General features: G+C 64.5%; 187 protein-coding genes, 2 tRNA genes, 1 other RNA gene and 4 pseudogenes (1 of these 194 running past the window's edge). 59 read left to right on the top strand and 135 right to left on the bottom strand.

Features of this window, described 5'->3' with window-relative positions; genetic code table 11:
- From QQ658_RS06030 to alaS, 11 genes are all read right to left on the bottom strand, one after another.
- Positions 1 to 1,030: the 5' portion of a quinone-dependent dihydroorotate dehydrogenase gene (locus QQ658_RS06030; RefSeq protein WP_286026750.1), read on the bottom strand. 71 nt of this gene lie to the left of the window's left edge; only the first 1,030 of its 1,101 coding nucleotides appear in the window; its start codon is at positions 1,028 to 1,030; its stop codon lies beyond the left edge, outside the window.
- Between the two features lie 50 nt (positions 1,031 to 1,080).
- Positions 1,081 to 4,398 carry a carbamoyl-phosphate synthase large subunit gene (gene carB, locus QQ658_RS06025; protein ID WP_286026749.1) on the bottom strand — a complete coding sequence of 1,106 codons (3,318 nt, stop codon included), beginning with the start codon at positions 4,396 to 4,398 and terminating at the stop codon, positions 1,081 to 1,083.
- A complete protein-coding gene (gene carA, locus QQ658_RS06020; RefSeq protein ID WP_286026748.1) occupies positions 4,398 to 5,534 on the bottom strand; it encodes a glutamine-hydrolyzing carbamoyl-phosphate synthase small subunit in 1,137 nt (378 codons plus the stop codon). Before carA ends, carB begins: the two co-directional genes overlap by 1 nt.
- A complete protein-coding gene (nusB, locus tag QQ658_RS06015) occupies positions 5,521 to 6,048 on the bottom strand; it encodes a transcription antitermination factor NusB (RefSeq protein WP_286026747.1) in 528 nt (175 codons plus the stop codon). Before nusB ends, carA begins: the two co-directional genes overlap by 14 nt.
- Positions 6,048 to 6,629, bottom strand: coding sequence for an elongation factor P (gene efp, locus QQ658_RS06010; protein WP_286027047.1), 582 nt, complete (start codon positions 6,627 to 6,629; stop codon positions 6,048 to 6,050). The genes nusB and efp overlap by 1 nt, the downstream gene beginning before the upstream one ends.
- 136 nt (positions 6,630 to 6,765) lie before the next feature.
- Positions 6,766 to 7,854: a 3-dehydroquinate synthase gene (aroB, locus tag QQ658_RS06005; RefSeq protein ID WP_286026746.1), complete on the bottom strand. Its 1,089-nt coding sequence runs from the start codon at positions 7,852 to 7,854 to the stop codon at positions 6,766 to 6,768.
- Positions 7,855 to 7,876: 22 nt separating this feature from the next.
- Positions 7,877 to 8,395, bottom strand: a complete 519-nt coding sequence (locus QQ658_RS06000) for a shikimate kinase (protein ID WP_286026745.1) — start codon at positions 8,393 to 8,395, stop codon at positions 7,877 to 7,879.
- Complete coding sequence (gene aroC, locus QQ658_RS05995; protein WP_286026744.1) at positions 8,388 to 9,587, bottom strand: chorismate synthase; 1,200 nt, start codon at positions 9,585 to 9,587, stop codon at positions 8,388 to 8,390. Before aroC ends, QQ658_RS06000 begins: the two co-directional genes overlap by 8 nt.
- 118 nt (positions 9,588 to 9,705) lie before the next feature.
- Entirely contained in the window at positions 9,706 to 10,872 is a 1,167-nt protein-coding gene (mltG, locus tag QQ658_RS05990) for an endolytic transglycosylase MltG (RefSeq protein WP_286026743.1), read from the bottom strand.
- Positions 10,873 to 10,881: 9 nt separating this feature from the next.
- Entirely contained in the window at positions 10,882 to 11,349 is a 468-nt protein-coding gene (gene ruvX, locus QQ658_RS05985) for a Holliday junction resolvase RuvX (RefSeq protein ID WP_286026742.1), read from the bottom strand.
- Complete coding sequence (gene alaS / locus QQ658_RS05980; protein WP_286026741.1) at positions 11,339 to 14,023, bottom strand: alanine--tRNA ligase; 2,685 nt, start codon at positions 14,021 to 14,023, stop codon at positions 11,339 to 11,341. Before alaS ends, ruvX begins: the two co-directional genes overlap by 11 nt.
- Before the next feature lie 93 nt (positions 14,024 to 14,116).
- On the opposite strand from alaS, the gene QQ658_RS05975 reads away from it, so the two are divergent.
- Positions 14,117 to 15,124, top strand: coding sequence for a YihY/virulence factor BrkB family protein (locus tag QQ658_RS05975; protein WP_286026740.1), 1,008 nt, complete (start codon positions 14,117 to 14,119; stop codon positions 15,122 to 15,124).
- Between the two features lie 231 nt (positions 15,125 to 15,355).
- On the opposite strand, the gene QQ658_RS05970 is transcribed toward QQ658_RS05975, so the two are convergent.
- The 7 genes from QQ658_RS05970 to QQ658_RS05940 form a co-directional block, all read right to left on the bottom strand.
- Positions 15,356 to 16,732, bottom strand: a complete 1,377-nt coding sequence (locus QQ658_RS05970; protein ID WP_502928938.1) for a replication-associated recombination protein A — start codon at positions 16,730 to 16,732, stop codon at positions 15,356 to 15,358.
- Between the two features lie 199 nt (positions 16,733 to 16,931).
- Complete coding sequence (locus tag QQ658_RS05965; RefSeq protein WP_286026739.1) at positions 16,932 to 17,762, bottom strand: nucleotidyl transferase AbiEii/AbiGii toxin family protein; 831 nt, start codon at positions 17,760 to 17,762, stop codon at positions 16,932 to 16,934.
- Complete coding sequence (locus QQ658_RS05960; protein WP_286026738.1) at positions 17,759 to 18,301, bottom strand: type IV toxin-antitoxin system AbiEi family antitoxin domain-containing protein; 543 nt, start codon at positions 18,299 to 18,301, stop codon at positions 17,759 to 17,761. The genes QQ658_RS05965 and QQ658_RS05960 overlap by 4 nt, the downstream gene beginning before the upstream one ends.
- Positions 18,302 to 18,383: 82 nt before the next feature.
- Positions 18,384 to 19,163, bottom strand: coding sequence for a tyrosine-protein phosphatase (locus QQ658_RS05955; protein ID WP_286026737.1), 780 nt, complete (start codon positions 19,161 to 19,163; stop codon positions 18,384 to 18,386).
- A gap of 160 nt (positions 19,164 to 19,323) precedes the next feature.
- Entirely contained in the window at positions 19,324 to 21,156 is a 1,833-nt protein-coding gene (aspS, locus tag QQ658_RS05950; protein ID WP_286026736.1) for an aspartate--tRNA ligase, read from the bottom strand.
- 171 nt (positions 21,157 to 21,327) lie between these two features.
- Positions 21,328 to 22,665, bottom strand: coding sequence for a histidine--tRNA ligase (gene hisS, locus QQ658_RS05945; RefSeq protein WP_286026735.1), 1,338 nt, complete (start codon positions 22,663 to 22,665; stop codon positions 21,328 to 21,330).
- Positions 22,665 to 23,357 carry an MBL fold metallo-hydrolase gene (locus QQ658_RS05940; protein ID WP_286026734.1) on the bottom strand — a complete coding sequence of 231 codons (693 nt, stop codon included), beginning with the start codon at positions 23,355 to 23,357 and terminating at the stop codon, positions 22,665 to 22,667. The genes hisS and QQ658_RS05940 overlap by 1 nt, the downstream gene beginning before the upstream one ends.
- Here QQ658_RS05940 and QQ658_RS05935 point away from each other — a divergent pair.
- A pseudogene (locus QQ658_RS05935) lies at positions 23,335 to 24,635 on the top strand (DUF349 domain-containing protein). The gene QQ658_RS05940 and the pseudogene QQ658_RS05935 sit on opposite strands and share 23 nt — an antisense overlap.
- 32 nt (positions 24,636 to 24,667) lie before the next feature.
- On the opposite strand, the gene QQ658_RS05930 reads toward QQ658_RS05935, so the two are convergent.
- From QQ658_RS05930 to hisD, 15 genes are all read right to left on the bottom strand, one after another.
- Positions 24,668 to 27,025: a RelA/SpoT family protein gene (locus QQ658_RS05930; protein ID WP_286026732.1), complete on the bottom strand. Its 2,358-nt coding sequence runs from the start codon at positions 27,023 to 27,025 to the stop codon at positions 24,668 to 24,670.
- Positions 27,026 to 27,141: 116 nt separating this feature from the next.
- Positions 27,142 to 27,681, bottom strand: coding sequence for an adenine phosphoribosyltransferase (locus tag QQ658_RS05925; RefSeq protein WP_286026731.1), 540 nt, complete (start codon positions 27,679 to 27,681; stop codon positions 27,142 to 27,144).
- A 1-nt stretch (position 27,682) separates the two neighbouring features.
- Positions 27,683 to 28,939: a protein translocase subunit SecF gene (gene secF / locus QQ658_RS05920; RefSeq protein WP_286026730.1), complete on the bottom strand. Its 1,257-nt coding sequence runs from the start codon at positions 28,937 to 28,939 to the stop codon at positions 27,683 to 27,685.
- Positions 28,932 to 30,623, bottom strand: a complete 1,692-nt coding sequence (gene secD / locus QQ658_RS05915) for a protein translocase subunit SecD (RefSeq protein ID WP_286027045.1) — start codon at positions 30,621 to 30,623, stop codon at positions 28,932 to 28,934. The genes secF and secD overlap by 8 nt, the downstream gene beginning before the upstream one ends.
- A gap of 66 nt (positions 30,624 to 30,689) precedes the next feature.
- Positions 30,690 to 31,247 (bottom strand): preprotein translocase subunit YajC, encoded by a 558-nt coding sequence (yajC, locus tag QQ658_RS05910; protein ID WP_286026729.1) that lies wholly within the window; start codon positions 31,245 to 31,247, stop codon positions 30,690 to 30,692.
- A gap of 357 nt (positions 31,248 to 31,604) precedes the next feature.
- On the bottom strand, positions 31,605 to 32,666 hold the full coding sequence (gene ruvB, locus QQ658_RS05905; protein WP_286026728.1) for a Holliday junction branch migration DNA helicase RuvB: 1,062 nt from the start codon (positions 32,664 to 32,666) through the stop codon (positions 31,605 to 31,607).
- Positions 32,667 to 32,693: 27 nt separating this feature from the next.
- On the bottom strand, positions 32,694 to 33,308 hold the full coding sequence (gene ruvA / locus QQ658_RS05900) for a Holliday junction branch migration protein RuvA (RefSeq protein ID WP_286026727.1): 615 nt from the start codon (positions 33,306 to 33,308) through the stop codon (positions 32,694 to 32,696).
- Entirely contained in the window at positions 33,305 to 33,847 is a 543-nt protein-coding gene (ruvC, locus tag QQ658_RS05895; RefSeq protein ID WP_286027044.1) for a crossover junction endodeoxyribonuclease RuvC, read from the bottom strand. The genes ruvA and ruvC overlap by 4 nt, the downstream gene beginning before the upstream one ends.
- A gap of 204 nt (positions 33,848 to 34,051) precedes the next feature.
- Positions 34,052 to 34,852, bottom strand: a complete 801-nt coding sequence (locus QQ658_RS05890) for a YebC/PmpR family DNA-binding transcriptional regulator (protein ID WP_286026726.1) — start codon at positions 34,850 to 34,852, stop codon at positions 34,052 to 34,054.
- Positions 34,853 to 35,057: 205 nt separating this feature from the next.
- Positions 35,058 to 36,083, bottom strand: a complete 1,026-nt coding sequence (locus QQ658_RS05885; RefSeq protein ID WP_286026725.1) for a GNAT family N-acetyltransferase — start codon at positions 36,081 to 36,083, stop codon at positions 35,058 to 35,060.
- Between the two features lie 13 nt (positions 36,084 to 36,096).
- Positions 36,097 to 36,861, bottom strand: coding sequence for a bifunctional 1-(5-phosphoribosyl)-5-((5-phosphoribosylamino)methylideneamino)imidazole-4-carboxamide isomerase/phosphoribosylanthranilate isomerase PriA (gene priA, locus QQ658_RS05880; protein ID WP_286027043.1), 765 nt, complete (start codon positions 36,859 to 36,861; stop codon positions 36,097 to 36,099).
- Between the two features lie 17 nt (positions 36,862 to 36,878).
- Positions 36,879 to 37,517, bottom strand: a complete 639-nt coding sequence (gene hisH / locus QQ658_RS05875; protein WP_286026724.1) for an imidazole glycerol phosphate synthase subunit HisH — start codon at positions 37,515 to 37,517, stop codon at positions 36,879 to 36,881.
- Positions 37,514 to 38,131: an imidazoleglycerol-phosphate dehydratase HisB gene (hisB, locus tag QQ658_RS05870; protein ID WP_286026723.1), complete on the bottom strand. Its 618-nt coding sequence runs from the start codon at positions 38,129 to 38,131 to the stop codon at positions 37,514 to 37,516. Before hisB ends, hisH begins: the two co-directional genes overlap by 4 nt.
- Complete coding sequence (locus tag QQ658_RS05865) at positions 38,128 to 39,258, bottom strand: histidinol-phosphate transaminase (RefSeq protein ID WP_286026722.1); 1,131 nt, start codon at positions 39,256 to 39,258, stop codon at positions 38,128 to 38,130. The genes hisB and QQ658_RS05865 overlap by 4 nt, the downstream gene beginning before the upstream one ends.
- On the bottom strand, positions 39,255 to 40,565 hold the full coding sequence (hisD, locus tag QQ658_RS05860; protein ID WP_286026721.1) for a histidinol dehydrogenase: 1,311 nt from the start codon (positions 40,563 to 40,565) through the stop codon (positions 39,255 to 39,257). The genes QQ658_RS05865 and hisD overlap by 4 nt, the downstream gene beginning before the upstream one ends.
- A 214-nt stretch (positions 40,566 to 40,779) precedes the next feature.
- Between hisD and ybaK the strand changes: the two genes are divergently transcribed.
- Positions 40,780 to 41,286: a Cys-tRNA(Pro) deacylase gene (gene ybaK, locus QQ658_RS05855; protein WP_286027042.1), complete on the top strand. Its 507-nt coding sequence runs from the start codon at positions 40,780 to 40,782 to the stop codon at positions 41,284 to 41,286.
- Here ybaK and QQ658_RS05850 read toward each other — a convergent pair.
- The 3 genes from QQ658_RS05850 to QQ658_RS05840 form a co-directional block, all read right to left on the bottom strand.
- The gene (locus tag QQ658_RS05850) at positions 41,221 to 41,886 is read right to left on the bottom strand and encodes a hypothetical protein (RefSeq protein WP_286026720.1); all 666 of its coding nucleotides are present in this window, start codon (positions 41,884 to 41,886) and stop codon (positions 41,221 to 41,223) included. The genes ybaK and QQ658_RS05850 overlap by 66 nt on opposite strands.
- A 164-nt stretch (positions 41,887 to 42,050) precedes the next feature.
- Positions 42,051 to 45,572 carry a DNA polymerase III subunit alpha gene (gene dnaE, locus QQ658_RS05845; protein ID WP_286026719.1) on the bottom strand — a complete coding sequence of 1,174 codons (3,522 nt, stop codon included), beginning with the start codon at positions 45,570 to 45,572 and terminating at the stop codon, positions 42,051 to 42,053.
- A gap of 180 nt (positions 45,573 to 45,752) precedes the next feature.
- A complete protein-coding gene (locus QQ658_RS05840) occupies positions 45,753 to 47,333 on the bottom strand; it encodes a hypothetical protein (RefSeq protein ID WP_286026718.1) in 1,581 nt (526 codons plus the stop codon).
- Positions 47,334 to 47,568: 235 nt separating this feature from the next.
- Here QQ658_RS05840 and QQ658_RS05835 point away from each other — a divergent pair, with 235 nt between their 5' ends.
- Together QQ658_RS05835 and QQ658_RS05830 are read left to right on the top strand one after the other, a co-directional pair.
- Positions 47,569 to 48,534, top strand: coding sequence for a zinc-binding dehydrogenase (locus QQ658_RS05835; protein ID WP_286026717.1), 966 nt, complete (start codon positions 47,569 to 47,571; stop codon positions 48,532 to 48,534).
- A gap of 102 nt (positions 48,535 to 48,636) precedes the next feature.
- Positions 48,637 to 49,953 (top strand): enolase C-terminal domain-like protein, encoded by a 1,317-nt coding sequence (locus tag QQ658_RS05830; protein ID WP_286026716.1) that lies wholly within the window; start codon positions 48,637 to 48,639, stop codon positions 49,951 to 49,953.
- A gap of 162 nt (positions 49,954 to 50,115) precedes the next feature.
- On the opposite strand, the gene QQ658_RS05825 is transcribed toward QQ658_RS05830, so the two are convergent.
- The 10 genes from QQ658_RS05825 to QQ658_RS05780 form a co-directional block, all read right to left on the bottom strand.
- Positions 50,116 to 51,579: a glutamate synthase subunit beta gene (locus QQ658_RS05825; RefSeq protein WP_286026715.1), complete on the bottom strand. Its 1,464-nt coding sequence runs from the start codon at positions 51,577 to 51,579 to the stop codon at positions 50,116 to 50,118.
- Positions 51,572 to 56,095, bottom strand: a complete 4,524-nt coding sequence (gene gltB / locus QQ658_RS05820; RefSeq protein WP_286026714.1) for a glutamate synthase large subunit — start codon at positions 56,093 to 56,095, stop codon at positions 51,572 to 51,574. The genes QQ658_RS05825 and gltB overlap by 8 nt, the downstream gene beginning before the upstream one ends.
- Before the next feature lie 202 nt (positions 56,096 to 56,297).
- Complete coding sequence (gene lgt / locus QQ658_RS05815) at positions 56,298 to 57,248, bottom strand: prolipoprotein diacylglyceryl transferase (protein ID WP_286026713.1); 951 nt, start codon at positions 57,246 to 57,248, stop codon at positions 56,298 to 56,300.
- Positions 57,245 to 58,060: a tryptophan synthase subunit alpha gene (gene trpA / locus QQ658_RS05810; RefSeq protein ID WP_286027041.1), complete on the bottom strand. Its 816-nt coding sequence runs from the start codon at positions 58,058 to 58,060 to the stop codon at positions 57,245 to 57,247. Before trpA ends, lgt begins: the two co-directional genes overlap by 4 nt.
- A gap of 35 nt (positions 58,061 to 58,095) precedes the next feature.
- Positions 58,096 to 59,340 (bottom strand): tryptophan synthase subunit beta, encoded by a 1,245-nt coding sequence (gene trpB, locus QQ658_RS05805; RefSeq protein ID WP_286026712.1) that lies wholly within the window; start codon positions 59,338 to 59,340, stop codon positions 58,096 to 58,098.
- Positions 59,341 to 59,466: 126 nt separating this feature from the next.
- On the bottom strand, positions 59,467 to 60,255 hold the full coding sequence (gene trpC / locus QQ658_RS05800; RefSeq protein ID WP_286026711.1) for an indole-3-glycerol phosphate synthase TrpC: 789 nt from the start codon (positions 60,253 to 60,255) through the stop codon (positions 59,467 to 59,469).
- The gene (locus QQ658_RS05795; RefSeq protein WP_286026710.1) at positions 60,252 to 61,823 is read right to left on the bottom strand and encodes an anthranilate synthase component I; all 1,572 of its coding nucleotides are present in this window, start codon (positions 61,821 to 61,823) and stop codon (positions 60,252 to 60,254) included. The genes trpC and QQ658_RS05795 overlap by 4 nt, the downstream gene beginning before the upstream one ends.
- Positions 61,820 to 62,248, bottom strand: coding sequence for a phosphoribosyl-AMP cyclohydrolase (gene hisI / locus QQ658_RS05790; protein ID WP_286026709.1), 429 nt, complete (start codon positions 62,246 to 62,248; stop codon positions 61,820 to 61,822). Before hisI ends, QQ658_RS05795 begins: the two co-directional genes overlap by 4 nt.
- Before the next feature lie 75 nt (positions 62,249 to 62,323).
- Positions 62,324 to 62,755: a type II toxin-antitoxin system VapC family toxin gene (locus tag QQ658_RS05785; RefSeq protein ID WP_286026708.1), complete on the bottom strand. Its 432-nt coding sequence runs from the start codon at positions 62,753 to 62,755 to the stop codon at positions 62,324 to 62,326.
- Complete coding sequence (locus QQ658_RS05780) at positions 62,752 to 63,006, bottom strand: type II toxin-antitoxin system Phd/YefM family antitoxin (protein WP_286026707.1); 255 nt, start codon at positions 63,004 to 63,006, stop codon at positions 62,752 to 62,754. Before QQ658_RS05780 ends, QQ658_RS05785 begins: the two co-directional genes overlap by 4 nt.
- A 177-nt stretch (positions 63,007 to 63,183) precedes the next feature.
- Here QQ658_RS05780 and QQ658_RS05775 point away from each other — a divergent pair, with 177 nt between their 5' ends.
- Entirely contained in the window at positions 63,184 to 63,933 is a 750-nt protein-coding gene (locus QQ658_RS05775; RefSeq protein ID WP_286026706.1) for a cyclase family protein, read from the top strand.
- 133 nt (positions 63,934 to 64,066) lie between these two features.
- Here the strand turns inward: QQ658_RS05775 and QQ658_RS05770 are convergent, their stop codons facing one another.
- A complete protein-coding gene (locus tag QQ658_RS05770; protein WP_286026705.1) occupies positions 64,067 to 65,422 on the bottom strand; it encodes a condensation domain-containing protein in 1,356 nt (451 codons plus the stop codon).
- Between the two features lie 191 nt (positions 65,423 to 65,613).
- On the opposite strand from QQ658_RS05770, the gene QQ658_RS05765 reads away from it, so the two are divergent.
- The 3 genes from QQ658_RS05765 (at position 65,614) to QQ658_RS05755 (ending at position 68,472) form a co-directional block, all read left to right on the top strand.
- Positions 65,614 to 66,432: an alpha/beta fold hydrolase gene (locus tag QQ658_RS05765; RefSeq protein ID WP_286026704.1), complete on the top strand. Its 819-nt coding sequence runs from the start codon at positions 65,614 to 65,616 to the stop codon at positions 66,430 to 66,432.
- Positions 66,433 to 66,739: 307 nt separating this feature from the next.
- Positions 66,740 to 67,102, top strand: a complete 363-nt coding sequence (locus tag QQ658_RS05760) for a PadR family transcriptional regulator (protein WP_286026703.1) — start codon at positions 66,740 to 66,742, stop codon at positions 67,100 to 67,102.
- Positions 67,102 to 68,472 carry a permease prefix domain 1-containing protein gene (locus QQ658_RS05755; RefSeq protein WP_286026702.1) on the top strand — a complete coding sequence of 457 codons (1,371 nt, stop codon included), beginning with the start codon at positions 67,102 to 67,104 and terminating at the stop codon, positions 68,470 to 68,472. Before QQ658_RS05760 ends, QQ658_RS05755 begins: the two co-directional genes overlap by 1 nt.
- A 40-nt stretch (positions 68,473 to 68,512) precedes the next feature.
- On the opposite strand, the gene gatB is transcribed toward QQ658_RS05755, so the two are convergent.
- The 4 genes from gatB to QQ658_RS05735 form a co-directional block, all read right to left on the bottom strand.
- Positions 68,513 to 70,015, bottom strand: coding sequence for an Asp-tRNA(Asn)/Glu-tRNA(Gln) amidotransferase subunit GatB (gene gatB / locus QQ658_RS05750; protein WP_286026701.1), 1,503 nt, complete (start codon positions 70,013 to 70,015; stop codon positions 68,513 to 68,515).
- On the bottom strand, positions 70,012 to 71,538 hold the full coding sequence (gene gatA / locus QQ658_RS05745; protein WP_286026700.1) for an Asp-tRNA(Asn)/Glu-tRNA(Gln) amidotransferase subunit GatA: 1,527 nt from the start codon (positions 71,536 to 71,538) through the stop codon (positions 70,012 to 70,014). Before gatA ends, gatB begins: the two co-directional genes overlap by 4 nt.
- Complete coding sequence (gatC, locus tag QQ658_RS05740) at positions 71,538 to 71,837, bottom strand: Asp-tRNA(Asn)/Glu-tRNA(Gln) amidotransferase subunit GatC (protein WP_286026699.1); 300 nt, start codon at positions 71,835 to 71,837, stop codon at positions 71,538 to 71,540. The genes gatA and gatC overlap by 1 nt, the downstream gene beginning before the upstream one ends.
- A 137-nt stretch (positions 71,838 to 71,974) precedes the next feature.
- Entirely contained in the window at positions 71,975 to 73,405 is a 1,431-nt protein-coding gene (locus tag QQ658_RS05735) for a sugar porter family MFS transporter (protein WP_286026698.1), read from the bottom strand.
- A 123-nt stretch (positions 73,406 to 73,528) separates the two neighbouring features.
- On the opposite strand from QQ658_RS05735, the gene QQ658_RS05730 reads away from it, so the two are divergent.
- Positions 73,529 to 74,206 carry an ACT domain-containing protein gene (locus QQ658_RS05730; protein WP_286026697.1) on the top strand — a complete coding sequence of 226 codons (678 nt, stop codon included), beginning with the start codon at positions 73,529 to 73,531 and terminating at the stop codon, positions 74,204 to 74,206.
- A gap of 158 nt (positions 74,207 to 74,364) precedes the next feature.
- Positions 74,365 to 74,871 carry a hypothetical protein gene (locus tag QQ658_RS05725; RefSeq protein ID WP_286026696.1) on the top strand — a complete coding sequence of 169 codons (507 nt, stop codon included), beginning with the start codon at positions 74,365 to 74,367 and terminating at the stop codon, positions 74,869 to 74,871.
- A 122-nt stretch (positions 74,872 to 74,993) separates the two neighbouring features.
- On the opposite strand, the gene QQ658_RS05720 is transcribed toward QQ658_RS05725, so the two are convergent.
- From QQ658_RS05720 to QQ658_RS05695, 6 genes are all read right to left on the bottom strand, one after another.
- Positions 74,994 to 75,233, bottom strand: a complete 240-nt coding sequence (locus tag QQ658_RS05720) for a hypothetical protein (RefSeq protein WP_286026695.1) — start codon at positions 75,231 to 75,233, stop codon at positions 74,994 to 74,996.
- Positions 75,234 to 75,258: 25 nt separating this feature from the next.
- Positions 75,259 to 75,660 carry a PIN domain-containing protein gene (locus QQ658_RS05715; RefSeq protein WP_286026694.1) on the bottom strand — a complete coding sequence of 134 codons (402 nt, stop codon included), beginning with the start codon at positions 75,658 to 75,660 and terminating at the stop codon, positions 75,259 to 75,261.
- Positions 75,657 to 75,926, bottom strand: a complete 270-nt coding sequence (locus QQ658_RS05710; protein ID WP_286026693.1) for an AbrB/MazE/SpoVT family DNA-binding domain-containing protein — start codon at positions 75,924 to 75,926, stop codon at positions 75,657 to 75,659. The genes QQ658_RS05715 and QQ658_RS05710 overlap by 4 nt, the downstream gene beginning before the upstream one ends.
- Positions 75,927 to 76,005: 79 nt before the next feature.
- A complete protein-coding gene (locus QQ658_RS05705; protein WP_286026692.1) occupies positions 76,006 to 77,001 on the bottom strand; it encodes a uroporphyrinogen decarboxylase/cobalamine-independent methonine synthase family protein in 996 nt (331 codons plus the stop codon).
- The gene (gene mnmA / locus QQ658_RS05700) at positions 77,001 to 78,092 is read right to left on the bottom strand and encodes a tRNA 2-thiouridine(34) synthase MnmA (RefSeq protein WP_286026691.1); all 1,092 of its coding nucleotides are present in this window, start codon (positions 78,090 to 78,092) and stop codon (positions 77,001 to 77,003) included. Before mnmA ends, QQ658_RS05705 begins: the two co-directional genes overlap by 1 nt.
- A gap of 282 nt (positions 78,093 to 78,374) precedes the next feature.
- Entirely contained in the window at positions 78,375 to 79,544 is a 1,170-nt protein-coding gene (locus QQ658_RS05695) for a cysteine desulfurase family protein (protein WP_286026690.1), read from the bottom strand.
- A 164-nt stretch (positions 79,545 to 79,708) separates the two neighbouring features.
- On the opposite strand from QQ658_RS05695, the gene glgX reads away from it, so the two are divergent.
- Positions 79,709 to 81,829, top strand: a complete 2,121-nt coding sequence (glgX, locus tag QQ658_RS05690) for a glycogen debranching protein GlgX (RefSeq protein ID WP_286026689.1) — start codon at positions 79,709 to 79,711, stop codon at positions 81,827 to 81,829.
- 33 nt (positions 81,830 to 81,862) lie between these two features.
- Here glgX and glgP read toward each other — a convergent pair whose 3' ends face one another.
- Entirely contained in the window at positions 81,863 to 84,421 is a 2,559-nt protein-coding gene (glgP, locus tag QQ658_RS05685) for an alpha-glucan family phosphorylase (RefSeq protein WP_286026688.1), read from the bottom strand.
- 127 nt (positions 84,422 to 84,548) lie between these two features.
- On the opposite strand from glgP, the gene QQ658_RS05680 reads away from it, so the two are divergent.
- Positions 84,549 to 86,555, top strand: coding sequence for a maltotransferase domain-containing protein (locus QQ658_RS05680; protein ID WP_286026687.1), 2,007 nt, complete (start codon positions 84,549 to 84,551; stop codon positions 86,553 to 86,555).
- 15 nt (positions 86,556 to 86,570) lie between these two features.
- Positions 86,571 to 88,472, top strand: a complete 1,902-nt coding sequence (gene glgB, locus QQ658_RS05675) for a 1,4-alpha-glucan branching protein GlgB (protein ID WP_286026686.1) — start codon at positions 86,571 to 86,573, stop codon at positions 88,470 to 88,472.
- Here glgB and QQ658_RS05670 read toward each other — a convergent pair whose 3' ends face one another.
- The gene (locus QQ658_RS05670) at positions 88,473 to 89,390 is read right to left on the bottom strand and encodes a tetratricopeptide repeat protein (RefSeq protein ID WP_286026685.1); all 918 of its coding nucleotides are present in this window, start codon (positions 89,388 to 89,390) and stop codon (positions 88,473 to 88,475) included.
- Between the two features lie 280 nt (positions 89,391 to 89,670).
- On the opposite strand from QQ658_RS05670, the gene pgm reads away from it, so the two are divergent.
- The 3 genes from pgm (at position 89,671) to QQ658_RS05655 (ending at position 93,668) form a co-directional block, all read left to right on the top strand.
- Positions 89,671 to 91,305, top strand: coding sequence for a phosphoglucomutase (alpha-D-glucose-1,6-bisphosphate-dependent) (gene pgm / locus QQ658_RS05665; RefSeq protein WP_286026684.1), 1,635 nt, complete (start codon positions 89,671 to 89,673; stop codon positions 91,303 to 91,305).
- A 180-nt stretch (positions 91,306 to 91,485) separates the two neighbouring features.
- Entirely contained in the window at positions 91,486 to 91,932 is a 447-nt protein-coding gene (gene mce, locus QQ658_RS05660; RefSeq protein WP_286026683.1) for a methylmalonyl-CoA epimerase, read from the top strand.
- A gap of 239 nt (positions 91,933 to 92,171) precedes the next feature.
- Positions 92,172 to 93,668 (top strand): DivIVA domain-containing protein, encoded by a 1,497-nt coding sequence (locus tag QQ658_RS05655; protein WP_286026682.1) that lies wholly within the window; start codon positions 92,172 to 92,174, stop codon positions 93,666 to 93,668.
- A 174-nt stretch (positions 93,669 to 93,842) separates the two neighbouring features.
- Here QQ658_RS05655 and nucS read toward each other — a convergent pair whose 3' ends face one another.
- The gene (gene nucS, locus QQ658_RS05650) at positions 93,843 to 94,556 is read right to left on the bottom strand and encodes an endonuclease NucS (protein WP_286027040.1); all 714 of its coding nucleotides are present in this window, start codon (positions 94,554 to 94,556) and stop codon (positions 93,843 to 93,845) included.
- 39 nt (positions 94,557 to 94,595) lie between these two features.
- Between nucS and QQ658_RS05645 the strand changes: the two genes are divergently transcribed.
- Together QQ658_RS05645 and QQ658_RS05640 are read left to right on the top strand one after the other, a co-directional pair.
- Complete coding sequence (locus QQ658_RS05645) at positions 94,596 to 94,871, top strand: Rv1322 family protein (protein WP_286026681.1); 276 nt, start codon at positions 94,596 to 94,598, stop codon at positions 94,869 to 94,871.
- Positions 94,872 to 95,009: 138 nt separating this feature from the next.
- A complete protein-coding gene (locus tag QQ658_RS05640; protein WP_286026680.1) occupies positions 95,010 to 95,801 on the top strand; it encodes an alpha/beta fold hydrolase in 792 nt (263 codons plus the stop codon).
- 11 nt (positions 95,802 to 95,812) lie between these two features.
- Here QQ658_RS05640 and QQ658_RS05635 read toward each other — a convergent pair whose 3' ends face one another.
- Positions 95,813 to 96,565: a peptidylprolyl isomerase gene (locus QQ658_RS05635; RefSeq protein WP_286026679.1), complete on the bottom strand. Its 753-nt coding sequence runs from the start codon at positions 96,563 to 96,565 to the stop codon at positions 95,813 to 95,815.
- Between the two features lie 294 nt (positions 96,566 to 96,859).
- On the opposite strand from QQ658_RS05635, the gene QQ658_RS05630 reads away from it, so the two are divergent.
- Positions 96,860 to 97,555: a cob(I)yrinic acid a,c-diamide adenosyltransferase gene (locus tag QQ658_RS05630; protein ID WP_286026678.1), complete on the top strand. Its 696-nt coding sequence runs from the start codon at positions 96,860 to 96,862 to the stop codon at positions 97,553 to 97,555.
- A gap of 36 nt (positions 97,556 to 97,591) precedes the next feature.
- Here the strand turns inward: QQ658_RS05630 and QQ658_RS05625 are convergent, their stop codons facing one another.
- From QQ658_RS05625 to lysA, 21 genes are all read right to left on the bottom strand, one after another.
- Positions 97,592 to 98,737 carry a lipoate--protein ligase family protein gene (locus QQ658_RS05625; protein WP_286026677.1) on the bottom strand — a complete coding sequence of 382 codons (1,146 nt, stop codon included), beginning with the start codon at positions 98,735 to 98,737 and terminating at the stop codon, positions 97,592 to 97,594.
- 81 nt (positions 98,738 to 98,818) lie between these two features.
- Positions 98,819 to 99,286, bottom strand: a complete 468-nt coding sequence (locus QQ658_RS05620) for a DUF2550 family protein (protein WP_286026676.1) — start codon at positions 99,284 to 99,286, stop codon at positions 98,819 to 98,821.
- 196 nt (positions 99,287 to 99,482) lie between these two features.
- Complete coding sequence (locus QQ658_RS05615; RefSeq protein WP_286026675.1) at positions 99,483 to 99,908, bottom strand: F0F1 ATP synthase subunit epsilon; 426 nt, start codon at positions 99,906 to 99,908, stop codon at positions 99,483 to 99,485.
- 1 nt (position 99,909) lies between these two features.
- A complete protein-coding gene (gene atpD / locus QQ658_RS05610; protein ID WP_286026674.1) occupies positions 99,910 to 101,364 on the bottom strand; it encodes a F0F1 ATP synthase subunit beta in 1,455 nt (484 codons plus the stop codon).
- 16 nt (positions 101,365 to 101,380) lie between these two features.
- Positions 101,381 to 102,298 carry a F0F1 ATP synthase subunit gamma gene (locus QQ658_RS05605; protein WP_286026673.1) on the bottom strand — a complete coding sequence of 306 codons (918 nt, stop codon included), beginning with the start codon at positions 102,296 to 102,298 and terminating at the stop codon, positions 101,381 to 101,383.
- Between the two features lie 3 nt (positions 102,299 to 102,301).
- On the bottom strand, positions 102,302 to 103,936 hold the full coding sequence (gene atpA / locus QQ658_RS05600) for a F0F1 ATP synthase subunit alpha (RefSeq protein ID WP_286026672.1): 1,635 nt from the start codon (positions 103,934 to 103,936) through the stop codon (positions 102,302 to 102,304).
- 24 nt (positions 103,937 to 103,960) lie between these two features.
- Entirely contained in the window at positions 103,961 to 104,737 is a 777-nt protein-coding gene (locus tag QQ658_RS05595) for a F0F1 ATP synthase subunit delta (RefSeq protein ID WP_286026671.1), read from the bottom strand.
- Entirely contained in the window at positions 104,737 to 105,354 is a 618-nt protein-coding gene (locus tag QQ658_RS05590; RefSeq protein WP_286026670.1) for a F0F1 ATP synthase subunit B, read from the bottom strand. Before QQ658_RS05590 ends, QQ658_RS05595 begins: the two co-directional genes overlap by 1 nt.
- A complete protein-coding gene (atpE, locus tag QQ658_RS05585) occupies positions 105,351 to 105,572 on the bottom strand; it encodes an ATP synthase F0 subunit C (protein ID WP_286026669.1) in 222 nt (73 codons plus the stop codon). The genes QQ658_RS05590 and atpE overlap by 4 nt, the downstream gene beginning before the upstream one ends.
- Positions 105,573 to 105,609: 37 nt before the next feature.
- Positions 105,610 to 106,377: a F0F1 ATP synthase subunit A gene (atpB, locus tag QQ658_RS05580; protein WP_286026668.1), complete on the bottom strand. Its 768-nt coding sequence runs from the start codon at positions 106,375 to 106,377 to the stop codon at positions 105,610 to 105,612.
- A complete protein-coding gene (locus QQ658_RS05575; protein WP_286026667.1) occupies positions 106,374 to 106,664 on the bottom strand; it encodes an AtpZ/AtpI family protein in 291 nt (96 codons plus the stop codon). The genes atpB and QQ658_RS05575 overlap by 4 nt, the downstream gene beginning before the upstream one ends.
- Positions 106,661 to 107,101, bottom strand: a complete 441-nt coding sequence (locus QQ658_RS05570; RefSeq protein ID WP_286026666.1) for a hypothetical protein — start codon at positions 107,099 to 107,101, stop codon at positions 106,661 to 106,663. The genes QQ658_RS05575 and QQ658_RS05570 overlap by 4 nt, the downstream gene beginning before the upstream one ends.
- 84 nt (positions 107,102 to 107,185) lie before the next feature.
- A complete protein-coding gene (locus QQ658_RS05565) occupies positions 107,186 to 108,292 on the bottom strand; it encodes an MraY family glycosyltransferase (protein ID WP_286026665.1) in 1,107 nt (368 codons plus the stop codon).
- Positions 108,285 to 109,109, bottom strand: coding sequence for an L-threonylcarbamoyladenylate synthase (locus QQ658_RS05560; RefSeq protein ID WP_286026664.1), 825 nt, complete (start codon positions 109,107 to 109,109; stop codon positions 108,285 to 108,287). The genes QQ658_RS05565 and QQ658_RS05560 overlap by 8 nt, the downstream gene beginning before the upstream one ends.
- Positions 109,102 to 109,974: a peptide chain release factor N(5)-glutamine methyltransferase gene (prmC, locus tag QQ658_RS05555; RefSeq protein WP_286026663.1), complete on the bottom strand. Its 873-nt coding sequence runs from the start codon at positions 109,972 to 109,974 to the stop codon at positions 109,102 to 109,104. Before prmC ends, QQ658_RS05560 begins: the two co-directional genes overlap by 8 nt.
- A complete protein-coding gene (gene prfA / locus QQ658_RS05550; protein ID WP_286026662.1) occupies positions 109,971 to 111,056 on the bottom strand; it encodes a peptide chain release factor 1 in 1,086 nt (361 codons plus the stop codon). Before prfA ends, prmC begins: the two co-directional genes overlap by 4 nt.
- A gap of 187 nt (positions 111,057 to 111,243) precedes the next feature.
- A complete protein-coding gene (rpmE, locus tag QQ658_RS05545; protein WP_286026661.1) occupies positions 111,244 to 111,453 on the bottom strand; it encodes a 50S ribosomal protein L31 in 210 nt (69 codons plus the stop codon).
- 122 nt (positions 111,454 to 111,575) lie between these two features.
- Positions 111,576 to 113,483 (bottom strand): transcription termination factor Rho, encoded by a 1,908-nt coding sequence (gene rho / locus QQ658_RS05540; protein WP_353057947.1) that lies wholly within the window; start codon positions 113,481 to 113,483, stop codon positions 111,576 to 111,578.
- A gap of 326 nt (positions 113,484 to 113,809) precedes the next feature.
- On the bottom strand, positions 113,810 to 114,433 hold the full coding sequence (gene thrH / locus QQ658_RS05535; RefSeq protein WP_286026659.1) for a bifunctional phosphoserine phosphatase/homoserine phosphotransferase ThrH: 624 nt from the start codon (positions 114,431 to 114,433) through the stop codon (positions 113,810 to 113,812).
- On the bottom strand, positions 114,434 to 115,759 hold the full coding sequence (locus QQ658_RS05530) for a homoserine dehydrogenase (RefSeq protein WP_502928937.1): 1,326 nt from the start codon (positions 115,757 to 115,759) through the stop codon (positions 114,434 to 114,436).
- Positions 115,759 to 117,162, bottom strand: coding sequence for a diaminopimelate decarboxylase (lysA, locus tag QQ658_RS05525; protein WP_286026657.1), 1,404 nt, complete (start codon positions 117,160 to 117,162; stop codon positions 115,759 to 115,761). Before lysA ends, QQ658_RS05530 begins: the two co-directional genes overlap by 1 nt.
- Before the next feature lie 372 nt (positions 117,163 to 117,534).
- Between lysA and QQ658_RS05520 the strand changes: the two genes are divergently transcribed.
- The 4 genes from QQ658_RS05520 to QQ658_RS05505 all read left to right on the top strand — a co-directional run bounded on the left by QQ658_RS05520 (position 117,535) and on the right by QQ658_RS05505 (position 123,438).
- Positions 117,535 to 117,609: transfer RNA gene (locus tag QQ658_RS05520), tRNA-Arg, on the top strand.
- Between the two features lie 75 nt (positions 117,610 to 117,684).
- Positions 117,685 to 118,956: a glycosyltransferase family 87 protein gene (locus QQ658_RS05515; protein ID WP_286026656.1), complete on the top strand. Its 1,272-nt coding sequence runs from the start codon at positions 117,685 to 117,687 to the stop codon at positions 118,954 to 118,956.
- Positions 118,957 to 119,173: 217 nt separating this feature from the next.
- The gene (locus tag QQ658_RS05510) at positions 119,174 to 122,977 is read left to right on the top strand and encodes a multifunctional oxoglutarate decarboxylase/oxoglutarate dehydrogenase thiamine pyrophosphate-binding subunit/dihydrolipoyllysine-residue succinyltransferase subunit (protein WP_286027039.1); all 3,804 of its coding nucleotides are present in this window, start codon (positions 119,174 to 119,176) and stop codon (positions 122,975 to 122,977) included.
- A 209-nt stretch (positions 122,978 to 123,186) separates the two neighbouring features.
- A complete protein-coding gene (locus tag QQ658_RS05505; RefSeq protein WP_286026655.1) occupies positions 123,187 to 123,438 on the top strand; it encodes a WhiB family transcriptional regulator in 252 nt (83 codons plus the stop codon).
- 17 nt (positions 123,439 to 123,455) lie between these two features.
- Here the strand turns inward: QQ658_RS05505 and QQ658_RS05500 are convergent, their stop codons facing one another.
- Positions 123,456 to 124,931 (bottom strand): sensor histidine kinase, encoded by a 1,476-nt coding sequence (locus QQ658_RS05500; protein WP_286026654.1) that lies wholly within the window; start codon positions 124,929 to 124,931, stop codon positions 123,456 to 123,458.
- 338 nt (positions 124,932 to 125,269) lie between these two features.
- Between QQ658_RS05500 and QQ658_RS15525 the strand changes: the two genes are divergently transcribed.
- The gene (locus QQ658_RS15525) at positions 125,270 to 125,344 is read left to right on the top strand and encodes a 50S ribosomal protein bL37 (protein ID WP_502928952.1); all 75 of its coding nucleotides are present in this window, start codon (positions 125,270 to 125,272) and stop codon (positions 125,342 to 125,344) included.
- Between the two features lie 250 nt (positions 125,345 to 125,594).
- Here the strand turns inward: QQ658_RS15525 and QQ658_RS05495 are convergent, their stop codons facing one another.
- Together QQ658_RS05495 and QQ658_RS05490 are read right to left on the bottom strand one after the other, a co-directional pair.
- On the bottom strand, positions 125,595 to 125,870 hold the full coding sequence (locus QQ658_RS05495) for a zf-HC2 domain-containing protein (RefSeq protein ID WP_286026653.1): 276 nt from the start codon (positions 125,868 to 125,870) through the stop codon (positions 125,595 to 125,597).
- On the bottom strand, positions 125,863 to 126,474 hold the full coding sequence (locus tag QQ658_RS05490; RefSeq protein WP_286026652.1) for a sigma-70 family RNA polymerase sigma factor: 612 nt from the start codon (positions 126,472 to 126,474) through the stop codon (positions 125,863 to 125,865). Before QQ658_RS05490 ends, QQ658_RS05495 begins: the two co-directional genes overlap by 8 nt.
- A gap of 236 nt (positions 126,475 to 126,710) precedes the next feature.
- Between QQ658_RS05490 and QQ658_RS05485 the strand changes: the two genes are divergently transcribed.
- From QQ658_RS05485 to QQ658_RS05470, 4 genes are read left to right on the top strand one after another with little or no spacing between them, the layout of a single operon-like run.
- Positions 126,711 to 127,337: a DoxX family membrane protein gene (locus QQ658_RS05485; RefSeq protein WP_286026651.1), complete on the top strand. Its 627-nt coding sequence runs from the start codon at positions 126,711 to 126,713 to the stop codon at positions 127,335 to 127,337.
- Positions 127,334 to 128,656 carry a 3-phosphoshikimate 1-carboxyvinyltransferase gene (gene aroA / locus QQ658_RS05480; protein WP_502928951.1) on the top strand — a complete coding sequence of 441 codons (1,323 nt, stop codon included), beginning with the start codon at positions 127,334 to 127,336 and terminating at the stop codon, positions 128,654 to 128,656. The genes QQ658_RS05485 and aroA overlap by 4 nt, the downstream gene beginning before the upstream one ends.
- Positions 128,653 to 129,675, top strand: a complete 1,023-nt coding sequence (gene rsgA / locus QQ658_RS05475) for a ribosome small subunit-dependent GTPase A (protein ID WP_286026649.1) — start codon at positions 128,653 to 128,655, stop codon at positions 129,673 to 129,675. Before aroA ends, rsgA begins: the two co-directional genes overlap by 4 nt.
- Before the next feature lie 9 nt (positions 129,676 to 129,684).
- Positions 129,685 to 130,521 carry an inositol monophosphatase family protein gene (locus QQ658_RS05470; RefSeq protein WP_286026648.1) on the top strand — a complete coding sequence of 279 codons (837 nt, stop codon included), beginning with the start codon at positions 129,685 to 129,687 and terminating at the stop codon, positions 130,519 to 130,521.
- Between the two features lie 221 nt (positions 130,522 to 130,742).
- On the opposite strand, the gene serA is transcribed toward QQ658_RS05470, so the two are convergent.
- Genes serA through QQ658_RS05440 form a run of 6 tightly spaced genes read right to left on the bottom strand, consistent with a single transcriptional unit; the run spans position 130,743 to position 136,925 of the window.
- Complete coding sequence (gene serA, locus QQ658_RS05465; protein ID WP_286026647.1) at positions 130,743 to 131,933, bottom strand: phosphoglycerate dehydrogenase; 1,191 nt, start codon at positions 131,931 to 131,933, stop codon at positions 130,743 to 130,745.
- Positions 131,934 to 131,973: 40 nt separating this feature from the next.
- Complete coding sequence (locus QQ658_RS05460; RefSeq protein WP_286026646.1) at positions 131,974 to 132,759, bottom strand: ATP-binding cassette domain-containing protein; 786 nt, start codon at positions 132,757 to 132,759, stop codon at positions 131,974 to 131,976.
- Entirely contained in the window at positions 132,749 to 133,594 is an 846-nt protein-coding gene (locus tag QQ658_RS05455; RefSeq protein ID WP_286026645.1) for an ABC transporter ATP-binding protein, read from the bottom strand. The genes QQ658_RS05460 and QQ658_RS05455 overlap by 11 nt, the downstream gene beginning before the upstream one ends.
- Positions 133,595 to 133,599: 5 nt before the next feature.
- Positions 133,600 to 134,421, bottom strand: coding sequence for an ABC transporter permease (locus tag QQ658_RS05450; RefSeq protein ID WP_286026644.1), 822 nt, complete (start codon positions 134,419 to 134,421; stop codon positions 133,600 to 133,602).
- Complete coding sequence (locus tag QQ658_RS05445) at positions 134,421 to 135,407, bottom strand: ABC transporter permease (protein WP_502928936.1); 987 nt, start codon at positions 135,405 to 135,407, stop codon at positions 134,421 to 134,423. Before QQ658_RS05445 ends, QQ658_RS05450 begins: the two co-directional genes overlap by 1 nt.
- 12 nt (positions 135,408 to 135,419) lie before the next feature.
- Positions 135,420 to 136,925 (bottom strand): ABC transporter substrate-binding protein, encoded by a 1,506-nt coding sequence (locus QQ658_RS05440; RefSeq protein WP_286026643.1) that lies wholly within the window; start codon positions 136,923 to 136,925, stop codon positions 135,420 to 135,422.
- A gap of 280 nt (positions 136,926 to 137,205) precedes the next feature.
- Here QQ658_RS05440 and QQ658_RS05435 point away from each other — a divergent pair.
- Positions 137,206 to 137,279 (top strand) — tRNA-Met (locus QQ658_RS05435).
- Positions 137,280 to 137,342: 63 nt separating this feature from the next.
- On the opposite strand, the gene QQ658_RS05430 is transcribed toward QQ658_RS05435, so the two are convergent.
- Positions 137,343 to 138,572, bottom strand: a complete 1,230-nt coding sequence (locus QQ658_RS05430; protein ID WP_286026642.1) for an Nramp family divalent metal transporter — start codon at positions 138,570 to 138,572, stop codon at positions 137,343 to 137,345.
- A gap of 176 nt (positions 138,573 to 138,748) precedes the next feature.
- Between QQ658_RS05430 and QQ658_RS05425 the strand changes: the two genes are divergently transcribed.
- Together QQ658_RS05425 and QQ658_RS05420 are read left to right on the top strand one after the other, a co-directional pair.
- Positions 138,749 to 140,044, top strand: coding sequence for a M16 family metallopeptidase (locus QQ658_RS05425; protein WP_286026641.1), 1,296 nt, complete (start codon positions 138,749 to 138,751; stop codon positions 140,042 to 140,044).
- On the top strand, positions 140,041 to 141,390 hold the full coding sequence (locus QQ658_RS05420) for a M16 family metallopeptidase (protein WP_286026640.1): 1,350 nt from the start codon (positions 140,041 to 140,043) through the stop codon (positions 141,388 to 141,390). Before QQ658_RS05425 ends, QQ658_RS05420 begins: the two co-directional genes overlap by 4 nt.
- A gap of 244 nt (positions 141,391 to 141,634) precedes the next feature.
- Here QQ658_RS05420 and QQ658_RS05415 read toward each other — a convergent pair whose 3' ends face one another.
- From QQ658_RS05415 to QQ658_RS05405, 3 genes are read right to left on the bottom strand one after another with little or no spacing between them, the layout of a single operon-like run.
- Positions 141,635 to 144,532: a UPF0182 family membrane protein gene (locus QQ658_RS05415; RefSeq protein ID WP_286026639.1), complete on the bottom strand. Its 2,898-nt coding sequence runs from the start codon at positions 144,530 to 144,532 to the stop codon at positions 141,635 to 141,637.
- A complete protein-coding gene (locus tag QQ658_RS05410) occupies positions 144,529 to 145,080 on the bottom strand; it encodes a PPA1309 family protein (RefSeq protein WP_286026638.1) in 552 nt (183 codons plus the stop codon). Before QQ658_RS05410 ends, QQ658_RS05415 begins: the two co-directional genes overlap by 4 nt.
- Positions 145,074 to 146,120, bottom strand: a complete 1,047-nt coding sequence (locus QQ658_RS05405; RefSeq protein ID WP_286026637.1) for a YlbL family protein — start codon at positions 146,118 to 146,120, stop codon at positions 145,074 to 145,076. Before QQ658_RS05405 ends, QQ658_RS05410 begins: the two co-directional genes overlap by 7 nt.
- A gap of 222 nt (positions 146,121 to 146,342) precedes the next feature.
- Between QQ658_RS05405 and QQ658_RS05400 the strand changes: the two genes are divergently transcribed.
- Positions 146,343 to 147,677, top strand: a complete 1,335-nt coding sequence (locus QQ658_RS05400; RefSeq protein WP_286026636.1) for a zinc-dependent metalloprotease — start codon at positions 146,343 to 146,345, stop codon at positions 147,675 to 147,677.
- Between the two features lie 166 nt (positions 147,678 to 147,843).
- Here the strand turns inward: QQ658_RS05400 and QQ658_RS05395 are convergent, their stop codons facing one another.
- Complete coding sequence (locus QQ658_RS05395) at positions 147,844 to 148,479, bottom strand: M48 metallopeptidase family protein (protein WP_286026635.1); 636 nt, start codon at positions 148,477 to 148,479, stop codon at positions 147,844 to 147,846.
- 478 nt (positions 148,480 to 148,957) lie between these two features.
- Here QQ658_RS05395 and QQ658_RS05390 point away from each other — a divergent pair, with 478 nt between their 5' ends.
- Entirely contained in the window at positions 148,958 to 149,119 is a 162-nt protein-coding gene (locus tag QQ658_RS05390) for a DUF5679 domain-containing protein (RefSeq protein ID WP_286026634.1), read from the top strand.
- Positions 149,120 to 149,210: 91 nt separating this feature from the next.
- Here the strand turns inward: QQ658_RS05390 and QQ658_RS05385 are convergent.
- A pseudogene (locus QQ658_RS05385) lies at positions 149,211 to 150,971 on the bottom strand (ATP-dependent DNA helicase UvrD2); the annotation flags it as partial.
- 92 nt (positions 150,972 to 151,063) lie between these two features.
- Between QQ658_RS05385 and QQ658_RS05380 the strand changes: the two are divergent.
- From QQ658_RS05380 to QQ658_RS05370, 3 genes are read left to right on the top strand one after another with little or no spacing between them, the layout of a single operon-like run.
- Positions 151,064 to 154,339: an exodeoxyribonuclease V subunit gamma gene (locus QQ658_RS05380; RefSeq protein ID WP_286026632.1), complete on the top strand. Its 3,276-nt coding sequence runs from the start codon at positions 151,064 to 151,066 to the stop codon at positions 154,337 to 154,339.
- Position 154,340: 1 nt separating this feature from the next.
- Complete coding sequence (locus QQ658_RS05375; RefSeq protein ID WP_286026631.1) at positions 154,341 to 157,679, top strand: UvrD-helicase domain-containing protein; 3,339 nt, start codon at positions 154,341 to 154,343, stop codon at positions 157,677 to 157,679.
- On the top strand, positions 157,676 to 159,574 hold the full coding sequence (locus QQ658_RS05370; protein WP_286026630.1) for an AAA family ATPase: 1,899 nt from the start codon (positions 157,676 to 157,678) through the stop codon (positions 159,572 to 159,574). The genes QQ658_RS05375 and QQ658_RS05370 overlap by 4 nt, the downstream gene beginning before the upstream one ends.
- Before the next feature lie 201 nt (positions 159,575 to 159,775).
- Here the strand turns inward: QQ658_RS05370 and nudC are convergent, their stop codons facing one another.
- The 3 genes from nudC to QQ658_RS05355 are packed head-to-tail and all read right to left on the bottom strand — an operon-like array spanning position 159,776 to position 167,387.
- The gene (gene nudC, locus QQ658_RS05365) at positions 159,776 to 160,642 is read right to left on the bottom strand and encodes an NAD(+) diphosphatase (RefSeq protein ID WP_286026629.1); all 867 of its coding nucleotides are present in this window, start codon (positions 160,640 to 160,642) and stop codon (positions 159,776 to 159,778) included.
- Complete coding sequence (locus tag QQ658_RS05360; RefSeq protein ID WP_286026628.1) at positions 160,639 to 164,034, bottom strand: ATP-dependent helicase; 3,396 nt, start codon at positions 164,032 to 164,034, stop codon at positions 160,639 to 160,641. The genes nudC and QQ658_RS05360 overlap by 4 nt, the downstream gene beginning before the upstream one ends.
- On the bottom strand, positions 164,031 to 167,387 hold the full coding sequence (locus tag QQ658_RS05355) for an ATP-dependent DNA helicase (RefSeq protein WP_286026627.1): 3,357 nt from the start codon (positions 167,385 to 167,387) through the stop codon (positions 164,031 to 164,033). Before QQ658_RS05355 ends, QQ658_RS05360 begins: the two co-directional genes overlap by 4 nt.
- A 192-nt stretch (positions 167,388 to 167,579) precedes the next feature.
- On the opposite strand from QQ658_RS05355, the gene QQ658_RS05350 reads away from it, so the two are divergent.
- Positions 167,580 to 167,786: a cold-shock protein gene (locus tag QQ658_RS05350; RefSeq protein WP_286026626.1), complete on the top strand. Its 207-nt coding sequence runs from the start codon at positions 167,580 to 167,582 to the stop codon at positions 167,784 to 167,786.
- 180 nt (positions 167,787 to 167,966) lie between these two features.
- A complete protein-coding gene (locus QQ658_RS05345) occupies positions 167,967 to 168,200 on the top strand; it encodes a DUF3107 domain-containing protein (protein WP_286026625.1) in 234 nt (77 codons plus the stop codon).
- A gap of 136 nt (positions 168,201 to 168,336) precedes the next feature.
- Here QQ658_RS05345 and QQ658_RS05340 read toward each other — a convergent pair whose 3' ends face one another.
- Positions 168,337 to 168,993 (bottom strand): ferritin-like fold-containing protein, encoded by a 657-nt coding sequence (locus QQ658_RS05340; RefSeq protein ID WP_286026624.1) that lies wholly within the window; start codon positions 168,991 to 168,993, stop codon positions 168,337 to 168,339.
- A gap of 139 nt (positions 168,994 to 169,132) precedes the next feature.
- On the opposite strand from QQ658_RS05340, the gene QQ658_RS05335 reads away from it, so the two are divergent.
- Both QQ658_RS05335 and QQ658_RS05330 read left to right on the top strand, forming a co-directional pair.
- Entirely contained in the window at positions 169,133 to 170,587 is a 1,455-nt protein-coding gene (locus QQ658_RS05335; RefSeq protein ID WP_502928935.1) for a DEAD/DEAH box helicase, read from the top strand.
- Between the two features lie 2 nt (positions 170,588 to 170,589).
- On the top strand, positions 170,590 to 171,351 hold the full coding sequence (locus tag QQ658_RS05330) for an SDR family NAD(P)-dependent oxidoreductase (RefSeq protein WP_286026622.1): 762 nt from the start codon (positions 170,590 to 170,592) through the stop codon (positions 171,349 to 171,351).
- Between the two features lie 188 nt (positions 171,352 to 171,539).
- On the opposite strand, the gene trpS is transcribed toward QQ658_RS05330, so the two are convergent.
- The 3 genes from trpS to QQ658_RS05315 all read right to left on the bottom strand — a co-directional run bounded on the left by trpS (position 171,540) and on the right by QQ658_RS05315 (position 178,620).
- Positions 171,540 to 172,661, bottom strand: coding sequence for a tryptophan--tRNA ligase (gene trpS, locus QQ658_RS05325; protein WP_286026621.1), 1,122 nt, complete (start codon positions 172,659 to 172,661; stop codon positions 171,540 to 171,542).
- A 290-nt stretch (positions 172,662 to 172,951) separates the two neighbouring features.
- Positions 172,952 to 173,809 (bottom strand): PHP domain-containing protein, encoded by an 858-nt coding sequence (locus QQ658_RS05320; protein ID WP_286026620.1) that lies wholly within the window; start codon positions 173,807 to 173,809, stop codon positions 172,952 to 172,954.
- Between the two features lie 14 nt (positions 173,810 to 173,823).
- Positions 173,824 to 178,620 (bottom strand): NAD-glutamate dehydrogenase, encoded by a 4,797-nt coding sequence (locus QQ658_RS05315; protein WP_286026619.1) that lies wholly within the window; start codon positions 178,618 to 178,620, stop codon positions 173,824 to 173,826.
- A gap of 96 nt (positions 178,621 to 178,716) precedes the next feature.
- Here QQ658_RS05315 and QQ658_RS05310 point away from each other — a divergent pair, with 96 nt between their 5' ends.
- Positions 178,717 to 179,199, top strand: coding sequence for a DUF2505 domain-containing protein (locus QQ658_RS05310; protein ID WP_286026618.1), 483 nt, complete (start codon positions 178,717 to 178,719; stop codon positions 179,197 to 179,199).
- Between the two features lie 340 nt (positions 179,200 to 179,539).
- Here the strand turns inward: QQ658_RS05310 and QQ658_RS05305 are convergent, their stop codons facing one another.
- A complete protein-coding gene (locus QQ658_RS05305; protein WP_286026617.1) occupies positions 179,540 to 180,319 on the bottom strand; it encodes an SDR family NAD(P)-dependent oxidoreductase in 780 nt (259 codons plus the stop codon).
- Between the two features lie 195 nt (positions 180,320 to 180,514).
- Here QQ658_RS05305 and QQ658_RS05300 point away from each other — a divergent pair, with 195 nt between their 5' ends.
- From QQ658_RS05300 to QQ658_RS05280, 5 genes are all read left to right on the top strand, one after another.
- Complete coding sequence (locus tag QQ658_RS05300; protein ID WP_286026616.1) at positions 180,515 to 180,955, top strand: RpiB/LacA/LacB family sugar-phosphate isomerase; 441 nt, start codon at positions 180,515 to 180,517, stop codon at positions 180,953 to 180,955.
- Positions 180,952 to 181,803, top strand: a complete 852-nt coding sequence (locus QQ658_RS05295; RefSeq protein ID WP_286026615.1) for a transketolase — start codon at positions 180,952 to 180,954, stop codon at positions 181,801 to 181,803. Before QQ658_RS05300 ends, QQ658_RS05295 begins: the two co-directional genes overlap by 4 nt.
- Complete coding sequence (locus QQ658_RS05290; RefSeq protein ID WP_286026614.1) at positions 181,800 to 182,732, top strand: transketolase family protein; 933 nt, start codon at positions 181,800 to 181,802, stop codon at positions 182,730 to 182,732. Before QQ658_RS05295 ends, QQ658_RS05290 begins: the two co-directional genes overlap by 4 nt.
- 355 nt (positions 182,733 to 183,087) lie before the next feature.
- Entirely contained in the window at positions 183,088 to 184,824 is a 1,737-nt protein-coding gene (locus tag QQ658_RS05285) for a dihydroxyacetone kinase family protein (RefSeq protein ID WP_286026613.1), read from the top strand.
- Positions 184,825 to 184,839: 15 nt separating this feature from the next.
- Positions 184,840 to 186,129 (top strand): nickel pincer cofactor-dependent isomerase, group 22, encoded by a 1,290-nt coding sequence (locus QQ658_RS05280; RefSeq protein WP_286026612.1) that lies wholly within the window; start codon positions 184,840 to 184,842, stop codon positions 186,127 to 186,129.
- A gap of 173 nt (positions 186,130 to 186,302) precedes the next feature.
- Here the strand turns inward: QQ658_RS05280 and QQ658_RS05275 are convergent, their stop codons facing one another.
- From QQ658_RS05275 to QQ658_RS05265, 3 genes are all read right to left on the bottom strand, one after another.
- Positions 186,303 to 186,500, bottom strand: a complete 198-nt coding sequence (locus tag QQ658_RS05275) for a hypothetical protein (protein ID WP_286026611.1) — start codon at positions 186,498 to 186,500, stop codon at positions 186,303 to 186,305.
- 86 nt (positions 186,501 to 186,586) lie between these two features.
- Positions 186,587 to 187,519, bottom strand: a complete 933-nt coding sequence (locus QQ658_RS05270; RefSeq protein WP_286026610.1) for a sugar phosphate isomerase/epimerase family protein — start codon at positions 187,517 to 187,519, stop codon at positions 186,587 to 186,589.
- Positions 187,520 to 187,661: 142 nt separating this feature from the next.
- Positions 187,662 to 188,615: a 3-hydroxyacyl-CoA dehydrogenase family protein gene (locus QQ658_RS05265; protein ID WP_286026609.1), complete on the bottom strand. Its 954-nt coding sequence runs from the start codon at positions 188,613 to 188,615 to the stop codon at positions 187,662 to 187,664.
- Positions 188,616 to 189,434: 819 nt separating this feature from the next.
- Here QQ658_RS05265 and QQ658_RS05260 point away from each other — a divergent pair.
- The 5 genes from QQ658_RS05260 to QQ658_RS05240 all read left to right on the top strand — a co-directional run bounded on the left by QQ658_RS05260 (position 189,435) and on the right by QQ658_RS05240 (position 195,495).
- Positions 189,435 to 190,928, top strand: coding sequence for an Nramp family divalent metal transporter (locus QQ658_RS05260; RefSeq protein WP_286026608.1), 1,494 nt, complete (start codon positions 189,435 to 189,437; stop codon positions 190,926 to 190,928).
- 464 nt (positions 190,929 to 191,392) lie between these two features.
- Positions 191,393 to 192,313 (top strand): dihydrodipicolinate synthase family protein, encoded by a 921-nt coding sequence (locus QQ658_RS05255; RefSeq protein WP_286026607.1) that lies wholly within the window; start codon positions 191,393 to 191,395, stop codon positions 192,311 to 192,313.
- 13 nt (positions 192,314 to 192,326) lie between these two features.
- Positions 192,327 to 193,661, top strand: a complete 1,335-nt coding sequence (locus tag QQ658_RS05250) for an FGGY-family carbohydrate kinase (RefSeq protein WP_286026606.1) — start codon at positions 192,327 to 192,329, stop codon at positions 193,659 to 193,661.
- Entirely contained in the window at positions 193,658 to 194,125 is a 468-nt protein-coding gene (locus QQ658_RS05245) for a hypothetical protein (protein WP_286026605.1), read from the top strand. The genes QQ658_RS05250 and QQ658_RS05245 overlap by 4 nt, the downstream gene beginning before the upstream one ends.
- A 50-nt stretch (positions 194,126 to 194,175) precedes the next feature.
- A complete protein-coding gene (locus QQ658_RS05240; protein WP_286026604.1) occupies positions 194,176 to 195,495 on the top strand; it encodes a transaldolase family protein in 1,320 nt (439 codons plus the stop codon).
- A gap of 122 nt (positions 195,496 to 195,617) precedes the next feature.
- Here the strand turns inward: QQ658_RS05240 and QQ658_RS05235 are convergent, their stop codons facing one another.
- Positions 195,618 to 196,091, bottom strand: coding sequence for a DUF6912 family protein (locus QQ658_RS05235; protein ID WP_286026603.1), 474 nt, complete (start codon positions 196,089 to 196,091; stop codon positions 195,618 to 195,620).
- A gap of 336 nt (positions 196,092 to 196,427) precedes the next feature.
- On the opposite strand from QQ658_RS05235, the gene QQ658_RS05230 reads away from it, so the two are divergent.
- Positions 196,428 to 196,880 carry an Rv3235 family protein gene (locus QQ658_RS05230; RefSeq protein WP_286026602.1) on the top strand — a complete coding sequence of 151 codons (453 nt, stop codon included), beginning with the start codon at positions 196,428 to 196,430 and terminating at the stop codon, positions 196,878 to 196,880.
- Between the two features lie 192 nt (positions 196,881 to 197,072).
- Here QQ658_RS05230 and secA read toward each other — a convergent pair whose 3' ends face one another.
- The 7 genes from secA to QQ658_RS05195 all read right to left on the bottom strand — a co-directional run bounded on the left by secA (position 197,073) and on the right by QQ658_RS05195 (position 207,449).
- Positions 197,073 to 200,018: a preprotein translocase subunit SecA gene (gene secA / locus QQ658_RS05225; protein ID WP_502928934.1), complete on the bottom strand. Its 2,946-nt coding sequence runs from the start codon at positions 200,016 to 200,018 to the stop codon at positions 197,073 to 197,075.
- Between the two features lie 462 nt (positions 200,019 to 200,480).
- Entirely contained in the window at positions 200,481 to 201,098 is a 618-nt protein-coding gene (hpf, locus tag QQ658_RS05220; RefSeq protein ID WP_286026601.1) for a ribosome hibernation-promoting factor, HPF/YfiA family, read from the bottom strand.
- 342 nt (positions 201,099 to 201,440) lie between these two features.
- Positions 201,441 to 202,136: a ComF family protein gene (locus tag QQ658_RS05215; RefSeq protein WP_286026600.1), complete on the bottom strand. Its 696-nt coding sequence runs from the start codon at positions 202,134 to 202,136 to the stop codon at positions 201,441 to 201,443.
- A 271-nt stretch (positions 202,137 to 202,407) separates the two neighbouring features.
- Entirely contained in the window at positions 202,408 to 204,168 is a 1,761-nt protein-coding gene (locus QQ658_RS05210; protein WP_286026599.1) for an LpqB family beta-propeller domain-containing protein, read from the bottom strand.
- Positions 204,165 to 205,955, bottom strand: a complete 1,791-nt coding sequence (gene mtrB / locus QQ658_RS05205; RefSeq protein WP_286026598.1) for an MtrAB system histidine kinase MtrB — start codon at positions 205,953 to 205,955, stop codon at positions 204,165 to 204,167. Before mtrB ends, QQ658_RS05210 begins: the two co-directional genes overlap by 4 nt.
- A 6-nt stretch (positions 205,956 to 205,961) precedes the next feature.
- A complete protein-coding gene (gene mtrA / locus QQ658_RS05200) occupies positions 205,962 to 206,687 on the bottom strand; it encodes an MtrAB system response regulator MtrA (protein WP_286026597.1) in 726 nt (241 codons plus the stop codon).
- A gap of 198 nt (positions 206,688 to 206,885) precedes the next feature.
- Entirely contained in the window at positions 206,886 to 207,449 is a 564-nt protein-coding gene (locus QQ658_RS05195; protein ID WP_286027036.1) for a YqgE/AlgH family protein, read from the bottom strand.
- A 192-nt stretch (positions 207,450 to 207,641) separates the two neighbouring features.
- On the opposite strand from QQ658_RS05195, the gene QQ658_RS05190 reads away from it, so the two are divergent.
- A complete protein-coding gene (locus tag QQ658_RS05190; RefSeq protein WP_286026596.1) occupies positions 207,642 to 208,592 on the top strand; it encodes an aldo/keto reductase in 951 nt (316 codons plus the stop codon).
- A gap of 2 nt (positions 208,593 to 208,594) precedes the next feature.
- Here the strand turns inward: QQ658_RS05190 and QQ658_RS05185 are convergent, their stop codons facing one another.
- From QQ658_RS05185 to QQ658_RS05145, 9 genes are all read right to left on the bottom strand, one after another.
- Entirely contained in the window at positions 208,595 to 209,119 is a 525-nt protein-coding gene (locus QQ658_RS05185) for a 4'-phosphopantetheinyl transferase family protein (protein ID WP_286026595.1), read from the bottom strand.
- Positions 209,120 to 209,417: 298 nt separating this feature from the next.
- A complete protein-coding gene (locus QQ658_RS05180) occupies positions 209,418 to 210,653 on the bottom strand; it encodes a beta-ketoacyl-[acyl-carrier-protein] synthase family protein (protein ID WP_286026594.1) in 1,236 nt (411 codons plus the stop codon).
- Between the two features lie 20 nt (positions 210,654 to 210,673).
- On the bottom strand, positions 210,674 to 210,910 hold the full coding sequence (locus tag QQ658_RS05175) for an acyl carrier protein (protein WP_286026593.1): 237 nt from the start codon (positions 210,908 to 210,910) through the stop codon (positions 210,674 to 210,676).
- A gap of 148 nt (positions 210,911 to 211,058) precedes the next feature.
- A complete protein-coding gene (locus tag QQ658_RS05170) occupies positions 211,059 to 211,865 on the bottom strand; it encodes an ABC transporter ATP-binding protein (protein ID WP_286026592.1) in 807 nt (268 codons plus the stop codon).
- Entirely contained in the window at positions 211,862 to 214,246 is a 2,385-nt protein-coding gene (locus tag QQ658_RS05165) for an FtsX-like permease family protein (protein WP_286026591.1), read from the bottom strand. The genes QQ658_RS05170 and QQ658_RS05165 overlap by 4 nt, the downstream gene beginning before the upstream one ends.
- A gap of 11 nt (positions 214,247 to 214,257) precedes the next feature.
- On the bottom strand, positions 214,258 to 214,674 hold the full coding sequence (locus QQ658_RS05160; RefSeq protein WP_286026590.1) for a DUF6790 family protein: 417 nt from the start codon (positions 214,672 to 214,674) through the stop codon (positions 214,258 to 214,260).
- 135 nt (positions 214,675 to 214,809) lie between these two features.
- Positions 214,810 to 215,937 carry a hypothetical protein gene (locus tag QQ658_RS05155; protein ID WP_286026589.1) on the bottom strand — a complete coding sequence of 376 codons (1,128 nt, stop codon included), beginning with the start codon at positions 215,935 to 215,937 and terminating at the stop codon, positions 214,810 to 214,812.
- 564 nt (positions 215,938 to 216,501) lie between these two features.
- The gene (locus QQ658_RS05150; protein WP_286026588.1) at positions 216,502 to 216,813 is read right to left on the bottom strand and encodes a type II toxin-antitoxin system RelE/ParE family toxin; all 312 of its coding nucleotides are present in this window, start codon (positions 216,811 to 216,813) and stop codon (positions 216,502 to 216,504) included.
- Positions 216,810 to 217,058 (bottom strand): addiction module protein, encoded by a 249-nt coding sequence (locus QQ658_RS05145; protein ID WP_286026587.1) that lies wholly within the window; start codon positions 217,056 to 217,058, stop codon positions 216,810 to 216,812. Before QQ658_RS05145 ends, QQ658_RS05150 begins: the two co-directional genes overlap by 4 nt.
- A gap of 95 nt (positions 217,059 to 217,153) precedes the next feature.
- On the opposite strand from QQ658_RS05145, the gene QQ658_RS05140 reads away from it, so the two are divergent.
- Entirely contained in the window at positions 217,154 to 217,825 is a 672-nt protein-coding gene (locus QQ658_RS05140) for a helix-turn-helix domain-containing protein (RefSeq protein WP_286026586.1), read from the top strand.
- Positions 217,826 to 217,840: 15 nt separating this feature from the next.
- Here the strand turns inward: QQ658_RS05140 and QQ658_RS05135 are convergent, their stop codons facing one another.
- Both QQ658_RS05135 and QQ658_RS05130 read right to left on the bottom strand, forming a co-directional pair.
- A complete protein-coding gene (locus QQ658_RS05135; protein WP_286026585.1) occupies positions 217,841 to 218,794 on the bottom strand; it encodes a nucleotidyl transferase AbiEii/AbiGii toxin family protein in 954 nt (317 codons plus the stop codon).
- Positions 218,784 to 219,350, bottom strand: coding sequence for a type IV toxin-antitoxin system AbiEi family antitoxin domain-containing protein (locus QQ658_RS05130; RefSeq protein ID WP_286026584.1), 567 nt, complete (start codon positions 219,348 to 219,350; stop codon positions 218,784 to 218,786). The genes QQ658_RS05135 and QQ658_RS05130 overlap by 11 nt, the downstream gene beginning before the upstream one ends.
- A gap of 275 nt (positions 219,351 to 219,625) precedes the next feature.
- Here QQ658_RS05130 and QQ658_RS05125 point away from each other — a divergent pair, with 275 nt between their 5' ends.
- From QQ658_RS05125 to QQ658_RS05115, 3 genes are all read left to right on the top strand, one after another.
- Positions 219,626 to 220,432 (top strand): TIGR02391 family protein, encoded by an 807-nt coding sequence (locus QQ658_RS05125; protein ID WP_286026583.1) that lies wholly within the window; start codon positions 219,626 to 219,628, stop codon positions 220,430 to 220,432.
- Positions 220,433 to 220,490: 58 nt separating this feature from the next.
- Positions 220,491 to 221,186 carry a hypothetical protein gene (locus QQ658_RS05120; protein WP_286026582.1) on the top strand — a complete coding sequence of 232 codons (696 nt, stop codon included), beginning with the start codon at positions 220,491 to 220,493 and terminating at the stop codon, positions 221,184 to 221,186.
- Positions 221,187 to 221,386: 200 nt separating this feature from the next.
- Positions 221,387 to 221,707, top strand: coding sequence for a helix-turn-helix domain-containing protein (locus QQ658_RS05115; RefSeq protein ID WP_286026581.1), 321 nt, complete (start codon positions 221,387 to 221,389; stop codon positions 221,705 to 221,707).
- Positions 221,708 to 221,807: 100 nt separating this feature from the next.
- On the opposite strand, the gene QQ658_RS05110 is transcribed toward QQ658_RS05115, so the two are convergent.
- Together QQ658_RS05110 and QQ658_RS05105 are read right to left on the bottom strand one after the other, a co-directional pair.
- Complete coding sequence (locus QQ658_RS05110; protein WP_286026580.1) at positions 221,808 to 222,659, bottom strand: hypothetical protein; 852 nt, start codon at positions 222,657 to 222,659, stop codon at positions 221,808 to 221,810.
- Positions 222,660 to 222,959: 300 nt separating this feature from the next.
- Positions 222,960 to 223,868: pseudogene (locus QQ658_RS05105) on the bottom strand (IS3 family transposase); the annotation flags it as partial.
- A gap of 251 nt (positions 223,869 to 224,119) precedes the next feature.
- Here QQ658_RS05105 and QQ658_RS05100 point away from each other — a divergent pair.
- Complete coding sequence (locus tag QQ658_RS05100; protein ID WP_286024996.1) at positions 224,120 to 225,166, top strand: IS110 family RNA-guided transposase; 1,047 nt, start codon at positions 224,120 to 224,122, stop codon at positions 225,164 to 225,166.
- Between the two features lie 40 nt (positions 225,167 to 225,206).
- On the opposite strand, the pseudogene QQ658_RS05095 reads toward QQ658_RS05100, so the two are convergent.
- From QQ658_RS05095 to ftsE, 6 genes and pseudogenes are all read right to left on the bottom strand, one after another.
- Positions 225,207 to 225,479 (bottom strand): annotated as a pseudogene (locus tag QQ658_RS05095) (transposase); the annotation flags it as partial.
- A 442-nt stretch (positions 225,480 to 225,921) separates the two neighbouring features.
- Positions 225,922 to 226,290, bottom strand: a transfer-messenger RNA (tmRNA) gene (gene ssrA, locus QQ658_RS05090).
- Between the two features lie 400 nt (positions 226,291 to 226,690).
- Complete coding sequence (gene smpB, locus QQ658_RS05085) at positions 226,691 to 227,170, bottom strand: SsrA-binding protein SmpB (protein WP_286026579.1); 480 nt, start codon at positions 227,168 to 227,170, stop codon at positions 226,691 to 226,693.
- Between the two features lie 254 nt (positions 227,171 to 227,424).
- On the bottom strand, positions 227,425 to 228,819 hold the full coding sequence (locus QQ658_RS05080) for a peptidoglycan DD-metalloendopeptidase family protein (RefSeq protein WP_286026578.1): 1,395 nt from the start codon (positions 228,817 to 228,819) through the stop codon (positions 227,425 to 227,427).
- A 140-nt stretch (positions 228,820 to 228,959) separates the two neighbouring features.
- Complete coding sequence (gene ftsX, locus QQ658_RS05075) at positions 228,960 to 229,874, bottom strand: permease-like cell division protein FtsX (RefSeq protein WP_286026577.1); 915 nt, start codon at positions 229,872 to 229,874, stop codon at positions 228,960 to 228,962.
- A 33-nt stretch (positions 229,875 to 229,907) separates the two neighbouring features.
- Complete coding sequence (gene ftsE / locus QQ658_RS05070) at positions 229,908 to 230,594, bottom strand: cell division ATP-binding protein FtsE (protein ID WP_286026576.1); 687 nt, start codon at positions 230,592 to 230,594, stop codon at positions 229,908 to 229,910.
- Positions 230,595 to 230,686: the final 92 nt, after the last annotated feature.

Raw genomic sequence — 230,686 nt, 5'->3', positions numbered from 1 at the left:
ACCCGGTGTAGATCTGCACCAGTGCGGCGCCTGCATCGAAGAACGATTGGGCGTCGGTAGGAGTCATGATGCCGCCCACCCCCATGATCGGCAGGTCGGTCTGGCCCGCGATCGACTCCACCATTCTCAGCGCCTTACGCGTCAGCGGAGCCCCGGAGAGGCCGCCGGCCTGGTTGGCCAGATGAAGCTCGGAAGGATGCAGAAACTCGCGTCCGGTGGTGGTGTTGGTCGCGATGAGCCCGGAGATGCCCGAGCTTTGGCACACCTCGATCAGCCCGCTGACATCGTAGGGAGCAAGATCCGGCGCCAGCTTCACGAAGATCGGCAACGGATGGTCCGGGTCGAGCTCCGCAGCCGTCTGCACCAGCGCGGTGGTCAACCCGGTCAGCGCATCGCGGTCTTGCAGGCTACGCAATCCTGGGGTGTTCGGGCTCGACACGTTGATCGCGACATAGTCGGCGTACGGTGCGATGGTGCGCAACGAATGCAGGTAGTCGTCCACGGCCTCTTCGAGCGGGGTGGCCTTGGTCTTGCCGATCGACACCCCGACCGGGTAGTCGAGGGCATTGGTGCCGCGGCGCACATTCCACTGATTCAGCCTGGCGGCAAGCGCCTCGACACCCGAGTTGTTGAACCCCATCCGGTTGATGACCGCCCTGCTGTGCGGAAGGCGGAAGAGCCGGGGCTGGCGATTGCCCGGCTGCGCATGAGCGGTCACGGTGCCGAGCTCTGCGAAGCCGAAACCGAGCGCTCCCCAGACCATGGCGGCCAGGCCGTCCTTGTCGAGACCTGCCGCGACTCCGACGCGTCCGGGGAAGTCCACTCCGGCGACCTGCACCGGGTTGCGGCGCTCCCCGATGTACTTCTGAATCTGGTCCAGCACCGGGTCGGGCAATTCGCTCAGCAAAGTGATCATGTGCTGATGGATCTCTTCGGGATCACCGTTCGCCACCGCGAACAGGACCGGACGAACCAAACCCCGATAACTGGTCAATAGCAATCGGACGACCAATTCATCGCTGGTGACCATCGCCTGCTTCCTCCCCTGGATACTGGTCTTACCCTCGGCCCGGATAAGAACTACCGGGTTTGCTCGATCTGCTTCGCCCAGTTCTGCAGCGAGCGGACGCCGATATTGCCTGCGCGCACCGCTTCGATGCCTTGGACCGCAGCCTCCAGGCCCTGCACCGTCGTGATCGACGCGACCTGGTGCAGCACGGCTGCCGTGCGGATCTCGTAACCGTCCTTGCGTGGCGAACCGTCAGCGGTCTGGCCACTGGGCGTGTTGAAGATCAAGTCGATTTTGCCATCCAGGATCAGTTCGACGATAGTCGGCTCGCCGTTCGGCCCGCGCCCGGCGGAATGTTTGCGCACCGGCGTCGCCTGCACACCATGCAAGGACAGCATGGAGGCCGTGCCCTCGGTCGCCAGGATCGTGAACCCGAGATCGACCAGCCGTTTGATCGGGAAGATCACGTTGCGCTTGTCGCGGTTGGCCACCGAGACGAAGACGGTGCCGTCCTTGGGCAGCTGACCGTAGGCCGCGGCCTGCGATTTCGCGAAGGCCAGCCCGAAGTTGGACGCCAGCCCCATCACCTCACCGGTCGAACGCATCTCCGGCCCGAGCAACGAGTCGACCGTGGCGCCTTCGATGGTGTGGAAGCGGTTGAACGGCATGACCGCTTCCTTGATCGCGATCGGCATGCCCTTCCAGGTGTCCGCGCCGTCGCCGGATGCCCGCAGCATGCCGCGGGCGCGCAACTCGGCGATGGTCGACCCGAGCATGATCAAGGTCGCCGCCTTCGACAGCTGGGTATCGGTGGCCTTCGATACGAACGGCACGGTGCGTGACGCGCGCGGGTTGGCTTCCAGCACGTAGAGCGTGTCGGAGGCCAGCGCGTACTGAATGTTGATGAGCCCTTGCACCCCCACACCGCGGGCGATGGCCTCGGTCGAGATGCGGATCTGATCGATCACCGCGCTGCCCAGGGTCGACGGCGGCAGCGAGCACGCCGAGTCGCCGGAGTGGATGCCGGCCTCCTCGATGTGCTCCATCACCCCACCGAGGTAGAGCTCGTGGCCGTCGAACAAGGCGTCCACGTCGATCTCGATCGCGTCGTCCAGGAAGCGGTCGATGAGCACCGGGGTCTCGGCGCCGATCAGGGTCGAGTTGTCGATATAGCTGTGCAGGGAGTCTTCGTTGTAGACGATCTCCATGCCGCGTCCGCCCAGCACATAACTTGGCCGGGCCAGCACCGGGTAGCCGATGTCGGCGGCGATCGCGCTGGCCTCGTCGAAGCTCGCGGCCATGCCGTGCTTGGGTGAGGGCAGATTGGCGGCGGCGAGTACCTGGCCGAACGCGCCACGTTCTTCTGCCAGGTCGATGGCGGCCGGGCTGGTACCGACGATCTTCACGCCGGCCGCCTCCAGTTCGCGGGCCAGCTTCAGTGGGGTCTGGCCGCCCAATTGGACGATGACGCCCGCGACCGGGCCGAGTTTCAGCTCGGCGTGGTAGATTTCCAGCACGTCCTCGAGTGTCAGCGGCTCGAAGTAGAGCCGGTCCGAGGTGTCGTAGTCGGTGGACACGGTTTCGGGGTTGCAGTTGACCATGATCGAGTCATAGCCGTTGGCCGACAGCACCATGGCTGCATGCACGCAGGAATAGTCGAACTCGATGCCCTGCCCGATCCGGTTCGGGCCGGAGCCGAGAATCAGCACGGCCGGGCGCTTGCGGGGCTCCAGCTCGGACTCTTCGTCGTAGCTGGAGTAGTGATACGGGGTTCTGGCCGCGAATTCGGCGGCGCAGGTGTCGACGGTCTTATAAACCGGACGCACTCCCAAGATCCAGCGAAGTTCACGGATCAGCTGCGGGTTGGCCTGCCTGAGGTCGGCGATCTGCTCGTCGGAGAGACCATGCCGCTTCGCCGTCCGCAGCAGCTCGGCGCTCAATTCTTCGGCGGTGCGGATCTGCTCGGCGATCTGATAGACGATGTCGAGTTGGTCGAGGAACCATGGATCGATGCCGGTGGCCTGGTGAAGTTGCTCGACGGTGACGCCGGCGCGCAGGCCCTGCATGACCTCTTGGATGCGCCCATCGTGGGGCTGCGACATGCGGGTCAGCAGATCGTTCCGGTCGCCGATCTCGCACGCGAAGTCGAAGGGGGCGTCCGGGTTCTCCAGGGAGCGCAGCGCCTTGCCGAGCGCCTCGGTGAAGCAGCGTCCGATCGCCATCGCCTCGCCCACCGACTTCATGTGGGTGGTCAGCGTGTCGTCCGCATTCGGGAACTTCTCGAAGGCGAACCGCGGGATCTTCACCACGACGTAGTCGAGGGTCGGTTCGAAGGACGCCGGGGTCTCGCGGGTGATGTCGTTCGGGATCTCGTCCAGGGTGTAGCCGACGGCGACCTTGGCGGCGATCTTCGCGATCGGGAATCCGGTCGCCTTGGACGCGAGCGCTGAGCTGCGCGATACCCGGGGGTTCATCTCGATGACGATCATCCGGCCGTCTTCGGGATTGATGGCGAACTGGATGTTGCAGCCGCCGGTGTCGACGCCGACCGAACGGATGATGGCGATACCGACGTCGCGCATGTGCTGGTATTCGCGGTCGGTGAGTGTCATGGCCGGTGCGACGGTGATCGAGTCGCCGGTGTGCACACCCATCGGGTCGAAGTTCTCGATGGAGCAGACGATCACGACGTTGTCGGCACGGTCGCGCATGACCTCGAGCTCGAACTCCTTCCAGCCGAGGATGGATTCCTCGACCAGCACTTCGGTGACGGGGCTGGCGTCCAGGCCGATCTGGCCGAGGCGCTCGAGTTCGGCGGCATCGTGGGCGAAGCCGGAACCCACCCCGCCCATCGTGTAGCTCGGCCGAAGCACGACCGGCAGCCCCAGTTCACCGGCGGCGGCGCGGATTTCTGCCATGGTGTGGCAGATCCGGCTGCGCGCCACCTCCGCCTTGCCACCGGCGAATTCCGGCAGGCCCTCGACGACCTTCTTGAACTCCTCACGGTTCTCGCCGCGCTTGATGGCGGCCACCGAGGCACCGATCAGCTCGACGCCGTAGCGCTCCAAGACGCCCGACTCGTACAGGGACACCGCGGTGTTCAACGCCGTCTGGCCGCCCAGGGTCGCCAGCAGCGCGTCCGGCCGCTCTTCGGCGATGATCTTCTCGACGTATTCGGGGGTGATCGGCTCGAGATAGGTCGCATCCGCGAACTCAGGGTCGGTCATGATGGTGGCCGGGTTCGAGTTGACCAGGATCACCCGGTAGCCCTCGGCCCGCAGCACCCGGCAGGCCTGGGTGCCCGAGTAGTCGAATTCGGCGGCCTGCCCGATGACGATCGGGCCCGAGCCGATCACCATGATCGAGGCGATGTCTGTGCGACGGGGCATCAGAAAGAACCCTCCTTGTGGGCCGACATCAGGTCGGTAAACCGGTCGAACAGGTATTCCGCATCGTGCGGTCCTGCTGCGGCTTCGGGGTGGTACTGCACCGAGAAGGCCTTCAATTCGCCGTTCCGGCTCAGATCCAGGCCCTCGACCACATCGTCGTTCAGGCAGATATGACTGACCTCCACGGTGCCGAACTCGGTGGGCACCTGTTCGTTGCGGGGCACGTCCACGGCGAAACCATGATTGTGCGAGGTGATGTCGATCCGGTTGGACGCCCGGTCGAGCACCGGCTGGTTGATTCCGCGGTGACCGTATTTCAGCTTGTAGGTGCCGAATCCCAGGGCCCTGCCGAGAATCTGGTTGCCGAAACAGATCCCGAACACCGGCAGCTTCGCGCCCAGCGATTGCTTGGCCAGTTCGACGGCATGATCGGCGGTGGCCGGGTCGCCGGGCCCGTTGCTGAAGAAGACACCGTCGGGGGCGACGCGGATGACCTCGTCGAAGGTGGCGGAGGCGGGCAGCACGTGTACCTCGATGCCGCGCTCGGACAGCTCGCGTGGGGTATTCGATTTGATGCCCAGGTCGATGGCGGCGACGGTGAAACGCCGCTCGCCGTGTGCGGGCACCACATAGGGTTCGGCGGTGCTGACCTCGGCCACCAGGTCGGCACCTTCCATACTGGGTTGCTCGAGCACCTTGGCCAGCAGCGCATCCGAATCGGTCCCGAGCGAACTGATGCCGACGCGCATCGACCCGCGCTCTCTCAGGTGCCGGGTCAGGGCACGGGTGTCGATGCTCGAGATGCCCACGATCTGCTGGTTGACCAGTTCGGCCTCCAGGGTTCGGGCCGAGCGCCAGTTGCTCGGCCTAGGCGATGGATCGCGCACGACATAGCCGGCCACCCAGATGCGGCTCGATTCGTCGTCCTCGTCGTTCCACCCGGTGTTGCCGATGTGCGGGGCGGTCGAGATGACGACCTGGCGGTAGTAGCTCGGGTCGGTCAGCGTTTCCTGATAGCCCGACATTCCGGTGGCGAAGACGGCCTCGCCGAAGGTTTCACCGATGGCCCCGAAGGCCTCGCCGCGAAATGTGCGTCCGTCCTCCAGCACCAGAATGGCTGGACTACTGCTGACCATGAGCCTTCCTCCCCGGGCGGGTCTGTGCGGCCCTGCCCAGCAGTCCGTTCAGGAATGTCACCGAGTCGTCGGTGGATAGTTCGTCGGCCAATTCCAGGGCCTCGCTGATGGCGGCCCTGGCGTCGATCGGCGTGTAATCGAGTTCGTAGATCGCCATCCGCGCCAAGCACCGATCGATGCGCGGCATCCGCTCGATCGGCCATTGGCTGCTGGTCAGTCCGCTGATTCTGCGATCGATGTCGGCCTGATTATCACGTACGCCGAGGACGATTTCGCGGGTGAACTCGCGCACGGTCACGTTCGGATTGTCCAAGCGCTCGGCGAGCACGGTGAACGGATCCAGCTCACGCAGGTCGGCCTCGAACAAGATGTCCAGAGCTGCGTTGCGGGCCTTCGTCCGGGTCGAATGGTGGGCCTCGGCCATATCGACCGAAGAAACCTTGACCGCCCCGGGTACCGGCGGATGTTCACCGGCCACCAGCGGGAGCGGATGTTCGTCGGCGGGATGTGTCATCAGGCGTTGACGCGGCCGAGGTATTCCCCGGATTCGGTGGAAACCTTGACCTTTTCACCGGTGGTGATGAACAGCGGCACCTGAATCTGCTTGCCGGTCTCCAAGGTGGCGGGCTTGGTGCCGCCGGTGGAGCGGTCGCCCTGCAGGCCCGGCTCGGTGTAGGTGATCTCCAATTCGACGCTGGCCGGCAGGTCGATGTACAGCGGGTTGCCCTCGTGGGTGGCGACCGTGATGGTCATGCCTTCGAGCAGGTAGTCCTTGGCGTCGCCGAAGGTTTCGGCCGGGATGGTCATCTGGTCGTAGGTGTTGGTATCCATCACCACGTATCCGGTGGCGTCCGCGTAGAGGTATTGCATCTCGGAGCGGTCCACCTGAGCCATGTCGATCTTGGTGTCCGCCGGGAAGGTGCGATCGACGGTTTTGCCGTTGAGCACGTTCTTGATCTTGGTGCGCACCACGGTGTTGCCCTTGCCCGGCTTGTGATGCTGGAACCACAAGACTTGCCACAGCTGGCCGTCCAGATCGAGTACCGTGCCGTTCTTGATGTCGTTGGTGGTAGCCACGCTTGCCTTTCCGATCATGACATTGTCAAGTTGCCGGAATTCGTCCGGCACAAAGATTTCGGCGGTGAACCCGCAGTCGTCGATTGTACTGCCAATCGGCAAGTCGGACCGAATTATGGCCGATCAGATGCCACGGGTGGTTTCATCGCCCGATTCACTCGTGCGCGAGCTCGGCGTAGCACTCTTCCAGGACACGTTCGCTGGGGGCCGCGATGATCGCCGGATCACCCAGGTTGCGTAACCCGACGAACCGTAGGGCCGCGCCGCGGGTCTTCTTGTCGCGGCCCATCAGTTCGCGCAGCTCGGCGAAGGGCGCACGCCGGTAGCTGGTCGCCAGCCCCAGCGAGCCGATCAGCTCACGATGATGGGAGACGGCTTCGTCCGACAGCCCGAGCAGGCGTCTCGATAGCTGGGCGGCATAGATCATGCCGAGCGCCACCGCTTCCCCGTGCCGCAACCGATAGTTTTCCCACGCCTCGATGGCGTGCCCCATGGTGTGGCCGTAGTTCAGCAGTTCGCGCCCGATGGCGCTGCCCACCGAGGTCGATTCCCGCAGGTCGGTGGCGACCACGTCCGCCTTGAACTGCACGGCCCGGCGGATCAGCTCGGCATGCCGGGCACTGGTCACGTCGAGTGCTCCGGCAGGTGAGACGGCGACCAGCTCCCGAATCCGTTCATCGCGGACGAAGCCCGCCTTGATCACCTCGGCCAGCCCCGACCGGACCTCCCGGTCGGGCAGCGTGCGCAACAGATCGAGATCGGCAATCACGCCGCCGGGTTCGTGGAAGGCGCCCACCAGGTTCTTGCCCTCGGGCAGGTCGATGCCGGTCTTACCGCCGACCGCCGCGTCCACCATGGCCAGCACCGTGGTGGGCACGCTCAGGTATCGCACCCCGCGCAGCCAGCTGGCCGCGACGAACCCGGCGAGATCAGTGGTGGCTCCGCCGCCGACTCCGATGATCAGGTCCGAACGTGTGAATCCGGCATTCGCCAGCGCGCTCCAGCAGCTGGCCAGAATCTGGGGCGTTTTCGCGGCCTCCCCGGCCGGCACGCCGACCGACAGCACCGACACGCTCGCCGATCCCACCAGCCGCGAGACTTCGAGGGCGACTTCGCTGACCGGCTCGGCATAGATCACCGCCACCCTGGTGGCGCCGGTGACCAGTCCGGGCAGCTTCTGCAAGGCGCCAACCTCGATCTCGACGTCATAGGGGTGGTCGGTGGCGAACCGGACGGTGCTCATGGTCTCTCCTGACTGTGGGATGTCATGGTCTGTCGGCGCGTTCCAGCGCGGTGACGATGTCGGTGACCACCTGGCCGGGCGACCGTCCGGCGGTGTCGACGGCCAGCGTCGCGACCTGTTCGTAGTAATGCCGGCGGCCGGCCACCAGCTTCTTCCAATTGCCGGCCACATCGCCGTTCAGCAGCGGACGAGTGGTCGAGGCGCCCACCCGGCGTACCGCCTCCCTGACGGTGGCGCGCAACCAGACGACCGGGTAGTCGGCCAGCATGGTGCGCAGCCCGGTATTCGTGACCGCTCCCCCGCCCAGCGCGACAACACCACCGGCCTCCAAAGCGGCCAGCGTGGCATCGAATTCCAGCTGCCTGAAACCGACCTCACCTCGTTCGGCGAAGATCTCGGTTATCGGACGCCGTTCGGCCCGCTCGATGGCCTTGTCGACATCGCAGAACCGGACGCCGAGTTGCGCGGCGAGCAGCGCCCCCACCGTGGACTTGCCGACCGCCGGAGGACCAACCAGCACAATCGCCGGTTGCTCAGTCATGGATCGACAGACCCCGTTCGGCCACCTGACGCAGATAGCCCTGATAGTTGCGGCGGGTCTCACCGAGCGAGTCGCCACCGAACTTCTCCAAGGCACATTCGGCCAGCATCAACGCGACCATCGCCTCCGCGACCACTCCCGCGGCCGGCACGGCGCAGACATCGGAGCGTTGATGATTCGCGACCGCCGCCTGGCCGGTGGCCACGTCGATGGTGCGCAATGCCTTCGGCACGGTGGCAATCGGTTTCATCGCGGCCCGCACTCGCAGCACCTCGCCGGTGGACATGCCGCCCTCGGTGCCGCCGGAGCGCTGCGACAGCCGCTCAATGCCCTGGCCGCCGCGCACGATCTCGTCGTGGGCCTGGCTGCCACGGATCCGGGCCAGCTCGAAGCCGTCTCCGAGCTCCACGCCCTTGATGGCCTGAATGCCCATCAGTGCCCCGGCCAGCCGGGCATCCAGCCGGCGGTCTGCCTGGATATGGCTGCCCAGCCCTGGCGGGCAGCCCCACGCCACCACCTCGACCACCCCACCCAGGGTGTCTCCGGCCTTCTGGCATTCGGCGATCTCTTCTTGCATCCGGGCGCTCGCCTCCGGATTGAAGCAGCGCACCGGGTCATCGTCGATCAGCGGCAGGTCGGCCATCGTCGGGAAACGATCGGTTCGGGGCGCGGCGATGCCGCCGATCTCGACGACATGGCTCAGCACCGTGATGCCATAGGCCTGCGCGAGAAAGTTCTGAGCCAGGCGTCCAATCGCCACCCGGGCCGCCGTCTCGCGGGCGCTGGCCCGCTCCAGCACCGGACGGGACTCGGCGAAGTCGTATTTCTGCATGCCGGCGAGGTCGGCATGGCCCGGGCGGGGCCGGGTCAGCGGAGCATTGCGGGCGAGTTCGGCGAGTTCCTTGCCGTCCACCGGATCGGCCGACATGACTTGTTCCCACTTGGGCCACTCGGTGTTGCCGACCATGATCGAGATCGGCGAGCCGAGGGTTCGGCCGTGCCTGACACCGGTGAGCAGGGTCACCTCGTCCGCCTCGAATTTCATTCGGGCGCCGCGGCCACTGCCGAGCCGGCGCCTGGCCAGAGCCTGAGCGATATCGTCCGAAGTCACGGCGACGCCGGCGGGCAGTCCCTCGATGGTGCCCACCAGGGCGCGTCCGTGTGATTCACCAGAAGTCAGGTATCGCAGCATGATCCCAGTATCCCAGATCAGCGCCGACGACCGGTCCGATCGTCAGCGAGCGAACAGTGAACCACGCTCGGGGCCTGCCGAAGATCCGTGAGATGCGGCGATAATTCTTCCGAGCTTCCTAGCCTCCGGTGCAGGCATCGCCGTTCGCCTGACACCACGCCTGGAACTCGGCGACATTGGCGTCGTGACCGGCTGAATCCGAGGCAAACTTCGTCTCACCGGTCTCCGGGTTGACGGCCACGAAGTAGAGGTAGTCGCCCTGGGTCGGATTAACCGCGGCCTCCAACGCGCTTCTTCCGGGGTTCGAGATCGCGCCCGGGGGCAGTCCCTCATGCACGTAGGTGTTGTAGGGAGAGGGATCGGCACGTTCCTCATCGGAGGTGGTGACCGTGCCCGACGAGTTCACCGCGTAGATGACCGTCGAATCGAGTTGCAGCGACATGCCGTCGTCGAGCCGGTTATACAGCACCTGCGCGATGTCGGGGCCGTACTTCGGGTCGCGGGTCTCCTTCTCGATGATGGACGCGACCGTCAACGCCTCATAGGGGGTGATGCCCAAGGCCTCGGCCTTGTTCTCGAAGTCGAGTTCTTCGGCGACCGAATCGAACTGCTGCACCATGTCCGCCAGCACATCGGTTGCGCTCGGCTCGGTGTCGAAGACATAGGTGTCCGGGAAGAGCATGCCTTCGGTCGCGCCGCCCGCCCAGTCGGGCAACGGCAGCTCGGACGGGGCGTCCAGCACCCCGGTGAAGTCGTCCTCCGGGATGCCGGATTGCTCGGCCAGCTGGCTTATCAGGATCGTGTTGCGTAATCCTTCGGGGATCGTGACCTGCGTATTGACCATATTGCTGCGGTCCATCAATGCTCGCACCGCGCCGTCAGCAGACATCTTCGTCTTCAGCTGATAGGTGCCGGGCTGGATGCCCGATGAACCCGAGATGTCCTCGGCCGCATTCAAGAAGGCCTTGGTCGAGCCGACAACATCGGAAGCGACCAGCACGTCGCCCATATCGGTGAGGGTGGCTCCGTCGGGGATCTCCACCAGCACGTCGGTCTCGCCGGGGCCCGGATAGTCGGCGGCCTGGGTGAAATTCAGATACCCCTGCTTGACTTTCGTGTAGACGAAGTATCCGCCGCCGATCAATACGGCGAGCGAGACCACGATCGCCAGCAGATTCTTCAGCCAGGAGCCACGGCGCTTGACCGGCGGCGGGGTGAGATCATCCGACCCGCCCTGCTCATCGTCATAGTCGCCGTAGTCGTCTTCATCGAGGAATCGGCTCATCGTTCAGGGCTAACCTTCCTGGGGCCAGGGGCGACCGGCTGGGTGGCCGGTACGCTTCTCGTACTCGAGCGCCTGCTCAAGAATGTCCACGGCAGCGGCTTGATCAATAATACTTCGCCTGTTGCGTGACGACTTGCCGCTCGCGGCCAGCTTACGGGCTGCGCTCGCCGTGCTCAGCCTTTCGTCCACGACACGCAGCGGCAGCGCCAGCCGATCGGACAGCCGATCGGCCACCACCGCCATCTGCTGGGCTGCCGGGCCCTCCCAACCGGCCAGGTTCACCGGCCAGCCGAGAAGCACCTCCATCGGCTCGTATTCGGCACAGAGCTCGGCGATCCGTTTCAGGGTGCCGGGGCCGGTCGGTACGGTCTCCACCGGGTAGGCCAGCAGCCCGTCCCGGTCGCAGGCCGCGATCCCGACCCGCGCCTTGCCCCAGTCGACCGCCAATCTCGCTCCGCGCCGAAACTCAGCGTCCAAGAACGGTCTCCACCTCGTGGCGGGCCGCTTCGACGGCCTGCGGAGCGGTATCGGAGTTCGATCCGCCACCTTGGGCCATGTCATCCTTGCCGCCGCCCTTGCCGCCGAGTTCGGCGGCGGCCCGCCGGACGATCTCGCCGGCTTTGATGCCCAGGTCGCGGGCTTGCCCGTTGACCGCCACCACCACCGACGGCTTGACGCCGGTCGAGATCAGCACAACCACCGCGGCCCGGCTACCGAACTTGTCACGCACCTGAGCTGCCAGCGTCCGCAGGTCGCCCGCGTTCACATCGGCGAGCACCTGGGCGGCGAAGGCGACGCCGTCGATGTCGTGGGCCGCCTGCACGATGCCCGCGGTCTGCGCCTGCAACTGGCCCATCCGCAGATCCGCGATCGTCTTCTGGGCCTGCTTGAGCTCGGCGACCATCGACTGGACGCGGTCGCCGAGCTGGTCGGGCTGAACCCGAAGTGTGTCGCTGAGCTGGCTCACCAGCGCCCGCTCGGCCGCCATGTGCGCGAACGCATCGGTGCTCACCAGGGCCTCGACACGCCGCGCACCCGAGCCGACCGACTGCTCGCCGAGCACCGACAGCAGACCGATCTGGCTGGAATGTTCGACGTGGGTGCCGCCGCACAGCTCGCGGCTCCAAGGCCCGCCCATCTCGACCATCCGAACGATCGGCGGATACTTCTCGCCGAACATCGCCATCGCGCCGAGAGCCTTGGCGTCCTCCAGCTTCATCTGGGTCGCGCTGACCGCGAGATCGTCGCGGATCGCGACATTGCAGCGCTCCTCGATCTCGGCACGCAGCTCGGGCGAAAGCCCCTTGGTGGACGAGTAGTCGAACCGCAGGTAGCCGGGTTTGTTGAATGAGCCCGCCTGGGTGGCGCCCGATCCGACCAGTTCGCGCAAGGCGGCGTGCAGCACGTGGGTGGCCGAGTGCGCCTGGCAGGCGCCGCGCCGATTGAATCCGTCGACCAATGCGGTCACGTCGTCGCCGACGACCAGTTCGTTCGGCACCTTCACCTTGTGCACGATCAGCCCGGGTACCGGGCGCTGCACGTCGAGCACCTCGAGTTCGCCGGCCGGGGTGCGCAGCACGCCGCGGTCGGAATCCTGACCGCCGGACTCGGCATAGAACGGGGTTTCGGCCAGTACGACTTCGACGATGCTGCCGGCCGGAGCCTGGGTGAGAGTCTCACCGTCGGCGATCAGGCCACGCACCTTGGTGTCGACCGAAAGATCGGTGTAGCCGAGGAAGGGGGTTTCGCCCTCGGCACGCAGCACCTGGTAGGCCTCGGTGCTGACCACGCCGCCCTTCTTGGCGCGGGCATCGGCCTTGGCGCGCTGGCGCTGCTCGTCCATCAGGGTGCGGAAGGCGTCCTGATCGACGCTCAGCCCCTGCTCGGCGGCCATCTCCAAGGTGAGATCGATCGGGAAGCCGTAGGTGTCGTGCAGCTGGAAGGCCTTGTCGCCCGACAGCTTGGTGCCGCCCGCGGAGCGTACATCGCGCACCGCCGTGTCGAACAATGCAGTGCCCGAGGTCAGGGTACGGGTGAAGGTCTGCTCCTCGGCCTCGGAGATGTCGCGGATGCGCTCCCACTGCTCATCGATGTCGGGGTAGGAGGCATGCATGACTCCCCTGCTGACATCGAGCAACTCCACCAGCGATGAGCCGCCATAGCCGAGCAGCCGCATCGAACGGATCGAGCGGCGCAGCAGACGCCGCAGCACGTAGCCGCGCGCCTCATTTCCGGGAGCCACACCGTCGGTCATCAGCATCAGCGAGCTACGCACATGATCGCCGATCACCCGCAGGCGCACGTCGTTGACGTGGTCGGCGCCATACTTCTTGCCGGACATCTCGGAGGCCTTGGCGATCACCGGGAAGACCTCGTCGGTCTCGTACATGTTGTCGACGCCCTGCATCAGCAGCGCGATCCGCTCCAGGCCGGCACCGGTGTCGATGTTCTTGCTGGGCAACGGCCCGGCAATGTCGAAGTCGTCCTTCGCCCGCACGACCGACAGATCCTCCTGCTGGAAGACCAGATTCCAGATCTCCAGGTAACGGTCCTCGTCCGCATTCGGGCCACCATCGGGGCCGTACTCGGGGCCGCGGTCGATGTAGATCTCGGAGCAGGGTCCGCCCGGCCCCGGAATACCCATGTTCCAGTAGTTGTCCTTGAGGCCGCGGGCCTGAATGTGCTCGGCCGGCACTCCGACGGACTTCCAATAGCCGATGGCCTCGACGTCACCGTCGGGATATGCAGGGTGCAGGCCCGGGCCGAGCACCGTCACCCACACCTTGGCCGGGTCGAAGCCGAAACCGCCGTCGTCCACCGATCCGGTGACCAGTTCCCAGGCCCATTCGATGGCTTCTTTCTTGAAGTAGTCGCCGAAGCTGAAGTTACCGAGCATCTGGAAGAAGGTGCCGTGTCTGGTGGTCTTGCCGACGTCTTCGATGTCGAGGGTGCGCACGCACTTCTGCAGGCTCACCGCGCGCTTGTACGGGGACGGCTCGGCGCCGATGAAGTACGGCTTGAACGGCACCATCCCCGCGTTAACGAACAACAGGGTCGGATCGTTGTACAGCAGTGATGCACTCGGCACCACGGTGTGGCCGTGCGCGGCGAAGAAATCCACGTAACGACGTCCGATCTCAGCTGCCTTCATCCCTCATCCTCACTCGCTTCGTGCATCCGGCCGATTCCGGCCAAACCAGCAACTAAGACTACCGCGCATGCAAGTTCCGCGTAGATTCGACTCATGACCCGGCGATCTGACACACCGAACCCCCGAATGGACGCCGCCAGCTGGCGTTACACCCTCAAGTCCACGATGCAGCGGTTCAGCGCGAACCAGGCAACCGACATGGCCGCGACCTTGACCTATTACACGGTCTTGGCGATGTTTCCCGCCCTGCTGTCGCTGGTCTCGATCTTGAAGTTGAGCAGTGTGGGCGACACCCTGATGCCTGCGCTGACGCAGATGATCGCCCAGGCGGTTCCCGACGAGGCGACGGCCGGGGTGATCGTGGACATCATCGAGGGGTTCTTCTCGTCATCGGGTGCCGGCTTGGGCCTGGCGATCGGCGTACTGACCGCCGCTTGGTCGGCCAGCGGCTACATCGCCGCACTATCACGCGCCATGAACCGCATCTACCAGGTCGAAGAAGGACGCAATTCGCTGGCGCTCAAGGTCCAGCAATTCGGCCTCACGATCGTGGTGCTGGTCAGCATGGCGGTGCTGGTCGCGGGCCTGGTGCTCAGCGGCGGGGTGGCCAGCTGGCTCGGCGATCTGGTGGGCTTCGGCGAGGGTGCGCTCGTCGTCTGGGGCATCGCCAAGTGGCCGGTCATGCTGGCCTTGGTGATGATGCTGATCGCCGTGCTGTACCACTTCAGCCCGAATGTGAAGCTTCCGAGGTTTCGCCCGGTGAGCTACGGCTCGATTGTGGCGGTTTTGGTCGCCATCATCGCTGTGGCGGGCTTCAGTTTCTACGCGGTGAATTTCAGCAGCTATGACGCCACCTACGGCGCGTTGGCCGGGTTGATCATCGGGTTGTGGCTGTTGTGGCTGACCAATGTGTCGATCGTGCTGGGCGCTCACCTCGATATGGAGGTGCTGCGCACCAAGCAGTTGCTGGCGGGGGCTCCCAGCGAACGCGAGGCTGATCTTGAGCCGAGGCAAAGCGCCGGCATTCTGAAACAGACGCAGAAGGACGACAGGCTGGCCGCCCAGGGCCACGAGCTGCGCGGTGAACGCTCCGAGGACTAACGGATCACGCAGCTAGGCGATTGGCCCGCTGTGGTCATTCCAATCCCGCCTTGCTGCGCTGTCCATCCTCGCCCCCAACGGGCCCTGAGCACCCCGAATGGGACCCGCCGCACACCCCTTCCTCGAAGGGAATGACAGGGCCCGACGGTCATGCGCCCTGGATTGAGACCGAAGGGGACGCGCCGAACCGCACTATTCGGGGCTGTCCGGCGTGTTGCGATGGACCGGCGATCAGGCGTCGGCGTCCGGATCGTCCCCGGACTCGAGAAGTTGCCGGATGATCTCCAGCCGATCGGAGATCTGAACCTCGTTGCCGTGGTCGGTGGGCTGGTAGTAACGCTTCCCCACCAATTCGTCGGGCAGATACTGCTGGGCCGCGACCCCGTGCGGATAGTCGTGCGCATAGCGGTATCCCACACCGTGCCCGTAGTCTCCGGCGGACGAATAGTGGGCGTCGCGCAGCTGGGCCGGTACGTCGCCGATCCGGCCCGACCGGACATCGGCTATCGCCTGATCGATCGCTTTGATCACCGCGTTCGACTTCGGGGCGGTCGCGGCGGCGATGGTCGCCTGTGCGAGGTTGAGCCTCGCCTCGGGCATGCCGATCAACTGCACAGCCTGGGCCGCCGCGACACAGGTTTGCAGCACGCCGGGAGCCGCCATACCGATGTCTTCGCTTGCCGAGATCACCAGCCTGCGCGCGATGAAGCGGGGATCCTCCCCTGCCTCGATCATGCGGGCCAACCAGTGCAAGGCCGCATCCACATCGGAGCCGCGCACCGACTTGATGAATGCGCTGATCACGTCGTAGTGCTGATCACCGTTGGCGTCATAGCGCACCGCCGCCCGGTCGACTGATTGTTCGAGAGTTTCCAGGTCGATCGTGGACGCCTGCTTGGCATCCGCACTGCGGGCAGCCTCTTCGAGGTAGGTGAGCACCCGGCGGGCATCGCCTCCGGCCATCGACAGCATGGCTGTTCGGGCGGCATCGTCCAGTTCGTAGCGGCCGCCGAGCCCCCGCTCGTCTGCCAGCGCCCGGTCGATCAGCTGATTCAGATCGTCATCGGTCAGCGGACGAAGGGTCAGCACCAGCGAGCGGGACAGCAGCGGCGAGATCACGCTGAAGCTGGGGTTCTCTGTGGTGGCGGCGATCAACGTGACCAGCCGGTTCTCCACGGCGGGCAGCAGCACGTCTTGTTGGGCCTTGTTGAACCGGTGCACCTCGTCCACGAACAGGACGGTCGAGGTGCCGCGGGCAAGTTCGCGCTTGGCGGTCTCCAGTTGGGCCCGCACTTCTTTGACTCCCGAGGTGACCGCGGAGATCTCGACGAACCTGCGGCCGGTCTGATGGGAGACCACCGCGGCGATGGTGGTTTTGCCGACTCCCGGTGGCCCCCACAAGAAGACCGACATGGCGCCGCTGCCCTCGGCCAGCCGGCGCAGCGGCGATCCCGGTGCCAGCAGATGCTGCTGGCCGACGATCTCGTCGATGGTGCGAGGACGCATCCGCACCGCGAGCGGCAGATTCTGATGGTCGGCGGCGGCCAGCGATCCGCCGGTAGTCTGCCCAGGCTCCGGGTCGATGTTGCCGAAAAGGTCCTCACTCACCTTGCCGACGCTACCTTGTACCTGCGCAAAAGTAATTCCACTTCGGTTCCTGACGAGTGACCGCCTCCCAAACAGCAAGGTATAAGGTCGGTTTGCCTCGGTGATAGACCAAGACCTCAATGGACAGCCAACAGCATTCGGGATCAGCCGAACATTTCTCGCTGACATCCCGGCCTTGATCGGCCTGATTCTGCGGTTGTCAGCCTATTGATGCGGCGATGCGGCGCACGAACTCGTTGACCCAGTCCACAGCTTCCTCCACGGCCGGTATGACATTGAGACCTTCTGCGGCTTCGGCGTAGAGCGTGGTCCAGTTGTTACTGCCAGCGATGACCGGTGGCCAGGCCTGCTGCTGGCGGTAGTCAAAGAGCCGGACGCATGTCGCGGCCACCCGCGCGAGATCAAGGTCTTCACCATCGTGGAGGAGTTGGAGGTCCACCAGGTCGCGTGCCCGTTCGCTTCCCTCCGCAGAGACGGCATGGAGTTTCTGCGCTACCTGGTGGTCGACTCGCATGACCGGCACGGGTTTTGGCGCTTCAAGTCCCACTTCCGTAAAGAGATCAACCAGTTCGGTGGAAAGTCGGTACTCGGGCTCGTCGGCATCACCGATCTCATTGTGCCCCAGCTCGAAACTCACCGTGCACCATGCCCTGCCCCAGTAGTCGAGCTTCACCGCGAAGGGTTGCATCACGTACGCCGTTGGCACGGCAGGCGGACGAGGCGCGGCCTTCTCGACCAGTCTCCCGGTAAAGCCTGCCCAACCAGCGGACAGCGACTCCTCGAATTCATTGCGGAATGTGCGCAGTGGCGTGACTCGTGCGGCGTCGAGGTCGCGAGTGAACCGCGTACGGCGCCCGTAGCGCAGCGCCATTGCGCTGCCGCCCTTGATTGCACCCTCGGGGAGCATCTGCCCGACCACAACCAGAGCCATCGTGATCCGGCGACGCAGAGCAAGGCCTTCGTCGCCTTCGACGTTGCGGATGCGTTGTTCCAGCGAGCGCACGCTCGTCGGCGCACTGCTGTAGCTCATGATGGCAGTCCGTTTTGCACCTGCCGCCACTCGGACGTCGTTAGCAGCCCCTCGCTGCGTGCCTGCTTGGCCGCCTCCAGCAGACGCTCGGTCTCGATGCGACCACGGCACTCGAGGATGGCGTCAGCGACCGGTTGCGCGGCGAGACCCTCGTAGAGCGTCGTGTGTGCCTCGCCCTTCACCTGCGTCAGCTCCATGAAAGGCGGCAACGTGGGACGAGTCCGGCGGCGAACAGCTACCTTGATCCGTCTGGGATTCACATCAGCAAGACCGAATAGCGCCAGCACCGACTCACCGTGCAAGTATGCCCCCTCGCCTGCTCGTAGCAGCGCTTCAGCGAACTGATCGTAAGGTGCCCGTGGGATGTCTGACACACGGTAGAGCCCGTAGGCCACGTGCTCCAGACCGCCACGTGCCGTGAGCTTGGGCAGCTCGACGGCGGGCACTCCGGCCTCAGCTGCCTGGCTCGTCGTGACATACCCGTAGTGATCGCGCGCGACCTCGCGCACGGCATCCCGATACTTCACATCAGCAGCCATGTCACGACTATACCTATACCGGTAGAGTTGCGACAAGTAGGAGTGACGCTTGAGATGCCATCACATCCAGCAGGACGCCGTGTCAGCCGAGCAGCTTCGCCTCGAGGCGCTCTTGGTCTTCGGGCATCCAACCGTTGACCTCGAGCCAGTCCGAGACCGATCCGAAGTCACGAGTCACCCGGCTGAGCACCAGTTCCATCAGCTCGGGCGGGGTCGACTGGGACTGCACGTCGGCGTCGTGCTCGGCCGATCCGGCGCTCGCCCCGAATCCGAGCTTCGAGAGAATGGCGACGATCCGGTCGGTGCTGGCCGCATAATCCGCCAGCACCTGATCTTCGGGGACGCCGAGGGCGCTCAGCAGCACGGCGCTGACGGTTCCGGTGCGGTCCTTTCCGGCGGCGCAGTTGATGATCGCGGCGCCCGGGGCCTGCGCCACGGCCCGCACCGCCTGCACGATGTTTTCCGGGCGGGTGCGGAAGTAGCCGAGGTAATGGCCGGCCACGATGTGCACGGTGTCGGGCGGGTCGCCGTCTTCGAGCACCGACATCTCACCGAACCAGGTCGGTATCGGGTCGTCGGGATTGTCCTCGGGATAGAGGCTGAGCTCGTGCACTCGGACGCGTCCATCGAACGGGAAGCCGTGCGCGTGAGCGCGTTCGCTGTTGGTGCGCAGGTCGATGATGTCGCTGACCTGCCGTTCGCCCAGCAGCCAGTCGATCGACGGTTCTGGCAGATCATCCAGATTGTCCGAGCGCATCGCCACACCGGCGCGAATGGTGCGTCCATCAGCCGTGCTCATGCCGCCGAAGTCACGAATATTGACCAGGCCCGCAACATCGAGCCAATTCGGTTCATAAGCCATACTGCGAACCTACCAACCCTTCTCGCTGCCTTCGACTAGTTGGGCCGCGGCCAGCGAAAGACCAAAATCTCTGCCCTGATACACCGGTCTTGGTTGCCGGAAAGCGAGCCTCGTCTTTTCCCGGCGAGCGTCGGCGACCCAAAACCGGACGGCTCACTTACTACTTCGCCGCGGTGGAGGCGCCATCCTGACCGTCTGCGGCCAGATCCGCCTTGGTCTTCTCCGCCTTCGGTTTGAAGTCGACACCGGCCTCGCGGCGCTGCTGCGGCGTGATCGGGGCGGGCGCATCGGTCAGCGGATCGTAACCGCCGCCCGACTTCGGGAAGGCGATGACGTCGCGGATCGATTCGAAACCGCCGAGCAGCATCACCAGCCGGTCCAGACCGTAGGCCACACCACCGTGCGGCGGGGCACCGAACTGGAAGGCGTCCAACAGGAAGCCGAACTTCTCCTGGGCCTCTTCTTCGGTCAGCCCCATCACCTTGAAAACCCGCTCTTGCACGTCGCGGCGATGAATACGGATCGATCCGCCGCCGACTTCGACGCCGTTGCAGACGAAGTCATACCCGTACGACAGCGCCGAACCAGGATCGGTGTCGAAGGTGTCCATCGACTCGGGCTTGGGTGAGGTGAAGGCGTGGTGCACGGCGGTCCAGCGGCTGTGGCCGAGCGCCACATCGCCTTCTGCGGTGGCGGCGGCCGCCGACTTGAACATCGGCGCATCGACCACCCAGCAGAACGCCCAGGCGCTTTCGTCGATCAAATTGCACCGGCGGCCGATCTCCAGCCGGGCCGCACCCAGCAGTTCCTGAGAGGTCTCCCGCTCCCCTGCCGCGAAGAAGATCGCATCACCGGGGTTCGCCTCAGCGGCCGGGACGATGGCCTGCTTCTCGGCGTCCGAAAGGTTCTTGGCGACCGGACCGGCCAGCTCGCCCGCCTCGTTGATGGTGATGTAAGCCAGCCCCTTGGCGCCGCGCTGCTTCGCCCATTCCTGCCAGGCATCGAACTGACGGCGCGGCAACGAGGCACCCCCGGGCATCACAACACAGCCCACGTAGGGGGCCTGGAAAACCCGGAACGAGGTGTCGGCGAACAGCTCAGTGACTTCGTGGATCTTCAGGTCAAACCGCAGATCGGGCTTGTCGGAGCCGTAATTGTCCATCGCATACTGCCAGGTGAGGCGCTGCATCGGACGCGACAACTCGACATCGATCAGCTTCCAGACCTGGGCCATCACCTCTTCGCTCATCGCGATGACATCGTCCTGGTCGACGAAGCTCATCTCGATGTCGAGCTGGGTGAACTCGGGCTGCCGGTCAGCGCGGAAGTCCTCATCACGGTAGCAGCGGGCGATCTGGTAGTAGCGCTCCATGCCGGCCACCATCAGCAGCTGCTTGAACAGCTGGGGGCTTTGCGGCAGCGCGTACCACGATCCCGGACGAAGCCGCGCCGGCACCAGGAAGTCACGCGCTCCCTCGGGGGTGGAGCGGGTCAGCGTCGGGGTCTCGATGTCGACGAAGCCGAGGTCATCGAGCGCCTGGCGGATGGTGTGAGTGACCTTCGAGCGAAGCCGGATCGCCTCGGCCTGGCGGGGGCGGCGCAGATCGAGGTAGCGGTACTTGAGCCGGGCGTCCTCGCCGACGTTGACGCGCTCATCGATCGGGAAAGGCAGCGGGGCGGCCGGGTTCAGCACCTCGAGTTCGCTCACCACGACCTCGACCTCACCGGTGGCCATGTTCGGGTTGATGGTCTCGTCGGAGCGGGCATCCACCACACCGGTCACCGCGATGCAGTACTCGTTGCGCAGCTTGTGCGCGCCGAGTTCATTGACCAGCTCTTCGCGGATCACGCACTGGACGATGCCCGAGGCATCGCGCAGGTCGATGAAAACCACGCCTCCGTGATCTCGCCTGGCGTCCACCCAGCCGGCCAGCTTGACGGTGTTCCCGATTGCGGGTCGCTGCAGTGTTCCTGCCTCGTGGGTGCGGATCACAGATATCGTCCTTTCACGTCTGGCCCAAGTTCAGTGGCCGATCGCACATTCTAGCCGTTTCGTCACATCGCGCGGCCCCCGGCCGGTTCACGGTGCGCGCCCGCGCGGGTCACCATCATCTGCCCCGTCGGCCGACCAGGACGCGGCAGTTTCCCGATCGGCAGAACTCGGCTACTTTCCGGCCGGCCCGACCTCAGGGTGCAGATCTGCTGCCGGCGGCGTCCAATCTGATGCATCGGCCGCGACCTGGTCGCCGGAGCGGATGTCCTTCACTTCGCCGGTGGTTGCCCCGAACCAGACGTAGGGGATGCCGCGCCGGTCGGCGTAGCGGATCTGCTTGCCGTACTTGTCCGCCTTCGGCGCCACCTCGGTCGGGATGCCCCGGCCGCGCAACACCGTGGCCACCTGCATGGCCGTGCTCCGGGTCTCCTCGGCGTCCACCGCCACCACCACGCAGGTCGGCACACTGCGCGAAGCGACGAGTTCGCCTTTGTCCAGTAGCGGCATCAGCAGCCGGGTCAGCCCCAGCGAGATACCGACACCCGGGTAGCTGCGCTTGCCGTCGCTGGCCAGCGAGTCGTAGCGTCCACCCGAGCTGATCGACCCCAGGTGCTCATGCCCGACCAGTTCGGTCTCGTAGACCGTTCCGGTGTAGTAGTCGAGGCCGCGGGCGATCTTCAGGTCGGCGATCATCCGGCCCGGAACCTCGGCCCGGGCGGCATTGATCACGTTCGCCAGCGCGTCGAGGCCCTCGTCCAGCATCTCGGAGCCGACCCCGAGGGCACGTACCCGCTCAACGAACGAATCGTCTTCGGTGCAAATGGTGGCCAGCTCAACGCATTTTTGGGCGACCTGGGCCGGCAGCCCGAGCTCATCGGTCAACAATTCCGCGACCGCGTCCGGGCCGATCTTGTCGAACTTGTCGACCCGCTGCAGTACGGCCGCGGTGTCGTCGATGCCCAACCCGCGGTAGAAGCCCTCGGACAGCTTGCGGTTGTTGACGTGCATCCGCGCCGGCGGCAGTCCGAGTTCTCGATGCAGCCGCTCCAGGGCTTCCAGCATCACCAGCGGCGCCTCGACGTCATGGTGCTCGGCCAGGGTGTTCTCTCCGACGATGTCGATGTCGGCCTGGGTGAACTCGCGGTAGCGGCCGGTCTGCGGGCGCTCGCCCCGCCATACCTTCTGGATCTGGTAGCGCCGGAACGGGAACTGCAGGTGGCCGGAGTTCTCCAGCACGTAGCGGGCCAGCGGCACCGTCAGATCGAAATGCAGGCCGAGGTCGTCCCCGGCATCGCCGGGTTCGGCGTGCAGCCTGCGGACGACATACACCTCCTTGGTGATCTCGCCTTTGCGGGTCAGTGATTCCATCGTCTCGACCGCACGGGTCTCGATGTTCGCGAAGCCGTGCAGCTCGAATGTCTCGCGGATGATGTCGATCACCCGCTGCTCCACGATCCGCTGAGCGGGCAGATACTCCGGAAAGCCGGAAAGCGCCTTGGGTCGGGCCATCAGGCGAGAGCCTCCTTGGACAGATAAGGGTTGGTAGCCAGCTCACGGGCCATGGACGTGGTCTGACCGTGCCCCGGCAGAATACCTGTTTGTGGCCCGATGAGCGTACTCAGCCTGCGAAGCGATTGCCTCATCACGTCCATGGAGCCGCCGGGCAGGTCGACCCGCCCGATGGATCCGGCGAAAACGACGTCACCACTGAACAGCAGCGGTTCGCCCTCCACCCAGGTGCGCAGCACCACACAGCCCGGCGTGTGCCCGGGAGCATGGATCACCTCGAAGTCGATACCGGCCGCCTGAACGTGGTCTTCATCGTTCATCAGGCGAAGGTCGTCGGGCGCAGGCAGGGTGAGGCTTCCGGAGACCTGCATGATGAGCGGCTCGGAACCCGGGCCCAGCCCCAGCACCGGCTCGGTGAGCATGGGGCGGTCGTCGGGATGCAACCACACCGGTATGCCGAATTCGCCCGCCAGCGTGGCCGCGTCGGCGACGTGATCGAAATGGCCGTGGGTGCAGATGATCGACTCGGCCCGAAGCTGCTGCTCCGCGAGCACCTGGCGCACCTTGGGCGCGGCCTGAGCACCAGGGTCGATGATCACGGCAGGTTGTATCTTCTGGACTCCCGGGGTGCCGCAAGCTATCACATAGCAATTGGTCTGCCAGGGCCCGGTGATGATTGGCACGATGAACACATTTTGCAGCCTATCGGGCAAGATGGTGTCATGAGTGAAAGTGCAGGACCGGCCAGTTTCGGTCGCGTCGAGTCGGATGGCACCGTTTACGTTGTCACTTCAGCGGGCGAACGCAGAGTTGGTCAAGTTCCAGATACCGATCCAGCAGAGGCGCTGGCGTTTTTCGTCCGCCGTTACGAGGCTCTCGAGACCGAGGTCAGTTTGATCTCGAAACGCATCGAGTCCGGCACCGTTTCACCTGAAGAGGCGCGTAAGACCATCAATGGTCTGAAAACCTCGGTTGCCGAGGCGAATGCGGTCGGCGACCTGGATGCTCTGGTCGGCAAACTCGATGCTCTGGCCCCGCAACTCGCCGCCGCGCAACAGGCACGCAAGGCGCAGCGGGCGCAGCAGAACGAAGAGACGAGGGCGGCCAAGGAGGCGATGGTCGCGCGGGCCGAGAAGCTGGCTGCCGGCAATGATTGGCGGGGCGGGGTCAACAAATTCCGTGCCTTGCTGGACGAGTGGAAGGCCCTTCCGCGCATCGACAAGGCGACCGACGACGAGCTGTGGCATCGGCTAAGCGGCGCCCGCACCACCTACACCAGGCGCCGCAAGGCACAGTTTGCCGCCGAGAATGAGCGCCGCGAGGAGGCCCGTAAGAAGAAGGAAGCCATCATCGTCGAGGCGAGCCAGATCGCCGATTCGACCGACTGGTCGGCCACCTCGACGCAGTTCCGCCAGTTGATGAGCCAATGGAAGGCGGCCGGCGGCGCGCCGCGCGAGATCGACGATAAGTTGTGGGCGGAGTTCCGGGGATTGCAAGATCAGTTCTTCAATGCCCGGTCCGCGGCTTTCAGCGCCGAGGACGAGGAGTATCGCGGCAATCTGGCCGCCAAGCAGCAGCTGCTCGACGAGGCGGAGGCGTCCATTCTTCCGGTGGACGATGTGAAGGCCGCCAGGGAGGCATTCCGGGAATTCTTGAGTCGCTACAACGAGTACGGCAAGGTGCCGCGGGAGTCCATTCGTCCGCTGGAGAACCGGTTACGCTCCCTCGAACGGGCCATCAAGGACGCCGAGGACGCCGAGTGGAAACGCACCGATCCCGAGGCGCGCAAGCGTGCCAGCGATACCGTCGAGATGTTCACCGCCCAGATCGAAAAGCTTGTCAAGCAAGCCGACGATGCGGAGGCCCGTGGCGATCTGAAGAAGGCCGAAAAGACCCGTGACCAGGTGAAGACCTACAACGAGTGGCTGGATCAGGCCCGCAAGGCACTGGACGAGTTCACCGCGAACTGAGGTCCCTCCGGCAGCGGCCGGGCGGGCGGCCGTCAGCTCGCCTGGCTCACTCGGAAGACGTCGTAGACACCGGATACCCGGCGGATTTGGTTGATGATGTGGTCCAGGTACTGGGGATCGCTGCATTCGAAGGTGAGGCGCACCTTCGCCAGCCGGTCCTTCGTGGTGTTCACCACCGCCGACGTGATCGAAATGCTTTGATCGCTCAGCGCCCGGGTGAGCTCCGACAGCAGACCGGTACGGTCGAGCGCCTCGACCTGAATGGCCACCAGGTAGCCGACCCCGCTGCTGGTTGCCCAATCGACGTCCACGATCCGCTCGGGATGGGAAAGCAGGTTGGCCGCGTTGGTGCAGTCCCGGCGGTGCACCGAGACTCCGTTCTCACGGGTCACGAACCCGATGATCGCGTCGCCGGGCAGCGGCGTGCAGCATTTCGCGAGCTTGACCCACATGTCGGGCTGTCCCTCGACGACGACTCCGGCATCGTTCTTCGCCGTCGAACGGCGGCGGGGGGCGACGATCTGCTGGTCCTCGGAGCCTTCGTCGACGGCGGCCTCCAGACCGCCCTCAGATTCGACGATGCGCTGCACCACGCCTTGCGCACCGACATTTCCTTCACCGATGGCCGCATACAGTGCGTCCACACTCGGCAGCCGGTAGCTGTCGGCGGCCGCCGCCAGATGCTCGACGGTCAGCAGCCGCTGAATCGGCAGACCAGACCTGCGCAGCTGGCGGGCCAGCTGGTCCTTGCCGTTCTCGATCGCCTCTTCGCGGCGTTCCCGGGTGAAGTGCTGTTTGATCTTCGAGGTCGCGCGGGGGCTTGCCACGAAGCTCAGCCAGTCACGGCTCGGCCCCGCGTCCTCGGCCCGCGACACCAGGATCTCGCAGATGTCGCCATTGGCCAGCTTGCTGCTCAACGGCACCAGGCGGCCGTTGACCCGAGCGCCGATACATCGGTCCCCCACCTCGGAGTGAATCGCGTAGGCAAGGTCGACCGGGGTGGCGTCCTTCGGCAGCGCGATCACGTCTCCCTTGGGGGTGAAGACGTAGACCTCGGTGGTGTTGAGCTCGAACCGCAACGATTCCAGGAATTCGCCCGGGTCATCGGTCTCGCGCTGCCACTCGTTGATCTGTTGAACCCAGGACAACTCGGAGCTGTCGGGGTCGACCTCGGAGCCGTTCTTGGCGCTGTTCTTGCCGGCGTCCTCCTTGTACTTCCAATGCGCGGCGACGCCGTACTCGGCACGCCGGTGCATCTCATGGGTGCGGATCTGGAACTCCACCGCACGGTTGCCGGGCCCCAGCACGGTGGTGTGCAACGACTGGTACATGTTGTACTTCGGCATTGCGATGTAGTCCTTGAACCGGCCCGGCAGCGGGTTCCACCTCGTGTGCAGGACGCCCAGAGCGCCGTAACAGTCACGGGTGGTGTCGACCAGCACCCGCAACCCGACCAGGTCGTAGATGTCGGAGAAGTCGCGCCCGCGCACCACCATTTTCTGGTAGATCGAGTAGTAGTGCTTCGGCCTGCCGTAGACGGTCGCCTTGATGCCGGCGTCCGAGAGGTCTTTCTGGGCCTGGTCGATGACCTCCCGCAGCTGACGCTCCCGTTGCGGGGCGGCCTCGGCCACCATCCGGACGATCTCGTCGTACACCTTCGGCTGCAAGGTCGCGAACGAGAGATCCTCCAGCTCCCACTTGATGGCATTCATGCCCAGCCGGTGGGCCAGCGGAGCGAAGATCTCCAAGGTATCGCGGGCGATGCGTTGCTGCTTGTCCGGCCGCAGATAGCTGATGGTGCGCATGTTGTGCAGCCGGTCGGCCAGCTTGATCACCAGGACGCGGACGTCGCGCGCGGTCGCGACCACGAGTTTGCGTATCGTCTCGGCCTTGGCCGATTCGCCGTAGGTCAATTTGTCGAGCTTGGTCACGCCGTCGACCAATTGGGCGATCTCGTCGCCGAAGTCGGTGCGCAATTGGTCGAGGGTGTAGCTGGTGTCCTCGACCGTGTCGTGCAGCAGGGCCGCGCACAGCGTCGACTCGGTCATGCCGAGCTCGGCGAGAATGGTGGCGACGGCCAGCGGATGGGTGATGTACGGTTCGCCGCTCTTGCGGGACTGCCCGCGGTGATAGTGCTCCGCCGTGTGGTAGGCACGCTCCAGCTGCTCCAGGTCGGCCTTCGGATGGTTCGCTTTGACCACCGAGAACAACGGATCGAGCACCGCGGACTGCGGCGGACGATTGGCTGCGCCGAACCAGGCCAGCCGCTGACGCATTCTCAGCCGGGGCTGCTCGGGCCCACTCGAGACCCGCTCCAAAGTGCTCGAACGGGGCGACCCCGGAGTCCCTTGGCCAGATCCGTAAGGCCCGTAAACGCTGTCCTCAGACATCGTCGCCCCCTTCCGTTCTCAGGCCCGAGCCGGCCAACCATGAACCCGCTCAAACGTTGATGCCGAGTGTATTACCTCGGCAGAACGCGCAACCGGGAACGTTTAATCCTGGTCTTTCATTCATCCACCCGGATCAGCGAGTAAAGATCGTTCACACCGGCCGCGTCCAACAGGGTGCGTCCGGGCAGCCCGGCCAATTCGAGCACCACCTGCATCTGCGCCACGCTCGCCCCCAGCCGCTCCACCAGGCGCTTCGACGCCTGCAGGGTTCCGCCGGTCGCGAGCAGGTCGTCCACCACCAGCACCCGATCGCCCGCCTGCAAAGCATCGATATGCATGGCCAAGGTCGTCGATCCGTATTCCAGGTCGAAGCTCTCCTCCACCACGGTGCCCGGCAGCTTGCCGGGCTTGCGGATCGGGACGAAACCGACCCCGAGCCGCAAGGCGAGTGGGGTACCGAAGATGAAGCCCCTGGACTCGACACCGCAGACAGCGTCGAGACCGGCCGGGGCATGTTCGGCCATCACATCGATGACACCGCGAAATGCCTGCACGTCACTCAGCAGCGGCGTGATGTCCCGGAATTTGACTCCCGGCTTCGGAAAATCGAGCACGGTCCGGATCAGACCGGCGGCACGAGTTACCCGTTCGTCCATCTCACTTCTTCCTTGCCGAACGAGGCTTCTTCTTACTCGGTTGGACGCGCGGCCGGGCTTCGCCATCATGGTCTGCGGGCTCGCCCTCACCTTGGTTGTCATCCTCGGACGAGGCGGAGGGGACTTCGTCCGGCGATTCGGTGTCGTCGGAGGCGAATTCGAGGACGCCTCCGGCGGGCGCCGCAGCCAGCGGAACACTGGTCGGGCTGACGTCCTCTGCTGCTGACGCGAGGGTCGCGACCACCTTGGTCTTGCCGCGGCGCTGTGCCTTCTCCAGCGCCTTGCGGTGTTTGATCATGGCGGGTTCGCGCTCGCGCAACTGGGCAAGCATCGGCGTGGCCAGGAAGATCGAAGAATAGGCCCCGGCGATCATGCCGATCAGCATGGCCAAGCCGAGATCGGCCAGCGGCCCTTCACCGCCCAGCACCACCAGACCGGCCACCAGAATCGCCAGTACCGGAAGCACCGCGATGATCGTGGTGTTGATCGACCGCACCAGCACCTGATTCACTGCCGCGTTCGCGGCCTGGGTGTAGGTGCGGGACTGGTTCTTGAGATCCTTGGTCTGCTCACGCACCATGTCGAAGACGACCACGGTGTCATAGAGCGAATAGCCCAGAATCGTCAGCACCGCGATCACCGTGGCGGGGGTCACCGAGAACCCCGCCAGGGCGTAAAGGCCGACGGTGACGATCAGGTCATGAAGCAGCGCCACCAGGGCCGACACCGACATCTTCCACTCCCGGAAGTATGCCCAGATCAGTACGCCGACCAGTGCGAGGAAGACCACCAGCGCGACAACCGCCTGCTGGGTGATCTGTTTGCCCCAAGACGGGCCGACCAGCGAGTAGGCGACGTCGTCGGAGTCGATGCCGGCCTGTTCGGCGACCGCCTCGCGCACCTGGATGACCTCGTCGTTGTCGAGGCTGCGGGTCTGGATGCGCACCGTCTGGTCGCCGACCGTATTGACCTGGGTGTCCAGCTCGGCGACTTCCGAGTCGTTCGCCGCGCGAGCGAAGTCATCGATGGTCTGCGAATTGACCTGGGTCGGGGCCTGGAAGACCGATCCGCCCACGAACTCGATGCCGAGGTTCAGCCCGCGAACAGATACTGCCAGCACCGAGATCAACAGCAGGACCGCGCTGAAGGTGTACCAGCGACGGCGGTGCGTCATGAAGTCGAACTGGAAGTCGCCGGTATACAGCCGGTGGGCGAAGGTCGTCTTCTTGGACGCCGCGGTTTTCGTGGCCTCACTCATTGCTGGCCTCCTCCGCCTGCAGCTTGCCGGATTTGCCGGCACTACGCGTCTTGGTCCGCTTGCGGGTGGTGCCCCGGCGTCCGAGCAGGGACGCGCGGCTCACCCCGAGGTGAGCGGGATCGAGCCCGGAGTTCTTGTGGCCCTGGCCGAAGAACTTCGTCCGGCCCAGCACCGTCATCAGCGGATGGGTGAAGAAGATCACCAGCAGCAGATCGATGGCGGTCGTCACGCCGAGCGTGAACGCGAATCCCTTCACCGAGCCGATGGCCAAGAAGTAGAGCACCACCGCAGCCAGCAGTTGCACGCCGTCGGCCATCAGAATGGTGCCCCGGGCCTTGTGCCAGCCCGATTGGATGGAGTGACGCAGCGAGTGTCCGTCGCGAATCTCGTCACGTATTCGTTCGAAGTAGACGACGAAGGAGTCGGCCGTCACACCGATGGCCACGATCGCGCCGGCGATACCGGGCAGGTTGAGGGCGAACCCGACCGCAGAGCCGAGCAACACCATCACCGCGTAGGTGACGGTCGCCGCAGCCACCAGGGATCCCGCGACCACGAGCGTCAGGCCACGGTAGTAAACCAGGCTGTAGACCAGCACCAAGGCCAAGCCGATCAGCCCTGCGATCAGGCCGGCGGTCATCTGGTTGCCACCCAGAGCCGGCGAAACCGTGTCGACCGAACTGGTCTCCAAGTCGACCGGCAGCGAGCCATACCGCAGGGTGGACGCCAGCGCCTTGGCGGTGTCCTCGGTGATGCCGGTGCCCGAGATGGACGCTTGCCCGCCCGAGATGCGTTCGCTCACGCTCGGGGCAGAGATCACTTCGCTGTCCAGGACGATGGCGAACTGGTTCTGCGGCTGCTGATTGGCCGAAAGTGCCTCGGTGGCGTCGGCGAAGGTCGCCGAGCCCTGGTCGTCAAAACTCAGCGAGACGATCCACGACACCTCGCCCTGCGGAATGCCGGCCGACGCGTCGGTGACGTGTTCGCCGCTCAGGATGACCGGACCGAGGAAGTACTTCGCGGTGCCGGTCTCGTCGCAGGCGATCAGCGGCTGATCGACGACGTCGGGAAAGTCGTCGCCGCACTGGTAGGCGAGATAGTCGTCGACGTCCTGGTCGGTCGGGCTGTAGTTCAGCTCGTCGTCCAGGCTCAGCTCTTCATCGCCGGGAGCGGTCGGACGCGGAGTGCTTGAGGCCGGCGGCTCCGTGGGCAGTTGCGGCACCGGCCGGCGTTGTGCAGTGCTTGCCGCGGCGCTCGGGCTACCGGTCTCAGTAGCCTCGGATGTGGCCTGGTCGCTCGGCGTCGCCTCGGCGGACGGCTCGGTTGTCTCGGTGGCGGCCGGCTGCACCTCTTGAACGGCGATCACCGGCCGGAAGGCCAGCTTGGCGGTGGCGCCGACCAGCTCGACGAGTTCATCGCTGCCCATATTCGGCACCGCGACCTCGATCTTGTCGTTGCCCTGGATCGTCACCGACGATTCGCCGACGCCCAGCGAGTCGACGCGATTTTGGATGATGCCGCGCGCCGTCTCCAGATTCTCCCTGGGCACGGTGCTGCCGTCTTCGGTGCGGGCGGTCAACGTGATGGTCGTCCCGCCACGCAGGTCGAGACCCAGCCGGGGCGTCCAGGTGCCGGTCAAGGCCATCAGGCCGAAGAGCATGGCGACCACGATGACGAACCCGATCAGGGTGCGCCCGGGTTTGAATGTACTTGTGGATTTTGCAGATGATGCCACTTGGGCGCGCTCCCGTCAGCGTTCGGTCGGGCGCTCGCCGGCATCGTCGGTGGCGTTCTCCTCGGCCTGGCCGGCTTGATAGATCGAGTTCTCACCCGGCCGGTAGATGACATCGCCGGACTGCACATCGTCGTCCGATGCCGGCGGTACCTCGGCAGCCTCGCCGGTGATGGCGTCAGGGTCCCGGAAGGCAGTCTCGACGTCCGGGTCCTGGAAGGCAAGGTCGTCGCTCGGGGCCACGGCGCCGGGCTCCTCATCGGAGCTGAAGGTGTCGGTCAGTGCCTCGGGGGTGTCGGTGTCGGAGTACTCGAATTCTTCCTCGTCCGGGTTCGCAACCCGGGCCACCGTTTGCTTGAGCACCGTCACCTCGGTGCCCGGTGCCAGCTCGACGACCATCTGCTGTTCGCCGGTGGCGCGGATCGTGCCGAAAATACCGGAATTGAGCAGCACCCGGGCTCCCGGCTGCAAAGCCTCGAGCATCTTGCGCTGCTCGTCCATCCGCTTCTTCTGCGGCCGGATGGTCATGAAATACATCAGGCCGATGAAAACGGCCAAGATGAGCAGGATTTCCATTGAAGACAACCTCACTAGTCGGCAACCAGGCCGTTGCCTGGACGTGCAGGAGCACGCGCGCAAAGTCACGCGCCACGCCGATCCTACCGATTCAATCGATGATCACCACATCCGCCCACCGCAGTTGCGGTGATTTCGACCCACAGCATGATCGGCGGTGCGCGGTACTACGACCTGGAGACAGTACGAACCCTTCGCGCTCAGTGGCCAGCGCGGGCACGGCCGACTGCAGCGGCCGGCCCGCTCAAATTCGGCGGGTGTGGTGCGGATGCGACTGCCATGGACAGCCGCAGGTGGATCGCGGCGTCATCGAGAGGCTGACAAAGAATTGGCTCGGCGAGAATCCTCCGCGGGATACTAATTCTCGCCGAAGAGTCCCGGCTGCCCGGATGACTCCTCGCGCGCCGGTGGCCTCAGGCCCAGGTGCGCCCAGCCTGCCGGGGTGGCCACGCGTCCACGGGGAGTACGCATCAAAAACCCCAACCTGACCAGGAAGGGTTCGGCGACCTCCTCGATCGTCTCGGTCTCCTCGGCGACGCTGATCGCCAGGGTCGACAGTCCGACCGGTCCCCCGCCGAATTTGCGGCAGATCGAATCCAGTACCGCGCGATCGAGCCGGTCCAGGCCCAGCGGATCGACCTCGTAGAGCTCCAGGGCGTCGCGGGCCAGCTGCTCGGTCACCGTCCCGGCGTTGTTCACCTGCGCATAGTCGCGCACCCGGCGAAGCAGCCGGTTAGTGATGCGTGGCGTGCCGCGGGAGCGCCGGGCTATCTCCGCAGCGGAGGCGGCGTCCAGGCTGATGCCGAGTTTCGCCGCCGAACGCATCGCAATCTGCTGCAGATCGTTTGCGCCGTAGTAGTCGAGTTGGGCGGTGAAACCGAAACGGTCGCGCAGCGGCCCGGGCAACAGGCCAGCCCTGGTAGTGGCGCCCACCAGGGTGAAGGGCGGGATCTCGATCGGGATCGCGGTGGCTCCGGGACCCTTGCCGACCACCACATCGACCCGGAAATCTTCCATCGCCAGATAGAGCATCTCTTCGGCCGGGCGGCTCATCCGGTGAATCTCGTCGAGGAACAGCACTTCGCCTTCACTCAACCCCGACAAGATGGCCGCGAGGTCGCCCGCATGCTGGATGGCCGGGCCCGACGTGATGTGCAGCGGCACACTCATCTCGTTGGCGATGATCATCGCCAACGTCGTCTTGCCCAGCCCGGGCGGGCCCGACAACAGCACGTGGTCGGGGGTGCTGCCGCGATGCTTGGCCGCTTGCAGCACCAGGCTGAGTTGGTCGGCGACTCTGGGCTGGCCTTCGAAGTCGGCCAGTGTCGATGGACGCAACGCCCCCTCGGCGGCCACCTCTTCGGGTGCCGGCCACGGGTCCACCGGCGAATGCCGGGGGTCAACCGGAGAATCAGCCAAAACGCGTCCTTGTTCAGATTGAGGTGGTCATGATCGGGCCAGCGATTGAAGGGCCGCCTTCATCAGCCTACCCAGCGAGACCCGCGGATCGTCGTCGACCAGCGGCGCGACCTTCTCGACCGCGGCGTCCGCGTCCTTGGACGACCAGCCGAGCCCCTCCAGGCCGCTGGCGACCTGTTCTCGCCACAGCTCCGAACTGCTGTCGGTCGCAGGCGGGGCCACCGGTTCGAGGTCGGCGGCGAGTATCGCAACCTTGTCCCGCAACTCGACGATGATCTTTTCGGCCCCCTTGCGTCCGATACCGGGAACCTTGACGAGCGCCGCGACGTTGTCCTGCTGGATCGCGCCCACCAGTTCGGCGGGATTCAACACCGAGATCGCCGCCAGCGCCAGCTTGGGTCCGACTCCCGATGCGGTCAGCAGCAGATCGAAGGCGGCCCGCTCGCTGGCCTCGGCGAAGCCATAGAGCGTGAGGGCGTCTTCGCGGACGATCAAGGTGGTGAGCAACAAGCATTGTTCACCGGGCCGCAGTCCGGCCGCCGTGGCCGGGGTGCAGGCCACCTTGAATCCGACTCCCGAGACGTCGACGACCGCCCAGTTCGGGCCGAGAGCCGCCACCGCTCCGCTGAGTTGAGAAATCATCGTCCACCTGTCCTGACCCGGATCTTCGCCGCGTGGGCCTCGGCGGCGGCCGCATATCTGTTGACGGCGCCGCCACGCCATAGATGACACAGGGCCAGCGCGACAGCGTCCGCCGCATCGGCGGGTTTGGGTACCGCGTCCAGTTTGAGGATACGGACGACCATCGCCCCCACCTGGGCCTTGTCAGCGGCCCCGGATCCGGTGATGGCGGCCTTCACTTCTGTGGGGGTGTGCAGCACGACCGGAATCGAGTGCCGCGCGGCGATCAGCATGGCGATGCCGGCCGCCTGGGCGGTACCGGTGACCGACTGTTTGTTGTGCTGGGCGAATACCCGTTCTACGGCGATGGCGTCCGGCCTGTTGGCCTGTATCCAGGATTCGAGGCCCTGCTCGATGGCGAGCAGCCGGTGGGCATGATCGAGGTCGGCAGGAGTACGGATCACACCGACATCGACGAGTTTAGGATTGCGTATCGACGCTGCGTCGATCACGCCCACGCCGCATCGGGTCAATCCGGGATCGACTCCAAGAATCCGCATGCACACCACCAAGCCGAGCGCCGAGGCGCCAGTACCGAACGTCTGTTCGGATTCTAGTGTCTCGGCCACCTGCCGGGGTGCAGGCGCGCCGTTGCCATCACCGCTACCCACGCTGTCGCTGCTGAAGGAGCAGACTCACCTGGCGATCGGGCTCAGCGAGGGCACCGGCAGCGCCGCCCACGCTCGGTCGACGGAGGAAGGGGCTCACTCCTGTTCGTCGAGTGCCTGCTGCACCTCGTCGGTCAGGTCGGCGTTAGTGAAGACGGTCTGGACATCGTCGAGATCTTCCAGGGCGTCGACGATGCGGAAGAGCTTCTGTGCCTCGTCAACGGAGTCGACACTCTGATCGAAGCTGGCGACGAACTGCACCTCAGCCGAGTCGTAGTCGATTCCGGCGGCCTGGACGGCCTTGCGGACGTCCACCAGATCGTTCGGGTCGCTGGTCAGCTCGAAGGTGTCGCCTTCGTCGGAGATGTCCTCCGCGTTGGCCTCGATGGTGGCTTCCAGCAGGTCGTCCTCGGTGATCGTGCGGGTCTGCGTCTTGCGGGAGTCGGTGTCGATCTCCTGCTCCTTGGCAACGGTGACCACGCCCTTACGGTTGAACAGCCGCTGCACCGAACCGCCGTCGGCCATCGATCCGCCGTTGCGGGTGACGGCGATCCGCACATCGGAGATCGCGCGGTTGCGGTTGTCGGTCAGGCACTCGATCAAGATCGCCACACCTGCCGGGCCGTAGGCCTCATACATGATCGACTCGTAGTTGACCGCGTCGGCGCCCTCACCCGAACCACGCTTGACGGCGCGGTCGATGTTGTCATTGGGCACCGAGTTTTTCTTGGCTTTTTGAACCGCATCGAACAGCGTCGGGTTGCCGCTCAGGTCGCCGCCACCGATCCTGGCCGCCACCTCGATGTTCTTGATGAGCTTGGCGAACAATTTGCCGCGCTTGGCATCGATAGCGGCCTTCTTGTGCTTCGTGGTTGCCCACTTCGAGTGGCCTGACATACCTGGCTAACCCCCTACGTCCCTACCAACAAACCTTGCTCATCATAGTCGAACCCGAGAAAGGCCTCGCACAAGGTAACCGGGCCTCGGGGAATCGGTGCGCCGGGCAGGCCGACAACCTCGGTGAGCACGCGACCGCGAGCACGACGCAGCCGGCTGCTCAACCGGAATGACTCCCCCACAGCCGGCATTCGCCGGAACGCTCTCAATCGTTGAACGTCGCCCCGTACAGCACCACGCGATCCTCGAAGCGGTACCCCATGCCGCCGAACAGCGACTCGCTTTCGGCGAGGTTGTCGGTGTCGATCCCGATACCGGCCAGCACACAACCGCGGTCGGCGAACCTCTGCATGGACGCAGCGAGTAACGCATGCGCCAGCCCCGCTCCCTGATACGCGGGCACCACGCCGATGCGTTCGGTCCAGCCCTCTCGCCAGCCGGTCTGTGCGTCGATGATCTCGCAGTTGATCGCATACCCGACCACCGGCGCATCCCGATCATCGGTCGGTACCGCTATCCACGACCACTCCGGGCGGGAATCGGTTCGTTCCAGCGACGCCTGCCAGGCGTCCTGTGGCACATCGTGGGAACCGTGCCGGGTACCGAAGGCCATGTTGTGCGCTTGGCGCACCTTCTCCGACCATTCGCGTTCGAACGCACGCAACTCAACCCCGGCAGGAGGCACCACGAGCGGGTGCGGAGCGTCGGTCAGGCTGCGATGGGCGTCGCAGAACCAGCGTTGCGGCCCGAGCAGGCCGCTGGCCTGCAGGTCGTCGGCCACCCGTGAACCTTCGTCGGCTGCGCATCCCACCCACAACGGACCGATCCTGACATGGGTCTCACGGATGTGCCGGTACCAGGCGCGGGCCCGGTCGATCAGCCACTCGACCAGCTTGACGCCGATCTTGTGGTGGCGCCACGCGGGATGAACGCCGATCTCCATCCAGGCATGCGGCAGCAGATCGTCGCTCGGGGTGATGTGGTTCCAGCCGTAGGCGACGATCGTGCCGCCCTTGTCGCGTCCGACCACCGCATGATTCGAGGGATAGGCCCACGGACGGTCGAAGTCTTCTTGCAGCCCGGACAACTCGCGGTGCTGGGTCGGGTCATCGAAATACTCGATCGCCTGGCACAGGTCGGCGATCTCGGGAAGATCGCTGGGGGCGAGGAATGACCATTCGAGGCTTCCCTCGACGATCGCCTCACCCCAGGGCAGCTGGTTTTCTGGCATGGCGGCCCATTTCTCAGCTCAACTGGGGCGCGTGCACGGTCTCCAGCGCCTCGGTCAAGGTGAAGTTGCCCACATACAGCGCGGTCCCGATGATGGCACCCTCCACGCCGATCGGCACCAACCCCGACAGCATCTTGAGGTCATGCAACGAGGAGATGCCGCCGCTCGCCACCACTTTGCCATCGGTGCGCGCACACACCGCACCGAGCAGCTCCAGATTCGGGCCGCTCAGCATCCCGTCACTGGCGACATCGGTCACCACGAAACGTTCACAGCCGGCAGCCGTCATCCGGGCAACGGTGTCGAAGACGTTGCCGCCACTGGTCGTCCAGCCGCGGGCAGCCAGCTCTTCCCCGCGCACATCGAGCCCGATGGCGATCCGGTCGCCGAAGCTTTGGATGATCTCCTCGCACCATTCCGGATTCTCCAGGGCGGCCGTGCCGACGTTGACCCGGCGCGCTCCGGTGCCCAATGCCCGCTCCAGCGAGGTGTCGTCGCGGATGCCGCCGGACAGCTCGACATCCACGTCGAGGGCATCGATCACCTCGGCGAGTTGGTCGGCGTTGGAGCCGCGTCCGAAAGCAGCATCGAGATCGACCAGGTGCAACCAGGTGGCGCCTTGGGATTGCCAGCGAAGCGCGGATTCGAGTGGATCCCCGAATACCCGTTCGGTGCCTGCGGCTCCTTGGATGAGCTGCACGGCCTTGCCGTTTTGTACGTCAACCGCCGGCAGCAAGACCAGCCTGGTCGGTTCTGCAACAGGTGCAGTATGGGTCATGGACACGTCTATCGAGCCTAACTCATCAGCCAATGGCGGAGTAGTGCGGCACCGGCGGCTCCCGATTTCTCGGGATGGAACTGAGTGCTGGTCACACTTCCCCACTGAACGGCAGCGATGAACCTATCTTTTTCATGCTCGCACCAGGTGATGCGGGCATCTGGCGGTACGGATGGCGTGCCATCGTCATCGGTGGCATGTACCCCGTACGAGTGGACGAAGTAGAACCTACTCTCACCCAAGTCCTCGAAGACCCCGGCCGGCCGGGGCACCTCGACGGTGTTCCAGCCCATGTGCGGAAGCCTCGTGGCGGTAAGCCTCTCGACGGTTCCCGGGAACACGCCGATGCCGTCTGCCTGGATGCCGCGCTCGACGCCCCGTGCGAACAGCACCTGATGGCCCACGCAGATGCCGAGCAGTTTGCGTCCGGCCGCGACCCAGTCGCGCACCAGGTCGTCGCCACCGACCTGGTGCAGCCCGGCCATGCAAGCGGCGAACGCACCGACTCCGGGCACCACCAGAGCATCGGACGAGGCGAAGTCACCGGGCTCGGAACCCAGCTCGACTTCGGCCCCGGCGGCGGCGAGGGCACGGCAGGCCGAGTGCAGGTTGCCCGACCCGTAGTCGAGCACTCCGACCTTGACCGAAGCCGTCACAGCGCACCCTTGGTGCTGGGGATGCCACTCACCCGCGGATCGGGTTCGACAGCGAAGCGCAGCGCGCGGGCCAGCGCCTTGAATTCGGACTCCACGATGTGGTGCGGTTCGCGTCCGGCCAGCAGGGTCAGGTGGACGCAGATGCCGGCGTTGAAGGCCAGTGACTCGACCACGTGGGCGGTCATCGACCCCGCGTACAGCGGGTCGGTGCCGCCGATGCGCGCCGTGATCTGGCTTTCCGGTTCGCCGCTGACCACCGCATAGGGTCGGCCGGCTACGTCGACCACACACCTGGCCAGGGCTTCGTCCAACGGAACGGTGGCGTCCGCATAGCGGCGGATGCCCCGTTTATCGCCGAGCGCCTGACCCAGGGCCTGCCCGATCGCGATCGCGGTGTCCTCGATCGAGTGATGTCCGTCGATGAAGAGGTCTCCGGTGGTGGCGACCTCCATGTCGATCAGCGAGTGCTTCGACAAAGCGGTGAGCATGTGGTCGTAGAAGCCGACGCCGGTGCTGATGGTGGATTCCCCTGTGCCGTCGAGGTTCAGCTTGACGTGCACATCTGATTCACTGGTCGCCCGGTGGATCTCGGCGATACGTGGCTCGTTGGTCATCTGGCTGGCTCCTCATCTGGGCTGAGCACCTGGTGGTCGGGAAGGATGTCACTCAGTGCAGCACGGAACTCTGACATTTCTTGGCCGGTTCCCGCCGACACCCGCAGGAATCCTTGCGGCCCGGTCTCCCGGATCAGCACACCACGGTCCAAAAGTGCTTGCCAGACGGCATGCCGGTCTGCGAAACGGCCGAACAGACAGAAGTTCGATTGGCTGGGGATGACTTCGAGGCCGAGGTGGCGCAGCCATTGCTGGATCTGCTGGCAGGAATCCCGCAGGGCATCAACCTGCCCGAGCATCTCGGGGGTGTGGGCAAGCGCCACCCGGGCGACCGCCTGGGTTTGGGCCGACATGTGATAGGGCAGCCGGACGATCCGGCAGGCATCCACCACCGCCGGGGCCGCCGCGAAGTAACCGACGCGTCCACCGGCCAGGGCGAATGCCTTGCTCATGGTGCGGCTCACCACGAGCTTGCCGAAGCGTGGCAGCAGGGCCAGCGAGGAGTCGGCCGGCACCTCGGTGAATTCCTGGTAGGCCTCGTCGACGATCACCATCGCATCGGTGCCGGCGCAGATCTCCTCGATGACGCTGACCGGGGTCTGGGTGCCGGTCGGGTTGTTCGGGGTACAGATCAGCACGATGTCGGCATGGTGTTCCGCGATCGCCGAGAGCACCAGCTCGGCGTCCACGGTGAAGTCGTGTTTCCTGGGCACGGTGACATATCCGGTGTGGGTGTTGCGCGCATACTCCGGATACATCGAATAGGTCGGAGTGAAGGCCAGCAGGGTGCGTCCGGGACCGCCGAAGGCCTGCAGCAGATGGGTCATCACCTCGTTGGAGCCGTTGGCCACCCAGATGTTTTCGGCGCCGAGTCCGAATCCGAGATAGCGCGCCAGATCTTGCCGCAGCGCCAGGGCCTCCCGGTCGGGGTACCGGTTGATCGTCTTGGTCAGGTCACGGATGGCCTCGGCCATCTGGATGCGCACCTTGGAACTCGGCGGATATGGGTTCTCGTTGACGTTCAGCATCACCGGCACATCGAGTTGCGGAGCACCGTAGGGCTCCTGGCCGACCAGCTCGGGACGCAGCGGCAACTGGTCCAAGGTGATGTCGCTGCCCGCGCTCATCGCTGCTCCCCCAACCGGACGTCGATGGCCGCGGCGTGGCCGGGCAGATTCTCGGCATGCGCGAAGTTCATGATTTCCTCGCCTATCGCGGCCAGCCCCTCGCGGGAGTACGCGATGACGTGGATCGACTTCATGAAGCTGCGCACCGTCAGCCCGGACGAGTAGCGCGCCGCGCTGCCGGTCGGCAGCACATGCGTGGAGCCCGCCGAATAGTCACCGAGCGGCACCGGCGCGTAGTCACCGACGAAGATCGCGCCGGCATTGTGAATGCGATGCGCCACCTGCACCGCATCGGACGTCTGTATCTCGAGATGCTCGGCCGCGTAGGCATTCGCGACCTCGACACCCTGGTCGAGGTCTTTGACCAGCACGATCGCCGATTGCTCGCCGGTCAGGGCCTTCGTCAGGCGTTCGGCGGTGGCGAGTGCGGCGACCTGGGCGGCCACCTCGGCCTGCACCTGCTCGGCCAGGGTCCGGCTGGGCGTGATGAGCACCGATCCGGCCATCGGATCGTGTTCGGCCTGGCTGATCAGGTCGGATGCGACGAAACGCGGGTCGGCGGTATCGTCGGCCAGCACCGCGATCTCTGTCGGGCCGGCCTCCGCGTCGATGCCGACCACCCCGCGCAGCAGCCTCTTCGCCGCGACCACATAGATATTGCCCGGCCCGGTCACCAGATCGACCCTGGGACACAATCCGGCCACTCCGTGGGCGAACATCGCGATCGCCTGGGCGCCACCCACCGCATAGACCTCGTCCACACCGAGCAGCGCACAGGTGGCCAGGGTCACCGGGTGCGGCAGGCCGCCGAACTCGGCCTGCGGCGGAGTCGCCACCGCAAGCGAGGAGACTCCGGCGACCTGGGCGGGCACCACGTTCATCACGACGCTGGAGGCCAGCGGGGCCAGCCCCCCGGGCACATACAATCCGACTCTGCGCACCGGAACCATCTCGTTGCCGACCACCGCGCCCGGGGCGAGCTCGACGCTGCGCCACTGGGGTTCGGTCTCGATCTGTTCGCACACCTTGCGGCGGCGTTCGATCGACACCTCGATCGCTTCGCGCACCTTCGGATCGAGCTCGCCGAGGGCGGCTCGGAGCGCCTCGGCGGGCACCCTGAGATCGGCCGGAATCACATGATCGAACTGCTCGCTGAAGCGCAGCAGGGCGTCCACCCCTTCGTCGCGCACCGCCTCGCTGATCGGACGCACGGTGGCCACCGCATGGTCGACGTCGAAGCGTCCGCGCGGCAACACGGCCGAATAGTCATCCAGGGTTTGATTGGTCAGGTCGATCACCGAAAGCACATACCCGATTCTAATGGTGCACGCGTGCCTGGCGCGGACCAGTCTTGCCGGCGGTATCCACCGGTTCTTTCCGGTCATCCTCGTGATGCGGCCAGCTGCGCGCGCATCTTGCGATCGAGCGTCTCCGCGAGCGTCCGCTATTGACGTGAAGAGCCGAGACGCGGACATCTTGCGGTCGAGCGTCGTGGTTGCCGGGTTCTGGTATGTGTCGAGTATGAGCAAACGCAAGACTGCCGGGGCGGCCACCCCGGCCACGACCGTCTTGACCCGTGCCAAGGTGCCGTTCACCGTTCACGAATACGAGCACGACCCCGGCAACCATCATTTCGGTGAAGAAACCGTCGCGGTGATGGGCGTCGACCCGCACCGCACGTTCAAAACTCTGGTCGCCGAACTCACCGGCGCCAAGCACCCGCACGTGTGCGCCGTGGTGCCGGTTTCCGGCCAACTCGATCTGAAGGCCCTGGCCCAGGCCGCCGGCGCCAAGAAGGCCACCATGGCCGACCCGGCGGACGCCGAACGCCTCACCGGCTACATCGTCGGCGGCATCTCTCCGATTGGGCAAAAACGCCAGCTTCCGGTCTTCATCGACGAGTCGGCGTTGCAGTTCGACACCATGCTGGTGTCGGGTGGCAGGCGCGGGTTTTCCGTGGAACTAGCCGCTCGCGATCTTGCCGGCGCTGTCGGAGCGAGCTTCGCCGACATCGGACGCGTCGGCTGACTCGTCGCCGTCGTCCTCACGGCTCAGATTCGCGTACAGCATCACCGGGATGATCGCGCCGAGCGCCCAGACCAGCAGCGCGGACACTGTGTGCAGTTGGAAGTCGATCGGCACCTGGTCTCCCACGTTCGCGGACACCACTCGTTCCGCGAAGTTTCTCGGGCCCAGAATGATCCCCATCAGCCAGCAGGTTCCTCCGCTCGCCAAGCCGCCGAGTGTCGCCATGACGGCGAGTGGCCAGCCCATCTTGTTGAAGAGGAACCACGCCACCAGCCCCAGCACGACCCCGACGAGCAGACCGATGATCACGAAGATCGCATCGATGGCGAAGATCTGGCCGATGGCGCGCTCGGTCATCTGAACCGAGCCGTCGTCACTGGTCAGATAGGTCGGCAACTTCACGATCGCATGCCAGACCAGCCCTGCCACGACACCCAAGAGCACGACGATGGCGAGGTACAAGCCGATCCGCACCCCTAACGAATCCGGGTTCAGGCGACGCCGGGCCTTGTCGCCGGCCGGTGGGATACCGCGTCCGGGTTCGGCAACGGGCACGGTCACGTCCTCGGTGAGCCTGTTGTCGGCTGCTGTGTCGCTCATCAACACCTTCCTCATCTCGGATGCTCGTGCCGCCAGCGGCCGCGGTATTGCCGCGACCGCTCCTCAGTCTAGGGCGTGACGAACAATGGGCGCCGAGCGGAGGCTTCGGATCGGCGATGCTTCGCGCCGGGACGAGGTCACCGGATTCGCCGTAGGGCCGGAAATCACACCCCGAGGCAGGATGGGCCCAGCAGCGCCTTCAGGTCGGCCACCAAAGGCTGAGAGGGGCTGACCCGCAATTCGTCGGCTAACTGGAAGAGGGTGGAGCTGTCCGGGCTCTTCAGCCGCAACCTCACCTGGGTCGGGCCGGGGTGCGCGCACAACACGCCGCGCAGCGAGTCGACCACTCCCGGTGTGCAACGGTTGACCCTCATCTCGATGATCACCGGGCGGTTGTCCGCGGAAGTCACGTCCATGCTGGTCACGGTGTCGGCGTGCAGCTCGACCGAGTCGTCACGCACGTTCACGCGTCCCTTCACCCGGACGATCGAGTCGGGCACCAGCTCACCGGCCACCTGCTCGTAGACATTCGGGAAGACCGAGACGTTGATGGACGCGTCCATGTCCTCGACGATCAGCGATGCCCAGATGCGGCCCTGTTTGGTCTGCCGGCGCTGCACCTGGGTGATCATTCCGCAGATGGTCTGGGTCGAGCCCTGGGCGCCCTCACCGCGTTCACTCAAGCCAGCGATGGTCGTCGACCGTTCGGTCTGCAGCACATGCTCCAGACCATTGAGCGGGTGATCCGACACGTACAGGCCGAGCATCTCGCGCTCGAAGGCGAGTTTGGTCCGCTTGTCCCAGTCCTCGATCTCGGGCACCGGTTCGTGGGCCAGCGTCGCAGACTCGTCCGCCATGCCGAAGCCGCCGAGCAGCGAATCCTGGCCGTGTTCGGCGTTGCGTTTGAGCTCGGTCACCTGGTCGACGGCGTTCTCGAAGATCTCCATCAGGGCGCGCCGGGAGTGCCCGAAGGAGTCGAAGGCGCCCGCCTTGATCAACGATTCGGTGACCCGCTTGTTGCAGGCAGCCAGCGGAATGTTGTCGAGGTAGGAGTAGAAATCGGTGGCCGGGCCGTGTTCTTCACGCCCGGCGATGATCGCCTTCACCACGTTCTCGCCGACATTGCGCACGGCGCCCAGCCCGAAGCGGATGTCGGAGCCGACAGCGGTGAAGATCGATTCGGACTCGTTGACGTCGGGCGGTAGCACCTTGATGCCCATCCGGCGGCATTCGGCCAGATAGACCGCCGACTTGTCCTTTTCGTCCTTCACCGACTGCAGCAGGGCCGCCATGTATTCGGTCGGATAGTTGGCCTTCAGCCAGGCCGTCTGATAGCTGACCAGGCCGTATGCGGCCGAGTGAGATTTATTGAAGGCGTAGTCGGAGAACGGGACCAAAATGTCCCAGACGGTCTGGAAGGCGGCCTGCGAATAGCCGCGCCCCAGCATGCCGTCGCGGAACCGGTCGTATTGGGCGTCCAGTTCTTTCTTCTTCTTCTTGCCCATCACGCGGCGCAGCAGATCTGCGGCGCCCAGTGTGTAGCCGGCCAACCGCTGGGCGATGGCCATGACCTGCTCTTGATAGACGATCAGGCCGTAGGTCTCGCCCAGAATGTCCTTGAGTGGCTCCTCCAACTCGGGGTGAATGGGCGTGACCGGTTCTCGTCCGGTCTTGCGCCTGGCGTACTTGTTGTGCGAGTCGGCGCCCATCGGGCCCGGACGATACAGCGCACCGACTGCCGAGATGTCCTCGAACTGGTCGGGTCGCATCGAGCGCAGCAGGGCACGCATCGGGCCGCCGTCCAGCTGGAAGACGCCGAGGGTGTCGCCGCGTTGCAGCAGGTCGAAGGTGGCCGGATCGTCGAGCGCGATCTGGTTGATGTCGATCTTCTCGCCCTGGTTGCGCTCGATGTTGTGCAGCGCGTCGTCGATCACCGTGAGGTTACGCAAGCCCAGGAAGTCCATCTTGACCAGGCCCAGCGACTCGGCGCTCGGGTAGTCGAACTGGGTGATGATGGCGCCGTCCTGCTCGCGCCTCATCACGGGGATGACGTCGGTCAGCGGAACCGATCCCATGATGACGCCGCAGGCGTGCACGCCCCACTGCCGCTTCAGGCCCTCGATGCCCTGGGCGGTGTCGACGACTTCTTCGACCTCGGGGTCGGACGCGTAGAGCTCGCGAAACTCCACCCCTTCGCCGTAACGCCCATGCTCGGGATTGAAGATCTGCTTGAGCGGGACGTCCTTGCCCATCACCGCGGCCGGCATCGCCTTGGTGATGCGCTCCCCCACGTTGAACGGCTTGTCGAGCACCCGGGCGGAGTCCTTGACCGCCTGTTTGGCCTTGATGGTGCCGTAGGTGACGATCTGGGCGACGTGATCCTTGCCGTACTTGCGGGTCACGTAGTCGAGTACCTCGCCGCGGCGGCGCTCGTCGAAGTCCACGTCGAAGTCGGGAAGCGAGGGCCGCTCCGGGTTCAGGAATCGCTCGAACAGCAGGCCGTAACGCAGCGGATCGAGTTCGGTGATGCCCATCGCGTAGGCGATGATCGACCCTGCGCCCGAGCCTCGGCCCGGCCCCACCCGGATGCCATTGTTCTTGGCCCACATGATGTAGTCGGCCACCACCAGGAAATACCCCGGGTAGCCCTTCTGCAAGATGATGCCGATCTCGTAGTCGGCGCGCTCCCGGATCTCGTGTGGCAGCGGGTCGCCGAAACGCTTGCGCAGGCCGATCTCGGCCTCGTGCCTGAACCAGGATTCCTCGGTCTCGCCGTCGGGCACCGGGAACTGCGGCATGAAGGTGCCCGATCCCTCGTCGAAGCCGGTTTCGCAGCGTTCCGCGATCTCCAAGGTCGAATCGCAGGCCTCCGGATAGTTACTGAACAGCGTCCGCATCTCGTCCGCGGACTTGAGGTAGTACCCAGTGCCGTCGAATTTGAACCTGTTGGGCTCGTTCACCCGGGATCCGGATGACACGCACAGCAAGATGTCCTGAGACTTCGCGTCCTCGGCGTGGACATAGTGCAGGTCGTTGGTGGCGACCATCGGGGCGCCGATCTTCTTGGCCAGCCGCAGCAGGTCGGCGCGCACCTTCGTCTCGATCGACAGGCCGTGATCCATCAGCTCGACGAAGAAGTTCTCCTTGCCGAAGATCGATTGAAACTCGGCCGCCGAGGCCACCGCCTTGTCGAACAGTCCGAGCCGCAGATAGGTCTGCACCTCACCCGAGGGGCAGCCGGTGGTGGCGATCAGCCCGTCATGGTATTCGTTCAGCAGTTCCCGGTCGGCGCGGGGCTTGTAGAACTGGCCTTCGATGCTGGAGCGCGAACTCAGTTTGAACAGGTTGTGCATGCCCTGGCGGGTCTGGCTCCAGATGGTCATGTGGGTGTAGGCACCCTTCGCGGCGACATCGTCGCCGGTGCCGTCACCGAACTGCACGCGTTTGCGTTCCCACCTGGGCGTGCCCGGGGTGAGGTAGGCCTCCAAACCGATGATCGGCTTGATCTCGTGCTTGGTGGCGGTCTTAAAGAAGTCGAAGGCGCCGAACATGTTGCCGTGGTCGGTGATCGCGATGGCGGGCATGCCCTGCTCCTTGGCCGCCACGATCAGATCTTCGACGCGGGCCGCACCGTCCAGCATCGAGAAATCGGTGTGATTGTGCAGATGGACGAATCCCTGCGCCATGACCTGGGCCCTCCTACGTAACGTGCGACTGCATCACCCTACCCCTGGAGGACGGGCTCACATAGCAGGCACGTCGGGGGCTCAGCGGTCAGCGAAGAACGCCTTTCGTCGGATCGCCCAGGGCCACCGGATCGAGTTTGACAACGTCGGTGGGCTGACGGTATCAGCATGACCTCCGGTTCAGGCGGCGGCAGGTTCTTGTTTGTGCAGCGCCGCGATGTTCGACAACAGCGTGAGCGTAAAAGCCAGTCCCGCTGCGACGACCATCGAGAGCACCAGCCCCCAGGCATTGGTGGAGACGAACGGCGCCACGAAGGCCGGCAGATAGGCGGTCGCCTCCGAGCCGGTCAGCCCCACCAGAGCTCCCCCGACGGTCGCCGCCGCCAGCGCGGAACCCAGCACCTTGCGGTCGGCGAACATGAAGGGGTATGCCGCCTCGACGAAGGTGCCGAAGAAGAAGTTGATGGAGGCCCCCGAGGCCGCCAGCGCCCGCTCGCCCGAGCTGCGTGGCCGCACGATATTGGCCAGCGTGATGCCGAGGCTGACCATCACCAGCCCCACCATGTCGACAGCGCCGAAGAAGGAGTGCCCCTTTTCGCTCATCTCGACCAGCACCAGCGGCAGGATCACCGAGTGATAGATGCCGAACATGATGGCCGGCCAGATGATCAGCCCGGCGATGGCGCCCGCCAGCAGCGGACTGAACCCGACGGCGGCCTCGATGCCGTTCTTCACGGCCTCGCCGAGCCAACTCGTGAAGGGAGCGAGCAGAAAGAAGATGACCAGCCCCGATGCGAGGCCTGCAAGACCACCCGACACGATGTTGGCCGTGGTGACCGGCCACCCCCAGGCGAGCGTCTTGCTCATCAGGTAATAGACCAGGATGCCCGCCATCAGACCGCCGAGCAGTCCGCCGATCACCCCACCGTTGACCGCGAGGATGCCCGCCACCGCACCGGCCACGGCACCGATCTCGTCCATGCCCGAGACCTTGCGGGCCGCGACGATAGCGACGACGATCGGGATGCCTGCGATCAGAGCGTCGAAGGCGGGCGTGAGGCCGTCCATCCCGGGGATCTTCGACACTGCGAGCACCAGCGCCATCGCGATGAAGGCCGGAATCGCCGGAACGATCGAGCCACGGATACTGATCCGCCGCCACGGCGATTCACCTTGTCCGCCCGCTGCCTGGGCGGTGCCCAGCGACGGCCGGTACTTGAGCTTCCAGTACTTTGCCAATCCGGACGCATAAGACACCGCGCGGGTGCGGTTCGTCGAACCGATCGTCCCCGATACGGCCACCAGATTCAGCCCTGCCGCCTGCGCACCGGCGATTGAGGTGCCCCCGGTGCCGGCCGCTGGAAGGCCTTGGGCCGCCGCGGCCTGAACCGTCAGTTTGTTGGTGTCACCGGGGTCGGCACTGACCAGCACCAATCCGTCGATCTGTGCCTCCGCGACTTGGCGGGCGAGGTCGGCGTCGGCCCGCCGGGCTGCGATGTTGATCTCGCCGAGGACGCCTTCAGCGGTGATGACCGGGGCACGTGAGTCGTCGAGACTCCACAGTGCAGCCTGGGTTTGGTCGGTGGCATGGTCCATCGGCTGGGCGGCCGAAACGAATTGGGCACCGGCTACCTCCATGCCCGCGGCCTCCAGTTGCTTGACGATCTCGGTCAACAGCTTGGCGGGCTCATCGCCACCTTGAGAGCGAAGATTTCCGCCGCTGCTCCCGAGAATGACAACACGCCGCTTTCCGGCTTCCATGCTTCTCCCATCAGCTTTCACCCAGATCCACCGGTTGTCGCCCGATGTGCGTTCGCTGCGGATTCAGGTTCGACCAGAACCGGTGATCGCCGCTACCGGTCTCGGTGCCGTCAGGCCCGTATCCGAACGACGCTTCCGCAGATAGCGTGCCCGTCCGGGACTGCCCACCGGATCTCTGACCGTCTGGTGGACGCACCGATCGCCGGCCGTGCCGAAATCCTCTAGCGTGGGAACCATGTTGGCAGTCAGCGCAGTGTCCTTTTCTTCCGCCGATCCCCTGGGCGGTTTGCAGATCAGCGAAAGGCCCGAGCCGGACGCCAAGCCGGGCTGGACGAAGGTCACGATGCGGGCCAGCACCCTCAACCGGCACGATCTGTGGTCGCTGAAGGGCGTCGGTTTGAGGCGGGAACAGCTACCCCGGATCCTCGGCTGTGACGGTGCCGGGATCGATGAGTTCGGCAACGAGGTGATCATTCACAATGTGGTCACCAGCCCCGGCTGGAGCGGGCCTGCGCCGCTCGATCCCAAGCGCTCCATGTTGTCGGAGAACTTCGACGGAACCTTCGCGTCCACGGTTCTGGTGCCCACCTTCAATCTGGTTCCCAAGCCCGCAGAAATGAGCTGGACGACGGCGGCCTGCTGTTCGCTGACGATGCTGACCGCCTACCGGATGCTGTTCGTCCAGGCAGGGCTGCGGCCGGGCGACCTGGTGCTCATCCAGGGCGCAGGCGGCGGCGTCAACTCGGCAGCCATCCAGCTGGCCGCGGCGGCTGGCATCAGGGTCTGGGCAAGCAGCCGTGACGAACACCGCCGGATGCGGGCTCTCGGTCTGGGCGCGGAGCAGGCATTCGAGTCCGGTGCCAGACTTCCCGAAAAGGTCGATGCGGTGATCGACAATGTCGGCAAGGCCACCTGGAGCCATTCGATCAACGTGCTGCGTTCGGGCGGCACCCTGGTGACTTGCGGGGCCACCACCGGCGAACCGGAAAAGACCGAACTGACCAAGATCTTCTTCCGCGAACTACGGGTGCACGGCTCGACCTCCGGGTCGATCGACGATCTGCGCAACCTCGCCAGCTTCGTGCAGACTGCCGGCATCACGCCGGTGATCGATCAAGAGCTGCCGCTGGCCCAGGCCCGCCGGGCATTCGCCCGGATGGAAGCCGGCGAGATCTTCGGCAAGATCGCCTTCACCTACTGATCGTCCACTCGTTTCATGTGATCGGGCAATGGACCTGACCTTCGTTGCCCGGGACACGCCCTCTCGTCCGTCTCAATGCAGCGACCTATGACAGGAAGAACCATGGCCACCATCACTTCGGTCGAGACCATCGACCTTCGCTTCCCCACGTCACTGGACGCGTCTGGATCCGACGCGATGAATCCGGACGCCGACTATTCGGCCAGTTATGTGGTGATCCACACCGACGGCACCGACGCTCGGGGCCATCAGCTGACGGGATACGGTCTCACCTTCACCATCGGCCGCGGCAATGACATCGTCTGCGCGGCGGCACAGGAATACGGCAATCGGCTCGTGGGCTGCGACGTCGACCAGATGGCCGCCGATATGGGTGGCATCTATCTGCATCTCGCGTCCGACTCCCAGATGCGCTGGCTCGGCCCGGAGAAGGGCGTGGTTCATCTCGCGCTATCGGCGGTCATGAATGCCGTCTGGGATCTGGCGGGACGGCTCGCCGGCAAGCCGGTTTGGCGGCTGCTCGCCGAGATGACTCCCGAGCAGCTGGTCGATATTGCAGACCTCCGCTATTTGGCCGATGTGCTGCCCAGGGAGCGCGCCCTGGAGATTCTTCAGCAAGCCGAGGCCGGCAAGGCGGAGCGGATCGCCGACCTGGAGGCGGCCGGATACCCCGCGTACACCACCGCTGCGGGTTGGCTGGGCTATTCGGACGAGAAGATGCTGCGCATCATCGCCGAGCAGGAACAACTCGGCTTCACCGCCGTCAAGTTGAAGGTCGGCGCGAACCTGGATGACGACATCCGACGCTGCACGAAGGCCCGGGAAGCCATCGGGGCCCATCGTCCGCTGATGATTGACGCCAACCAGATCTGGGATGTTCCCACCGCCATCCGCTGGGTCAACGCGCTCAAGCAATTCGACCTGAAGTGGATCGAGGAGCCCACCAGCCCCGACGACGTCCTCGGCCACCGCAAGGTCAGGGATGCAGTCGCCCCGATAGGTGTCGCCACTGGCGAGCACTGCCACAACCGGGTGATGTTCAAGCAGTTCCTCGAGGCCGGCGCCATGGACTACTGTCAGATCGATGCCGGCCGGCTCGCCTCGGTCAACGAGATCCTCGCGGTGCTGCTGTTGGCTGCCCACTTCGAGGTGCCCGTCTGCCCGCACGCCGGCGGGGTCGGGCTGTGCGAGATGGTACATCACATGTCGATGCTCGACTACGTCGCGGTCTCCGGCAGCTACGAGGGCCGTCTGACCGAGTACGTCGACTCCCTGCACGAGTACTTCGTCCATCCGGTGAAGGTCGCGAACGGACGCTACCAGGTCACCGGCGACCCGGGATACAACACAGAGATGACCCAGGCCGCCATCGACGAGTTCAGCTTCCCGGACGGCAGTTACTGGGCGTCGGTCCGCTGAGTTCGCTCGAACCAATAGGCTCGCTTTGCGGAACTCAAACCAACCGACAAGCCATCCTTGTTGGTTTGCCTGGCTGAGGACCAGGTGAAGTGGGGTGCCGGGAAGCGAACCTCTGTTCTCGGTTTGCGACGGCACCCCACGTTCCTGGGCCGACCGCGTCTGTTATGCCAGCATCTGCCGATCACTGGGGTTGATCGGACGGGGCAGGATGCTGTCCTCACCGGTCAGGAACGCGTCCACCCCGTTGGCACAACCGCGTCCCTCGGCGATCGCCCAGACGATCAGCGACTGGCCCCTGCCGGCATCACCGCACGCAAACACGCCGGGAATGCTGGTCTGGTAGTTGCCGTCGCGGGAGATGTTGCCGCGCTCGTCCAGCTCGACACCCAGCTGCGACACCACACCGTCGGTTTCCGGGCCGAGGAAGCCCATCGCGAACAGCACCAGCTGCGCCGGGATGATCCGCTCGGTGCCCTCAATGGGGGCGAACTTGGTCTGCGGCCCGCCGACCTCGGTGATGCGCAGGCCCGAGACCTGGCCGTTCTCGCCGAGGAACTCGGTGGTGTTGACCGAATACAGCCGCTCGCCGCCCTCTTCGTTTGCCGAGGCAATCCGAAAGATCATCGGGTAGGTCGGCCACGGCTGCGAGTCGGGACGATCGGCCGGCGGATGCGGCATGATCTCCAGTTGCGTCACCGAACGGGCTCCTTGGCGAAGCGCCGTGCCGAGGCAGTCATTCGAGGTGTCGCCACCACCGATGACGATGACGTCCTTGCCCTCGGCCGTGATCTGGCCAGGCACCTCGTCGTTCAGCGCCTTGGTTGCCTGGGTGAGAAACTCCATCGCCTGGTGGATACCGCCCAGATCACTGCCCGGGGCGCTCAGCCCGCGGGGTCTGGTGGAGCCGATGGCCAGCACGATCGCGTCGAACCGCTCCAGCAGTTGCTCGCCGGTGATGTCGTCACCGATCCTGGTCGACGGTTTGAAGGTGGTGCCCTCCAAGACCATCTGCTTGAGCCTGCGATCGAGAACCGACTTCTCCATCTTGAAGTTGGGGATGCCATAGCGCAGCAGCCCGCCGATGGCGTCGGCCCGCTCGTAGACGACCACCGTGTGGCCGGCCCTGGTGAGCTGCTGCGCGACAGCCAGGCCCGACGGCCCGGAGCCAACCACGGCGACCGTCTTCAGGGTGTGCCAGTTCGGTGGCTGCGGGGTGACGCGGCGGTCGGCCCAGCCCTTGTCGATCAGCGCGACCTCGACGTTCTTGATGGTCACCGGGTCGCGGTTGATGCCCTCCACGCAGGCCGTCTCGCAGGGAGCCGGGCACAGCCGGCCGGTGAATTCCGGGAAGTTGTTGGTGGCATGCAGCCGTTCCAGCGCGTCCTGCCACTCGTCGCGCCACAGCAGATCGTTCCATTCCGGAATCAGGTTGCCCAGCGGGCACCCACTGTGGCAGAACGGGATGCCGCAATCCATACAACGTCCGGCCTGCTTGACGATGATCGGCAGCAGAGAGATACCCGGGGTGCCCGGGTACACCTCGTTCCAGTCCTCGACGCGCTGCTCCACGGGACGCCGGGCGGCGACCTCGCGGGGAGTCGTCATGAATCCAGTCGGATCAGCCACGAGCAGCCTCCATCATGCGATCGGTCACTTTCGTTATGGGCAGGCCCTCGGCGGTGGCTTCGGCCTGTACGCGCATCACGCGGGCAAAGTCGCGAGGCTCGAGTTTGGTGAACCGGGCGGCCAGCTGTGCCCGGGGCATATCGAGCAATTCGGACGCCCGCTTCGAACCGGTCACCTCCAGATGCCGCTTCAACAGTTCGACGACCCGTTCTATGTCGGCCTCGGTCATCGGCACCGCGTCCACGTATTCGCCGTTCAGCACCTCAGGACGCATGTCGAGCACCCAGGCCGTGCCGCCGGACATGCCGGCCGCCAGGTTGCGTCCGGTAGAGCCGATGATCAACGCCTCGCCGCCGGTCATGTATTCGAGACCGTGGTCGCCCACGCCCTCGACCACGGCCGTGGCACCCGAGTTGCGGACGCAGAACCGCTCGCCCACCACCCCGTTCAGCAAGATCTCACCCGAGGTGGCACCGTAGCCGATCACGTTTCCGGCGATAATCTGAGTGCCGGCATCAAAGGTGGACGCCGGATCGGCCCGAACCGCCACCTTGCCACCGGACAGCCCCTTGGCCAGGTAGTCGTTGGCGTCACCGGTCAGCAGCAGGCTGACACCCCTGGGCAAGAATGCCCCGAAGCTCTGCCCCGCCGTGCCGATGAATTCGAAGCGGATGGTGTCGTCGGGAAGGCCTCGGCCTTCGGTCGCCATGGTGACCTCGTGACCGAGCGTAGTGCCGACGGTGCGCCGGATGTTGCTGATCGGCAGCACAGCGGCCACCGGCTCACCGGTGGCCAGTGCAGGCCGGGCGATCTGGATCATCTCGACGTCGATCGACTTGTCCAGTTCGTGATCCTGCGCGATGCGGTGGTGTCGCACGGTTCCCTCAGGAACCTCGACCTGATGCAGCACCGGCGATAGGTCGAGTCCCTTCGCCTTGTAGTGCTCGACGGCCTTACGGGTCTCCAGCTTGTCGACGCGTCCGACCGCCGCCTCGAGGGTGCGGAAGCCGAGCATCGCCAGATATTCCCGCACCTCCTGGGCGATGAACTCCATGAAGTTGATCACGTACTCGGGTTTGCCTTCGAACTTCGCGCGCAGCTCCGGATTCTGGGTCGCCACACCCACCGGACAGGTGTCCTTGTGGCAGACCCTCATCAGGATGCAGCCGGTAGTGACCAGCGCGGTGGTCGCGAAACCGAACTCCTCGGCGCCCAGCAGGGCGGCGACGATGACATCGCGTCCGGTCTTCAGCTGGCCGTCACACTGCACGACGATGCGATCACGCAGCCCGTTGAGCAGCAGCGTCTGCTGGGTCTCGGCCAGGCCGAGCTCCCACGGACCGCCGGCGTGCTTGATCGAGGTGAGCGAGGCGGCGCCGGTTCCGCCGTCATGGCCGGAGATCAGCACCACGTCGGCCTTGGCCTTGCTGACGCCTGCCGCCACCGTGCCAACCCCGATCTCGGACACCAGCTTGACGTGCACCCGAGCGCTCGGGTTGGCGCACTTCAGGTCGTGAATCAGCTGCTTGAGATCCTCGATCGAGTAGATGTCGTGGTGCGGCGGCGGGCTGATCAGCCCGATGCCGGGAGTCGAATGCCTGGTGCGGGCGATCCACGGATAGACCTTCGGGCCGGGCAGCTGGCCGCCCTCGCCGGGCTTGGCGCCCTGAGCCATCTTGATCTGCAGATCGCGGGCATAGCTCAGGTATTCGGAGGTCACGCCGAACCTGCCGGAGGCGACCTGCTTGATCGCCGAGCAGCGCTCCGGGTCGTGCAACCGTTCCGGATCTTCGCCGCCCTCGCCGGTGTTCGAGCGCGCACCGAGCCGGTTCATCGCGATGGCCAGGGTTTCGTGGGCTTCCTGGCTGATCGAGCCGTAGCTCATGGCGCCGGTGCTGAAGCGCTTGACGATCTCCGATACCGGTTCGACCTCGTCGATGTCGATGGGCTCGGCCGCGGGCTTCAGGTCCAGCAGGGCGCGCAATGTCATCAGCCTGGACGACCGGTCGTCCACCCTGGCCGAGTAGCGCTTGAAGACGTCGTAGCGTCCGGTGCGGGTGGCGTATTGCAGCCGGAAGACGCTTTCGGGATCGAACAGGTGCTGCTCGCCTTCGCGGCGCCACTTGTATTGGCCGCCGGTGATCAGCGTGCGGTGCGGCAGCGCGTTGGTCGCCGGGTAGGCGTTGCGGTGATGCACGGCCACGTCGCGGGCGATCTCGTCCAGGCCGATGCCTTCGATCCGCGAGCTGGTGCCCGGGAAGAACTCGGCCATGAACTCGGCATTCAGGCCGACCGCCTCGAAAATCTCGGCACCTCCATAGGAGGCCATCGTCGAGACGCCCATCTTGCTCATCACCTTGAGCAGGCCGTGCTCCAGGGCGCTGATCACGTTGCGGATCGCAGTCTCCGGGGTGACGGTGACCAGCTGCTCGCGGCGGGCCAGGTCTTCGGCCGACTCGAAGAGCAGGTATGGGTTGATGGCAGCCGCGCCGTAGCCGGTCAGCAGCGCCACATGGTGCACCTCGCGCACGTCGCCGGCCTCGACGAACAGCCCGATATTGGCGCGCTTCTTCAGCTTCACCAGGTGGTGGTGCATATTCGCTGTCGACAGCAGCGACGGAATCGGCGCGCGGGAATCGTTGGAGTGCCGGTCGCTGAGCACGATGTACAACGCACCCTGGTCAACGGCCTCGGTGATCTCATCGCGCATCTCGGCCAGCCGCTCACGCAGCGCGTCCGGGCCGCCGGCGGCGTCGTACAGGCAGCTGATCACCCGGGTCAGCCCGTTCGGATCGTCGGCGCGCTCCCCCAGATGGACGATCTTCGACAGCTGCTCCGAATCGATGATCGGCGAGCTCAGCACCAGCTGGTTGGCCGATTCTGCGTCCGGCTCCAGCAGATTGCCCTGCGGACCGGAGCGCACCTCGAGAGACGTGACCAGTTCCTCGCGGATCGCGTCCAGCGGCGGGTTCGTGACCTGGGCGAAAAGCTGACTGAAGTAGTCGAAGAGCGGCCGTGGCTTGTCTGACAGCACCGGCAGCGGAGTGTCGGTGCCCATCGACCCCAGCGGCTCCGAACCGCTGTTGGCCATCGGCGCGACGATCATCGTGAGGTCTTCGTGCGAGTAGCCGAAGACCTGCTGGCGGCGGGCTACCGAACTGGAGCCGTGCACGATGTGGGTGCGCTCGGGCAGATCGTCCAAGAACACGCGGCCCTGCTGGAGCCACTCGCCGTAGGGGTGTTCGGCGGCCAACTGATCCTTGATCTCGCGGTCATCGATCAACCGGTGACCGGCCAGGTCGACGAGCAGCATCCGGCCCGGCGTCAGACGGCCCTTCTGTTTGACCTCGGACGCCGGTACATCGAGCACGCCCGCCTCGGAGGCGAAGATCACCTTGTCACCGGTCACCCAGTAGCGGGCGGGACGAAGCCCATTGCGGTCGAGCGTGGCGCCGATCAGCGAGCCGTCGGTGAAACAGATGCAAGCCGGGCCGTCCCAGGGCTCCATCAGGCAGGCGTGATAGTCGAAGAAATCGCGGTGAGCCTGCGGCAGGTCGTCGTTGTGCTGCCAGGCCTCGGGCACCATCATCATCACCGCATGCGGCAGCGAGCGACCACCCAGGTGCAGCAGTTCGAGTACCTGGTCGAAGGACGCGGAGTCCGAATCCTGGGCGTCGCAGATCGGGAACAGCCGCTCCAGGTCGCCGGGGATCAGCGCGGACGACAGCAGCGATTCGCGGGCCCGCATCCAGTTGCGGTTGCCCTTGACCGTGTTGATCTCACCGTTGTGCGCGATCATCCGGTAGGGGTGCGCCAGCGGCCACGACGGGAAAGTGTTGGTCGAGAAGCGCGAATGCACCAGCGCCAGCGCGGAGGCGAAACGCTCATCGGTGAGGTCGGGGTACACCTCGGAAAGCTGGGAGGTGGTCAGCATGCCCTTGTATACCAGCGTCCTGGCCGACAGCGACGAGAAGTAGACGCCTGCCTCGAAGCGGGCACGGCGGCGCAGCGGATACACCTGACGGTCGAGATCGATGCCTGCGGCGTGGCTGCGATCGGAGACGAAAAGTAGCGCCATGTGCGGCATCACGCCGAGCGAGATGGGGCTCAGGGTGTCGGTTCGGACCGGCACGTCTCGCCAGCCGTGCACCTTGAGACGCTCCTCCAGGGCGATCTTCTCGATGGAGATCATCGCCATGTCGCGTTCGGCTTCGTCTTCAGGCAGGTATGCCATGCCGACCGCATACTCGCCCGGCTCGGGCAGCAGGAAGTCGACCTCGTCGCGGAAGAAGGCGTCCGGAATCTGGACCAGGATGCCCGCGCCGTCGCCGGCGGCCTCGTCGGCGCCGGTCGCGCCGCGGTGGTCGAGGTTGGCCAAAGCCGTCAAACCATCGAGCACTATGCCGTGGGTGGGTGCGCCGTCAAGCTTGGCGACAAAGGCCAAGCCACACGCGTCGTGTTCGTAGGCCGGATCGTAAAGGCCCTGCCTGGCGGGTGCTGAACTAAACGAGGTCATCTGCACTCCTGTCTCGGCACCGCATACGGACGCGGCCCAGTGCGTGAGAATAACGCCCCTGTGTTACAGATTTTTTACAGCGTGTAACGAAAGCGAGTCAGCTTGAGAGATCGCGCGGATAGGCGTCGCGCCACGGCGGGCCCATCGGCACACCATCTGAATCGGCGCAGCGGCGCGTCACGTGATCCACGGCCGGCTCCGGCTACCGGTCGTCGGGGTGAGTCTCGGGGCCTGCCATGTCGGAAGCATCGGAATCGGTGAGCTCGACCGGGCTGGTGTCGTCTGACGGCACACGGGAACGTGCCGGTGACAGGCCCGCACCGCCATCGGGGAACCCGAAGGGCCACCACATCACGCCGGGACGCTTGCGCAACTGCCAGATCAGCAGGATGACCGCGCCGACGAAGCAGATCAATGACACATAGTTGTTGATGCGCCATCCGCCGATCTCGTTTGCCGGATCGATGCGCACCATCTCGATGAAGAACCGGCACAGCGTGTACCAGATGATGTAACAGCTGAACAGCTTGCCCCGGCCCAGCTTGAATCGGCGTTCCGCCCACAACAGCAAGATGCCACCTATCGTGTTGGTGATCATCTCGTAGGCGAAGGTGGGATGAAAGGTCTCGAACTCGCGGTAGCCGTCCGGCCGGTGGGCCGAGTCGACATAGAGCCCCCAGGGCAGATCGGTGGGGCGTCCGAAGAGTTCTTGGTTGAACCAGTTGCCGAGGCGTCCGATTGCCTGGGCAAAGAACAGCCCCGGTGCCAGGGTGTCGGCGAACGATCCGAAGTCGAGCTTGTGCCGGCGGCAGATCAGCCAGGACGCCAGAGCGCCGACCATCACACCACCCCAGATGCCCAATCCCCCGGCACGGATGTTGAGAGCCTGCCACGGATCGCGGCCCGGCCCGAAGTACAGCTGGTGGTCGGTGATGACGTGATAGGCCCGCGCCCCGATGATTCCGGTGATGACGATGATGAATGCGGCCGAATCGAATCGATCGGGGCTGCCGCCCCGCCGGACGAACCGCGTACGTCCCATCAGCACGGCCACGATGATGCCGGCCAGCACGCACAGGGCGTAGTAATGCAGCGTGAATCCGCCCAGGCTGATTCCGCTGGACGGCGGTGCCGGAATCTGGAGCGGAGTCATCTGTCCGCCCGGCGTACTCCGGCCGCCAGATCGGCGACCTTTTCCCGAAGCGGACGAAGATCACTGCTGCCCCGATCTTCGGCGTCGATCAGGCAGCTGACCAGCGCGGACCCGACGATCACCGAGTCGGCGAAACCGGCAACTTCTGCGGCCTGGTCTCCGTTGGAGACCCCGAGCCCCACCCCGACCGGCAGGCTCGGATCGAGTTCACGTGCCCGCCGCACGATCACCGGGGCGGCATCCGAGGTGTGGTCGCGAGCACCGGTCACCCCCATGACCGAGGTGGCGTAGACCCAGCCACGGCAGGCTCCCATCACCTTCGTGATGCGTTCATCCGACGAGCTCGGCGCGATCAAGAAGACCCGGTCGAGACCGTGCGCGTCGGAGGCCGCCATCCACTCGCCGGCCTCGTCCGGAGTGAGATCGGGGGTGATCAGACCGGCCCCGCCGGCTGCCGCGAGGTCGCGAGCGAAGGCGTCGACGCCGTGGCGGAGCACGAGGTTCCAGTAGATCATCACCATCGGCACGGCCCCTGCGGTGGCGACGGTCTCAACTGCGCTGAACAGATCACGGGTACGTACCCCGCGCTCCAACGCCTTGGTGGTGGCGTGCTGAATGACCAGGCCATCCATCATCGGATCGGAGTAGGGCATGCCGATCTCGACCAGATCGACGCCCACACCGTCGGTTCCCTCCACCAAAGCCCGCATCGCGTCCAGCGAGCCCGGCACATCGGGGTAACCGACCGGCAGGTAGCCGACCAGTGCTGCACGGCCTGAGTCATTTGCAGCCCGCACCCGCTTGCCGGAGATACCGAGCCGTGGGTCAGGTGTCGTCGCCTGCGCGTTCACTTCAGGTCTCCCGTCGACTGATCGGCTTCGCCGCGAATGCCGAAGTACTTCATCGCGGTGTCGACATCCTTATCGCCGCGCCCCGAGATGTTGATGACGAGCACCGGCTTCGATCCAGGGTTCTCTTCGATCTGCCGCAGGGCGAGTCTGCGTGCACCGGCAACCGCATGGGCCGACTCGATGGCCGGCATGATGCCTTCGGTGCGGCACAGCAGCTTGAAGGCGTCCATCGCCTCGGCGTCGGTCACCGGCTCGTAGTGGGCGCGGCCGCTCTTGGCGAGTTGTGCGTGCTGGGGACCCACCCCGGGATAGTCGAGGCCTGCCGAGATCGAATGCGATTCGATGGTCTGGCCGTCGTCGTCCTGCAAGATATAGGTCTTGGTGCCGTGCAGCACGCCGAGCGAGCCACCGTTGATGGACGCGGCGTGACGTCCGGTCTCGACGCCGTCGCCGCCGGCCTCGAAGCCGTACAGCCCCACCTCGGGATCGTCGATGAAGTCGGCGAACATGCCCATCGCATTCGAGCCCCCGCCCACGCAGGCGCAGACCGCGTCGGGCAGCCTGCCATAGCGCTCCAACATGGTCGCCTTGGTCTCGGTGGAGATGATGCGCTGAAACTCGCGGACGATCTTCGGGAACGGATCCGGGCCCGACACCGTACCGATCAGGTAGTGAGTGTTCTCGACGTTGGTCACCCAGTCCCGCATCGCCTCATTCATAGCGTCCTTGAGGGTCGCACTGCCCGCCGCGACCGCGACCACCTCGGAGCCGAGCAGTTGCATGCGGGCCACGTTGAGTGCCTGCCGCTCGGTGTCGACCTTGCCCATGTAGATGCGGCATTCCATGCCGAACAGTGCGGCGATGGTCGCTGTGGCGACACCGTGCTGGCCTGCCCCGGTTTCGGCGATCAGCCGGGTCTTGCCCATCCTGCGGGCCAGCAATCCCTGGCCCAAGACGTTGTTGATCTTGTGGGAGCCGGTGTGATTGAGATCTTCCCGCTTGAGCAGGATCGTCGCGCCGCCGCAGTGTTCGCTGAAGCGCTTCGCTTCGGTCAGCGGGCTCGGGCGTCCGGCGTAGTTGACCTGCAGATCGTGCAACTCGGCCAGAAAACCGGCGTCGGCCTGCGCATCGTTGAACTCCTGGTTCAGCTGCTGCAAGGCGGGAGCCAATGCTTCGGGCACGTATCTGCCCCCGAAGTCGTCGAAGTGTCCGCGGGAGTCCGGATAGTCAGAGAGTTTCATGGTGATCCTGAAATATTGTCGTGACCGAACGCGGATCGCCCGAAACGGCTTGTGCGTTCGAAGAGAGATTCATGGCTGAGCTCAGGCGCCCGGCCCAGTGAGGCAGGGTGCCCGGTGAGGTACCCATCATCGGCTGCCTGCAGCGATCATGGCGGCGATCATGGCACCCGGATTCGCTTCGGTCACCAGCGCCTCGCCGACCAGGATGGCGTCGGCGCCGGCGGAGGTCACCCGTGCCGCATCGACCGGTGACTTGATGCCTGACTCGGCGACCTTGACAATGCCGCCCGGAATCGATTCGGCGATCTGCTCGAACCGTGCCAGGTCGACGTCGAGTGTCTTCAAGTTGCGGTTGTTCACCCCGATCAGCTCGGCACCCAGATCTACGGCCCGCTTGGCCTCGTCCGGGGTGTGCACCTCGACCAGCCGAGTGAGTCCCAGACCGGTGGCGACGTCATAGAGCTCGCGGAGCTTCGCGTCGTCGAGGGCGGCCACGATCAGCAGGATCAGGTCGGCGCCATGGGCCCTGGCCTCATATATCTGGTACGGCTCGACCATGAAGTCCTTGCGCAGCAGCGGCTGGTCGACCCGCCAACGCACCAGATCAAGATCGTCGAGGGAGCCACCGAATCTGCGTTGCTCGGTCAGCACCGAAATCGCGGCGGCACCTCCCCCGGCGTAGGCCAGCGCCAGCACGGCAGGATCATCGATCTCGGCCAGCGCCCCCTTGGACGGGCTGGACCGCTTGACCTCGCAGATCACCGACAGGCCGGACGCTCTGAAGGCGGGCATCGGATCACGAACCGCAGGTGCGCCCTCCACCGCAGCGATCACCTCATCGAGCGATGTCTGGGCCTCGCGAGCGGCCAGGTCTTCCCGGACGCCGGCAATGATGTCATCGAGCACGGTGGTCATGCGTGGTCCCCCTTTCGTGCATCGACGCTACCTGCTGGCACTGACAAAACCCGATGGCCGGACGCCCGCGAGACGGCGCCGATCACGGCCGCCGCCTTGTTCCGGGTCTCCAGATCTTCGCTGTCCGGCACCGAGTCCGCCACGATTCCGGCTCCGGCTTGCACATACGCTTTGCCGTCGGTGATCAGCGCGGTGCGGATCGCGATGGCTGCGTCCGAGTCGCCGGTGAAGTCAAAGTATCCGATCACTCCCCCGTACGGGCCGCGGCGGCTGGTCTCCAATTCGTCGATGATCTGCATCGCCCGAACCTTCGGGGCTCCCGACAACGTTCCTGCCGGAAAACATGACATGGTGACGTCGAGCGCGCTCAGGTTCGGTTTGATCTTTCCGACCACGCTGGCCTCCAGGTGCATGACGTGCGAGTAGCGATGCACGTGCATGAATTCGGTGACCTCGACGGTGCCCGGCTCGCACACCCGCCCGAGATCGTTGCGGCCCAGGTCGACCAGCATCAGGTGCTCGGCGCGTTCCTTCTCGTCGGCCAGCAGTTCGGTCTCCAAGGCGAGATCCTCGGTGGGGTTCGCGCCGCGTGGCCGGGTGCCGGCGATCGGGCGGGTGGTGGCCAGGCCGTCCTTGACGGTGACCAGGGCCTCCGGGCTGGATCCGACCAGCGCGAACCGCTTGCCGCTCCGTTCGAGTTGCAGCAGATACAGGTAGGGGCTCGGGTTCGAGGTGCGCAGCTCGCGGTAGATCGCCAGCGCGTCGGCGGTGGTGGTGTCGATTTCGAATCGCTGGCTGGGCACCACCTGAAAGATGTCGCCGGCGCGGATGTGTTCCTTGGCGGCCTCCACCATCGCCACGAACTCGTCGTGGCTGCGTTGGCGCTTCGCCGGGGCGGGGTCGACATTGCTTCGCACGGTGGCCATCGGCTGATGGGGTTCGGCCAGCTGCTCGGCCATCGTTCGGACGCGGTCTGCCGCGTCCTGCCAGGCTCGGTCGGCATGCTCGGCCGACGCGTCGAAGTTGATGGCGTTGGCGATCAGCCAGATCTCGCCGGTGTGATGGTCGAGCACGGCGAGGTCTCCGGCCAGCATCATCACCATCTCTGGCACGCCGATGTCGTCCGGATTCGAGTCGGGGATGTTTTCCCGTTCACGTACCAGTTCGTATCCCAGGTAGCCGACCATTCCGGAGGTGAACGGCGGCAACTTTGGGTCGCGTGGGGTGTGCAGCAGCCGCAGGGTTTCGTCCAAGACTTCGAGTGGTCGTCCGGTGGCGGGCAGGCCCGCGATCGGACGATCGGTGTTGACGATCCACTCCGATTCGCCATGGTCGCCGTAGAGCGTCGCGACATTGTTGACGCCGATGAACGACCACCGCGACCAGGTGCCCTGCTCGGCCGACTCGAACAAGAACGTGCCGGGCCGGTCGCCGCACAGTTGCCGGAACGCTCCGACCGGGGTGATGTCGTCGGCCAGCAGTTTCGCGTAGACGCTGATCACCCGGCGGTCGGCGGCGGCGACGAACTCGTCACGGCTCGGGTGAATGTCGGCCTCGTCGAGACTCATTCGGCAGCCTCACCGGTTCGGTGGTGGCCGGCCTGGTCAATCTCGGCTCCGGAAGCACCTGTCGAGTCGTCGGCTAGAAGCACACCTCCGGCATCAAAACAGCTCTCGGCGCCGGTGTGGCAGGCGGGGCCCTGCTGGTCGACGATCATCAGGAGAGTGTCGCCGTCGCAGTCGCTGGACAGTTCACGCACCTGCTGGGTGTTGCCGCTGGTCGCACCCTTGCGCCACAATTCCTGACGGCTGCGCGACCAGTAGGTCGCCTGCCTGGTCTGCAAGGTGAGAGCGAGCGAATCGTCGCTCATCCACGCCATCATGAGCACCCGCCCGCTGGTGGCGTCCTGCACCACGGCAGGCACCAAGCCGTCGGCGTTGCGCTTCAGCTTGGACGCGATCTCGGGCGAAAGAGCAGGCATCGACTCAGGCATGAGCCCTATTCTCTCGCATCCCGCAACCGGCATCCCCCGGCGCCCCACAGACGGACGCAAGACTCGGCAGGGTTTCTACCGCGCCCGATTGGTGTCTGCTGTCGCAACTCCGAGTTCATCCCACGCGCGCAATAGCTCCTTATCTCCGCTGACCGCCACCAGGTCAGCATCATTGAGGGCGAGCGCCATCGTGCAATGCACCGCGTCATATCCGCGTAGCGCGTGCGAACGGGCAACACGTGCAGCCCTGACAACGAACCCCGCCGATACCGCGATAACACCGACTTCGGCCCACCGAAGCGTAAAGTCCGCCCACGCGTGTTCGAACTCGTCCGATGTAATACGTCCCTGGCGCTCCGCCATAGCCAAAGCCGCCGCGACTTCGACGTACGACAGCTGTGAGCTGAGCAGCTGGTCGGCGTCGCTCCAGATTCTCCGGCACAATTCGCTCGACGGCTCACTGATGATGATCGGGATGATCGCGGACGAGTCCAAATATGCGATCATCTTCGCTGTTCCGAGATGAGGTCACTTACCGGGCCGGCCGTCTTGATCGGCTCAGGAAGCGGGCGCCGCGGTGCCCGGGCCGGAGTGACCACGCCCTCAGCGATCATCAGCTCAAGCACCGTCGGCCCATCAGCGGGGACGATCCGCGCAATCGGACGACCATGATCGGTGACCGTGATCGTGTGCCCCTCCCGCACCGACTTCAGATGCCGACTCAGCCCATCCCGCAATTCGCGAATACCTACACCCATCTCAGACCCCTTGTAGCCAGAATGTGGATCAGATATGTGGCTATTATCCTCCTTTGCCGGGGCGCGGCCAACGGTGTTCGCTTGTAGAAAGCAGCTGCGATGTGCCGACGTGCATCCCGCTAGCCTGTGCAGAGCAAACACGAGCAGAGCAACCACGAGCAATGAGGAGAGATGCCCATGTCAAGCCTGTGGCCGGTACTCGAGCAGCTGAAGCAGCATCGCTGGGTCGAACTGTCGCACGAGCTCACCGAGGATTCGCCCTATTGGGAGGGCATGCCCGACGGTTGTGTCGACCTGAACAGCGTGCTGATGGATTTCGATGGCGGCTTCAACCTGAAGATCCAGGGGCATAAGCTGCCCGGCCAGTTCGGCACCCATATCGACTTTCCCGGGCACTTCGTCCCGGGTGCCCGGCTGAACAAGGATTTCCCGGTTATCGACGAGGTGCTTCCGCTGGTGGTCGTCGACATCCATGAGCAGGCCGCCACCAACGACGATTACGAGGTCACGGTCGACGACATCAAGGCATTCGAGGCCACTCACGGCACCATCCCGGCGGGCACTTTCGTTGCGCTGCGCACCGACTGGTCGAAGCGCTGGCCCGACGGCGAGGCGCTCGCCAATGTCTACGATGGCCGAGAGCATGCGCCCGGCTGGTCGATGGAGGCGCTGAAGTACCTGATCGAAGAGCGCGACGTCGCCGCGGTCGGCCACGAGACTCTCGACACCGATGCCCCGATCACCTCATCCGCTGTGGACGATCTGCAGTGCGAGCGCTACGTGCTTGCCCAGGACCGTTTCCAGGTCGAGTTGCTGGCCAACCTCGATCAGGTTCCCGCCACCGGCGCCCTGATCTTCGTGGGTGCCGCCCGTATCGCGGACGCGAACGGCATGCCGGTGCGCGCCTGGGCCATCGTCCCCGACTGATGGCCGAGCGGTAGCTGTCCGAAACGGTAGGCCTCACGGCGCGTCCTACCGTTTCGGACGCAACTCACAGCTCACAGCGGGGCACCGATGTGGACGCTCATCCGCAGCGGCTAAGTGGCGGGTAACGTTCTGGCTACCGGTTTCGATCTTGGCTTGCCGCATGCCCCAAGCCATCGTCCATTTCGGCAGCTGCTGCGTGGGGATAGGTGTTTGCCACCTCGCGCATCTGAGCGACGGTTCGATCGAGCCAGCCGCCGACATTGCGGCGCGCCTTACGGGTGTCCGGGTAGCGGCAGCGAAGATGCAGACCTTGCTGGTCGAACACGAACCACAGCATCACCCCATCGGTACGGATGACTGCGCTGACATACTGTGCCTGCAAACTGGTGGTGTCGATCTGCACCGGAAGCCTCCGCAGGTCGAGCCACGAAATCGCGAACATGCCGGGGGCCTCGGGCATACCGCCCCACGGTTGCAAGATGTCGTCCAGGGGCCAGGACCCCAGCCTGATCGCCTCGCGTACCGCTGCCTGGGCCAACCGGGGCTCGGGATCGGCAGATTCGATGACCGAATTGGTGATGAACCAGCCGACCGAGTCGTGCCAGGTCTCCTCGTAGCGGCTGTGGACGGGGAAGACCGCTCGCAGCGGCTGACCGGCCACCTCCAAGGTCACCTTCGTCATCACCGATACCGCCAGCGACAACGTGGAGATCTCTTGGTCCTTGGCAAAAGCCTCGAACGCGGCGTCCTCGGCGGTGCCCAGCACGTCGCGCACCTCCACCCTTTCGGGGAACGGCTCAGGCTCTCCCAGCGGCAGCGGAAATCTCGGCATCACCTCGCCGCTCGCCCCCAGTATCTCCGTCCAGCGTTCGCGCACCTGTTCGGGAGCAGTTTGCCGGGACAGCAAAGCTTGGGTGTGTTCGGCGAATCCCGGAGCCACGGCAAGCTCAGGGGTGTGCCCGGTGCCCAACTGCCCCAACGCCCGCAACAAGTCGCGGGCCAGCACCAGCATCGACCACATGTCGACATGGGCGTGATCGGCAGCGATCAGGACCGTGGTGCTGACCGCGGTCTCCAGCACGCACAGCCGGTGCGAAGGCTGGGCATAAGGTGCACACGCCAGATCGAGCACATCGCGCACCGCGGCATTGACCGGCTGGCCGGTACTGATCGGGTGCTCCACCCATCGTCCGGGCCCGAGCCTCACCTGGTGAAGACGCGGGCCGTCAGGGCCCGGCTCGAAGACCGACCGCAGAGTCAGGTGCCGGTCGATCACCGCCAGCCACGCCTGTTCCAGATCGCCCAGCGACAATCGCTCCGGGACCTGGAACGACAGCGCCATCCATGATCCGGGACGCAGCCCCGCACCGACGTGGCGTCCTTGATCGAAAGAAACCGGGAGTGATCCTTCACGGCTCAGCACCGCAACGTCATAGCCCATCAACCTTCCGAACGGCAGATTGAGTTGGGCGATATTGGTCAGCCGCATTCGGCAAGCCTAGGTGTATATCGATCGGTGCCACGTTAATTCTTCGTGACGAGGCATGACCGTGTCACGGCCCAACCAGGTTGTTCGTTAGCCTGAGCATGCTGATGGTCGCCGTAGCGGGTGACGCGGAAATCGGCGGATTCAGGGTCGCCCCCTGAATCGATGATCATGGTCGGCTCTGGAGGTGTGTGGTGCCCGAACAGTCTGTTCCCGGAGCGCTGCTCGATGTCGAGATGAGCGATGAAGGTGGGCATCCGGTCGTCCAGCTGCATGGCCTGATGTCGAGCCGCAAGCGAGACCGCCTGCTCGACCTGGACCTGGGCATCGGATTGAGCGGGACGCGGCTCTTGCGGTACGACGCGCGCGGGCATGGCCGCTCCACCGGACGCCCGGTTCCCGATGACTACCGCTGGCCGGTACTCGCAAGCGATCTGCTGATCGTGCTGGACGCCTGGTTCCCGGGTGAGAAGGTGCACGGCGTCGGATCGTCCATGGGGGTGGGCACGCTGTTGCATGCGGCGGTCATGCAGCCGGATCGCTTCAGCGGGTTCACTTTGCTGTTGCCGCCGACGGCCTGGGAGACCCGCGCTGCGCAGGCGTCCAACTATGTGCAACGGGCCGAACTGGTCGAACGTGAGGGCGTCCGCGCATTCATCGCCCTTGACCAGGATTCCCCGCAACCACCGGCAACTTTCGGACGCCCGGATACCACTCCTGATATTTCCGAGGCTCTGCTGCCCTCCGCGCTGCGCGGTGCGGCGAAGAGCAATTTCCCCGCCCGTCAGCAGATCAAGGACATCACGGCGCCGGCGACCATCCTCACCTGGACCGAGGATTCCGGGCACCCGCTGTCCACCGCCCATGCCCTGCTCGATCTGATGCCGAACGCCACCCTTCAGGTCGCCAACCGGCCCACAGATGTCGCCAGGTGGCCCCAAGTGCTGTGCGAGGACGTCGCCCGGGACGACGCGGTCGGTGACCTGTTCAATGCAGCGGTTGCCCGGTCGTGATAGTCCGGACGGTTGTGGCCTACACAGTCGACGAATCGATAGACGAAACCGTCATCAACGTCATCGGCGTCTTCCACGGTGGTCAAGACTGGGAGCACAAACTTAACTCCTGACGTTAACGGATTCGCATCGAAGCGAAACACGAGCGCCGACTCACCTCGTAATGGCCTATTACGGCGTCAGCGACTTGAACTCTTCGGCATCGATTTGTGGAGTGAGGATGAACTGTCGGCGCTCGCCGTTTCCAATGACTATCCCTAGGTCTGCTATGGTTACGACACCTAGCGGATCTAGGGATAGGAGACCAATGCATATCGACAAGGATCTGGTGGCCGCCTCGGCGACACCGCTCGTCCTGGGCATTCTGGCCAATGGAGAGTCGTATGGCTACGCCATTCTCAAACGCGTGAACGAACTGTCCGATGGCCGGATGCAGTGGACCGATGGCATGCTCTATCCCCTGCTGCACCGGCTCGAGCGCCTCGGCTACGTGCAATCATCGTGGGGCACCTCCGAAATCGGACGCCGCCGCAAGCACTATGCGATCACCGAGTCGGGCCTGGCTCTGCTCGCCGATCGGCAGAGTCAATGGGATGTGGTGGCCGCGGCACTCGCACAGGTGTGGAACAGCGCCCGTCCGGCGGAACGCCCAGCCCAAGGGTGGGCCTGATGAGCGCCTATTCCGAAGCCGGATCCACCGACGCGCTGGAGGCCCAGATCGGGCAATGGCGCCGTTTCGTGCAGCGCCGCGAGGCGATCTCGGCGGCAGATGTGGACGAAATGGAGGACCATCTGCGCGAATGCATCACCGATCTCAAGGCAGCGGGCCTCGACGATGAGGAAGCGTTCCTGGTGGCAGTCAAGCGGATGGGCCGGTTGGATGAGCTCTCGCGAGAGTTCGCGCAAGAGCACTCCGAGCGGCTGTGGAAGCAGCTCGTATTGGTCTCGCCCGGGCCCACGGCGCGATGCCGTTCGTCCCGCGAATTGCTCGTCACCCTGCTCATCGCCGTTGCCGCAGGAATCTGTGTCAAGGCCGGATTCGCATTGCTCGATGAGACGTCGTTCATCGCAAATGCCGCGCTACTGGCGCTGCCCTTCGCCGCCTGCTATCTCGGTTGGAAACGCCAGCTCTCACTGCCTGTGGCCGTGGCCATCGCAGCGATCTTTGCGGTGCTCGCCACAGCTCTCAATGTCTACCCGTTCGACACCTCGGGCAGCACCCAGATGATCGCGGTACTGCACGCGTCTGTCGTTGGCTGGGCTGCAGTTGGGCTCGCCTACGTATCCGGACGCTGGCGATCTGCCGAACGCCGGATGAACTTCGTCCGGTTCAGCGGCGAATTTGCGATCTACTTCGGCTTGCTGGCGATCGGAGGAGGCGTGCTCATTGCTCTGTTGCTATCGGTGCTCGACCTCGCCCGGGTGCCGTACGCCGTGAGCGGTCCGCTGGTCGGAGATTGGATTCTGCCGCTGGGGGTTCCCGGAGCTTTGGTGGTGGCCTGTTGGCTGGTCGAAGCCAAGCAGAACGTCATCGAGAACCTCGCCCCGGTGCTCACCAAGATCTTCACGCCGCTCACCCTGGCGATGTTGATCGGCTGCCTGATCGCTCTGATCAACGCGGGCGACCTCACCGAGGCCGACCGGACGCTGCTGATAGTGATGGACGCGATCGGGATGCTGGTGCTGTGCCTCTTGCTCTACTCGATTTCGGCCCGCGATCCGCTGGCGCCACCGCAGTTCTTCGACTGGCTGCTCATCGCTCTGCTGCTAGCGGCACTCGCCGTCGATGCCGTGGGGATGGCCGCGATGACCACCCGCATTGCCGAGTTCGGGGCCAGCCCCAACAAGGTCGTGGCACTCGGGCTCAATGTCCTTCTCGGTGTGCAGCTCACCTGGTCGGCCGTGCTCGCGGCAGGGTTCTGTGCGGGCCGATCACCCTTTGCCCGGCTGCTCAGATGGCAGACGCTGTTCCTTCCCGTCTACCCGATCTGGGCCCTCTTCGTCGTGCTGGTGGTCCCGCCCATCTTCGCCTTCAGCTGAGCGGGAGGCGGACGATCACCGGGGCCGGTAGTACTGCTGCTCAGCTGAGCTTTTCCAGAATCAGTTCCCGGACGCGGGCGGCGTCGGCTTGGCCCTTCATCGCCTTCATCACCGCGCCGATCAGGGCACCGGCCGCCTGGACCTTGCCGCCGCGGATCTTCTCGGCGACGCCCGGGTTCGCGTCGATGGCGGCGTCCACCGCAGCTGACAGGGCACCGTCGTCGCTGACCACGGCCAAACCTCTGGCCGCGACGACATCGGCGGGCTCGCCTTCGCCGGCCAGCACGCCGTCGATCACCTGGCGCGCGAGCTTGTCGGTCAGGGTGCCGTCGTCCACCAGGCCTTGCAGAGCGGCGACCTGGGCGGGCGTCATGGCGACCTCGTCCAAGGCAATACCGGACTCGTTGGCCCGGCGGGCCAAGTCACCCACCCACCATTTGCGGGCGGCACCGGCCGAGCAGCCTGCCTGGACGGTCGCATCGATCAATTCCAGTGCCCCTTCGACGCCATTGACGTCGCGCATCTCGAGGTCGGTGAATCCCCACTCGGTCTGCAACCGGGCGCGGCGCTGAGCAGGAGGCTCGGGCAAGGTGGCACGCAGTTCGGCCACCCATTCGCGCGAGGGCGCCACCGGCACCAGATCGGGCTCGGGGAAGTAGCGGTAGTCCTCAGCCTCCTCCTTGGAGCGGCCCGAGGTGGTGAATCCCGCCTCGTTCCACATCCGGGTTTCTTGATGCACCCGGCCACCGGAAGCCAAGACGGCGGCCTGCCGGCAGATCTCAAAGCGCAGCGCTCCCTCGACCGACTTCAGCGAGTTCACGTTCTTCGTCTCGGTGCGGATGCCGAGCTCGGTCGAGCCCTTCGGCATCAGCGACACGTTGGCGTCGCAGCGCATATTGCCGCGCTCCATCCGCGCCTCGGAAACACCCAAAGCCCGCATCATCTCGCGCAGATACGCCATATAAGCGCGCGCCACCTCGGGGCCCTTGCGTCCGGTGCCGAACACCGGGCGGGTGACGATCTCCATCAGCGGCACACCGGCCCGGTTGTAGTCGACCAGCGAATGCCCGGCCCCCTGGATGCGTCCGGATCCCCCGACGTGGGTGTTCTTTCCGGCGTCTTCTTCCATGTGCACCCGCTCGATCGGGACGACATAGTTCTCGCCGTCGAGCTCGATGGTGACCTCGCCGTCGATACACAGTGGCTCGTCGTATTGCGAGACCTGGTAGTCCTTCGGCATATCCGGGTAGAAGTAATTCTTGCGCGCGAACCGGCACCATTCGGCGATATCGCAGCCCAGCGACAGCCCGATCCGGATGGCCGATTCGACGGCCTTCTTGTTCACCACCGGCAGCGAGCCGGGCAGCCCCAGGCAGACCGGGCAGGTGTGTGAGTTCGGTTCGCCGCCGAACTCGGTCGTGCATCCGCACCACATCTTCGACTTCGTGTTGAGTTCGACGTGAACCTCGAGGCCGAGCACCACGTCGAAGCGGGTCATCGCCTCGTCATAGTCCATCAGCTCATTGCTGACATAGACGCTCATCGCACGCTCTCCTTCTGGCCGGCGGCATGCCCGAGCTCGGGAGCCTGATCCAGCAGGGGCCCTCCCCAGCGATCGTTCAGCGCGGCCTCCACGGCAGCTCCCACCAGGTAACAGCGGTCGTCCGCCATCGCAGGTGCCATCACCTGCAAGCCGACCGGCAGCCCGCCCGGGGCGTCCAAACCGATCGGGAAACTCGCCGCGGAATTGCCCGCCAGATTCGCCGGGATCGTGCACAGATCGGACTTGTACATCGCGATCGGATCGTTCATCCGCTCGCCGAACTTGAAGGCGGTGGTCGGGGTGGACGGCGAAACCAGCACATCGCACTTGGTGAACGCGGACGCGAAGTCTCGCGAGATCAAGGTACGCATCTTCTGCGCCGAGCCGTAATAGGCGTCGTAGTAGCCCGCCGACAGCGCGTAGGTGCCGATGATGATGCGCCGCTTCACCTCGTCGCCGAATCCGGCTGCGCGGCTTGCCCGCATCACCTGCTCGGTGGAGTGCGTTCCGTCATCGTTCACCCGCAAGCCGTAGCGCATGCCGTCATAGCGCGACAGGTTGCTGGAGACCTCGGCCGGCATGATCAGGTAATAGGTCGCCAGCGCGTGCACGAAGTGCGGGCAGCTGACCTCGACGACCTCGGCACCGAGTTCGCCCAGCAACTCGATCGTCTCGTTGAAGCGCTGCTCGACACCGGGCTGGTATCCCTCGCCACCCAGCTCTTTCACCACACCGACGCGAAGGCCCTTGATGTCGGCCTTACGCGCGGCAGCGACGATGTCGGGAACCGGCGCGTCGATGGAGGTCGAATCGGCCGGGTCATGACCCGTGATCACCTGATGCAGCAGCGCAGAATCCAGCACATTGCGGGCGACCGGGCCCGGCTGATCCAGCGATGAGGCCATCGCGATCACCCCGAACCGGGACACCCCGCCGTAGGTGGGCTTGACGCCGACGGTGCCGGTCACAGCAGCGGGTTGACGAATCGAGCCGCCCGTGTCGGTGCCCACCGCCAGCGGCGCCTCATAGGCCGCCACGCAGGCGGACGACCCGCCCCCCGATCCGCCGGGAATGCGTCCGAGATCCCACGGATTGCGGGTGGGCCCGAAGTAGGAGGTCTCGGTCGACGAGCCCATCGCGAATTCGTCGAGGTTGGTCTTGCCGAGGATCACCATGCCGGCGTCCAATAGCCGGTTCACCACGGTCGCGTTGTAGGGCGGGATCCAGTTCTCGAGAATGCGGGATCCTGCGGTGGTGGGCAGGCCCTGGTAGCAGAACAGGTCCTTGACCCCGATCGGGACGCCGGCCAGTGGGCCCAGCCTTTCACCGGCGGCGACCTTGGCGTCCACCGCGCGGGCCTGTTCGAGGGCGCGATCGCGGTCCACCGCCAGGAAGGCATGCACATCGCCATCGACTTCTTCGATGCGGTCCAGATGCACGCGGGTGATCTCTTCACTGGACTGCTCCCCGGAGGCGATCCGGCGGGCGAGCTCGTGGGCGGTCTGCTTGATGGTTGCCGACATCAGTTCTCCTCCGCGTCCAAGATACGGGGGACGCGGAACTGCGCGTCCTCGACGGCAGGAGCCGCGGCCAGCACGGCCAGGGCCGGCAGACTCGGACGCACCTGGTCGTCGCGGAAGACGTTTTCCATCGGCACGGCGTGCGACATCGGAGGGATATCTTCGGCCGCCACCTCGGCAACACTCGCGACCGAGGTCAGAATCACATCCAGTTGCGGAGCCAACCGGGCAAGCTCCTCCTCGGTCAATTCGATGCGGGCCAGATCGGCCAGCTTCGCGACGTCCTGCGCCGACAACTCCACGAGCACTCCTGTATGACATCAGATTCGCCGGCTGTCGGCGAGCACGTCGGCCGGGCACAGCCAACTCGGCACATCTTACCCACCGGGCCGGGCGGCATTGACATCAGCCAAACCGGCCGATCGAGACCAACGGCCGATCAGTTGACGTGGGTGTCGGCCGCCCGGACGCGCGACCTGCGTTTGCTGGCAGCCATGATCTGTTCGATCTCTTCGAGCGTGCGTCCCGAGGTCTCGGGCAGATGCCTGGCGGCAAGGATCAACGCGAGCACGTTGAGGCCGGCGAACACCATGCAGACCGGTCCGAGACCGACCAGGCCGAGCAGGATCGGGAAGCTGAAGGTGATCAGCGCGTTGGCCAGCCACTGCACGAGGACCGACAATCCCACGCCGAGCCCGCGCACCCGCAGCGGAAAGACCTCGGAGATCATCACCCAGGTCACCGGCGAGACTGCGCCCTGTTGCCCGGTGAGGAAGACCAGCATCAGCACCAGGACGAGCCAGGTCGCACCCTGGCCGTCGGTGGCGAGCGAGATGGCGCCGATACCGACCAGTGAGAAGACGATCAGTCCCTGGCCGAGCGCCAGCAGTTTCTTGCGGGGAAGTTTGCGCACCAGAATCAGGCCGAGGAGGGCCGCGAGCACGCTGATCACGCCGTTGGCGATCGTCGCGGTGAGCGCCGCATTGGTGCCGATACCGGTCGATTCGAGGATGCGCGGCGCGTAATACATGATGGCGTTCACGCCGGTGATCTGCTGAATCACCGACAGCCCCATGCCGATCACCACGATCCGCAGCACCCACGGCAGCCGCAGCGCACCGAATCCCATGGATTCCTGGGAGTCAACCTTGTCGATCGTGGAGCGGATGTCATCGAGTTGGGCCTCGATGTGCTCGGCACCGACGCGTTCGAGCGAATGCCGTGCCTGATCCTCGCGGTTCTGCGCGACGAACCAGCGCGGCGATTCCGGCATCACCCGCATGCCGATCCACAGCCCGATCGCGGGTATGGACGCCAACAGCAGCATCCACCGCCACGATGACGATTCGCCGTACAGATGCGCGATCAGCGCGTTGTTGGTGTAGGCCAAAAGCTGCCCGGTGACGATCATCACCTGATCTATGGCCACGATCGAGCCGCGCTTCTCTGCCGGAGAAACCTCGGCCAGGTAGACGGGCACGGTGGTGGACGCGCCGCCCACGGCGATTCCGAGCACGACGCGGAAGAAGGCCATCAAGCCCATGTTCAGCGAGGTTGCCGCGCCGACGGCGCCGATGAAGAAGATGAAGGCCAGCCATACCAGCATCCGGCGGCGTCCGAATTTGTCCGAGAGCTGCCCGCCGAAGACCGAGCCGAGAGCGGCACCGATGGGCAAGGCGGCGGTGATGACGCCTTCGGCCACATCGCTGAGCCCCAGGCCGCCCTGGTCGACCGGATGGGCCATGAAGGGCAGGGCACCGGAGATCACGCCCGTGTCGTATCCGAACAGCAGGCTCCCCAAGGTTGCGATCAGGGCAACCGCACCGAGCGGCAGTGCGCGCACCCGAGATGTGGCATCGGCCTGTGACATAGGACTCTTCCTCCTGGCTATGGAGGACGTGGGGGCCTCCGCTGCAACATAGTAGATGCAATGTCATCTGATCGAAACACGGGCGGCGCATGGCAGCTTGGCGCGGCGGGCAGACTGAATACCATGTTCCTGCTGCGAATCCAGATGCCTGACCGTTCTGGCGCCCTCGGCCAGGTGGCCACCGCCATCGGCTCGGTAGGGGCGGACATCTATTCGATAGAGGTCGTTGACAAGGCCTCCTCGAACACCGTCATCGACGACTTCTTGCTGCAGCTGTCGCCCGGCACCCTGCCCGAGGATCTGGTCTCCGCCTGCCTGCAGGTGGACGGCGTACAGGTGCTGTGGCTGTCGCGCTACCCCGATGGCAATGGCATCGAGTCGGACGTAGCCATCGCCAGCGAGATCGGCAACGGCCGCGAACGCGGACTCGAGGTGCTGCTGGAACGAGTTCCGCAGGTCTTTCACGCCCAGTGGGCCGCGGTCATCGGCCTGCGCGAACAGAAGGTGCTGATGGGCACCGAGAACGCTCCCGAGCTGGCGTCCGAACAGATCGCGGCGCTCGAACCATTCGACGTGGAACATTTCTCGGAGATGTCCGAGTCGTGGCTGCCGGGCTGGGGTGCGGTATCGCTGGCGGTCATTCCCGCCGGACGCAACCAGGTGCTGGTTGCCGCTCGGCATGGCGGGCCCGATTTCCTCGAATCCGAGCTGTACCGGCTGCATCACCTGGTGCGGATGGCGCGCGGGTGGGATCGGCCCGACGGCGCCACGTCGTCCCTCGCATCCTCCGACGACGTCTAGCGTCCGTTCATGTCCGGAAGACCGGTGAGAACAGCGCTCGTGAGGGTGCCGTACTCCAAGCGCCCGTTCATGCTTGGAAATAGCGGCCCGGCTGCGCTAGCCGGTTCGTTACCGTGTGGCGGCACCCGGCGTCCTGAACGAGATGACAAGCTGAAGGCATGAGTGAGACCTGGTGGCAGCTGCTGCTGGCGTTCGGCTATGGGCTGGGTGGCTCACTTATTCCCGTCGTCAACGGCGAGGCCTTCATCGTCGCCGCGATCGCGACCAATCTCATCGGCCCGGTCGAGGCCGGCATCTGTCTCGGGCTCGGGCAGGGAATCGGGAAGATGGTGCTTTTCCAGGCGGTGAAACACGCCAGGAAACTGCCCGTGCTGCGCCGCAAGCCCAAACAACGTCCGGCCCCTGTCCCGGGAACGTGGCGGTACCGCTGGTCGCGCGTCATCGCGTGGGGCACCTCGCTGGTCGAACATCCCAGGTGGGGTCCGCTGGGCTTGTTCCTGTCGAGTTCGGTGAGCGTGCCGCCGAACTATCCCACCACGATCCTTGCCGCGACGACAAAGATCAATTTCGCGATCTTTGCCATCTTCATGACCTTGGGCTTCGTCGCTCGTTATGTGGTGGTGGGGCTCGCTGCGGGCGGACTGTTCGTCCGTTTCTTCAGCTGAGGGTAGCGCCACACGCATCCGCGCCCGAAATCCGCAGAAGCGCCCGAGATACCTGGCGCGGGAGCCGATTTCGGGCGCGTCTGGCGACGTCTACGGAGAACCATGCTGATGGCCGGGTACCGCTATCCAGTGATTCCCATCAGGATCTTATAGAAGTAGTTTCCCAACAGGAATAGCGCGGTCACCACCGCCGCGAAAACTCCGGTGACGGTGAAACGGGCACGCTTCTTCTGTTTGGTGGTGGGTACCCGCTGCGGCCCCCACTCCCCCACCACCGGCTGCACCCGCACGGGCGTGTCGGAATTGAGGTTGAGGTCGCTGAACAGAACGCTCAGCTTGTTCACCATCGCCTTGAACCGCATATTTCAGATAGTACCGCCGCCTGATTCACGTGAGCGACGAAAGGAACTGCCGTGCGGTGACGATCTGTGGACGAGCCAGTTCCAAAGCGAAGAATCGCTTGTCTCCTGTCACGATGATGTCCACTGCGCTTGTCACTGCGGCCTCGAGGATCGGCTGACCGTTTGGGTCAGAGATCTGAAGCTCTATTGCGGTCGGTTCCGCGAGTTCGTATTTCAATGCCGCAATCATCGTGCGTGCCGCCTCGATCCGCTCCGGCCACTTCGTCTCGATAATTCGATCAAACTCTTCGAGGATCCAATTCGTGAGCACCAGTCGGTCGAAAGACAAAATGTGCTGCAACGCCTGATCAGGCACCGAGCTCGGAAAGATGAACGCAGAGACGGGAATATTCGTGTCCGCGAGCACGCGCCTCGCTGAAAGACTCACGCAGAGCCCTTCTTACTACTCGTGTAACGCACCTCGTCAACCAGGGCCTGAACATCGTCATCGTCATGAAGACCGGCCTGTGCGGCAGCTCCCCGGAAAGCACGCTGCGCCTCCAGGAGCGCAGCAACTGCTGGGCGTACGACGACAATGTCGCCCTGTTCGTTCTCGACGAACACCACCTTGTCACCAGGCACGAGTTGAAGGCGCTTACGAACATCGACCGGCAGGGTGATCTGTCCGTTGGCAGAGATCGTTGCCACGTCCATCGCAAGACTCCTTATTTGAAATTCTTGAGTTTCTTTAGAATCTTACCAGCGGGTCACCATGACGATCGCGCTCAAAACTTCACGAGGACGCATACTCTGCGGCCAGCCCGGCTGCCTCGCGCAGGTTGGTCAATAGGCGCGCTACCGAGGCGGCGTCCCAGCCGGCCAGTCCGCAGGCCGGCGTGAGGATGACCTGCTTGTTCAAGAGCTGGGGCTCGATCTCCAGCGGACGCAACAGTTGCAGCGCCCGGTCGGTGAGCTCATCGGTCGAGGGCACCTTCACCTCATCGGTGCGCGCGATCCCCAAGGCCAAGGTTCGGCCATCGGAGATCCACTGGCCGCAGGCGTCCAACTCGGACGAGCCAATGTAGCGGACGTCCAGCGATAAACCGGTGAATCCGGACTTACCCACCAGGTCGAACGGGATCCCCTGGCCACAGCTGTGCAGCCATACTCCCTCGACGCCATCAACGGCGCGCACCAACTCGATGATCGCGTGCCAGCTGTCGCCGACCACGCCACGGTCGGGAACCGGATAGCGGTGCAGACCGGAGAAGGTCGGCAACGAACCACTCAACACCGCGCCGATCACAGGTTCGTCGAATTGCATGATCAGCGGCTTGCCGAGCCGCGTTACCAGTGTGCGAGCGATCTCGCCGGCCGCTTCCGCGAGGGCCTGAGCGAGGTCACGGCAGGCTCCCTCGTCCGCGATCACATGAGTCATGGTCGGGGGCGCCAGACGTATCGATGTGGCGAGCGTCCACGGCCCCGCGAGCGCGATCTTCACCGCGCCGCCATGGTCTTGGGTGAGCTCTTCGAAATCGTCCAGATCGCTGCTCCACCATCTCGCGGCACGTCGCTGAGCCTGGTCCGGACGAGTGGCCAATCGCCAACCATCCGGGCTCAACTCGCAGGGCTGTTCGAGCAGGCCCAGGGTTCGTCCGATCATCGCCGACGACGGATCTCTGGCGGGCACCTCGGGCCAGGCGAGCAGCTCCGGCAGCAGATCGGCCGCCATCTTGACCGACTCCCGGAAGTCATCTCCGGGCATCGACCCCAGCGCGGTGGCGATCATCAGGCAGCCTTCGCACGGGTTCGAACAGCGGACGAGATCACCGAGCTGCCGATCACCTTGTCACCGTCGTAGCAGATCGCGTACTGGCCAGGCGCCACACCGCGGTAGCCCTCGTCCAACCGCATCACGATCTCGCCCTGATCCATACCAATCCACGCATCCCGCGGCTCGCCGTGCGCGCGCACCTGCACCTTGCCGCGCCACGGCTGGTCGCGAACCTCGCCCGTCCAGGTCGGACGAATGCCCCGCAACTCGTCGACCGCGAGATCTTCAGCCGGCCCGACCACGACCTGCCGGGATTCCGGATCGAGTCCGGTCACATAGCGGGGGCGCCCGTCGACGGCCGGAATACCTAGGTTGAGGCCCTTGCGCTGGCCGATGGTATAGCGGAAGGTGCCCTGGTGTTCGCCGAGATGGTGGCCCTGTTCGTCGACGATCTCACCGGGGGCATCGCCGAGCTTCTCGGCCAGGAAGCCTGCAGTGTTGCCGTCCGGGATGAAGCAGATGTCGGTGGAGTCCGGCTTGCTGGCCACCGCGAGCCCGAGCCCCGCAGCCTCTTCGCGCACCTCGGATTTCAGTGAGTCTCCCAGCGGGAACAGCGAATGCTGCAGCTGATACTGGTCGAGCACGCCCAGCACATAGGACTGGTCCTTGCCCGGATCCCGCGAGCGCCAAAGCTCCAGACCGTCGAAGCCCTCGAGCAACCGGGCATAGTGCCCGGTCGCGACCGCGTCATAGCCGAGCGCGATGCCCTTCTCGAGCAGAGCGGCGAATTTGATCCGCTCATTGCAGCGCAGGCAGGGGTTAGGGGTCCTGCCTGCCGCGTATTCGGCCAGGAAGTCGCCGATCACATCGTCGGCGAACCGATCGGAGAAATCCCAGACATAGAAGTCGATGTCCAGTTTGTCGGCCACCCTGCGGGCATCGTGCACGTCGGCCAGCGAGCAGCAGCCACGAGAACCGACCCGCTGCGCAAGCGGGGTACGCGACAAGGCCAGATGGACGCCGGTGACCTGGTGCCCTGCGGCTATCAACCGCGCCGTGGCGACTGACGAATCGACGCCACCCGACATGGCCGATAAGACCCGCATCTGGTGATCTCCTTCTCATGCCTATTGATTCACGTCTCAATCAGTCTAGCGACGGCTACGGAGGGAGTCGGGATGCCGGCGCTCGCCGGGGAGAAACGAGACTTGCTTCCCGGCAAGCCGCATCCTCAGTTCGGGTAGCCCATCTCTGTTCAACGCGCATTAACGTGCTGCGGTCAAGAGGCGGTTTCGGTAGCCGGGAAGTGAGCTTATCCTTTGCGCGAACGTCGGCAACCGAAACCGGCTCACCATCACCTGGCACCGTTTCGAGCAAACCTGATGTGCTTAGTGCGGCACCCGCCTCGCTTGCTCGACGGCTCCGGGCAACTCGGCGATCAACCGGTCGATGTCATCTTGAGTGGTCGTCCAGCCCAGGCTGAGCCGCACACCCTCGCGGGCAGCCCGATCGTCGCGGCCCATGGCCATCAGCACCTCGCTGGGGCCATGCACTCCGGCGCGGCAAGCCGATCCCGTCGAGCACCAGATCTGTTGCTGGTCGAGCAGAAACATCACGTCGTCGGCCGACGCGCCGTCGAAGCCGAGGTTGATGATCGCCGGGCTGCAAGGCTCGGCACCGTTCACCTGGCAGCCCCCGATACGGCGCGCCGCGTCGAGCACCCGGTCCTTGAGATCGCGCAGACGCGCGCTCTCGGCCTCGCGTCCGGCGACCGTGACCCGTGCCGCGGCTGCGAATCCGGCGGCGAGCGCCGCCTGCTGGGTGCCCGACCTGATACCGCCCTCCTGCTTGCCTCCCAGCCCATAGGGCGGCAACTGGACGCCCCTGCGCACGACGAGCGCGCCGATACCGACCGGCCCACCGATCTTGTGCGCCGAGACCGACGCCAGGTCGACATCCAGGTCGGCGAAGTTCACCGGGTAGTGGCCGAACGCCTGGACGGCGTCGGTGTGAAACCAGGAGCCGTGCCGATGCGCGATCTCGGCCAGCCCACGAATCGGTTGGATGGTGCCGACCTCATTGTTCACGAGCATCACACTGGTGATCGCGACCGGCCCGGCCCGATGACCGACGATCCGGTTCTTTGCCTCGGTGAGACCGACGTGGCCGCCGGCGTCCAAGCCGAGGACCTGCACGCGGTCGGGCCATAGCGTTTGCACCGACTGCACCGCCGGATGCTCGAAACCGCTGATCACGATTCCCGGACGATCGGACGCCCACCGGCGTGCAGACCCGACAACAGCGATCGCGTCGGCTTCGCTGCCGCCGGAGGTGAAGATCACCTCGTCGGGCTGGGCACCCAACAGGCCGGCCAATTCTTCACGGGCATCCTCGAGCACGGCGCGAGCCGCTCGTCCGCCCCCATGAAGAGCGGCGGGGTTACCGACCAGGTCGGCATACTCGCCGAGTGCCTCCCTGCTCGCAGTGCGCAGCGGCGAGGTCGCGGCATGGTCGAGGTAGACCGGTGCGCCGTGGTCTCGGCGAAACTGATGGGTCATAGCTGCCTATCATTGGGTTCAACGTTTCAGCGTGGGGGCTTCTGGGCCTACGCTGGTGCTCACCAGCGTAGGCCAGGCTGATCGACGATCTCGTGGCGCACACCGTGCGGCCCGGCGAGACCGACTCGGTGACCGGGCCACGCCGATCTGGTAAGGAGTGCAGCATGCCGACCGATGCCTCGGGCGCCCCCGGCGCGCATCTCACCAGTCGTGGTTGCGTATTCCGGCTGCCCGCCCCACGCGCCAAGGCTGTCGAGTTGGTTCTGCTCGATCCGGAGATGAATCAGCGCACCTTCCCGATGTCGGTACTGGATGGCATCTGGTACACCCGGGTGCCCGGAGTCGGCCCCGGGCAACGCTATGGCTACCGCGTCTACGGCGAATGGAACCCCGCAGCGGGGCTACGGGACAATCCCGCGAAGCTGCTCGTCGATCCCTACGCCAGGGCCATCACCAGTGGCGTCGACTATGCCGGCCCGGTACGCGATCATCTGCCGAACGCGGGTTTCGAGATCGATCAGCGTGACTCCTCTTGCGCGGTTCCGCTCTCGGTGGTGGTCAACGAGACTCCCCCACCGCCGCCGGTCGCCGAACGGCGCCCGATGAGCGATTCGGTGATCTACGAGGCCCATGTGAAGGGACTCACCAGGCTCCATCCCGAGGTGCCCGAGCACCTGCGCGGCAGCTACGCGGGAGTGGCCTACCCGGCGGTGATCGATCATCTCACCAGGCTCGGTGTCACCGCACTCGAGTTGCTTCCGGTGCACCACTTCATCAGCGAGTCGGCCATCACCGCCCGTGGCAAGACCAATTATTGGGGCTATTCAACCCTGGGCTTCTTCGCGCCGCATGCCGGCTACTGCTCGGTCGGCACCACCGGAGAACAGGTCGACGAATTCAAATCGATGGTCGCCGCTCTGCACCGGGCGGGTATCGAAGTGATTCTCGACGTGGTGTACAACCACACCTGCGAGGGCGGCGTGGACGGTCCGACGCTGTCGTTCCGCGGCATCGATCACCGTGACTACTACCGGCTGCATTCCGACCTGAGCACCGACTACGACGTCACCGGTTGCGGCAACTCGCTCGACACATCGAAGCCCGCGGTGTTGGCGCTGGTGCTCGATTCGATGCGCTACTGGGTCACCGAAATGGGGGTCGACGGTTTCCGTTTCGATCTGGCAACCGCGCTCATCCGAGACTCGCATCACCACGTCGACCAGGACCATCCGTTCAAGCGGGTGATCGCCGACGACCCCGTCTTCGACGGCATCAAACTGATCGCCGAGCCATGGGATATGGGCCCCTACGGCTATCAGGTCGGACGCTTCGGCCGGGGCTGGAGTGAATGGAACGACCGCTACCGCGGCTTCATGCGCGACTATTGGCGCGGCGCCGCCGGCGTCCAAGAGCTCGCCACCCGGCTGACCGGGTCAGCCGACCTGTTCGACGGCTCCGATCGCCCACCCTCCGCGAGCGTCAACTTCATCACGGCCCACGACGGCTTCACCATGCGCGACCTGGTCAGCTTCAACCACAAACACAACCGCGCCAATGGTGAGCGCAACTGCGATGGTTCGGACGACAACCGCTCCTGGAACTGCGGTGCCGAGGGCGAGACCGACGACCCCGAGATCAACGCGCTGCGGCAGCGCCAGGTACGCAACCTGATGGCGACCTTGCTGCTCTCCCGCGGAGTGCCGATGATCACCGCCGGCGACGAATGGGGACGCACCCAGCTGGGCAACAACAACGCCTACTGCCAGGACAATCCGATCAGTTGGATGGATTGGAAGACCGCCGAGGAGTGGAGCAGCCTCACCGAACTGACGGTGAAACTCAGCGAGCTGCGGGCGTCCTCGCAGCTGCTGCACTACGACGACTACCTGTACCGAAACGAGATCCTCGACTCGCACGGACAATCGCTGCAGCGCTTCAATCTGGTCTGGATGAACGGCTATTCGGGCGAGATGCAAACCCACGACTGGCAAGATGACGGACGACGGCTGCTGGGCATGTACCTGTCGAGCCGGACCGAAGCCATGCTCGTCTGGTTCTACTCGGGTACCCACCCCATCCAGGTGACGATGCCCGGCATGCCGTGGGGCTGGAGCTACCAGCTCATCTGTTCCACCGCAGAGACCGGCGAGCTGCCGGCAGGCCCGCTCGCGCCGGGAGATGCCATGACGCTTCCGGGACGCACCGTGGCCGTGATGACGGTCAAGGTGCCCTCGGACGCCACTGCCCTGCGCAGGGCAACTCGGCGTGGCAAGTCGACACGCTGAAGCGTGCCGGCCTGAGGCGGGCCGGCCGGATGCCTACTGGGCAACCATGGCCAGGCCCATTTCGGCCGGGCCGGCCAGCAGCGGGTTGTCGGGCACCACACGAACGGTGTAGCCGACCAGCCCGGCCGATCGGCTGACGTCCGTCAGGGTGAACAATGCCTCACCGTCGGTGGTGCCGCCGCTGCCGGCACGGGCGAAACGAGTGATCCGCACGTTGCGCAGCTCATCGGTCGCGTCCACCTCGCCGGACACCAGCTCGACGGCCACGTCGCGGGCATCCAGGCCGTTCAACTGCACCGAGGCCTCGATGGTGTGGCTCGATCCCACCTCGACGGTCTCCGGTAGCTGCGACTCGACGCGCAGCACCGCAACCCCGGGCCAGGCCCGGCGCACCTTCTGCTTCCAGGCGGCGAGTTCTTCGGCCGTGCCATTGGCCGCCACCCGCGTGGCGGCCGCGGCCGCCGGCGTGTAGTACTTCGTGACGTAGTCGCGCACCATGCGGGTGGCGCGCACCTTGGGCCCCAGGCCTGCGATCGTCTTGCGCATCATGTCCACCCATCCGGTCGGGATGCCGTTGGCGTCCCGGGCGTAGAACTTGGGCACGATCTCCTTTTCGATGATCTCGTAGAGCGCCTCTGCCTCGGCGGCGTCGCGCTCGGCCGGATCGCTGATCGCCTCCAGGGAGGGAATCGCCCAACCGCAATCGGGGCCGTACCATTCGTCCCACCAGCCGTCACGGATCGAAAGGTTGAAGGCCATGTTCATCGCCGCCTTCATGCCGGAGGTTCCGCAGGCCTCCATCGGACGCAGCGGGTTGTTCAGCCAGACATCGCAGCCCGGGTACAACGGCCTCGCGAGTGAAATGTCGTAGTCGGGAAGGAAGACGATCTTTCCGCGCACGTCGTCCCGGTCGGCGAACTGCACCATCTGCTGAATCAGTCCCTTGCCGATGTCGTCGGCCGGATGGGCCTTGCCGGCGATCACGATCTGGATCGGGGTTTCGGGGTCGTTCAGCAATTTCTTCAATCGCTCGGGCTGGTTCAGCATCAAGGTGAGCCGTTTGTAGGACGCGCCACGCCTGGCGAAGCCGATGGTGAGCGTGTGCGGGTTCAGCGCGGTGGCGATCCAGTCGGAGCTCATTCCGCGGGAACAGGCGCTGGCCGCCAGCCGCTCGCGTGCCATGGAGATCATCTGGCCACGCATCTGACGTTTCATCGTCCAGATGTCGGTGTCGTCCACCCTGTCCAGCGCATGCCAGTCCCAGCCGTCGACGACTCCTTCGGCATCGTCGATCGGGGACTCGAGCAGTTTCTGCAATTCGGGATGTACCCAGGTGTGGCCGTGCACACCGTTGGTGACCGACCCAATCGGCACCTCGCTGACGTCGAATCCCGACCACAGCGGCTGGAACATGGCCCTGCTGACCTCACCGTGCAGTTCGGAGACACCGTTGGCGCGTTGGCTCGTCCGCAGCCCCAGCACCGCCATGTTGAACCGGGACGGGTCGCCGCCGGCATAATCCTCGGCCCCCAACCCCAGCACCCGATCGATCGGCAGCGGCTCGAAGGAAGCGAATTGGGCGCGCACCTGGTCCATGCCGAAGCGGTCGATGCCGGCCGGAACCGGCGTATGGGTGGTGAACAGCGTGCCGGCCCGCACCTGCTCCATGGCCGAGTCGAAGGACGCGCCCTCCTCGGCCATCCGCTCGCGGATTCGTTCCAGACCCATGAACACCGCGTGGCCTTCGTTGGCATGGTAGACGCTCGGAGCCGGGCGTCCGGTGACCCTGCAGAACTCGCGGACGGCCCGCACCCCGCCCACGCCCAGCAGCACTTCCTGGGCGAGCCGATGGTCGAAGCCCCCACCGTAGAGCTTGTCGGTGATCAGGCGTTCCGGTTCGCCGTTGACCTCCAGATTGGTATCCATCAAGATCAACGGGACGCGGCCGACCGCGGCAATCCACAGCTGGGCGTGCACCGGCACCCCCCGGATCTCCACCTCGATCAGCACCGGATCGCCTTGCGGGTCGGTGAGCAGGGTGATCGGCAATTCATTGGGGTCCAGCAGTGGATAGTGCTCCTGCTGCCATCCCGAGGCGTTCAACGATTGGATGAAGTAGCCGTGGCGATACAGCAGACCCACGCCGATCAGCGGCACGCCGAGGTCGGAGGCGGCCTTCAGATGGTCTCCGGCCAGGATCCCCAACCCGCCCGAGTACTGGGGCAGCACCTTCGAGATGCCGAATTCGGCGGAGAAGTAGCCGATCGATCGCGGGCAGGCGGCGTGTTCGGCCGCCCAATTCTGGTACCAGCGCTCACCGGTCAGGTAGTCGGCCAGATCCTCGCGCGCCAACTCCAGGTTGCGGACATAGCGACGATCATGGGCCAGCAGGTTCAATCGCTCCGGGCTGACCTGGGGCAGCATCTTGAGCGGGTCCTGTCCGCTACTGGCCCACAGATCGGGGTCGACGGCCCGAAACACCTCTTGAGTGTCGGGGTGCCAGCTCCAGCGCAGGTTGCGGGCCAGTTCGCCGAGCGGGCGTAAGGCCTCCGGCAAGACCGGCTGAACTATGTATCGTCTTATTGCACGCACCCGATCAGGCTAGTGGAGCTTGCGCCGGTGAGGTGTCCGTCCCAGTAAACCCGGATCGGGACAGTTTCACCGAATTCTGATTCGATCTGCTCGCTACCGGCGTCGATTTGCCGCTAGCGTTGCTCACGTGAGTGATCTCGTGAATGCAAAGACCACGCCCGCCCGGTTCGAACAATTCAGATTCGGACGACTGCCGATCGGAAAAGTTGCTCCGGTCATCGAGCACGGCGCCTACCCCGCCAAAGCGGTGGTAGGCGAACAGTTCCCGATCTCTGCGCGTATCTATCGCGAAGGCCATGACAAGGTCGGCGCCACAGCCGTTCTGGCCGGGCCCCATGGCAAGACCGTGCGTGTCGATATGGAGCAGATCTGGCCGGAGGGGCTCGACATCTGGCAGGCCTGGGTGCGTTTGGAGACTGTCGGCGACTGGACCTTCCACATCGAGGCCTGGGCCGACGACTGGCACACCTGGCGGCACAATGCCGATGCCAAGCTCGAGGCCGAGATCGACATCGCATTGGTGTGTTTGGAAGGGCACGATCTGTTCGCCGACGCGGCGTCCCGTGCCCGTGCCGCGGATGCCGAGACCGAGGCCGCCCGCATCGAAGCCGCCGACGAGGCATTACAGCCCGGTAAGCCGGCGCGCCAGTTGCGGACGCTCGCGCTGGACGCCGATCTGGATGTGGCCATGACCCGCTTCGGCAGACGCCGCCTGATCACTCCCACCGTCGACTACCCGATTCAGGTCGACCGCCGCCGCGCGCTGTATGCCAGCTGGTACGAGTTCTTTCCCCGCTCACAGGGCGCCAGCAAGGACCCGGTGACCGGCCGATGGAAGTCCGGCACCCTCAAAGACTGCTATCCGATGCTCGAGCACATCGCCCAGATGGGCTTCAACGTGGCCTACGTGCCGCCGGTCAGCCCGGTCGGACGGCAGTTCCGCAAGGGGCCCAATAACTCGCTGAATGCCGGGCCGGACGATCCGGGATCGCCGTGGGCGGTCGGCGGCCCCGAGGGCGGTCACGATGCCGTGCACCCCGATCTGGGCACCATCGACGACTTCGATGCCTTCGTTCAGAAGGCGAATTCGCTCGGCTTGGAAGTCGCCCTCGATTTCGCACTGCAGGCCTCCCCCGACCACCCGTGGGTGAACGAGCATCCCGAATGGTTCACCACCCGGCTGGACGGCACCATCGCCTACGCGGAGAACCCGCCGAAGAAGTACCAGGACATCTACCCGATCAACTTCGACAACGATCCCGAGGGTATGTACGCGGAAGCGTTGCGGCTGATCGAGTTCTGGATCGGTCACGGCGTCACGATCTTCCGCGTCGACAACCCGCACACCAAGCCGCTGAACTTCTGGGACTGGCTGACCAGCGAGGTACACAAGACCCATCCCGAGGTGTTGTTCTTCGCGGAGGCGTTCAGCCGTCCCGAGGTGATGGAGACCCTCGGCAAGGCCGGCTTCCACATGAACTACACCTATTTCACCTGGCGGTTCACGAAGAAGGAGCTCGGCTCCTATCTGCTGGAGTTGGCCACCGAGACCGCAGACTTCATGCGTCCGAACTTCTTCGTCAACACGCCGGACATCAACCCGCTGTCGGTGCGCTCGGGAGCGCCGGCCGCCTTCGCCATCCGCATCATCCTGGCCAGTATGATGAGCCCGCTGTGGGGCATCTACCAGGGCTTCGAACAGTTCGAGTTCGAGCCCTTGAAGGCGGGCGGCGAGGAGTACCTGAACTCCGAGAAGTACGAATACCGGCCGCGCGATTTCCATGCCAAACCGAACCTGAACGAGTTGATGGGCCGGTTGAACGAGATTCGCCGCGATCATCCGGCGCTGCAGCAGCTGCGCCGCAGCACGGTGCTCAAGACGACTTCCGACGAACTCTTCGCGTTCGCGAAGAATGACGGCGATGACACCATCATCGTCGTGTGCAGCCTCGACCCGCACGAGACGGTGAGCGGCGAAATAACCGTGGACCTCACCGACTTCGGCATCGATGCCGCGGTCTTCGAGGTGCATGACGAGCTGACCGGCGCAGACTTCGTCTGGGGCAAGCAGAACTTCGTGCTGCTCGACACCGCTCGTCCGGCTCACATCCTCACCGTCCGCGCATACCACTAGACCCAAGGAGACACAATGCATGACAAGTTCGGCAATCTGACCGGGTGGGATCTCGAGGGTTTTCACAGTGGTGGCGACACCGAGGCCTGGCGCAGGCTCGGCTCCCATCTGGTCACCGTGCACGACGACGAGCGCGGTGATCTCGAAGGTGCTCGTTTCGCCGTGTGGGCACCCAATGCGCAGCGCGTGCAGGTGATGGGCGACTTCAACTGGTGGCAGGGCGACGACATGGAGTTCGTGCCCGGCACCGGGGTCTGGGCGCTGTGGATCCAAGGTGTCGAGGCCGGCGCCCAGTACAAGTACAAGATTCAGCACGGCGACGGCTCCTGGCAGGAGAAGGTCGACCCCTACGCCCGATTCGCGGACGTGCCGCCCGGCAATGCCTCCATCGTCTGGGAATCGGATTACGAGTGGGGAAACGCCGAACAGATCTGGCTGGACGAGCGGGCCCAGACCAACGTCTACGAATCCCAGATGAGCATCTATGAGCTTCACCTGGGGAGTTGGCGCAAGGGCCTCAGCTACCTCGAACTGGCCGAACAGTTGCCGCAATACGTCAAGTGGCAGGGCTACACTCATGTGGAAATGATGCCGGTGATGGCCCACCCGTTCCCCGGCAGCTGGGGATACCAGGTGACCGGCTATTTCGCTCCGGACGCCCGGCTGGGTACCCCCGACGACTTCCGCGTGCTGGTCGAGGCCCTGCATGCCGAAGGCATCGGGGTCATCCTCGACTGGGTGCCCGGGCACTTCCCGAAGGACGACTGGGCGCTGGGACGTTTCGACGGCACCGCGCTCTATGAACACGCCGATCCCCGGCAGGGCGAGCAGCCCGACTGGGGCACCTATGTCTTCAACTTCGGCCGCAACGAGGTCAAGAGTTTCCTGGTTTCCAATGCGCTGTATTGGGTGCAGCAGTTCCACGTCGATGCCTTGCGGGTGGACGCGGTGGCGTCCATGCTCTATCTGGACTACTCCCGTGCTGAGGGCCAGTGGGTGCCGAACAAGTACGGCGGCCGGGAGAATCTCGAAGCCATCGACCTGCTGCGCTATGTCAACAAGCACCTGTACGCCCGCACGCCCGGGGTCGTGATGATCGCCGAGGAGTCGACCAGTTTCGGTGGTGTCACCAAGCCGGTCAATTGGGGTGGGCTCGGGTTCGGCTTCAAATGGAACATGGGCTGGATGAACGACTCGTTGAGCTATTTGAACCTCGACCCGATCTACCGCCAGTACCACCACAACGACATGACCTTCGCGATGGTCTACGCCTATTCCGAGAATTTCATCCTGCCGATCAGCCATGACGAGGTCGTGCACGGCAAGGGTTCGATGCTCAACAAGATCCCGCAGGACGACTGGCGCAAATTCGCCACCTTGCGCAGCTTCTACTCGTTCATGTGGAGCTTCCCGGGCAAGCAATTGCTGTTCATGGGCCAGGAGTTCGCCCAACGCAGCGAATGGAACGAGGAGAAGGGCCTGGAATGGTGGGTCGACTCACTGCCCGGGCACAACGGCACCCGCCAGTTGATCCGCGCCATGAACCTGCTGCAGGCCGGCCATCCCGCCTTGTACGAACTCGACTGCGAGCCCGAAGGGTTCCGTTGGATCAATGCGGACGACACCACTCACAACGTCTATAGCTATGTGCGGCTGGATCGCGACGGCGAGATGGTTGCCTGCATCTCCAACTTCTCGTCGGAACCGTACGAGACCTATCCGGTCACGCTGCCGGCAGCAGGCAAATGGCGCGAGATCCTCAACACCGATGCGGCCGAGTTCGACGGCACCGGCCTGTATGCGAACGCCGAACCGGTGCTCGCCACGCGGACCGACCCCGACTCGGACGACTCCTGGGCCGAGGCCACCGTTATCGTGCCGCCGATGGCCGGGGTGTGGTTGCGCTACGAGGGGTGATCAGAACAGCGCCATCGACAGTGCCCGGCGCGCCTTGATCACGGCGGGATCGGCCGGATCGGCGGTGTCGAACAGCTCCAGCAGTCGGACGCGGACCCGGTCGCGATCGTCATCGCTGGTGCGGCGCACCAGGTCGACCAGCCGGCTGAATCCCTGATCGGCATTGCCCGTGACGAGTTCGAGGTCTGCGGCGGCGAGTTGCGCATCGATGTCATCGGGGGCCTGATCGGCCTTGGCGATGGTCTGTGGGTCGACTTCGGCGGTGCGCATCAGCAGTGCGGCCTGAGCCCTGCCCGCCTGAGCCTCGCTGTCCCTGGGGTTGGCCTTCAGCAGCTTGTCGAATTCGTCGACGGCCTTGGCGAAATCCCCCGCCTGCAGGGCCGCATCCGCCGCGGCGAATCGGGGGTCGAGCGCCGGCTCGTCGTCCGCGCCATCAGCCACCGGAGCCGCCGATTGCGGCTGCGCTCGGCCGGTCAGGCCGTTGGCGACGGCGATCTGGGACACCTGGTCGAGCAGCGCCTTGATGTCGGCGGCGTCCCTGGTGCCCTGGAACAGGGGCGCCAGCTGACCGCCGATCAACGCCACGACGGTCGGCACAGCCTGCACGCCGAGCGCCTGAGCGACGCGGCCCTGGGTCGATACATCGACGGTGCCCAGGATCATGCGTCCACCGAGGCCGTTGATGACGTCGGCGACCGCGGCACGCACCTGCTCGCTGCCCTGGTCACCGGGCGACACGAAGGCCAAAACCACCGGGTACTGCATCGATTGCTGCGCAACGGACTCGAAGTCGGCCTCGGTCACCTCGATCACATAACTGACGCCTGCACCGGCGCCAGATTGCTGGGTGGCCGCCGAGGCGGCGATGGAGGAGAGATCGACTGCTCCGGGACGCGAAAAATTCTGATCAGCGCTCATATCCCCATTCTTCCACCTGTGTATCTGCGCCCGACACCACGCGCCCGCGCTTTCGCGTGTCGGGTCCGCCGAGCACGTTCGCGATCTTCTGGGTGTATCCGCACCGGATACCAGGCGCCGACACTCTCCTTGCCATACGGCACCAAGGGGGCCAGAAGCGATTGCCTCGCCCGCCCGGTCTCGCCCGAGAGTCACCGTCGACCAGAACCAGAAGGGCTGCGTGAGAACCCGGAACTCGAGAACGGTGACGAAATCCGATTTCAAGCGGCAAGATAGAGCCATGGCTCATCCACGTGCAGGCCAGTTGGCCGATTCCTCCGACTTGATCAATGTCGATGAAGTACTCGGCGCCTACTACGACAAGGTGCCTGACCCCCATAACCCCGACCAGGCGGTCTCTTTCGGAACCTCCGGCCATCGTGGGGCAAGTCTCGATACCGCGTTCAACGAAGCGCATATCGCGTCCATCACCCAGGCCATCATCGAGTACCGCGCCACCCAGGGCACCACCGGTCCCCTGTTCATCGGCAAGGACACCCACGGTCTTTCCCTGCCGGCCTGGAAAACCGCGATCGAGGTGCTGGTTGCCAACAGCATCGAGGTGCTGGCCGAGCAGGAGAATGAGTACACCCCGACCCCGGCGGTCTCCCGCGCGATCATCCGCTATAACCGCGAGCATGCCGCAGGCCCCCAGGCCGATGGCATCGTGGTGACCCCCTCGCACAATCCGCCACGCGACGGCGGCTTCAAATACAACCCGCCGAACGGTGGGCCCGCCGACACCGACGCCACCGGCTGGATCGCCGACCGTGCGAACGAACTGATGGCGGACTTCCGATCCATCAAGCGGGTGCCCTACGAGCAGGCGTCCGCCAAGGTGCACCGCTACGACTACCGGACCCCGTACTGCGCCGAGCTCGCCCAGGTGGTAGACATCCCGGCCATCAAGGCGTCCGGGCTTCGTATCGGCGCCGACCCGATGGGAGGCGCCTCCGAACAGTACTGGGAGTACATCTCGGAGACGATGCTGCCGAACCTGACAGTCGTCAACAAGGTCATCGACCCGACCTGGTACTTCATGACGCTCGATACCGATGGCAAGATCCGGATGGACTGCTCGTCGCCCAACGCGATGGCGTCCCTGGTGGCCAACCGCGGCGCCTACGACCTGGCCACCGGAAACGATGCCGATTCCGACCGGCACGGCATCGTCACTCCCGATGCGGGTCTGATGAACCCCAACCACTATCTCGCGGTCGCCATCCAGTACCTGTTCGGCAACCGTCCCGGCTGGCCGCAGGCCACCGCGATCGGCAAGACGCTGGTGTCGTCCACGATGATCAACAACGTTGCGGGCCTGCTCGGACGCAAGCTCGTCGAGGTGCCGGTCGGCTTCAAGTGGTTCGTCCCGGGTCTGATCTCGGGTGACCTGGGCTTCGGTGGTGAAGAATCGGCCGGCGCGTCCTTCCTGGAGTTCGACGGCTCGACCTGGACGACCGACAAGGACGGGCTCATTCTCGACCTGCTGGCCAGCGAGATCACCGCCAAGACGGAGAAGACGCCGTCTCAGCTGTACAACAAGCTGGTCGACCAGTTCGGCACCTACTTCTATGCACGCATCGACGCCGAGGCGAGCCGCGAGCAGAAGGCCCGTCTCAAGGCGCTCGCGCCGGAGGACATCAAGGCCTCCCAGCTGGCCGGCGACGCGATCACCCACGTCTACTCGCATGCCCCGGGCAACAATGCGCCCATCGGCGGCATCAAGGTGACCACCGATTCCGGCTGGTTCGCGGCGCGTCCGTCGGGCACCGAGGACAAGTACAAGATCTACGCCGAGAGCTACCGCAGTGCGGAACACCTGGCCGCGATCCAGGACGCCGCGAAACAGGTCGTCTCACAAGCTCTGGAAGGCTGAGCCGACGAGACTACACGTGGCAGCGGATCGGGACGATTGATGCACCGTTTCCGCCTGCCACGCACCCTTCGCCGCAATTGAACCGGCCCGGACGAGCAGTGGCATCCGCTCGATACTTCGAGCGGATGCCAGCCACTACCCCGGCCGAGCCATCACAACCCACTATGAAAGAATCAGCACATGGAAAACTCTGATCTGTTCGTATGTATCGATCACGTCGCATATGTCAGCCCCGACAACGAAGAGGCCGTGAAGTACTACACCGAGGTCTTCGGGTGGCACGAGATTCACCGCGAGATCAATGATGAGCAGGGTGTCTTCGAGATCATGATGGCGCCTGCCGCCGAGCTGACCGAGCACATGACCCAGATCCAGCTCATCTCGCCGACCCGCCCGGACGCCACCACCGCGAAGTGGCTGGAGAAGAACCGTCCCGGCCTGCATCACATGGCATGGCGTGTCAAGGACATGGAGGCCACCGCGGCGACCCTGCGCGAGCGCGGCGTGCGGCTGCTCTATGACGAGCCCCGCATCGGCACCGGCGGCTCGAAGATCAACTTCATCCACCCGAAGTCGGGCAAGGGTGTGCTGATCGAGATCGTGGAGCCCGGAAAAGCCGAGCACTGAGCCATTCAGCAGGATCCACCGACCGGAGTCCGGCCACCGGCAGGGCTCCGGAAACGAAATCAGCCACGAGGGGCAACACCGGTTCCGGTCTGCTGACCACCGCTGCGAGGCAAACCGAGCCGGGCCCGAGGGCCATAACTGAATCCGGGTAATGCCCGGTTTAGAACGCTATGGGGTGTCCACGAGGGCACCCCATAGTCGTTGTTGCTACCGTTGACGTCGGACGTGAGGAGTTCGCGATGACTTATGGCGCTGATGAGGAATACACCGAGGACACCGGCCTCAATCTTTTCGATGACAGGGCGAGTGCGGCAGGCAGTTTTCCCCATGCGATGCTCGGATACGATCGTCCGACCGTCGACAACTACGTTCGCGATATCGAGCAGCAGGTCTCGACCCTTCGCCAGCTGACCAGGCATCTGCGCGCCGAGGTGGCCGCTTCGCAGCGCGAGAACGGCGACAGCGATTTCACCAGGCTCGGTTCGCATGCCACCCAGATGCTGCGGGCCGCCGAGGCACAGGCGGCCGACCTGGTCAACAAGGCAGCCACCGAGGCAGAGCGAATCAAGGAAGAGGGACGCCGGGTCGCCGCCGACCTGCGGGCCGCCGCGCAGACCGAGGCGGACGACATCCGGGTCGAGACGCTCGGTAACCTGCGCGCGATGCGGGAGAAGTTGGACGCCGAGACCGCGCAGGCCCGCGAGGCCACCCAACAGGACTGCCGGGCAGCGGTCGACGCCGCCAAGGCACAGGCCGCCAGCCTGGTCGACGAAGCCCGGCACAACAATTCGCTGGCGACCTCTCAGGCGCAGGCCGAGAACCGGCAACTCGCCGAGCAGGCGGCGCGCGATGCGGAGCAGCTCCGGGCGAAAGCCCAGGCGGAAGCCAACGATCTGCTCAGCAAGGCGCGCAACCAGGCGTCCGAACTCGTCGACACCGCCAAGAAGCAAGCAGCTCAGATCAACCAGAAGAGCCACGACGATGCCCAGGCTCAGATAGCCGCGGCCAACGCCGAGGCGAAGACCGTTGCCGACGAGATCGCCTCCTTGATGGCGGACGCCAATCAGCAGCATGAAAAGGCCACCGCCGAGGTCACCGAAGCCACCGAGCAGGCCGCCAAGATCCGCTCCGATGCGATGGCCGCCGCCGAAGAACTGCGTACCAAGGCATCGGGCGAGGCGGAAAGCCAGGTTGCTGCGTCCCACCGGCAGGCCACCATGATGAAGGACCGGCTGGAGGAGCAATTCGCCTGGCGCAAGGAGCAGCTGGAACGCGAGATCGGCGTGCTCCTGCAGCGCAAGAGCTCGATCATCGCCCAGATGGCCAACCTTCGCCAGTTGGCCACCGAGGCGACCACCGATTATCCCGATACCGATCCTTTTGCGGAGACACCGGACCAGTCCGCTCCCGACCACGACAAGACCGGCTCCGACAATCAGCAATGGTTGTCGGCCGCAGCGCCGCAAGCCGGTTCCCAGCCCGACGAGCAGACCACGGTGATCCGCGACGATCAGGACACCAGCGCGACCACCGTGCTACCCAAGATTGCGACCGGCGCTCCTGCACCGGCAGCCCAGGACGCAGGTGATTCGGCCGGTTCTTCCCCTGCAGATGCCTCTGATGTCAAGGGTCCGGCGACCTCCAACGAGGACGAGCCGTCGGCGGCCGAAGAGACCAAGGTCATGCCGGCCGACGGAGCAGAACCGACCAAGGTGATCAATCCGGACGAGAGCTAGCCGCGTCCCCGGCATCGCTGGCAGCGCGGCCGGTCGAATTCGGAAACCCTCATGCGTTGGTGGTTCTCGAAGGCCCACCCACAGCGGCGGCTCTCGTGCAAGATCACTCGAGCAGAATCTGGCGATAGCGGAAAACCAGTATTCATCGGCCCGAATAATGGGTCACCTGCTCGATCAGAAGAGTCGGTCTTCGGCGTGATCCAATCCGCGTAAGGCGTCGTAATCGACGACCACGCAGGAGATACCCCGATCCGAGGCGAGCGTGCGTGCCTGCGGCTTGATCTGCTGAGCGGCGAAAACTCCGCGCACCTCGCCGAGCAACGGGTTGCGATTCATCAGTTCGAGATAACGGGTGAGTTGCTCCACACCGTCGATCTCGCCGCGGCGCTTCACCTCCACCGCGACATAGCAGCCGAGTTCGTCACGGCAGAGCAGATCGACCGGGCCGATCGCGGTCATGTATTCGCGCTGCACCGTCGTCCAGCCGTCTCCGAATGCCGCCGGGTTCTCGGCCAGCAGCGCCTGCAGATGCGCCTCGACGCCATCTTTTTGTAGGCCCGGATCCACTCCGAGTTCGGTGCTGTAATCGAGTTCCACCTCGCCCAGGCTGATCTGCAGATAGTCGCCGTTTTTGCCGCGAACCATCCAGACCTCACGAATCTTCGAGTCGATATCACCGGTCGTCGCGGCCAGCTCGGTATCGGCAGCCGCGGTCACCGTCAAGGTGCAGGGCGGGCTCATCCAGTTGAGCGGCTTATAGGCCCGATCGTCTGCGTGTACCGAGACCGATCCGTCGGCCTTCACCAGGATCAGCCTGCGTGCCATCGGCAGATGGGCCGTCAGCCTGCCGCCGTAATCCACCTGGCATTCACCGATCACCACACGCACGGCGTCCACCGTACCGTAAGCGCGAACTACAGTGGACGCGTGGCCAAACGTCCCAGCAAACACACTCGTCCACCCCGGCCATTGCGGCTGGATGGATTCAATTCGTCGGCCCAGAAGGCCGATGGACGCTGGGTCGTTCGTCAGGTCAGGCCTGAGAACGCGGTCAAGACCTATATTTGCCCCGAATGCCAGAATCCCATTCCTCCTGGCCAGGCACACGTCGTCGCCTGGCCGCACACTCCCCCGATCGGTTCGAGCTCGGGCGTCGATTACCGTCGGCATTTCCACAGCTACTGCTGGCAGCGCAGACGCTGACAACTCCGCCCGCAGGCTGCCTTCCCAGGCAGCTATCGAGCGGCCGGGCACGCGGCTCCCGAAATCTCTCGGCAGCCATGAGATGGCGCAAGCCCGATACCCTGGCCATATGACGGCCATGTGCACAGGAGACAGACGATGAGCAGATTGCACGGCATCGAGGTGGGCCACGGCCCGATACGGCTCTTTTTCTTGCACGGCATCTTCGGGCAGGGCAAGAATTTCGGCAATGTCGCGAAACTGCTCTCCGAGCAGATAACCAGCGTGTTGCTCGATCTGCCCAACCATGGCCGTTCGCCGTGGACCGATCGATTCGACTATGACCTGTTTGCCGATCTGGTGGCCGATGAGCTCGAAGCACGAGGAGCCTCCAGCGCACCGGTGGTGCTGGTCGGGCATTCGATGGGCGGCAAGATCGCGATGCGCCTGGCGCTGCGCCATCCCGGGCTGATCAGCCACTTGGTGGTCGAAGACATGTCGCCGGTCGCCAGAACCGGCAGCGACGACTTCCAGCACCTGGTCGACTCGCTGTGCAGCCTTGATCTCGCGTCCATCACCAATCGGAAGCAAGCGGACGAACAGCTGGCGGGCTTGGTCGCCGATCCCGGCGTCCGAGGGTTCTTGCTGCAGAACCTGCACCGTGACACCGCCTCGGGCGGCTGGCGCTGGCTGCCCAACCTCGAGCTGCTGCGGCACTCCATCACCCAACTCACCGGCTGGCCGCCGATCACCGGCAGCTGGGACCGCCCGGTTCTGTGGCTACGCGGCGCGAACTCCGATCACGTGCAGCCCGCCGACGAGCCGGTGATGCGCAGCTACTTCCCGCGCGAGAGGCTGGAGACCATACCCGGGGCCGGGCATTGGATTCACGCCGATCAGCCCAGGGCTGTCGCGCACGCCATCGCGGAGTTCGTCGGACGCGAAGCCTGAGCGCACTCGACTCATCCGAAGACGGCGCGGGTGATCTTCGCCTCGGCGATCGGGTTCGGGGACGAATCCTTCGATACTCCGCGTGAGGCAATCGTGCTGACCACGTCGAGCGAGGGCTCGTCGATGGTGCCGAAGATGGTGTAATCGGGGTCCAGCGGTGAATCTCCCCAGACGATGAAGAACTGCGAGCCGTTGGTGTCCGGGCCCGAATTGGCCATCGCCACCACGCCGGTGGTGTACTGCTCGTCGCCGCTCAGTTCATCGGCGAAACGGTATCCCGGCCCTCCCGTGCCGGTGCCCGTCGGGTCTCCGCATTGCAGGATGAAGATGCCCTGGTCGACCAGCCGGTGGCATGAGCTGTCGTCGTAGAACCCCTGCTTGACCAGTGCTTCGAACGAGTTGATGGTGCACGGTGCATTCGCGCGATCCATGGTGATGGCCACGGGCCCGGCGGTCATGTCCAACGTGACGGTCAGGGTGCCGGTGGCAGGCACATTCTCCGAGGGCGGCGGATCGACCGGCTTGGAGCGCTCGCCGCCGGCGATGTACGAACAGCTGACGGTCTCTGCCGTCGTGCTGGCCGGCGCGCTGCCGGTCGCCGAGGCACTGGTGGAGGCCGAGGGCGTTGCCGAACTCGCGCTGGTGGGGGCGTCCGGAGTCACGGCGCCTGAGCCGGACTCTCCCGGCCCGCTCGCGCAACCTCCCAGCGCGATGATGGCGCACGCGGAGAACACCGCGAGTCCTGCCCTTGATCTTGCGGTCATCAACCTTGTCTCCTCACATTCGTGGTCGCGCGGCGGGCCGCGGCGGTTCGGCTCCGGGAGAGCCCTTGGCGTCCGGCCGACCGATTGCCGCTCGCTTCGTCCGTCAACGGCTTCCGCATCTTCTCCCGTCGAGGGCACACCTCGCACTCTTGCGCGCCGCCTATCCAGAACCGGTGGTGCTGCTTCCGAACGCCGACATGCCGCTTGACGACCACGCTCACTACGGCGCCCGGCCCGGGCTGGTCACCGATACGATGACCCGCCCGATGAGGGCGTTGCGGCTAGGCTGCAAGCATGGTTCATCTCACCCGTATCTATACCCGAACCGGCGATGCCGGGAAGACGCGACTCTCCGACAACTCCGTGACTCGTAAGACCGATCCCCGAGTCGAGGCCTATGGCAGCGTCGATGAACTCAACTCCGCCATCGGAGTGCTGTTGGCGAACTACGACGTGGACGATCATGTTCGTGCGGCCCTGCGGATCGTCCAGAACGAGCTTTTCGATCTCGGCGCCGATCTTTCCAACCCCTTCGATCCCGACCCCAAGTGGGAGCCGCTGCGCATCATTCAGCCCAGCATCGACAGGCTGGAAGGCTGGTGCGATGAGTTCATCGAGGGGCTGCCGAGTTTGAATTCATTCATCCTTCCGGGAGGATCGGCCACCAGCGCGCAATTTCACCTGCTGCGCACCATGACACGCCGCGCCGAACGTCAGGCCTGGGCCGCTGCCGAGGTATACGGCCTGCTGGGCATCAACGAAACGAACCCGGAGGCGACCCCCGGCCAGCAGATGTCGGAACCCGTCGGCGGTCAGGCACCGGAAGCCGCCGGGGACGACGACCAGACCGGCCGGATCAGTCCGCTGCCGCTGAAATACCTGAACCGGTTGAGCGACCTGTTCTTCATCCTCGCCCGGCACGCCAACGCTCGAGCCGGAGTGGACGACGTGCTCTGGGTTCCCGGCGGGGAGCGCAACCCGAACCAGTGAACAGGCCAGGCGATGCGATAACCCGCGTCCAAAAACTCATGGCACCCGGTAGGTCCATTCGTCCGTACCGAATTTGTTGGCCACCAGTTCTTGGGCGCGGGCAAGCTGGTCGTCCGAATAGGTCGCGTCCACGCAGCGGTATCGCCTTCGGAAACTCGCCAGGAAGCGTTGCATGACCTGCTCGCGCGTCAGCTTCGTCTGCGAGCTCATCGGATCCACCCATTTCACCGCGCTCGCGGTGCCCTTGTCACTGATCCGTTCGCGGCCCAGCCGCAGCACTTTCGACAACACCTCCATGTCCATGGCGTACGAGCTGGTGACGTGGTGCAGCACGGTGCCATCGGCGAAACGGCGTTGCGCGGCCCCGCCGATCTTGCCCTTGTCGGTGGCGATGTCGTTCAACGGCACGTATCTGGCGCGCACGCCCGCCTCGGCGAGCGCGTCCAAGACCCAGGCGTCCAAGAAGGCATAGGACTGTTCGAAGCTCAGCCCCTCGGTGAGCGCTCCCGGCACTGTCAGCGAATAGGTGATGCAGCACCCGGGCGGCATGTACATCGCTCCTCCACCCGAGATCCGCCGCACCACCCCGAAGCCGTATCTGGCCGCTTGCACCGGATCGACCTCGTTGCGCACGGACTGGAAGGAACCGATCACGACCGCCGGGTCATGCCATTCCCAGATCCGGAAGGTCGGGTTACGGCGGCCGGCACGCACATCGTCGGCGATGACCTGATCGAGTGCCACATGCTGAGCCACCGGCAGACTCAGCGGACCGATGACGTCGAACGTCAGGTCTCTCCAGTCGCAGGCGCCGCGTGCCGCCCGGCGGATCGCGATGGCGATTGCTCTCGTCAGGTCGTCCGGCAAACCGGGTACATCGGCGGTCAACGTCTCGATCATGGTTTGGACGCCGGACTGCAGCGGCGCGCCCGTCAAAGCCTTCTCCGCGGCGCGCAGGAGCTCCGGGCCAACGATGCGGCCGCCAGCTATTGCGGCATCTGTCCCGACCGCCGCATCCGCCACGGCCCGGTCGGCGTCATCGATCCGAGGAGGCGCATCGTTGCCCCGCCACCCGGCTCCGTGCCCGCACGTGCTCGCCGTATCCGTGCCGAAGCGCAGCCGATTCAGCGAACCGTCCTCGGTCTCCAACTCGACCGCCACCCCTGCGTATTCGCCATGCATGAGCAGCCCTTTCTGGTGAGTTGAGACAGCCGGCCGAACCGTACCCGCGCGAGGCGAGCTGCCGACCGGTGTAGCGAATGACTATCCGTTGACTCTGCGCAGATAACCGCCGTGGCCCGGAGGAGCCGCCTCCAGCCAACTGACCAGGCCTGTCGCCGATCCCTCATTCAAGACCAGATCCCACACCTGTGCCAGCTCACCCGGTCTGTCCCCGGGCACCCGTACCGAAAGAATCGTCGAAAAGGCATATCCGAGGTTGGCTTCGCTGATGCTGGTCTTCCGTATCCCGACGACCTCGCATCTGCTGCGGACGAACACCCTCGACGGTTTGGGCCCGATCCGCCACAGCAGATACCACTCGAAACGTTCGCCGGAATAGCGCGCCAAACCGGCACGCCATCTGCGGGTGCCCGCTTTATGCAGCCCACAGTCAAAAAGGCCGCCCTGGCTATTGAGCCACAGGCGGCGCACAAAGATAAGAAGGAGGCAACAGATGACGATCAACAGAATGAGGGCGACTCCGCCGCTCAGCCCGTCGAGATCACCCATATCCAGAGATTAGCGTACCTTGATCATCTTTGATAACCGGGTGCGAGCCCCATACTTCGGCAGGCGCGCACCCGGGATCGCCAAGAACTTCAGGCCGAGAATGGCCCCAGGCCCACGCGCGGCAGCGTCCGCCGTCACCGGGCGTCCGCACCGCCGTTCTTAGCCGAAGAAGGGCAGCCCGGCAGGGCCACTTTGGCTAATGGGTGTTCTTGGCCAGTTCCCGGTACTTCTCGCCGGCCTTGACCTGCGACTGAAGCCTGCGGTACTGGCGCAATTCACGCTCGGTCACCTCGGCGGATTGCACCTTGGAGTGCATCGCCGCCAATTCGATCTGGGCTTCGTCCAGCGATATCTCATCGGCAAGCTCGCCATAGGCCGACAGCACGGACACATGATCGTTGAACACCGAGATGAACCCGGAATCGATGGCGATCACGTGTCTCACGCCGTCGGGAGTGACGGCTTCGGCGCCGTGCGGCACCAGGGCAGCCATCAACGGCTCGTGTCCGACCAGGATGCCGATATCGCCCTCCACGGTACGCACCAGCACGCTGACAGCGTCCCCCTGCCAGACCAGCCCATCGGTGGCGACGAACTTGACGGAAAGCAGGCCAGAGGCCATCTCAGCCCTCTTTCTTCATCTGGTCCCACTTGGCCATCACGTCGTCCATGCCACCGACGTTGAAGAAGGCCTGTTCGGGAATCTCGTCGCATTCGCCATCGCAGATCTTCTTGAATCCCTCGACGGTCTCGGCGACCGGCACCGTCGACCCCGCGACGCCGGTGAATTTCTCGGCGACGTAGAAGTTCTGGCTGAGGAACTGTGAGATACGGCGTGCCCGGTTCACCACGATTTTGTCGTCCTCGGACAGCTCGTCGATGCCCAGGATGGCGATGATGTCTTGCAGCTCCTTGTTGCGCTGCAGAATCTGCTTCACCTGGGTGGCCACGTCATAGTGCTCCTGGCCGATGTATTGGGCATCGAGGATGCGGCTCGACGAGCTAAGCGGATCGACCGCCGGATAGATGCCGCGCGAAGCGATCGCGCGGGACAGCTCGGTGGTCGCGTCCAGGTGGGCGAAGGTGGTCGAGGGCGCCGGATCGGTGTAGTCGTCGGCCGGCACGTAGATCGCCTGCATCGAGGTGATCGAGTGGCCGCGGGTCGAGGTGATCCGCTCCTGCAGCTGGCCCATCTCGTCGGCCAGGTTGGGCTGGTAGCCCACCGCCGAGGGCATCCGGCCCAGGAGCGTCGAGACCTCCGAACCGGCCTGGGTGAAGCGGTAGATGTTGTCGATGAACAGCAGCACATCCTGGTTCTCGACATCGCGGAAGTATTCGGCCATGGTCAGCGCCGACAACGCCACCCGGAGCCGGGTGCCCGGCGGCTCGTCCATCTGCCCGAAGACCAAGGCGGTGTCCTTCAACACGTCGGCTCCAGCCATCTCGTTGATCAGGTCGTTGCCCTCACGGGTGCGCTCCCCCACGCCCGCGAACACCGAGGTGCCACCGAAGTTGTGCGCGATGCGGAAGATCATCTCCTGAATCAGCACCGTCTTGCCGACGCCCGCGCCACCGAACAGGCCGATCTTGCCGCCCTGCACGTAGGGCGTCAACAGGTCGATGACCTTGATGCCGGTCTGCAGCATCTGGCTTTCGGGCTCCAACTCGTCGAACGGCGGCGGATCTCGGTGGATCGGCCAGCGCTCGGTGACCTGGACGGTTGCCGGATCGGCGTTGAGCACCTCCCCCGTCACGTTCCAGACATGGCCCTTGGTGATCGTGCCGACCGGCACGGTGATCGGCGACCCGGTGTCGCGCACCGGCTGGCCGCGCTTGACGCCGTCGGTCGGCTTCAGCGAGATGCACCGCACCTGGTTCTCGCCGATCTGCAACTGCACCTCGATGGTGATCGGACGCCGTTGATCGCCGACACCTGCATCGACGGTCAAAGCGGTGTTGATGGCCGGAAGCCGATCGGCGGGAAACTCGACGTCGATGACCGATCCGATGACGCGGGTCACGCGTCCATCACCGGTGGTGGCACCTGGGGCCTCGGGGGCGTAGGTGGTGGCTGTCATGAATTCAGCGCTCCTATCACGACATCGACAGCGCGCCTGCGCCACCGACGATCTCGTTGATTTCTTGGGTGATCTCGGCCTGCCTGGCCTGGTTCGCCTGCCGGGTGAGATCCCGGATCAGCTCCTGGGCATTGTCGGTGGCCGAATGCATGGCTTGCTGACGGCTGGCCAGCTCGGACGCTGCCGACTGGCGCAGCATGTATTTGATCGAGTCGATGATGTACATCGGCAGCAGGGCGTCCAGCACGGTCTCGGCGTCCGGTTCGAATTCGTAGTCGGGCACGATCCCGCTGGGAGTCTCCAGGGTCGGACCGAGTTCTTCGTCCTCGTCACTGCCGACGACTTGCAATGGCAACAGCCGGACGATCCGCACCTTCTGGGAGACCAGCGAGTTGAACTGGGTGTAGACGACGTGCAAGTCGCCCACCCCGCCATCCTCCTGCCGGGTCAGAAACTGCTGCATCAGCACCTCCCCGATCTCACGGGCGTGCTCATAGTGTGGCGCTTCGCTGAACCCGGTCCAGCTCTGCGCAACCTGCTCACCGTGAAATGCGAAGTAGTCCTGGGCCTTCTTGCCCACCGTGTACAGCTCGATCTCGACGCCCTTGGACTGCAGCAGATCGATCAGACCTTCTGCAGCCCTGGTGATGTTGCCCGGATAGGCGCCGGCGAGCCCCCGGTCGCTGCTGAGTACCAGCACCGCAGAACGCACCGGCTCGTGATGTTCCAGGGTCAGCGGATGAGCGACCTGTGCGAAGGTCGCCACGGCATCGACCGCGCGATGCAGTTCGAGGGTGAACTCCTGCGCCGACTGGGCCTTCGATTCGGCGCGATTCACGCGGGACGCGGCAATCAGCTCCATGGCCTTGGTGATCTTCATCGTCGCGGCCACCGAGTTGCGGCGCTCTCTCAGCTCACGCAAGGTTGCTGCCATGGGTCATCCCCTCTTCTGCTTGACGATCTGCTGTTGCTCGATGTCAGAATCGGTCACCTCGTCGGCTTCGCCTTCGCCGAGCAACGCGCCCGAGGCGGTCCGGAAGGTCTTCTTGAATGAAGCGATCTCGGCCGACGCGCTCGCCAGCTCATCATCCCCCATCACACCGGTGTCGGCGATCGTGGTAAGCAGCGTCGAGTTATGCCGCAGTTGATCGACGAAATCGGACGCGAAACGCTGGACGTCCTCGACGGGCACGTTGTCGAGTTGACCGGTCGTGCCCGCCCAGATGGTGACGACCTGTTCCTCCATCGGCATCGGAGAGTACTGCGGCTGGCGCAACAGTTCCATCAGCCGGGCACCACGCTCCAATTGGCGCTTGGACGCGTCGTCCAGATCGGAGGCGAACATCGCGAACGCCTGCATGTCGCGGTACTGGGCCAGCGAGATTTTCAGGGTGCCGGAGACCTTCTTCATCGCCTTGGTCTGAGCTGCGCCGCCGACGCGCGACACCGAGATGCCGACATCGACCGCAGGACGCTGGTTGGCGTTGAACAGATCGGACTGCAAGAAGATCTGGCCGTCGGTGATCGAGATGACGTTGGTCGGGATATATGCCGAGACGTCGTTCGCCTTGGTCTCGACGATCGGAAGACCGGTCATCGAGCCTGCGCCCAGCTCGTCCGAGAGCTTGGCACAACGCTCCAGCAGACGGGAGTGCAGGTAGAAGACGTCGCCGGGGTAGGCCTCGCGGCCCGGCGGACGCCGCAGCAGCAACGACATCGCACGATATGCCTCGGCCTGTTTGGTCAGGTCGTCGAAGACGATCAGCACGTGACGGCCCTGATACATCCAGTTCTGCCCGATCGCGGAACCGGCGTAGGGGGCGATGTATTTGAAGCCGGCCGGGTCGGAGGCCGGGGCGTTCACGATCACGGTGTAGTCCATCGCGCCGTGCTTGGTCAGCGTCTCGTGCACCTCGGCGACCGTGGAGTTCTTCTGTCCGACGGCAACGTAGATGCAGAGCACCTGCTTGGCCGGATCGCCGGTCTGCCAGTTGCCCTTCTGGTTGAGGATGGTGTCGATGGCGATCGCCGTCTTGCCGGTCTTCCGGTCGCCGATGATCAACTGGCGCTGGCCGCGTCCGATCGGCGTCATCGCGTCGATGGCTTTCAGACCGGTCATCAGCGGCTCGTTGACCTCCTGGCGGTCCATCACGCCGGCGGCCTGCAACTCCAACGGACGACGCTCGGTCGCGCCTTCGATGGCGCCCTTGCCATCAATCGGATTGCCCATCGCGTCGACCACGCGTCCGAGATACCCGTCGCCCACCGGCACCGACAGGATCTCGCCGGTGCCCGTGACCCGGGAGCCCTCTTCGATACCGTCCGAGTCACCCAGGACGACCACACCGATCTCCCGGGCATCCAGGTTCAGCGCAATGCCGAGGGTCCCGTCCTCGAAGCGCAGCAGCTCATTGGCCATCGCCGAAGGCAGGCCTTCGACCCGGGCGATACCGTCGCCCGAGGTGATCACGCTGCCGATTTCTTCGCGGGCCGACTGGGTGGGCTCGTACTTGCGCACGAACTCGTCCAGCGCGTCCCGGATCTCATCGGGGCGAATCGTCAGTTCCGCCATCGCGGTCTCCACTCCTTGTTGTCGTCAGCCGATCAGCCGACGAGCTTGATTAAGTCTGTTCTGGATCGTGCCGTCGATGACGTCGTCACCGACCTCGATGCGTACCCCGCCCAGTACCTGCGGGACGATCTCGACCCGCACGTCGACCGCCGCGCCGTAGATGCGCACCAACTGCGCCTTGATATGAGCGAGCTGATCATCGGTCAGTGGCTGCGCCACGCTCACCTTCGCGATCATGCTGGAGGTGACCTGGGCGGCCAGTTCCACGTATCCATCCAGGGTCTTCACCAGCGGATGATTGCGTCCGGCGACCGCTCGCCGCGCCAAGGCGATGGTCTGCGGCGAGGCTTTGCCCTCGAGTATCGTGCCCACCAGCTCCTGGCGAGCCGGCAACTCGAGTCTGGGGTCGGTCAGCGTCGCCAAAAGCTCGGGATCTGCCTGAATCATCCGGGCGAACCTGAACAGTTCATCCGCGACCTGGTCGATCTGGCCCTGCTGCCGCAAGGTCGCTCTGACCGTCATGCGTTCCAGCAGATCTTCGAGATCGTGCTCATCAGTGCAAACCGCCGCCACCGCGGCCACCAACTCGACCGCCCCGGAACTCACCCGGCCACCCAACAGGTCGGTTGCCAGCTGCGCCCGCGCCTCGCCGGGCAGCGCCGGGTCGCTCAGCGCACCTCGCAGCTGCCCCTGACCGGCCACCGCGTCACAAACACTCACCAAAGCGTCGATGTCGGCAGGCTGCGGATTCCAGCGGTCGGCCTGGGCATCGAGTTTGCGTAACCGAGTGTCGGTTTCCATCACTGCTGTGGTCCTTGCTTGTCGGACCCCACGACGGAATCAGGCACGTAGTCGGGAACCATCCGCGAGGGCTGGGCATCCAGCTCCGTGAGGAACCGGTCGACCGTGCGTCCAGCGGCCCCTGGGTCGGCGAGAGTCTCACCGATCACCCGCTCGGACAACCGGACGGCCAAATTGCCGACATCGGAGCGCAACTCGCTAAAGGCCTGCTCGCGCTCATTCGCCAACTGCAACTCGCCCGCCCTGCGGATGCGATCTGCCTCGGCCTCCGCGGTTTTGCGGGCTTCCACGACGATCTGCTCCGCTTGAGCCCTGGCCTGATCGCGCAACGCAGCGGCCTGTTCGCGGGAGCTGGCAAGCTGCTCTTGATAGTGACGCTTGGTCTCTTCGGCCTCCTGCTTGATCACCTGAGCCCGGTTGATACCGCCCTCGATCTCTTCGGCCCGCCGGTTGTACATCTGCTCGAACTTGGGCACCGCGATCTTCTGTACGCCGACGGCGACGATGATCGCCAGCACCAGGCCGACGATGAATTCGGAGAGATGTTCCGGAGCCAGCGGCCCCAGCGAAATCTCCATCGGGTTCAGTCCCACACCGTACATGGTGGGCCCGCTCACTGAATGACGAAGGCGAGCACGAAGCCCAGAATGGCCAGTGCCTCGACAACGGCGAAGCCGATGTATGCCGTGCTCATCATGGCACCCTTGGCCTCAGGCTGGCGGGCGGTGCCATTGATGACCGAGGCGAAGATCCAGGCCACACCGATGCCCGGGCCGAGTGTGGCCAGGGCGTACCCGATGACGTTGATCGAGCCGGCCAGTTCCATGGGGGTCATTCTTTGTTCCTTTCGTTGAACGATTTGCGTGCTGCAATCAGTGCGAATCACTGATCGAGGATGAAATGTACTGTGCTGTCAGAATCGTGAAGATATAAGCCTGCAGGAATCCGATGAACAACTCGAATCCCAACATCACGAAGCTGAAGATAATGGAGAATCCTCCGCCGATCTTCAGCAGGATGCCGTCGGCCTGGGTGATCAGGTAAGTGCCGCCGACCACGAAGACCATGATCGTCAGATGACCAGCGAACATATTGGCGAACAACCGGACGCCCAAGGTCAGCGGTCGGGTTATGAAGGTGGACAGGAACTCCACCGGAACGATGATTGGATACAGGTACCAGGGCACGCCCTCGGGAATGAGAGCCTTCTTCAGGTATCCGGGACCATGAGTGCGGAATCCTGCATAGATATAGATGAACAGAACCATCACCACGGCGCCCCACGAATATCCGATATTCGACATGGTGGGGAACATGAACAAGAAGAGTTCACCAAACCAGTTGTTCAGCAGGATATAGGTGAACAGGCCCACCAGCAGGCCGATGTAGGGCCGGAAGCCCGGCCCCAAGATGTCGCGTCCTACACCATTGCGGATGAAGTCGTAGAGATACTCCATCAGGAACTGCCGCTTGTTCGGCACGGTGGTCAGGCGTCTCGATGCCAGCCACCAGATGATCACTACCGCTATCGCGGCGATGATCGCCTGGATCATCGGCTTGGTGATCCAGTCGGTGCCGAAAAGCCCCGGGAATTGGAAGTCCTCCACACCCGGCGCGGTGTAACCCTCCATCGGGATCATGCAACACTCCCGTATCGCTTGATAATGATGTACATGCTGATGACCGCTCCGAGAATCAGCCCCACAGCGATCAAAAATGACGTATGAAAAGCACGATCGGCGAGCCAGCCAAGACCACCGTACAGCCCAATGCCTGCCAGCAGGTAACTGAGGATGGTCAGCCCTTGGTCCTTCGAGGTGGAGCGTTGCGCCGATTTGAGCCGCTCGCCGGCCAGCGGCTCGCCAATGCGGTCCGGGGCGACGTCGAAGCTCTCCGGCTCGGATCTGGCCGAGGTGTCGCGGTTCATGCGTCCCTCCCCTGTGGAGCAACGTAGGGCCGATCGTAGACGGGAATTCGTGCGCGTGAATGGGCAAAGATCAAGCCGCCGAGCCATCCGACGATGGCGGACAGTGATCCGGCTGCCACCCAACCGGTCGACACGAGTGTGCTGATTCGACCGAAGCTGTGGGCAGACAGCAAGACGATGCCCAGCGCCGCGACCCGTACCAGGTAGCCGATGATGATCACCATCATGCCTTGACTGTTGGCCAATCGAAGTGCATATCTCTGCACGGCCTGACCGCCCCAGAAATATCCGAGCACCAACGTCACTGCCCCGAGCACACTGACCAGGCCTTGAATTTGATCAAGGGCCGCGGCGACGACGGCGCACACCACTCCAGCACTCAGGCACACCCATACGGCTGCATCGAAGACATGACCCTGTTCAGCGGCAGACGCCACGGCACCTCCTCATTGATGAAACCATGCGACCGTTGAATTCGAGTGTAGGGCATTTGATCACAGATCACGTACCTCTTAATGCGGTTAGTTCGTTTTCTTCTCGGCACGATGCCCGGGGTTGAGCGTCACGACGGTCGCGATCAGCGCCCCTCCGGCGATAATAGCCAACGCGAACGGGGCTTGCACCAAGCCAAGTGCAATCACCCCGTATGCGATGACGCCAGTCCACAGATAGATCACGAAAACCGCGTTGACTACCGAATGCCCGCGTTTCAGAAGCCGGTGGTGCAGGTGCTGTTTGTCGGCGACGAACCACCATTTCCCCTGCCAAGTTCGACGAATATATGCAGCCGCAAGATCAAAAAGTGGCAAAGCCATGATCGCGAACGGCAGGGCCAGGGGCAGCCAATACGGCAGCACGCCGGTGGTCTGTGGGCTCAGCGACTGCGAATCGATCTGACCCGTGAATGACAACGACGAACAGGAAAGAAGCAAACCCAGCAGCATCGATCCGGCATCGCCCATGAACATCCTGGCCGGGTGAAAATTGTGCGGTAGAAAGCCCAGACAAATTCCTGTGGTGGTCACCGACACCAGGCTCGCTGTGGTCGCCACCACCAGGTTCTGCTCCCGGGCCAGCACATAGGTGTAGATGAACATGGCGGACGCACCGATCGCCACCACGCCGGCGGCCAGGCCGTCGAGGCCGTCCATCACGTTGATCGCGTTCACGCAGACGAAGATGAACACCACCGTGATGATGATCGAGGTTGCCTGATCGAGGGCGATGATCCGGGTGGGCAGCGAGATCCAGTACATCCGCACACCGAAGAGCACCGCCACGCCCGCCGCCAGCACCTGACCGGCCACCTTGGCGATGGCGGGCAGGTCGATGATGTCGTCGATGACACCGACGATGCAGATCACCGCGGCGGCCGCGAGGATGCCGAGCGAATCCTTGGTGACGACCTGGTGACGCCCCAGGAAGGGCATCATCGACCCCAGCAGAAATGCCACCGCCACGCCTGCCAGCATGGCGACTCCCCCGAGATAGGGAGTCGGACGAGTATGTACGTCGCGCACGCGCGGCTGCGCCTCGATGCCGAACCTCGTCGCGGTCGCCCGGCACAGCCCCGACAACAAGTACGTCGTCGCCGCGGCTGTCAGCATCACCAGCAGATATTCACGCATCCGGCGTCTGCTCGGGTACGGGTTCGGATGGTGACGGCGGCCCGGCCGCGAGGTCTTCTGATGACTCCGGTTCGGGCTGTGGCTCCGCACTCGGCGCCGGCTCGGGCGCCTGCGGGGCCGCGATGTCGGCAAGGTTCGGCATCACGGTGGCGAGTTGCGCGTATCCCAGCACTCCGGCGCGGACGATTCGTCCGTTCGTGGCGCCGGCCAGATCGATGATCGTGGAGGCGGTCGGCCCGGGGGTCGTCCCGCCGTCCAGGTACACGGCCACCGAATCTCCGAGTTGCTCGATGGCCTCGTCGATGCTGGTTGCCGGTGACCGGCCCGAGATGTTGGCGCTGCTCACGGCCAGTGGCCCGGTCTGCCGGAGCAATTCCCGGGTCTCGGCCTGATCGGGCACCCGCACGGCGATGGTGCCCTCGGTCTTGCCCAGATCCATCCGCAGACTCGGCTGGGCCTTCATGATCAAGGTGAGGGCTCCCGGCCAGAATCGGTTGATCAGTGCGTCGACCTCGACCGTTACGTCGGCGACCAGGGCGCGCAACATGGCGGCTTCGGCGATCAGCACCGGCGGCGGCATATCGCGTCCCCGGTGCTTCGCGTCAAGCAGCCCCTGAACCGCATCGGGCTGCAGAGCGTCTGCCGCGATGCCGTAGACGGTATCGGTCGGCAGCACCACCAGCTGCCCCGCGGCCAGCGCCTGCTGCGCGGCCTGCAGGCCCTGGTCGTGTTGGTCGGCCGAGAGATCGAAGCGCCGCCACTTCGGCGGCTGCCCTCGTTCCTCGGACGAATCGGGTGTCGTGGACAACTCACTCACCGTCCCATCCTGGCACGCGCCGCCCGGTAACGAAACGTGGCCGCTCGGCGAGGTCGGCGTGTCCGGCGACCTCGGTGAAGTGGCCCAGGCGCAATTCGTCGAGCACGGCGGGCTGTTGATCGTCCCCGTGTTCGATCACCACCAGTCCGTCCGGACGAAGCAGCCGCGCGGCCTGCTCGATCACCACCCTGATCGCGGCCAAGCCGTTATCGGACGCGAACAGTGCCATCTCGGGGTCGTGCCGTTGCACGTCAATCGGCAATTCGGGACGCTGCGACAACGGGACATAGGGAGGATTGGCCACAACGACCGCTGCTTGCCCCGACTCTTCGGGCAGCGCTTCAGCCATGTCGGCCTCGACGATCTCGGTCGAGGAACCGGCCAGGTTACGGCGCAGCCAGATGGCCGCGACCGGATCTTTCTCCACGGCTATCACCCGGGTCAGGGGTGCCTCGTCGAGAATCGCTGCGCTGATGGCGCCCGATCCGGCGCACAATTCCACCGCCAGCGAACCGGGATGCCTCTTGGCCTCGTCGATGGCGGCGCCGGCCACCAATTCGGTCTCCGGCCGGGGAATGAAAACTCCCGGCCCGATTTCGAGCCGGACCCGCCTGAACCAGGCCTCACCGGTGAGGTACTGCACCGGTAGCCCGGACGCGCGCCCGGCAATCAGTTCGTGAAAACGCTCCTGCACATCGACATCGATCGATCGGGCGGTCACCAGTCCGGTGGCGGACAGGCGGCCGGCGTGCATCAGCAGTGTCCTTGCGTCCGCTTCGGGGGAAGGCAGCCCGGCGGTGGCCAGCACGCTTGCCCCGGCACGCAGCACGGCCCCCGGCCGATCGCCGGCCAGCGGAGTACTCACTGATCGGCCTTCTCCCCCACATGCGACAGGCGTTCTTCGAGGTCCGCCGCCTGAAGGGCCGAGATCAGCGGCTCCAGGTCGCCGGCCAACACCTGATCGAGATTGTGCGCCTTGAACCCGATCCGGTGATCGGCGATGCGGTTCTCGGGAAAGTTGTAGGTGCGGATGCGCTCGGAGCGGTCGACCGTGCGCACCTGAGACTTGCGCGCGGCGGCCTGCTGCTGAGCCTGTTCTTCCTCGGCCTTGGCCACCAGCCTGGCACGCAGAATGCGCAATGCCTGTTCCTTGTTTTGCAACTGGCTGCGCTCGTCCTGGCAGGTGACCACGATGCCGGAGGGAAGGTGGGTGATGCGCACGGCCGAATCCGTGGTGTTCACTCCCTGGCCACCCTTGCCGCTCGACCGGTAGACGTCGATGCGCAGATCGTCCTCGTTGATCTCGATCTCGTCGTCGTCGACATCGGGCATCACCAGCACGCCGGCCGCCGAGGTGTGCACCCGGCCTTGTGATTCCGTAACCGGGACGCGCTGCACGCGGTGCACGCCGCCCTCGAATTTCAACACCCCGTAGGGCGCCTGCCCGGGTTCGGGGTTCTTCGACGCCTTGATAGCAGCAGTCACCGACTTGAACCCGCCCAGATCGGTCGATTCCGAATCGAGGATCTGCACCTTGAACCCGCGCTGCTCGCAATAGCGCACATACATATTGAGCAGGTCGGCCGCGAACAGCGCCGACTCCTCACCGCCCTCACCCGATTTGATCTCCATGATGGCGTCACAGTCGTCGTTGGGGTCGCGTGGCGCGAGCAGCGCCGTCAGTTTCTCGGTGACGGCCTCCAATTGTTCGGCGATCGTCTGTTGTTCGCCGGCGAACGAGGGATCCTCTGCGGCCAGTTCACGGGCCGCTTGCTCGTCGGCGGCCAATTGGTCGTAATCGTCCAGGGTCTTGATGATCTGGCCCAGCTCGGCATAGCGGCGTCCGACACTGCGGGAACGTTTGACGTCACCGAGCACCGCCGGATCACTCATCTGCTGTTCCACATCGGCGTACTCGGCACGCATCGATTCGGCAGCTTCGAACATCGGTCCTCCTGCAGGACATCGTCAGCCAAGTTCTAAGAGAAAGGAAAGGATCGGGGAACGGTCGATCGTCCATCTCACCGGTCCCCAGCAGATCGCGGCGGGACGATCGAGCGGCCCTCCGGCTGCAATCTGCAACGAAAACGGGCGCCGGCAGTGGAAACCACTGCCAGCGCCCGCTGGAAGACTGCTAATTCTTCTTGCCGTAGCGGCGCTCGAAGCGAGCGACCCGGCCGCCGGTGTCGAGGATCTTCTGCTTGCCGGTGTAGAAGGGGTGGCACTCAGAGCAGACATCGACGCTCATGACGTCGGATTTGATGGTGCTACGGGTCTCGAACTGGTTTCCGCAGGTACACACGACCTTCACGTCGTGGTACTCGGGATGAGTCGACTGCTTCATGGTTTCTCCTAGATATCGTGCCGGGTCGCCCACCTGCTCGGACGTGAACCGGCGCCGTCGCGCGATCTTACCGCGCTCGATCGGCACAACCAAAATTGTGTCTGTTTTAATCCCGAAATGCCCTAAACCGCACCCGGTGTCGTCTTCGCGATGGAAACGATGAACTCCGGATTGCTGGTGGTCTTGCGCATCCGGCTGAGCAGGGTCTCCAGCGACTGCTGGTCGTCCATGCCGGCCAGCACGCGGCGCAGCTTCCAGATGATGTCGAGTTCGGCGCGCCCCATCAGCAGCTCCTCGCGGCGGGTGCTGGACGCGTCCACGTCGATGGCCGGGAAGATGCGCTTGTCGGCCAGCTGGCGCGAGAGCTTGAGCTCCATATTGCCGGTGCCCTTGAACTCCTCGAAGATGACCTCGTCCATCTTGGATCCGGTCTCCACCAGCGCGGTCGCGAGAATGGTCAGCGACCCGCCGTTCTCGATATTGCGGGCGGCGCCGAAGAACTTCTTCGGCGGGTACAGCGCGGCCGAATCCACGCCGCCGGACAGAATCCTTCCGGACGCCGGGGCCGCCAGGTTGTAGGCCCTGGCCAGCCTGGTGATGCCGTCGAGCAGGATCACCACATCGCGGCCCATCTCGACCAGGCGCTTGGCACGCTCGATGGCGAGCTCGGCGATCGAGGTGTGATCGTCGGCCGGGCGGTCGAAGGTCGACGCGATGACCTCGCCGGTGGTGGTGCGCTGGAAGTCGGTGACTTCCTCGGGCCGTTCGTCCACCAGCACCACCATCAGGTGCACCTCGGGATTGTTGCTGGTGATCGAGTTGGCGATCGACTGCATCACCATCGTCTTGCCGGCCTTCGGCGGCGAGACGATCAGACCGCGCTGGCCCTTGCCGATCGGGCTGATCAGGTCGATGATGCGTCCGGTCAGGTTCTGCTGAGTGGTCTCCATCCGCAACCGCTGCTGCGGGTAGAGCGGGGTCAGCTTCGAGAAATCGGCTCGATCCTTCATCTTCTCGGGCGGCTGGCCGTTCACCGTGTCGAGACGGACCAGCGGGTTGTACTTCTCGCGGCGCTCCCCCTCGCGGGCCTGCCTGATGGCGCCGGTGACGACGTCACCCTTGCGCAGGCCGTTGCGGCGCACCATCGACAGCGACACGTAGGCGTCGTTCGGCCCGGCCAGATAGCCGGAGGTGCGGACGAAGGCGTAGTTGTCCAAGACATCGAGAATGCCCGAGACCTCGACCAGAACGTCGTCGTCATGGACCGAGTCGTCGACCCGCTCGGACTCGTTGGAGTTGCCGCGGTGCCTGCGGTTGGAGCGGTCACGCTGGCGGCGATTGCGGGTGCGGCGGTTGCCGCCGGCCTGATCGTCGTCGTTGGAGTTGCGGGGGCCACGAGACTCGCCGGCGGTGCTCAGCTGCTTGGCGACTTCGGCGGCCGCCTGGCCACGCTTCTCGCCGCCCGTCGCACGGGTGGTCTCGCGCTCGCGCAGCCGTTCGCGGAGCTTGGGGTCTTGACCCAACGCGGCCAACCGGGCGCCGACGCTGTCTTCGGCGGCATTGTCGTTATCGGACGCCGTGGTCTCGCCGGAGGTGTCCGCCTGGTTCTCGGCCGTCCGCTGCCGCTGGCTGCGCTCGTTGCGCGAGGCACGAGGCTGCTCGGCCTGATCGTCGGCGAGTGTCGGCTGCTGGGCCTGATTCCGTCCGGCGTTGTCGGCAGAGCGCTGGCGGCGGCTGCGGGTACGGGAAGTGGTCTCGTCCGGTGCGCCGGATACCACGGCATCGGCCTTGGGGACGGACTCGGTTTCGTCGGTGGACTGAGTCGGCGCCTGCTCGGCCACAACTTGGTCGTTCCGGGGTGCCTTCTGGGAGGTTCGGGTCTTCCGGGGGGCGGGGCGGGTCTCGGCGCCGGCCGGGCGTCTGCCTTGTTGGGTGGCCTGGATGGCAGCCACAAGTTCGGCCTTACGCATGGTGCTCGCACCCTTGATGCCCAAACCAGCGGCAACCTTCTTCAGCTCAGGCAGCAGCATTGTGGACAATCCAGACCTGGGGCCAGCAGAGGTTTCGCTCACAAGATTCCTTTCCGCCACGAGGCGGCTTTACCAAAAGAGGTGGTGATGCTCGTCCGACCGGCACAAACTGGGCAGGTATGCAGCCCAACAGATCGCACACGAAGATGCGCGGATGCATGATTGGTTTGTCCTAGAGGACGCATGCCCCTGAACAATCAAAGGCATAACGGCTATTCGACTTGCCGTGCGTTGACGATAGTAGCAAACACCCGAACAAAAACGCGACATCTGCGGTTGCCGAGTTGCCGCGCCACGATCGACGCTCCGAAGACTCGCCGCCGCAGCTACCTGCGTCCGGCGGCGATCTGCTCGCTCGCGGCGGCGAAGGCGACGCGCAACTCGTCGTAGTCCCTCGTCGAGGTGAACTGCCCGAACTCGTCGATCACCCGCTGTGGCGCGTTGAACAGGATGCCGGCGTCGGCCTGGCCGAGCATCGAGGTGTCGTTGTAAGAGTCGCCCGCTGCGATGCAGCAGAAATTCAGCGACTGGAAGGCCTGCACCGCGTGACGTTTCTGGTCGGGCATCCGCAGCTTGTAGCCGGTGACATGTCCGTCGGACGCCACCTCCAGCCGATGGCAGAACAGGGTCGGCCTGCCCAGTTGGATCATCAGGGGTTCGGCGAATTCGTAGAACGTATCCGACAAGATCACCACCTGATAGCGCTCGCGTAGCCAGTCCACGAACTCCCGGGCGCCGGGCAGTGGTCCCAGCCCGGCGATGACCTTCTGAATCTGCGGCAGTTTCAGGCCGTGCTCGTCAAGCACCCGCAGCCGGTGGGTCATCAACTCGTCGTAGTCGGTGACATCTCGCGTGGTGAGGCGTAGTTCGTCGATGCCGGTGGTCTCGGCAACCGCGATCCAGATCTCGGGGACGAGCACGCCCTCCAGATCGAGACAGGCTATCTGCATCTACATGCCTTCCACTCGCAAGATCCGGACGTCGCTGAGCACCTTCGGGCTGGCCTTGAGCTGCGACAGACAGGCCATCAAATCGGCCTCGGCGGCCATATGCGTCATCAGACTCAACTCGGCCGATTCCCCGTCGCTGCGAGCGGCGTCGTCCGACGAGGACTGCAGGACCGTTTGCACCGAGATGCCGTGTCCGGCCAGGATGCCGGCGATGGCGGCGAGCACGCCGGGCTCGTCCACCACCCGCAGCCGCAGGAAGTACCGGGTGCGCACATCGCCCATCGGAGCGATTGTCTGCTTGTTGTAGTGGGTTTGATTGGGGCCGGCCACACCGCGCACCCGGTTGCGCGCAACCGCCACGAGGTCACCGGTCACCGCGCTTGCCGTGGGGGCGCCACCGGCGCCCGGCCCGAGGAACATCAGCCGTCCGGCGGCCTCCGACTCGACGAAGATGGCGTTATAGGCCCCGCCCACCGCCGCGAGTGGATGACCGGTCGGGATCAGCGCCGGGTGCACACGAACCGAGATCTCGGCCTCGTCCACCTGGCTGGCGATCGCGACCAGCTTCACCACGCAGCCGACCTCGCGGGCCGCCCGGATATCGTCGGGGACGATCCGGGTGATGCCTTCGCAATGCACGTCTGCGCTGTTCACCCTGGTGTGGAAGGCGAGACTCGCCAACAACGCGGCCTTCGCGGCGGCGTCATGGCCCTCCACGTCGGCGGTCGGGTCGGCCTCGGCAAACCCGAGATCCTGGGCCTGCACCAAGGCAGCCTCATAGTCGGTCTGCTCGGTGGTCATCTTGTCGAGGATGTAGTTCGTGGTGCCGTTGACGATACCCATCACCTGGTTGATCGAGTCGCCGACCAGCGATTCCCGCAGTGGTCTGATGATCGGGATCGCGCCGGCCACCGCTGCTTCGTAATAGACGTCGACGCCGGCACGTTCGGCCGCGTCGAAGATCTCCGCGCCGTGGGCGGCCAGCAAGGCCTTGTTGGCGGTCACCACCGACGCGCCGGCCTCGATGGCCTCCAGAACCAGGCTCTTGGCCGGTTCGATGCCGCCGATGAGTTCGATGACGATCTCGATGTCTCCGCGTTGCACCAGTTCGTGTGGGTCATCGGTGAACAGCTCGGGAGGCACGCCGGCGCGTTCCTTGGTCAGATCGCGGACGGCGACGCCCACGAGCTCAAGCGGGTGGCCGATTCGCGCAGCGAAGTCGTCGCCGTGCTCGAGGATCAGCCGGGCCACCTGGGTGCCCACGGTCCCCGATCCCAGCAAAGCCACCTTCAGGGGCTCGGCACCCTCCTGACGCACTCGCATCATCACTTCCCCACATCCAATGCCATCAGATCTTCCAAGGTCTCCCGGCGCAGCAGAACCTGTGTGGCGCCGTCGTTCACCGCGACCACCGGTGGCCGTGGAGTGTGATTGTAGTTGCTTGCCATCTCGCGGCTGTAGGCGCCCGCCGCGGGCACCGCGAGCAGGTCTCCGGGATGCACGTCAGCGGGCAGAAAGACGTCGTGGACGAGAATGTCGCCGCCCTCGCAGTGCTTTCCCACCACTCGGCAGAGCATCGTGTCTGCCTGGGACGCCCGGTTGGCCAGCGTCGCCGAATACTCGGCTGCGTACAGGGCCGGACGAATGTTATCGCTCATGCCGCCGTCAACGCTCACATAGACGCGTTGGGCTCCGCCTTCGAGATCGACCGGCTTCACGGTGCCCACCGTGTAGATGGCCATGCCGCTGGGCCCGACAATCGCCCGGCCCGGCTCGATGGACAGCTTGGGCTCGGTGATGCCGTAACCATGGGCCTCATGCTCGACGATCTCGCGCAGGTTGGCAGCCAACTCGTCGGCCGTCGAGGGCGAATCCTGGTTGGTGTACGCAATGCCGAATCCGCCGCCCAGGTCGAGCTCGGGCAGTTGGGTCCCGGTGGCGTCGGTGAATTGCGACAGCAGTTTCATGGTGCGTTTGGCGGCCACCTCGAAACCACCGGTATCGAAGATCTGCGAACCGATATGCGAGTGAATGCCGAGCAAGGTGATGTGCGGATCGTAGTGACAACGCACCATCGCCACCATGGCCTGATTGTTGGTGATCGAGAAGCCGAACTTCTGATCCTCGTGCGCGGTCGCGATGTACTCGTGAGTGTGGGCCTCCACGCCAGGGGTCACCCGCACCATCACCTTGGCATGCCAGTCGTTGGCCTCGCACAGGCCGACGATGCGGTCGAGCTCGTCCAGCGAGTCGACGATGATGCGTCCGATGCCCGCCTCCAGCGCGGTCGCCAACTCGCCGAGGCTCTTGTTGTTGCCATGCATGCCGATGCGTGCCGGATCGAAGCCCGCGTCCAGAGCGGTGGCCAGCTCGCCGGCCGAGCAGACATCCAACGACAAGCCCTCTTCGTCCACCCAGCGCGCGATGGTGCGGGTCAGGAAGGCCTTGCCCGCGTAGTAGACCGTCCATCCGGCGAAGGCGTCACGAAAGTCGCGGGCCCGGGTGCGGAAGTCTTGTTCGTCCAGCAAATACAGCGGGCTGCCGAACTGTTCGACGGCATCGGTGACACGTATTCCGCCGCTACTGACCACACCGTCGGCGGTCCGCTTGGTCGTCACACTCCACAAGGCGGCATCGAGTTCATTGGGGTCGGCCGGACGCTCCAGCCACTGCGGGCCCGGAGACGAAACATCGGCATGGATAGCGCCGGCGACGTGCATATGAGTCACGATGACCTATTCTCCCAGACCGATTCAATTGCTGCCACAATGTCCAACCTGCCGGTTTCGCCCGGCTGAACCGTTACCCCTGACCCGGGTTGCCGACTCGAACCCGCCGGTTCCGCCTGGCTGAACCGCAACTCCTGACCCCCAGGTTGCCGACTCGAACCCGCCGGACCACAGGCCCCTGATCCCCGGGATGCGAGTCTTGTACCGATACTCACTGGGCCGGCAGGGCGCGTTCACCGGCCGCCCGCGAACGCGCCGCCGCGCCCATCTGCGCGGTGGCACCGCGCATTTCCTGCCGGGCGCTTCACGGTGCTAACCTGAACCGTGCCCAGCAAGCCTCGAACGGTTTGCCAGGCAAGTCCAGCGAGGCTTGCCCCCGTAGCTCAGGGGATAGAGCACCGCCCTCCGGAGGCGGGAGCGCGCGTTCGAATCGCGCCGGGGGCGCCACCACACCCATCAGGGTTTGAGACCTGGGAGTTCCGGTTGCACTTCTTGGACGGCGAGCGGCCTGCCGCTGCGCGCATGGCGTGGGTGACCGGCTTCGTCGCATTCGCCTTCTGGCTGCTCAGCCGGGCATTGATGGCGCTGCTGTGGAGCGACGCCGAGACCTTCATCGACCACGACGTGCGCTACTACTTCTGGCAGCTGGCGAACGACGGCGTCGCCGGTGCACTGATCGAGTACCCCACCCCGATCGCGGTCTTCTTGGACGCCATCCGGCTGGTCGCCGGGCCATCAGAGAATGCCTACGTCGCCGCATTCGTTCTGGTGATGGCCGTTCTCGACGGCATCGCCACTGTCTGGCTGTGGCATTCGCAGGGCCATGCCGCGGCCTGCTACTGGGCCGGCTACACCTTCGCGATCGGCTCGCTGATCTGGTTCCGGATCGATCTCCTGCCGGCGGTGGCCGTGCTGGCGGCTTCCATCTGGATAGTCCGGCGTCCGGTCGCCTCCGGCGCAGCGATCGCCGTCGGCGCGGCGACGAAGCTGTGGCCTGCGATGCTGATAGCACCCATGTTGGGCACCGATCGGTGGGGCAAACGACGCAGCTGGGGATTCCTGACGACGGGCGCGGCACTCGGGCTCGCCTCGCTCGCCTTCTTCGGCTGGACGCGATCGGCTTCTCCCCTCGGCTGGCAATCCGACCGCGGGCTGCAGATCGAGTCGATCATGGCCACCGTGCCGATGATCCGGCACGCATTTGCGCCGGTCGACCGGTACTACACGGAGTTATCGCAGTATAACGCCTGGGAGATCTATGGGCCCGGAGTCGACCAGTGGCTCATCGCCGCCGACTGCCTATTGGCCGCGAGTGTCGTCCTGGCGCTGGTTCTCGGCTGGCTTATCGCCTTCGGCGGAGCGGGGCTGCCCGGGCATCGTCTGGCCCAGGCCAACGATGCCGCCTGCATCTCCCAGCGCGGCCACGCCATTCTGCTCGCGCAGGTGGCGCTCATCTGCCTGACGATCATGGCCAATAAGACCTTCAGCCCGCAGTACATGATCTGGCTGGGCGGCCCGCTCGCGGTTCTGCTGTCGAGGCCGCTGCCCCGCAAGGACAAGGTGGCCGCACGCCTGCTGGCGGGCCTCGGACTGGTCTGCGCAGCCCTCACCCATCTCGTCTTCCCGTTGAACTATTCGGGGTTGATCAGCGAGCATGCACATCCGGGCGAGACCCGCTTGCTGGTCGCGCGCAATCTCGTGATGGTCGCGCTTTGTCTCACCTCGGTTACGCTCGCACTGAAATCGGCGTGGCGGTGTGGCCGAGTCCACCCGGAACCCGATTCCGCCCGTTAGAGTTGACAAAACAATTGCACCTTGAACTACCGATGGGTGTTCGGCAGTTCGGATCTGGCGATGGACGCCGTTATGCCAGGCGCGATGCGGCAGATCCGAAATCGAACACCGGTAGGTCGGGGTGGGATCTGGTTCCCGGCCGTGGCCGGGAGGCGGGTCCGCGGTTCGTGCAGTGCCTATCAGGGAAGGGGCGAAGCGGCGTCCGGCCGCAGCACGTATGTCCAACTTTGACGATTTCGGCGCCAATGACTGGCTCATCGAAGATATGCGTGAGCGCTACGAGAACGATCCCTCCTCGGTCGACCCACAGTGGGTGACGTTCTTCAGCTCTCAACCGAATACGACCACCACCCCCGACCCGTCCTCCCCCACACCACCACCAACCCCCGCTTCGCCGTCAGTGCACCAACAAGGTGCCCCGGCCACCGAAACGGCTGCCGAGCAGCCATCCGGCGCTCAGCAGAAGGCCGCCGCCGCGGTATCGCCGACTCCCCCGGTCGCCACGGTCGAGCCCAAGGATGAACGTACCGAGTCTCCCAGTCAGCCCGGTACTGCGTCCGGCTTGGGCCCCGAGGTGCCCAACCCCTATCTGCGTACCCGGCTTTCCGAGGACGGCCCGCGCCGCACCGTGATGAAGGGCGCGCCGATGCGCACCGCCCGCAATATGGACGCCTCCCGGTCGATGCCGACGGCGACCTCGGTGCGCAGTGTTCCGATGAAGCTCGTGCTCGAGAACCGCGCCACCATCAACAACTTCTTACGGCGCAGCCGCGGTGGAAAGGTGAGCTTCACCCACATCATCGGCTATGCGATGATCCAGGCCATCCGGGCCGTGCCCTCGATGAACTGCTCCTACGACGAGACCGCCGACGGCAAGCCGGTGCTGGTGGAGCACCAGGACATCAATCTGGGCATCGCCGTCGATGTCGTCAAGGGCGATCAGCGCCAGCTCCTGGTGCCCAATATCAAGGCCTGCGAAGATCTGAACTTCGCCCAGTTCTATGCAGAATACGAAGCCCTCATTCACAAGGCACGCGACGGCAAGCTGGTCGTCGACGACTTCGCCCACACCACCGCTTCGCTGACCAATCCCGGTGGGCTCGGCACCAACATGTCGGTGCCCCGATTGATGCCCGGACAAGGTCTGATCCTCGGCGTGGGTTCGATCGCCTACGCTCCCGATTTCGAGGGCACCAGCCAGGTCGCCCTCACCCAGATGGCCGTCAGCAAGGTCACCACGCTGACCTCCACCTATGACCACCGGGTCATCCAGGGCGCCCAGAGTGGCGAATTCCTGCGCAAGATGCACCAACTGCTGCTCGGCGCCGACGGCTTCTATGAGCAGATCTTCGAGGCCCTGCGCATCCCCTATCCGCCGCTCAAGTGGGCTGCCGACATCCCGACCAACCGCACCAATCACGTCAGCAAACAGGCGCGGGTGGTGTCGCTGGTCAACTCCTTCCGCCATCTCGGCCATCTGCAGGCCGATGTCGATCCGCTCGAGTACAAGATGCGGACCCACCCCGACCTGGAGCTCGAAACCCACGGCCTGACGCTGTGGGATCTTGACCGCGAATTCCCGGTGGGACGCTTCGCCGGCGAGCAGCTCGGCTTCATGACCTTGCGGCAGATTCTCGACGTGCTGCGCGATACCTATTCGCACACGATGGGTATCGAGTACATGCACATTCACGATCCCGAGCAGCGGCAGTGGTTCCAGCAACGGCTGGAAGCGCCGCACCAGTCCCGGCCCCGCACCGAGCACCTGCGTATCCTCGACGAGCTGAGCGAGGCGGAGGTCTTCGAGACCTTTCTGCAGACCAAGTACGTCGGCCAGACCCGATTCAGCATGGAGGGTGCCGAGTCGGCGATCGTGATCTTGTCGGAGATCTGTGAGCTGGCGGCCGACGACTCGATCGCGGAGATCTGCATCGGCATGCCGCACCGCGGCCGGCTGAATGTGCTCGCCAATATCGTCGGCAAGGCCTATTCGCAGATCTTCCGCGAATTCGACAACCGGGCGGTCGACGAAGAAGTCATCAGCGGCGACGTCAAATACCATCTCGGGTCCGATGGTGAATACACCGCGGCAAGCGGACGCACCGTGCGGACCTCGCTCGCCGCCAACCCGTCACATCTGGAGGCCGTGGATCCGGTGCTCGAGGGCATCGCGCGCGCCAAGAACGACCGATTGGCGATCACCGACTCCTCGCTTCAGCAAAACCCGCATCCGGTGCTTCCGGTGCTCACCCACGGCGATGCCTCGTTCGCCGGCCAGGGCGTGATCTACGAGACACTGCAGATGAGCCAGCTGCGTCCCTACCGCAACGGCGGCACCATCCATCTGGTGGTGAACAACCAGATCGGTTTCACCACCGGCCCCGCAGACGGACGCAGCTCCGTGTACGCGACCGATGTCGCCAAGGCGGTTCAGGCTCCCGTCATCCATGTCAATGGCGATGACCCGGACTCCTGTGCGCTGGCCGCCCAACTCGCCTTCGAGTACCGGCAACGATTCGCGAAGGATGTCGTCATCGACATGCTCTGCTATCGCCGGCGCGGCCACAACGAGGGCGACGAGCCGAGCTTCACGCAGCCCCTCACCTACGGTCTGATCGAGAAGAAGCGTCCGGTACGCAAGCTGTATACCGAACAGCTGATCGGCCGCGGCGATATCTCGCTGGCCGATGCCGAGCAGGCGGTGAACAAATTCCGTGACCGGCTCGAAGAAGTGTTCACTGCCGTGCGCGACCCCGAGGTACCGATGGACGACGAGACCTACCGGCTGGTGCCGGTGTATCCGTCGAAGCGCAAGGCCGAGGTCGGCACGGCAGCCGATCCGGAACAGATCGAGGCCGTCGCCTCGGTTTACAGCAGTCTCCCCCAGGGTTTCCATGTGCATCCGAAGCTCGCTCCGCAGCTCGCTCGCCGGGTGAAGGCCATTCATGAGGGCCCGATCGACTGGGCGACCGGAGAGTTGCTCGCCTTCGGCAGCCTGCTGATGGACGGCTACCCCGTCCGTCTGGTGGGCCAGGACACCAGGCGCGGCACCTTCAGCCAGCGTTTCGGGGCGATCGTCGATCACCTGACCAGTGAGTCCTGGGTGCCGTTGAAGCACCTTTCGTCCGACCAGGCACCCTTCGACATCTATGACTCGCTGCTCAGCGAATACGCCGCCATCGGCTTCGAATACGGCTACTCGGTCGCCGCGCCCGGCTCTCTGGTCTGCTGGGAGGCCCAGTACGGCGACTTCGCCAACGGCGGCCAGACCATCCTGGACGAATTCGTCGCCTCCGGCTTCGCCAAGTGGACGCAGAAGTCGGGCGTCGTATTGCTGTTGCCGCACGGTTACGAGGGAGCCGGCCCGGACCACTCGAGCGCCCGCATCGAACGCTTCCTGCAGATGTGTGCCGGGGACAACATGGCGGTCTGCCAGCCTTCGACGCCCGCCAGCTACTTCCACCTGCTGCGCCAGCACGCCCAGGTCAACTGGCATCGCCCGCTGGTGGTCGCCACGCCCAAGTCGATGCTCCGCAACAAGCTTGCGGTCTCGCAGCCGGAAGATTTCACCTCCGGCACCTGGCGTCCGGTGCTGCCCGATCCGACGATCACCGATCCTTCGAAGGTCGAACGTATCTTGCTGTGCTCGGGCAAGATCCGCTGGGATCTGGTACAGCAAAGAGAGCAGCTGGGCCTGCAGGACAAGGTCGCGATCCTCACCCTGGAGCGGATCTTCCCGCTGCCCGATGCGGCGCTGGCCGCCGAACTGGAGCAGTTCGGCCACGTCGACGACATTCGCTGGGTACAAGATGAGCCCGCCAACCAGGGGCCGTGGGAATTCCTGCGGTTGCACTTCCAGCCCGCGATGAGCCAGCGCCTGGGGCATGACTTCACCCTGCGCCCGTTCACGCGTCCGATGGGAGCGGCCGCGTCGACCGGTTCGTCGGCCGTGCACCGGGCCGAAGAACAGGCCCTGCTCGAATCCGCGCTGAGCGCCGGCCAGCCGAACGCCGGCAGCTGAGAACCGAAGTCGTGGGTCAGCCGATCCATGCGTCCGCGCGTGGTCGGCCCGACCACGGCCGGGCTCCGGCATTTGATTCGCTCACAGCACAGGTCGATTTGCGACAAAGTTGCGGCAAACCCGGGTTGACCCCTACCGGAATTTGATCATTCATGGCAAGGTTAACGGGTTGGCGATTTATCTCACCGAACGAATAGGAGTCCCCACACATGGACTGGCGCCACCGCGCAGCTTGTCTGACAGAAGACCCGGAACTTTTCTTCCCCATCGGCAACACGGGGCCTGCCCTGGCCCAGGTCGAGGAGGCGAAGATGGTCTGCCGGCGCTGCGAGGCACGCGAAGAATGCCTGAAGTGGGCGCTGGAAGCCGGACAGGATCACGGCGTATGGGGTGGGATGTCAGAAGACGAACGCCGCGCCATGAAGCGTCGCGCCTCTCGGGCCCGACTGCGCAACAGCTGACGAAACTCCCAAGAAACTCAGGAGAGGGCTTGCGGGCCGCGAAGCTCGATCTCCACGCGGGCGGTGGCTCCGGGACGGCCCTGGTTGTCCCGAAGCATGAATCCGCCGTTCAGGTCACCCACCAGTGTCGCCACGATGGACAGCCCCAGGCTGCTGGCACCGCTCAGATCGAAGCCATCGGGTAGTCCTGCGCCGTCGTCGATCACTTCCAGGATGAGCTTGTTGTGCTCATGCACCGCATGCACGATCACCGTTCCGTTGTTCGACTGCAGGCCGTGCTCGATCGCGTTTTGGCATAGCTCGGTCATCACCAGCGACAGCGAGGTCGCGATGTCGCCGGGCACCGAGCCGAACGTTCCCTCGCGGCGAGCGATCACCTGACCCGCAGCTGAGGCGACGTCCCCCACCATCAACAAGATCCGGTCGGCGATCTGATCGAAGGGGACGGCCTCGTCGAATCCCTGGGAAAGGATCTCGTGCACGGCCGCGATCGACTGCACGCGGCGCTGGGCGTCCCGCAGTGCATCGCGCCCCTCCGGACTGTTCATCCGGCGCGATTGCAGCCTCAGCAGCGCTGCCACGGTCTGCAGATTGTTCTTCACCCTGTGGTGGATCTCGCGAATGGTCGCGTCCTTGGTCACCAGTTGGCGCTCGCGTTCGCGCAGCACGGTGACATCGCGGCACAGCACGATGGTGGCCACCCAGTTCGCGTCCTCGGTGAGCGGCAGAATCCGCAATCGGACGCTGGCCTGCGGCCGCTCCACGGTCACTTCCCAGCCGGCCCGCACCGGTTGCCCGGACGACGCCCCTTCGCGCTCGCGATTGAACTCCACGGTCACCGCCGGCAGCAGATGACGCACGTCGTCACCCAGCAGATCACCGGCAGCACCGAGTTTGCGCATGCAGCTGACCGCGTTCGGCGAGCAGTAGCGGATCGTGCCGTCGGTGTCGACCCACATCAACCCGTCACCCACGCGGGGGCTGGCCGTCGGGTCGCTCGGCGGATCGATCGGGAACTCGCCATGCCATAGCATCGCGCTGAGCACGTCGGCGACCGCGAGGTAGGTGTCCTCCAGCGCGCCCGGGGCGCGCACCCCCATCCGGTTCGTGTGACGTTCCACCACCGCGATGCATTCGTCGTGCCGAATGATCGGGATGGCCCAGGTATCGACCGGTATGCCGGCGCGAAGATTGTTGTCGCTCGTCTCCATGATCTCGTGGCTCAGATACGCCGCGGTCACCATGGAGTCGGCCTCATAGCGGATGTCCTCGCCCACCACGTCGTCGTCCAGCGCGGTCGGACCGGTCACCGGGCGAATCTGGGCCCCCGCCCAGAAGATGTTGTCGTCGTCCGCGTCGGGCAGCCACAAGACGAGATCGGAAAAGCTCGTGTCGGCAAACAACTGCCATTCGCTGACCAACGAGGTGAGCCATGTCCTGTCTGCCTCGTAGAGTCCACAGTAGGTGTTCATCACCTCAGACAGGCGCCGCATGACTTCCACCATAGACGGCGTCTGCAGACCGGTTCGCGGGGCGTCCCATCCCGTGGCGGTGGTCGCGGCAGGCTGAAAAGCACGCTAGGCGATACCTGCAATGGGTGAAACTGGCCGCGGGTCGAGGTGAGTCCGCGGGGCCGGATATGGGTTCGATATGGGTTCGATCCGATGCGAACGGTCGGTGATCGCAAGGCTGCCTACGAGCGCCAGGACGCAGGCCGGCAGGGCCGGGCAATCGAGCTGTTTGCCGCACGGTTTGGGATTGATCTCAGGTTTTGGCAAAATGGTTGATCGCGTGTTCAGCGCATTCACCGGTAGATCTGGAGGTCTCGAACATGGGAAAAGGTGGCCGCAAGCGTCGCGATCGTCGCAAGCACTCCGCAAACCACGGCAAGCGTCCCAACGCCTGAGCCCGGGCCCGAAACGATTCGGATCCGGGTCCGGATTCATCTGGTTCCGCGGGAGGGACGCTTCGGAGAATGATCGCTGCGACACGCTGATTCTTCGTCACACCCGCCGCAGTCCGTTCGATGGATCCACGGGCCTTGAGGTACAAGAAATGTCGGCCGCGAGATGACCTCGCCGGCCGACATTTTTCTATCTGCTCGTTCTTTTTTTATCTGCTCATTCAAATCTGGCGTGTTCGCCGCAGACGAGCTGCTAGTCACCCGGATCGCTGTGGGCCACGTGCAGGCTGAGCCGCGACACCCGCACCCGCAGCGCTGCCGGAGCAGTGGTGGGGCCATAGCAGCGTCTCAGCATGGCACCGATGAACTGCTCGGCGTCGAAGTTGTCCATGCATCGTTCGCAGGCCAGCAGGTGCTGGCGGATCTCGTCCGCCGTCGATTCGGGCAATTCACCATGCAAAAACGCGTGCACGCTACGCATCGCGAAGGTGCAGGGGTCTTCGGTCATCCGCTGCGGATCCTCAGTCATCCTTGCGCTCCTGACCGATCCCCATGGTGGCCGCGTAGTCGCTCAGCTTCGTCCGCAGCTGGCTTCTTGCCCTGTTCAGACGTGACATGACTGTGCCGATCGGAGTTCCCATGATCTCGGCGATCTCCTTGTACGAGAATCCCTCGACGTCGGCCAACAGCACGACCTCCCGGAAATCGGGAGACAACGAATCCAGCGCCTGGTTGACCGCCGGATCGGGCATCCGATCAAGCGCCTCACGCTCGGCGGAAGGCAGGCCGCTGGAACTGTGTGAGGCGGCGCGCGCCTCTTGCCAGTCCTCGACGTCGGCAGAGCCGCTGGTCTGGGGCTGACGCTGGCTCTTGCGATAGGAATTGATATAGGTGTTCGTGAGGATCCGGTAGAGCCAGGCCTTCAAATTCGTACCCGGCGTGAACTGCTTGAACGAGCTGAATGCCTTGGTGTAGGTCTCCTGGACGACGTCCTCGGCATCAGTCGGGTTCCGCGTCATCCGCAAGGCAGCACCGTAGAGCTGGTCGAGGTAGGCCATGGCGTCGCGTTCGAACCGAGCGGCGCGTTCGTCCTCGGTCTCCACTTCGCGGGTATCGGTACTGGGAGTGATCATCGAGTCCAAGACTACCGAATCACGCAGGATCGGGCAGTAGCCCCCAGAACTTCTGGTGGCTACCCCTGCTGACCGTTCCTGCAATCTCACCGACATGTGAGTTGAAACGCGGCCAAGCGGTCCGGTATTCCCGTCCGGTGCCCCGTTGCCTCGGCGAACCGGCCCGGCAGCAGGAAAAATCGACGGATCTCGGCCAACAGCGTGCCTTCGCGGCCCAGACAAGGTAGGAATGAACTATGTCAATGCTGCGTTTCGCCGGTCGCGCGCTGTTCTCCAGTTATTTCATCGCCGATGGCTACCAGATGGTCGCCAAACCCGATAAGACCACCGACCAGGTCTCCGGCACGATCGACACGGTTGTGCCGGCCGTGCAGTCGGTGTTGCCCCCGAAAGTTGCCGACAAGGTGCCGGCCGATGCCCGCACCTGGACGCGCATCCTCGGTATCGCCCAGATCGTCGGCGGTCTGGCCTATGCGACGGGATGGTGCAGGCGTCCGGGCGCCGCCATCCTCGCTTGCGCCACCGTTCCCCGGGTGGTCTCCGCCGCCGGGCAGGGTGCCTCGGGACGCTCGGAATTGTTCTCCCAGTTGGCGCTGTTGGGTGGCACCGTGGTCGCCACCCAGGACACCGCCGGACGCCCGGGCATCGCCTGGCGTGCCGAGCAATCCAAGAGGGAAACCACCCAGCACGCTCAGCAGGCCCGTAAGGCCGTGGAGCAACAAGCCCAGCGGGTGGGCAAGAAGGCCACCAAGAAGGCCAAGCGCGCACAGAAAAAGGCTCAGCGCAAGGCACAGGCGGCGTCCAAAAAGGCGCAGGCAGCCTCGAAGAAGGTCCGCTCAGGGGTAAAGGACGCCGTCCGCTGAGCGCGGAAGACTCTGTGTGGCATGCGCCCGTGGCCTCTCGAAGGCTACGGGCGCTATGTCCGGTCCCGGGATCGAAATCCGAGTCCAACCGTGCCCTGGTGCTGGCAGCACTGGCTGACGCGCCGAGCCGGTTGACCGGCCTTTTGGCCGCCCGGGACACCGAGTTGATGATCGCGGCCCTGCGCGGTCTGGGTGTCGGTATCGACGAACCGGCAGCCGATGACGAGCCGGTCGTGTGGGTCAGACCCCCGCTGCGGTTCGCTGCGGCCGATGCCGGCATTGATTGCGGCCTGGCGGGCACCGTGATGCGCTTCGTGCCCCCGGTGGCTGCGCTCGCTCCCGGATCCACTCGGTTCTTCGGTGACGAGCGCGCAAGCGAGCGTCCGATGGCGCCCCTGCTGGACGGTCTTGGGCAACTGGGCGTCCGCATCGACGCCGACCGGCTGCCCTTCGTGATGGACGCTCCAGAGCACCTGAGCGGGCCATCGGTGTGCATCGATGCGAGTGATTCGAGCCAGTTCATCTCTGCCCTGTTGCTCGCCGCGCCGCGATTTACCTCCGGTATCGAGCTGGTTCACCGCGGCGCTTCGGTGCCGTCGCTGCCGCATATCGCGATGACCGTCGAGATGTTGCGTAGCCGTGGTGTCGAGGTCGACGATTCACAGCCCGGACGCTGGCGGGTGAAGCCCGGGGCAATCAGGGCCAAAGATCAGCGCATCGAGCCGGACCTCACCAATGCTGCGGTCTTTCTCGCCGCCGGTGTGCTCAGCAGGGGCGAAGTGAGGGTGCCTGGCTGGCCGGCCCACACCGTTCAGCCCGGGGCATCGATCGTCGACATCTTGGGCCGGATGGGTGCCGAGGCGAGCCTGGACGCCGACGGTTTGACCGCGAGGGCCTGCGGCGAGTTGCAGGGTGCCGCCATCGACCTGCACGAGGCCAGCGAGCTCACCCCGGTCGTCGCCGCCTTGGCGGTCTTCGCGAACGGCGACACCACGATCTCGGGCGTGGCACACATCCGCGGACACGAGACCGACCGGCTCCAAGCCATCGAGAACGAGTTGTCGAGCATCGGTTGCCGCGTACGGCAGACCGCGGACGGGCTCGTCATCGAAGGATCGGGAGCCGGTGGCGCAGGCCTCGAACCGACCCGCACGCTGCGCACCTATGCCGATCACCGGCTGGCTCATCTGGCCGCGCTGATCGGCCTGGTGGTACCCGGCATCGAACTGGACGACATCGGCGCTGTCTCGAAGACGATGCCCGATTTCACGACCCGCTGGGACCGGATGCTCGAACAGACCGAAGGCACCGCCCGGTGAGCCGCCACCGACTCGGCGACGCCTACGCCGATCTCGATCCCGACAGCTTCGGCAGGCCGGCGAAACGTACGCGTCCGCGCACCAAGGACCGGCCCGACTATTCGAAAGCCGAGCTGGGCAGGGTGATCACCGTCGACCGCGGCCGGTACCGCTGCCAGATGGCTGCGACCGGTCACATGGTCAGCGCCACCAAGGCCCGCCAATTGGGACGCAAGGGCGTCATCGTCGGTGACCTGGTGCGTGTGGTCGGCGATACCAGCGGCGGCGAGGGAACCCTGGCCCGCATCGTCGAGGTCAGGCCACGAGCGACCGTGCTGCGACGCACCGCCGACGACAATGACCCCAGCGAGCGTCCGCTGGTCGCCAATGCGGATCAGCTGATGGTCGTCTGCGCGCTGGCCGATCCCCCGCCGCGGACCGGCATGATCGACCGGATCCTGGTGGCCGCCTACGATGCGTCCATCGAACCGATCATCTGCCTCACCAAAGCCGATCTGGCCAGCCCCGATGAGATCATCGCGAGCTACCGGCCACTGGATGTGCCGATCGTGGTCACCCAACCGGGTTCGGATCTGCGTGAGGTCGACGAATTGCTGGCCGATCATGTCACGGTGCTGGTGGGCCACTCCGGAGTCGGCAAGTCCACGCTGATCAACCGACTGGTGCCCGATGCCGGTCGCGTCACCGCGGCGGTCAACGAGACCACCGGGCGCGGCAGGCACACCTCGACATCGGCGATCGCGCTGGAGCTGCCGACCGCCGACGGCTGGGTGATCGATACACCCGGTGTGCGCAGCTTCGGGCTCAGCCACGTGACGCCGCAGTCGGTGCTCGGTGCCTTCGGCGACCTGGCCGAATTCACCAAGGGCTGTCCCAGAGGGTGCACGCATACTGCCGGCGAACCGGAATGCGGTCTCGACGCCGCGGCCGCCGATGGCCTGCTTGATCCGGGGCGATTGGCATCGTTTCGGCGGATCATCGGCGCGGTCAGTGAACCCCTGGCGGGTGAATCCCGATAACGTGGGGGCATGGCCTCCTATATTGACGATCTGCGGCTGGCTCATCTGCTGGCCGACAACGCTGACTCCATCACCGAGTCCAGGTTCAAGGCTCAGGATCTGAAGGTGGAGTCGAAGCCGGATCACACCGCGGTCACCGATGCCGACCGCGCCGTCGAGGAGGCCTTGCGCAAGCTATTAGCGACCTCCAGGCCACGCGACGCGGTGCTGGGCGAGGAACTGCCCGATACCGGCTACGGCCCCAGGCAGTGGATCATCGATCCGATCGACGGCACCGCCAACTACGTGCGCGGGGTGCCGGTCTGGGCAACATTGATCGGTTTGATGATCGACGGCGTGGTGCGCGTCGGAGTGGTCAGCGCCCCGCTGCTCGGCAGGCGCTGGTGGGCCGCCGAAGGCGATGGCGCATTCGCCGGTAAATCGATCCTCAAGGCCGAGCGCATTCACACTTCAGCGGTGCGGAAAGTAAGCGATGCCTTCGTCTCCTACTCATCGCTGGGTGGCTGGATCACCTCGGGGCGCGGGCAAGGATTCGTCGACCTGCTGCGCGACGCCCATCGGACGCGTGGCTTCGGCGACTTCTGGAGCTACATGCTGGTCGCGGAAGGTGTGGTGGACGCCGCGGCCGAGCCCGAGCTTAGTCTCTGGGACAAGGCCGCGCTCGACGTGATCGTCCGGGAGGCCGGTGGCCGGTTCACCGACCTGGACGGCAACGACGGCTCCTACGGACCGGGAGCGATCGGGTCCAACGGGCCGCTGCACGACGAACTTGTCGAGCGCCTGGCGCTGGTTCAAGAGACCTATGAGGAGACCACCGGCATCATCATGCCGCTGCCGGACCGCTGATTCTTCCGGCGAACTGGTAGATCTTCCGGCGCAAAGCACCAGACGCATACCTATATGGGCGATTGTGGTTGCCGGAAAGTGAGCTTATCTTTTGCGCGAACGTCGGCAACCACAAACCGTCTTACTCAGCTGACCATGTGGGTGGTTTGGTTTGGGTCGCCGAAAAGCGAACCTCTGTTCTCGGTTTGCGTCGGCGACCCAACCGCCCACCCACCAAACTCTCAGTCGATCCGGCGTACCCGGACGGTGTCGGGAATCTCTTTGAGCTCCTGGATCAGGCCCGGACGCGCCGAGGTGACGTCGGTCACCACATAGCCGACCTCGGGGTTGGTGTTCAGCGCCTGGAAGGCGATATTTGCCTCGTGGGTGCTGAGCGACTGGGTCAGCCGGGCCAGCACGCCCGGCACGTTACGGTGAATGTGCAGCACCCTGGTGCCCTGCTGAGGCGACACCTGCACGTGCGGCAGATTCACGCTCATCAGCGTGGAGCCGGTGCCCAAGTAGTCGAGCAGCTTCGTCGCGACGAAACGGCCGATGTCGACCTGGGCCTCCTTGGTCGAGCCGCCGACGTGCGGAGTCAGGATCACGTTCGGCAGCCCCTGCAATTCGCTGTGGAACGGATCACCGGCGGCCTTCGGCTCGGTCGGATAAACATCGACCGCGGCACCGGCGATGTGCCCGGAGCGCACCGCGGCCGCCAGCGCGGCAGGCTCGAAGACGAAACCGCGGGACAGATTGAGGAACAACGAACGCGGGCGCATCTTGGCAAATTCGTCCGCCCCGAACAGCTTCGCATTGGCGGCCCGTCCGTCGACGTGCACGCTGATGGTCTCGGCCCGTTCCAGCAACTCGTCGAGGGTGTCGACGCGTTCGGCGTTGCCCAGGGCCAGCTTGTCGGCGATGTCGTAGAACAGCACCTTCATGCCGAAGGCCTCGGCGAGCACCGAAAGCTGGGAGCCGATGTTGCCGTAACCGACCAGCCCGAGTATGCGTCCGCGGACCTCGTGAGAGCCCGCGGCCGACTTGTCCCACAGGCCGTCGTGCATCTGCTTGTTCTTGTCGGTCAGGTGCCTGGCGAGAGCCACGATCTCGGCCATCGCCAGTTCGACCACGCTTCGGGTGTTGCTGTAGGGAGCGTTGAAGCAGGCGATGCCGGCCCGTGCGGTCGACTTGAGGTTGATCTGGTTGGTGCCGATGCAGAACGCCCCGATGGCCTGCAGATCCGGTGCGTGCTCCACCACCTTCGGCGTGATCTGGGTGCGCGACCGGATGCCGAGCAGGCTGACTCCGGCCAGGGCTTCGATGAGTTCGCTCTCGGCCAGCGCACCTCGGCGATTCTCGACCTCATAGCCGGCCTCGGTGAGAATGCGGGTGGCTTCGGGATGGATGTTCTCCAACAGCAGGGCTTTCACGTCGACCCATTGTAGGGGGATCAGGCGGGAGCCCGATCGTTCATCCGCGGCGCAAACGCGGCACGGACGCGAGCAGCTGGCGGGTGTAGGCGTGCTGCGGGTCCGAATAGATCTGCTCGATCGGCCCGGACTCCACGATACGGCCGGCCTGCATGACCAGCACGGCATCACACATATGCCTGACCACCGACAGATCGTGGCTGACAAAGACCAAAGTCAGACCGTGTTCTGCGACCAGCTCCGCGAAGAGATTGAGCACCTGGGCGCGCACACTGACGTCGAGGGCGGAGACCGCCTCGTCCGCGATCAGCACCTCGGGACTGGGAGCTAGCGCCCGGGCGATGGCAATCCGTTGCCGCTGGCCTCCGCTGAACTGGTGCGGGTAGCGATTGCGGTCGCCGGGGTCCAGTCCCACCTGGGCCATCAATTCGCTGACTCGCTGCGCCGGATCGGGCCGCGCGCTGCCCCGCCAGATCTTGGAACGCAGCGGTTCTGCGATGATGTCCTGTACCTTCATCCGGGGATCCAGCGACGAGTGGGGATCCTGAAACACCAGTTGGACGCCGCGGCGCAGCCAGGTCAGCTCCGATTCCTTGCGTCCGACGATCGAGCGGCCTTGGAAGACCACATCGCCGCTGGTCGGGCGGCGCAGAGCAGCCATCATCCGGATCAGGGTGGATTTGCCCGAGCCGGACTCCCCCACGATGCCCAGCCGCTGTCCCGCGGGAATGTCGAAACTCAGCCGATCGACGGCGGTCACCGGCTGCGCGCCGTGGCTGAAGATCCGCACCAGATCACGGACGCGGTAAACCGGCTCAGTGCTCATCGTGCGGCCTCCTCCAGAAGTCATCGAGCACCGGCAATCGTCCACCCGGTCGGACGCCGGCCAGATCGGCGGTGGCGATCAGTCCGGCGGTGTAGGGATGCTGCGGGTTCTCCAAGATCTGGGCCCGGGTGCCGGCCTCCACGACCCGGCCGCCAAAGATGACGGCTATCCGATCGACCATCTGACTCACCACCGCCAGATCGTGGCTGATGAACAGCAGGGCCGATCCGGCCTGGTCGAGACCGTGCCGCAGCAATTCGAGGACCTTGGCCTGCACCGTGACGTCGAGAGCCGTGGTCGGTTCGTCGCAGATCAGCAGATCGGGGGTGTTGATCATCGCCATCGCGATCAGCACGCGCTGCCGCTGCCCTCCGGACAGCTGATGCGGGTAGCTGTCGGCGACCCGGGCCGGGTCACCGATGCCGACCTGGGCCAAAGTCTCCAACACCCTGTCACGGGCCGCCCCGCTGGGGGCGGAATCGTGCAGCCGCACGACCTCGGCGACCTGTCGTCCGGTGCGCATGGTCGGGTCGAGGGCGGTCATCGGCTCCTGGAAGACCATCGAGATCTGTTCGCCGCGCACCTTCGAGTAGTCGGCATCGTGCATCCCGAGCAGCTCGCGTCCCCGCCACCGGATCGAGCCGGCGCACCGCGCATTGTCGGCCAGCAAGCCCATCACGGCCAAGGCGGTCACCGACTTCCCCGACCCGGATTCGCCGATCAGCCCGAGGCGTTCGCCTCTGCCGACGCGTAGCGAAATCTGATCGAGTGCGGGCCTCGCACTGCCACGGAAGCGGACGCTCAACTCGTCGATACTCAACAGCTCTTCGGTCATCGCGGTCACCGTCCGAGATCTTTGAGCGTGGGGTCGAGGAGTTCGCGCAATCCATCGCCGAGCAGGTTGAAGCCGAGCACGGCCACCGCGATGAACAGCCCGGGCCACAGCGCGAGGTTGAGATCGGAATACAGATAGGGCTGCGATTCGTAGATCATCCGGCCCCAGGTCGGGGTGGTGGGCGGCGTACCGAGCCCCAGGTAACTCAGCGATGCCTCGGCCAGGATTGCCAGCCCGAAACTCACCGAAGCCTGGACGAGCACCGTCTGCCGCACGTTCGGCAAGATGTGCCGCACGATGATGCCACCGGCGGTGATGCCCGCACTGCGTGCCGCCACGATGTAGTCCTGGCTCAGCACTTGCAGGGAGGCGCTGCGGGTGACCCTCGCGAACGCCGGTATGGAGGCGATGCCGATCGCGGTCATGGCCGTCAAGGTCGATCCCGAGCCGCGGGCGGCCGCCAAGATGATGGCCAGCAGCAGAGCCGGAAACGCATAGACGATGTCGGTTGCCCGCATGATCACGGCCCCGGCCCAGCTGTGCTGCTTCACCGCCGAGATCATGCCGAGCGGCACGCCTATCATTGCGCCGATGCCGACGGCGACCACACCCACCAGCAGGCAGCTGCGTGCCCCCACCAGCACCCGGCTGAAAATGTCCTGGCCGAATCCGTCGGTTCCCATCAGGTGGGCCGCACTGGGCGCCAGCATCCGATCGGGGGTCACCTCGGTCGGGTTGAAGGGCGTCCACACTGCGGAGATCAGGGCGAAGACCACCACCAGGCCGACCATCGCCAGGCCTGCGACCAGGGTCGGGTTGCGCCGCATCAGTCATCCACCTCATCATCGCCGGCCCGCAGCCGGGGGTCGATCAGCGTGTAGCTGAGGTCGACCAGCAGATTGATCACCAGAACCAGGCCGACCAGGATCATCACGATCGATTGGACGACGGGCAGGTCGCGATTGGCCACCATCTGCACCAGGTAGCCGCCCAAGCCGGGCAGCACGAACACGCTCTCGACGACCACCGCGCCGACGAACAGTGTCGACAGCTGCAGCCCGAGCACGGTCACGATCTGCAAGGCAGCATTGCGCAGCCCGTGGCGCAGCAGTGCCGGCCAGCGCCGCCAGCCGATCGCCCGGGCGGTGCGGTAGTAGTCCTGCCCGATGACGTCGATGAACGCGGAGCGCACATAGCGCACCAGCACGGCCGACTGCACCAGCCCGAGGGTCAGCGCCGGCAGGATCAGGTGTGTTAGCCACTGTCCGGGCGAGGTGCTCATCGTCACGTACCCGTTGGCGGGCAACCACTGCAGTTTGGCCCCGACCAGCACGCTGAGCGCGATGCCCACGACGAAGACCGGGACGGCCATGCCCACCTGGCTGAGTCCCGACACCGCCAATCCGTCGGCGTGGCTGCGGCGCAACGCGGCGAAGATCCCGACGGGCAAGGCGATCAGGACGGCCGCCAGCATGCCGAGCAGCACCAGCGATAGCGTGACCGCGAACTTGTCGGCGATCACCGGGTTGACCGGAGCCCCGGTGAGAGCGGACGATCCGAGATCGCCGGTGAGCATGCCCCCAAGCCAATGCAGATACCGCACGGCGATGTTCTGGTCGAGCCCGAGTTGCTCCCGCAGAGCGTCGACGGCCTGCTGGGTGGCGTTGGGGCCTAGGATCACCCCGGCCACGTTCCCGGGCAGCAGGTTGAGCAGCCCGAAGACAACCACGGACGCCACCAGCATGCTGAGCGCAAACCAGATGAGGCGACGAGCAATGAGCCGGCCGGTGCCGGTGGCGCGCCGAGATTTCACAGCATCTCCGTCTTACGCGGCCGGCGCGCTGACCCCGGTCATGTCGAAGCTGAGCGACGCGCGATTCTGGTCGACTCCGGTGATATCCGACTTGGTGACGACCAGGTTCGGCAACAGCCAGAGGAAGTCGGCGGCGGCGTCGTCCGACAGGATGCGCGCGGCCTGCTTCATCAAGGGGATCTCTTCGTCGGTGTTGGGGGCCTTGTCGGCTTGTTCGAGCAACTCCTGGAACTGCGGATTGTCGTAGTGCCAGTAGTAGTCGGGATTGGCGAAGTTGGCGATGTCTCGTGGTTCGGCGTGGGCGACCACCGTCAGATCGTAGTTCGACTGGTACATCACCTGGTCGACCCAGGTGGCCGGGAACTCCAGTTCGTCCACGGTGACGTTGATGCCGACGGCCTGCAGCTGGCTCGCGACATAGCTGCCCACCCCAGGTCCGTAGGGCAGGCTCGGGACGCGCATCCGCAGGTTCAGCCCGGTCGCGCCCGCCTCGTCCAGCAGCTCCCGTGCCTTGTCGGGATCGTAGGGATACTGCCCCGACAGATCTTCATACCAGGGGTCGGTGGGCGGCACCATCGACCCGATCAGTTCGCCCTTGCCACCCCACACGGCATCGACGAGCGCCTGCCTGTCGATCGCATAGTTGATCGCCTGACGCACCTTCACATCTTGCAGGGACTCCACCTGCTGGTTGAAGCCGAGCACGACCTCTGCGGTCGTGGTGCCTTCGAGAACGGTGAACTGGTCGGTCTGGAACTGGTCGAGTGCCTGCGGGGCGGCGACATTCGAGATGATGTCCAGCTGACCGGCGAGCATTGCGGCATTCATGGCGTTCGCGTCGTCGTAGGCCTTGAAGGTGATGCCCGCGAGCTTGGTGTCGGTGCCCCAATAGGAGTCGTTGCGGACTAACGTGACCGAATCCCCCTCCGTCCAGTTCGAGAACATGAACGGGCCGGAGCCGGCCGGTGTCGTGGTCAACTGGTCGAGATGGTCGGGATCGATGATGATGCCGGCGCGCTGCGACATCGCGAAAAGCCAGCTTTGGGACGGCTCGCTGAGCGTGAACTCAACGGTGTCGTCATCGACCGCCCGCATCGATGCGAGTGGCTTCATGGCCTCTTTCAGCACCGGCAGCACCGCGTCGTCGTCGATGATCCGCTGAATCGAGGTGATCACCGCGTCCGCCGACACCTTGGTGCCACTGGCGAACTGGGCTTGTGGACGCAGATTGAAGGTGTACACCAGTCCGTCGGACGAAACCGACCAGTCGCTGGCGAGCAGCGGCTGATAATTGCCGTCGCCGTCGATCTTCAACAGTGTCTCGTAGACGTTGTACAGCAAAGCCTCCGAAATCGCGGCGGCATCCGAAGTCGTCGGATCCATGGAATTCGGCGCAGCGGAGGTGCCGATAACGAGCTGACGCTCCGCCGGCTCGCTCGTACCCGGACCACACGCCCCGAGCACAACTGCGAGCAGGCAGATCAGTACCGTAGCTATTCTGCGGGAAACCCTGGTCATGTCTGGTTGGCTCCTGACGCTCATCGGTAGACCCGGATGAGTTTACCCCGGATCACCCTGAACCCGGCCAAGACAGGCACCAACAGCCACAAACACCCGCGTCGATTGCCCGAACGCCAACCGATCATCGGGCCGAGCGCCAACTCGGCGGCAGGCTCGATCCGAACTCGCATTCCCAGGTGCCCATCGGATGACCCCGGCATGCTTGACAGCAGTCGAACAAAAAACAACCGCGCGATTTGAATCCCCGAAAGATCCGGGCTAAGGTTCTTCAAGTCGACGCGGGGTGGAGCAGCTCGGTAGCTCGCTGGGCTCATAACCCAGAGGTCACAGGTTCAAATCCTGTCCCCGCTACGAACAAGGCTCCTGACCAGCAGAAATGCTGGTCAGGAGCCTTTTACTATGCCCGGCACCGGCTCAGATATCGGCGATGGTCATCACGATCACGGCCACGTTCAGCGCGAGCACCAGCACCGCGATGAGGATCGAGATGATCTTCAGCCACTTACCCGAGGTGTACTCCCCCATGTACCGCGGACTGCCGGTGAACCACACCAGCGGGATCAGGGCGAAACCGATGCCGAAACTCAGGATCAGCTGGCTGCCCACCAGCGCGGCGGTCGCGTTCACTCCGGCCGCCAGCAGAATCAGCGACGGTAACACCGTCGCCACCCGGCGGAGCCGGCTGTCGATCTTCCAGGGCAGCAGGTCGTACATGATCGACGAACCGGCGTGGGTGCCCACCACGGCCGAACCAACGCTGGAGGCCAGCAGACCGATGGCGAAGATCACCGCCGGCAACCTGCCGATCTCCGCGTTGAGCACGCCGTAGGCCGCCATCACGGCGTCCGTGTGCGGCACGCCGCTCAAGATCGTCACTCCGAAGAGCAGCATCGCCACATTCACCGTGCCCGCGATGACCAGCGAGGCACCGACATCGACCCGCTGCACGAACAAGAGTTCCTTCAGCGGCATGTCCAGTCGTCCCAGCGGACGGTGCCGGTCGATGGCCAGCGTCGAGTGCAGGTAGATCGCGTGCGGCATCACGGTGGCCCCGAGCATGGCGGCCGCGATCGATACGGAACCGGCGTCGCCGAATCTGGGGACCAGACCTCCCACCACACCGGCAGGGTCGGGCGGCGCCCAGAACAGCGAGACCAGGAAGCCCACGGCGATGATCAGCAGCACCAGGGTCACCCCGATGTCGAGCGCCCGTTCGCCGCGCGCACGCATGAAGCCCAGCCAGAGCAGCGACACCACGACGACGATCAGCCCACCCAGCCAGCCGGGCAGCCCGAAGAGCAGATTCATCGCGATGGCCCCGCCCATCACTTCGGCAACATCGGTGGCGATGGCCACCACGATCGCCTGAACCGCGAATCCCGTCTGCATCGTCCGAGCGCGGGGGTGGCGGGCCAGCGAATCCTTCACCAGGCCCGACAGCGAGCGTCCGGTCACCAACCCGAGCTTGGCGGAGAGGTATTGCACGACCATCGCCATCAGACAGGCACTGACCAGCACCCAGACGAGCAGATAGCCATAGTCTGCACCGGCGGACATATTGGCGGCGACGTTGCCCGGGTCGACGTAGGCAACCGATGCCACGAAGGCCGGTCCGAGCAACGAGATCACTCGTTTGAAGCCCATCGGATGGGGACCTTGTTCGACTGGCTGCAAAGTAGATACCTCCCAGCCGCATTCTAGGGGCCCGGCTTGATCTCCCGCCGCCGGAGCCGACAACCTGGGCAAGCCGCCAGGCGTTCAAGGCTCCACCAGCAGCGTCCGGACGCAACCCGTGTGCCGGCTTGGATAGCATGCATTTCATGCCTGACATCACCCGACTGCACTATCCGGTCGATGACACCACTCTCGACAACGGGCTACGGGTGGTGACCAACCCTGACCCGCTGGCCCCCGGCGTCGCGGTGAATCTCTGGTATCGCGTCGGCTCGGCCGACGAAGCGGTCGGGGCCACCGGATTTGCTCACCTGTTCGAGCACCTCATGTTCGCGGGATCGACACATGTTGCCTCTGGGGAGCATCTCGCACAGATCCAGGCCGTTGGCGGCTCCGCGAATGCCACCACCAGCTTCGACCGGACGAACTTCTTCGAAACCATCGGCACCCAGGCCACCGAGTTGGCACTCTGGCTGGAAGCCGACCGAATGGCCGGCCTCGACGTCGACCAGCACAACCTCGACACCCAGCGTGAAGTGGTCAAGGAAGAAAAACGCCAGCGCTATGACAACGTGCCCTACGGCGATCAACTCGAACTGCTTCTGCAACTCAATTTTCCCGAACATCACCCTTACGCGCATTCCGCGATCGGTTCGATGACCGACCTGGACGCCGCCACCTTGGACGACGTGCGGGCCTTCTACCGCACCTGGTATCAACCCGGCACCGCCGTGCTGACGCTGTCGGGGGCGCTCAGCACCGATCAGGGCCGCGAGTGGGCGGACCGCTACTTCGGGCATCTGCCCGGTGCCGCCGGTGCCGCCGGTGCCGTCAACAGGCAACCCGACCCGTTGCCCCCGCATCATGGACTACCCGAACTCGTGGTGCATCGCGACGTGCCGCGGCCGATGATCGAGCTGTGCTGGCGCACCCCTGCCCTTGATCATCCCGACCGGTTGGCCGTGGAGGTCCTCTTCTCGCTGCTGTCCGATGGCATGACCTCCAGGCTCTACCGTCAACTGGTCCGCGACCGGGAGCTGGCCGAAGCGGTCGGCGCCGACGACTTCGGCCTGTCCAGAGGAACATCGCTGGGAATGGTTGCCGTGCGTGCCCGCGAGGGAGTCGAGCTCGCCCGGATCGAGGATGCGGTGCTGGAAACCATCATCGACCTGGCCGAGCACGGTCCCCGCGACGACGAGCTCGCCCGGGCCAAGGCCGGCTTCGAACGTGAATGGTTGTCGGCCCTCGCACCCATCGGCGAACGGGCCGATCAGCTCAGTTACTATGCGACCCTTTTCGATGATCCCGGACGCATCAATCGTGAGCTCGCGGAGATCGAGCAACTCGAACCGGCAGACATCACCCGTGCGGCCGCACGCTGGCTCGACTCGGCGGCCCGCGCGACCTTGCGCTACGAGGTCGCAGAAAGGAATCAGGCATGACCGCCGCACCTGTCCGTCCCATCGTGGGGCAGGCCCACCCCTGGTCGCTCACCGAACCCACCGAGATCGCCCTCGACAACGGCGCACGGCTGTGGCTTTACGACCTGCCCGGCCAGTACGTGATCAGCACCCAGGTCGTGCTGGACGCCCCGCTCAGCTGCGAACCGGCCGCCAAGGAAGGGTGCGCCACCATCGCCGTGAACGCCAGCGACGAGGGCACCCTTCCCCACCCCGGCACCGCCCTCGCCGAGGCCGTCGAAGACATCGGCGCTCTGTACAGCGGAACCGCCCGGCAGTCTTCGACCGTGTGCCGGATGGAGGCTGCGGCGACCCAGCTCGGCCCGGCGCTGCGGCTGCTCGCGGAGATCATCACTCGCCCGGCCTACGACACCGCAGACATCGAGCGGCATCGAGCGCTGCGGCTCGCGGAGATCGAGCAGACCCTGGCGCGTAGTTCGTCGGTGGCGCAACTCGGATTCCAGGACGCCATCTTCGGCCGGGGCACCCGGGTGGGGCGTCCGGCTGCCGGACGCGTCGCGAGCGTCCAGGCCATCACCCGCGACGATGTGGCCGAATTTCACGATCGCTGGTGGCGCCCTGACCGGGCCACCATCATCATCGCCGGCGAGCTGCCCGCAGGCGTGGCTGACCTGGCGTCCGACGCATTCGGCGGCTGGGCGGCGACCGGTGAGAAAGCCGAGCACGAGACCACCGGACGCAATCCGCAGACGCCGGTGATCTGGGTGATCGATCGTCCGGACGCGGTGCAAGCCGATCTGCGCATCGGGTCGTTCGGCCCCGACCGGAGAGATCCCACCTGGGCCGCCCTCCAGGTGGGCGCCTGCGCGATCGGGGGATCATTCGGTTCCCGGGTCAACCGGGTGTTGCGTGAGGAGCGCGGCTATACCTACGGCGCCTATGCCGGGTTCCGGCCGCTACGCAATGCGGGCAGCTTCGTGCTGCAGACCAGTTGCCGCACCGAGGTGAGTGCGGCAGCCGCCCGCGCAGCGGTCGATCTGCTGAGGGTGGCCGACGCGCCGTTCACCGACGCCGAGATCGTCGACGCCAAGAACTTCCTGCTCGGCATCGCCCCGCTGCGTTTCCAGACCGCCGACGCGATCGCCGACGAGGCCTCGGTGCTCGCCGGCACGGGGCTCGCCGCGTCCTGGTTCAACCAGCAGCAAGCCGAGATCGCTGCGATCTCGGCCGAGCAGGCGACCTCGGCTTTCGCTGGTACGGTGCGGCCCGATCAGCTCAGCATCGTGGTCTGCGGAGATGCGGAACAACTGCTCGACGACCTGGACGCTCAGGGGCTTGCGGCCGAGGTCGTGACGATCGAGGGCTGAACACATTTAGCGGTAATCAGCGTCCATTGAATCCGTTGTCGGCCGCCATCGAAGACAGCACACCGCGAAAAATACGTAGCTTCGCCGACCAGTCGTGGTCATCATGGGGTTTGACGGCGGACGGCCAATTCGGGCGAACGCTACAACCGCAACCAATAAGCTCCGCGCGTTCAGCAAAAGCGAGGGCTGAACGGACGCATCCGTTCAGCCCTCGCTCCTGGCAATCGAAGAGAAACCAGGCCCGCTACTTGGCGGCCTCCTCGGCCTCCCTCATCCGCTGCCGGGCGTTCTCGATCTGAGCCTGATACTCGCCCAGATCGCCCTCGGCCAGCGCCGCATCGGCGGCCGTGTAGGCAGCGTCCGCGGCCTCCAGGGCGGCCTGTACCGCAGCCATGCCCGTCTGCGGAGTCGCCGGGGTCTCCCCCTCGGCGCCGCCGGTGGTCTCCTCACCGGTTTCGGCCCCCGCGTCACCCTCGAAGACCTGATCGAGCGCCTCCTGCAAGGTCGAACCCAATCCGATGTGGTCACCGAATCGCACCACGATGAACCGCAGCACCGGATAGGAGCCCTGCGACTTGCCCTGGGTGTAGATCGGATTCACATAGATCAGACCACCGCCCAGTGGCAGCGTCAGCAGGTTCCCGTAGACCGGCTCGGCGGCACCCTGGCTGGTGAACGGCAGCAACGCCTGCTGGATCAACGGATCGGTCTGAATGGCGTTGAACGTCTGATTCGGACCCGGCACCTGATGGGTGTCCGACAGCCTCAGCACCCTGATCTTGCCGTAGTCCGGGTCGGCCGCATCGGCCACCACCGCCATGTAGGCACCCAGGTTCTCACGTTCGTTCGGCACATAAACCGCCGTTTGACTGAACACCGGCGCTTCGTCCTCCGGCCACTTGATCGACAAGTAGTAGGCGGGTTCCTTCGTTTCGGACGACCGCGGATCCTCGGGCACCACCCACAGATCGGACTGCTGATACCAGGCGTCCGGGTCGGTCATGTGGTACCGGCCCAGGATCTGCCGCTGCACCTTGAACAGATCCTGCGGGTAACGCAGATGATCCATCAGATCAGGGCTGATCTCATCGGCCGAATGCAGCATATTCGGGTAGACCTTCTCCCAGGTCTGCAGGATCGGATCCTCGGTATCCCAGGCGTACAGCGTGACCGAACCGTCATAGGCGTCGACCACTGCCTTCACCGAGTTACGCATGTAGTTGACGTTCTGCCGTTCGGTTCCGACCTGCGTCCACTCGGTGGTGGAGTCGCTGGTCGCATTCGCGAGGTCGACGCGCTGCGCATTCGGGTAGGAGTCGGAGGTCGTGTAGCCGTCGACGATCCACACCACGCGCCCGTCGACGACTGCCGGGTAGGGATCCTTGTCGATGTTCAGCCACGGCGCGACCTTGGCCACCCGCTCGGCGGGCGTCCGGTCGAAGAGGACCTTCGATTCGGAATGCACCCGGCTGCTCAACAGCAGGTTGATGTGGCCGAACCGGCTGGCGAACAGCGCGCGGGTGAAGATGTTGCCGATCGGCACGCCGCCGGAGCCGTCGTAGGTGTTGTAGGTCTCACCGCCACCGGATTCGTTGCCGCCCGGAGTGTCCAGCTCGACCGGGTCCAGACCCTCATCGGTGCCGACCACCGCATACTCGGTGGTGTTCTCACCGAAGTAGACGCGCGGCTGCACCTGATCGAGCTCACCGACCGGCGGAATATCGCGGACGATCCACTCGGGCTCGCCGGAGGCCTGCCGCTGATTGCCGTAGGCGCCCACCATTGCGTAGCCATGGGTGTAGACGGTGTGCACGTTGTTCCACGTCTGGTTGTCGGTGGGCAGGCCTGCGACGTTGATCTCACGGGCCGCGATGATAGCGTCGGTCTCCTGGTCGTCGATCGTGTACCGGTCGACATCCAGCACATCGGGGAACTGGTAGTAACCACGTACCTGCTGCAACTGTTCGAAGGTGGCAGAGATGACCTGCGGGTCCATCAGCCGGATGCCGGGCAGCACGGATGCGTCCTGGACGAGCTGACCCGCGCTGACCGTCGTGGTCGCCGAGTAGTCCGTGATTTCCACGTCGGAGACGCCGTAGGCGTCGCGGGTGGCCGCTATCTGGTTGCTGATATATGGCTGCTCACGGTCCGGCTCGTTGGGGCGAACATCGAACTGCTGGACCAGCGCCGGGTAGGCGCCCTGCACGATCAGGCTGGAAGCCACCGCCAACGCCACCGCGGAGGTGGGCAGCACCCATCGACGCAGTTTGGCGTTCACGAAGAACGCGATGGCGCAGACCAGGCAGATGATCGACATGATCAACTTGGCGGTGATCCGCGAATGATCATCGGTGTAGCCGATACCGGTGAACAGGGTGTCATTGTCGGACACCGCGAAGCCGTAGCGTCCGAGCCATTGGTCGACGCCGATGGCCAAGGTGATCAGGCCCAGCAACACCGACAGATGTGCCTGTGCCTTCTTGGTGAAGGGATTGCTGAACTTGATCTCGGGAGCCGCGCCCGCCCCCGAGGTGGCCACCCGCATGGGATTGGTGCGCAACGAACCGGTGATGAAGTGCACCGCGGCCGCGGCGACCAGCGCGATGACCAGCGTCCAGATGACCTGGCCCACCACGAAGCGCCACCACGGCAGCTGGAAGACGTAGAACGACACGTCGAGGTTGAAGTAGGGATCGGTGGTGCCGAAAGGCGTGGCATTCAGCCAGGCCAAGAAGGTGTCAACGTTCGACACCACACCTGCACCGGCCATGATGGCGAGCAGCACCGACGGTATCGCGATGACCAGCTTGGTGCGCCTGTCCATCATCTGCCGATAGTGGTTGAGCGTGCCCGACGATGACCCGCTCGCCGTGCCCCGGGGGCGCATCCGATAGCCGATCGCCATGTTGATCCATACCGCCACCCCCATCAACACGCCGAAGATGAGAAAAAGCCCCACCGTGGTGGTCAACCGCACCGTGAACACCTCGGAGGCGTTCACCGAGCGATACCACAGCAGATCGGTCCAGATCCGCGCGAACAGAATGTACAGCAGAATTACTACTGCCAATACGGCGATCGTTGGGGCAAGCGCGCTGCGGCGCCCTCGCTCGGAACGATCCCCGGTGGTCGTCGAACTCATGAGTTCCCTTCGTTGTCTTGCAGTGTCCAGGCAACAGCTCGTGTCAGGGCCGGCGCCATGTCGGCTCCCACGAGTAAGTCGTCGGGGTTGGAGGCGACACGGGCCACGCAGTGCGTGACGATCGTGCCGTCGGATAGCCGCAATGCCCCTGCGACCACCCGGAGGTCTTGGCGTTGGGCATGATTCGCCACGAATTCCGCGGCGCGCGCCGGATCGGCGGGAATCTCGTCTTCGAGGCCCGCGGGCAAGAAACCGCGCTCTGTCGACAAAGCACAGCCCGCCACCGCCGGCGGCCAATAGATCTGCGCCAGTGCGGTCATCAAATCGGTGCCCGGACGAAAATCGTCCTGCTCGATCGACGACAAGGCATCGGGTCCGGTGACCTTCAGCTGGCCGGCCAACGAGGGGTCGGCCGCCAGTAGCTCGGCGGTCGGAACGAGAGCGAACAGCCGGGCCGGCTGATCCCAGCCTGCGCGCCCGACATAACGCTCGACCTCAACGAGCCCGGCCAGCAGAACCTCGGCGGCTTGTTCATGATCGGTCAGCATGTCAGCACCTGATCGACCGTATCCGGATTCTTCAGCAATTCGAGGCTCGTGATGGCGTCGCTCAATTTGGTCACCTTCACCACGGTCACCGAACTGTCCACCCCCGAGATATCTGCGCAGTTGCCCTGCGGCACCAACATGATCTGGGCCCCGGAATCCTCGGCTCCGTTCAACTTCTGCCGCGCCGCGCCGATCGAACCGACATCGCCGGCAGCCGTGATCGTCCCGGTGGCGGCGACGACACGATCGTCGACCAGTTCTCCGGAGGTCAGCTGATCGTAGATGGCGATGGCAAAGGCCAGGCCCCCGGACGATCCCACGACATCGGTGGCCAAATTCACCTGCACGTCCAGCGGATAGTCGTAGCTGTCCACGCAATCCAAACCGATCCTGGCCACCGACGGATCGTCTCGGGACGCGACCGCCGTCACCAGCACCTCGGATTCCTGCCCATCGCGCAAGATGCCCAGCCGGATCACCGACCCCGGCTCCTCCTGACTGAGGATCGCCTCGACCTCGGAACGGCGTTCCACCACCGAACCATTCACCGTCGTGATGAAGTCTCCGACCTCGACCCTTCCGTAGGACGGCCCGGAACTCGAGACGGTGGTCACCTGAGGCCGCGGGGTGACGCTGAGACCGGCAGCCATCAAGGCGGCGACGGTGGCGTCCCTTTGTGACTCGCTCATCAACTTGTTCTCGTCGCCTTCTTGCTGCTCGGCGGGGCGCCCCTCCGGATAGACGCTCTCCCGGGGCAACAACGTTTGATCGGGCAAGACATAGGACAAGAACGCCTGCGGCAAGGTCATCTCCGAGTCCTTGTCGGTCACCGCGACCGTGGGTAGCAGTATCTCCCCGGTAGTCGAATACGTGATGGCTCCGCTGACCTGCAACACGGGCGTGCCGTCGTTCTCACCGAAGAGATTGATCGCCGTACCTGCCGACCAGCGCACGAACGGCACCGGCACCAGCGAGATCGCAGCTATCAGCACAACGAACAAGGCTGTGGAAACGACCGCAGTCCAGCCCTGTTTAGTCATAGGCCTGCCTTTCCGTATGCAGGTGAGTATTCATTGACTCTACCGGTTACTCTCACCAGGATCGACCCGGCGGCACCCCGGCCCCAAAATGATTCGGTTCGCGATCCGCCAGCGAAGACAGGTGGTAACCGTCACCGGGCTCGGGCCGCGCTTCTCCGGGGTTGCTTCGTGCGCTTGAATAGATGAGACAGGCAATGCCGGATTCAGGAATGACGGTGAGCGATGAACGACAACATGGCCAACTGGTTCGCCCAGTTCGGCGGCTCGGGCGGCGACTTCGACTTCAATAAGCTGATCGCCGAGCTGCAGCAGGCAATGGCCGCCATGGCTGGTCAAGGCGACAGCACTGGCATCGATTGGAGCCAGGCCAAAGCCACCGCGCGCCGTGTCACGGCGTCACTGGGCAGCGATCCGGTGCCCAGTGGGCCCGAAAGAGCGGCCGTGGCCGAGGCGGATCGGCTGGCAAGCATGTGGCTCGACCAGCACATCGCTTTTGAAGCCCTGACCCATCCGGCGGCCGCATGGAGCAGAGCGGAATGGGTCGAGAACACCATGGGTGCGTGGCGGACCATCGCAGAACCCATCGTGACGCGCATCGCCGATGCTCTGGCCGCCTCATTCGGCGACCAGTTCAACCAGTCGGAGGAGCTTCCCGCCGAGCTCGGCCAGTTCGGCGCGATGATGGCACCGATGCTGCGCACCTCGGCCGGCGCGATGTATACGGCGCAGCTCGCGTCGGCCATGGGCAAGATCTCCGGGCAGGTGGTATCCGGCAGCGAGATCGGCGTCCAGTTGCTCGGCACGCCACAAGTGGTCCTGCTGCCCACGAATGTGGCCGAGTTCAGTTCTGGCCTGCATATTTCGGACGACGACATCCGCATCTATCTCGCCGTCCGAGAAGGTGCCAGACAGCGTCTCTTTGCCCAGGTCGGCTGGTTGGCACCTCAGATCCTGGCCCTTCTCGAGCACTACGCGCGAGAGATCACCATCGATGTCGGCGCCATCACCTCGACCATCGAGGTGAACGATCTCAGTTCGCTGACTCCCGAGAGACTGGCCGAGCTCAGCGAGCAGCTGCAGGGCAGGCTCTTCTCCCCCGGCCAGAACGATGCGCAGCGTGAGATCTTGGACCGTCTCGAGACGTTGTTGGCACTGGTGGAGGGCTGGGTGGACGAAGCGACCGCGACAACCGTCAACACCTGGATGCCGCATGCCGGCGACGCGCTGGCGGAGGCGATTCGCCGGCGCCGGGCCACCAACGGCCCATCGCAGCAGCTGTTCTCGGCCTTGGTGGGGCTCGACCTGAAGCCTCGCAGGATCCGCGATGCGGCGAACTTGTGGGCCGGTCTCACCCGTGAGCGGGGTATCGCAGGCCGCGACGGATTGTGGGCCCATCCCGATCTGATGCCGACGGCCGCCGATCTCGATGATCCGCTGCGGCTTCTGGCCCCCGACGACGAGTCGAACGCCGGTGACGAAATGGATGCCGAGCTGGCCAAGCTTCTCGAGCGGGCCGAGCAGGAGCGCCGCGACGATCCGGGAACCGGCTCCGAGTAATGACCGGCCGGCCGTGTTCGGACGACCGGCTGGTTCCGCACCGCCTTCGAATCGCCGAGTGCCGCCGGGTGACTTTCGCCCAAACAGTGACCGGCCACACAATGACCGGACCGCGCCGGGAATCTTCGGATCGCGGTCTGTCTCGGCGAGACGCCGACCGCGTGCGCTACTCCGAAAGATCGACGCTTCCGTCGCCGGCCGGCGCAATCTCGCCCCCGCCTCCTGGTCCCCAGACGGTAGCCTGAGCCGCACTCCACCCTTCCAGATATCCTGCCGCCCGCTCGCTGGACGGATAGTGCCCGACCAGCTCCCAGAACTGACGAGTGTGTCCGGTGTGCTCGAGGTGCGCCAGTTCGTGGGCCAGCACATAGCCGATCACCCAGTCGGGCATCTGCTGAAGGCGGTCGCTCAGCCGGATTGTGCCCGCCGCCACGCTGCACGATCCCCACCGGTGGTTCATATTGGTCACCCAGCGCACCGAGCTCGGACGAAGCCTTCTTCCGGCAGGCCGGTCCAGAAAGTCCCGCGCTATCTGATTGGCCTTGGCCATCAACTCCTCGTCGGAGTGGTGAGTGCGGGTTCGCTTTCGGACGATCCGCTCGACCATTTTGTCAATCCACTCCTGTTCGCGCGCCGCCGGCATCCCGGCCGGCAGAAACACCACCACTCCGCCATCTTCCAGCCGTGCCGAGATGGTCTTGCGACGCCGGGCGCTGCGCCGCACTCGCACGCCGGCGATGTCATCGGGCAGCGGCGGCAGGCGCAAGGTGGCCGTCGGCAAGGTTTCGCTCGGAGGTGGCATGACTGCTCCTAAAGATCGGCTTGACGCGGCCGGCTGATCGGCACTAGCTTCTTGGTGAGGCTTCCGGAGATTGGATCCGTGCAGGGGAAGGCATGTCGATCCGGCTCCGGGAGCTTTTTCTGCCCCCGGATACTGAACCTTTCTGGCGCCGGTGACCGACCCCACCCGGCCGAGGACACCAAGATCCGAGCCCGGAAGCCTTTCTGCTGGCGCCGCCTGGGAGCGAACCCATACCGGAGAAGACACCTCCGGCCAGCGGACCCATGCAGCAGAAGACACCTTGATCCGAGCCCGAAGCCTTTTCTTGTTCAGCGCCTGTGTTTACTCTGGTTTCAGGTAAACCCGAAACCCTGGTTGTCGGCATCGCACGCGGAAATCTCGACGTTACGCGCGTGGCGGACTGGCTGCGAGGCGACCTGCTGGCAGCTAATATCGGCGTCAGTGGCCTGCAACCCGGCCCCGGACTAAGGAGAAAACAGTGGCTGACGAAACCTACGAAGGCGAGTTCTACTGCGTGAAGTGCAAGGAGAAGCGCGAGGCCAAGGGAAACGTCGTCGTGAACGACAAAGGCACCAAGATGGCCAAGGCAAAGTGCCCGGTCTGCGGCACCAACCTCAACCGCATTCTGGGTAGGGCCTGAGCTTTGTAGCTGGGCCGAGCCCGGAACTGTTCCCGGCACCGGTAGATCACGCGAGGTCATCGCACGAGTCGTGGTCGTTGATCAATTCGATCAGCTGATCACCGTAGCGATCCAACTTGGTCTTTCCGATGCCGGGAATTTTCGTGAGCTGGGCCCGCTGAGCCGGCTGCTGCTCGGCCAAGGCACGCAGGGTTGCGTCCGTGAAAATCACGAAGGCCGGAACCGACTGGCTTTGCGCCTGACTCGTCCGCCACTGCCGCAAGGCCTCGAACAGGTCCTCGTCCAAGGTGGACTCGCATCCGGTGTGTCGTCCGAGTTTGATCTCGACGGCCTCACTCATGGCTTGCCCGCAGACGTAGCAGGCAGGCAGCGTCCGCGACTTTCGGCCCGGACGCGCACGCCGACCGGAAACATGTGGCTCCGCAACGCCGGCCAGCCCCGCCTGCCGTAGAAAACGGGACGGCCCGCGATGGCCGCGTCCTGGCGCACCGCCGATCGCCCAGGAGATCCGCAGATTCGTTTTTGCTCTGGTCAGCGCCACATAGAGCAGCCGCTTCTCTTCGGCCACCTCGGCCTGAGTATCCGCCAGCGCGAAGGGCATCAGCCCCTCCGACAGGCCCACGACGGCCACCGATTCCCATTCCAATCCCTTGGCCGAATGCATGGTCGACAACGTCACCGCGTCGTCGGGCCGCGCCTCCTGGTCGCCGTCGCGCACCACGAAGGGCACTTGCGCGTCCCGGAGTTCGGCCTCGAACTGTTCGGCCTGCGCGTTGATGCGGTACAGCACGGCGAGATCGCCCCAGGGTGCGCCGTCCCGATGCCGGCCGACCAGCCACCCGGTGACCGCTGCCGCCTCCGTTGGCTCGTCTGCGGCGGGTTGCACCTCCACCGCCGGGCCGGCTTCACGGTTGGCCCGCAGCCGTCCCCCTCCTGCGATCAAGGCATTGGCCGCCTCCAGCACTTGTGGTGTCGAGCGATAGTTGGTGCGCAATCTCAAGGTCGTCGCCCCAGGGTGGTCACGACCGAAATTGGCCAGGTAGGCGGGCTGGGCGCCGGCGAAGGTGTGGATCGCCTGATTGGGATCGCCGACCACGCAGATGTCGCTGCGATCGCCCAGCCATAGTTCGAGCAGCGTGCGCTGAATCGGGCTGACATCTTGAAACTCGTCGACGGTGAAAGACCGGTACTGGTCATGCACCTCGGCCGCCACCTCGGGATGCTCGTGCAACAGCGCGATGGTGCACAACAAGATGTCGTCAAAGTCGATCACCCCGCGATACTTCTTGACCTGTTCGTAGCGCCTGAGCACGTCGGCCACCTGGTCCAGATTCAGCCCCTCGACCTCGCGCCCGGCCTTGCCGGCGAGCTGCGGATATCGCTCCTGCGGAACATTCGAGACCTTGGCCCAGCTGATCTCCGCGGCGAGGTTACGCAGCAGCGGGGTCTCGACGCTGACCGGCAGGGTTCGGGCGGCCTCCGCGATCATGCTGAAATTGCGTCCGGCCACCGGGGGCAGCTCGACGCCGTTGACCTTGGGCCAGAAATAGCCGAGTTGACGCAACGCGGCCGCGTGAAAGGTTCGGGCCTGCACCCTGGGTACGCCCAGACCGGCGAGCCGGTGCCGCAATTCCGCGGCCGCCTTGCTGGTGAAGGTGACCGCCAAGGTATGCCTGGCCTCCAGCGCACCGCTGGCCGCGCCGTAGGCAATCCGGTGCGTGATGGCGCGGGTCTTACCGGTGCCGGCGCCCGCCAGAACCACGACCGGACGCCCGAAGCAGGTCGCGACGGCACGCTGCTCGGCGTCCAGCCCCTCGAGAACACGCTCCGCCTGCGATGCTTCACCACTCACGCCTGCTCACTGTAGGCGCCGGCTGAGACAATTTTCGAACGCCATCCGGCTGCCGCGAAAAATGTCGGGAGCGCTGGCTAAGGTGAGTGCCGATGAAGAACTACGTCGAGGTGACCGGCTGGCGCGAGGCCTGCGAGCAGGCTGCCGTGCTCGTGCAAGACTCGCCTGCCGCACCGATGGCGGCAGATCTCGTCGTGGTTCCCGCGGCCGGGCATCGCCGGTGGTTCACTCAATATCTTGCGACCAGAACCGGCGGGCCCCGAATCTCGGCAGGTATCGACGTCGAAACCTGGCGAGTGTTCTCCCAACGGTTCCGCAGCGACGCCTGGCAAGGCGAGTCGCTGACCCTGGCCATCTGCGATGTGCTCGCCGACCCGGCGCAGGCCGACGTCCTCGCGCCGGTCCTGCACCACCTCGCGACGCCGCAGCTTTCGCCGGGGCGCCGCTATGCCGCTGCGTCCAGGCTGGCCAGGCTTTTTCGCCGCTACCTGTGGCGGACGCCCGACATGGTCGCCTCATGGTCGGCTGGTTCCGACCGAAGCCCTTCCGGCGCCGATCTTGCGTCCGAAGAGCGGTGGCAGCCTGCCTTGTGGCGTGCGGTCGTCCGGCTTCTCGGCTCAGATCCTGCCGAGCAGCATGACCGAACTCTCCGGCAGCTGGAGCAACAGGCCGATCCGCAGATACCGCAGCGGGTCGTCCTGCTCCTGGTCGACGATCCGGATCCCGCCTCGAACCGCCTCATCGACGCCCTCGGCTGCCATCACGAGGTTCAGGTGATTCAGGTGGCCGGCATCGCCTGCCACCATGACGCGCCGGGCTCCGACTTTCTGCGGCACCACAACAGTCGTCGTGATGCGGGGCGCGAATCACTCGACCGGCCGCAACAACGATCCGAAACCGGTCTGGCATCCGGGTGCCGGGCCGAAACTGACGACGGCCGGCCGGACCCTGTCTCCAGCGCCTTCGCAGCCTTCCGGCAGCCCAAACCGCCTACCCTGCTGCGGCAGGTACAAGACGAGTTGCGCCGCGATCTGCCGCCCGGCCCCCGGGCCGAGGCCGATGACTCCTTGCAGATCCACGCATGCCACGGCCCGGACCGGCAGGTCGAGGTGCTCCGCGACGTGTTGTGCGGCCTGTTCAGCGATGATCCCAGCCTGCAACCGCGTGATGTGGTGGTGCTGTGCACCGATCTCGCCGAGTACGCACCGTTGATCGAGGCGTCGTTCTGTCTCGACCCGGGCGCGGGCTTTCATCCCGGCCACAGACTGAGAGTGCAACTCGCCTCCGCAGGTTTGGCAGGCGTCAACCCCGCGTTGGCGGTGCTCAGTCGACTGCTGGCGCTCTACGTCGGACGCGCAACCAGCATTGATCTCCTCGACTTTTGCCAACTACCCGCGATATCGCACCGGTTCGGCTTCGGGCCCGACGAGATCGAGCGGCTGCGCGAGCTCATCGCGAACGCCCAGATCCGCTGGGGTGTGGATGCGGCCCAGCGCAGCCGCAATGGCGTGGCCATCACGCAGTCGACCTGGCTGGCCGGCGTTCAACGATTGTCTATCAGCCTCGCGCTCGCTGCCGAGCCACCTGTCGCGCTGGGCACCTGTGCACCGGTCGGCCAGGTGCAGGGATCGGATGCGCAACTCATCGGCCGGCTCGCCGAACTCGTCTCGAGGGTCCGCAAGGTCATCGGCCGGTTCGGCAGCGAAGCGACTGCCGAAACCTGGGCAGGTCACTTGCGGGAGGCCATCGATCTGCTGGTTTCGCTGCCGTTCGAGGACAGCTGGCAGCTGAACCAGGCTCTCAGCGCGATCGCGGATTTCGCTCAGCAGGCCGCCGGGCGCACGGCGCCACTGGACGCCACCGACATCTCCTGCTGGCTCGACGGTCTCGACCGGTCAGCCGGCCGGCGTCCCAACTACGGCAACGGTTCGCTGCTGGTGACCGATCTGAACGATCTGGCAGGTATCGGGGCGCGGGTCATCTGCGTTCTCGGCCTCGACGATGCTCACTTCCCTGGCCCGGCAGGCTTCGACGGCGACGATCTGCTGCGGACCGACGGATCCCAGGCCCGGCAGCATTGGACGTGGCGCCGCCGCGCCGTCCGCCGGCAGCGGCTCCTGGACGCTCTGCTGGGCGCCACCGATCACTTTGTCGTGGTCACCCAAGGCGCCGAGCAGTCATCGGGACGGGTGCGTCCGGCCCCGGTGTGCATCTCGGAACTCCTGGATGCCTGCGCGGTGCAGGGCCCGGCCGGGGCATGGCGCGTGGACGGGCTCGCGAACACCGGGGCGGGCTCCTCCGATGGCGAAGCCGGCTACCACGGCACGCTCGTCCGCTGGCACCCTTTGCATCCGCATGGCTGGCAGGACTTCGCGGTGAGCGGCAACGAACGGGTGGCCAGCTTCGATCAGCAGGGCCTGCAAGGCGCAAGGGCCCTGCAAAGCCCGCCCAAGGCTCCGCCGCCCACCTGGACGCTGCAGCATCGGTGCACCCCCTCTCCCCAGACCGACATCGAGGATCTCATCAGATTCTTCTGCAACCCGGCCCGCGCCCTGCTCAAGGAGACCGTGGGCACCACCCGTACCCGGTTCGACCACGAGTTGAAAACCAGCCTGCCGATCTCGCCGGATGCCCGCGAGGCATGGTCGGTCGGGCGCGAGCTTTTCGACGCCCTGGCAGCAGGACACGGCCTGGCGCAGGTGCGCAACCACGTCTGGTTGTCGGGGCAGGTGCTGCCCGGGCCTGCCGGTGCGCAATTGCTCGACGATCAACTCGATCGCGCCTGCCAGGTTGCCTCATCGGTCCGAAGCGCGAAAACCGGCGAGCGGACATTACGCGACTGCCGTATCGACTACGCCGACGGAAAGCTCCAGGGCCGCGTCCCATTGGTCGATGACAAGGTCGTGGTGCAGCGGTTCGGATTCCCCAAACCGGATGATGCGCTCGCATGCTGGCTGCGGCTGCTTCTGGTCGTCGCGCAATCGGACGCCGAACAACCGGGTACCGAAGGGTTGCTGGTCGGAAAACGGTGCTATCGCCTGTCCGCACCCTCGGGCGAACAGGCACGAGAGATACTCGGTTGGCTGGTCACAACCCGCCGGGCGGGCCTTCGCCACGTGCTTCCGTTGCCGTTGCGAACGGCGGCCGCCTACGCGGACCTGCTGAACTGGACATGGGGCGAGCCGATGGTCCGCGCACGTCAGGCCTACCGGGACGAGGATGCGAACTGGCAGTATTTCTTTCCCGATTTCGATGACCTGACCCAGGCGTGGCCCGGTCGCTTCGAAAAGCTGGCAGATCGGCTGCTTGCCCCGCTCGCCGATCACCTCGCCGAATGGCGGCCTGCTTCGAGGTTGGGTGATCAGTGACATGAACGACATCTTCAGACTCGACCAGCCCCTTCCGGCCGCCGGGACCACCCTGGTGCTGGAGGCCAGCGCCGGGACCGGCAAGACCTTCACCATCGCCGCGATGGTGGCGCGCTATGTGGCCGCCGGAACGCCGCTCGATCGCGTTTTGGCCGTCACCTTCTCGCGCCGGGCAACCAATGAACTGCGCGACGGCATCCGCCACCGACTCATTTCCACTCATGGCGAGTTGCGCCGCCGGCTCGCCGGGCTGCGACCGGTCCCGGTCAGCGAGGCCCCGCTTCGGCCATCAGAAGGGCCGCAGGCGGCCGCTCAGGTCGGCGAAGCATCAGCTGATCCGGGCGAATCGGCGACCGATCAGGTGACTGCGCTGCTCTCGGCCGGCTCAACCGAGGAAGTGGAGCTGCGGGCCCGACGACTCGCCGAAGCGATCGGCCGGGTGGACGACGCGCCTATTTTCACCCTGCACACCTTCGCGTCCCGAATGCTCGACGAACTGGGCATCCTCGCCGACTACGACACCATGACCCGACTGGAGACCGATCCCTCGGTGCTGATCGACGAGGTCATCGCCGATGTCTATCTCGCCGACGAGCGATGGCAACAGTTCAATTTCGGCACCGCCGTCGCTATCGGACGCGCCAGCGCCCAGCACGGCACCGACGCGATCTACCCATCCGGCGGGCCCGAAGCAGCCGCCCGAGCGCGATTCGCCGCCGATGTCCGCACGGTGTTCGCGACCCGCAAACGCGCGCTGCGGCAACTGGGCTATGACGACATGATCACCCGGCTGGCCGCCGCGCTCACCGACCCGGTCAGCGGGCCGCAGGCTGCCCGGACTCTCAGCGAGCGGTTCTCGGTCGTCCTCGTCGACGAGTTTCAAGACACCGACCCGGCCCAGTGGGCATTCCTCGAAGCCGGTTTTGCGCACCGCTCGACGGTGCTGCTGATCGGCGATCCGAAGCAGGCCATCTACCGCTTCCGCGGTGGCGATATCGAGACCTACAGTGCAGCCCGCGAGCGGGCCGACGTCGTGCAGCGGTTGGGCACCAACTATCGGTCGGACGCCGCAGTGGTCACCGGCATCGAGAATCTTTTCGGTCCCATCGACCTCGGATCGCCCGGCGTGAACATCGAGATGCAACGCGTCGACTGCTTCCACCGGCAGCCCAGGCTGCGCCGGGAGGATGCTGCCCAGTCGCCGGAGGCCGTGCAGGTGCGCGCGATCGGTTCCGATCAGCCGTTCGCAATCGAGGCCGCGCGCGCGTTGATCGTGGCCGACCTGGTCTCACGCGTCGGTCGCCTGCTGGATACCGGATATCAGATCCTCGACGATTCGGGACGCTGGCGGCCGCTCCGCGCCGATGACATTGCGATCTTGGTGAGCACCAACAAGGTCGGCCGCTTGATTCATGCCAGCCTGCAGGCCGCCGGGTATCCCTCGGTGTTCACCGGTGAGAAGAACGTCTTCGCCTCACAGGCGGCAGCCGACTGGCTGGTCGTCCTGGAGGCGCTCGTCGAGCGTGATCGTTGGCATCGGCGGCGAGCCATGCTCAGCTGCCTGATCGGATGGACGAGCGCCGATATTTCCTCCGCGGACGAGGACGCGTTGGTCGAGATGACCTCGTTGTTCTCGCGTTGCGCGCGCCGATTGAGCGATCAGGGCATCACCGCGGTCTTCGAGACGCTGGTGGCCGAACGGCACCTCGATGCGCAGTTGCTGGGTGAGCCGGGTGGCGAGGAGTTGCTCAGTGACCTGCGTCATGTGACCGAGCTGCTGAATCACGCCCAATCCGCGGCTCATCTGAGCCCGTCGGCGCTGACCGAGTTTCTCCGGCGCAGCATCGATCAGGCCGGGTCGGCCGACGAGGACGAACGCACCCGCCGGCTGCCGACCGATCGTCCGGCCGTTCGGGTGATGACCGTACACAAGGCGAAAGGCCTCCAGTTTCCGATCGTGCTGTTGCCCGAGGCATCCGACAGATTCGCCGGATCGGCCGATTATGATCAGCCGGTTATCGGGCACGTCGAGGGCCGCCGCGTGCTCGACGTTGATTCCCCGGCCGGTCGCGCATCGCGGATCGAGGCCTATCAGACCGAAGACCTCGCCGAATCGCTGCGGTCGTTCTATGTCGCCTGCACTCGCGCTCAATCGCTGCTGGTCTGCTGGTGGGCCCCCACGAAGCACAACACCTCGAGTTCTCCGCTGCACCGTTTGTTGATGAACAACTCCTGGCACCAGGTGCCGCAGCCCGGGTTCCCGGTCGGGTTCGCGAACCAATTGCGGTGTCCTCCCGGCGTGGCCATCGTGCCCGTCCACCCCGATCAGATCGCCCACCGTACCGAAAGCAGCCACCAGATCGGCAGATACAGCGGCCTGCTCGACGCCCGCCGCTTCAGCGATCACATCGACCGCGATTGGACGCGCACCTCCTACACCGGCCTGACGGCAGGCATGCATGACTCGCCCACGCCGCCTGATCGGGGGCCCGGATTCGACGAGGTCGATGTCGTTGACGAGGTCGTCACGACAGATCCCGACGGCGAGCCACCGGTTTCCGCACTGGCGGAGCTGGTGGGCGGAACCCAATTCGGCAGCCTGGTGCACGCCGTCCTCGAAGAGGTCGACCCGGCCAGCCCGCGGCTCGCGGCCGACCTCTCCGAGAGCGTGCGCCGCCTTCAGGCGCGGTATCCACTCGCCGGCCTGGATTCCGATGCGCTCACCGCAGGGCTCGAACAGATCGTCACGACACCGCTGGGCGTGCTGACCGATGATCTGACGCTACGTGCTCTGGGTGCCGCGAATCGCCTTGCCGAACTCGATTTCGAGGTGCCTTTGGGAGGCTCCTCCTCCCGGCGCGCCGTCGCCGATCTCGCCGACTGCTTCAGCGACCTGCTGGACGACAACGATCCGCTGCATGGTTACGGCGAGCTGTTGAAGTCATCGGGGGCAGCCCACACCACGCTTGCCGGATTCTTGACCGGCTCCATCGACGTGGTGCTCCAACTGCCAACCGATCCGCACCGATATGTCATCCTCGACTACAAGACGAACCGGTTGACCGGATTCGACCCGGCCACCATGACCAGCGCGATGTGCCAGGCGCACTATCCGCTGCAAGCCCTGCTGTACGAGGTCGCGTTGCATCGTTATCTCGGTTGGCGGCTGCCCGGTTACCGGCCGGAATCGAATCTGGGCGGTGTGGGCTATCTGTTCGTCCGCGGCATGAGCGGGGCGGACAACCCGGCGAACCGCACCATGCCGAGCGGCGTGTTCACTTGGCGCCCCCCGGCACAGCTGATCGTGCAGGCATCCGAAGTATTGGCTGGAGGATCATGACGAGCGAAGGCGTCTTCGAGATACCTGTGGTCGCGACCGGGCTGCTTGCCGAGTTCGCCGAAGCTGGTCTGGCCGACTGGAGTGGCGTGCATCTTGCGCGCACATTGGCGTGGCTCAGCGGCGAGCAGCATCCTGAGGTATTACTCGCCGCTGCCTTGTGTCTTCAGGCCCAGGAATCAGGCTCGGTGTGTTTGCCGCTGGACGGGCCGCATCCGGGCGCGCCGGCGCTTGACTGGCCTGATCCGTCGCTCTGGCTGGCGCTGCTGCAAGAGTCTCCGCTTGTCGCGCAGGGAACAGACGCCCCGGCAAATCAGCGTCCGCTGCGGCTGGTCGGCCATAATCTCTATCTCGAGCGCAATTGGCAGGCCGAGGAGGCCGTGCGGGTCGCGTTGCGCACCAGGCTGGCGATGCCGGCACCTGTGGTCGACCCATCCGAACTGGACGCCGCGATCCGGCGGGCCTGCGATCGGCTTCCGGCCGACCACCGGCTGACCGTCGACCAATGCCAAGCCGTGGGAACCGCGGTGTCGAGGTGGACCAGCGTCATCGCGGGCGGCCCGGGCACCGGTAAGACCACCACTATCGCGCAGCTGCTGCGGGTGCTCGACGATCTGGCACAAGCGCACACCAGCGTGGCCTTGGCGTCCTTCACCGGAAAAGCGGCAGCGCGCATGCAGCAGTCGTTGAACGCATCGCTGGCCCGCGACCCACAACCATCGACCGGTTCGCGCGCACGCACCTCATCCGAACCGGCGGGCCCAGATGAGATCGACCGTTTGTCGGCGACGACTGATGCACCCGGACCGCCACCGGATGCCGGCCCGATGACAGGACAGCTCTGGCAGCATCTCGACGTGGCACCGGCCACCACCTTGCATTCCCTGCTGGGCGCCAGGCCGGGCGGGCAGATGGCCCGCAATGCCGACAATCCGCTGCCCCACGATGTCGTGATCATCGACGAGATGTCGATGGTCTCATTGGACCTGATGTCGGCATTGATGACGGCGCTGCGTCCTGGCACCCGCCTGGTGATGGTCGGAGACCCCCACCAGCTGTCGTCGGTAGACGCCGGTGCCGTCCTGGCCGACATCGTCAGCGCCGGGCTGGAGTCACCGGGTGGTGCGGGCGGGAACGCCATCACCGTGCTGGCGCAGTCCCACCGGTTCGCCGGACCCATCCAGCAGCTGGCCGATTCGATCATCGAAGCCGACCCGCAGCAGGCACTCGGTCTGCTGGCCTCGCACCCGGCAGACCTGGAGTGGTTCGACACCGATCCGGATCCGTCCATGGTGACCTCGATGCCCGCCCTGGCGTCCGAGCTTCGGCGCCAGGGCGAGGCGATGGTCAACGCCGCCCGCAGGGGGGACGCGCGGGCTGCTCTCGAAGCGCTCGACTGCCATCGGCTGTTGTGCGCACACCGGCAGGGACGCTACGGTGTGGCGACCTGGTCGCGGGCCGTCGAGGCCGAGTTGCGGGGCGCGATCCCCGGCTACGGACGCGAAGGCGAGTGGTACCTGGGCAGGCCGATCTTGATCACCCGCAACGCCCCGGATCTGCAGATCTCCAACGGCGACACCGGCGTGGTGATCCGGCTGGACGACCAGTCTCAGGTCGCGATCGCCAGCGGCGACGCGCCGACGTTCCGCTCCCCCTGGCTGCTGGATTCCAGCGAAACCATGCATGCCATGACCGTGCACAAATCACAGGGCAGCGAGTACGAGGCGATCACCCTGGTGGTGCCGAGCACCGACTCTCCGCTGCTGACCAGGGAATTGCTGTATACCGCCATCACTCGGGCCAGGAAGCGGGTACGGATCATCGGGAGTGCCGAAGCGATCACCCAGGCGATCACCACTCCGGCCCGCCGGGCGACGGGCCTGGCCAGCAGACTCTAAGCCCTCCCGAAGAGCAGCACCGATCCGCTACTGTGCGGCAACGACCATCACGTGAAGCCGTATTCCGGAGGTCGGGACCGAACTCACAATGACTAAAGCTGCCGCCCGTCGCCGCTCATCAGCGCAGCGAGTGGCGTCTGCCCCGCTGACACGCTTTGCACCGGTGAAGCTGCGACGCCTCGACACCTCGTGAAAGGCTTGTCAGTCTTCGGGGGCCGGCAGGGTGCCTTGTCGCCAGGCACCGATGATCTGAGCGGCGATTGAGCCGGGGCCCGGCAAAATGACGGTACCGTCTGCCACCCCGCGATCGATATCGTCACGGCTGTACCACCGCCCCCACTCCAGTTCGACGCCGTCGACCTGGCCGGCCGATCGGCTACGCGCCACGTAGCCGAGCATCAATGAGCGGGAGAACGGCCAGGGTTGCGAGCCGAGAAAACGGTAGCCGGCGATGTCGAGCCGGGCCTCTTCTTGAACCTCGCGGTAGAGGGCGTTTTCGGCGCTCTCCCCCGCCTCGACGAAGCCCGCCAGAATGGAGACGCGGTTGGCGGCCCAGGTCATCTGATGGGCGAGGAAGATCCGGTCGTCCGGGTCGAGCACGGCCACGATGATCGCCGGATCGGTGCGGGGAAAGTGTTCGCGTCCGCAATCGTTGCAGACGGCCGCGAAACCGCCGTGGGTGCGCAGCAGCGGCCCGCCGCAGCGGGGGCAGTACTGGCTGTTGGCGATCCAGTTCAACACTGCCAATCCGGCGCTGACCACCTGATACTGCATGTCGGTCAACCGCGCGTCACGGATCGTCACACCGTCGTTGATCGCGTCGACTCGTCTCGCGAACCACTGGGTGCCCTCGATCTCGCCCAGGTAGGCGAGGTCATCGCTCAATTCTCCCGAGGCCTGCACGCCGAAAGGCTCCAGTACGAATCGTGACTCCGGGTCGAGTTCGATGACCTGCGCCGATTCGTCCTGCCAGGCCCGCCGGATCACCTCGGGCTCCCGATGGTCTGCCCTCCTGTTCAATGCTGATGGACCATCCCAGGGCGACAGATTCAGACGGGTGAAGCTCATGGGTTGAGGTTATCGCGTGTCGTGAGTCCGGCCAGCAGGCTGCTCATGGAGCGTTCATCCAGCAACAGTGGACGTTCGATGTGGTCGCTGAGCACGTGGTAGAAGACCGCGTCCACCCGTTCAGGGTCAATACCGAGGCTTTTGGCCCAGGCCATCCGGTAGATCGACAGCTGCAACGGATCGGCCGGCGCGTCCGAGGTCTTCCAGTCGACGATCTGAAAGTCGTGGTCGGCATCGTCCGGGGTCTCGAAGACGGCATCCATCCGGCCGCGCACCTGTTGGTCGCCGACGGTCAAGATGAATGGTTCCTCGATGCGTAGCGGGGTGCGAGACGCGTATCGGCCGCGTTCGAATGCTTCGGTGAGTCGGCGGAGAAGCTGGTCCGAGGCGTCGGGATATCCTCCGGCCGGCGCCTCCTCGGTGGGCTCGTCATCGAAACTGTCATCGAACAGCGCCGGCATCGCGAACTTGTGCTCCAGCCACTCGTGAAACCTGGTGCCCACGCTGGTGCGACGGCTGATCGGCCTGGGCATCGGACGCAGAACCTGCGCCGCGAAACCTGCGCGATCGCGATTGGCCAGCATCAGCGCGGACGCGGAGATCGACGCAGGCAGCACCACTTCGGATTGTGGACGACGCCGCTTGCGCTCGGCGGAAACCAGCAGCTGCGCGAGAGCGTGCCAGCTCTCGCCCTGCTCTCGCGCATCCGGATCGGCATCTGCAAGGATCTCTGCGGAGCCAGCTTCATGAACAAGATCGGCTGCTTCGCGCAGCCCGGCGAGTTTCGCCTCGTCCATCGGGACCGGCCACGGGCTGCGCAGCGCCACGCCGAGCAGCGGATTGTCTTCGGAGACCTCGGCCTCGGCTTCGACACGGGTTCCCGCGGCGTCGCGCAGCGTCAGGAAGTAATCGGAAGGTCCCTTGATCTTCTTTCGTCCCGGCGCCCAGTAGTGGCAGCTGGCGACCAGCTGGTTGCGGGCGCGGGTGACGCCCACGTAGATCAGCCGATCCTCCGCCTGCCGCTGCGCGGCTTTCAGCTCTGCGCTATACCCTTTGTTGAGTTGTTTTGTCGTCACTTCTGACAGCTGGGGCACCCACTGCGCGTCACCGCGTAGCGCCGAGGGCAGCACCGCGGGCTGGGTCGTCCAGTTGTCTGTGCCTCGGCTGCTCGGGAACACTTCCGCGCATAGGGCGGGCAAGAAGACCCGGTCCCATTCCAACCCCTTCGACCTGTGCACGGTGAGCAGCTTGACCGAGTCGTCGCTGCTGGGCACCGCCTGGTCGAGGCCTTGCCCTTCGGCCCGCTCGGCATCGAACCAGGCCAACAGGCCGCTGAGCGCGCCATCGCCGTCGATGTCGACATATTCGTCCACGGCGTCGGCGAAACGTTCCAGCTGGCGCTTGCGGCCCGAGGCGAACGAATCCTTGTCGCTGGCGATCTCCAACGCGATTCCGCTGGCCTTGATCACCTGGTGCACGAGTTCTGGCAGCGGTTCGTCACGATGTCTGCGCAGGTCACGAAGCTCGGACGAGAAGGCGGCAATCCGCGCCCGTGCCTCCGGTGAAACGGGAGCGTTGCCCAGGTCTTCGACCGCGTCCATCAGGCACAGCTGACTGGCGGGGTCGAATTGTTCGCCGACTGTCTCCAACGCGTCACTGGACGGACCAGCCTTCTTCGAGTTGGGACGGCCGGTATCGAACTGTTCGCCGATTCTCTCCAACGGGTCGCTGGGCGGATCAGCATTCTCCAAGACAGGACGGCCGGGATCTAGTGATTCTCCGACCCTGTCAAGGCCATCGCCGTCCTCTTCGCGCTCGTCGCGAGCCTGGGCCATCAGTTCCTGCGCCCGGTCCCCGATGATGGCCAGGTCCCTCGGCCCGATCCGCCACCGTCGCCCGCTGAGCAGCTGCACGACCTCGGGGTTGGCGCTGACGTCATCTATCAGCCGCAATGTCGCCACCAGTTCGGCGATCTCGGGCACTTCGAGCAAGCCGCCCAAACCGACGATCTCAACCGGTATGTCGAGGCTGCTCAATGCTTCGTAGATCGCGCCGATGGACGAGTTCGTGCGGGTCAGCACAGCGATCTTGGACCAGCGATCAACCTGGTCCAGCTGCTTCGCGGCCAGCACCTGGCCGGCGAGCCAGTCGACCTCTTCCGGCCAGGTGTCGAAGCTCGCCACCCGCACCACTCCGCCCGAGTTGTTGTCGGGGGAACGCAGCAGCCGCTGCTGCGAGGTGACGCCCTCGCCGAGCAGGCGCTCATCACTGCGAAGCGCTGCCGACAACGCGTTCGCCACGTCGAGAATGGCGGGCTTGCTTCGGCGGTTGATACCCAAGGTGAAGCGGGCAGCAGGCGTGCCGTCCCGGTGAGGGAAGTCGTCACAGAATTGCAGGATGTTGCTTGGGGCAGCACCCCGCCAGCCGTAGATGGCCTGAAACGGGTCGCCGACCGCGGTCACCGGAAAACCTCGTCCGCCCGAGATGACCGTGTCCGAGAACAGTCCTCGCAGCAGGCGCGCCTGCGCCGAGGAGGTGTCCTGGTATTCGTCGAGCAGTACCACCTGGAACCGTTGCCTGATGGCTGCAGCAACCTGCGGCGAGGCCTCGATAACGCGCACCGCCTGGGCCATCTGGTCGGCGAAGTCGGTGAAACCGCGCTCGCGTTTCAGGCCACGATAATCATCGATCAGCCCCAGCAATTCGGCGCGGGCGCCGACGGTGCCAAGGGAGGTGCACACCGCCTTCGTCCGCAGGCCACGAGGTCCGCGTTTCACCTGCTCGAGTTCATGAGCGAACGCAGCGTCCTCGGCGAGCACCTGCGCCGAATCGACGAGATGGCTGCGCAGTTCACCATCGAGTCTGAGTAACCGGTCGGTCACCGTGGCGGGCTGCCAGCAGGCTAGATCCTGCAACTCGTCTTTCGTCCTCGAAACCGCCTGGTCAGCCAGCCGATAGCGCGTCGCACCGGTGATCAGGATCTGGCCGGTGTCTATCCCGATCCGAAGTCCATGGTCGGTCACCAGACTCGCCGCGAACGAGTCGTAGGTCGTCACGAGTTGACGTCCGTCATCGCCACCTTGGGCGGTATCGATGAGGCCCGCGGCGGCGAGCGCCGCGTCCACCCGCTGCGAGAGCTCACCGGCGGCCTTGCGGGTGAACGTGAGGCCGAGAACCTGATCCGGACGCACCTGGCCGGTCGCGACCAACCAGACGACTCTGGCCGCCATCACCGTGGTCTTGCCGGTTCCCGCACCGGCAATGATGACGCCGGGCTCCAGTGGCGCACAGATGGCCTTCAGCTGTTCATCGCTGAACGGGATATCGAGCAACGCGCACAGCTCGTCGGGCGATCCGATGGCTCGCACCGCGAGATCTTGGTCGACGCTCACCACTGATCCTCTTCTGTCGTTTGAGCCGGGCACCCCAGCCGGAATTCGCAGGTGCGGCAGTTGGGGTTGATGTTTGCGTAGAAATCTTCGGTGGCGATGATCTCGGCGGCCCGGCTGAGATGCTCATGCACCCAAGTTCCGGTGCCGGAGTCGGTAGCCGCCGCAGATGAATCGAGAGCCGGTTGGCTGAGCACCGTCGGCTGTCCACTCTTGTCCTTCCGCAGATAGACGACCTCGGCGTCGGCAAGTTCCCGGAGCCCGCCGGTTTGATCGTCGAAGGCTCCCTCGCGGACGGCCAGCTGGTAGATCCCTAGCTGATCCATCTCGCGTACTTGTTCTTCGCTAGGGGGTCTTTTGGCTGTTTTGAAGTCGACCACTCGCAACCTGTTGGACTCATCTGCTTCAAGCCGATCGAGAACCCCTGTCACGACCACGTCACGGCCATCAAGCACGAGGTCCAGCCGAAACGGGATCTCGACCCCCAGCAGCCGGCGGTGATCACCGGAGGAAGCCCAGAGATCGTAGCGCTGCAGTGTCTTCACGGCTTCGTCGAGTTCTGCCTTGGCGTACCACCCGGCGCCGTATGGCAGCTGCGGCCAGACCTCGGCCAGACGATCTGCCGAGTCGGCTGCAGGCGTGCCGTTCTCGGCTGCCTCGGCAATGAGCTGATGAACCAGCGTTCCGAAAACCGCCCGTATGTCCTTGGGAGGGCGTCCGTTCGCCCGGCTGCCGAGAAACCATCGCCGGGGACAGGCCAAGATCGTCTCCACGGCGCTTCCCGTCAGACGGATCGGCTTACCCGGCACGGCGATCTGGCGATGGGGATCGCTCGGCATACGCAGCCCCCACCAGTCGGCCGGGTCGGCACCTGCCGCCAGCGCCCGCCCGCTGCCATCTTTCTGGCCGGCAAGCCAGGCGAGTTCCCGGGCGGCCGCCTGCCGGATGCCAGGGCCGGCCGAGGTGTCGGAGCTCACCCGCCTCAGTCTCGCCACCAATCCCTCGAGAGACGACGGCATGGCCTCGGGTTCCCGGTGCATGGGCCGCACACCAAGCTCGGCAAGAAATCGTGATGGACGATCGGTGTCGCCGCCTGGGTCGTCAATGGCGACTGCCACCAGGTTCTGTCTCGCTCTGCTTGCCGCCAGCAGAAAGGAGCGCCGTTCGGCCGCGATGCGATCTGCCGGACCCTCCGGCGGCTGGAACCCTTCCGGTCCGAGCAGATCGGCACGCAGCAGCCCTTCGGGATTGCTGATTCTGGGCCACTCGCCCTCTTGTGCCCCGGCCAGAATCACCAGATCCCACTGGTATCCCTTTGCCCGGTACGGCGTGGTCACCGCAACGCTGTCACGCCTCGGGTCGGATTCCCGTGCGGTATCGGCAGCGATCTGTTGGGCCTCGACCTCGGCGATCAGCGAGCGGACTCCTGCTATCCCCTTCCATTCCGGTTGTCGCGCGGCCAGGTCGAAAAGCGCGACGACCGCGTCCAGGTCGCGGTGTGCCCGAGCGGAGTTCTCGCTGGCGCGTAATGCCTCGTTCTGCAGTGTTCGCGGCCAGGAGGTCGCCGACCAGGCGTGCCACAGCAGCCCTGACAGATCGACTCCTTCGTTGATCATCTCGGCCAACCCGTTCAGCAGCGTGCGCATGGTGATCAGAGCTGCCAGCTCCGGGCTCGGATCGGTCTGATCATCGGGAACCAACGCGGCTGCGCACAGCTCGTCGGCTATCAGCCGGCCCGATGCGGGGAGCAGATCATCGGGGTGGGCCTGGGCGGCGCGCTTACGAAGCTGCCTGCTCAATCTGCGCAATCCGACCGCATCAAGCGTGCCCATCGAGGTGCGTAGCACCTGGGCCGCCCGCGTCTGCTCCAGTCGCCCATCCGCGGCCCGTGAAACCGCCGCCTCCAGCACCAGGAGCAACTGACGTACCGGAGCTTCTTCGGCCAGCGCGTTCTCGTCTCCCGACAACTGCACCGGAATACCGGCGGCGGACAGCCGTCTCGCTAGCGCCGTTACCGCCTGCTCGCCGGGCGGACAGATCACCACCTGGCGCTGCCATTCGACCCCATGGCGAACATGCGCCTCGCGCAACACCTCGGCGATCTGCTCGGATTGCGCAGACGAGTCGGGGACGAGCTCCACCCGCACCGCGGACGACCTGGCCATGGCTTCACCGGCCTGCGCCGCTCCATCGATCTTTGACCGCGGCTCCGCGTTGCCCCGATCATCATGGTCGCCCCGCCTCATCGCGCTGTCAGGGATGTCCTCGGCATCGGTGGAGAGATTCACGCCACCGGTGGCAGCGCGAGCCGCGGCCCTCATCGGACCCACTTTGGCCGCGGTGGGCTGCAGGTGGGGCAGGCCGCGCGAAGGCAACCGCGCCGCGACCCCATCCAGCGCAGTAGCGATCTGCGGATCGCAGCCGGGGTGATCGTCCAACTGGAGCAGCCGCGCCGTCGCCCCGGGCAGGCTGAACCTTTCGGTGAAATCGGTGACGGCCCGCTGATCGGCGCCCCGAAACTGCGAAATCACCGTGTCGGGATCGGCGAATGCGATGACCTGGCCCCCTGCCCGGCCCGCGTCGGCGAGCAAATTGATCATGCCGCGGTCGAGTTCGGCGAATTCGTCGCAAAAGATCACCGAAGCAGTCTCTGATAGGCGGGCCGAGTTCTGTGGTTCGCTCAACACGAGCCGGGCCCGGAAGACCAGCTCGGTGTAGTCGATGACGCCCTCCGCGTCCAACACGTCGAGATACTCCGCGAAGAACTTCGCCGTTGCCACCCACTCCGGCCGCTCGGCCCGATGCCCCGCGGCCTCCAGATCGTCCGGATCGAAACCGAGCTGGCGGGCCCTGGCCAGGATCGCGCGGATCTGGCGCGCGAACCCCCGGGTGCCCAGTGCCGGGCGAATCTCACTCGGCCATGACGATTGGTCACGACCTGACAACAATTCTCGAACCCGATATTCCTGTTCCGGGGCGCTCAGCAAGCGCGGCACCCCCGAAGCGGGATCTGAGAATCGTTGCAGCAGTTGAAGGCACCAGCCATGCACGGTGGTGATCTGCAGACCGCGTTGGCTCGCTCCCACGCCAGCCACGATGCGGGCCCGTAGCTGTTGCGCCTGAGACCGCGAACCGGTCAGCACGACCATCTGTGACAAGGGGATACCCGTTTCGACCCGGTTCACGACGGCCGCCACCAGGGTGCTGGTTTTGCCGCTGGCCGGTCCGCCCACCACGCAGCATGACCCATCGTGTTCACCGATCGCATTCAGCACTGCCCGCTGGGCCTCGGTCAACCGGCCGGGCTCGGCAATGCCGCAGGCCGGACGCAGGATGGGTGCTTCGGATCGGATCATGTGCACCATCGAACCACGCCCTTCTGACAATTTTTCGTGACTTAGGGCCCCCGACTGTGGAAGAGTGGTACCTGCCAGGCAAGTTCAGGCTGCAGTACCTAGGCTGTATCCCGTTTTTGCTCCAACCCACCGGGGCTGGAACGGCAGGTGGCCGTGAGGTACGGACCACCACAGTAAGTATGAGGAGTACACATGGCGCAGGGAACCGTCAAATGGTTCAATGCCGAGAAGGGCTACGGCTTCATTGCCGTAGACGGATCGAATGACGACGTCTTCGTTCACTACTCGGCCATCGACGCGGCGGGCTTCCGTTCGCTGGAAGAGGGCCAGAAGGTCGAATTCGAAATCACGCAGGGGCCCAAGGGTCAGCAGGCCGACGCTGTTCACATCATCGGCTGACGTAAGACATTAGACTTCGAGGTCGCGTGTCAAACCCGCGATCTCCCCGAACACGGCAGGGGCTGTACCGATCGGTACAGCCCCTGCTTTTCGTCCGCCGGCCCTCCGAGCGATGAGCACCTTTACGCGCGAGGCAAAACCTGTCCGGACGGTGTTTCGTGACCGGGTAGGTTTAGCTGCGTGGAGATCAAAATTGGCGTCCGCGATATCGGACGCGAGCTGAATGTCGAGACCGATCAGTCGGCTGACGAGATCGAGAAGAATCTGCGCGAGGCCGGCGACGATGGTCTGCTGGTCATCGACGCGACCCAGGGCCGGCGTGTGCTGTTGCCCGCTGCCAATATCGGCTATATCGAGCTGGGCCAAGAACATGCCCGCCCGGTCGGCTTCGGTTTCCCCGGCCAGCAGCTCTGAAGAAGGTCCACCGACCCGCCCGGGCCGATACCGATTCGTCGCCTCACCGGCGCGGCGCTCGATTGAGGGCCGCGCCCGAGCCGAAAGCCCCGGTCCACACCGGAGTCCACCGGTTTTGTAGCTCGACGGACCAGGATTACACGGACAATCCCAACTGGGTCAGCCGGGCCGCGGTGGACTGCAAGACCTCGTCGAGCACAGCGGTCGAAATCGACAGTTCATCGTCGCTCTCACCGGCCAGCACGATCCTCAGATCAGGCTGACGGACCAGGAGACGCTGAGCCATCACCACAACCTCCCCCAGCAGACGCCGTCCATACAGTGACAGTTCGTCTGCGCTGCGCGTATGGCCGTTTATCGCATCGGCCACCTGCGAACCACCATCGTCGATGGTCCGCCACAGGCCCGCCTCGCTGGTGAGCACACTTTTCGCCGGTTCTGGTAGCCGATCTTCCAGGCGCTGCACCAGCTCCAGTTCAACGCTCGCCAGCACCATCAGCCGCAGCCGCTGCTCCACCTGGACGCGCGGCTTCGTTACGGCCCAGAACTCGTCGACCGGGCTGACGATCGGGGCCATCTTCTCCGCGGCAGCGCTCTGGCCTCCGGGTATCGCATCGCAAGCCTGCAAGCATCGGTCCAGCGCGTCCGCGCTGAGCCGGGCGACCGTCAAACGATCGGCCAGCTCGGTTTGGCTACCGGATCGCACGATGGACGACTCGGCCACCCACAAGTTCTGGTAGCCCAACCAGGCCAGCAGTGCGGTACAGGGTTCGGATGCGATCTCGGTGCTCACGATCCCAAGGATATGGTGACTCGCCCGCCGATGCTGCGCGGCACGCGCCGGGATTCGGCGGTAAAGGTTAGACTTGCGCTCAGGCGCATTTCGCGCCCCCGAAGTTTCCGCTATGGAGGCGGACCCGAGAGACAGCTATATGACTGACACTGACATCATTGCCGACAACGCAGCACCCACCACGTTCGCAGAGCTGGGCATCGCCGCTCCGATCGTCGAGGCCCTGGCGGATGAAGGCATCACTCACCCCTTCCCCATTCAAGAATTGGCCATTCCGATCGCGCTCACCGGCGCCGACCTCATCGGACAGGCCCGCACCGGCACCGGCAAGACGCTCGCCTTCGGCACCCCCTTGCTCCAGCGCCTGACCTTGCCGGATAGCGACAACTTCGAAGATTTCGAGTTTTATGGCAAGCCACAGGCACTGGTCATGGCGCCGACCCGCGAGTTGGCCCTGCAGGTGAGTTCTGACCTTGTCACAGCGGCCCGAGTGCTGGGAGCACGCATCCTCACCATCTACGGCGGCGTCAGCTATGACGAGCAGCTGGAGACGCTGCGCTCCGGAGTCGACGTGGTGGTCGGCACCCCCGGACGCCTGCTCGATCTGGCTCACCGGCGCAGCCTCGATCTGTCTCATGTGCAGATCATGGTCTTGGACGAGGCGGACGAGATGCTCGACCTGGGTTTCCTTCCCGATGTCGAGAAGCTCACCTCTATGACCCCGCAGTCGCGGCAGACGCTGATGTTCAGCGCCACGATGCCCTCCCAGATCGTCGCTCTCGCGCGCACCCATCTGAACCACCCCGTGCATGTGCGTGCCGAGGGGCAGGACGCCCAGGCGACGGTTCCCGACACCACTCAATTCGTCTACCAGGCGCATGAGCTCGACAAGCCGGAAATCATCGGCAAGCTCCTCCAGGCACCGAATGTCGGCAAGGTGATGGTGTTCACCCGAACGAAACGCGCAGCCCAGCGGCTCGCCGATGAATTGGAAGATCGAGGATTCGATGCTGCCGCGATTCATGGGGATCTCAGTCAGGATCGTCGCGAGCGCACGCTGAAGAAGTTCCGCAAGGACAAGATCAAGGTCTTGGTTGCCACCGATGTGGCGGCTCGCGGCATTGACGTCGAGGGCGTCACCCACGTGATCAACTACGAGGTTCCCGACGATGCGAAGCAGTACGTCCACCGCATCGGACGCACCGGCCGTGCCGGGCATTCCGGAGTCGCGATCACCCTGGTCGACTGGTCGGATGTGACCATGTGGAAGGTGATCAACAAGGCGTTGGGCCTCGATTTCACTGATCTCCAGGAAACCTATTCGACGACTCCCCAGTTGCTTGCCGATCTGCAGATTCCCGAAGGCATCAAAGGACGCCTGCCCGGCGCCAAGCCCAAGGAGCGCCCCGATCACTCCCACCGCGATGGCCACGGCAAGGGAGCCAAGCACGGCAAAAAGCACGACCGTGAACGCCACGACGACCACCACCGCGACGGCAACAAGAAGTCGGACGACAAGAAGTCCGACAGGCCGCACCGCAAGCGGGTCCGCCGCCGCAATGGCGAGGTCGTGCAACGTGATGCAGAATCGTGACCATGACATTCGATTTCACTGACAAGCGTGTTCTCGTTACCGGTGGCGGCGTCGGCATCGGGCTGGGGATCGTGAAGAGCTTCGCCGAACTCGGCGCTCGGGTCGCGTTCACCTGGAACAGTCACCGGCCGGACGACGCGCTCCTCGACGAGATCGCCGGGGCGGGCGGACGCCGTCCGTTGGCGGTTCAGCTGGACGCCACCGATGAGGACCAGGTCAACGCCGTGGTCACCGAGGTCGCCGAGAGACTCGGCGGCCTGGATGTGCTGGTGAACAATGCGGGCGGCATGGTGCAACGCTCCAGCGTCGAAGATATGTCGCTCGACCTGTGGCGCACCGTGCTCGACGTCAACCTGACCAGTGCTTTCCTGGTGACCCGCGCAGCACTCAAGCACCTGACCGATGGCTCGTCGGTCGTCAACATCGCGTCCCTGGCAGGTGAGAACGGCGGAGGCGACGGGGCGTCGGTTTACGGTGCGTCGAAGGCCGCCATGATCGGGTTGACCAAGGCCTGGGCCAAGGAGTTTGCACCCCGGCAGATCCGCGTGAACGCCGTCGCTCCGGGGCTGATTCTCGACACGCCGTTCCACGAACTGTTCAACACTGCCGAAGGACGCGCCGCAGCCATCCAGGGCATCGCCCTGAAGAAGCCCGGCTATCCCGCCGATGTCGCGGGGCCGGTCGTCTTCCTGGCGAATCCACAGGCGTCCGGATTCGTCTCCGGTGCCACCATCGACATCAACGGTGCCGCCTACTTCAGCTGAGCCTGATCTGCTTGCCGGCAATCATCCAATACAACAAGCGGAGGGCTAATGAGACCATCTCATCAGCCCTCCGCTTTGTTCTGTTCCGTAAGCCCGGGCGGCGCGTGTCCCAGACGTTCACAGATAAGAGGGCAGGCGCCTGACGGATCCGTCGAGCAATGATGCGGAAGTACTCTACTGAGCCGGGTTCAGTAGTCCATCTGCATGGCTTTGCGGACTTCGGACAGGGTCTGGTCGGCAACCTGGGTCGCCTTCTCGTTTCCGGCATGCAGCACCTGTTCCAGATAGCCTGGGTCGGCCATCAGTTCGGTGCGGCGCGCCCGGACCGGGGCCAGGTGCTCGTTGATGGCCTCGGTGACCAGCTTCTTCAAGCCACCGCCACCACCGTCGCCGATCTCGTCCGCGATCCGGGCGGGATCGCCGCCGGTCGCCAGTGCCGCCAGCAACAACAGATTCGACACCTCGGGGCGATTCTCCGGGTCATAGCTGATGTGCCGATCGGAGTCGGTCTTGGCCTTCTTGATCAGTTTGGCAGTCTGTTCGGCGCTCATCCCGATCTCGATCACGTTTCCGCGCGACTTGCTCATCTTGGTACCGTCCAGGCCGAGAATGTTCGGCGCCGGCGACAACAAAGCGTCCGCGAGGGGGAACACCTGCTGATCGGGATTCGCCCGCCCATAGCGCTCATCGAAACGTTTGGCGATCAATCGGGTCAGTTCCAGGTGGGGCAGCTGGTCCTTTCCGACCGGCACCACGTTTGCCTTGCAGAACATGATGTCGGCAGCCTGGTGCACCGGGAAGGTCAGCATCAGCCCACTCATCGGACGATCCGAGTTCGCCAGCTCGTCCTTGACGGTGGGGTTACGGCGTAGCTCGGAATCGGTCACCAATGAGAGGAACGGAAGCAAGAGCTGGTTCAGGGAGGCCACCGCGGAGTGAGCGAAGATGGTGGACCGCGCCGGGTCGATGCCCGCAGCCAGATAGTCGGCGATAGCCGAGTAGACATTGGCTTTCAGGTCGCCTACGCCATCACGGTCATAGATCACCTGATAGTCGGCGATCAGAACCCATGAATCGAGGCCGAGGTTTTGTAGCCGGACGCGGTTGCTCAGAGACCCGAAGTAGTGTCCGAGATGCAATTTGCCGGTCGGACGATCTCCGGTGAGCATCCGGTAACGCTCGGGATGGATCTCGAGATCCGCCTCGATGTGTTCGCTTCGCCGCAGGCTGGCCCGAAGCGATCCATCGACGGACGACGCGAGGCCATCACCAGATTCCGCCGAACTTGTGGGCAGATCACCTGAGGTCATGGTCACGCACTCCTTCTCGGTCCTTCCGGCCGACCCGAATAGCCGGGCGGCCGAGCGCGATCATTCTACTAGCACGACGCCACCGGCTCATCACACCGACTTCTTGGCCCCGAACTGTCAGGATTCGAACAGCCGCCAAGGGTGCCGGACTCCGCGAGGAGCGACCAGGCGTCCCGGCCGCGGGTCCTACCCAAAGGCAGGCGGGACGCGAACCGAGACTCCAGGCCATCCGGTGCGGCAACCGGCCAAGAAGTCACTCGCCCGCTGAGCACTCGGTGGCGGAAGAAGCCCTATTCCGTCACTCCCCCGTGACTCCTGATCCTGGCATACAACGCGCGCAGGGCAGATTCTCGCGTCGTCTCACAACCCAGGTCGTGGTCGATCTTCCCCGCGCCGTGATAGTCGCTCGATCCGGTCCGTACCAGTCCGAGACGCTCCCCCAGCCGGTGATAAAGCTCACGGGTTTCCGCATCATGCAGCGGATAGTCCACTTCGATCCCGTCCAGGCCGTGTTCGATGGCCATCTGTTTCACGTCGTCGCCGGTCAGATAATCGTCCATGCCGCGAATACCCGGATGCGCGATCACCGCAGCCGCACCTGCCCGGTGCAGCAGATCGATGCCGGCGGCCAGCTCGATGGTCGGACGAGAAACATAGGCCGGTGCACTGCTGTCAAGATACTTCGCGAAGGCCTCGTCGCGGTTCGCCACGTACCCCTTCGCCACCATCGCGTCCGCCACATGTGGACGCCCCAGCGACGTCTCCGCGTCCTTCACCTGCGCCCGGACGTCTTCGACGGTGAGCGGCATGCCCAGATCCGCCAGTTTGGCCAACATCTTCGGCAACCGATCCCGGCGTCCGGATCGCAGCCTGTTCAGCTCGGCGTTGAACTCTTCGTTATCGCGACGTGGCCCGTATCCGAGCAGATGGACGTCCCCGCCGTGCAGCCTCGCACTCAATTCGACGCCCGGCACCACCCGCACGCCGATCCTGCGTCCGGCTTCTCTGGCCTCGTCCAGTCCTGCCAAGGTGTCGTGATCGGTGAGGGCGACCACATCAAGCCCGGCACGCTGTGCATTCAGCACCAGCCTGGTGGGGCTGTCGGTGCCGTCCGAAACCCATGAGTGCGTATGCAGGTCGATCCGCATTGCTGAACTCCTCTCTATTTGTCGAGCAGGCCACGCAGCGAGGCGACCGCTACCGACATCCGGGCCAAATCCACCGGGCCCGAGGCAAGCTCGTCCAGTATTGCCTGCTGGCGTTCGGCCTCGGGGTTTTCCTGCCACCAGGCGGACACGATCTCATCGGCACCGTTCAGCGTATCGCCGGCGAATGTCAGCGCGGCCCCGGTGAGCGCCGCCTGGGCACTCATCAACTCGTCGCGCACCGCTGCCCTGGCCATGATCTCCCAGCGGCCGACCCGCGGCAGGTCGAGCGAACGCCGCAACGCCCGCTCGATCCCCAGACGCTCACTCAGCTGGAAATAGACCTGGGCGCATTCGGCCTCGTCACGCCGATATTTGCGAGATATCCGCACGATCGGCAAGGCCGCCGCCGATAGCGACCATCGCGCCAGTTTCTCGGCCAGTTCGGCGTCGACGCCGCGGCCCACCATCTCGTGCACGCTTGCCTCGTAGCGTTCGTGTTCTGCGCTGGTGATGAGTTCGGGCAGCTCGGCGGCCACCGCATTCACGCCAGGTTTCAGCTCGGCCACGATCTTCTCGATATCGATGCCGCCGCGATAGGTCTGCAGAATCCACCTGGTGGCGCGCTCGATGAGATGCCTGATACGCACCCTGAGCAGCGTCTGGGTCGCGGGATTCACCTGGGAGCCCGCCAGTGCGGTCTCCTGCCCGCCGGCGTTCATCAGATTGCGAGCCACCAATTGGGCACGCACGATATCTGCGGATCCGGTCCCGGTCTCGGTCGCCAGCCGGTGCGCGGCACTCATGCCCTGCGAATCGACAAATCGATTGACCGCGACGGTGCTGATGATCTGGCGGGCCAGCGGATGCTCGGTCATCAGATCCGCGAATCGCTCCCGCAAGGGCGCCGGGAAGTACTTGACCAGGCGGTCAGCCAGATAGGGATCGTCCGGCAGGTCACTTTCCAGCAGCTCGTCGCACAGCGCGTTCTTCACCGTGGTCAACACCATTGCGAGTTCCGGATCGGTCAATCCATGACCGGTGGCTGACCGGGCGGCAAGCTGCTCGCTGGAGGGCAATCCGTCCTGGGCCCGGTTCAGTCTGCCTTGCGTCACCATTGCCGAGATGAGGTCATCATGGACGCCCGCGTTGGCCGGTGCTTCCAGCAGCGAATTCGCCAAGGCCCTGTTCTGCACCACATTTTGGTGCAGAACGATGTCGGCAACTTCATCGGTCATCTGCTGAAGCAAGATGTTGCGCTCGTCAGTCGTCAACCTGCCGCTGCGGACCGCCGCGTCCAGCAGGATTTTGATATTGACCTCGTGATCGGAAGTCGCGACACCGGCGGAATTGTCGATGAAATCGGTATTGATCTTGCCGCCGGCCAAGGCGTATTCGACACGGGCGGCCTGCGTCCAGCCCAGGTTGCCGCCCTCGCCGACACAACGGGCGCGAACCTGGCCCGCGTTGACTCGCACGGCATCATTGGTCCGGTCATCGGCCGCGCTGTGCGACTGCCCGGTGGCCTTCACCCAGGTGCCGATCCCGCCGTTCCACATCAAATCGACCGGCGCACACAGGATCGCCCTGATCAGCTCGCTGGGCGTCAACGAGGTCACCGATGAATCCAGGCCGAGCACCTCGCGGGCCGGTCCGGTTATCCGGACCGACTTCGCCGTGCGCAGGTAGACACCGCCGCCGGTGCTGATGAGGTCCGGACGATAGGCATCCCAACTGCGTCCCGCATCGAACAACCGGGAGCGCTCGGCGAAGGAAATCCCGGGATCGGGATCGGGGTCGAGAAAGATGTGCCGATGGTTGAACGCCGCCACCAACTTGATGTGCTCGGATCGCAGCATGCCGTTGCCGAAGACGTCGCCGGACATGTCGCCGATCCCCACGCAGCTGAAGTCGTGGCTCGCGGGATTGATTCCGAGTTCGCCGAGGTGACGTTCGACCGATATCCAGGCACCTCTGGCGGTGATGCCCATCTTCTTGTGGTCGTAGCCGGTCGACCCGCCGGACGCGAAGGCATCGCCCAACCAATAGCCCTGCCCGATCGAAATCCGGTTGGCCATGTCGCTGAAGCTGGCCGTGCCCTTGTCCGCGGCCACCACCAGATAGGAATCGTCGTCATCCCAGGCCACAACGCGATCCGGACGCTGCAGGGCGCCGCCTGCCACATTGTCGGTGACGCTCAGCAACGCCTTGATGAACCTGGCGTAGCTCGCCCTGGCCTCTGCGATCCTCGCGGCAGGTTCCAGCCCTGCCAAGCGTCGCGGATAGAAGCCGCCCTTGGCGCCGGTCGGCACGATGATCGCATTCTTCACGGTCTGGGCCTTGGCCAGGTCCATCACCTCGGTGCGATAGTCCTCCGCGCGATCCGACCAACGGATGCCGCCGCGGGCCACCTTGCCATACCGGACATGAACCCCTTCGACCTGCGGGGAATAGACGAAGATCTCATGAGCCGGTTGCGGACCTCGGACGAATCCCAACTGCCGGGGCTCCATCTTGATGGCCAGCGCACCGCGAGCAGCATCAGGCGGGCCGAGCGGGTCGTCCAAGGCGAAGAAGTTCGTCCGGACCATGGCGCCGATGACATCCAGATATTGCCGCAGCATCCGGTCCTCGTCCAGCACCTGGACGGCGTCGATGGCCTCTTGCGCCCGCTCGCTGAGCTCGTTCACCCGCTGCTCCCGGTCAGCGTCCGGAGCAGCCCAGGGCGAGAACTTCGCCTCGAAGAGCTCGATCAGCATGGTCGTGATCTGTTGGTGTTTGTTCAGCGTCTCCGCGATATAGGGCTGCGAATAAGTGGTGCCGAGCTGGCGAAGATAACGCGAGATCGCCCGCAGCAACCCAACCTGCCGCCAGTCAAGCCCGGTCTGGGTCACCAGCCGGTTCAGCCGGTCCGCCTCGCTCAAGCCGGCGTAGCTGGCTCCCACAGCTGCGGTGAAACGACCACGATCGGCGTGCGACCAGCCGTCCAGCCGCTCCGCCCCGCCCGGCAGCCTCAACCCGAAGTCATAGACATGCGCCTGTTCACCACGCAGTTCCAGGTCGAACGGACGCTCGTCCACGACGTCGACCCCCAGGCTCGACAGATGCGGCAGAATCCGCGAGAGCACCATCTCGGATCCGGCGCGGAACATCTTGACGCGGAAATCGACACCGTTCTCGGGCGGAGTCGGCACATACATGACCTGAACCATGTCGTCGGGCCCGCCCACCTGATTGAGCGAGACCAGATCATCGATGGCCTCCAGCGGCGTGTACTGCTCCTTGTAGCCATCCGGGTATTCGACACCGCGCTGCGAGCTGTCGAGGCGTTCGGCGATCTGTAGGAAGCGATCGTCCCAGCTGCGAGACACCTCCTCCACCGCCATGGCGAGTCGTTCCTCGTCGACGGCCGGCAGCGGCAGCCCGTCCGGCATCTTCAAGGTGACGTGCAGGCTGGCCAGCGGGGTATCAGAGACCTGCACACTCCACTGTGACGAAGCGGCTCCGGTCACCGACATCAGCAGCTGTTCGATGCGTTGGCGCACGGTCGTGTTGTAGCGTTCGCGCGGCATGTGAACCAGCACGGAGATGAACCGGCCCCACCGGCCGGGGCGCAGCTGGGTGATGACGCGGCGAGGGTCCTCGGCCTCCACAATCTTCGCGATGATCGGTGCGAGTTCGGTGACGCTCGCCTCGAAGAGGTCATCGCGGGGATACGCCTCGATGGCCGCGGAGACCGATCGTCCACCATAGGACGCTCGATCGTAGCCGATGGCGGCACTGATCTGTCGTGCCTTGCCACGCAGCACAGGAATGCGCGCCACCGGTTCGGTCAGGGCCGTGGTCATGAAGAGGCCCAGGAAGCGGCGCTCTATCCGGCGGCCGTCGGGCAGCCGCAAATGCACCGCCACGTAGTCGAGATAGCTGGACCGCAACACGGTCGAGCGCACCGAGTCCTTGGTGATGACCAGCAATTGATCATCGGCGGGAACCGCGCCGAAACTTGCCGACGCCCGATCGTCGTCGGCAAGAATGCCCAGCCCTTCGGGCAATGGTGCGAGCCGGGAATCTGCCAACTCGAAGTCTCGGGCGCCCAGCAGCAGCAGGCGGTCATCGGCGCACCAGCGCAGCGTCTGAGCGGTGATCTCCGCCTCCTCGCCACCCAGCGCTTCGACCTCTTCGGCGGCGCTCAATAGCCGTGCCTGCATCGCGTCATGGTCGCCGACCGCGGCCCCCAAGTCGGCCAGGCTCGAATTGATGGCGTCGGCCAGTTCCGGCAGGGCGTCGGCGGCCGACGATCCCACCGGCGGATACAGCTCGATCCACAGCCAGGCCTCGGCGATCGACGAATCTCCCTGGCCGCGGTGCACGACGTCGGTCAGGTTTCCCTCGGCGTCGCGTACCACGTTAAATTGCGGATGCAGAAGTTCACGAACCGCCCAGCCCAGCCGCGATACGGTCATTGTGACGGTGTCGACCAGCCAGTCCTTGTCGTCGGTGACAACTGTGAGCACCGTGTGACCGCCGGCTTCCCAACCGTCGTCCTCCAAAGCGGGGGTATACAGCCCGATGTGAGACTCGCCCGGTAGTCTGCGCCAGGCAAGTTCGGCGTGATGGAGAAGCGAGCGTGCGATGATCGGAGCGGGCCGGGTCAGCAGCGCCGAACCGTCCGCATGTTTGAAGTAATGCCGCAAGAATTCGCTCAGACGTTCAGGACCCGCCACTTGCACGCCGTCGGCGGCAAGAGACTGCGCCACCTCGCGCAGCAATTGATCACGATTTGGTCTTGGTTGGCGACGAGCGTCGCTGTTCATTTCCACTCCCACACCCGGGTGATCCGTGAGCCCAACTCTAGCCGCGGACGACCGGGGCCGCGCAGAAGAATTGCCCGATACGCCACAATGGAGATCATGCAGATCAGCGCGCAGCACAGATACACCGCCACCCCCGATCAAGTCCTGGCCATGATGGCCGACCGGATCTGGCTCACCGAAGTTGCCAAGCGCGCAGGTGCCGAGCAGTGGAGTGCGTCGGTTGACGCAGACGGCAGCCACTTGCAAGCCGCGCTGCCCGCTCCCGCCAGGGCGCAGAAGTTCACCGGAGCGACCATGAAGGTCAACCTCACGTTGCTGTGGGGTCCGCTCGGCGCCGACGGCAGCAGCGACGGCCACATCACTGTCGCCACACCGGGTATGCCCGCTTCCATGCACGGGACCGCGCATCTGTCGTCCGAGCAAGCGATCAGCACCGTCGACTACCTGGCGGAGTTCACCATAACGGTGCCGCTGGTGGGCAAGACTCTGGAACAGGCGGCGGCGCCCTATGTGCGCCGGATCATCGATATCCAGCAGGCCGTCGGTGACGACTACCTGGCAGGAAAACTGACCGCCTGACGAACCCCGTCGGCTCAGGCGAGCGAGACTGTCGAAGGGCGAAGAAAGAACCACAACCCGACCGAGCCGAGCGACGACTCCGTGAAGGCCTGCCCACTCGAGCGAGGCGACCGAGGCCGACCCCGAATCGAACGGTCTCTGCTTGGACCGGCAGCGTTGGTCACACGTACTGCTCCGGCCGCCCGGGCAAAGACGAGGGGCGGCCCCGTTGCCGGGACCGCCCTTCCGGACTGCGCGGATCATCTGAAGATGCGCGCGCTACCCCTTCGCCCATGCAGGGCTCGACGAAGAACTGGCGCTGATGTCACTCGGCCGATTCTTGTCGGGACGATGACGGACATCACTTCATATGCTTGCCGCCGTCGACGTTGAAGGTCGCACCGTTCATCAGGCTGGAGCCCTCCGACAGCAGGAAGTCGACGACATTCGCGATCTCCTCGGGCTGGCCGACGCGTCCGATCGGGACATTGGCCGACATGGAGGCCTTGCGCTCGGGAGTCAACTTGCCACCCATGATCTCGGTGTCGATCGGTCCGGGGCAGATGCAGTTGGTGGTGATGCCGTACTGGCCGAGCTCGCGGGCCCCACCGCGGGTCAGACCGATGACAGCGGCTTTGCCGGCCGCGTAGGCGATCTTCGAGAAGGTGCCGCCGCCGTCATAGGCGGTGATGGACGAGAAGTTGACGATGCGCCCGACTTGGGCCTTCTGCATGCGGCGAGCGCCGTATTGCATCATCAGCATGGTGCCGCGAGCGTTGACGGCCATCACCTTGTCGAACTCGGGAACGGTCAGCTCGAGCAACGGGGTCGGGCAGGCAATACCGGCGAGGTTGGCCAGGCCGGTCACCTGCGGCAGTTCCGCATCGATGCGCTCCCAAGCTTCCTTCACCGACGCGTCATCGGCAATATCCGTGACGATGCCGACGACCTTCTTGTCCGGGAATTCGCCGGCAAGTTCGGTCGCGAAGTCCAGTACCGCGGGGTTGAGGTCGATAACCGCGACGTTGTAGCCCGACGAGGCCAACTTACGTGCCACGTGCCGACCGATCCCGGCAGGTGCTCCGCAACCGGTCACGACGGCAGTGCGCTCGGCGGGGAACGGGTTTCCAGTTTCCGACATTCCAATCCTCCTTGGATTGTTGCCTGCATCAGCGCAGGCACTAGGCTGGGTATTCAAGCGGGCGCAAGCTTCGCCTGAGTCGCGCTTTACGGCTCTCGTTAGCCTGTGCGCCTGTGACAGATCATATATCATAGAGGCAGATTGTGCGCGGGTTTTCCGCCACTCGATCGTCATCTTCACAGGAGAGGAAGATCCATGAAGCTCGCATTCGGTTGCGACCCCAACGCCGCAGAACTCAAGAAGGCACTCATCGCCAAGGCGGAGTCGCTCGGCCACGAGGTGACCGACTTCGGTTCCGAGGACCCGATCTACGCGAATGTCGCCGCCGACGTCGCCCATGCCGTCGCCGATAAGAAGTACGACCGCGGCGTGGTCGTCTGCGGCACCGGCATCGGCGTTTCGCTCGCAGCCAACAAGGTGAAGGGTGCCTACTGCGCGCTGCTGGCCGATCCCTACTCGGCTCAGCGCGCAACCCTCAGCAACAACGCGAACATGGTCGCGATGGGTGCTCAGACCACCGGCATCGAGACCGCCAAAGTGCTCCTCGAGATCTATCTTTCGAACACCTTCGATCCCAACTCGCGCAGTGGCGCCAAGGTCGCCCGGGTCTGCGAGATCGAAGCCGAGGCGTTGTGAGCGATCGGGTAGCCAAACTCGAATTACATGCTGCCCGGGCCAGGCGCAACGTCGTCCGGATGATCCAGACGGGTCATGCCGGACACCTGGGCGGAGCGATGTCGGCCATTGACATCATCACCGCACTGTATTTCGACGTCATGAATATCGATCCCGCCCGTCCCGACTGGCCCGAGCGAGACCGTTTCCTACTCAGTGCCGGACACAAGGCGATGGGCCAATATGCCGTTCTTGCCGAGCGGGGATTCTTCGATCGGTCGCTCCTCGACACCTACGACGCGATGAACACCGCCTTGGGCGGGCACCCGGATATGCACAAGTGCCCCGGCGTCGAGGCCAATACCGGCGCGCTCGGGCATGGATTGTCGATCTCGGTGGGCACGGCCCTCGGTCTTCGCCTGTCGGGATTCGGTTCGCGGGTATTCACCATCATGGGTGACGGTGAGCTTCCCGAAGGCTCGAATTGGGAAGCCGCCGCGGCCGCGGCCCATCACAAGGTCAGCAATCTGGTGGCGGTCGTCGACAACAACGGCATGCAGATCTCCGGCCGGGTGTCCGACGTGATGAATATGGCGCCGATCGCCGGCAAGTTCGAAGCATTCGGCTGGGCCGCTCGCGAGATCAATGGCAATGACATGGCCGAGGTTGTGCAGGCGCTCGACGCCACGCCGTTCGAGGCCGATAAGCCGAGCGTCATCGTTGCGCACACCACCAAGGCCAAGGGCATCAGTTTCGCCGAGGACAAGCTGCCCTATCACTTCTGGAAGCCGGCACCAGGAGAGCTGGAACAAGCGGTGAGCGAGCTCGATCAGGCCATCGCCGCATGCGAACAGAAGGTGAACCAATGAGTGGAATGACCGATCCGCGCAAGGAGTTCGGGCGCGCGGTGACCGCTCTGGCCGCCGAGAACGAGCGCATCGTGGTGCTGTCTGCCGATTCCGGTAAGAGTTCCGGATTCGGCGACTTCGCCCAACAGCACCCCGAGCGCTACTTCGAGTTCGGAATCATGGAGCAGGGCGTCACCGGCATCGCGTCCGGGCTGGCGAGCACCGGCAAGATCCCGGTCTTCGCAGCAATCGCGCCGTTCGTCACCGCGCGCAGTTACGAGATGGTGCGCAATGACCTCGGCTATATGGGTGAGAACGCCAAGATCGTCGGACGCAACGGCGGTTTCACGTATTCCGACCTGGGTGCCACCCATCAGTCACTCGAGGACTACGCCATCATGCGGATGATCCCCGGATTGGTGGTCTTCGCGCCCAGCGATCCCGGCGAGATCCGCAGCTGTGCGGCGGCGATGATCGAGCATGTCGGCCCGACCTATATGCGCATCGGCGCTCAGGCGTTGCCGGATCTCTTCGACGAAGAGCCGGTGGTGATCGGCAAGGGACGGCATCTGCAGAAGGGTTCCGACGTCACGATCATCACGACCGGATACGAGTCGGTGCAAACGGTCGAGGCCGTCAAGCAGTTGACCGCTGCCGGGATTTCGGTCGACCTGATCGGTATGCCCACCCCATCGCATCTGGACGCAGAACTGATCTGCGCTTCGGCTGCATGCACCGGTGCGGTCGTCACGGTCGAGGAACACTACGACACCGGTGGTATGGGTGGCGCGGTGGCCGAACTGCTCGGTCGCGAACAGCCCACCAGGTGGCTGCCGATCGGTGTGCCGCACGCCTACCAGCCGGTCGGTCCCTACGACGGTTTGCTGGCCAATGCCGGCATCGATGCCGCGAGCATCACCTCGCGGGTGAGCGAGTTCCTGGGACGCTGATTCACCCCGACACCAGACGGCCCGGAGCGTTGCCCAACCAGCACGCACCGGGCCGTTTTCGCGTGCCGGAGCCTTGGCGTGAATGGCTGGACGAAGTATTTCGCCGGCCATCACGAGACAGCGAACCTCGAACCATCTCGAATCGAGCTGCATCAGCAGAGCCCGTCAGCAACAACCTCGCCAGCCCGATAGCCTCGACAGGGGGCAGTAGCAAAAGATCGTGTATGATTTTTAGTGCCCGGGAGCGGTCGGGCCGACCGTGACCAGGGCATCAGGATTCCCGCAGAAGTGAATGCCGGAAGCCGTGTATACCACCGCCAAGACGCTGGCAGCGTCCGTACTTGAGGAGTCGTCGATGACTCGTGTGTTCAACGATCCATCCAACTTTGCGCTCGAAGCCGTGTCGGGAATGGCTTCGGCTTATCCGCAATATCTGAAGACCGTGCACGGTGGTGCCGTGCGGGCAACCGCCAGCCCCGAGGGCCAGGTTGCGCTGATCGTCGGCGGAGGTTCGGGTCACTACCCCGGCTTCGCCGGTTGGGTCGGGCCCGGCATGGCGCACGGCGTGGTCTGCGGCAATGTCTTCGCCTCCCCATCTGCCTCTCAGGCCTACTCGGTCGCCAAGGCGGCGGACAACGGTGGCGGCATCATCATCGGCTACGGCAACTATGCCGGTGACGTGCTGCACTTCGGGCAGGCCGCCGAGCGTCTTCGCGCCGAGGGTTACGACGTGCGCACCATCGAGGTGTCGGACGATGTGGCGTCCGGGCCGGCAGAAGAACTCCGCAAGCGCCGCGGCGTCTGCGGCGACGTGGTCGTCTTCAAGATCGCCGGGGCGGCCGCCGAACGCGGCAAGAACATCGACCAGGTCACCGAACTCGCGTGGCGGGCCAACGACCGCACCCGCTCGCTCGGGGTGGCATTCGGTGGTTGCACACTGCCCGGCGCCGATGAGCCGCTGTTCACCGTGCCCGAGGGCCAGATGTCGGTGGGCCTGGGCGTGCACGGCGAGCCGGGCGTCTACGAGGTGCCGATGGGCACGGCCACCGAGATCGCCGATCTGCTGGTCGACGGCGTTATGAAAGAGACCATCGATCTCGCGACCGACGGATTCAACGGCAACGCCATCGTGTTGTTGAACGGGCTGGGCACCGTCAAGTACGAAGAGTTGTATGTGATCTGGAACCGGGTAGCCGAGCGGCTGGCCGAGGCCGGCATCACTCCGGTGCTCCCCGAAGTCGGCGAGCTGATGACCAGCCTCGACATGGCAGGCGTCTCGCTCACCATCACCTTCCTCGACGACGAGCTGGAAGACCTGTGGCGTGACCCCGTCGACACCATCGCCCTGCGGCGTGGTGCTGTCGCCGAGCGGGCCGAGCGTGAGGTCCGCGACGAAGGCGAACAGGCCGCTCCCCCGATCACACCGGGCAGCGAGGCCTCCCAGGCGCTGGCGGCCGAGATCGTCAAGGGCTTGGAAATCATCAAGCAGGTCACCGTCGACAAGGAGCCGGAGCTCGGCAAGCTGGACGCCATCGCCGGTGACGGCGACCACGGCCAAGGCATGCGTTTCGGCGCCACCGGGGCCCTGGAAGCCGCCAAGGACGCCGCCGCTCAGCAGGCCGGCGCCGGAACCCTGCTCGTCCGGGCCGGAGCGCAGTGGTCCGAGAGCGCCGGCGGCACCTCCGGAGCGTTGTGGGGTTGCATTCTCAACGCCTTCGGCAACGCGCTGGGCGATCAGGACGCCGCCACCGGTCAGACCGTGGCGACCGGTGTTCACGACGCCGTCGATGCCGTGCAGCGCCTCGGTGGCGCGAAGCCGGGAGACAAGACCCTGGTGGACGCGCTCGTCCCCTTCACCGAAACCTTGACCGCCAAGGTGAACGACGGCGTCGCACTACCCGAGGCCTGGAAGCAGGCCACCGACGCCGCTCAGGCGGCCGCCGACGACACCGCTAACTTCGTCTCGAAGCTGGGACGCTCACATGTGCTCGGCGAGAAGTCGATCGGGGTGGCCGATCCCGGTGCCATCTCGTTCTGCATGCTGATGAGCGCTCTTGGCGAAGCGGGACTGTTTGACTGCACAACCGATTGATCAAAGGAGATCGCAATGAAGAACTCGCTCAATCTGATTCTCGACGACGTTCCACTGCCGCGGTTCGCCAAGGTTCACCAAGATCTCCCGGCTCCGCGGTTGGACGATGTGCCCGGGCGCATCGCAGAGCAACTGGCCAGGCCCGAGTTCGATCAGACCGTACAAGCCGGCCAGCGGATCGGTATCACCGTGGGCAGTCGCGGCATCGCCAACATGCCGCTGATCGTCCGCACGTTTGCCGACTGGGTGAAGTCGAAGGGCGCCACCCCGGTGATCATCCCGGCGATGGGCAGTCACGGCGGAGCCACCGCCGAGGGACAGCAGCAGATGCTGCTCGGCATGGGATTCACTCCAGAGAACACCGGTTGCGAGATCGTCTCCAGCCTCGACGTCACCGAACTGGGTGAGGTCGACGGCCTGAAGGTGCTCTTCTCATCCGATGCGCTCGCTTGCGACGGATTGATTCTGTGCAACCGGATCAAGGCCCACACTGACATTGTCGGGCCGATCGAATCCGGTCTGTTCAAGATGGCGGCGATCGGTGCCGGCAAGCATCGCGGGGCGCTGCAGGCGCACTCCCGTGGCCTGGACAAGGCCGGGCAGATGATTCAGAAGATCGCTCCGGTGATGTTCAAGAAGGCCAACATCATCTTCGGTGTCGGGGTGCTCGAGAACTCGCTCGACCAGACCAGGGATGTCGTCCTGATCGAGACCGACAAGATCGAGGAGACCGAGCCCAGGCTGCTGGAGGAATCACGCAAGCACCTGCCGAGATTGCTCATTCATGACATCGACGTGCTGATCGTCGACTATATGGGCAAGAACATCTCCGGCGACGGCATGGATCCGAATGTCTTGGGCCGCTCGCTGATCGGGATCAAGAATCCCGAGATGAACGTGAACAAGATCGTCGTACTCGACATGACACCCGAGTCACACGGCAACGCCACCGGCCTGGGCCTGGCCGACATCACCACGGCACGACTGTTCGACCAGATCGATTTCACCGCCATGTTCACCAACGGCGTCACCTCGAACGGCATCGCCGGATCGCGGATCGCCCCGTTCATGCCGAACCAGAAGATGGCTCTGCAATGTGCCTCCCGGCTGACGCTGATTCCCGATCTGACGAAGTCGCGGATGGTTCGCATCGTCAACACGCTCGACGTCGCCGAGGTCTGGGTCTCCGAACCGCTGCTCGACGAGGTGGCCGCCGATCCGGCCCTCACCCAGCTGACGGACGCAACCGAGCTGGTCTTCGACGAAAACGATGATCTGTTCCCTGCCTCCGAGCCGCTGGATTAGGAACCGGACAAAGATTTGAGGGTACCGACGAGTACCGATAATTCTCTGTGACGCCCGATCTCGATCACCCCCTATATGACACTGCTCCCCTTGGCTGTTCTTGGCCAAGGGGAGCAGTGTTTGTCATCGTCCGAGTTTGATCTCAGAGCAAGCCGTGTATATCGGCTACGAGATCAGGGAATGTGCTTGGGCCGAGACTCCTTCTCCCGATCGGTAGGCTCCTCGCGATCGGACGCGTAGTCGCGTGGATGGCCTTGAGCCACGTGTTGGGTGTCCTCGGCAGACGGAGCGGCCTCATCAATGGCGGGAGTCTCGTCGTCACCGGGTTGGGGCGTCAGCTTCGAGGTTTCGGAAATCTGGTTATCGCTCATCTTTCCTCCAGTCGTATCGCAATCGGAGTACGTACCCTCAATTATGGTCAAGGCACGAAGATCCCGCACCGATGGTGACGAGGACGTCAGGCCATCTTGGCGCGCAGCACCGAACGGATGTACTCCCTGGACTCGGCCAGGTTGTACAGCGAATCGGCGCCGTAATGCTCCACCATGAACGGCATCTCGAAGCCGAGTTCGAGTGCCCGGGCGATGACATTGCGGTAGTTCACATAGCCACCCGCCATCGGCGAAGGATGAGTCGAGTAGGCACCGGTCGCCGGGTCGAAGTCACGCGTGTAGTTCTTGATGTGCCAGTAGTTGGTGTAGGGCAGCATCTTCTCGAATGCCTCGGTGACCGGCTCGAGCGGACGATGCAACCGCACCAGGTTGCCGAGGTCCGGGTTCAGGCCACAGGCCGGATGGTTGACATCGGTGACGAACTTCACGCACTGGTCGGAGCTGCCGAGATAGGTGTCCTCGAACATCTCCAAGGTGATCTGGATGCCGACCGACTGAGCGTGCTCGGCCAGTTCGCGGATGCGGCTGACGGCGAGTTTGTAGATCTCCGGGTCATCGGAGTCCTTATGGCCGGGAGCCAGCCAGAACCAGACCGCGGCGTCCTGCGCCGGTGTCGTGGGCTGGAAGAAGCCGAATGACACGACCTCTGCACCCAGCTCGACCGCGGTGTCGATCAGTCGGTGGCCGTAGGCCAGGTACTCCTCGCCGCGCTCAGCATCCACCAGCGACTTGCGCGAGGTCGAGATGCCCGGCACGGTCAGCCCGGTGTCAGCGAGGCATTGCTTGAAGTCGTTCAGCCGGGCCGGCGACAGGTCACCGACGCGCACCCAGACATCAAGGGGGTCCATTTCGGTGAAGCCCATGGCGGCGACTTCTGCCATCTGACGCTGCCACTCGGAGGGATCGGCGTCCTGAATGGGGCCGCCCTTGGAGTCGAGGCCGCCGAACAGCAGCATCGGGCAGGCAATCGGCCAGTTCTCGGCAGTGTATTTCGACATTGTGTGGTGTCTCCTTGTTAGTTGATGATCGGGGCTTCTTGCTTGGGTGGGCGCTTGTTCGGCTGGTTGGCGTCTCGCGCCCGTTTGGTCGAGAAAACAGACGTGATCTCGCGTCTTCTCGGCCTTGCGGCGAAATGGTGAACTATTTCACGCCGGGAGCCTGGCCCAACTCGGTGAGCAGCTGCTGCAGTTTGGCATAGGCGGTATTGCGGTAGGCCACCAGGTCGGTGGTGTCGCCCGCCGGAATGACGAAGCCGCCGCCTGCCTTGGTGCCCAGATGTCCTTCGTCGACCAGATTCTTCAGGCCCTCGGGGGTCGCGAAGCGCTCGCCGAAGTTGTCTTCGAAAGTCTTGAAGCAATCGCGGTAGACGTCCAGCCCGGCCATGTCGGCGATGGCGAACGGCCCGAAGAACGGCAGCCGGAATCCGAAGGTCGTGCGGGTGATGATGTCGACATCGTCCGCGGCGGCCACACCGTCATCGACGATGCTGATGGCCTCCTTGAGCAGCGCATACTGCAGGCGGTTGAGCACGAAACCGGGTGAGTCGTTGACTCGCGCGGTCAGTTTGCCCGTCGAGCGAACGAGTTCTTCGATCTCGGGCAGCAAAGATTCATCGGTTCCCTTGTGCAAGATCACCTCAACGCCCGGGATGAACGGCGACGGGTTGGAGAAATGCACACCCAGGAAACGGTCGGCCTTCTTCAGCGACTTCGCGAGCCCGCCGATGGGCAGCGTCGAGGTGTTGGAGGCGATGATCGCATCCGGACGCGCGGCGGCCTCGATGCGGCTGAGCACCGCATCCTTGATTTGGGGCTTCTCGGGAACGGCTTCTTGAATGTAGTCCGCATCGGCGACGGCGTCCTCGATGCTTTCAGCAGCGCTCAGATTCCTTTCGACAAGCACAGCATTACCCGGCAGGAAGAGGCCACGCTCCTCCCAGTCCTTCGCCTCGGCGATCAGCCGCTCGAGATTCTTCTTGGTCAGCTCGGCGTCCGCATCGGCGAGGACGACCTGATGACCGGCAATCGCGAAAACCTGCGCGATGCCACCCCCCATGTAACCCGCACCGACAACCGCGATTTTGTTGATAGCCATCTAGATAATTCCCTCCTCGGGCGACTGCAGCAACTCGTCAGTGTGCGCCTCCAGGGCACCAATGCCATCGGATTCTTACGTGTCTGCAGCCAATGATCGATCGGTGACCAACTGACTTCTATAATCATATAGGAAGTTTGGTTGAGCTGTGACGCGGGCGCATAATTCCACGTTTGTCCGCGCCTCACCCGCCGACAACCAGAAACTCGGCTCCCCTCAACTCGCGAGCTATCTTGCGCTCTGCCACCACCATTCCGATCGGCCGGAACTCCGATCGGCCGCAGCTCCGCCGATTTCGCTCGAGCCCACCGGCCCGGGACAAGCCTGCCCGCTCTGCATAACAAGCACCCAGCCGGCATCGAAGAATCCGTGATCAAACAGCACAGGCCGCATAGTAAATCACCTCGTGGCCTCCTTCTGCAACACTTGGCACCGGTCTCGTCCCGCGTCTTGCACTGGCGACGTATTTTTCTGTAGCCTATAGGCGCTGTGATTGGGCGTAGAAGACCAGTCACCAGTTCAAGGAGGCAGCGTTGCCAGAAATGGTGCAGACGTTCACCCCGATGAGATTGATCGCGCCTAGTTCCGAATCAACCGATGGACGCCAGAGCATAACCGGCGAACGTCAGCGGAGCCGGGCAGATCAGCTCTCATTGATGCACGAGTCCTGCGCGCGACGTTTCACTGTCTCCACCGGCCGTCAGTGGTTCGCACGGCCGCCAGCTCTCAGGTCTGCAAGCCGCCTCGGCAGCCTGCAAACCCTGGAGCAATCGGAACTGTCGCACCCGGCACAGTTCCCCGGTTACAAAGGAGGATCCGATGAGTACAGGGGTTGAAACAACTCCCGCGCTGGAACCCTTACGGTATCCCGAGCAAGATCCCAAGCTTGCTTCAAAGAAGTTCCTCGATCTACTGAGCATCGTCGGCCCCGGATTCATCCTGGCCTCCGTGACGATCGGCAATGGCGAGATCTTCCAGGCCACCCGAGGTGGCGCGGTCTTCGGCTACACCATCTTGTGGACATTCATCTTCGGCGCCATCTTCAAGGCAGTCGTCGTCTACGCCGCGGCCCGCTACATGGTCATCACCGGCGAGCACCCGTTCGCCAGGATGGGCCACGTCATTCCAGGTTTCACCAAGAGCGGTGTCGGCAGGCACTGGCTGGCCACCTTCTTCGGCGTGCTGGCAGCGGTCTGTTTCCCAGCCTGGTGCGTTGCCTACATCCTGGCGCTGAGCCAGTGGACTCCGTGGGTCATCACCGGCTCTCAGGAGCCCTGGCTGTGGGCAGGCATCGCCTGGAGCCTCATCGCCTACATCACCTTGTGGGTGAAGGACTTCAGCAAGGTCGAGAACCTGCAGACCGCGATCGTCGGCTTGCTGATCGTCTTCTCGATCATCGCATTGATCGTGGCCAACCCGAACTGGGGGCACGTGCTGCAGGGCCTGTTCGTGCCGGAGGTGCCCTCCGAGTACCCGGGCTGGGTGCAGGAGAAGTTCCCCGATGTCGCAGCCAAGGCAATCCCGGTTGAAATATTGTCCTATCTGGGCGCGCTGGGCGGCGGCATCTACGACTACATCGGCTACATCGGCACCTTCCGCGAGAAGGACTGGGGCATGCTCGGTCGCGCTGACAACACCGAGATCAACCTGCAACTGCAGGCCCTCGGCAAGGACGAGCAGATTCCGATCGCCATGGACGATGAGAACCTGGAGCGTTGCGCCACCGGCGTCAAAGCCGCCAAGATCGACTCTGTTACCTCGTTCATCGCGGTGGGTATCTTCGCCGTTACCTTCATGGTTCTCGGCACCGTGGTGCTCGGCGCCGACGGAGCGCAGCAGGTCCCCGCCGATAACAACATCCTGACTGAGCAGGCAGCATTCTTCACCAATGTGCACCCGATACTGAAGTATCTCTACATGGTGGCCATCTGGTGTGCCTTCTGGGGCTCGCAACAGGCATTGTTGACGGTGACCTATCCGTACACCGTGCGTGAAGCGTTCAGCCCAGCCTTCCCGGTGCTGAACAATCCCAAGCATTGGCAAAAACTGCGCATCATCGTCGCCACCTACACCCTCGGCATCGCAATCATCTTGGCGCTGACCGGGGCGAGTTATACGGCGGTGATCGGTTTCGCCGGCATCCTCGGTGGTGTCTTCGCGCTCGGTCTGTGGGGCTTCTGCCTCTTGCGCGCCGAATACAAGGTATTGCCCAAGCAGTTGCGCATGAAGCCGCTCATCCAGGTCATCCTGGTGATCGCGTCCATCGCGATGACCGTGATGGGCATCGTCGGCCTGATCGGCTTCTTCAGCTGACAAATCCAGTTCCGCAACAGCTGTGACCGGCCTGTGTGCACCACTAAGTTGTGGGGTTCGCGCCCAGGGGCTCTCAAAGCCCGGGCGCGGACCTCATTCTGGACACTGCCCTGACCGGCATTCCTGCTGCATCCGGCAATCTCCAGGCAGGCCGGCCATCGACCGTAGAATGGCATCGGCAAGCGAGCGTCACAGCAATCAATTAAGCAGAACCTTGCCGAACCTCGAGAGAGCCTGCGTATCAGACGATTTGATGGCATCGGCGATTGGCCCGGCTCTGTCATTTCCTATAGCATGTACGTATAACCGTTGTGGCGGACGAGGCTTCGATCCGACGATGAGCGCTGTTGAAGGCGCACGTCGGCAGATCCGACCCCCAAGAAGTTCCAGCCCATACAATGCCCAGCAGTCGTCCGAGGTCGAATGGCTGCTTGTATTCGGTGAGTCGACCTGTTTGGAGCGAAATGAACGACCAATTGCGAGGCGTGATCATTCCGGTTGCGACCCCGTTTGATGCCGGTAGCGATGAAGCTGTTGATGTTGCGGCTTTGGAGCACAATTTCGGGTTGTGGGACGGTACCGGTGTGGCCGGCTATATGGTGCTGGGCACTAATGGTGAGTTCAAGGCGGTCGATGACGAAGAGTCCCGCACCGTTATCAAGGCTGCGGCAGCCAACAAGGGTGACAAGACGTTGATCGTGGGTGCCGGACGCGAGTCGACCAGGACGACGATCTCGTTCGTCCGGAGCTTGGAGCCGTGGGGTGACTCCATCGATTACGTCTCGGTGCTCACCCCGAACTATTTCGCGAAGTTGGACGATGGGCCCGCGCTGGCCGATTTCTATACGGCGGTGGCCGATGCGAGTCCGGTTCCGATCTTGTTGTACGTGGCACCCGGATACGCCAACGGTGTGACGGTGCCGCCGAGTGTGCTGGCCGAGCTCGCCGATCATCCTAATATCGCGGGTGTCAAGGACACCTCGCCGACCATGATGACCGAGTACATGGTGGCCGCCGGTGCGCGTGATGATTTCGCTGTGATGGCGGGTTCGTTGTCCAATGTCATGACCTGTTTGGCTTTCGACGGCCCGGGTGGTGTGGTGTCGGCCGCGAATTATCTGCCGGACGAATGCGCCCGGCTGACTGATCTTTATTTCAACGAGTCACCTGATGCGGCGAAACGGTACTACCGCATTTTGAGTCGGGTCGCGAAGAGCGGTGGCGGTAAGCAGGGTGTGGCGAGCCTGAAAGCCGCGATGAATATCCGCGGCTACCACGCGGGAGCGCCCCGGCGGCCTGTTTGCCGGGTCAGCGCCGATGCTGAATCCCAGATCCGTCAGGCCCTCGATCAGGGTCTCGCCGAACTCGCGACCTTCGGGGCCTGAAAGGACGCCTGCCATGTATTACCTGTCCATTGATTTCGGCACTTCTGCGGTGAAGATGGAGATCCTCGATGATGATCTGAGGGTGCTCGCCTCCGAGAAGCAGGAGTATCCCTATATTTTGTTGCCGGGTGAGAAGGTGGAGATCGACCCGGAGGTGCTGTTCGAGGCGACCGGCCAGGCGTCGAAGAGGTTGCCCGCCGAATTGCGGGAACAGGTCGGGGTGTTGTGTTACGACACGTTCTCGCCCTCCCCGGTGTTCATCGCCGAGGACGGCACGCTGGCCTATCCGAACATCATCACGCACATGGATCGGCGCAGCCGCTCGATCACCGACGTCATCAACGAGGTGGTCGGTAAGGACACGTATCTGTCGATCGCCGGTATCTATCCGTTCGCGGGCGGGGCGGGCATCATGACGGTGCTGTGGATGCAACAGAACCAGCCCGAGGTGCTGGAGCGCACCTACCGCATCGGTCACCTGCCCACCTTGGTGCATCATCGTCTCACGGGTGAGTGGATGGTCGATCTGGTCAACGCGTCGATGCTCGGCCTGTATGAGACGACCACCCAGGGTGGTTGGTCGTCCGAACTGCTCGACACTTTCGGCCTCAAACACGAATGGTTCCCCGAGATCCGTAATCCGGGCGAATTGTTGGGCACACTGCTGCCGGAATCGGCTGATCGGCTGGGAGTACCGGCGGGTATCCCGGTGGCGGTCGGCACCAACGACATGGCGTCGGCCCAGATGGGCGCCCACAACGACCGCGCCGGACGCATCATGAACACTGCCGGCAGCTCGGACATGGTGTCGATCCTCATCGACAAGCCCGTCACCAATCCCGGCTACTATCTGCGGAACTCCGCGCTGCCGGGTATCTGGCAGATCTATGCCACCACCGCCGGCGGGTTCGGTATCGACTGGTTCTTTGAACAGTTCTGCAAAGAGATGACCCGTGACCAGTTCAACACCGACTATCTGCCCTCGTGTATCGACAGGTTCGCCGATGACGGCGAGGTCAGCTTCGATCCGTACCTGACCGGTGACCGGCAGTCACTCGAAAAACGCACCGGCGCCTGGCACGGGCTGACCCTGGCCGCCACCCGCGACGAAATGCTGGCCACCATGCTGAAATCGATGAACACAGTGCTGTACGACGTGGTGAAGCTCGCCGGCGAAGTGGTGCCGATGGATTCGGTCATCAAACTGACCGGCGGCATGTCGACCCCCGCATTCATCAAGCTGAAGGAACAACAGTTCCCAGGCTTCAGTTTCGAGGTCGTCGACAATTGTTCCGTGTTGGGTAATGTCGAACTTGTCCGCCACTACAACGGAGAGCTGACCGCATGAACCAGCGCTGGGGCTTCTATCTGATGACTGTTGCCTGCTTGGGCATTCTGGCGAGTATCTTCGCCGGCCGCGGGCAGACCGTGCTGGCCGTCGGATTCGGGGTTTTGGCGCTCGGTTATCTCGCGCGGGGCATCGTCCGCCAGATACAAGAGAACCGTGACCACCGGGAAGCCCTCGGCGTCCACATGTCCGGCGAGAAAACATCGTCCGAAAAACAGCAGATCGTCGACAACCTGCTCACCACCCGCAAGATGTTGAAGGGCAAGCGCCGCTCCGAGATCATCCTCGGACTGATTGTGGTGATCGGCATCGTCTATATCTATCCGAGCAACGGCCTGCTCGCCCTGGCAATGTGCGTGGTGTTCATTCCGCTCGGCTATTTCATTATCAAGCAGACGCGTTCGATCGCGCTTATTGAGAATGGGCTGGCCTCGCGCGGGTATTCGCTGCAACCTACCCGATAACTTTCATCAATGCTGATAACAACGATTCGAAAAGTGAGGAGCATTTTCTGATGCACCAACCGTTAACCCCTCCGCTACAACTACGTTTGCGTTCGCTGGGTTTGGAGCCTGCGCGTGGCGCCAGTGATCATCTCGACCGGGTGCTGGCCCAGCCTGTCGACGAACTGCAGTTCTCGCTGCTCGCCGAGAACGCCACCCATATCGGGGTCACCAGCGAGTTCGTCCGTATCTGTGACTATTTCAAGCCCGAGGCCGGTCACACCCCGGCAGGGTTCCGGTTCGAATACGACCTCGAACCCGACGGCCTGCTGAACGTCAATTTGAAGCGCGACATCGGCTACGACACCGACGGCAGGAAGCGCCCGACCGCGGTCATCTATTCCGCCGATTCTGCGAACCCGTACGAGATCGCGCCGATCGCGCCGCTGCTGGGTAACCTGACCTGTAACCCGGGCATCATCTACGACCTGTTCATCAACAATCCTGCGGCGAACGTCGACCACAAGTTCAACACCCGTGACGAGGTCATGGCAGAACTCGGACGCATCCTCGGGCCGGGCTGCGACATCTCCGTCGAACTGAACAACCCATTCGAAGAAGATTTCAACAAGATTCTGGACGAGGCCGCCTTCTTCAAAGAACTCCTCGGCCAAGACCGGGTCGTCATCAAAGTGCCGCACACCGGCCCGGTCAACGCACAAAATGTGCACCAGCTGCTGGAAGGTGATGGCAGGCTCGACCAGCGCTACTGGGAACCCGCCACCGCCGACGCCCTGCGCGGCCACAACCTCACCTTGAAGTTGACCGAGGCCGGGTATCGGATCAACTACACGCTGATGTTCGAGCCCTACCAAACCCAGATGGCGTTGCAGGCCCGCCCCTACTTCATCAACTCGTTCATCCGGCACCGTCTGATGCAATCCCAGAAGATGGTCGAACTACTCGCCCGCCTCGATGGCGGCGATCACGACGCGGCCGCCGAACTACGCGATTACATGGTGTCCACCGACTACCTGGCCAGCACCGACACCGGCATGAACCCGGACGAAGCCGTCTCGCGGGCCCGCACCATCGTCGCCTACCGGCACATCCAAGACCCCGAAGGCTCCGACGGCCTGGACTCGGTCCGCCACAACCTGCGCGCCCTACGCAACGCGAACCTGCCCGACACCCGGCTGATCATCTGCTCCATGGAAGGCGACTTCAACTATCCCGACATCGACAAACTATTGGCCAGCGACGAATTCTCCGATATGGCCGACCGCGTCGTCGTCACCGCAGAACCCGGCTACCTCGCCCGATTCACCTCCACCAACCAAGTCGTCAGCTACCAACGCCGCTTCATGAAAGCCGCCCAAGGCCAAAAGTAGCCCCAGGCTGATGCCCGGGTAAGGGCTGAACAAACATCAGTCGGGTCCCGTCACCTTCGCATGGCGGGACCCGATTTCTGGTAGCCAAACGCGATGGAGCCGGATGAATCCGGGCGAATTATTCAGCGGCGGGGTAACTCCGTGATCGAATGCCAGGCAAGATCGTGGTCGGCGTGCAGCGCCGTTATCTCCGACGTGTCCCAAGCATCGTCCAAGCTCAGACCGGAGACCGCCTCGCGGAGCTCGGGCAGCAGGACGTCGTCCTCATCGCTGAACCAGGCCTCGACGCTGCCGGCCGCAAGTTCACTCAGCGCCACTCCCCCGTTGTCGGCCTCCTCGCCTTCGGTCAGCGTCTGCGGATCGACCAAGGCCGTCAATACCAGGCGGGCGCCGTACCGGATCAGGCCATACAGTCCGGCCAGCAGCAGCACCGCGTACTCGGCCTGTTCATCATCGGAGGGCTGCAAGCCAAAAGCATCCAGCAGAGCATCATTCGCCGTGAACGCCTGCACGGGCCCTGGCAGAGTATGGCCCTCGGCTATCCGGCCCGCCTCACCCGCATCGACCGGGACGCACACCAGTACTCGCTCCGTCATCGCTTGCTCCTCATCTTGTCCGCCATTCGAGGGTAGCCGATCATCAATGCCCAGCCGTAGGCGGCGCACGTAGGAGGTTCTCACCGGCTCCGTCGACGAGTCGTGACGCGCGCCGCACCGGACACGGTCGCTCGCGAGCCAAGGGCGCATTGTCACCCAGCCGCCGCGACGCGGCCCGATGCTACGACACTCGTCGATACGCTCGGGACCCTCCGTCGCAGCCAGGTAAACCCGAAAGCTGTGGACAAGTCGACGATTTTCGCCGGCGTTGCTCGACTTGTCCACAGATATTGCCGGCTTCGCTCGTCCCGGCGGGAAACACGCCCATGCTGAGGCATGGAATTCGCCACTGAACTACTCGTCCCCGCCGATCAGCTACTCGCCAGATCGATCGGGCTGCATGGCTGGGACGAACTGGCCATGCTCGCCGATGTGACCACCTGGCAGGCAAACCCGGTCTGCGCCGACGCCCGTATCCTGGCCACCCACCTGGCGCAACGCCTCGTCGAGACACTCACCCGGCGCCGGGATCCCAAACAGCTCGGACGCTGGTTGTCCTTCTCCGAATGCGAGGCCTTGTCCGCGTGGATCAGGGCGCACCGTGAGGAACCGATTCGTATCGCACGGATCAATCTGGCCGAGACCTGGCCGGGCCACATCGAAGGACGCATCCAGATCGCCTACCCGACCCGAGTGTTATCGGCCGGCCTGTACCTGGAGACCCGAAGCGGACGATGGACCTGCCCCGGACTGAAGATCCTGCTGCCCGGCTGCTCCTGGAGCCCGTAAGGACTTGACAAAGAACTAGCGCATCGCGTGATGGCAAAGCCTCGGCGCCCCAAGGCACCAATGGGAACGGGATCGCCGATTGATCTTGCAGTGAACGCTGATCACAAGCCGAGGCATCTGCTTGTGAGCGGTCCACGATCTTCTGTCTCAATCGAGAGGCCGCAAAAGCCCGCCTCGCAGGCGACGAGGCGCTCAGGCGGCGTTCGGGTTTCGTCCGTGGCACATCTTGAACTTCTTGCCCGAACCGCACGGGCAGGGCTGGTTGCGGCCGACACCTGCGTACGGGTCCGCGGCGGCGGCTGCGTCCTTCTTCTTGTCGGCGTCACCTTGTTCGTCGGGCGCCGAATAGCTCAGCTTGCTCGCGTCCGCAGCCGACTCGGCACCCTTGATGCGCACCTTCTCGGCCCGCTTCGGCTCGGCGCCATCGACGCCTGCCCGGCGTTTGGGAGCAGTGGTGGATGTGGACGCCGCCTTGGAAGTCGCAGGCTTGCTGCTCGCAGCAGTCTTTCCAGCGGTCGTCTTCTTCTTTGCCGCCTGGGCCTTCTTGGACGCCGCGACTGCCTCGTCCGCACCGGTGGTCGCGGCCGCACTGACTCCACCCAGCTTGCCGGCGGCCGCAGCAGCGCTGTCGGTGCTCAGTTGAGGCGCAGCGGACTTGTCGTCCGGAACGACCTGCACATCGATGTTGAACAGGTAGCCGACGACCTCTTCGGAGAAGCCGTCACGCATCTGATCGAACATCTGGGCGCCCTCGCGCTGGTATTCCACCAGCGGATCGCGCTGCGCCATGGCGCGCAGCCCGATGCCCTCGCGCAGGTAGTCCATCTCATAGAGATGCTCGCGCCATTTGCGGTCGAGCACGGTCAGCCACACCTGACGCTCGAGCTCGCGCATGTTCTCTTCGCCGAGGGTCTCTTCGCGAGTGTCGTAGGCCTTGGCCGCGTCTTCTCCGAAGGCATCGGCCAATTCCTTCTCGTCGTCGACGCTCTCCCACTCGTCCTGGTCGAGGGTGACCGGGTAGAGCTTCTTCATCTCGGCCCACAACCCGTCGAGATCCCAATCGTCGGGCAGCCCGGTGGTGTACTGCTGGACGCCCGAACGCACCACATGGTCGACGGTGTCGCGCAACTGGTCGTCGACCGGCGTGCCCTCCAGCACCTTCATCCGGTCACCGTAGATCGCATGCCGCTGACGGTTCATGACATCGTCGTACTTCAGCACGTTCTTACGCATTTCGAAGTTCTGCGCCTCGACCTGCTTCTGAGCACTCTCGATGGCCTTGGTGATCATCTTCATTTCGATCGGCTCATCGTCCGGCACGTTGAGCGAGACCATTGCCCGCTCGATCACCTCGCCCTTGAACAGCCGGAGCAGATCGTCCTCGAGAGACAGATAGAACCGGCTCTCACCCGGGTCACCCTGACGCCCGGATCGGCCGCGAAGCTGATTGTCGATGCGCCTGGACTCGTGCCGTTCGGAGCCCACCACATACAGGCCGCCTGCCTCGACGACCTGCTCGTGTTGTGACTCGGTCTGCTCGCTCAGCTCTTTCAGAGTGTCGGGCCACTCGGCCTCGTACTCCTCACGGTTCTCGACCGGATCGATGCCTTTTTCCTGCAGAACCTGGTCGGCGAGGAATTCGGGGTTGCCGCCCAGCATGATATCGGTGCCGCGGCCGGCCATGTTGGTGGCGACGGTGACGGCACCCTTGCGTCCGGCCATCGCGACGATCGCGGCCTCCCGCGCGTGCTGTTTCGCGTTCAGCACCTCGTGTGGAATGCCGGCCTTCTTCAGTTGTTTGCTGAGCAGCTCGGATTTGTTGACCGAGGCGGTTCCGATCAGTACCGGCTGTCCGTTCTCGTAGCGTTCGGCGACGTCGGCAACGATGGCGTCGAACTTGGCGGCCTCGGTGCGGTAGATCAGGTCGGACTGGTCGGTGCGGATCATCGGCTTGTTGGTCGGGATCTCCAGCACGCCGAGGCCGTAGATCTTCTGGAACTCGCTCTCTTCGGTCTTCGCGGTGCCGGTCATGCCGGCGAGCTTGTCGTACATCCGGAAGTAGTTCTGCAAGGTGATCGTGGCCAGTGTCTGGTACTCGTCCTTGATCGAGACACCTTCCTTGGCCTCCAGCGCCTGGTGCAGGCCCTCGTTGTAGCGGCGTCCGACCAGGGTGCGGCCGGTGTGCTCGTCGACGATCAGCACCTCGCCCTGAGCAACCACATAGTCGCGGTCACGATGGAAAAGCTCCTTGGCCCGGATCGAGTTGTTGAGGTAGCCGATCAGCGGGGTGTTCGCGCTCTCATAGAGGTTCTCGACACCCAGCACGTCCTCGGTGGTCTCGATGCCATGCGAGAGCACCGAAACGGTGCGCTTCTTCTCATCGACCTCGTAGTCGACGTCGCGCTTCAGCCTGTTGGCGAGCCTGGAGAAAACCGGGTACCACTGCTTGTTCTCGGTAGCCGGACCGGAAATAATCAGCGGGGTACGGGCCTCATCGACGAGGATCGAATCGACCTCGTCGACGATCGCGTAGTGATGCCCGCGCTGCACCAGGTCGTCGGGGCTGAGCGCCATGTTGTCGCGCAGGTAGTCGAAACCGAACTCGTTGTTCGTGCCGTAGGTGATGTCCTTGTTGTAGGCCACCCGGCGTTGAGCGGGTGTCATCTGCGACAGGATCACGCCGACATCGAGACCCAGAAAGTGGTGGACGCGGCCCATCTGCTCCGACTGGTATTGCGCCAGGTAATCGTTGACCGTGACCACGTGGACGCCCTCGCCGCTGAGCGCGTTCAGATAGCTCGGCATCAGCGCGACGATCGTCTTGCCTTCACCGGTTTTCATCTCGGCGATGTTGGCCTCATGAAGGGCGATACCGCCGACCAGCTGCACATCGAATGGACGCTTGCCGAGCACTCGGTTAGAGGCCTCACGGACGGTGGCGAAGGCTTCGGGAAGCAGCTTGTCGAGATCTTCCCCGTTCTCCAGACGCTGCTTGAAATCGGTGGTTTGGGCGCGCAGTTCGTCGTCGTCCATCTCGACGTAGTCGTCTTCGATGCTGTTGATCTGCTGAGCGATCTTCTGCATTCGCTTCAGCGTGCGTCCCTCGCCGACACTGAGCAGGCGGTCCATGAAACCCACGGGATACGTCCTTTGCTGAATCCTCGCCGCCAGGCACGCCGGATGCGCCCCTATGACAGCAGCGTGCACCAGTGTAGTTCGTGGCCGAATATGGACGCACACCGTCATCAATCAGCGTTCGAACCATCGAACCTTCTATCGGTGAGTCGTCGAATGATGCCGCGTGATTCGCGTATGACAACAATTGGTGCCGGCCAAGGTACGGCGATCGCTGCCGTCAGGGTGAAGATCCTGGGGTGCGAGAACAGGTGTGGGGCGCCGCATCTGCGACGCCCCACCCAGGACCCTCCGGAGGATTAGGGACTGACAGAGAATTAATGCGTCACGCAGCAGTAATTCTCTGGAGGGACCTTACTGCACTACTTCTTTGTCACGCCCATCACTCAAAGCTCACGCGCGTTGAGCGTGGTCTTGTGCGACCGAGTCCATCGGCGCAACCTTTTCAGATCTCTTCACCGATCGTCACTGGCTCACCGCCAGGTGAATGACGCCGTAGTCGTATGCCTTGCGGCGGTAGACCACGCTCGGTTCCGAAGTCTCCGCATCGACGTACAAGAAGAAGTCGTGCCCGACCAATTCCATCTCGTCCAGCGCCTGCGCCAAGGTCAGCGGAACGGTGTCGAACCGCTTCTCACGCACCACCAGCGGTCCGTCGCCGGTCATCTCGACGTCGCCCGCAACCTTGCGGGTGGCGACTTCTTCGTCCATGTTCTCTTCGACTGCCGTGGCCGAAGGCTCTGCGCCCACGAATTCTTTCGCACCGCGCAGCCCACGACGGCGCTTACGCCGGTCAGCGGCCTTACGTAGTTGAGCCTTGAGCTTTTCTTCCGCACGATCGAAAGCGATCATCTTGTCGGACGCGTTGGCTCCGGCCCGGATCACCGGTCCTTTGCCTCGCAGCGTGATCTCGCAGCGGATCTCGCCGTCCGGGTCTCCCTTGGTCTCGGCCTGAGTGAACTCAACCTCGGCCCGGATCATGCGATCGCGGAGTTTCTCGACAGTTGCGGTCAGCTCGTCGCTGACCTGCTCGCGGGTGTCATCCGAGATGGTCAGATGCCTACCGGTGATACTGACGTCCATGATCATTCCTTCCTAGTGCGGACTGATTGCTGCCAATCAGCCGTCCAGCGGCAGCATGCCGCCGGGGGCGGAGAACAAATGACACGACCTCTCAGCAACGTTTCCCCGGCCGGATAGGACCGGATCAACGCGCCAACAGATCGTGCCATGCATCAACGTTACCCTGAATCCGCCGATGCACGTCCGCTATGAGCGACACCCCGAGGAAGGTTGAGGACAATCGAGCTTGCTCGGATTGCCGAGGCCGACGAACGGTTGACGCGCGGATTGCCGAAACCTGCGGGTTCTCCTTGTCTCGCCCCTCGACGGGCTCGTCCGCCGAATCCCCAAGAGGTCCCACGTTCACCGGACCTGTCCGCCGAAGCCCGGTGAGACCGAGTATCGCGGGGTGTCGCATACGGCTGCCGCGCCGTACACGAAGTGGCCTGCCGATCGCAGTGCACGGATCGCCTCCGCCATCGTTGATCCTGTTGTCACCACATCATCGGTCACGATCACCGCCACCGACCGGGCCGTGCGTGTAGCGGTCATGGTCTGCCGCTGGCTGGCCAGCCGGGCCAGCTGCGTCCTGCCCACCTGGTCGCTGGCCTCTCGGGTCCTGCGCAGCAACGGAAGCATGCGCATGCCGAGTCGTCCGGCAGCGGCACGGGCCAGCGCGCGGCCATGATCGTAGCCTCGTCGCCTGGTGGCCGATCGGTCAGACGGCACCGGCACCAGGCTCAACGGCAGCTCGGGATCCGGCGACCGGACGGCATCGACCGCCAATGCCAGCAGCCTGCCGAGCAACCGGGACAACTGCCAGGCTCCTTCGTCCTTGTGCGCGATGATCAGCTGCGATACCGGTTCCAGATACCAGCCCGTGGCCATCACCGGAAAACCGTGAAGCCAGGCCGGACGCGCAACCTGATGCGGTTCGGCAGGAAGCCGCGCACGGCAGGCAGGGCACAGTCCCCATCCGGGAATTTTGCAGCTCGGACAGGCCGCGCCCAAAGTCAGGTCCGCGGTGGCGTCCCGCAGCTTCAGCAGGTTTGGCGGCATGTCCCCAGTATTGGTGGGCGGCCCGGCAACCGTTCATAAAAATATTCGGCTGTGGACAACCGGTCTTGCCGAGAAACATGAGGAGCCGGCACCTGACATGTTCCGCCACGCGACACCTTGGCCAGCGATTTCGGCCGGCGACTTCGCAAGATCGGGAAGTTGAGCCCACTGCCGCTGGCGGCCCGATTGGTTCTTGAATCCAGGCATCATGATCCCGGTCGTGGCCGATCCGTTTCCGGCGGCAGACCCTGTTCGACCGGGGATGCGGCACTCAACCCGGGAATGCGACGTCGGTGGCTCCGGAGAGCAGTTCCTCCCAGCGATACTGGGCCTCATACCGCAGCACGAACCCGTCGGCGGTGACGATCGCGGCGCTGACGCCGGTACCTTGCGGCATCGCGGCCAATGCCAGGGCGCCGGTGTCGCTGATCGGCCCTTGGGCGCTGACCAGCGCAGCATCGGCGTCGAACGAATAGACGGCTAACTGGGCGTCACGCTCGGTTGCGCCGAGCACCATCAACCGCTGACCGGAGACGAACACGACCTGCCGGAGGGCCACGATCTGTCCCCCTGCCGTGTTGAGCGGAAGCTCGCGCCAGCCGTCGATCGTGAGGTCGCCCGCACTACCTCGTAGCCGGAGCCAACCGAGCCGAGTGGCCTGCCCATCTTGGACGACCACCGCCATGCGCGCGCCGTCGGGCGAGATCTCGAAACTGACCGCGCTGACCGAACCAAGTTCCGGAATCGGGATCATCGCCTGCTCGCCCGCCTTGGTGATCGTCACGGCGGCCACTCCCGCGGCGGTGTTGTCCAGCGTCCAAAGCGTGCCGGCGCTGTCGAATTGCGGCTTCGCCAACTGGCTGCCGTGATAGATCTCTTCGGGCTGGCCATCCGAGGCGGACGCCCGGTAGAGCCGGTCGGCCGCCGCGTTCACGACCGCGATCTCGTCGCTGGACGACGACACCGCCATCGAGGCGATGCCCTCGTCCCAGCCTGCACCCAACGCTCCCGCGACCGGGACAGGCGCCGCCGCGTTATCGGATTCCGGAATCCGCACGACGCCACCGTCCTGCACGACATACAGGTCTCGGGAAGCAGTGGCTCGCTGCGGGTCATACTTGGCAACTGCGCCGAGATGCACGACCCCGTCATCGTCCGCCCCGTTGATCGACAAAGGATTCCCGCCCACGTTGAGCTGCACCCCGGTGATCTGGTCGAAGTAGGCGAGGGTGAACAACAGCTGGGTGGCGGCCTGGAATCGCTGATCGGCGCTCAGGGCCTCGATCTCGGCGCTCAACGACACGTGGGCGATACCGTCATCGTCGACCCAGGTTCCGTTGGAGGTCGCGTCGGTGGGTATCACCTCCAGAACCGAGGGACGCAGCCAGTCGCCGGGACCGCGAATGACGGCACGGACCAACCCGTCGGGCGTTGTCGGACCGAAATCCAGCTGCCTCAAGAAGACCTGCTGACTCACCAGCCGATCACCGGAAGAACTCCAGAAATAGACCGGCACGCCTTCGAACCCTTGCTGGAATCGCTGCCGGGACATCAAGATGCCGTCGCCCGGATTGCTGATTCGCCACTCGTCGCCGACTTTCGTGAGCTCGAAATTGTGGTCGTACGGCTCGTCGTGCAGCGCGGTGAAAACACGGTCGGCGCCTAGGTGGCCCACCAGCGACGCCTTGACCACGGCCGATCCGTCCGAAGTGATCACCTGCGAATGGCCGGCGGGGTCATATACCTCGATACCGGTTTCGGGACGCCACTCGCCGGCCGCCTCGTCGGTCAGATATTGTCTGGCCACGCCGTAGCCATCGGCCGGTGATTCACACGCCGCGAAGAAGCCTTCCAGTATTGCGTCCGGGCTCGCCCCGGGCGCCGGTGGCTGGGCTGCCACGTCGATGCCTGCTGTGCGGTCGCCGCTGCCGGTGTCGCCGACCGTCTCGATCGGGCCCGAGGTCGGGAAGTTCCCGCAGCCGCACAGTACGCCCAGCAGCACCAGCAACGAGATCACGGCACGACGTCTCATCGGTCAGCTCCGGTTTCGTGGCCTGATGCCGGTTCGGTGCTCTCGGGGCTCGAATCGGCCGGGCGGGCGGGCAGCGGTGAATGATCCAGGACGACCTGTTGAGTTCGTGGCAGTGTCAGCCGGAACTGTGCGCCTTCTCCGGGCCGGCTCCAGGCGTCGAGCCATCCGTGGTGCAGCCGGGCGTCCTCCAAGGAGATGGCGAGCCCCAATCCGGTGCCGCCGATGACACGGTTCCGCGACTCGTCCGCACGCCAGAATCGCAGGAAGACCTGCTCGGCCTGCCCGGGTTCGAAGCCGGCACCGTGATCGCGGACCGTCAACCCAACAGCCGTGGAGTCACCGGCGACCTGCACATCGATCGGGCGATGCTCGCCATAATTCAGAGCGTTGCTGAGCAGATTCCGGACGATCCGTTGCACCCGCCTGGCGTCAGCCTCAACGACACACGGCCCGCTTCGGTGCAGGTTGAGTTCGCTGCCGGCCGAAGCGGCCACCGCCTGCTGGGCACTGATCTCGGCCGCCACCAGATCGCCGAGGTCGATGTCATCGCAGCTGAGTTGTGCGGCTCCGGCATCGAACCGCGAGATCTCGAGCAGATCGGCCAGCATCGACTCGAACCTTTCCTCCTGGCCGTGCAGGAGTTCGACGCTGCGCGCAAGTTCGGGGCTGAACTGGTCGCGGGAGTCGTGCAGGACCTCGGTTGCCATGCGCATGGTGGTCAGCGGCGTCCGCAATTCGTGGCTGACGTCCGAGACGAACTGTTGCTGAACCCGGGACAGGTCTTCGAGTTGCCCGATCTGACGTTGCAGTTCGGCGCCCATATTGTTCATCGAGGTGGCCAGCCTCGCCAGTTCGTCCGAGCCCTTGACCGCCATCCGTTGGTCGAGGTCGCCGTAAGCGATGCGTTCTGCGATCTTTCCGGCGGCACGCAGCGGCCTGCTGACTTCGCGGGCCACGAAGTAGGTGATGGCGCCCAGACATGCCATCAGCAACAGGCCGGTCGAGACGAGATCTCGCTGCAGCATCTGCAGGGTTTGCTGCTCGTTGCCGGCCGGGAAGATGAGGTAGACGGGAAAGACCTGCCCTGACGGGGCATACAGATGTCCTCCGATCACCACGGCCGGCTCTGCGGTGTTGTCGGTGTAACTCACCTCGGTAAGCGTGACGTAGCTGCCCTCGGAGTTTGCGTCCAGTTTCTGGCGCAGGTCATCGGGAACGCTATCGGCCTGCAATCCGCGTGACATGAAGATGCTGGCCGCGCTCTCGATCATCACGCTGAACTGGCTGGGCTGGCTGCCTATCTCGCTGGCGAGCTGACCCAGTCGTTCTTGTAGCGAATCGCTACCCAAATCGGTGTCGTCCAATTGGGTCTGCATCCGGCGAAGGACATTGCTGGCCTCGATGATGCTTGCTTGTTTCTTCGACTCCACCAGGTCGTTTCTGGCTTGGGTGATGAACACATATCCGCTCAGCACCAGAACGAACACGGACGCCACCATGGTCATGATGATCATCCGCAGCGGCAGCGACGAGCCCCAAAACCTGCGGACGGCCCGGGTGGGGCGCGCGATCCACGGCGGTAGTTCGCGGCCGGGGGTGCCGCCTTGCTCGGTGAGGTGATCCGCCGAGGCATCCGGTGGCTTCGCCGAACCGAGCACAGGCGCGGTTGTCTTCTCCGGGCGGCGGCGGTCTGTTCGGTGAGCGCGATGAGCGCGATGAGCACCCGCGTGGCGACCCCCGCTGCGGGGGCCGCCGGTGAACTCGGGTTCAGGGTGCGGTGAGTTCATCGGGCATCATTCATCGCCCGGGTCTTGCTCGCCGGCCCGGTAGCCGACCCCGCGCACGGTGACGACGATCTGCGGATGCTCCGGGTCGCGCTCGACCTTGGAACGCAGCCGCTGCACGTGCACGTTCACCAGCCTGGTGTCGGCCGCATGGTGGTATCCCCATACTTCTTCGAGAAGGGCCTCGCGGGTCAGCACCTGCTTGGGACGCTTCGCGAGCGTGGCCAGCAGATCGAATTCGAGTGGGGTGAGGCTGATGGGCCTGCCACCACGGGTCACCTCATGGCTCAATGTGGAGATCGTAAGATCACCGATGCGCAACGATTCGGGAGCCGATGCCTCCGGATTCGTCTTGGCTCGCAGCCTGGTGCGGACGCGGGCGACGAGTTCCTTGGTCTTGAAAGGCTTCGACACGTAGTCATCCGCGCCTTCCTCAAGCCCGCGCACCACGTCGGTGGTGTCGGTCCGCGCGGTCAACATGATGATCGGGACGCCGGATATCTCCCGGATCTGCCGGCAGACCCGAATGCCGTCGATGCGGGGCAGCATCACGTCGAGCAGCACGAGAGCCGGCTGGTATTGCAAAAACGCGCTGAGTGCCTGATCGCCCGTGGCGCACCACTCGGTCTCGAAGCCTTCCTGACGCAGCACGATCTGGAGCATCTCCGCCAGGGCGGCGTCATCGTCAACGACCAGGATCTTGCGGCCCTCCGGGCCCGCAGAATTGCTTCTCATGCCCCCTCGTTGCGCATCAATCGAACCTGAATCCACCGCTGTGCCGTCGCGTCCGTCGAGTCTGCTCGGCGGCGCGCCCATTGAATCCGGGCCATTCGTTTGCAGGCATCAGCCGGTCGGTCCAGACGACCTGAGCCTATCCGTGCAGTCACTGATTGCCATCTTAGCGACCCTGGCAACGGGCGACGGTTACCCTACTCAGTTCAGTTCGGGATCCGCCGGCCAGGTTGACAGCAGGGCCGGGGCGCCCCCGTGCCGCCGCAGCACCCGCCGCCACAAACCGGCCGGCTGCGCAGTGAAGATGTCTTCGTCGCGACTGTCCATCCTGAACCAAGACCCGCGCGCCAACTCATCGTCCAACTGGCCGGGCGCCCAACCCGAATAGCCCGCAAAGATACGCAGATCGGTGTAGCCACCCGTGGCGAGTTCGACCGGCGTGTCGAGATGGAGCAGACCGACATCGCGCATCACCGGCCGCCAACCGGGCGGCTCCTCACTCGGATTGCTCAGCTTTGCCACGCAAACCGCGCCCTGCGGCGACACCGGCCCCCCGGCAAACAGGACGCGCGGCGGCGCGACCAGCTGCGTCCACTGCGGCAGCACGGAATCCAGCGAAGTCGTCGAAAGCTTATTCAGCGTGACGCCCAAGGCACCGTCCTGGTCGCAATCCAACAGCAACACGACCGACTGATCGAAGAAGTCCGCACCGCGCCCTGAAGTCGAGACCAAGAGCTCTCCGGCAGCAGGCGGTTCGACAGACATCACGATTCGATTGTCCCATCACCGGGCAAGCTTCTGCCAGAACTTTCGATCCTCAACTATCCGATAGCCCTGCAACGGCAACCTGCCACCGTTACCGTCGAAGGTGACGGTTGGCAGAAGATGGCCACAGCCTGCAATGCATCACACCATGCCATGCACGAAGAAACGACGAGCTAGCAAAGGGTCACGACGATGAACACATCATTTCCTGCAATCGCGCTCGGCACCTGGTCCTGGGGATCCGGAGCGGTCGGCGGCGACCGGGTCTTCGGCAACCACCTCACCGAGGACGACCTGAAACCGGTGGTCGAGCGGGCGATGGACAAGGGACTCAATCTGTGGGATACCGCGCCGGTATATGGGCAGGGCACCTCCGAGACGATTCTGGGCAATCTCCTTGCCCCTTATGACCGGCAGAGCTATTTCCTGTCGACCAAGTTCACTCCCGGGTTGGCCGGCTCCGAGGACAACGCGATGGAGCTGATGCTCGATGCGAGCCTGAAGCGATTGCACGCCGACTATGTCGACGTCTACTGGATTCACAATCCCCAAGACGTCGAGAAATGGACGCCGCAGCTGATCGGGCTGGTCAAGTCGGGCAAGGTCAGGTCGGTCGGTGTTTCGAACCACAATCTCGCTCAGATCAAACGGGCCACCGAGATCCTCGCCGCAGGCGGAGTCGAATTGTCGGCGATCCAGAATCACTTCAGTCTGCTCTACCGGTCGTCCGAGGATGCCGGGATTGTGAACTACTGCACCCGGAACGGCCTCGACTTCTACGCCTACATGGTGCTCGAACAAGGTGCCCTGACCGGCAAGTACGGGCCGGACAATCCGCTGCCCGCCGGTAGCGATCGCGCCGCCACCTACAACAAGTCGCTTCCCAAGTTGGCGAAACTGAACGCCGGTTTGACGAAGATCGGCGAGGCACACGGCGGCGCGTCCATCGCCGAGGTGGCGACGGCCTGGGCGCTCGCCAAGCAGACCAAGCCGCTGATCGGGGTCACCAAGCCCGCGCATGTTGATTCTCAGGCGCGCGTGGCCGCCTTGCAGCTGTCGGGCGAGGAGGTCGCGCAGATGGAACAGTTGGCGGCCGAGACGGGCGTCGACACCAAGGGTGGCTGGGAGCGTCCGATGGTCTGAGGTCAGCCGGCGGGCATCGAGCAGATCGTCACAGCAAGCGGCCGTGCCCGCCACGCCGCCGATGTAGACGGATCATCGGCCGGTGTGGCCGCCAGGTCACTCGCCGGTGCGACCGCTAGGTCGTCGGCGGCCGGTGACGTGTCGTCCGGACGCAGTTCTGCGATCCGGACCCGTGCCCGATGGCAGAAGCCGCTCTGCGACATGCCGTCGATGCTCGCGCTGAATACCGCGGCGACCTCATCGCTGCTGAAGCTCACCAGCGATGACTCGCCGATGGTGTCGACGCCCGTCAGCGATGCGCTCATACCGAGGCCGGTGCGCTTGATCAGGGCTTCTTTCCTGCTCCACAGCAGGCTGAGGTCGTCCGCCTGAGCAAAGCGATTGCGCAATGGCCGTTCGGTCGCCGTGGCGATTCGCTCGAACAGGCCTGCATCGAACGGCACCCTGGATTGCACGTCGATGCCCACCGGAGAAGCGCCGATGGCGCACACGCAGGCCGCGGCATCGTGCGACCAGTTGAACTCCATCCCGTACCGAGGTGGATATCGCGGCTTCCCGTGTGAGCCACGCTCGAGCGGCGGCATCGGTTCCGCCCGGCGTTCGCGCCACAGAAATTGGAGCAAGGCAAAGCAAACCGCGCTCGCATAGCGATCGCGAGCATGATGATAGGCATCGCAGCGCTCGCGTCGCTCAGCAGGAAGACCCGCCCGGATGCGGCGAAAGCCTGTCTCATCGATCAGGGCCGCCCGTGCGATCAGCACGTCCAACTCGGGTAGCCAAGCGGAATCGCGAGCGTCCCCCATCGTGCCTGGCGCCTGGGACTCCTCAGTCTTCGGGCGCATCGATCACCAGGCCGACGTTGTGCCCGCCGAATCCCAAAGACAGCGACAGCGTGCGGCTGAACGGCGCACGGCGTGCGGCGCCGGTCACAATGTCGATATCGATGTCGTCATCGATCTGCGCCGTACCCACCGTCGGCGGCACCAGGCCTTTCCGGATAGCCATCACCGAGGCGATGACCTCGACAGCTCCTGCCCCGCCGAGCAGATGGCCGGTCATCGATTTGGTCGACGACACCAGCGCGCGGTCACCGAGCGTGCGGGAGATCGCGGTGGCTTCGGTTCGGTCGTTCAGCACCGTGCCGGTGCCGTGGGCGTTGACGTAGATAGGTTCGTCTCCGCTCTCAGGACGCAGCGCGTTCGCTTCTCGGAGCGCGAACTCGATGGATCTGACGATCGCCTCGCCGTCGGCGGCCGGTGCCGTGATGTGCGAGGCATCACTGGTGACGCCGTAGCCGGTGATCTCGCCAAAGCTGCGCGCGCCCCGGGCGCCGGCATGCGAGGCGCTCTCCAGGACGATGGCCGCGCCTCCCTCCCCCAGGACGAAGCCTTTGCGCTCGCGGTCGAAGGGGATGCTGGCCCGATCCGGATCGCCGGCCGTGCTCAGCGCCCGCATGTTCTGGAAGCCGGCCATCACGACCTTTTGCGCGATGGCCTCGGCGCCGCCGCAGATCACGGCGTCGGCGTAGCCGTGCCGGATCAGCCGCAGGCCCTCCCCGATGCTCACCGCACTCGACGCGCAGGCGGCGTTGTGCGATATGGACGCTCCGTGGGCGCCCATATCGATGGACACGATTCCCGCGATCATGTTCGGTATCCACTTCGGCAACAACAGGGGCGATACCCGCCGTGGCCCACGTTGCCGCATCGTCTCGACCTCGCCGAGCAGCGTCTCGGTGCCGCCGAGACCACTGGACATGAAGACCCCGAGCCGGTAGGGATCGACGTGGCCTCGAAGTCCCGCTTGGCCCACTGCCTGGCGTGCGGCGAGCAGCCCGAAGACGCAATACGGGTCAAGCCGGCGCAACTCGTTTTCGGGGATCGTCCGGGACGCGCCGAGGTCGCGCACCGGCGCATACACCTTGACCCCCATGTCACTTGCATCGAAATGGTCGATGGGCACGATGCCGTGGTGCCCGGCGAACAGATTCGTCTCGAATTCGCTCAGGGAGTTGCCGATCGGGCTGACCACGCCCATCCCTGTGATGACCGCACGTTCCATGATCAGGTATCAGTGCCGGCTCAGGCTGCGTTGCTGTCGGCGCCATCTGCCACGGCGTCGTAGAGATCCTGCAACGTGACGATCTGGGGAGTGACGTCAACGTCGTGCTCTCCGATGATGTCCTCCAGTTTCATGAGGAACTCGAACATGCTTATCGAGTCGATGCCGACGGCGTCGATCGCCTCGGTCATCGTCAGCTCGTGCGCCGGCTTGTCGGCGAACTCAGCGATAGCTTCCTTGAACTGCTCTTCTGTCATCGTCTTTCCTTTGCTCTCGGTATCTGTCATTTCTTGCCGCACCGGATGCCGTCGGCTGACGGCGTCCGGTACACAGGTGGTTGGTTCGGGCCGACTCGGCGCAGCACCAGGGCGGTCCGGCGCCGGTTCGATGGTTGGCCCGGCCCGGCTAGAACCCGTGGCCGCGCAGCCAGCTCAGCAGTTCGTCCTCACGCCGGGTCGCCTCGCCGGGTGTCCAGGTGCCCATCGCGAGCGCATCGACGACCCCGCCGTCGCGCAGATAGACGACGCGGTCGGCACGGGCCGCGCAGCCCGGATCATGGGTGACCATCATGATGGTCGTGCCCTCAGTGTGGACGCCGGACAGTGCGTCCATCACCTCGGTGGTCATGGCCGAGTTCAGGGCGCCCGTCGGTTCGTCCGCGAACAGCACGCTCGGTTCGGTGGCCAGCGCGCGGCAGATCGACGCCCGCTGCAGCTGCCCGCCTGACACCTGGGTGATGCCGTGATCGGCGACGTGGGCGATGCCGAAACGCTCGAGCATCGCGTCGATCCGGGCGCCGGCACCGGCCTTGTCTTTCGGCGTGGCCTTCAGCGCGGGAAGCAGGATGTTGTCCCGCACGCTCAGATTCGACAAGAAGTAGGCCTGCTGGAAGATGAATCCCATCTCGGTCAGCCGCACCCGGCTCATCTCGCCGTCGCTCAGCCCGGTCAGCTCGCGACCACCGAGCCGGACACTTCCGCCGGTGGGTTTGTCCATTCCGCTCAGGCAGTACAGCAGCGTCGACTTGCCCGATCCGGACGCTCCCATGACCGCAAGGAACTCGCCGGTGGCCACCTCGAGATCGATGTGTGAGAGCACCTGCGTCGGTGGATCGGTCGAATAGAAGGTCTTCTCCAGGTCCGCCGCCGCCAGGGCTGCTGAAGCCGTCGACATGTCTTCTCCGTTCGTTGGTGGGTTGAGAATGCTCGTCATGCCCTGAGCCAGACACTCGTGTTGCCGCGCCGCAAGCTGGACGCGACCCCTCGGGCGCCCAGATAGCCGACGGCGATGAGCAGCAGCGGATAGCCGAGGTAGACCAGCAGTGGGTTCACGATGAAGGCCAGCCGCGAGATTCCGATACCGGCCACCGACAGCGCCCCGCCGACGACCACTTCACCGAGCGTCGCAGAGACGATCACTCCGAGTGCGGTTCCGGCGACGACGCTGACAAGCGTCTTGAGCCGCACCTGGGCGCTCAGTTCTGCGCCCGAGAAGCCCAGCGCCGACAGCACGCCCATCCGGTGCCGATCCCGGGCCAGTTGCAGATTCAGGTAGAGGACGGTGACCAGCGCCGCGACACCCACCGCGAAGATGAGCGCTATCGCGGCGGCGCTGAAGAAGGCGCCGGTCACATATGACAGGGTCTGATCGACGTATGCCCGCATCGCGACGACACTCGCCTGCGGGAACGCGCTGCCGTATTCGTCGGCGATCACCGATGCGCCACCACCGTCGGCGACATCCGCATAAATCACGTACCCCACGGCGTCGCCGCTGATCTCGCCCTGGATCTTGGCGGTGTATCCCCCGCTGGTGACGTCTTGGTAGATGCCGCTCACCGCAAGCTGCGAGGTCGTCTCACCGACCCGGATCGGCATCTGGTCGCCGACGCCCAGGCCGAACTTGTCGGCATTGAGCACCGACAATGCGATCTCGCCGGCCTCGGGACGCGTCCCCTCGATGAACTCGACCGTGCCTTCGGAGTAGTCGCCGGTCTCGACGCGCATGCTCTCCCAGCCCTCGTCGCCCTCGGTTTCGACCAGTCGATTCGCGAAGACCCGGATGTCGGTCAACCGGTCGTCCTCGCTCATCGCGGCGCTCACATCATCGCGGAGCACGTCGAGATCGCCCAAGAACTGCAGGTCGACGCGGAGGTCGGATTCGGGGGCGCCCATGTAGGTCACGAATTTTGGGCTCTGGAAGGTGGTGAGCAGATTGGTCGGCAGGATCATCAGCACCGACGCCAACGCAAAGACCACCGGAATGAGCACCCATTGCCTGAACTCGGCGCGCAGATCCATCAATGCCAAACGCCGGTTCAGGTCGCCGCCTTTGAACGACGCGAGGCCGGTGCGGCCCAGTCTGCGGGCCTGGCGCCTGGCCAAGCGCGCGGTCTGAGCGTCGTTGAGCAGGCTGCCATGCACCAGAGCATTGACCACCTGAATCCTCTTCACACTGCCGAGCACTCCGCGGCAGATCGCGATGACCACGACGAAGACCACGGCCAGCGCGATGATCGGTGCCACGAAACTCGCAACACCGAGCGGGGCCTTCGCATAGTTCACCTGAACCTTGGCGGTCAGCGCACCGGTCGCGAAGATCGCGCCGATGCCGCCGATGACGCAGGCCACCAGCGTCATGACGGAGTATTTCGATAGGTAGAGGCCCGAGATCGTGGCGTTCGGCAGGCCTATCGCCTTCATGGCGCCGATCTCGCGCACCTCGTCGGCGAGCGTGCCCCGGATGACGAAACGCACGTTGAGCAGTGCGATAGCGATCAGCAGGATGCTCACGAAGACGAGCGCCGCCGCGACCAGCCCGTCGCTGATCACATTGATGATCCGGATCATCTCGAAGGTAACGCCCTGACCGTTCTTGGGCAGTCCGTCGTCCGATTCGTAGGCGGTCTGAAAATCGGACGCCAGCGCCGGATCCGACAACAGATATTCGACGATGATCTCCGGACTTCCGCCTCCCGCGTTCGACAAGGTGTCGAAGTCGGCGTCGGAGACCACGAATCTGGTCGCGGACGACAGCGACGACGCCATCTGAGCGTCACGGACGAAACCCTGGATCGTCAGGTTCTGGACGCCGGTCTCGGTGCGGACCTGCAAGTCGTCACCTGTCTGGAGCCCGAAGCTCTGCTGATAGGAGACCGGAACGTAGACCTCGCCCACGTCGGGCCTGGGGATGCCACCCGACTCGTCGAGCAGAAAATCGAATTCGTCGTTTTGCACCACGAAGAGGTTGTCGATGAGGCTCTCGGACAGATCGCCGGATTCCCCGGTGGCCGGACGCTGCCAGCTGAGCTGGCTGGAGTCGAATCCGACCATGTCCTCGATCAGCCATGCGGTGATCTCTGGGTGCGCATCGGCGAATTCGTCCAGTGCGGCCTGGTCGTACTCGCCCTTGTGCATCTGCAGAAAGTGCGGTGGCTCGGCCTGGTCGAAGAGCTGATCGACCGCACCGAACATGCGTTCTGCCACCATGGCCCCGGTCGCCATCAGGAAGGCGCTCAGGATGAGCACGATCAGCAACGCGGCATTGACGCCCTTGTTCTTGCGGAGGTCGTTTCGCGCGTACTTGAGATTCATCTGCCTCACCATCATTCGAACGACCAGACGCCGGGTATCTGAAGTGACATCCAGGTCAGAACGAGGTGGTAGATCACATCGAGAATGATGTTGAACAGTCCCACCCCGTCGGTCTTGCCGGTCTGCTTGCGCTTCCTAACGATCTCTTGCGTGTGCGTCCACAGCCCGCTTATGCCGTAGATGTAGAGGGTGACGAGGGTTCCCACCCAGAAGTTCCCGTGGAACCAGATCGACATGACGCCCATCACGCCGAGACCGAGTTGCGCGAACCCGTATTTCACCTGGAAGGGCCCGCTCGGCCAGCCGAGTGGCGCCGCGGTGCGCTCGGGATAGAGCACATTCATGATGAAGCCCGCGACCGCGATGATGCCGTGCGAGACCGCGAACTGGTGCAGCAGCAGAATCCGCATCCATTCCACGATCCACATCTGCTATTCCCCCGCATCCTCGGTCCGTGTGATGAAGGCTTCCTCCAGGGCGTGTCCTCTCCCGCTCCCTGCAGGCCGCTCCACGTGCCACGGAGCGTCTGAGGCAAAGCCTCACGCGGTACGCGGCAAGACCCGTTACCCCACGGGCACCAAGATTGTGTCAGGCGCGGCCAGATCCTCTCCCTCGACGACGATGAGCCCATCGACGGTGGTGGTGAAGGCCGGGTTTCCGTCGATGGGCCACAGCTGGTCTCCATTGCCCGAGTACAAAGTCTGCGTGGTCGGCGTGGTTGTTATCAGAACGACCGAACCGCCGGCAGAACCGGCGGTAATGGTGTAGGCCTCCGCTTCAACGCCGGACTGGGAGAAACTCACCTTGCCGTATTCGGATCCATCGGTGACCACCGGGTCGCCTTTGGCGTCCACCAGAAGGGGCATCTGATCGCGTTGCAATTCGTCCAACGGGTAGAAGAACGCGTCATACCAACTGGGAGACGAGATTCTGAGATTGTTCCACTGCCCAAGCGCTGCGCCATCGAAGTCATAGAGCGTGGCCGTGTTGGATTCACCGTAGCTGTGCGGCCACGGCTCGACGGCGTATCCGTCGCTCGCCCAGACGACTCGCTGCGATTCATCGAGCGGCGTGGAGTTGACCGAGGCATGCCCGTCCGACGCGTCCAGCACAGTGAAGGCCTCGCGCGAATCGCAGGCGATGTGGGAGCCCAGCAAATAGCACGCCGGAATGCCCTCCCACGTCGTCAGCGAGATTTGCCAGGTCGCACTGCCGCCGTCCACCGCGGCAATGACCAAGCTGTTGCTCTCTTGCCACGTGAGGATCTCGGCGCCCTTAAATTCGCCGCGTGAGGTGAGCGCACCGACATAAGGAGCATCGGAGATTGAGAAGAGGGATTCTTGTTCTCCGGTCGAGATATCTATCTTCAACAGATCGACGTCGCGGGCTCCCCCGGTGTATCCGACGCAGTAGATGAAACCTTCCCTGGATGGATGGATCGATTCACACGATACGTAATCCAGATGCCAGGTCTGTTCGCCGGTCGCGACATCGAAACCGGTGGCCCCATCCTCGAACGGCTTCGTGCCCACAACGATGCGGTGGTCCGCAGATGCGGCGACCGCCTTCACGCCGTTGGGCAGGACGAACTGTGTGAAGCCAGCGGCATAGCCCTCATCGAGCCAGGCGACCTCAGGCCCGGTGGGATGCCATCTGTTCGTATCAAGACGATCGATCAGTCTTGGCACCATGATGATGCCCAATGCCAGAACAAGGACCCCGGCGATGATTACTACAAGCAGGCGCTTGGAGAATCGCCTTGCTGCCCCCGTTGCATGGTCCCGGCCGCCAATTGATGGGTGTCCGACGGAGGCGGTTGACCTTGGTCGCTGATCACGCCTTGCGATTCCCGCCACCGGAGCTGCCGGCTCGTGTTCGTCCCCTTGCAAACCAGATCTGGCAGCCTCGAAATCCGGGCCGGGGTGATGAGCCGCCGATTCTTGCGGATATTCACCAGTTTCCTGGGGTGGCTGGCTCATTGATTCCTCCGCTTCAACATCTGCACGGACGCACATGTAGATCGTCCGATCGCAGTCTTCCACGTCAGAGAATCGCCCGGCAGCACTGATCCACGCGAAGAACTGGAAAGTCTCGCGAGACCATACCCGCGCCAAGACAAGAAAAGTCGAACTCCGTGCGATGGACGACCTGTTGCTCATGATGGCCCCTCATTGAGGCCGCCCTCGGTGCACTCCAAGGCGCACTCGGGGACTGGGCAGCACAAGCCTCGGTGGGAAACCCGCCCAGGACCTTGGTCAGATTCTGTCTTTCCAGTAACCAGGCTTGCGGCGGTTGTGAGCGTAGGCAACAACCACCAGATATGAGTCCTCGATAAAATAGAGGATCTGGTAGGGAAACGTCTTCATCGTTCTTTGATGAACAACCGGTTCCCGATTCCATCCAGGGTAGACACGAGCAATGTTTGGCCAGTCAAGAAGTTGGGCAACAGAGTCCTCAATGGCATCAAGGAAGTCCTCGCCAAGTCCTAGCTGTTCATCGTCATACCAGCTGGCGGCATCAAGGAGTTCTTCGTGAGCTTCGGGATGCTCACGTTTGCGGAGTCTCACTTGCGGCGTGCGATCAGTTCCGCACGAATCTGCCGGTGGGACTCATCGAAATCCAGAAGCTCGACCGCACCGCTTCCAATGTCGTCAACGCGCCTGCTCAGCTCGTCGCGCCATGCGGCCTCGACCTCGGCCTGCGGTAAGTCTTCAGAGCGTTCGTCCAGGTTGCGAATGCCGCGCTGAAGGATCGCCGCTTGTTCGCGGCGATCCAAGGCCATAAACGCCTCTTCAACCTGAGCCATAGTCATCGACATGCAACCAGTCTACGACAGGGAAACAGGCCCAGCTGGGGGAATACGAGGCGTCGATCGGCACCTTCTACAAAAGGTTTGCCGAAGCGAAGATGGATACGCGCGCGACGCGGGACCGCTCTTCGACTACTTCATCAAAGATCTTTGTCGGCCCGGCCAGCAGGACGATCGTCTCGTGGTTCTTCGACGGCGGGCCTGACATCGACTTCGCCGACCTCTCGGAGGCAAACGAAACGGGGGAAGTGGTGAACATAGAGTTCGACACTTCCCCCTCAGGTGTCTCCGCGCTTCGCGCGGAAAACAACTTCCTTGGTCTCGGAAGAATGAACAAGTTCATTCTCCTCTCAGCCTTCGTCGTTGTGGAGGTATTCGCCGCTTCGCGGCTCAACCTCTGCCTTGCCCTCGGAAGAGAAAGCAAGCTTTCTCTTCTCTCGAGCTTCGTGGTCCTCCGTAGAAGCCTCTCAAACCCCTCCGCCCCACTCAGAGCACTCATCACCCGTAGTCAACGCAAGACCTACTCCCCCACCACTCGCCCCGAACGACCTTCCCGACGCGATCAGCGCGGCCCAGTCGCAACCCAAGCACTCAAATCTCAAACTCGTTTGAGCTACCCGCAACGTCAGAAGCTCCTCGACGCCTACGCGTCCGGGATGCCCGTGAAGCAGATCGCGGAACGCTTCGGAGTCCACCGAGCCACGATCGCCAGGATCGCCTCCGGCGGCGGAGTCACCATGCGCAAGCGACCCTCGTCCGCAGCGGAGTAGAAGGAACCAACCTCGCTACTGGCCGCCGTCGAGCACCCTGATCCAGGCATTCGCTTCGCCAACCGCGTCCTCGAGGGACAACTCGACGCCGCCGGAGGCGGCCGCTCGGATATAGTCGTCCTTCCAGTGAGCGTGTGCGATAAGGGTTGGCGGCCAGTTCCTTGTCGGTCGCCCGAGCTTGGCGGCCTCGGCGGCCCTGGCCTCGAAGACGGCGACAGCCGCCTCTCGGACCTCTGCCAGCGTCGGCGCTCCGGTCGTAGCGACGAGGTCGCGGAGCAGGAGCAGATCGACGACATCGCGTGCACGGTCGTTGATCGATCCCGGTGGCTCGTGCGGGTCGGAGACCGCGTGGAGCTTCTGCGCGATCTGGAACCGCATCGCGATCCCCACCAGCGCGTCAGGATCAGGCAACCCGAAGCCTGCCAACGGAGGCGGCTCGATAAGCTCTCGCTCCCGTCCAATACCGGCCTCGTCGGGCGAGACCTCGAACTGGATACGCCGCCACGTCACGCCTCGCAGATTGAGGATAATGTCAAACCTGCGTGGCTTGACGAGCTTCGTCGGGACATCGATCACCTCGACTTCACCGCGGCGCAGCGTCAGCGGCCCCCACGGCTCATCAAGCACCTCTTCGAGCACCGCGAAGAACGCATCCATGTCACCGCGGACCAGACCATCGACATCCTTGGTAGTGCGGGCGGTCGCGTTGAGCCGGTGCTGAAGCAGAGTGCCGCCTTTGAGCAGGAACAGCTGGCGCCCATCCTCGTCGAGCGCACGCTGGACCGCGCCGACAGCAACCGATGAAGCGATCAACCAGCCAAGGCGCCCACCCTTGGCCTCATCGCCAAGTTGGCCCTCTGCTTGAGCGATCCAGGTGTTGAGAACCTTGGCCGAGACCGGTTCCTTCGCCTTAGGCCTCAACGTCCTCAGCAACGCGGCCAGCTTGGAGCCAACATAGTCATCGGTCATAGCGCACCTCCAGCGCTTCCGCCAACGCATCGCGCTCAGCTGTCTTTAGATAGCCCTGGGCATACCCGCGTTCGATCGCCTGCCGAAGCAGATAGGTCGGCGTCCCATAAACGAGGCACTGCTCAATCGCCGTCACCGGGGTCACCGTCGGGATCTCCTGCCACCACCCGACCTGCTGGGGAGTGAGGTCCTGATAGTGGACGACGTAGTCCTCCCCACTCTCCCGACGGAACCGGCGATCCTTGCCGACAGTGACATGGATGCGGTTCGGGTTGACGTCGCTGATGCCGTACGCGTCGAGCGCCGTCTCGTGCGACAACACGGCCTCGGGCACCCGCGTCCAGAGCACCGCCAACATGAACTGATCAAACTCACCAACCGGATACTGCGGAAAGCGGTAGACCCCATGCGCAGCCCGCACCAACGTGCCCCGATGCACCAACATCTGAAGAGCCTGCTTGCTGACCCCCACTTCGGCTGCTTGCTGAGCCGTCACGAAACCGTACTGCGCGGACGCGGTCTCCCACAGCTCATCGCGCGCCAAGAGTCTCACCATGGCAATAGTATAACGAAAGCATGATACTATTGCCAGGCATTTCGCCCTGTCTGACGGGTGCGGCACGCGCTTGCAAAGAAGGCCGGGAGTCCCATCGGTTGCGCCGAGGGGGTCTCACAAGGTAGCCGTCCACAGGAGCCATACGTACCCATCCGCCACGGGAGGCCAGGGTGCTGGCCTGGACTGCTCTCGTTCATGCTATCCAGCCCACGGCAGTTGTCGGTGACCCCAGATACCTTCGGGGCTGAGGACGAATGCGAGAAGGGGAACACACAATGACGACGAGTTGGAGCCGTGCCACGTACGAGGCGATCGCGGCGGTGCTAGCCGACACAGACGATGGGCTCACCGGCAAGGAGATCGGGGTCCTGCTGCAAACGCTCTGTATGGATGACCCGCTACCACACGCCTCGAAGCGCGATCGGCTCGCTGAGGCGTTCATCGCCCGTCACAACACGGACAAGGGCGATCCCAAGCGCATCATCACGTTCATCGTTCACGCGATGGAGCCCGTGCGGTACCGCGACCGGCCCGAGCTGTTCACACTTCGCCAGGACCGGCTCAACGAGCGACTCGCGTTCGTCGGCCTACACGTGAACCGCGAAGGGAGAGTGGCCAAAGGGCCGAGGGCGGCCACGCTCGATGAAGCCACCCGCATCGCGACGTCGGTGCGGGACGAGCTGCGCCGTCGACGTGCCCATGAGGAGGTCCTGCGCTACTGCTCGGTCGAGGTCCTGAAGGAGGCCCACTTCCACGCCTGCCTGGAGGCCACGAAGAGCATCTTTGACCGCCTGCGGTCGATGACCGGGCTGCGCGGCGATGGAGCGAATCTGGTGGATGCTACGCTCGCCCTCGGCCAGAGCGGCGCGCCGCTGCTGGCGATCAACTCTCTGGCAACCCAGACGGAGCGCGATGAGCAGACCGGACTGGTGAACCTCGTGAAGGGACTGAACGGCATGTTCAGGAACCCGGTGGCCCACGACCCAAGACTCAACCGGACCATCACCGAGGACGAACTACTGGAGGTCATCAACGTCGTCTCAATGGTGCACCGCCGACTGGATGGCGCGAGGCATATCTGAGGGTTCCCAAACCCCACGTCCACAAGGCCACCGAGACCGATCCACAAGGGGACAACACATGAACGATCACGACGACCCCCGCCGAGATGATGAGTACGAAGACGTCGCTCCTGAGGAGGACTCGGCGTTCGCGGTCGAGCATGTCGAAGACCAGGACGACATCAGCTGGAGGCCGACCCTAAGGGAGTTGCAGACGGCGATCGACGACGAGGAGCACCCTCACCACGAGGAGGCGCTCCAGCAGAACAAGGAGCTGGCGGAGAAGCTGCGGCCCGCCATGGAATCGCTCCGTTCAACGATCCTCGCCCAGACGACGTTTCACGAGCCGCTGATCAAGCAGATCAGCGCGATCACCGATACGTCCCGGGTCTCCGACCAGCTCGTACCCAAGATAGACTTCCCCACAGCAGCGATGGCCCCGGCGGACCTGGGACCGGTGGCCAACCCGCAGATCGAGATGATGCGGACGATGCGTGAGAACACCGCTCAGATCGAGGAGTCGATGCGCGAGGCCGCGAAGGCTCGTGCGGCTCGCCTCGACATGGAGGACGAGAGGGCCGAGAAGACACTAGCCGTCCCGGAGTCCATGGACGCCAACCTGCGGCTGCTCAACGACAAGATCGAAGGCGTCGATCAGCGGATCGAGTCGGGCAACAATGGCGCGGGCAAGGCTTTCTGGTGGACGGTCGGCGTTGCAACGGCCGCCCTTATCGCAACGATGATCGGCGTGATCCTCACCGTGTTCAATCGTTAGCGCGTTCACCTCGATGGGAACACCCATCTCGTCCTCTTGCGGTGAGCGTGGCCAGAGCATTGAGGACGCGCGCCACCGAGGATTGTGGCCGCGTGTCTCCATCCCAATTGTCGAGGTATGACTGCCACGACCTCAGAGCGCCTCCTGTCTCCGCTTCGATGACCGATTCGACGAGTGGCTCGACAGCGAGGAGGACTGAGATGAGCAAGACCGTTCCCTGGAACGACGTACGCGCCAAGCGCCCCGTCGACGATGCCGTCGTCGCCGACCATGTCGCCCGGATGGAGGCCGAGGAGCGCGCCTACCGACTCCGCGAGATTCGCGAGGAACAGGGCGTGACCCAGAAGGAACTCGCCGACCGGATGTCGCTCACGCAACCGACCATCTCCGCGGTCGAGGCCGGCGACCTCGACTGCTCCGGCCTGGCCACCCTGAAGGCCTACGTCGAAGCCCTCGGCGGCACCGTCGAAGTCACCGCCACCTTCGGCAACCGCAAACTCGTGCTCACATCTCGCGCATAGAGCAGACCGGGCCCCGCAGTCGGACAATCCGGTCGGACAGCTTGGAGCGAGCCGAATCACCGATTACACGCACTTCTAGGTGGCGCGCCCGTCGATGCATCTAGCGCCACCAACTTGGCTTGCCTTGCATGCCGGGATGCCACGGTCTCCTCTCTGGCATCGTGGGGGCCGGTTGCTGCCCGTTGGTGTACACGAGGCTGTAGTCCTTGTGTGGTGCGGAGGGGTCCCAGCCCTGCATGTAGGGGCGTAGCTCATCGGCCGAGGGTTTGAAGTCCAGGGCGCTGTCGTCTAGTTTCCCGAGATTGACCACCGGGTCCATCTCATCGGCCCGCTGGCGCGCCCACTCCAGCCATTCTCGGAGTCTGGCACGTTCGCCGAGCCCGTTCTCACCCAAGGCAACTTCCAGCTCCCGGGCAAAGGACCTAAGCTCTCGCGCTCCACGCCAGGCGTCAAACGCATCCATGAAGGCTGCCTCGCGCAGTCGCTCGATCGCTTTCTCCCAAGCCTCGGCCTGGATCCCTTTCCAGACACGGCGTTCTTCGTCCAGCTTCCTTTGGCGCTCTTCAATGGCCTCAGCCCGCGCCTGCTCTGCTCGCTCCCGGGCATCGCGATCATCGACGACACCCTTCTTGATTTCCTTGGCAATCACCTTGGCCCGGTGCTCGAGAGGCCGGCTTGGAGTGTCGGTCCACTCGTCCCGCTGACGTCCTCCCTGGGAACTCCAGCCGTCCCGGTCGACGGTCAGGCGCAGCTTGCCGTCCAGCACCTTGTCCACAGTGGGGAACATCTTCCAAGGGTTCCTTCGAAGATCCCGCTCCTCTGCGGGAGTCAGTTGGTGAGGTACCTCCCTGGTGGTCTCGGAGATGAAGATGTCTCGGCGCTGAGTGTCGACCTGCAGGAAGAGCTTTGGGTACTTGAGCTTCGCGTTGACGCCCAATTTCAGGTCGTGCACCTGCAGTTCCTCGGCGAGCGCACAGGCGACAGCGACAGCGCGTGGACGCAGTTCTTCACCGACAGCATCGAGGACCGTCGAAGTCTCAAGCGCATTGCGAAGCGACGCCAGATTGGTGGTGATCCGCCGGGAGGTTGTCCGGATTCGCAACCAGTCGGATACCGCCGTTCTGGATGCGTCGCCGACTGATATGACGATGTCACCCGCATCCCGTCCTGTGAACCGGAGCTCCTGCCCTACTGGCACCAAGTGGTGCACTCGGCAGGCAGGGTCTGATGCAGGAACAGGTGACAGTTCTGGTTAGGCCGCGAGGGCCAGTTCTTCGTTCATGATGGTCTCGAATTCGATCGGCGTCAAACGACCCAGGCGGGCCTGCCGGCGACGGCGATGATAGGTTCGCTCGATCCACGTGACAATCGCGATGCGAAGCTCCTCACGCGTGGCCCAGGAGCGCCGGTTCAGCACGTTCTTCTGCAACAGGCTGAAGAACGATTCCATCGCCGCGTTGTCACCGCAGGACGCGACTCTGCCCATCGAACCGACAAGTTTGTGCGCAGCGAGTTCACGGCGCAGCTTCCGGCTTCGGAATTGGGATCCTCGGTCCGAATGGACGATGCAGCCCGCAACGTTGCCGCGCATCCGGACGGCGTTTCGGACGGCGCGGACCGCGAGTGACGCTTTCATTCTCGAGTCGATGGAGTAGCCCACGATCCGGCCGCTGAATGCGTCTTTGACGGCGCAGAGATACAGCTTGCCCTCGGCGGTCTTGTGCTCGGTGATATCGGTCAGCCACAGTTCATTCACCCGAGAGGCACTGAACTGGTGACGCTCACGCCCGTCCTCATCGATGACGACGCAGCGGTCGTCGTGAACGGCAGGGCCGGGCTTCTTGCCGTTCTTGCCACGCTTCTTCCCGAACACGCTCCACCACCCATTCGACGACGTGATCCGCCACGCCGTTCGATCCGACATCGACTCGCCCTCCTGGCGGGCTTCGTCGGCGAGGAGCCGATACCCGAACTCCGGGTCATCGCGATGCGCGTCGAACAACGCGTTCGCGCGATACGCCTCGTCCAGCTCCCGCCGGGAGACGGGACGACGCAACCAGCGGTAGTAGGGCTGGCGAGCAAGCTTCAAGACCCGGCACGACACCACGACGGGGATCCCGTCCACGGCGAGCTCACTCACGAGCGGGTAGAGCTGTAATGGCCTCTGGCGGGCCCGCGGCCGGCTGGGATGCTGAGCCGTAGCTCGGCCGAGTGACTCCGGGTAGAACCGACTCGTGAATAGTTCGCGATGTCTTCAAAAGGACGTGTCCTCGGCTGAGCTACGGCTCGGTCTCTCCGCGCAGATGCCTTGATCAGAAGCCTGTCCGTCCCCAGGGGCGTGACTCATTACAGATGTGACTCTGAGCGACCCGGGCCAGTCCGCTGATGTGCTGACGACTGGAGGAACTCACCATGACCACCGTTACTGAACGCTACGAGCACGTCGTAGGGATCGATACCCACGCGCGTACTCACACGTATTGCATCATCGAATCCCGGACGGGAGCGGTGGTCGATACGAGATCGTTCCCGACTACTGCCCCCGGGATGCAGCGTGCAGTCACCTGGATCCGACGAAGGACTCACGGGAAGCCGGTGCTCGCCGCCGTGGAGGGTACTTCCTCGTACGGTGCCGGCATCACCACCGCCCTTCTGACAGAGGGGATCGAGGTGGCCGAGATCCGACCTCTCTACCGCCGTTCCCGAGCACAAACAGGCAAGTCGGACCCGCTGGATGCAGAAGCAGCCGCTCGAACGGCGCTTTCCACGGACGTCGAGAAACTTGCTCAGCCACGTCGCTTCGGTGACCGCGCGGCGCTCCGCGTGCTGCTGGCGAGCCGGTCACTGATCGATCAGCAGCGCACGGCCAACAAGAACGCGCTCACAGCACTCCTGCGCACCACCGACGTCGGAATAGATGCGCGCAAACCGCTCACAGACGCGCAAATCGCCACCATCGCGACCTGGCGAACCGGGCGAGATCAGCCATCGAAACGAGTCTTCCGGGAAGAGGGAAGAAGGCTGGCCAAGTCGATCATCGAGCAGACCAGGTCACTTCAGCAGAACCACCAGGCGCTGTCCGTGCTGACCGAGACTCTTGCCCCGGGCCTCCAGAGCATCCCGGGGGTCGGCGCGGTCACAGGAGCGATCCTGGTGGCCTCGTACTCGCATCACGGGCGGGTGCGCTCTGAAGCGGCTTTCGCCGCTCTCGGCGGTATAGCTCCATTGCCGGCCTCCTCGGGCAACACCAGTCGCCACCGACTCTCCCGCTCGGGCGACCGGCAACTCAACCGTGCCGTCGATGTCGTCGTCCGCACGCGGATGAGCTACGACCCCGTCACCTGCGAATACGTTGAGCGCCGGCGTGCCGAAGGGCTCTCCAAGCGCGAGATTCGACGGTGCCTCAAGCGATACGTCTGCAGGTCTCTGTTCCGAGAACTTCGGACTCGGATGGCTTGACACGGAGGCATAGAAGCGTCCCTTTTCCCGGCAGATGCGCCTGCGCGAAATACGCGGCCGCGCGACGCAGCACCTCGTTCTCCTGCTCGAGGAGCCGGTTGCGCTTACGCAGCTCACGTACCTCCACGGACTCCTGCTTCGTCTCGCCCGGCTGATCACCGGCCTCGATGCGGGCTTGTCGCATCCACTTGTCGAGAGTGCCGACATGGACGCCGAAGTCTTTCGCGATCTGCGCGAGAGTGACTTCTGGATCACGATTCTCCGCGACACGGACCACGTCGTCACGGAACTCCTTGGGGAACGGCTTGGGCATGATGACATCCTTCCAGGCCAGCGCTCTTGACTAGCCATGTTCAATGTCACCTGTTCCTGCATCAGACCCAAACTCCGACACCTCGCCATCGGCAGACCCCACGCCAACACGCGAGTCCTCCTCCTCACACACGGCCCCCACACCATGACCATCAACCGCGCCACCGGCGAAATCATCGCCGAACACACCATCGACCCAACCCGCAACTACCAAAAGAAAAAATGAACGATGACCCGACACACCAAGTGAACGATGACCCGCAACACCCACCCCAAACCATGCACGATGACCCGCAACATACCCGCGCCAAAAACACGAAAAATCCCGCAACATCACTGAACGATGTCGCGGGACTTCACATAAGTGGAGGTGTTCGCCGCTACGCGGCTCAACCTCTGCCTTGTCCTCGGAAGAGAAAGCAAGCTTTCTCTCCTCTCGGACTTCGTGGAGGTGGCGGGAATTGAACCCGCGTCCTGATGAGGCGTTGCAGACATTCTCCGGGTGCAGCTGACTAGACGTTCTGCTTGGCTCCTGCACTCACGTCAGCATGTTGCAGACAAGCCCAGCCTGGTTTAAGTCCCCATCAGCCCTCCAAGCTGGAGCTGATGAGCAAGCCCTCTAAATGAGGCCAGGATCCGGACGGAAGGCTACATCCGGGCTGACCCTTCGGTCACTGCTCAGGCAGCGAGAGCGAAGTCAGTGCTCTTTGCGTTGGCACTTATTGGTTCCCAAGGGACATTTACGAGTTGACCTTGGATTCTCGACCCGCTTCTTCTGGAACTACCATCCCCAGTCGAAACCAGTCACCCCCTGTTGAGTTATCAGTCTCTTAACGATAGCGCACCACGCAATATTCCCATGCGATGGGTTACTGATGTTCGCACGAACCGGGAGCCTGCGCCTGATGCTGGAGTGATGACGATTCAGCCCAGCTGATGTTTGCGCGAACCGGGATCTTGCACACCAATAGCTCACCAGCCGAGGAGCGCGATAATACTGCCATAAGGGAAAATGCGACGGACTAGCACTGCGACTCAACGAACCCGGGCTCGTTCAATAAAGTTCCCGTGTCATGACCACTACGACCAGCAGGGTAAGTCGAGTCGCACGAGGACAAGCTGGAGACCTGCTTAGCGCAGGAGACGAAGTCGGTGTGCCTCGTAGGCGAGGCGCAGTAGGCGAAAACCGGCGATGAGGCTGAGGACCCGTCCTCAGCGTCCGTGCCGACGCCTGCGATCGGCCATCTCGCGCTCGACGTCACGCTGCATGTCGCGGGCGGCTATGGTCTGGCGCTTGTCCCATTCTTTCTTGCCGGTGCCCACAGCGAGTTCGACCTTGGCGAAACCATCGCTGAAGTAGATCGACAGCGGGACGAGCGTGCGTCCGGTGTCACCGAGTTCGCGCTCAAGTTTGTGGATCTGGCTGCGGTGCAGCAGCAACTTGCGATTGCGCTTGGCCGCATGGTTATGGAAGGTGCCGAACTCGTATTCGGGAATGTTCGCATTGCGCAGCCAGACTTCACCGTCATCGACGGTGGCGAATGCATCGGTCAAAGTGGCGCGTCCGGCCCTCAGCGACTTCACCTCGGTGCCGGTGAGCACGATGCCGGCCTCGACCCGATCGCCGATGTTGTAGTCATGCAGCGCCTTCTTGTTGCGGGCGACCGCTTTGATGCCCTTCTCCCGTGCCATGACTACTCCCGACTTCCCTGCCTGCTAGGTCTACGTCCGCCCACTGCGCATCCTGCGAGCCGACCGCTTACTCGTCCGAATGGAACTACCTGCCAGCTATCCGCACGATCTGCGTGTCTGCAGCCCGTTTTCGGACGCGGGGCATGCGCGAGCCCCGCCCAGACAGCCTACCAACTGCCTGAACGGGGCTCGGATGTCCGACGGCCGCGGCCTATCAGATGCCTGATCGAATCAGGAGACCCGCGGAGAACCGATCACAAATACGGTGCAGCGTCGCTCACATTGCCATCGATCCACACGTGGAAGTGCAGATGGCATCCGGTCGATAGTCCGGTGGTTCCGATGTACCCGATGACCTCGCCACGGCTCACCGATTGCCCCACCCCGACGATGTAGTTGGTCATGTGGTTGTATCCGGTGCTCACCGCCACTCCATCGATCACGCCGTTGTCGAGGACGACCCTGTTGCCCCAGCCACCGCTCGAGCCTTCGGGAATCGCCTGGGTCACGGTGCCGCTGGCCGCCGCGTAGACCGGCGTGTTGCAGGCGGCCCCGATATCGGTGCCGTCATGCAGTTCGGAGTATCCGAGCACCGGGTTGGTGCGCCATCCGAACGGCGAGGTGTAAGGGCCGTTGGCAGGCATATAGAGCGGGAATCCCGAACTCGATGCTGCTGGGGCAGGCGCTGCCTGTGCCGCGGGCTCCTCGTAGTAGCTGTCGCCGGAATAGCTATCATCGGACCAGCTTTGCTGCTCGGCCTGTTGTGCGGCAGCATCGGCAGCCGCCTGCGCGTCCGCAGCCGCCTGCGCATCCGCAGCTGCCTGGGCGTCAGCCGCAGCCTGAGCCTCAGCTGCTGCCTGAGCTGCCGCAGCCGCCGCTGCCGCTTCGGCGGCCCGGCGCTCGTTGCGCTCTTGAATCTGCTGAGTGACCGAATCCATCTCTGCTTGCATGGATTCGTTGGCGGCTCGCTCATCGGCAAGAATCTGCGCGGCGTTCGCCTCCGCAGCCTCATTGGCCGCCACCAATCCGGCAACCTGGCCCGCAGCGTCGTCGGCGGCTTGTTCGGCCGCCTGAGTGACGCTCAGCTGCGCCGCAGCCGCCTCTCTGGCGACGCGGGCACCGTCTTCGAGGGTCGCCATCTCGGTCTGCGCGTTCTGCAGCTGCAACTGCAACTCGGTGAGCCTGTTCAGTTCGTTCGAGTTTGCGTTGTACAGCGTCGATGCCCACTGGACGCGAGAGCTGACGCTACCGGCGTCCTGACCGTCAACGAAGAGCATGCCCAACGACAGCATTCCGGTGTTTTGCTGATGAGCGACGCGCATGTCGTTCGCAGCCTTGGCCTGCTGGGCCTCCACAGCGTCCTTACCGAGCGAGACGGCGCTTTGCGCGTCGGTGAGTTCCTGCTCGGCGCTTTCCAGGTCGGCAGCCTTCTGGGCGTCGACGGCCTGGGCGGCGTCCCTGTCGCTTTGTGCCTTGGCCAGCGTCGCCTGTGCGTCCGCGAGTGCTTGGCGTGAATTCACGACCTCGGCGGTAGCCGCGTCGAGCTCGGCGTGGTGGGAGTCGATTGCCTGATCCGACTGCTGAAGCTGGTTCTGCAGATCAGACTGCTGATCGTCGAGATCGTCTGCGAGCGCCGGAGCACTCACCATGCTGACAGATCCGAGAGCGATCAACCCGATGAGGCCTCGCCTCAGCCAGTTCGACCTGCGGAAGATATTTAATTGCTTGCGGGCAGTCCGGGTAGGACTTTGAGTCACGGCACTCAGCCCCCTGTCTATGCGTCCAACGTTTAGACGCGGAGATACCTCCGCGTCGTGACCAACGTGGGCACGATAGACAGCACAACCGCAACGATGGCAACCAGCCCGACAGCAAACCAGGCGTCACCCCACGTAATCCAAGGTAAAGCCTGGATCGAGACTTTAGCGTTGCGTTGGATGAGAAATTCATAGGAACCGAGCAGCGCTCCGCCCGAAATGATCGTGCTGATGATGCCGGCGAACAGCGCTTCGAGCACGAACGGCAGCATGATGTAGACATTCGATGCGCCGACCAGACGCATGATTCCGATTTCTCGGCGCCGGGTGAATGCCGACATCCGAATGGTGTTGCCGATCTGCAGCATGGCCGCCACCAGCAGCAGAACGGCCAACCCCATGGTCCCCCATTTGAGGCCGTTCAATACCGAGAAGATCGGGTCGAGCACCTCGTGCAGGTCGAGCACGTTTTGCACACCGGGAAGACTGGCCGCTTCGGACACCACGCCTTGGTAGTTCTCCGGGTCAACCAGCTTGATTCGGAACGAATCCTGCATCTGCTCGACCGTCAGACTGTCCAGCAGGGGGGAATCGGCGTAGGTGTTGCGGTATTCGTCGTAGGCCTCTTCCTTGGATTCGTAGAAGACCTGCAGCACCTCGGGATTCGATTCGAGCCTACTGTTGATGTTGTCGCGTTGGTCGTCAGTGGTTGCCTGCCCCGGCTCGCAATTTCCGGACTGGCTGGTACCGGCCGAATCCTGGGTGCACAAGAAGACCGAGATCTCGATCTTGTCGTACCAGCGGCCCTTGACCCGCTCGACCTCCTGGAAGGTCATCACGGACAGGCCGAAAAGGGTGAGCGAAACGGTCATGGTCACGATGACCGAAATGGTCATCGATGCGTTGCGCTTCAGGCCCGACAGCGTCTCACGGAAGGTATGTCGCATATTTCAGTGCTCTCTCTGCATGGATCGACGCTCTCAGGCGGTGCCGTAGACGCCGCGGACCTGGTCACGGACCAGGTTGCCCTGGTCGAGTTCGAGGACGCGCTTGCGCATCTGGTCGACGATGGTCTGATCGTGGGTGGCCATGATCACCGTCGTGTCACGTTTGTTGATCCGATCCAACAGCTTCATGATGCCGACGCTGGTCTGTGGGTCGAGGTTTCCGGTCGGCTCATCCGCGATGAGGATCTTCGGACGATTCACGATCGCCCGGGCGATGGCCACACGCTGCTGTTCACCACCCGACAAGGCTTCGGGTTGACGATCTTCTTTGCCGGACAGCCCGACCAGATCGACGATCTCGGGCACCACCTGGCGAATCTGCGAGGAGGGGCGTCCGAGCACCTGCAGACCGAAGGCCACATTCTCGTAAACGGTCTTGCCGGGCAATAGCCGGAAGTCCTGAAAGACCGTGCCGATCTGGCGGCGCAGCGCAGGAACCTTCCACTGATGGAGGCGTCCGAGGTCTTTGCCCAACACGAAGATCTGACCGGACGTCGGCCGGTATTCACGCAAGATCATGCGCAGGAACGTCGATTTTCCCGATCCGGAGGTACCGACGAGGAAGACAAATTCCCCTTTGTCGATCTGCAGGCTGATGTGCCGCAGAGCAGGGTTGGTCTGGCCTGAATAGGTCTTCGATACGTCCTCGAAGGTGATCACGTGACCGTCCTGTTCGTAGCGTTTGGAAGGCGAGAGACTTCTCCGGCAGCACGCATGCCACAATTCCTGAGAAACTCTCAGTCCACGTCATG

The organism is Propionimicrobium sp. PCR01-08-3, assembly GCF_030286045.1.
Lineage (GTDB): Bacteria > Actinomycetota > Actinomycetes > Propionibacteriales > Propionibacteriaceae > Brooklawnia.
The sequence above is the reverse complement of the archived record's forward strand: the minus strand, read 5'-3'. Positions and strand labels throughout refer to the sequence as shown.

What these genes read in the sequence shown, in the direction of transcription:
- thrH (WP_286026659.1), bottom strand. Translation starts at nt 114,433, where the DNA reads ATGCAGATAGCCTGTCTCGATCTGGAGGGCGTGCTCGTCCCCGAGATC.
- QQ658_RS05395 (WP_286026635.1), bottom strand. Translation starts at nt 148,479, where the DNA reads ATGCCACCTCCGAGCGAAACCTTGCCGACGGCCACCTTGCGCCTGCCG.
- pgm (WP_286026684.1), top strand. Translation starts at nt 89,671, where the DNA reads ATGGCTCATCCACGTGCAGGCCAGTTGGCCGATTCCTCCGACTTGATC.
- QQ658_RS05165 (WP_286026591.1), bottom strand. Translation starts at nt 214,246, where the DNA reads ATGAATCTCAAGTACGCGCGAAACGACCTCCGCAAGAACAAGGGCGTC.
- aroB (WP_286026746.1), bottom strand. Translation starts at nt 7,854, where the DNA reads ATGAGCACCGTCCGGTTCGCCACCGACCACCCCTATGACGTCGAGATC.
- QQ658_RS05595 (WP_286026671.1), bottom strand. Translation starts at nt 104,737, where the DNA reads ATGGAAACCGACACTCGGTTACGCAAACTCGATGCCCAGGCCGACCGC.
- QQ658_RS05785 (WP_286026708.1), bottom strand. Translation starts at nt 62,755, where the DNA reads ATGATCGCATATTTGGACTCGTCCGCGATCATCCCGATCATCATCAGT.
- lgt (WP_286026713.1), bottom strand. Translation starts at nt 57,248, where the DNA reads ATGACTCCGCTCCAGATTCCGGCACCGCCGTCCAGCGGAATCAGCCTG.
- QQ658_RS05735 (WP_286026698.1), bottom strand. Translation starts at nt 73,405, where the DNA reads ATGTCACAGGCCGATGCCACATCTCGGGTGCGCGCACTGCCGCTCGGT.
- QQ658_RS05695 (WP_286026690.1), bottom strand. Translation starts at nt 79,544, where the DNA reads ATGACCCATCAGTTTCGCCGAGACCACGGCGCACCGGTCTACCTCGAC.
- QQ658_RS05380 (WP_286026632.1), top strand. Translation starts at nt 151,064, where the DNA reads ATGAAGAACTACGTCGAGGTGACCGGCTGGCGCGAGGCCTGCGAGCAG.
- QQ658_RS05415 (WP_286026639.1), bottom strand. Translation starts at nt 144,532, where the DNA reads ATGAGTTCGACGACCACCGGGGATCGTTCCGAGCGAGGGCGCCGCAGC.
- QQ658_RS05215 (WP_286026600.1), bottom strand. Translation starts at nt 202,136, where the DNA reads ATGCCGCCAAACCTGCTGAAGCTGCGGGACGCCACCGCGGACCTGACT.
- QQ658_RS05320 (WP_286026620.1), bottom strand. Translation starts at nt 173,809, where the DNA reads ATGCGGATCGACCTGCATACGCACTCATGGGTTTCGGACGGCACCGAC.
- QQ658_RS05485 (WP_286026651.1), top strand. Translation starts at nt 126,711, where the DNA reads ATGTCAATGCTGCGTTTCGCCGGTCGCGCGCTGTTCTCCAGTTATTTC.
- ybaK (WP_286027042.1), top strand. Translation starts at nt 40,780, where the DNA reads ATGAGCAAACGCAAGACTGCCGGGGCGGCCACCCCGGCCACGACCGTC.
- QQ658_RS05760 (WP_286026703.1), top strand. Translation starts at nt 66,740, where the DNA reads ATGCATATCGACAAGGATCTGGTGGCCGCCTCGGCGACACCGCTCGTC.
- nudC (WP_286026629.1), bottom strand. Translation starts at nt 160,642, where the DNA reads ATGAGCTTCACCCGTCTGAATCTGTCGCCCTGGGATGGTCCATCAGCA.
- QQ658_RS05260 (WP_286026608.1), top strand. Translation starts at nt 189,435, where the DNA reads ATGAGTACAGGGGTTGAAACAACTCCCGCGCTGGAACCCTTACGGTAT.
- QQ658_RS05730 (WP_286026697.1), top strand. Translation starts at nt 73,529, where the DNA reads ATGTTCCTGCTGCGAATCCAGATGCCTGACCGTTCTGGCGCCCTCGGC.
- ruvC (WP_286027044.1), bottom strand. Translation starts at nt 33,847, where the DNA reads ATGCGGATTCTTGGAGTCGATCCCGGATTGACCCGATGCGGCGTGGGC.
- QQ658_RS05630 (WP_286026678.1), top strand. Translation starts at nt 96,860, where the DNA reads ATGGTTCATCTCACCCGTATCTATACCCGAACCGGCGATGCCGGGAAG.
- QQ658_RS05775 (WP_286026706.1), top strand. Translation starts at nt 63,184, where the DNA reads ATGTCAAGCCTGTGGCCGGTACTCGAGCAGCTGAAGCAGCATCGCTGG.
- glgX (WP_286026689.1), top strand. Translation starts at nt 79,709, where the DNA reads ATGCCGACCGATGCCTCGGGCGCCCCCGGCGCGCATCTCACCAGTCGT.
- mtrA (WP_286026597.1), bottom strand. Translation starts at nt 206,687, where the DNA reads ATGAGAAGCAATTCTGCGGGCCCGGAGGGCCGCAAGATCCTGGTCGTT.
- QQ658_RS05275 (WP_286026611.1), bottom strand. Translation starts at nt 186,500, where the DNA reads ATGAGCGATAACCAGATTTCCGAAACCTCGAAGCTGACGCCCCAACCC.
- trpS (WP_286026621.1), bottom strand. Translation starts at nt 172,661, where the DNA reads ATGACCTCAGGTGATCTGCCCACAAGTTCGGCGGAATCTGGTGATGGC.
- QQ658_RS05960 (WP_286026738.1), bottom strand. Translation starts at nt 18,301, where the DNA reads ATGGCTGCTGATGTGAAGTATCGGGATGCCGTGCGCGAGGTCGCGCGC.
- hpf (WP_286026601.1), bottom strand. Translation starts at nt 201,098, where the DNA reads ATGGACGTCAGTATCACCGGTAGGCATCTGACCATCTCGGATGACACC.
- gatB (WP_286026701.1), bottom strand. Translation starts at nt 70,015, where the DNA reads ATGAGCGTCTATGTCAGCAATGAGCTGATGGACTATGACGAGGCGATG.
- atpD (WP_286026674.1), bottom strand. Translation starts at nt 101,364, where the DNA reads ATGACAGCCACCACCTACGCCCCCGAGGCCCCAGGTGCCACCACCGGT.
- QQ658_RS05185 (WP_286026595.1), bottom strand. Translation starts at nt 209,119, where the DNA reads ATGGAGTTCAACTGGTCGCACGATGCCGCGGCCTGCGTGTGCGCCATC.
- QQ658_RS05130 (WP_286026584.1), bottom strand. Translation starts at nt 219,350, where the DNA reads ATGGTGAGACTCTTGGCGCGCGATGAGCTGTGGGAGACCGCGTCCGCG.
- QQ658_RS05420 (WP_286026640.1), top strand. Translation starts at nt 140,041, where the DNA reads ATGACCGCCGCACCTGTCCGTCCCATCGTGGGGCAGGCCCACCCCTGG.
- QQ658_RS05255 (WP_286026607.1), top strand. Translation starts at nt 191,393, where the DNA reads ATGAACGACCAATTGCGAGGCGTGATCATTCCGGTTGCGACCCCGTTT.
- QQ658_RS05865 (WP_286026722.1), bottom strand. Translation starts at nt 39,258, where the DNA reads ATGAGCGCGGGCAGCGACATCACCTTGGACCAGTTGCCGCTGCGTCCC.
- QQ658_RS05350 (WP_286026626.1), top strand. Translation starts at nt 167,580, where the DNA reads ATGGCGCAGGGAACCGTCAAATGGTTCAATGCCGAGAAGGGCTACGGC.
- QQ658_RS05725 (WP_286026696.1), top strand. Translation starts at nt 74,365, where the DNA reads ATGAGTGAGACCTGGTGGCAGCTGCTGCTGGCGTTCGGCTATGGGCTG.
- QQ658_RS05930 (WP_286026732.1), bottom strand. Translation starts at nt 27,025, where the DNA reads ATGTCTGAGGACAGCGTTTACGGGCCTTACGGATCTGGCCAAGGGACT.
- QQ658_RS05125 (WP_286026583.1), top strand. Translation starts at nt 219,626, where the DNA reads ATGACGACGAGTTGGAGCCGTGCCACGTACGAGGCGATCGCGGCGGTG.
- QQ658_RS05450 (WP_286026644.1), bottom strand. Translation starts at nt 134,421, where the DNA reads ATGCGGCGCAACCCGACCCTGGTCGCAGGCCTGGCGATGGTCGGCCTG.
- QQ658_RS05145 (WP_286026587.1), bottom strand. Translation starts at nt 217,058, where the DNA reads ATGACTATGGCTCAGGTTGAAGAGGCGTTTATGGCCTTGGATCGCCGC.
- mltG (WP_286026743.1), bottom strand. Translation starts at nt 10,872, where the DNA reads ATGAGCCGATTCCTCGATGAAGACGACTACGGCGACTATGACGATGAG.
- rpmE (WP_286026661.1), bottom strand. Translation starts at nt 111,453, where the DNA reads ATGAAGCAGTCGACTCATCCCGAGTACCACGACGTGAAGGTCGTGTGT.
- QQ658_RS05400 (WP_286026636.1), top strand. Translation starts at nt 146,343, where the DNA reads ATGAACGACAACATGGCCAACTGGTTCGCCCAGTTCGGCGGCTCGGGC.
- QQ658_RS05120 (WP_286026582.1), top strand. Translation starts at nt 220,491, where the DNA reads ATGAACGATCACGACGACCCCCGCCGAGATGATGAGTACGAAGACGTC.
- gltB (WP_286026714.1), bottom strand. Translation starts at nt 56,095, where the DNA reads ATGACCTCGTTTAGTTCAGCACCCGCCAGGCAGGGCCTTTACGATCCG.
- QQ658_RS05470 (WP_286026648.1), top strand. Translation starts at nt 129,685, where the DNA reads ATGGCCTCCTATATTGACGATCTGCGGCTGGCTCATCTGCTGGCCGAC.
- smpB (WP_286026579.1), bottom strand. Translation starts at nt 227,170, where the DNA reads ATGGCACGGGAGAAGGGCATCAAAGCGGTCGCCCGCAACAAGAAGGCG.
- QQ658_RS05190 (WP_286026596.1), top strand. Translation starts at nt 207,642, where the DNA reads ATGAACACATCATTTCCTGCAATCGCGCTCGGCACCTGGTCCTGGGGA.
- carB (WP_286026749.1), bottom strand. Translation starts at nt 4,398, where the DNA reads ATGCCCCGTCGCACAGACATCGCCTCGATCATGGTGATCGGCTCGGGC.
- QQ658_RS05180 (WP_286026594.1), bottom strand. Translation starts at nt 210,653, where the DNA reads ATGGAACGTGCGGTCATCACAGGGATGGGCGTGGTCAGCCCGATCGGC.
- ruvA (WP_286026727.1), bottom strand. Translation starts at nt 33,308, where the DNA reads ATGATTTCTCAACTCAGCGGAGCGGTGGCGGCTCTCGGCCCGAACTGG.
- QQ658_RS05330 (WP_286026622.1), top strand. Translation starts at nt 170,590, where the DNA reads ATGACATTCGATTTCACTGACAAGCGTGTTCTCGTTACCGGTGGCGGC.
- QQ658_RS05490 (WP_286026652.1), bottom strand. Translation starts at nt 126,474, where the DNA reads ATGATCACTCCCAGTACCGATACCCGCGAAGTGGAGACCGAGGACGAA.
- QQ658_RS05705 (WP_286026692.1), bottom strand. Translation starts at nt 77,001, where the DNA reads ATGATCGCCACCGCGCTGGGGTCGATGCCCGGAGATGACTTCCGGGAG.
- QQ658_RS05115 (WP_286026581.1), top strand. Translation starts at nt 221,387, where the DNA reads ATGAGCAAGACCGTTCCCTGGAACGACGTACGCGCCAAGCGCCCCGTC.
- QQ658_RS05310 (WP_286026618.1), top strand. Translation starts at nt 178,717, where the DNA reads ATGCAGATCAGCGCGCAGCACAGATACACCGCCACCCCCGATCAAGTC.
- QQ658_RS05375 (WP_286026631.1), top strand. Translation starts at nt 154,341, where the DNA reads ATGAACGACATCTTCAGACTCGACCAGCCCCTTCCGGCCGCCGGGACC.
- QQ658_RS05315 (WP_286026619.1), bottom strand. Translation starts at nt 178,620, where the DNA reads ATGAACAGCGACGCTCGTCGCCAACCAAGACCAAATCGTGATCAATTG.
- QQ658_RS05670 (WP_286026685.1), bottom strand. Translation starts at nt 89,390, where the DNA reads ATGAGCGCTGATCAGAATTTTTCGCGTCCCGGAGCAGTCGATCTCTCC.
- QQ658_RS05530 (WP_502928937.1), bottom strand. Translation starts at nt 115,759, where the DNA reads ATGATGCGAGTGCGTCAGGAGGGTGCCGAGCCCCTGAAGGTGGCTTTG.
- QQ658_RS05780 (WP_286026707.1), bottom strand. Translation starts at nt 63,006, where the DNA reads ATGGGTGTAGGTATTCGCGAATTGCGGGATGGGCTGAGTCGGCATCTG.
- aroC (WP_286026744.1), bottom strand. Translation starts at nt 9,587, where the DNA reads ATGCTGCGATACCTGACTTCTGGTGAATCACACGGACGCGCCCTGGTG.
- QQ658_RS05440 (WP_286026643.1), bottom strand. Translation starts at nt 136,925, where the DNA reads ATGACCAGGGTTTCCCGCAGAATAGCTACGGTACTGATCTGCCTGCTC.
- mce (WP_286026683.1), top strand. Translation starts at nt 91,486, where the DNA reads ATGGAAAACTCTGATCTGTTCGTATGTATCGATCACGTCGCATATGTC.
- QQ658_RS05265 (WP_286026609.1), bottom strand. Translation starts at nt 188,615, where the DNA reads ATGGCTATCAACAAAATCGCGGTTGTCGGTGCGGGTTACATGGGGGGT.
- QQ658_RS05505 (WP_286026655.1), top strand. Translation starts at nt 123,187, where the DNA reads ATGGACTGGCGCCACCGCGCAGCTTGTCTGACAGAAGACCCGGAACTT.
- QQ658_RS05285 (WP_286026613.1), top strand. Translation starts at nt 183,088, where the DNA reads ATGACTCGTGTGTTCAACGATCCATCCAACTTTGCGCTCGAAGCCGTG.
- QQ658_RS05500 (WP_286026654.1), bottom strand. Translation starts at nt 124,931, where the DNA reads ATGCGGCGCCTGTCTGAGGTGATGAACACCTACTGTGGACTCTACGAG.
- QQ658_RS05890 (WP_286026726.1), bottom strand. Translation starts at nt 34,852, where the DNA reads ATGTCAGGCCACTCGAAGTGGGCAACCACGAAGCACAAGAAGGCCGCT.
- QQ658_RS05965 (WP_286026739.1), bottom strand. Translation starts at nt 17,762, where the DNA reads ATGAGCTACAGCAGTGCGCCGACGAGCGTGCGCTCGCTGGAACAACGC.
- QQ658_RS05615 (WP_286026675.1), bottom strand. Translation starts at nt 99,908, where the DNA reads ATGGCCTCTGGCCTGCTTTCCGTCAAGTTCGTCGCCACCGATGGGCTG.
- QQ658_RS05245 (WP_286026605.1), top strand. Translation starts at nt 193,658, where the DNA reads ATGAACCAGCGCTGGGGCTTCTATCTGATGACTGTTGCCTGCTTGGGC.
- QQ658_RS05850 (WP_286026720.1), bottom strand. Translation starts at nt 41,886, where the DNA reads ATGAGCGACACAGCAGCCGACAACAGGCTCACCGAGGACGTGACCGTG.
- carA (WP_286026748.1), bottom strand. Translation starts at nt 5,534, where the DNA reads ATGGTCAGCAGTAGTCCAGCCATTCTGGTGCTGGAGGACGGACGCACA.
- QQ658_RS05410 (WP_286026638.1), bottom strand. Translation starts at nt 145,080, where the DNA reads ATGCTGACCGATCATGAACAAGCCGCCGAGGTTCTGCTGGCCGGGCTC.
- priA (WP_286027043.1), bottom strand. Translation starts at nt 36,861, where the DNA reads ATGACCCATACTGCACCTGTTGCAGAACCGACCAGGCTGGTCTTGCTG.
- nusB (WP_286026747.1), bottom strand. Translation starts at nt 6,048, where the DNA reads ATGACACATCCCGCCGACGAACATCCGCTCCCGCTGGTGGCCGGTGAA.
- hisB (WP_286026723.1), bottom strand. Translation starts at nt 38,131, where the DNA reads ATGACCAACGAGCCACGTATCGCCGAGATCCACCGGGCGACCAGTGAA.
- QQ658_RS05710 (WP_286026693.1), bottom strand. Translation starts at nt 75,926, where the DNA reads ATGGACGTGGCAACGATCTCTGCCAACGGACAGATCACCCTGCCGGTC.
- dnaE (WP_286026719.1), bottom strand. Translation starts at nt 45,572, where the DNA reads ATGGCGCAGGGATTCGTCCATCTGCACAATCACACCGATTTCTCGATG.
- trpC (WP_286026711.1), bottom strand. Translation starts at nt 60,255, where the DNA reads ATGACCACCGTGCTCGATGACATCATTGCCGGCGTCCGGGAAGACCTG.
- prfA (WP_286026662.1), bottom strand. Translation starts at nt 111,056, where the DNA reads ATGTTCGAAGCTGCCGAATCGATGCGTGCCGAGTACGCCGATGTGGAA.
- QQ658_RS05605 (WP_286026673.1), bottom strand. Translation starts at nt 102,298, where the DNA reads ATGGCAGCAACCTTGCGTGAGCTGAGAGAGCGCCGCAACTCGGTGGCC.
- QQ658_RS05405 (WP_286026637.1), bottom strand. Translation starts at nt 146,120, where the DNA reads ATGACTAAACAGGGCTGGACTGCGGTCGTTTCCACAGCCTTGTTCGTT.
- QQ658_RS05575 (WP_286026667.1), bottom strand. Translation starts at nt 106,664, where the DNA reads ATGAACCGCGACACCTCGGCCAGATCCGAGCCGGAGAGCTTCGACGTC.
- QQ658_RS05720 (WP_286026695.1), bottom strand. Translation starts at nt 75,233, where the DNA reads ATGCGGTTCAAGGCGATGGTGAACAAGCTGAGCGTTCTGTTCAGCGAC.
- QQ658_RS05795 (WP_286026710.1), bottom strand. Translation starts at nt 61,823, where the DNA reads ATGAGTCTCGACGAGGCCGACATTCACCCGAGCCGTGACGAGTTCGTC.
- QQ658_RS05210 (WP_286026599.1), bottom strand. Translation starts at nt 204,168, where the DNA reads ATGAGACGTCGTGCCGTGATCTCGTTGCTGGTGCTGCTGGGCGTACTG.
- QQ658_RS06000 (WP_286026745.1), bottom strand. Translation starts at nt 8,395, where the DNA reads ATGACTGAGCAACCGGCGATTGTGCTGGTTGGTCCTCCGGCGGTCGGC.
- yajC (WP_286026729.1), bottom strand. Translation starts at nt 31,247, where the DNA reads ATGGAAATCCTGCTCATCTTGGCCGTTTTCATCGGCCTGATGTATTTC.
- QQ658_RS05885 (WP_286026725.1), bottom strand. Translation starts at nt 36,083, where the DNA reads ATGCCAGAAAACCAGCTGCCCTGGGGTGAGGCGATCGTCGAGGGAAGC.
- QQ658_RS05620 (WP_286026676.1), bottom strand. Translation starts at nt 99,286, where the DNA reads ATGGGTGATCTCGACGGGCTGAGCGGCGGAGTCGCCCTCATTCTGTTG.
- QQ658_RS05425 (WP_286026641.1), top strand. Translation starts at nt 138,749, where the DNA reads ATGCCTGACATCACCCGACTGCACTATCCGGTCGATGACACCACTCTC.
- QQ658_RS05635 (WP_286026679.1), bottom strand. Translation starts at nt 96,565, where the DNA reads ATGACCGCAAGATCAAGGGCAGGACTCGCGGTGTTCTCCGCGTGCGCC.
- QQ658_RS05955 (WP_286026737.1), bottom strand. Translation starts at nt 19,163, where the DNA reads ATGGCTTATGAACCGAATTGGCTCGATGTTGCGGGCCTGGTCAATATT.
- QQ658_RS05510 (WP_286027039.1), top strand. Translation starts at nt 119,174, where the DNA reads ATGTCCAACTTTGACGATTTCGGCGCCAATGACTGGCTCATCGAAGAT.
- QQ658_RS05355 (WP_286026627.1), bottom strand. Translation starts at nt 167,387, where the DNA reads ATGATCCGATCCGAAGCACCCATCCTGCGTCCGGCCTGCGGCATTGCC.
- atpB (WP_286026668.1), bottom strand. Translation starts at nt 106,377, where the DNA reads ATGATCCCGATGGAGGGTTACACCGCGCCGGGTGTGGAGGACTTCCAA.
- atpE (WP_286026669.1), bottom strand. Translation starts at nt 105,572, where the DNA reads ATGACCCCCATGGAACTGGCCGGCTCGATCAACGTCATCGGGTACGCC.
- rho (WP_353057947.1), bottom strand. Translation starts at nt 113,483, where the DNA reads ATGCTGCTGCCTGAGCTGAAGAAGGTTGCCGCTGGTTTGGGCATCAAG.
- ftsX (WP_286026577.1), bottom strand. Translation starts at nt 229,874, where the DNA reads ATGCGACATACCTTCCGTGAGACGCTGTCGGGCCTGAAGCGCAACGCA.
- QQ658_RS05170 (WP_286026592.1), bottom strand. Translation starts at nt 211,865, where the DNA reads ATGACGAGCATTCTCAACCCACCAACGAACGGAGAAGACATGTCGACG.
- trpB (WP_286026712.1), bottom strand. Translation starts at nt 59,340, where the DNA reads ATGAAACTCTCTGACTATCCGGACTCCCGCGGACACTTCGACGACTTC.
- hisS (WP_286026735.1), bottom strand. Translation starts at nt 22,665, where the DNA reads ATGGCCCGACCCAAGGCGCTTTCCGGCTTTCCGGAGTATCTGCCCGCT.
- QQ658_RS05835 (WP_286026717.1), top strand. Translation starts at nt 47,569, where the DNA reads ATGTTGGCAGTCAGCGCAGTGTCCTTTTCTTCCGCCGATCCCCTGGGC.
- mnmA (WP_286026691.1), bottom strand. Translation starts at nt 78,092, where the DNA reads ATGCGGGTCTTATCGGCCATGTCGGGTGGCGTCGATTCGTCAGTCGCC.
- hisI (WP_286026709.1), bottom strand. Translation starts at nt 62,248, where the DNA reads ATGCCTGAGTCGATGCCTGCTCTTTCGCCCGAGATCGCGTCCAAGCTG.
- QQ658_RS05455 (WP_286026645.1), bottom strand. Translation starts at nt 133,594, where the DNA reads ATGACCGAAGAGCTGTTGAGTATCGACGAGTTGAGCGTCCGCTTCCGT.
- gatA (WP_286026700.1), bottom strand. Translation starts at nt 71,538, where the DNA reads ATGTCGGCAACCATCAAGCAGACCGCCCACGAGCTCGCCCGCCGGATC.
- QQ658_RS05755 (WP_286026702.1), top strand. Translation starts at nt 67,102, where the DNA reads ATGAGCGCCTATTCCGAAGCCGGATCCACCGACGCGCTGGAGGCCCAG.
- QQ658_RS05300 (WP_286026616.1), top strand. Translation starts at nt 180,515, where the DNA reads ATGAAGCTCGCATTCGGTTGCGACCCCAACGCCGCAGAACTCAAGAAG.
- efp (WP_286027047.1), bottom strand. Translation starts at nt 6,629, where the DNA reads ATGATCGGAAAGGCAAGCGTGGCTACCACCAACGACATCAAGAACGGC.
- glgB (WP_286026686.1), top strand. Translation starts at nt 86,571, where the DNA reads ATGCATGACAAGTTCGGCAATCTGACCGGGTGGGATCTCGAGGGTTTT.
- QQ658_RS05160 (WP_286026590.1), bottom strand. Translation starts at nt 214,674, where the DNA reads ATGTGGATCGTGGAATGGATGCGGATTCTGCTGCTGCACCAGTTCGCG.
- mtrB (WP_286026598.1), bottom strand. Translation starts at nt 205,955, where the DNA reads ATGAACTCACCGCACCCTGAACCCGAGTTCACCGGCGGCCCCCGCAGC.
- QQ658_RS05140 (WP_286026586.1), top strand. Translation starts at nt 217,154, where the DNA reads ATGGATACGCGCGCGACGCGGGACCGCTCTTCGACTACTTCATCAAAG.
- QQ658_RS05290 (WP_286026614.1), top strand. Translation starts at nt 181,800, where the DNA reads ATGAGTGGAATGACCGATCCGCGCAAGGAGTTCGGGCGCGCGGTGACC.
- QQ658_RS05240 (WP_286026604.1), top strand. Translation starts at nt 194,176, where the DNA reads ATGCACCAACCGTTAACCCCTCCGCTACAACTACGTTTGCGTTCGCTG.
- QQ658_RS05135 (WP_286026585.1), bottom strand. Translation starts at nt 218,794, where the DNA reads ATGACCGATGACTATGTTGGCTCCAAGCTGGCCGCGTTGCTGAGGACG.
- QQ658_RS05280 (WP_286026612.1), top strand. Translation starts at nt 184,840, where the DNA reads ATGAAGAACTCGCTCAATCTGATTCTCGACGACGTTCCACTGCCGCGG.
- QQ658_RS05830 (WP_286026716.1), top strand. Translation starts at nt 48,637, where the DNA reads ATGGCCACCATCACTTCGGTCGAGACCATCGACCTTCGCTTCCCCACG.
- QQ658_RS05925 (WP_286026731.1), bottom strand. Translation starts at nt 27,681, where the DNA reads ATGGACGAACGGGTAACTCGTGCCGCCGGTCTGATCCGGACCGTGCTC.
- QQ658_RS05770 (WP_286026705.1), bottom strand. Translation starts at nt 65,422, where the DNA reads ATGCGGCTGACCAATATCGCCCAACTCAATCTGCCGTTCGGAAGGTTG.
- QQ658_RS05175 (WP_286026593.1), bottom strand. Translation starts at nt 210,910, where the DNA reads ATGACAGAAGAGCAGTTCAAGGAAGCTATCGCTGAGTTCGCCGACAAG.
- QQ658_RS05840 (WP_286026718.1), bottom strand. Translation starts at nt 47,333, where the DNA reads ATGGAAGCCGGAAAGCGGCGTGTTGTCATTCTCGGGAGCAGCGGCGGA.
- alaS (WP_286026741.1), bottom strand. Translation starts at nt 14,023, where the DNA reads ATGAAGGCAGCTGAGATCGGACGTCGTTACGTGGATTTCTTCGCCGCG.
- QQ658_RS05250 (WP_286026606.1), top strand. Translation starts at nt 192,327, where the DNA reads ATGTATTACCTGTCCATTGATTTCGGCACTTCTGCGGTGAAGATGGAG.
- secF (WP_286026730.1), bottom strand. Translation starts at nt 28,939, where the DNA reads ATGAGTGAGGCCACGAAAACCGCGGCGTCCAAGAAGACGACCTTCGCC.
- QQ658_RS05080 (WP_286026578.1), bottom strand. Translation starts at nt 228,819, where the DNA reads ATGGTGAGTGCTCCGGCGCTCGCAGACGATCTCGACGATCAGCAGTCT.
- QQ658_RS05270 (WP_286026610.1), bottom strand. Translation starts at nt 187,519, where the DNA reads ATGTCGAAATACACTGCCGAGAACTGGCCGATTGCCTGCCCGATGCTG.
- QQ658_RS05655 (WP_286026682.1), top strand. Translation starts at nt 92,172, where the DNA reads ATGACTTATGGCGCTGATGAGGAATACACCGAGGACACCGGCCTCAAT.
- QQ658_RS05460 (WP_286026646.1), bottom strand. Translation starts at nt 132,759, where the DNA reads ATGAGCACTGAGCCGGTTTACCGCGTCCGTGATCTGGTGCGGATCTTC.
- QQ658_RS05235 (WP_286026603.1), bottom strand. Translation starts at nt 196,091, where the DNA reads ATGACGGAGCGAGTACTGGTGTGCGTCCCGGTCGATGCGGGTGAGGCG.
- QQ658_RS05230 (WP_286026602.1), top strand. Translation starts at nt 196,428, where the DNA reads ATGGAATTCGCCACTGAACTACTCGTCCCCGCCGATCAGCTACTCGCC.
- QQ658_RS05195 (WP_286027036.1), bottom strand. Translation starts at nt 207,449, where the DNA reads ATGTCTGTCGAACCGCCTGCTGCCGGAGAGCTCTTGGTCTCGACTTCA.
- QQ658_RS05625 (WP_286026677.1), bottom strand. Translation starts at nt 98,737, where the DNA reads ATGCATGGCGAATACGCAGGGGTGGCGGTCGAGTTGGAGACCGAGGAC.
- atpA (WP_286026672.1), bottom strand. Translation starts at nt 103,936, where the DNA reads ATGGCGGAACTGACGATTCGCCCCGATGAGATCCGGGACGCGCTGGAC.
- QQ658_RS05155 (WP_286026589.1), bottom strand. Translation starts at nt 215,937, where the DNA reads ATGGTGCCAAGACTGATCGATCGTCTTGATACGAACAGATGGCATCCC.
- QQ658_RS05305 (WP_286026617.1), bottom strand. Translation starts at nt 180,319, where the DNA reads ATGTCGGAAACTGGAAACCCGTTCCCCGCCGAGCGCACTGCCGTCGTG.
- QQ658_RS05430 (WP_286026642.1), bottom strand. Translation starts at nt 138,572, where the DNA reads ATGGGCTTCAAACGAGTGATCTCGTTGCTCGGACCGGCCTTCGTGGCA.
- QQ658_RS05565 (WP_286026665.1), bottom strand. Translation starts at nt 108,292, where the DNA reads ATGCGTGAATATCTGCTGGTGATGCTGACAGCCGCGGCGACGACGTAC.
- QQ658_RS05515 (WP_286026656.1), top strand. Translation starts at nt 117,685, where the DNA reads ATGGCGTGGGTGACCGGCTTCGTCGCATTCGCCTTCTGGCTGCTCAGC.
- QQ658_RS05370 (WP_286026630.1), top strand. Translation starts at nt 157,676, where the DNA reads ATGACGAGCGAAGGCGTCTTCGAGATACCTGTGGTCGCGACCGGGCTG.
- QQ658_RS05335 (WP_502928935.1), top strand. Translation starts at nt 169,133, where the DNA reads ATGACTGACACTGACATCATTGCCGACAACGCAGCACCCACCACGTTC.
- QQ658_RS05495 (WP_286026653.1), bottom strand. Translation starts at nt 125,870, where the DNA reads ATGACTGAGGATCCGCAGCGGATGACCGAAGACCCCTGCACCTTCGCG.
- QQ658_RS05975 (WP_286026740.1), top strand. Translation starts at nt 14,117, where the DNA reads ATGACCCGGCGATCTGACACACCGAACCCCCGAATGGACGCCGCCAGC.
- QQ658_RS05100 (WP_286024996.1), top strand. Translation starts at nt 224,120, where the DNA reads ATGACCACCGTTACTGAACGCTACGAGCACGTCGTAGGGATCGATACC.
- QQ658_RS05640 (WP_286026680.1), top strand. Translation starts at nt 95,010, where the DNA reads ATGAGCAGATTGCACGGCATCGAGGTGGGCCACGGCCCGATACGGCTC.